208 protein-coding genes, 3 tRNA genes and 2 pseudogenes (2 of these 213 only partly in view) are annotated in these 230,686 nt (G+C 43.9%); 117 read left to right on the top strand and 96 right to left on the bottom strand.

What is annotated here, in order from left to right:
* The 6 genes from glgB to QGN29_RS04660 form a co-directional block, all read right to left on the bottom strand.
* Positions 1–2,165: the 5' portion of a 1,4-alpha-glucan branching protein GlgB gene (glgB, locus tag QGN29_RS04635; protein ID WP_310799513.1), read on the bottom strand. 49 nt of this gene lie to the left of the window's left edge; 2,165 of the gene's 2,214 nt are visible here — the first part of the coding sequence; it begins with the start codon at positions 2,163–2,165; its stop codon lies off the left edge, out of view.
* A gap of 148 nt (positions 2,166–2,313) precedes the next feature.
* Positions 2,314–2,988 (bottom strand): DNA polymerase III subunit epsilon, encoded by a 675-nt coding sequence (gene dnaQ, locus QGN29_RS04640; protein ID WP_510805598.1) that lies wholly within the window; start codon positions 2,986–2,988, stop codon positions 2,314–2,316.
* Position 2,989: 1 nt separating this feature from the next.
* Positions 2,990–3,619 carry a dephospho-CoA kinase gene (coaE, locus tag QGN29_RS04645; protein WP_310799515.1) on the bottom strand — a complete coding sequence of 210 codons (630 nt, stop codon included), beginning with the start codon at positions 3,617–3,619 and terminating at the stop codon, positions 2,990–2,992.
* Positions 3,620–3,627: 8 nt separating this feature from the next.
* Positions 3,628–4,482 (bottom strand): shikimate dehydrogenase, encoded by an 855-nt coding sequence (locus QGN29_RS04650; RefSeq protein ID WP_310799516.1) that lies wholly within the window; start codon positions 4,480–4,482, stop codon positions 3,628–3,630.
* Positions 4,483–4,489: 7 nt separating this feature from the next.
* Positions 4,490–5,077, bottom strand: a complete 588-nt coding sequence (locus QGN29_RS04655; RefSeq protein ID WP_310799517.1) for a Maf family protein — start codon at positions 5,075–5,077, stop codon at positions 4,490–4,492.
* A 3-nt stretch (positions 5,078–5,080) separates the two neighbouring features.
* Positions 5,081–5,908 (bottom strand): pyruvate, water dikinase regulatory protein, encoded by an 828-nt coding sequence (locus QGN29_RS04660; protein WP_310799518.1) that lies wholly within the window; start codon positions 5,906–5,908, stop codon positions 5,081–5,083.
* A gap of 453 nt (positions 5,909–6,361) precedes the next feature.
* Between QGN29_RS04660 and hemE the strand changes: the two genes are divergently transcribed.
* The 5 genes from hemE (at position 6,362) to QGN29_RS04685 (ending at position 11,468) form a co-directional block, all read left to right on the top strand.
* Entirely contained in the window at positions 6,362–7,396 is a 1,035-nt protein-coding gene (hemE, locus tag QGN29_RS04665) for a uroporphyrinogen decarboxylase (RefSeq protein ID WP_310799519.1), read from the top strand.
* 6 nt (positions 7,397–7,402) lie between these two features.
* The gene (locus QGN29_RS04670) at positions 7,403–7,843 is read left to right on the top strand and encodes a CopD family protein (protein ID WP_310799520.1); all 441 of its coding nucleotides are present in this window, start codon (positions 7,403–7,405) and stop codon (positions 7,841–7,843) included.
* A gap of 111 nt (positions 7,844–7,954) precedes the next feature.
* On the top strand, positions 7,955–9,211 hold the full coding sequence (rho, locus tag QGN29_RS04675; RefSeq protein ID WP_310799521.1) for a transcription termination factor Rho: 1,257 nt from the start codon (positions 7,955–7,957) through the stop codon (positions 9,209–9,211).
* 173 nt (positions 9,212–9,384) lie between these two features.
* Positions 9,385–10,044: an HAD family hydrolase gene (locus tag QGN29_RS04680; protein WP_310799522.1), complete on the top strand. Its 660-nt coding sequence runs from the start codon at positions 9,385–9,387 to the stop codon at positions 10,042–10,044.
* 80 nt (positions 10,045–10,124) lie between these two features.
* On the top strand, positions 10,125–11,468 hold the full coding sequence (locus QGN29_RS04685; protein WP_310799523.1) for an amidohydrolase: 1,344 nt from the start codon (positions 10,125–10,127) through the stop codon (positions 11,466–11,468).
* Positions 11,469–11,715: 247 nt separating this feature from the next.
* Here QGN29_RS04685 and QGN29_RS04690 read toward each other — a convergent pair whose 3' ends face one another.
* Positions 11,716–12,192, bottom strand: a complete 477-nt coding sequence (locus QGN29_RS04690) for a methylated-DNA--[protein]-cysteine S-methyltransferase (RefSeq protein ID WP_310799524.1) — start codon at positions 12,190–12,192, stop codon at positions 11,716–11,718.
* A gap of 75 nt (positions 12,193–12,267) precedes the next feature.
* Between QGN29_RS04690 and QGN29_RS04695 the strand changes: the two genes are divergently transcribed.
* The 6 genes from QGN29_RS04695 to QGN29_RS04720 all read left to right on the top strand — a co-directional run bounded on the left by QGN29_RS04695 (position 12,268) and on the right by QGN29_RS04720 (position 18,310).
* Positions 12,268–12,513: a DUF6489 family protein gene (locus tag QGN29_RS04695; RefSeq protein ID WP_310799525.1), complete on the top strand. Its 246-nt coding sequence runs from the start codon at positions 12,268–12,270 to the stop codon at positions 12,511–12,513.
* A complete protein-coding gene (gene mnmE, locus QGN29_RS04700) occupies positions 12,514–13,875 on the top strand; it encodes a tRNA uridine-5-carboxymethylaminomethyl(34) synthesis GTPase MnmE (protein ID WP_310799526.1) in 1,362 nt (453 codons plus the stop codon).
* 110 nt (positions 13,876–13,985) lie between these two features.
* The gene (mnmG, locus tag QGN29_RS04705; RefSeq protein ID WP_310799527.1) at positions 13,986–15,872 is read left to right on the top strand and encodes a tRNA uridine-5-carboxymethylaminomethyl(34) synthesis enzyme MnmG; all 1,887 of its coding nucleotides are present in this window, start codon (positions 13,986–13,988) and stop codon (positions 15,870–15,872) included.
* Between the two features lie 10 nt (positions 15,873–15,882).
* Positions 15,883–16,500, top strand: coding sequence for a 16S rRNA (guanine(527)-N(7))-methyltransferase RsmG (gene rsmG / locus QGN29_RS04710; protein WP_310799528.1), 618 nt, complete (start codon positions 15,883–15,885; stop codon positions 16,498–16,500).
* Between the two features lie 53 nt (positions 16,501–16,553).
* Positions 16,554–17,345, top strand: a complete 792-nt coding sequence (locus QGN29_RS04715) for a ParA family protein (RefSeq protein ID WP_310799529.1) — start codon at positions 16,554–16,556, stop codon at positions 17,343–17,345.
* Between the two features lie 47 nt (positions 17,346–17,392).
* Entirely contained in the window at positions 17,393–18,310 is a 918-nt protein-coding gene (locus QGN29_RS04720) for a ParB/RepB/Spo0J family partition protein (RefSeq protein WP_310799530.1), read from the top strand.
* 78 nt (positions 18,311–18,388) lie between these two features.
* Here QGN29_RS04720 and QGN29_RS04725 read toward each other — a convergent pair whose 3' ends face one another.
* From QGN29_RS04725 to QGN29_RS04740, 4 genes are all read right to left on the bottom strand, one after another.
* On the bottom strand, positions 18,389–18,895 hold the full coding sequence (locus QGN29_RS04725) for a CarD family transcriptional regulator (protein ID WP_375164678.1): 507 nt from the start codon (positions 18,893–18,895) through the stop codon (positions 18,389–18,391).
* Positions 18,896–19,265: 370 nt separating this feature from the next.
* Entirely contained in the window at positions 19,266–19,601 is a 336-nt protein-coding gene (gene fdxA / locus QGN29_RS04730) for a ferredoxin FdxA (RefSeq protein WP_310799532.1), read from the bottom strand.
* Between the two features lie 152 nt (positions 19,602–19,753).
* The gene (locus tag QGN29_RS04735; protein WP_310799533.1) at positions 19,754–20,146 is read right to left on the bottom strand and encodes an Hsp15 family ribosome-associated heat shock protein; all 393 of its coding nucleotides are present in this window, start codon (positions 20,144–20,146) and stop codon (positions 19,754–19,756) included.
* 20 nt (positions 20,147–20,166) lie between these two features.
* Positions 20,167–23,046 carry a helicase-related protein gene (locus tag QGN29_RS04740; RefSeq protein WP_310799534.1) on the bottom strand — a complete coding sequence of 960 codons (2,880 nt, stop codon included), beginning with the start codon at positions 23,044–23,046 and terminating at the stop codon, positions 20,167–20,169.
* Between the two features lie 275 nt (positions 23,047–23,321).
* Here QGN29_RS04740 and rpmB point away from each other — a divergent pair, with 275 nt between their 5' ends.
* Positions 23,322–23,615, top strand: coding sequence for a 50S ribosomal protein L28 (gene rpmB, locus QGN29_RS04745; RefSeq protein ID WP_310799535.1), 294 nt, complete (start codon positions 23,322–23,324; stop codon positions 23,613–23,615).
* A gap of 67 nt (positions 23,616–23,682) precedes the next feature.
* Here the strand turns inward: rpmB and QGN29_RS04750 are convergent, their stop codons facing one another.
* Positions 23,683–25,089 (bottom strand): MATE family efflux transporter, encoded by a 1,407-nt coding sequence (locus QGN29_RS04750; protein ID WP_310799536.1) that lies wholly within the window; start codon positions 25,087–25,089, stop codon positions 23,683–23,685.
* A gap of 129 nt (positions 25,090–25,218) precedes the next feature.
* On the opposite strand from QGN29_RS04750, the gene QGN29_RS04755 reads away from it, so the two are divergent.
* From QGN29_RS04755 to QGN29_RS04765, 3 genes are read left to right on the top strand one after another with little or no spacing between them, the layout of a single operon-like run.
* Positions 25,219–25,791 (top strand): sigma-70 family RNA polymerase sigma factor, encoded by a 573-nt coding sequence (locus QGN29_RS04755; RefSeq protein WP_310799537.1) that lies wholly within the window; start codon positions 25,219–25,221, stop codon positions 25,789–25,791.
* 3 nt (positions 25,792–25,794) lie between these two features.
* Positions 25,795–26,292, top strand: coding sequence for a hypothetical protein (locus tag QGN29_RS04760; protein ID WP_310799538.1), 498 nt, complete (start codon positions 25,795–25,797; stop codon positions 26,290–26,292).
* Positions 26,292–26,837 carry a periplasmic heavy metal sensor gene (locus QGN29_RS04765; RefSeq protein WP_310799539.1) on the top strand — a complete coding sequence of 182 codons (546 nt, stop codon included), beginning with the start codon at positions 26,292–26,294 and terminating at the stop codon, positions 26,835–26,837. Before QGN29_RS04760 ends, QGN29_RS04765 begins: the two co-directional genes overlap by 1 nt.
* A 66-nt stretch (positions 26,838–26,903) precedes the next feature.
* Here QGN29_RS04765 and QGN29_RS04770 read toward each other — a convergent pair whose 3' ends face one another.
* Both QGN29_RS04770 and QGN29_RS04775 read right to left on the bottom strand, forming a co-directional pair.
* Entirely contained in the window at positions 26,904–27,578 is a 675-nt protein-coding gene (locus tag QGN29_RS04770; RefSeq protein WP_310799540.1) for a ChrR family anti-sigma-E factor, read from the bottom strand.
* A 14-nt stretch (positions 27,579–27,592) separates the two neighbouring features.
* Positions 27,593–28,306 carry a sigma-70 family RNA polymerase sigma factor gene (locus QGN29_RS04775; protein ID WP_310799541.1) on the bottom strand — a complete coding sequence of 238 codons (714 nt, stop codon included), beginning with the start codon at positions 28,304–28,306 and terminating at the stop codon, positions 27,593–27,595.
* A 138-nt stretch (positions 28,307–28,444) separates the two neighbouring features.
* Here QGN29_RS04775 and QGN29_RS04780 point away from each other — a divergent pair, with 138 nt between their 5' ends.
* Positions 28,445–29,308: a putative metalloprotease CJM1_0395 family protein gene (locus QGN29_RS04780; RefSeq protein WP_310799542.1), complete on the top strand. Its 864-nt coding sequence runs from the start codon at positions 28,445–28,447 to the stop codon at positions 29,306–29,308.
* A gap of 4 nt (positions 29,309–29,312) precedes the next feature.
* Here QGN29_RS04780 and QGN29_RS04785 read toward each other — a convergent pair whose 3' ends face one another.
* From QGN29_RS04785 to QGN29_RS04795, 3 genes are read right to left on the bottom strand one after another with little or no spacing between them, the layout of a single operon-like run.
* Entirely contained in the window at positions 29,313–30,389 is a 1,077-nt protein-coding gene (locus tag QGN29_RS04785; RefSeq protein ID WP_310799543.1) for a quinone-dependent dihydroorotate dehydrogenase, read from the bottom strand.
* Positions 30,382–30,762: a DUF952 domain-containing protein gene (locus QGN29_RS04790; RefSeq protein ID WP_310799544.1), complete on the bottom strand. Its 381-nt coding sequence runs from the start codon at positions 30,760–30,762 to the stop codon at positions 30,382–30,384. Before QGN29_RS04790 ends, QGN29_RS04785 begins: the two co-directional genes overlap by 8 nt.
* Positions 30,763–30,809: 47 nt before the next feature.
* Positions 30,810–31,163 (bottom strand): DUF6491 family protein, encoded by a 354-nt coding sequence (locus QGN29_RS04795; RefSeq protein ID WP_310799545.1) that lies wholly within the window; start codon positions 31,161–31,163, stop codon positions 30,810–30,812.
* A 149-nt stretch (positions 31,164–31,312) separates the two neighbouring features.
* On the opposite strand from QGN29_RS04795, the gene QGN29_RS04800 reads away from it, so the two are divergent.
* Positions 31,313–32,332, top strand: coding sequence for a DUF2333 family protein (locus QGN29_RS04800; protein ID WP_310799546.1), 1,020 nt, complete (start codon positions 31,313–31,315; stop codon positions 32,330–32,332).
* Between the two features lie 102 nt (positions 32,333–32,434).
* Positions 32,435–32,953: a universal stress protein gene (locus tag QGN29_RS04805; RefSeq protein ID WP_310799547.1), complete on the top strand. Its 519-nt coding sequence runs from the start codon at positions 32,435–32,437 to the stop codon at positions 32,951–32,953.
* A gap of 40 nt (positions 32,954–32,993) precedes the next feature.
* Here the strand turns inward: QGN29_RS04805 and QGN29_RS04810 are convergent, their stop codons facing one another.
* On the bottom strand, positions 32,994–33,920 hold the full coding sequence (locus tag QGN29_RS04810; protein WP_310799548.1) for a type IX secretion system membrane protein PorP/SprF: 927 nt from the start codon (positions 33,918–33,920) through the stop codon (positions 32,994–32,996).
* Between the two features lie 387 nt (positions 33,921–34,307).
* On the opposite strand from QGN29_RS04810, the gene QGN29_RS04815 reads away from it, so the two are divergent.
* From QGN29_RS04815 to holA, 4 genes are all read left to right on the top strand, one after another.
* Positions 34,308–34,739 carry a DUF3576 domain-containing protein gene (locus tag QGN29_RS04815; RefSeq protein WP_310799549.1) on the top strand — a complete coding sequence of 144 codons (432 nt, stop codon included), beginning with the start codon at positions 34,308–34,310 and terminating at the stop codon, positions 34,737–34,739.
* 93 nt (positions 34,740–34,832) lie between these two features.
* Positions 34,833–37,391 (top strand): leucine--tRNA ligase, encoded by a 2,559-nt coding sequence (gene leuS / locus QGN29_RS04820; RefSeq protein ID WP_310799550.1) that lies wholly within the window; start codon positions 34,833–34,835, stop codon positions 37,389–37,391.
* Between the two features lie 23 nt (positions 37,392–37,414).
* Positions 37,415–37,918 (top strand): LPS assembly lipoprotein LptE, encoded by a 504-nt coding sequence (gene lptE, locus QGN29_RS04825; RefSeq protein ID WP_310799551.1) that lies wholly within the window; start codon positions 37,415–37,417, stop codon positions 37,916–37,918.
* 3 nt (positions 37,919–37,921) lie between these two features.
* The gene (holA, locus tag QGN29_RS04830) at positions 37,922–38,941 is read left to right on the top strand and encodes a DNA polymerase III subunit delta (protein ID WP_310799552.1); all 1,020 of its coding nucleotides are present in this window, start codon (positions 37,922–37,924) and stop codon (positions 38,939–38,941) included.
* Positions 38,942–39,005: 64 nt separating this feature from the next.
* Here the strand turns inward: holA and secB are convergent, their stop codons facing one another.
* Both secB and QGN29_RS04840 read right to left on the bottom strand, forming a co-directional pair.
* Entirely contained in the window at positions 39,006–39,545 is a 540-nt protein-coding gene (gene secB, locus QGN29_RS04835; protein WP_310799553.1) for a protein-export chaperone SecB, read from the bottom strand.
* Between the two features lie 238 nt (positions 39,546–39,783).
* Positions 39,784–40,299: an FxsA family protein gene (locus tag QGN29_RS04840; RefSeq protein ID WP_310799554.1), complete on the bottom strand. Its 516-nt coding sequence runs from the start codon at positions 40,297–40,299 to the stop codon at positions 39,784–39,786.
* Between the two features lie 208 nt (positions 40,300–40,507).
* Between QGN29_RS04840 and QGN29_RS04845 the strand changes: the two genes are divergently transcribed.
* From QGN29_RS04845 to QGN29_RS04865, 5 genes are all read left to right on the top strand, one after another.
* Positions 40,508–41,236 carry a Tim44/TimA family putative adaptor protein gene (locus QGN29_RS04845; protein ID WP_310799555.1) on the top strand — a complete coding sequence of 243 codons (729 nt, stop codon included), beginning with the start codon at positions 40,508–40,510 and terminating at the stop codon, positions 41,234–41,236.
* A 14-nt stretch (positions 41,237–41,250) separates the two neighbouring features.
* Positions 41,251–42,462 carry a murein transglycosylase A gene (gene mltA / locus QGN29_RS04850; protein WP_310799556.1) on the top strand — a complete coding sequence of 404 codons (1,212 nt, stop codon included), beginning with the start codon at positions 41,251–41,253 and terminating at the stop codon, positions 42,460–42,462.
* Positions 42,459–43,046: a Smr/MutS family protein gene (locus QGN29_RS04855; RefSeq protein WP_310799557.1), complete on the top strand. Its 588-nt coding sequence runs from the start codon at positions 42,459–42,461 to the stop codon at positions 43,044–43,046. The genes mltA and QGN29_RS04855 overlap by 4 nt, the downstream gene beginning before the upstream one ends.
* Complete coding sequence (locus QGN29_RS04860) at positions 43,043–43,396, top strand: helix-turn-helix domain-containing protein (RefSeq protein WP_310799558.1); 354 nt, start codon at positions 43,043–43,045, stop codon at positions 43,394–43,396. Before QGN29_RS04855 ends, QGN29_RS04860 begins: the two co-directional genes overlap by 4 nt.
* 72 nt (positions 43,397–43,468) lie before the next feature.
* Positions 43,469–44,980 carry a YifB family Mg chelatase-like AAA ATPase gene (locus QGN29_RS04865; protein WP_310799559.1) on the top strand — a complete coding sequence of 504 codons (1,512 nt, stop codon included), beginning with the start codon at positions 43,469–43,471 and terminating at the stop codon, positions 44,978–44,980.
* 22 nt (positions 44,981–45,002) lie between these two features.
* On the opposite strand, the gene QGN29_RS04870 is transcribed toward QGN29_RS04865, so the two are convergent.
* From QGN29_RS04870 to hisB, 6 genes are all read right to left on the bottom strand, one after another.
* Positions 45,003–45,659, bottom strand: a complete 657-nt coding sequence (locus tag QGN29_RS04870; RefSeq protein WP_310799560.1) for a TetR/AcrR family transcriptional regulator — start codon at positions 45,657–45,659, stop codon at positions 45,003–45,005.
* 287 nt (positions 45,660–45,946) lie between these two features.
* The gene (locus QGN29_RS04875; RefSeq protein ID WP_310799561.1) at positions 45,947–46,285 is read right to left on the bottom strand and encodes a phosphoribosyl-ATP diphosphatase; all 339 of its coding nucleotides are present in this window, start codon (positions 46,283–46,285) and stop codon (positions 45,947–45,949) included.
* A 3-nt stretch (positions 46,286–46,288) separates the two neighbouring features.
* Positions 46,289–47,050 (bottom strand): imidazole glycerol phosphate synthase subunit HisF, encoded by a 762-nt coding sequence (gene hisF, locus QGN29_RS04880; RefSeq protein WP_310799562.1) that lies wholly within the window; start codon positions 47,048–47,050, stop codon positions 46,289–46,291.
* The gene (hisA, locus tag QGN29_RS04885) at positions 47,044–47,775 is read right to left on the bottom strand and encodes a 1-(5-phosphoribosyl)-5-[(5-phosphoribosylamino)methylideneamino]imidazole-4-carboxamide isomerase (RefSeq protein ID WP_375164679.1); all 732 of its coding nucleotides are present in this window, start codon (positions 47,773–47,775) and stop codon (positions 47,044–47,046) included. Before hisA ends, hisF begins: the two co-directional genes overlap by 7 nt.
* Before the next feature lie 11 nt (positions 47,776–47,786).
* On the bottom strand, positions 47,787–48,440 hold the full coding sequence (hisH, locus tag QGN29_RS04890; RefSeq protein ID WP_310799564.1) for an imidazole glycerol phosphate synthase subunit HisH: 654 nt from the start codon (positions 48,438–48,440) through the stop codon (positions 47,787–47,789).
* Positions 48,441–48,450: 10 nt separating this feature from the next.
* Positions 48,451–49,050, bottom strand: coding sequence for an imidazoleglycerol-phosphate dehydratase HisB (gene hisB, locus QGN29_RS04895; RefSeq protein ID WP_310799565.1), 600 nt, complete (start codon positions 49,048–49,050; stop codon positions 48,451–48,453).
* A gap of 184 nt (positions 49,051–49,234) precedes the next feature.
* Here hisB and hslV point away from each other — a divergent pair, with 184 nt between their 5' ends.
* Positions 49,235–49,804 (top strand): ATP-dependent protease subunit HslV, encoded by a 570-nt coding sequence (gene hslV / locus QGN29_RS04900; protein ID WP_310799566.1) that lies wholly within the window; start codon positions 49,235–49,237, stop codon positions 49,802–49,804.
* A 19-nt stretch (positions 49,805–49,823) separates the two neighbouring features.
* Entirely contained in the window at positions 49,824–51,134 is a 1,311-nt protein-coding gene (hslU, locus tag QGN29_RS04905) for an ATP-dependent protease ATPase subunit HslU (RefSeq protein ID WP_310799567.1), read from the top strand.
* Between the two features lie 10 nt (positions 51,135–51,144).
* On the opposite strand, the gene soxR is transcribed toward hslU, so the two are convergent.
* The gene (gene soxR, locus QGN29_RS04910) at positions 51,145–51,606 is read right to left on the bottom strand and encodes a redox-sensitive transcriptional activator SoxR (protein ID WP_310799568.1); all 462 of its coding nucleotides are present in this window, start codon (positions 51,604–51,606) and stop codon (positions 51,145–51,147) included.
* 324 nt (positions 51,607–51,930) lie between these two features.
* On the opposite strand from soxR, the gene QGN29_RS04915 reads away from it, so the two are divergent.
* Positions 51,931–52,347, top strand: coding sequence for a VOC family protein (locus QGN29_RS04915; RefSeq protein ID WP_310799569.1), 417 nt, complete (start codon positions 51,931–51,933; stop codon positions 52,345–52,347).
* Positions 52,348–52,367: 20 nt separating this feature from the next.
* Here the strand turns inward: QGN29_RS04915 and QGN29_RS04920 are convergent, their stop codons facing one another.
* Positions 52,368–52,751, bottom strand: coding sequence for a DUF3224 domain-containing protein (locus tag QGN29_RS04920; RefSeq protein ID WP_310799570.1), 384 nt, complete (start codon positions 52,749–52,751; stop codon positions 52,368–52,370).
* Between the two features lie 21 nt (positions 52,752–52,772).
* Positions 52,773–53,666, bottom strand: coding sequence for a TraB/GumN family protein (locus QGN29_RS04925; RefSeq protein WP_310799571.1), 894 nt, complete (start codon positions 53,664–53,666; stop codon positions 52,773–52,775).
* Positions 53,667–53,899: 233 nt separating this feature from the next.
* Here QGN29_RS04925 and rpmI point away from each other — a divergent pair, with 233 nt between their 5' ends.
* The 5 genes from rpmI (at position 53,900) to QGN29_RS04950 (ending at position 59,346) form a co-directional block, all read left to right on the top strand.
* A complete protein-coding gene (gene rpmI, locus QGN29_RS04930) occupies positions 53,900–54,097 on the top strand; it encodes a 50S ribosomal protein L35 (protein WP_310799572.1) in 198 nt (65 codons plus the stop codon).
* 44 nt (positions 54,098–54,141) lie between these two features.
* Entirely contained in the window at positions 54,142–54,504 is a 363-nt protein-coding gene (gene rplT, locus QGN29_RS04935) for a 50S ribosomal protein L20 (protein ID WP_310799574.1), read from the top strand.
* A gap of 150 nt (positions 54,505–54,654) precedes the next feature.
* Positions 54,655–55,743 carry a phenylalanine--tRNA ligase subunit alpha gene (pheS, locus tag QGN29_RS04940; RefSeq protein WP_310799575.1) on the top strand — a complete coding sequence of 363 codons (1,089 nt, stop codon included), beginning with the start codon at positions 54,655–54,657 and terminating at the stop codon, positions 55,741–55,743.
* Positions 55,743–58,127 (top strand): phenylalanine--tRNA ligase subunit beta, encoded by a 2,385-nt coding sequence (gene pheT / locus QGN29_RS04945; RefSeq protein ID WP_310799576.1) that lies wholly within the window; start codon positions 55,743–55,745, stop codon positions 58,125–58,127. Before pheS ends, pheT begins: the two co-directional genes overlap by 1 nt.
* Positions 58,128–58,344: 217 nt before the next feature.
* Positions 58,345–59,346 carry a methyltransferase domain-containing protein gene (locus QGN29_RS04950; protein ID WP_310799577.1) on the top strand — a complete coding sequence of 334 codons (1,002 nt, stop codon included), beginning with the start codon at positions 58,345–58,347 and terminating at the stop codon, positions 59,344–59,346.
* Between the two features lie 2 nt (positions 59,347–59,348).
* Here QGN29_RS04950 and QGN29_RS04955 read toward each other — a convergent pair whose 3' ends face one another.
* On the bottom strand, positions 59,349–60,233 hold the full coding sequence (locus tag QGN29_RS04955) for a DMT family transporter (RefSeq protein ID WP_310799578.1): 885 nt from the start codon (positions 60,231–60,233) through the stop codon (positions 59,349–59,351).
* A gap of 247 nt (positions 60,234–60,480) precedes the next feature.
* Here QGN29_RS04955 and QGN29_RS04960 point away from each other — a divergent pair, with 247 nt between their 5' ends.
* From QGN29_RS04960 to QGN29_RS05000, 9 genes are all read left to right on the top strand, one after another.
* Positions 60,481–61,302, top strand: coding sequence for a class I SAM-dependent methyltransferase (locus QGN29_RS04960; RefSeq protein ID WP_310799579.1), 822 nt, complete (start codon positions 60,481–60,483; stop codon positions 61,300–61,302).
* A gap of 178 nt (positions 61,303–61,480) precedes the next feature.
* Complete coding sequence (locus tag QGN29_RS04965; protein WP_310799580.1) at positions 61,481–62,140, top strand: hypothetical protein; 660 nt, start codon at positions 61,481–61,483, stop codon at positions 62,138–62,140.
* A gap of 104 nt (positions 62,141–62,244) precedes the next feature.
* Positions 62,245–62,859 carry a ribonuclease D gene (locus tag QGN29_RS04970; RefSeq protein ID WP_310799581.1) on the top strand — a complete coding sequence of 205 codons (615 nt, stop codon included), beginning with the start codon at positions 62,245–62,247 and terminating at the stop codon, positions 62,857–62,859.
* 55 nt (positions 62,860–62,914) lie between these two features.
* Positions 62,915–63,598, top strand: a complete 684-nt coding sequence (locus tag QGN29_RS04975; protein WP_310799582.1) for an LPS export ABC transporter periplasmic protein LptC — start codon at positions 62,915–62,917, stop codon at positions 63,596–63,598.
* An 11-nt stretch (positions 63,599–63,609) separates the two neighbouring features.
* A complete protein-coding gene (locus QGN29_RS04980; RefSeq protein WP_310799583.1) occupies positions 63,610–64,143 on the top strand; it encodes an LptA/OstA family protein in 534 nt (177 codons plus the stop codon).
* A 230-nt stretch (positions 64,144–64,373) separates the two neighbouring features.
* Entirely contained in the window at positions 64,374–65,171 is a 798-nt protein-coding gene (gene lptB / locus QGN29_RS04985) for an LPS export ABC transporter ATP-binding protein (protein WP_310799584.1), read from the top strand.
* A gap of 58 nt (positions 65,172–65,229) precedes the next feature.
* Positions 65,230–66,816, top strand: coding sequence for an RNA polymerase factor sigma-54 (gene rpoN, locus QGN29_RS04990; protein ID WP_310799585.1), 1,587 nt, complete (start codon positions 65,230–65,232; stop codon positions 66,814–66,816).
* Between the two features lie 326 nt (positions 66,817–67,142).
* The gene (gene hpf, locus QGN29_RS04995; RefSeq protein WP_310799586.1) at positions 67,143–67,721 is read left to right on the top strand and encodes a ribosome hibernation-promoting factor, HPF/YfiA family; all 579 of its coding nucleotides are present in this window, start codon (positions 67,143–67,145) and stop codon (positions 67,719–67,721) included.
* A 110-nt stretch (positions 67,722–67,831) separates the two neighbouring features.
* Positions 67,832–68,311 carry a PTS sugar transporter subunit IIA gene (locus QGN29_RS05000; protein ID WP_310799587.1) on the top strand — a complete coding sequence of 160 codons (480 nt, stop codon included), beginning with the start codon at positions 67,832–67,834 and terminating at the stop codon, positions 68,309–68,311.
* Here the strand turns inward: QGN29_RS05000 and truA are convergent.
* The 5 genes from truA to QGN29_RS05025 form a co-directional block, all read right to left on the bottom strand.
* A complete protein-coding gene (gene truA, locus QGN29_RS05005; RefSeq protein WP_310799588.1) occupies positions 68,308–69,051 on the bottom strand; it encodes a tRNA pseudouridine(38-40) synthase TruA in 744 nt (247 codons plus the stop codon). The genes QGN29_RS05000 and truA overlap by 4 nt on opposite strands.
* 5 nt (positions 69,052–69,056) lie before the next feature.
* Positions 69,057–69,986, bottom strand: a complete 930-nt coding sequence (fmt, locus tag QGN29_RS05010; protein ID WP_310799589.1) for a methionyl-tRNA formyltransferase — start codon at positions 69,984–69,986, stop codon at positions 69,057–69,059.
* Positions 69,987–69,995: 9 nt separating this feature from the next.
* Positions 69,996–70,514, bottom strand: coding sequence for a peptide deformylase (gene def, locus QGN29_RS05015; RefSeq protein ID WP_310799590.1), 519 nt, complete (start codon positions 70,512–70,514; stop codon positions 69,996–69,998).
* A 98-nt stretch (positions 70,515–70,612) separates the two neighbouring features.
* Entirely contained in the window at positions 70,613–70,996 is a 384-nt protein-coding gene (locus QGN29_RS05020) for a DUF1491 family protein (protein WP_310799591.1), read from the bottom strand.
* Between the two features lie 4 nt (positions 70,997–71,000).
* Positions 71,001–71,342 (bottom strand): PilZ domain-containing protein, encoded by a 342-nt coding sequence (locus QGN29_RS05025; protein ID WP_310799592.1) that lies wholly within the window; start codon positions 71,340–71,342, stop codon positions 71,001–71,003.
* 254 nt (positions 71,343–71,596) lie between these two features.
* On the opposite strand from QGN29_RS05025, the gene QGN29_RS05030 reads away from it, so the two are divergent.
* Both QGN29_RS05030 and cysK read left to right on the top strand, forming a co-directional pair.
* Positions 71,597–73,009, top strand: coding sequence for a sigma-54-dependent transcriptional regulator (locus QGN29_RS05030; protein ID WP_310799593.1), 1,413 nt, complete (start codon positions 71,597–71,599; stop codon positions 73,007–73,009).
* 69 nt (positions 73,010–73,078) lie between these two features.
* A complete protein-coding gene (gene cysK, locus QGN29_RS05035; protein WP_310799594.1) occupies positions 73,079–73,999 on the top strand; it encodes a cysteine synthase A in 921 nt (306 codons plus the stop codon).
* 93 nt (positions 74,000–74,092) lie between these two features.
* On the opposite strand, the gene QGN29_RS05040 is transcribed toward cysK, so the two are convergent.
* The gene (locus QGN29_RS05040; RefSeq protein WP_310799595.1) at positions 74,093–76,387 is read right to left on the bottom strand and encodes an NADP-dependent malic enzyme; all 2,295 of its coding nucleotides are present in this window, start codon (positions 76,385–76,387) and stop codon (positions 74,093–74,095) included.
* 157 nt (positions 76,388–76,544) lie between these two features.
* Here QGN29_RS05040 and mutS point away from each other — a divergent pair, with 157 nt between their 5' ends.
* The 4 genes from mutS (at position 76,545) to trpS (ending at position 84,688) form a co-directional block, all read left to right on the top strand.
* Positions 76,545–79,280, top strand: coding sequence for a DNA mismatch repair protein MutS (mutS, locus tag QGN29_RS05045; RefSeq protein ID WP_310799596.1), 2,736 nt, complete (start codon positions 76,545–76,547; stop codon positions 79,278–79,280).
* On the top strand, positions 79,270–82,035 hold the full coding sequence (locus QGN29_RS05050) for a [protein-PII] uridylyltransferase (protein WP_310799597.1): 2,766 nt from the start codon (positions 79,270–79,272) through the stop codon (positions 82,033–82,035). Before mutS ends, QGN29_RS05050 begins: the two co-directional genes overlap by 11 nt.
* A gap of 14 nt (positions 82,036–82,049) precedes the next feature.
* Entirely contained in the window at positions 82,050–83,612 is a 1,563-nt protein-coding gene (gene murJ / locus QGN29_RS05055; RefSeq protein WP_310799598.1) for a murein biosynthesis integral membrane protein MurJ, read from the top strand.
* Positions 83,613–83,731: 119 nt separating this feature from the next.
* Positions 83,732–84,688, top strand: coding sequence for a tryptophan--tRNA ligase (trpS, locus tag QGN29_RS05060; RefSeq protein WP_375164680.1), 957 nt, complete (start codon positions 83,732–83,734; stop codon positions 84,686–84,688).
* Positions 84,689–84,747: 59 nt separating this feature from the next.
* Here the strand turns inward: trpS and QGN29_RS05065 are convergent, their stop codons facing one another.
* The 5 genes from QGN29_RS05065 to tsaD form a co-directional block, all read right to left on the bottom strand.
* Positions 84,748–85,146, bottom strand: coding sequence for a Rieske (2Fe-2S) protein (locus QGN29_RS05065; protein ID WP_310799600.1), 399 nt, complete (start codon positions 85,144–85,146; stop codon positions 84,748–84,750).
* Positions 85,146–85,553, bottom strand: a complete 408-nt coding sequence (locus tag QGN29_RS05070) for an EVE domain-containing protein (RefSeq protein WP_310799601.1) — start codon at positions 85,551–85,553, stop codon at positions 85,146–85,148. Before QGN29_RS05070 ends, QGN29_RS05065 begins: the two co-directional genes overlap by 1 nt.
* A gap of 2 nt (positions 85,554–85,555) precedes the next feature.
* The gene (locus QGN29_RS05075) at positions 85,556–85,855 is read right to left on the bottom strand and encodes a YciI family protein (RefSeq protein ID WP_310799602.1); all 300 of its coding nucleotides are present in this window, start codon (positions 85,853–85,855) and stop codon (positions 85,556–85,558) included.
* A gap of 20 nt (positions 85,856–85,875) precedes the next feature.
* Complete coding sequence (locus QGN29_RS05080) at positions 85,876–86,811, bottom strand: NAD(P)H-dependent glycerol-3-phosphate dehydrogenase (protein ID WP_375164681.1); 936 nt, start codon at positions 86,809–86,811, stop codon at positions 85,876–85,878.
* Between the two features lie 138 nt (positions 86,812–86,949).
* Positions 86,950–88,068 (bottom strand): tRNA (adenosine(37)-N6)-threonylcarbamoyltransferase complex transferase subunit TsaD, encoded by a 1,119-nt coding sequence (gene tsaD / locus QGN29_RS05085; RefSeq protein WP_310799604.1) that lies wholly within the window; start codon positions 88,066–88,068, stop codon positions 86,950–86,952.
* Between the two features lie 47 nt (positions 88,069–88,115).
* Here tsaD and hemC point away from each other — a divergent pair, with 47 nt between their 5' ends.
* From hemC to QGN29_RS05105, 4 genes are read left to right on the top strand one after another with little or no spacing between them, the layout of a single operon-like run.
* Complete coding sequence (hemC, locus tag QGN29_RS05090) at positions 88,116–89,069, top strand: hydroxymethylbilane synthase (RefSeq protein WP_310799605.1); 954 nt, start codon at positions 88,116–88,118, stop codon at positions 89,067–89,069.
* 25 nt (positions 89,070–89,094) lie between these two features.
* Positions 89,095–89,829, top strand: coding sequence for a uroporphyrinogen-III synthase (locus QGN29_RS05095; RefSeq protein WP_310799606.1), 735 nt, complete (start codon positions 89,095–89,097; stop codon positions 89,827–89,829).
* 16 nt (positions 89,830–89,845) lie between these two features.
* Positions 89,846–91,174 carry a COG4223 family protein gene (locus QGN29_RS05100; RefSeq protein WP_310799607.1) on the top strand — a complete coding sequence of 443 codons (1,329 nt, stop codon included), beginning with the start codon at positions 89,846–89,848 and terminating at the stop codon, positions 91,172–91,174.
* A gap of 4 nt (positions 91,175–91,178) precedes the next feature.
* Positions 91,179–92,462 (top strand): heme biosynthesis HemY N-terminal domain-containing protein, encoded by a 1,284-nt coding sequence (locus tag QGN29_RS05105; protein WP_310799608.1) that lies wholly within the window; start codon positions 91,179–91,181, stop codon positions 92,460–92,462.
* 13 nt (positions 92,463–92,475) lie between these two features.
* On the opposite strand, the gene QGN29_RS05110 is transcribed toward QGN29_RS05105, so the two are convergent.
* Genes QGN29_RS05110 through QGN29_RS05120 form a run of 3 tightly spaced genes read right to left on the bottom strand, consistent with a single transcriptional unit; the run spans position 92,476 to position 94,128 of the window.
* Positions 92,476–93,060, bottom strand: coding sequence for a demethoxyubiquinone hydroxylase family protein (locus tag QGN29_RS05110; RefSeq protein WP_310799609.1), 585 nt, complete (start codon positions 93,058–93,060; stop codon positions 92,476–92,478).
* On the bottom strand, positions 93,053–93,538 hold the full coding sequence (locus QGN29_RS05115) for a disulfide bond formation protein B (protein WP_310799610.1): 486 nt from the start codon (positions 93,536–93,538) through the stop codon (positions 93,053–93,055). The genes QGN29_RS05110 and QGN29_RS05115 overlap by 8 nt, the downstream gene beginning before the upstream one ends.
* A gap of 11 nt (positions 93,539–93,549) precedes the next feature.
* Positions 93,550–94,128, bottom strand: a complete 579-nt coding sequence (locus QGN29_RS05120) for a YqaA family protein (RefSeq protein WP_310799611.1) — start codon at positions 94,126–94,128, stop codon at positions 93,550–93,552.
* A gap of 174 nt (positions 94,129–94,302) precedes the next feature.
* Between QGN29_RS05120 and QGN29_RS05125 the strand changes: the two genes are divergently transcribed.
* Both QGN29_RS05125 and QGN29_RS05130 read left to right on the top strand, forming a co-directional pair.
* A tRNA-Leu gene (locus QGN29_RS05125) sits at positions 94,303–94,387 on the top strand.
* A 121-nt stretch (positions 94,388–94,508) separates the two neighbouring features.
* Complete coding sequence (locus QGN29_RS05130; protein WP_310799612.1) at positions 94,509–94,865, top strand: nuclear transport factor 2 family protein; 357 nt, start codon at positions 94,509–94,511, stop codon at positions 94,863–94,865.
* A gap of 58 nt (positions 94,866–94,923) precedes the next feature.
* On the opposite strand, the gene QGN29_RS05135 is transcribed toward QGN29_RS05130, so the two are convergent.
* From QGN29_RS05135 to QGN29_RS05145, 3 genes are all read right to left on the bottom strand, one after another.
* Positions 94,924–97,695 carry a hybrid sensor histidine kinase/response regulator gene (locus tag QGN29_RS05135; protein WP_310799613.1) on the bottom strand — a complete coding sequence of 924 codons (2,772 nt, stop codon included), beginning with the start codon at positions 97,693–97,695 and terminating at the stop codon, positions 94,924–94,926.
* Positions 97,696–97,731: 36 nt separating this feature from the next.
* Positions 97,732–99,246 carry a bifunctional metallophosphatase/5'-nucleotidase gene (locus tag QGN29_RS05140; RefSeq protein WP_310799614.1) on the bottom strand — a complete coding sequence of 505 codons (1,515 nt, stop codon included), beginning with the start codon at positions 99,244–99,246 and terminating at the stop codon, positions 97,732–97,734.
* A gap of 137 nt (positions 99,247–99,383) precedes the next feature.
* Positions 99,384–99,947, bottom strand: a complete 564-nt coding sequence (locus QGN29_RS05145; protein WP_310799615.1) for a PAS domain-containing protein — start codon at positions 99,945–99,947, stop codon at positions 99,384–99,386.
* Positions 99,948–100,237: 290 nt separating this feature from the next.
* On the opposite strand from QGN29_RS05145, the gene QGN29_RS05150 reads away from it, so the two are divergent.
* Genes QGN29_RS05150 through QGN29_RS05160 form a run of 3 tightly spaced genes read left to right on the top strand, consistent with a single transcriptional unit; the run spans position 100,238 to position 105,116 of the window.
* Positions 100,238–100,777, top strand: a complete 540-nt coding sequence (locus tag QGN29_RS05150) for a TetR/AcrR family transcriptional regulator (protein WP_310799616.1) — start codon at positions 100,238–100,240, stop codon at positions 100,775–100,777.
* A gap of 4 nt (positions 100,778–100,781) precedes the next feature.
* Positions 100,782–101,954 (top strand): efflux RND transporter periplasmic adaptor subunit, encoded by a 1,173-nt coding sequence (locus QGN29_RS05155; protein WP_310799617.1) that lies wholly within the window; start codon positions 100,782–100,784, stop codon positions 101,952–101,954.
* A gap of 12 nt (positions 101,955–101,966) precedes the next feature.
* Positions 101,967–105,116, top strand: a complete 3,150-nt coding sequence (locus QGN29_RS05160; RefSeq protein WP_310799618.1) for an efflux RND transporter permease subunit — start codon at positions 101,967–101,969, stop codon at positions 105,114–105,116.
* Positions 105,117–105,150: 34 nt separating this feature from the next.
* On the opposite strand, the gene QGN29_RS05165 is transcribed toward QGN29_RS05160, so the two are convergent.
* Entirely contained in the window at positions 105,151–105,756 is a 606-nt protein-coding gene (locus QGN29_RS05165) for a YkgJ family cysteine cluster protein (RefSeq protein WP_310799619.1), read from the bottom strand.
* 104 nt (positions 105,757–105,860) lie between these two features.
* On the opposite strand from QGN29_RS05165, the gene QGN29_RS05170 reads away from it, so the two are divergent.
* Both QGN29_RS05170 and QGN29_RS05175 read left to right on the top strand, forming a co-directional pair.
* Positions 105,861–105,936, top strand: a tRNA-Thr gene (locus tag QGN29_RS05170).
* Positions 105,937–106,073: 137 nt separating this feature from the next.
* The gene (locus QGN29_RS05175; protein ID WP_310799620.1) at positions 106,074–106,580 is read left to right on the top strand and encodes a PAS domain-containing protein; all 507 of its coding nucleotides are present in this window, start codon (positions 106,074–106,076) and stop codon (positions 106,578–106,580) included.
* Positions 106,581–106,597: 17 nt separating this feature from the next.
* Here QGN29_RS05175 and QGN29_RS05180 read toward each other — a convergent pair whose 3' ends face one another.
* Complete coding sequence (locus tag QGN29_RS05180; protein ID WP_310799621.1) at positions 106,598–106,828, bottom strand: hypothetical protein; 231 nt, start codon at positions 106,826–106,828, stop codon at positions 106,598–106,600.
* A 292-nt stretch (positions 106,829–107,120) separates the two neighbouring features.
* On the opposite strand from QGN29_RS05180, the gene QGN29_RS05185 reads away from it, so the two are divergent.
* Both QGN29_RS05185 and QGN29_RS05190 read left to right on the top strand, forming a co-directional pair.
* Positions 107,121–109,268 (top strand): nitrate- and nitrite sensing domain-containing protein, encoded by a 2,148-nt coding sequence (locus tag QGN29_RS05185; RefSeq protein ID WP_310799622.1) that lies wholly within the window; start codon positions 107,121–107,123, stop codon positions 109,266–109,268.
* A 3-nt stretch (positions 109,269–109,271) separates the two neighbouring features.
* Entirely contained in the window at positions 109,272–110,516 is a 1,245-nt protein-coding gene (locus QGN29_RS05190) for an alginate export family protein (RefSeq protein WP_310799623.1), read from the top strand.
* Here QGN29_RS05190 and QGN29_RS05195 read toward each other — a convergent pair.
* Together QGN29_RS05195 and QGN29_RS05200 are read right to left on the bottom strand one after the other, a co-directional pair.
* Positions 110,504–110,944 carry a hypothetical protein gene (locus tag QGN29_RS05195; protein WP_310799624.1) on the bottom strand — a complete coding sequence of 147 codons (441 nt, stop codon included), beginning with the start codon at positions 110,942–110,944 and terminating at the stop codon, positions 110,504–110,506. The two genes, QGN29_RS05190 and QGN29_RS05195, sit on opposite strands and share 13 nt — an antisense overlap.
* Positions 110,945–110,966: 22 nt before the next feature.
* The gene (locus QGN29_RS05200) at positions 110,967–111,413 is read right to left on the bottom strand and encodes a hypothetical protein (protein WP_310799625.1); all 447 of its coding nucleotides are present in this window, start codon (positions 111,411–111,413) and stop codon (positions 110,967–110,969) included.
* Between the two features lie 277 nt (positions 111,414–111,690).
* Here QGN29_RS05200 and QGN29_RS05205 point away from each other — a divergent pair, with 277 nt between their 5' ends.
* Positions 111,691–112,263, top strand: coding sequence for a PAS domain-containing protein (locus QGN29_RS05205; RefSeq protein ID WP_310799626.1), 573 nt, complete (start codon positions 111,691–111,693; stop codon positions 112,261–112,263).
* 59 nt (positions 112,264–112,322) lie between these two features.
* Here QGN29_RS05205 and QGN29_RS05210 read toward each other — a convergent pair whose 3' ends face one another.
* Genes QGN29_RS05210 through QGN29_RS05240 form a run of 7 tightly spaced genes read right to left on the bottom strand, consistent with a single transcriptional unit; the run spans position 112,323 to position 118,497 of the window.
* On the bottom strand, positions 112,323–112,652 hold the full coding sequence (locus QGN29_RS05210) for a HesB/IscA family protein (RefSeq protein ID WP_310799627.1): 330 nt from the start codon (positions 112,650–112,652) through the stop codon (positions 112,323–112,325).
* A gap of 17 nt (positions 112,653–112,669) precedes the next feature.
* The gene (locus QGN29_RS05215) at positions 112,670–113,212 is read right to left on the bottom strand and encodes an SUF system Fe-S cluster assembly protein (RefSeq protein WP_310799628.1); all 543 of its coding nucleotides are present in this window, start codon (positions 113,210–113,212) and stop codon (positions 112,670–112,672) included.
* Positions 113,212–114,456 (bottom strand): aminotransferase class V-fold PLP-dependent enzyme, encoded by a 1,245-nt coding sequence (locus tag QGN29_RS05220; RefSeq protein ID WP_310799629.1) that lies wholly within the window; start codon positions 114,454–114,456, stop codon positions 113,212–113,214. The genes QGN29_RS05215 and QGN29_RS05220 overlap by 1 nt, the downstream gene beginning before the upstream one ends.
* Position 114,457: 1 nt before the next feature.
* Positions 114,458–115,732: a Fe-S cluster assembly protein SufD gene (gene sufD / locus QGN29_RS05225; RefSeq protein WP_310799630.1), complete on the bottom strand. Its 1,275-nt coding sequence runs from the start codon at positions 115,730–115,732 to the stop codon at positions 114,458–114,460.
* 18 nt (positions 115,733–115,750) lie between these two features.
* A complete protein-coding gene (sufC, locus tag QGN29_RS05230) occupies positions 115,751–116,494 on the bottom strand; it encodes a Fe-S cluster assembly ATPase SufC (RefSeq protein WP_310799631.1) in 744 nt (247 codons plus the stop codon).
* Between the two features lie 8 nt (positions 116,495–116,502).
* Positions 116,503–117,972 (bottom strand): Fe-S cluster assembly protein SufB, encoded by a 1,470-nt coding sequence (gene sufB, locus QGN29_RS05235; protein ID WP_310799632.1) that lies wholly within the window; start codon positions 117,970–117,972, stop codon positions 116,503–116,505.
* 57 nt (positions 117,973–118,029) lie between these two features.
* Entirely contained in the window at positions 118,030–118,497 is a 468-nt protein-coding gene (locus QGN29_RS05240) for an SUF system Fe-S cluster assembly regulator (RefSeq protein WP_310799633.1), read from the bottom strand.
* A gap of 265 nt (positions 118,498–118,762) precedes the next feature.
* Here QGN29_RS05240 and QGN29_RS05245 point away from each other — a divergent pair, with 265 nt between their 5' ends.
* From QGN29_RS05245 to QGN29_RS05255, 3 genes are read left to right on the top strand one after another with little or no spacing between them, the layout of a single operon-like run.
* Positions 118,763–119,665, top strand: a complete 903-nt coding sequence (locus QGN29_RS05245) for a thiamine pyrophosphate-dependent dehydrogenase E1 component subunit alpha (RefSeq protein WP_310800021.1) — start codon at positions 118,763–118,765, stop codon at positions 119,663–119,665.
* Positions 119,662–120,636 carry an alpha-ketoacid dehydrogenase subunit beta gene (locus QGN29_RS05250; RefSeq protein WP_310799634.1) on the top strand — a complete coding sequence of 325 codons (975 nt, stop codon included), beginning with the start codon at positions 119,662–119,664 and terminating at the stop codon, positions 120,634–120,636. Before QGN29_RS05245 ends, QGN29_RS05250 begins: the two co-directional genes overlap by 4 nt.
* The gene (locus QGN29_RS05255) at positions 120,626–121,279 is read left to right on the top strand and encodes a cytochrome b/b6 domain-containing protein (protein WP_310799635.1); all 654 of its coding nucleotides are present in this window, start codon (positions 120,626–120,628) and stop codon (positions 121,277–121,279) included. The genes QGN29_RS05250 and QGN29_RS05255 overlap by 11 nt, the downstream gene beginning before the upstream one ends.
* A gap of 75 nt (positions 121,280–121,354) precedes the next feature.
* Here QGN29_RS05255 and QGN29_RS05260 read toward each other — a convergent pair whose 3' ends face one another.
* The gene (locus QGN29_RS05260; RefSeq protein WP_310799637.1) at positions 121,355–121,981 is read right to left on the bottom strand and encodes a CoA transferase subunit B; all 627 of its coding nucleotides are present in this window, start codon (positions 121,979–121,981) and stop codon (positions 121,355–121,357) included.
* A 1-nt stretch (position 121,982) separates the two neighbouring features.
* Positions 121,983–122,687, bottom strand: coding sequence for a CoA transferase subunit A (locus tag QGN29_RS05265; protein WP_310799638.1), 705 nt, complete (start codon positions 122,685–122,687; stop codon positions 121,983–121,985).
* Positions 122,688–122,895: 208 nt separating this feature from the next.
* On the opposite strand from QGN29_RS05265, the gene QGN29_RS05270 reads away from it, so the two are divergent.
* Together QGN29_RS05270 and QGN29_RS05275 are read left to right on the top strand one after the other, a co-directional pair.
* A complete protein-coding gene (locus QGN29_RS05270; RefSeq protein WP_310799639.1) occupies positions 122,896–123,444 on the top strand; it encodes a PH domain-containing protein in 549 nt (182 codons plus the stop codon).
* A gap of 1 nt (position 123,445) precedes the next feature.
* Positions 123,446–125,011: a PH domain-containing protein gene (locus tag QGN29_RS05275; protein WP_310799640.1), complete on the top strand. Its 1,566-nt coding sequence runs from the start codon at positions 123,446–123,448 to the stop codon at positions 125,009–125,011.
* Positions 125,012–125,047: 36 nt separating this feature from the next.
* Here QGN29_RS05275 and QGN29_RS05280 read toward each other — a convergent pair whose 3' ends face one another.
* Positions 125,048–126,595, bottom strand: coding sequence for a SulP family inorganic anion transporter (locus QGN29_RS05280; RefSeq protein WP_310799641.1), 1,548 nt, complete (start codon positions 126,593–126,595; stop codon positions 125,048–125,050).
* A 190-nt stretch (positions 126,596–126,785) separates the two neighbouring features.
* Between QGN29_RS05280 and QGN29_RS05285 the strand changes: the two genes are divergently transcribed.
* A complete protein-coding gene (locus tag QGN29_RS05285) occupies positions 126,786–127,160 on the top strand; it encodes a hypothetical protein (RefSeq protein WP_310799643.1) in 375 nt (124 codons plus the stop codon).
* Between the two features lie 4 nt (positions 127,161–127,164).
* On the opposite strand, the gene QGN29_RS05290 is transcribed toward QGN29_RS05285, so the two are convergent.
* The 3 genes from QGN29_RS05290 to QGN29_RS05300 form a co-directional block, all read right to left on the bottom strand.
* On the bottom strand, positions 127,165–127,911 hold the full coding sequence (locus tag QGN29_RS05290) for a Crp/Fnr family transcriptional regulator (protein ID WP_310799645.1): 747 nt from the start codon (positions 127,909–127,911) through the stop codon (positions 127,165–127,167).
* Between the two features lie 149 nt (positions 127,912–128,060).
* The gene (locus QGN29_RS05295) at positions 128,061–130,241 is read right to left on the bottom strand and encodes a TonB-dependent hemoglobin/transferrin/lactoferrin family receptor (protein ID WP_310799646.1); all 2,181 of its coding nucleotides are present in this window, start codon (positions 130,239–130,241) and stop codon (positions 128,061–128,063) included.
* A gap of 166 nt (positions 130,242–130,407) precedes the next feature.
* The gene (locus tag QGN29_RS05300; protein WP_310800022.1) at positions 130,408–130,938 is read right to left on the bottom strand and encodes a cytochrome b; all 531 of its coding nucleotides are present in this window, start codon (positions 130,936–130,938) and stop codon (positions 130,408–130,410) included.
* Positions 130,939–131,061: 123 nt separating this feature from the next.
* On the opposite strand from QGN29_RS05300, the gene QGN29_RS05305 reads away from it, so the two are divergent.
* The 5 genes from QGN29_RS05305 (at position 131,062) to QGN29_RS05325 (ending at position 138,688) form a co-directional block, all read left to right on the top strand.
* Positions 131,062–132,108 (top strand): DUF6607 family protein, encoded by a 1,047-nt coding sequence (locus tag QGN29_RS05305; protein WP_310799647.1) that lies wholly within the window; start codon positions 131,062–131,064, stop codon positions 132,106–132,108.
* 86 nt (positions 132,109–132,194) lie between these two features.
* Complete coding sequence (locus QGN29_RS05310) at positions 132,195–133,508, top strand: APC family permease (RefSeq protein WP_310799648.1); 1,314 nt, start codon at positions 132,195–132,197, stop codon at positions 133,506–133,508.
* Complete coding sequence (locus QGN29_RS05315) at positions 133,501–134,373, top strand: dimethylarginine dimethylaminohydrolase family protein (protein WP_310799650.1); 873 nt, start codon at positions 133,501–133,503, stop codon at positions 134,371–134,373. Before QGN29_RS05310 ends, QGN29_RS05315 begins: the two co-directional genes overlap by 8 nt.
* 4 nt (positions 134,374–134,377) lie before the next feature.
* Complete coding sequence (locus QGN29_RS05320; RefSeq protein ID WP_310799651.1) at positions 134,378–136,864, top strand: zinc-dependent metalloprotease; 2,487 nt, start codon at positions 134,378–134,380, stop codon at positions 136,862–136,864.
* A 165-nt stretch (positions 136,865–137,029) separates the two neighbouring features.
* The gene (locus QGN29_RS05325; protein ID WP_310799652.1) at positions 137,030–138,688 is read left to right on the top strand and encodes a M20/M25/M40 family metallo-hydrolase; all 1,659 of its coding nucleotides are present in this window, start codon (positions 137,030–137,032) and stop codon (positions 138,686–138,688) included.
* Between the two features lie 52 nt (positions 138,689–138,740).
* Here the strand turns inward: QGN29_RS05325 and QGN29_RS05330 are convergent, their stop codons facing one another.
* From QGN29_RS05330 to ubiE, 4 genes are read right to left on the bottom strand one after another with little or no spacing between them, the layout of a single operon-like run.
* On the bottom strand, positions 138,741–139,631 hold the full coding sequence (locus QGN29_RS05330; protein WP_310799653.1) for a hypothetical protein: 891 nt from the start codon (positions 139,629–139,631) through the stop codon (positions 138,741–138,743).
* Complete coding sequence (coaBC, locus tag QGN29_RS05335) at positions 139,624–141,099, bottom strand: bifunctional phosphopantothenoylcysteine decarboxylase/phosphopantothenate--cysteine ligase CoaBC (RefSeq protein ID WP_310799654.1); 1,476 nt, start codon at positions 141,097–141,099, stop codon at positions 139,624–139,626. The genes QGN29_RS05330 and coaBC overlap by 8 nt, the downstream gene beginning before the upstream one ends.
* 30 nt (positions 141,100–141,129) lie before the next feature.
* The gene (ubiB, locus tag QGN29_RS05340) at positions 141,130–142,671 is read right to left on the bottom strand and encodes a 2-polyprenylphenol 6-hydroxylase (protein WP_310799655.1); all 1,542 of its coding nucleotides are present in this window, start codon (positions 142,669–142,671) and stop codon (positions 141,130–141,132) included.
* 8 nt (positions 142,672–142,679) lie between these two features.
* A complete protein-coding gene (gene ubiE, locus QGN29_RS05345) occupies positions 142,680–143,432 on the bottom strand; it encodes a bifunctional demethylmenaquinone methyltransferase/2-methoxy-6-polyprenyl-1,4-benzoquinol methylase UbiE (RefSeq protein ID WP_310799656.1) in 753 nt (250 codons plus the stop codon).
* A gap of 71 nt (positions 143,433–143,503) precedes the next feature.
* Between ubiE and mutM the strand changes: the two genes are divergently transcribed.
* From mutM to QGN29_RS05400, 11 genes are all read left to right on the top strand, one after another.
* Positions 143,504–144,343, top strand: coding sequence for a bifunctional DNA-formamidopyrimidine glycosylase/DNA-(apurinic or apyrimidinic site) lyase (gene mutM, locus QGN29_RS05350; RefSeq protein ID WP_310799657.1), 840 nt, complete (start codon positions 143,504–143,506; stop codon positions 144,341–144,343).
* Between the two features lie 42 nt (positions 144,344–144,385).
* A complete protein-coding gene (locus QGN29_RS05355; protein WP_310799658.1) occupies positions 144,386–144,793 on the top strand; it encodes a hypothetical protein in 408 nt (135 codons plus the stop codon).
* 99 nt (positions 144,794–144,892) lie between these two features.
* Entirely contained in the window at positions 144,893–145,672 is a 780-nt protein-coding gene (locus QGN29_RS05360) for an enoyl-CoA hydratase-related protein (protein ID WP_310799659.1), read from the top strand.
* A gap of 295 nt (positions 145,673–145,967) precedes the next feature.
* On the top strand, positions 145,968–146,231 hold the full coding sequence (rpsT, locus tag QGN29_RS05365) for a 30S ribosomal protein S20 (protein ID WP_310799660.1): 264 nt from the start codon (positions 145,968–145,970) through the stop codon (positions 146,229–146,231).
* 630 nt (positions 146,232–146,861) lie between these two features.
* Complete coding sequence (gene dnaA / locus QGN29_RS05370) at positions 146,862–148,283, top strand: chromosomal replication initiator protein DnaA (RefSeq protein ID WP_310799661.1); 1,422 nt, start codon at positions 146,862–146,864, stop codon at positions 148,281–148,283.
* 136 nt (positions 148,284–148,419) lie between these two features.
* Complete coding sequence (locus QGN29_RS05375) at positions 148,420–148,554, top strand: hypothetical protein (protein ID WP_310799662.1); 135 nt, start codon at positions 148,420–148,422, stop codon at positions 148,552–148,554.
* A 763-nt stretch (positions 148,555–149,317) separates the two neighbouring features.
* Positions 149,318–150,433: a DNA polymerase III subunit beta gene (gene dnaN, locus QGN29_RS05380; protein WP_310799664.1), complete on the top strand. Its 1,116-nt coding sequence runs from the start codon at positions 149,318–149,320 to the stop codon at positions 150,431–150,433.
* Between the two features lie 135 nt (positions 150,434–150,568).
* Positions 150,569–151,783: a DNA replication/repair protein RecF gene (gene recF, locus QGN29_RS05385; RefSeq protein ID WP_375164683.1), complete on the top strand. Its 1,215-nt coding sequence runs from the start codon at positions 150,569–150,571 to the stop codon at positions 151,781–151,783.
* On the top strand, positions 151,780–154,212 hold the full coding sequence (gene gyrB / locus QGN29_RS05390; RefSeq protein WP_310799666.1) for a DNA topoisomerase (ATP-hydrolyzing) subunit B: 2,433 nt from the start codon (positions 151,780–151,782) through the stop codon (positions 154,210–154,212). The genes recF and gyrB overlap by 4 nt, the downstream gene beginning before the upstream one ends.
* Positions 154,213–154,435: 223 nt before the next feature.
* Complete coding sequence (locus QGN29_RS05395; protein WP_310799668.1) at positions 154,436–156,304, top strand: glycoside hydrolase family 13 protein; 1,869 nt, start codon at positions 154,436–154,438, stop codon at positions 156,302–156,304.
* A 143-nt stretch (positions 156,305–156,447) separates the two neighbouring features.
* Positions 156,448–157,128, top strand: coding sequence for an outer membrane beta-barrel protein (locus QGN29_RS05400; RefSeq protein ID WP_310799669.1), 681 nt, complete (start codon positions 156,448–156,450; stop codon positions 157,126–157,128).
* A gap of 103 nt (positions 157,129–157,231) precedes the next feature.
* On the opposite strand, the gene QGN29_RS05405 is transcribed toward QGN29_RS05400, so the two are convergent.
* Entirely contained in the window at positions 157,232–157,624 is a 393-nt protein-coding gene (locus tag QGN29_RS05405) for an MAPEG family protein (protein ID WP_310799670.1), read from the bottom strand.
* A gap of 133 nt (positions 157,625–157,757) precedes the next feature.
* Here QGN29_RS05405 and QGN29_RS05410 point away from each other — a divergent pair, with 133 nt between their 5' ends.
* Positions 157,758–158,633, top strand: a complete 876-nt coding sequence (locus QGN29_RS05410) for a LysR family transcriptional regulator (protein WP_310799671.1) — start codon at positions 157,758–157,760, stop codon at positions 158,631–158,633.
* Here the strand turns inward: QGN29_RS05410 and polA are convergent.
* Both polA and QGN29_RS05420 read right to left on the bottom strand, forming a co-directional pair.
* The gene (polA, locus tag QGN29_RS05415) at positions 158,630–161,410 is read right to left on the bottom strand and encodes a DNA polymerase I (protein WP_310799673.1); all 2,781 of its coding nucleotides are present in this window, start codon (positions 161,408–161,410) and stop codon (positions 158,630–158,632) included. The genes QGN29_RS05410 and polA overlap by 4 nt on opposite strands.
* A 91-nt stretch (positions 161,411–161,501) precedes the next feature.
* Entirely contained in the window at positions 161,502–161,678 is a 177-nt protein-coding gene (locus QGN29_RS05420; protein ID WP_310799674.1) for a zinc-finger domain-containing protein, read from the bottom strand.
* 108 nt (positions 161,679–161,786) lie between these two features.
* On the opposite strand from QGN29_RS05420, the gene QGN29_RS05425 reads away from it, so the two are divergent.
* Together QGN29_RS05425 and nadB are read left to right on the top strand one after the other, a co-directional pair.
* Positions 161,787–162,743, top strand: a complete 957-nt coding sequence (locus QGN29_RS05425; RefSeq protein WP_310799675.1) for an ABC transporter ATP-binding protein — start codon at positions 161,787–161,789, stop codon at positions 162,741–162,743.
* Positions 162,733–164,358 (top strand): L-aspartate oxidase, encoded by a 1,626-nt coding sequence (gene nadB / locus QGN29_RS05430; RefSeq protein WP_310799676.1) that lies wholly within the window; start codon positions 162,733–162,735, stop codon positions 164,356–164,358. The genes QGN29_RS05425 and nadB overlap by 11 nt, the downstream gene beginning before the upstream one ends.
* 57 nt (positions 164,359–164,415) lie before the next feature.
* Here nadB and QGN29_RS05435 read toward each other — a convergent pair whose 3' ends face one another.
* The 6 genes from QGN29_RS05435 to QGN29_RS05460 form a co-directional block, all read right to left on the bottom strand.
* A complete protein-coding gene (locus tag QGN29_RS05435) occupies positions 164,416–164,763 on the bottom strand; it encodes an energy transducer TonB (RefSeq protein WP_310799678.1) in 348 nt (115 codons plus the stop codon).
* A gap of 280 nt (positions 164,764–165,043) precedes the next feature.
* Complete coding sequence (locus QGN29_RS05440; RefSeq protein WP_310799680.1) at positions 165,044–165,391, bottom strand: energy transducer TonB; 348 nt, start codon at positions 165,389–165,391, stop codon at positions 165,044–165,046.
* Between the two features lie 274 nt (positions 165,392–165,665).
* Complete coding sequence (locus tag QGN29_RS05445) at positions 165,666–166,952, bottom strand: HlyC/CorC family transporter (RefSeq protein WP_310799681.1); 1,287 nt, start codon at positions 166,950–166,952, stop codon at positions 165,666–165,668.
* A gap of 219 nt (positions 166,953–167,171) precedes the next feature.
* Positions 167,172–167,399, bottom strand: a complete 228-nt coding sequence (locus tag QGN29_RS05450) for a hypothetical protein (protein ID WP_310799682.1) — start codon at positions 167,397–167,399, stop codon at positions 167,172–167,174.
* A 172-nt stretch (positions 167,400–167,571) separates the two neighbouring features.
* Positions 167,572–168,219 carry a dethiobiotin synthase gene (gene bioD, locus QGN29_RS05455; protein ID WP_310799683.1) on the bottom strand — a complete coding sequence of 216 codons (648 nt, stop codon included), beginning with the start codon at positions 168,217–168,219 and terminating at the stop codon, positions 167,572–167,574.
* Entirely contained in the window at positions 168,216–169,373 is a 1,158-nt protein-coding gene (locus tag QGN29_RS05460; protein ID WP_310799684.1) for an aminotransferase class I/II-fold pyridoxal phosphate-dependent enzyme, read from the bottom strand. The genes bioD and QGN29_RS05460 overlap by 4 nt, the downstream gene beginning before the upstream one ends.
* Positions 169,374–169,491: 118 nt before the next feature.
* Here QGN29_RS05460 and bioB point away from each other — a divergent pair, with 118 nt between their 5' ends.
* Together bioB and QGN29_RS05470 are read left to right on the top strand one after the other, a co-directional pair.
* Positions 169,492–170,520, top strand: a complete 1,029-nt coding sequence (bioB, locus tag QGN29_RS05465) for a biotin synthase BioB (RefSeq protein WP_310799685.1) — start codon at positions 169,492–169,494, stop codon at positions 170,518–170,520.
* A complete protein-coding gene (locus tag QGN29_RS05470) occupies positions 170,520–171,758 on the top strand; it encodes an adenosylmethionine--8-amino-7-oxononanoate transaminase (RefSeq protein WP_310799686.1) in 1,239 nt (412 codons plus the stop codon). The genes bioB and QGN29_RS05470 overlap by 1 nt, the downstream gene beginning before the upstream one ends.
* 29 nt (positions 171,759–171,787) lie before the next feature.
* Here the strand turns inward: QGN29_RS05470 and QGN29_RS05475 are convergent, their stop codons facing one another.
* Positions 171,788–176,626, bottom strand: coding sequence for an NAD-glutamate dehydrogenase (locus QGN29_RS05475; protein ID WP_310799687.1), 4,839 nt, complete (start codon positions 176,624–176,626; stop codon positions 171,788–171,790).
* A gap of 29 nt (positions 176,627–176,655) precedes the next feature.
* Complete coding sequence (locus QGN29_RS05480; protein WP_310799688.1) at positions 176,656–177,915, bottom strand: hypothetical protein; 1,260 nt, start codon at positions 177,913–177,915, stop codon at positions 176,656–176,658.
* A 251-nt stretch (positions 177,916–178,166) separates the two neighbouring features.
* On the opposite strand from QGN29_RS05480, the gene QGN29_RS05485 reads away from it, so the two are divergent.
* On the top strand, positions 178,167–179,963 hold the full coding sequence (locus QGN29_RS05485; RefSeq protein ID WP_310799689.1) for an AMP-dependent synthetase/ligase: 1,797 nt from the start codon (positions 178,167–178,169) through the stop codon (positions 179,961–179,963).
* Between the two features lie 9 nt (positions 179,964–179,972).
* Here the strand turns inward: QGN29_RS05485 and QGN29_RS05490 are convergent, their stop codons facing one another.
* The 8 genes from QGN29_RS05490 to QGN29_RS05525 form a co-directional block, all read right to left on the bottom strand.
* Complete coding sequence (locus tag QGN29_RS05490) at positions 179,973–180,668, bottom strand: transporter substrate-binding domain-containing protein (protein ID WP_310799690.1); 696 nt, start codon at positions 180,666–180,668, stop codon at positions 179,973–179,975.
* Between the two features lie 122 nt (positions 180,669–180,790).
* The gene (locus QGN29_RS05495; protein WP_310799692.1) at positions 180,791–181,567 is read right to left on the bottom strand and encodes a transporter substrate-binding domain-containing protein; all 777 of its coding nucleotides are present in this window, start codon (positions 181,565–181,567) and stop codon (positions 180,791–180,793) included.
* 112 nt (positions 181,568–181,679) lie between these two features.
* Positions 181,680–182,465: a substrate-binding periplasmic protein gene (locus QGN29_RS05500; RefSeq protein ID WP_310799693.1), complete on the bottom strand. Its 786-nt coding sequence runs from the start codon at positions 182,463–182,465 to the stop codon at positions 181,680–181,682.
* Between the two features lie 8 nt (positions 182,466–182,473).
* Positions 182,474–182,977: a DUF6702 family protein gene (locus tag QGN29_RS05505; RefSeq protein ID WP_310799694.1), complete on the bottom strand. Its 504-nt coding sequence runs from the start codon at positions 182,975–182,977 to the stop codon at positions 182,474–182,476.
* Positions 182,977–185,484: a M1 family metallopeptidase gene (locus tag QGN29_RS05510; protein WP_310799695.1), complete on the bottom strand. Its 2,508-nt coding sequence runs from the start codon at positions 185,482–185,484 to the stop codon at positions 182,977–182,979. Before QGN29_RS05510 ends, QGN29_RS05505 begins: the two co-directional genes overlap by 1 nt.
* A 142-nt stretch (positions 185,485–185,626) precedes the next feature.
* Positions 185,627–187,240: a M56 family metallopeptidase gene (locus QGN29_RS05515; RefSeq protein WP_310799696.1), complete on the bottom strand. Its 1,614-nt coding sequence runs from the start codon at positions 187,238–187,240 to the stop codon at positions 185,627–185,629.
* Positions 187,241–187,248: 8 nt separating this feature from the next.
* Positions 187,249–187,629 (bottom strand): BlaI/MecI/CopY family transcriptional regulator, encoded by a 381-nt coding sequence (locus tag QGN29_RS05520; RefSeq protein WP_310799697.1) that lies wholly within the window; start codon positions 187,627–187,629, stop codon positions 187,249–187,251.
* Positions 187,630–187,785: 156 nt separating this feature from the next.
* Complete coding sequence (locus QGN29_RS05525; protein WP_310799698.1) at positions 187,786–189,204, bottom strand: M28 family peptidase; 1,419 nt, start codon at positions 189,202–189,204, stop codon at positions 187,786–187,788.
* Positions 189,205–189,346: 142 nt separating this feature from the next.
* Between QGN29_RS05525 and QGN29_RS05530 the strand changes: the two genes are divergently transcribed.
* From QGN29_RS05530 to QGN29_RS05540, 3 genes are read left to right on the top strand one after another with little or no spacing between them, the layout of a single operon-like run.
* Complete coding sequence (locus QGN29_RS05530; RefSeq protein WP_310799699.1) at positions 189,347–189,763, top strand: VOC family protein; 417 nt, start codon at positions 189,347–189,349, stop codon at positions 189,761–189,763.
* 57 nt (positions 189,764–189,820) lie between these two features.
* Positions 189,821–190,183 carry a hypothetical protein gene (locus QGN29_RS05535; protein ID WP_310799700.1) on the top strand — a complete coding sequence of 121 codons (363 nt, stop codon included), beginning with the start codon at positions 189,821–189,823 and terminating at the stop codon, positions 190,181–190,183.
* A gap of 41 nt (positions 190,184–190,224) precedes the next feature.
* Positions 190,225–192,339 carry a multicopper oxidase domain-containing protein gene (locus QGN29_RS05540; protein ID WP_310799701.1) on the top strand — a complete coding sequence of 705 codons (2,115 nt, stop codon included), beginning with the start codon at positions 190,225–190,227 and terminating at the stop codon, positions 192,337–192,339.
* Between the two features lie 46 nt (positions 192,340–192,385).
* Here QGN29_RS05540 and aroA read toward each other — a convergent pair whose 3' ends face one another.
* A complete protein-coding gene (gene aroA / locus QGN29_RS05545; protein WP_310799702.1) occupies positions 192,386–193,735 on the bottom strand; it encodes a 3-phosphoshikimate 1-carboxyvinyltransferase in 1,350 nt (449 codons plus the stop codon).
* 132 nt (positions 193,736–193,867) lie between these two features.
* Here aroA and QGN29_RS05550 point away from each other — a divergent pair, with 132 nt between their 5' ends.
* Positions 193,868–194,203: a TIGR02300 family protein gene (locus QGN29_RS05550; RefSeq protein ID WP_310799703.1), complete on the top strand. Its 336-nt coding sequence runs from the start codon at positions 193,868–193,870 to the stop codon at positions 194,201–194,203.
* Between the two features lie 31 nt (positions 194,204–194,234).
* Positions 194,235–194,310: transfer RNA gene (locus tag QGN29_RS05555), tRNA-Ala, on the top strand.
* A gap of 128 nt (positions 194,311–194,438) precedes the next feature.
* Here the strand turns inward: QGN29_RS05555 and QGN29_RS05560 are convergent.
* Together QGN29_RS05560 and QGN29_RS05565 are read right to left on the bottom strand one after the other, a co-directional pair.
* A pseudogene (locus QGN29_RS05560) lies at positions 194,439–195,139 on the bottom strand (integrase core domain-containing protein).
* A gap of 62 nt (positions 195,140–195,201) precedes the next feature.
* The gene (locus QGN29_RS05565) at positions 195,202–197,364 is read right to left on the bottom strand and encodes a cytochrome c3 family protein (RefSeq protein ID WP_310799704.1); all 2,163 of its coding nucleotides are present in this window, start codon (positions 197,362–197,364) and stop codon (positions 195,202–195,204) included.
* A gap of 420 nt (positions 197,365–197,784) precedes the next feature.
* Between QGN29_RS05565 and QGN29_RS05570 the strand changes: the two are divergent.
* A pseudogene (locus tag QGN29_RS05570) lies at positions 197,785–197,946 on the top strand (IS3 family transposase); the annotation flags it as partial.
* Between the two features lie 22 nt (positions 197,947–197,968).
* On the opposite strand, the gene QGN29_RS05575 reads toward QGN29_RS05570, so the two are convergent.
* Positions 197,969–200,254 (bottom strand): winged helix-turn-helix domain-containing protein, encoded by a 2,286-nt coding sequence (locus tag QGN29_RS05575; protein ID WP_310799705.1) that lies wholly within the window; start codon positions 200,252–200,254, stop codon positions 197,969–197,971.
* Between the two features lie 356 nt (positions 200,255–200,610).
* On the opposite strand from QGN29_RS05575, the gene QGN29_RS05580 reads away from it, so the two are divergent.
* Positions 200,611–201,795 carry a serine hydrolase domain-containing protein gene (locus QGN29_RS05580; RefSeq protein WP_310799706.1) on the top strand — a complete coding sequence of 395 codons (1,185 nt, stop codon included), beginning with the start codon at positions 200,611–200,613 and terminating at the stop codon, positions 201,793–201,795.
* Positions 201,796–201,937: 142 nt separating this feature from the next.
* On the opposite strand, the gene QGN29_RS05585 is transcribed toward QGN29_RS05580, so the two are convergent.
* Positions 201,938–202,780 carry a helix-turn-helix domain-containing protein gene (locus QGN29_RS05585; protein WP_310799707.1) on the bottom strand — a complete coding sequence of 281 codons (843 nt, stop codon included), beginning with the start codon at positions 202,778–202,780 and terminating at the stop codon, positions 201,938–201,940.
* 140 nt (positions 202,781–202,920) lie between these two features.
* Between QGN29_RS05585 and QGN29_RS05590 the strand changes: the two genes are divergently transcribed.
* The 3 genes from QGN29_RS05590 (at position 202,921) to QGN29_RS05600 (ending at position 205,279) form a co-directional block, all read left to right on the top strand.
* Positions 202,921–203,847, top strand: a complete 927-nt coding sequence (locus QGN29_RS05590; protein WP_310799708.1) for a CPBP family intramembrane glutamic endopeptidase — start codon at positions 202,921–202,923, stop codon at positions 203,845–203,847.
* Positions 203,848–203,861: 14 nt separating this feature from the next.
* Positions 203,862–204,704, top strand: coding sequence for a CPBP family intramembrane glutamic endopeptidase (locus tag QGN29_RS05595; RefSeq protein WP_310799709.1), 843 nt, complete (start codon positions 203,862–203,864; stop codon positions 204,702–204,704).
* A gap of 125 nt (positions 204,705–204,829) precedes the next feature.
* Positions 204,830–205,279 (top strand): nuclear transport factor 2 family protein, encoded by a 450-nt coding sequence (locus QGN29_RS05600; protein ID WP_310799710.1) that lies wholly within the window; start codon positions 204,830–204,832, stop codon positions 205,277–205,279.
* A gap of 69 nt (positions 205,280–205,348) precedes the next feature.
* Here QGN29_RS05600 and QGN29_RS05605 read toward each other — a convergent pair whose 3' ends face one another.
* Together QGN29_RS05605 and QGN29_RS05610 are read right to left on the bottom strand one after the other, a co-directional pair.
* A complete protein-coding gene (locus QGN29_RS05605) occupies positions 205,349–205,984 on the bottom strand; it encodes a hypothetical protein (RefSeq protein ID WP_310799711.1) in 636 nt (211 codons plus the stop codon).
* A gap of 47 nt (positions 205,985–206,031) precedes the next feature.
* Complete coding sequence (locus QGN29_RS05610) at positions 206,032–207,078, bottom strand: strictosidine synthase family protein (RefSeq protein WP_310799712.1); 1,047 nt, start codon at positions 207,076–207,078, stop codon at positions 206,032–206,034.
* Between the two features lie 347 nt (positions 207,079–207,425).
* Here QGN29_RS05610 and QGN29_RS05615 point away from each other — a divergent pair, with 347 nt between their 5' ends.
* The 4 genes from QGN29_RS05615 to QGN29_RS05630 all read left to right on the top strand — a co-directional run bounded on the left by QGN29_RS05615 (position 207,426) and on the right by QGN29_RS05630 (position 210,700).
* Complete coding sequence (locus tag QGN29_RS05615) at positions 207,426–208,037, top strand: hypothetical protein (RefSeq protein WP_310799713.1); 612 nt, start codon at positions 207,426–207,428, stop codon at positions 208,035–208,037.
* Positions 208,038–208,127: 90 nt separating this feature from the next.
* Positions 208,128–209,270 carry a helix-turn-helix domain-containing protein gene (locus tag QGN29_RS05620; RefSeq protein ID WP_310799714.1) on the top strand — a complete coding sequence of 381 codons (1,143 nt, stop codon included), beginning with the start codon at positions 208,128–208,130 and terminating at the stop codon, positions 209,268–209,270.
* Between the two features lie 177 nt (positions 209,271–209,447).
* On the top strand, positions 209,448–210,218 hold the full coding sequence (locus QGN29_RS05625) for a substrate-binding periplasmic protein (RefSeq protein WP_310799715.1): 771 nt from the start codon (positions 209,448–209,450) through the stop codon (positions 210,216–210,218).
* A 41-nt stretch (positions 210,219–210,259) separates the two neighbouring features.
* Positions 210,260–210,700 (top strand): GNAT family N-acetyltransferase, encoded by a 441-nt coding sequence (locus QGN29_RS05630; protein ID WP_310799716.1) that lies wholly within the window; start codon positions 210,260–210,262, stop codon positions 210,698–210,700.
* 9 nt (positions 210,701–210,709) lie between these two features.
* Here QGN29_RS05630 and QGN29_RS05635 read toward each other — a convergent pair whose 3' ends face one another.
* Positions 210,710–211,441 carry an AraC family transcriptional regulator gene (locus tag QGN29_RS05635; RefSeq protein WP_310799717.1) on the bottom strand — a complete coding sequence of 244 codons (732 nt, stop codon included), beginning with the start codon at positions 211,439–211,441 and terminating at the stop codon, positions 210,710–210,712.
* Between the two features lie 128 nt (positions 211,442–211,569).
* Here QGN29_RS05635 and QGN29_RS05640 point away from each other — a divergent pair, with 128 nt between their 5' ends.
* The 6 genes from QGN29_RS05640 (at position 211,570) to QGN29_RS05665 (ending at position 219,565) form a co-directional block, all read left to right on the top strand.
* Positions 211,570–212,517, top strand: coding sequence for a dihydrodipicolinate synthase family protein (locus QGN29_RS05640; protein WP_310799718.1), 948 nt, complete (start codon positions 211,570–211,572; stop codon positions 212,515–212,517).
* A gap of 9 nt (positions 212,518–212,526) precedes the next feature.
* On the top strand, positions 212,527–213,471 hold the full coding sequence (locus QGN29_RS05645; RefSeq protein WP_310799719.1) for a proline racemase family protein: 945 nt from the start codon (positions 212,527–212,529) through the stop codon (positions 213,469–213,471).
* Entirely contained in the window at positions 213,471–214,724 is a 1,254-nt protein-coding gene (locus tag QGN29_RS05650; protein WP_310799720.1) for an NAD(P)/FAD-dependent oxidoreductase, read from the top strand. The genes QGN29_RS05645 and QGN29_RS05650 overlap by 1 nt, the downstream gene beginning before the upstream one ends.
* A gap of 32 nt (positions 214,725–214,756) precedes the next feature.
* Positions 214,757–216,193: an aldehyde dehydrogenase family protein gene (locus QGN29_RS05655; RefSeq protein WP_310799721.1), complete on the top strand. Its 1,437-nt coding sequence runs from the start codon at positions 214,757–214,759 to the stop codon at positions 216,191–216,193.
* A gap of 233 nt (positions 216,194–216,426) precedes the next feature.
* On the top strand, positions 216,427–218,049 hold the full coding sequence (locus QGN29_RS05660; protein ID WP_310799722.1) for an N-acyl-D-amino-acid deacylase family protein: 1,623 nt from the start codon (positions 216,427–216,429) through the stop codon (positions 218,047–218,049).
* Between the two features lie 787 nt (positions 218,050–218,836).
* A complete protein-coding gene (locus QGN29_RS05665; RefSeq protein WP_310799723.1) occupies positions 218,837–219,565 on the top strand; it encodes a hypothetical protein in 729 nt (242 codons plus the stop codon).
* A gap of 22 nt (positions 219,566–219,587) precedes the next feature.
* Here the strand turns inward: QGN29_RS05665 and QGN29_RS05670 are convergent, their stop codons facing one another.
* Positions 219,588–221,012: an alpha/beta hydrolase family protein gene (locus QGN29_RS05670; protein ID WP_310799724.1), complete on the bottom strand. Its 1,425-nt coding sequence runs from the start codon at positions 221,010–221,012 to the stop codon at positions 219,588–219,590.
* Positions 221,013–221,436: 424 nt separating this feature from the next.
* On the opposite strand from QGN29_RS05670, the gene QGN29_RS05675 reads away from it, so the two are divergent.
* The 5 genes from QGN29_RS05675 to QGN29_RS05695 all read left to right on the top strand — a co-directional run.
* Positions 221,437–223,218 (top strand): SLC13 family permease, encoded by a 1,782-nt coding sequence (locus QGN29_RS05675; protein WP_310799725.1) that lies wholly within the window; start codon positions 221,437–221,439, stop codon positions 223,216–223,218.
* Positions 223,219–223,307: 89 nt separating this feature from the next.
* A complete protein-coding gene (locus QGN29_RS05680; RefSeq protein ID WP_310799726.1) occupies positions 223,308–224,060 on the top strand; it encodes a FadR/GntR family transcriptional regulator in 753 nt (250 codons plus the stop codon).
* 258 nt (positions 224,061–224,318) lie between these two features.
* On the top strand, positions 224,319–227,381 hold the full coding sequence (locus QGN29_RS05685) for a TonB-dependent receptor (protein WP_310799727.1): 3,063 nt from the start codon (positions 224,319–224,321) through the stop codon (positions 227,379–227,381).
* A 104-nt stretch (positions 227,382–227,485) separates the two neighbouring features.
* A complete protein-coding gene (locus QGN29_RS05690; protein ID WP_375164684.1) occupies positions 227,486–229,747 on the top strand; it encodes a polysaccharide lyase 6 family protein in 2,262 nt (753 codons plus the stop codon).
* A 1-nt stretch (position 229,748) separates the two neighbouring features.
* Positions 229,749–230,686: the beginning of an alginate lyase family protein gene (locus QGN29_RS05695; protein ID WP_310799728.1), read on the top strand. 1,246 nt of this gene lie beyond the right edge of the window; only the first 938 of its 2,184 coding nucleotides appear in the window; it begins with the start codon at positions 229,749–229,751; its stop codon lies off the right edge, out of view.

Here is a 230,686-nt window from a genome sequence, read left to right on the forward strand (position 1 = left end):
AGGCTTTCGCTTTCGCCGTCCCATGCCACAGTCTCTGACATCACGTGGTCTTTTGCTTCAATGGCAGACCCTCCATACTGAACAGCATCTGTATTCAGCAGGAGACTCCACTGGCCTGCTTTTGGGACACCAATACGGTAATCTGTGCGCTCGAGAGGTGTGAAGTTACATATAACCAGCACTGGGCTGTGAAAGCTTTTATCAAATCTAACAAAAGCAATAATAGAGTCCTCTGGTCTTTCCCATTGTAGCCACCGGAACCCTTCTTCTGCACAATCTAACTCGTGGAGAGCGGGAGAAGATTTATAAACCTTATTTAATGCCGAAATTAGGGATTTTGTTTGTTGATGAGGTGCGTGATCAAGAAGCCACCACTCTAATTCCTTATCATGATTCCATTCGCTGCTTTGACCAAATTCACACCCCATAAAGAGCAACTTCTTACCTGGATGGGCCCACATAAAAGCATAATAAGCGCGCAGGTTAGCAAATTTTTGCCAGTCATCCCCAGGCATTCTATCCAGGATGGATCCTTTTCCATGAACAACTTCATCGTGTGACAGGGGAAGAATAAAATTTTCCGTAAAAGCATAATTAAGACTAAATGTTATTTTTTCATGATGATGCTGGCGATGAAGGGGGTCTTCTTTCATATAGGTAAGGCTATCGTTCATCCAGCCCATATTCCATTTATACCCGAAGCCCACTCCCCCTAAATCCACTGGCGTTGTTAATCCAGGCCATGCTGTACTTTCTTCAGCAATTGTAATGACCCCATCGAAATTGCCATAGGCATGTATATTCATTTTTTGCAAAAGACTGATGGCTTCTAAATTTTCATGACCGCCGTTTATGTTCGGGATCCACTCACCTTCTTCACGGCTGTAATTCAAATAAAGCATTGAAGAAACCGCATCCACACGTAGGCCGTCTATATGGAACTCATCAAGCCAAAATAATGCACTTGAGATCAGATAATTCACCACTTCATTTCGGCATAAATTAAAAATTCCCGTATTCCAGTCTGGATGATATCCTTGACGGGGGTCCTCATGTTCATAAAGACATGTGCCATCAAACTTAGCCAGACCATGTGCATCAAGAGGAAAGTGAGCCGGCACCCAGTCAAAAAGAACCCCAATCCCTGCTTTATGACAAGCATTTACAAAATATTTGAAATCTTCAGGAGTTCCAAACCTTGCTGTTGGTGCAAAAAGTCCTACAGGTTGATACCCCCAAGAACCATCAAAAGGGTATTCACTAATGGGCATGGTTTGAATATGTGTGAAGCCCATTTCCTTCACATAGGGAATAAGACGATCAGCAAGAGAACGATAATTTAGAAACTCTTCTCCATCACGGTTCCAAGATCCCATTTGTATTTCATAGATGGACATGGCTGCATCTAAATTTTGAAGGGCACCGCGCTTCTTAATCCAAGCCGTGTCTTCCCATGTAAATTCTTCAGCAACATAGGTGATACTTGCGTTAGAAGGGCGCAATTCTCCCCGGCGCCCATAAGGATCAGCCTTTAGGGGTAAAAGGCCTCCATCTGCCGCTTGAATTTCATACTTATATATCTCTCCCGAGGACATCCCTGGAATGAAAGCTTCAAAAACACCCGCTTCATGGCGTTTCCTCATAAGATGTTTACGTCCATCCCAAAGATTAAACTCTCCTACGATTGCAACACGCTTGGCGCTGGGGGCCCATAATGAAAACCGCATGCCAGATATGCCGTTTATGGTCTCTTGGTGACATCCGAAATACCGATAGGCATCAATTAAATCACCCTGCGTAAATTGGGTAAGTATTTCAGAGTTTAACAAGAGAGGAACACTATAGATATCTTCAACAAAATATGCCTTTTTATTCCCTTTGTACCAAACTTTATACAAAAATGAGGGTTGTCTTTTTCTATAGCTTAAATCTGCAAGAAAAAACCCATCTTCATGAATGCACTGCATTTCAACGATGCGTCTTTTACTGCCGCGCTGAACCAACTCGACTTTCTCTGCCGCAGGAATAAAAGCACGCACAATAAACCCACCCCCCGAAAGAGAGTGAATCCCCATAAATCCATAGGGGTTTTCGTGGTGTCCTTTTACGATTGCATCAACTTGTAAAGAATCTGCTGCGCAGTCTAACGCTAGGGATAGGGTCATTTAAGTGGCCTCGCCTCATGTTTTAATAAACAATCTTTGAGGCGAACTATAGGTCTTGAAAAGAAGATAATGCAAGAAATATTTATTTTTGCATAAATTTACATAGTTTTTGCACAAACAATGGTGCTTTTTGTCAATCGATGTAAATTTATCGACCCCACAGAGGGTCTTTAAGGGCCATAATATAATCCTTATGGGCTTCCAATTCTGCGTCGGTTAAAGGAAAACTGCGCGGTTCTCTTTTCTTTTTTTCTGTTTGAACAAAAGCTTTTTTCTTCTCCACCGTTAATTCTAGGCCTGTTTGCCGCCCCCCTTCAAGCTCAACATAAACATCCGCTAAGATTTCACTATCAAGAAGTGCGCCGTGCAGCGTTCTGTGTCCATTTTCAATCCCAAATCGCCGACATAGAGCATCGAGAGAGTTTTGCGCCCCAGGATATTTACCGCGAGCAATCGCAAGCGTATCTTTAAATTGAGCAGCCGGGATAGGCTTGCGACCCGCATTTTCTAATTCCCAATTGATGAATTTCTTATCGAATTCAGCATTATGAGCCACCAGAATGTCGTCTCCAACAAAATCTAAAAATTCATCCATAACGTCTTCAAAATAAGGCTTGTCTGCCAGCATTTCCGCTGTCAGTCCGTGCACCTTTACGGCGCTTTCGGGGACGTCACGACGGGGATTACAATATCTATGAAATTGATTTTCCTCCCCAGTTTGGACAATTTTATTTATTAACACAACACATCCAATTTCAATGACTCGGTCTCCTGAAAATGGATCAAAGCCGGTTGTCTCTGTATCAAAAACAATTTCTCTGATGCTATTCATTCTTTAATCCTTGTCTAATGGTCGCTAAAATATGTTCAACTTGTTGCTGAGCGGCCTCTTTTCCGTGACTGGTATCTATCACAAAATCTGCTCGGTGCACTTTTTCTTGGTTTGGTAATTGTTTGGATAGTATGTTTTGAAATTTTTCTTCTGTCATGCCTATGCGGGAGAGCACTCTTTCGCGCTGAACATCTAGAGGTGCATCCACAACAATGACGAGATCAACAGCCTGATCACCCCCTGTTTCAAAAAGTAAGGGGACATCAACTAAAACAATATCTTTTCCCTTGCGAAGCGCATGAGCAAAAAAATTTCTACGCCGCTCGTGCAAAAGAGGGTAAATAATATTTTGTAGACGCTCTAACTTCTTCTGCTCTTTAAATACTAATTCCCCTAAGGCCAATCGGTCAAGAACACCTTTCTGAACAACACCGTGAAATTCTGCTTCAATGTGGGGTAAGGCCTCCCCCCCGGGAGCTTGCATACGGTGCACCATTGCATCACTATCAAAGACAGGGACACCGGCGGACTGAAACATGTTTGCCGTTGTGGTTTTTCCCATGCCAATAGAGCCCGTTAAGCCAATAATTGTCAGCTCTTTTGTAAAATCAGTGCGTTGCATAAATCCCTCTATAATGCTGCAAGCAGTTTTTCTTTTAACTGACTGTCATAGTCAGGGTCAACGCCGAACCAAATCTTAAAAGCCCCCGCCGCTTGATAAACAAGCATACCGAGGCCGTCTACGGTACGCAGCCCTCGGTCTTTTGCGCTTTTCAACAAGGGCGTTTCTAAAGGTTTATAAACAATGTCGTAAACCACAGTCTCGGGATCTGCATGGGAGAGATCTAATTCAAGAGGGGGTTGCCCAACCATGCCGAGCGAACTGGTGTTGACAACAACACCTGCGCCAGTGACAGCATCATGACGGTCATCCCAATCAACAACCGTAACGCGCCCTTGCCCCAGCTCATTAGCCAAAACTTCCGCTTTAGCCTTTGTTCGGTTTGAAAGCATAATAAACGGCACTTCTGTACTTAAAAATGCTGAAATTGTTGCTCTAGCTGCCCCGCCTGCTCCCAAAATTAGAACAGGCCGCTCTTTTGGCCAATCTGGTACTGTTACGTCCAATTGTTTTTTCAAGCCTGTAATATCTGTGTTAAATCCTGTCGTCACACCGTCTTTGATCATCACTGTATTCACCGCCCCTAACCTTTTCGCCATCGGGGCTACTTTATCGAGGAAAGGAATAACCTTTTCTTTATGAGGAACGGTAATATTAAAACCATCCAAGCCATCAGGAATGAATTCATTTCCTCTAATAAATCCTTGAAGGGCCGTTTCTAAATGGTCTGGCTCCACTGCAATTTTCCTGTATTCACCAGCAATTTCATAGCGTTCAAACCAATGCTTATGGATCAAAGGAGAAAGGCTTTGGCCAATAGGCCAGCCGATAACTGCAGCTCTTTTTATGGATGAATATGTCATAAATACCTCATTTTAAGAGTGTGCCCCTGTCTTGAAGAAACTTTAGAAGAGGCAAAAGCGGCAGCCCTAAAATTGTAAAATAGTCTCCTGTCACCTTATGAAAGAGTTGTGCTCCTAATCCTTCAAGATGATAACAGCCAACGGAAGTATAAAGCCTGTCACCAAGTGTGTCGCAGTATGTATTGATAAAGTCTTTGCTTAAGCGGCGAACCTCTAGCTGTGCCTTGTCATAGCCCCGCCAAATCACACGCCCTCCTTCGGCAACAACGGCCCCAGAAATCAATTGATGCTTCTGACCTGATAGTTTTGACAGAGTTTTTTCAGCCTCAGCGCGGGTTGTGGCTTTTGATATATAATCCCCTTTAAGGTCTAAAAGTTGATCTGCACCGATGACTAATGCGTCTGGCATTATTCTAGAAATAGAGAGTGCCTTGACCTCAGCAAGCGCAATCGCAAGATCAAGAGCTGTCACCCCTTCCTCAATCAACGCTTGTTTAATCCCGTCTTCGTCAGCAAGGGGGTGTTTTGCTGTGATATCAAGACCAGCATTCTTCAAAAGCATAAGTCGTGTTTCACTGCCAGAGGCTAAAATCATGCCTTATCCTTTATTTTCTTCATTCCAGAGGTGGAATTTATTAATAATCGCAGCAGCTGTTTCCTCAACAGAGCGCCGTGTGACATCTAGCACCTGCCAATTTCTCTCTCTACAATATTTGCGGCATTCTTTCACTTCATCTTGAATGCTGTCTATTGCAGCATAATCTGTAACCCCTTTTTCATTCAAGCTGTTGAGGCGGTTGGTTCTTATCTGACTGAGGCGGTCCGGACTTGTGGTCAATCCCATGACAAAAGTATTATGCAAATGATCTAAATCTTCTGGCATCGGACAGCCTGGAACAAAAGGAACATTTGCCGTTTTAAACCCCTTGTTCGCAAGATATATACTTGTCGGGGTTTTGCTTGTTCTCGATACTCCCACAAGAATAATATCCGCCATATGTAAATCTTCTGTCAACTGTCCATCATCATGAGCCATCGTATAATCTAATGCTTCGATGCGAGAGAAGTAATTTTCATCCATAGCATGTTGGCGGCCTGCAAGACCCGTCGGCTTCACCCCGAAATAGGATCCCAAAAGATTAATGAGAGGGTCCATGATAGCAAGGACTGGAAAGCCAAGATCGCGACAGCCATCTTCTAGTGTTCTACGAATATCTTCATTTACAATTGTATAGAGAACAAGCCCTCGATTTTCTGATATATCTTGGATAATTCTTTCCATTTGTTTTGGGGACCGCATCAAAGGCCAGTTATGTTTGACCACGTCAACACCATCAAATTGCACAAGAGCTGCTTGCAACAGTCCATCAAGGGTTTCTCCTGTAGAGTCTGATACTAAATGCAAGTGAAGTTGTTGTGTTTCCATAATAATTTTTCTTTCATTCCTCTTTTAGGTCTACCCCTCTTGATAACCCTGTGGATAACTTACTTATAGGTCTGTGGTCTACTTTCTTATTCCTTTTTATCCCCACACTCCAACTTTTTTCATCAGAGTTATACTTTTTATCCCTTGATAAAGATAATGGGGATAGTTTTTTCAAGGAACCACGAGATATACCCATTTTGGGCTTACTTTATACAAAGTATAGATCTATCAATCTATCCTTTCTTGAGAGTCGCATCTTTAGATGACCTCCTAAGAAAATATGTAAAGTATATTTTTAAACAAAAGTTTAGCTGTGCAAAACCATGTGGATAACTTTTTATCCCCATGATTCACAGGGTACAAATACAACTACTATTTCTCTATAAATATATATATTTATTTGTTAGTAAGAAGCTCGTGTATAAAATTGAGTTCAAATAATAGGCAAAGAAGATGACAAAAAGACTTTTAAACGTTCTTCAAGGAAAGAAAGAAGATCAAATCCCTTTTTGGTTTATGCGTCAAGCTGGGCGTTATTTACCAGAATATAGAGAAGTAAGAGCCACCTGTCCTTCTTTTATGGAATTTTGTTATACCCCTGCTAAGGCTGCGGAAGTGACCCTGCAACCTATCCGGCGTTATGGTATGGACGGGGCTATTCTCTTTGCCGATATTCTTGTCGTACCGGATGGACTTGGACAGAAAGTTTGGTTCGAAACAGGAAAAGGGCCTCAATTAGAGCCTGTGCATGATGCTCAAACATTAGCAGCCTTATCACTTGATGGCTTTCACCAAAGAGTGGGTAATGTTTATGAAACTTTAGCACGTTTGAAGCAAGATCTTCCCAAAGAGACCACATTAATTGGTTTTGCTGGTGCGCCTTGGACTGTTGCAACTTATATGCTTGAGGGGGCGGGCAGTAAAGATCATGCAACTGCAAAGAAATTTGGTTATATGAACCCTGATCTTATGACAGGGTTACTTGACCTTCTCGTAGAAAGTACGGCTGAATATTTGATTAAGCAAATTGATGCCGGTGCAGATGCAGTGCAAATCTTTGATAGTTGGGCAGGATCTCTGTCTGAAGTAACATTTCGCGATTGGGTGATTGCACCCACAGTTAAAATAATTGAAAAAGTCAGAGCCGCTCATCCTGAAACCCCTATTATTGGATTTCCTCGTCTTGCAGGGCCTATGAGTCAGGACTATTTGTCTGCAACGAAAGTGGATTGTATTGGTCTAGATACAAGTATGTCTCTTCAGTGGGCTAAGGATAACTTACAATCCAGCGGTGTCTGCGTTCAGGGTAACCTAGATCCTCAACTTGTTGTTGCTGGGGGGGCAAGGATGCTCGAAGAGGCAGAGCGGGTCCTAGAGAGCTTTAAATACGGTCGTCACATCTTTAATCTTGGTCATGGGTTTACACCAGATTGTCCTCCTGAGCATGTGGCTGCTCTTTCAGAATTTATTCAAAATTACAGAAGGTAACACCAGATGGATCTGCTGACAGATTATTACAGCGTTATAAAAGCGCTTCATATTATCTTTGTAATCTATTGGATGGCAGGATTGCTAATGATACCACGGTTTTACGTTTATCATCACCAATCTGCGCTAAATAGTGATGAAGATGCTCTGTGGATGGATAGAGAAAGCAGATTGTTTAAAATCATACTTAATCCAGCAATGATTATTAGTTTGGTCTTTGGATTGCTTTTGGTTGGGATCACGCATGTGGAGGGGCAGGGTTGGTTTCAACTTAAATTTTTATTGGTCATAGGATTGATGATTTTCCATATGATGATGGCAGCTCAACGGAAAAAATTTGCAGCTCAAAACCGACCAAGATCTGAAAAATATTTCCGGATGATGAATGAAGTACCATCGATTTTAATTTTGGGAATAGTTCTTTTAGCCGTTGTAAAACCCTTTTAAAAAAGGGCGTTCGAAAAAGCTTTGCATTTAGAATTTCTATGATAGAATAGGGGTCTATTCACCCTTATGTCGTTCGACATGTTTTTCACAAGAAAATAAATGGAACTCTCCATGCATCTTAAAGATTTAAAAGAAAAGTCACCAGCAGACCTATTAGCCCTGGCTGAAGAAGTCGGCGTTGAAAATGCCTCTACTATGCGCAAACAGGATATGATGTTTGCCATCCTTAAACAAATGGCTGATGATGATAAAGAAATCAGCGGCGGTGGGGTGATTGAAACGCTCTCTGACGGGTTTGGTTTCTTACGCTCTCCGGAGGCGAATTACTTGCCAGGTCCTGATGATATTTACGTATCTCCCTCGCAAATTAGACGCTTTGGTTTAAGGACAGGAGATACGGTTGAAGGTCAAATTAGAGCGCCCAAGGATGGAGAACGATATTTTGCCCTTCTAAAGGTTAGTAAAATTAACTTTGAAGAGCCTGAAAAATCGCGTCATAAAATTAATTTTGATAATTTAACTCCGCTTTATCCTGATCAGCGATTTAAGTTGGATCCAGATGATCCAACAGTGAAAGATAAATCTCCGCGCGTGATTGACCTTGTCGCACCGATTGGTAAAGGACAGCGAGCACTGATTGTTGCGCCTCCGCGGACAGGGAAAACAGTATTACTGCAGAATATAGCGCAAAATATTACTCGGAATCACCCAGAATGTTACCTTATCGTCTTGTTGATTGATGAAAGACCAGAAGAAGTGACAGATATGCAGCGTAGTGTGAATGGTGAGGTGGTTTCTTCAACTTTTGATGAGCCAGCAAGCCGTCACGTTCAAGTTTCTGAAATGGTCATTGAAAAAGCGAAACGTCTTGTTGAACACGGCAAGGATGTGGTTATTCTTCTCGATAGTATCACACGTTTAGCACGGGCCTATAATACTTGTGTGCCTTCTTCAGGTAAGGTCTTAACAGGCGGTGTAGATGCCAATGCTCTTCAACGTCCGAAGCGATTCTTCGGTGCGGCACGAAATATTGAAGATGGCGGATCTCTTTCTATTATTGCGACGGCGCTAATTGAAACCGGTTCTCGTATGGATGAAGTGATTTTTGAAGAATTTAAAGGCACAGGCAACAGTGAAGTTGTTCTTGACCGTAAAGTTGCGGATAAACGGGTCTTTCCTGCGATTGATATTCTTAAGTCCGGAACTCGAAAAGAAGAATTGCTTGTGGATCAAGCGACGCTTGCAAAAATGTGGGTGCTTCGCCGTATTCTGACACCGATGGGTACTGTGGATGCCATGGAATTCTTGCTTGGTAAATTGAAGGATACCCAGAATAACGAAGAGTTTTTCAATCAAATGAACAATTAAGAAAACCCGTGTTTCTTTTTTGTAGAAAAGGTCTGATCTAGTCAGGCCTTTTTTTGTTAAGTCTCAGTATCCCACCGTGCCCCTAAGAGGGTAGGGAGATGTGATTAAAAGTAAAACTATCTTTTTCTACTAGATCTAGCTAAAAGAGCAGAAAAATTAGACAAGGAACTGACATGCATTTGATCCTCTTTGATGTTGATGGTACTCTCGTAAATTCACAGTCTTTTAGTGATACTTTATTCAAACGTGCTATCGAAGAATGTCTAGAGATAGACAGTCCTGATGATTGGGAGGGTATCTCTCATTTGACGGGAACAGGCATTTTGGCTGAAGTTTATATGAAAGCTAAAGAAGAAGCATTGTCTGAGAAGAAACACGATTTAGTAAGAGATCATTATTTAGATTTAGTGATGGAAAAACTAATGGATGAGCCAACACTTTGTCCTGCAATTTCTGGAGGACCAGACCTTGTTAATCGCTGTCTTTCAAATGAAAATTACGTTGTCGCTTTTACGTCTGGAGATTGGGGTCCAAGTGCTTGCTTCAAATTATCATCTGCAGGATATGATATTTCTAAAGCCGTGATCGCCAGTAGCGATGATCATTATGATCGCATGGAAATTTTGCTTTTGGCTCGGGAGAGAGCCGAAGAAATGTTTGAGGATGGGGAAGGTTTTGAAACCATCACTTATGTGGGGGATAGCAAATGGGATATGCTGGCAGCTGAGGGGCTTGGATGGCGTTTTATAGGTCTTGGTGATTTGGTTTCAGATGCAGAGATGCATGTGACATCTTTTGAACAATCACAGGCTTTGGTCATGGGCTTGAATTAGGGGAACGCTGTTTGAAAATTTGACAACGAAAGTTTATCTGCTAACTTCTCACTATAGTAGAATTTTTATAGGAGAGTAGTATGAGGAATTTGTTGTTGTCTACTGTAGTAACTGCGGGCTTACTTTTAAACCCCGTTCAGGCTGCAGACAGTGTTAAAGATGCTGTATCAAAAGATTATAATGAGTATTTGAAAGAACTTTTTGTTCATTTTCATAAAAACCCAGAATTATCTCTCATAGAAAATAAGACGGCAGCCCGCATGGCCAAAGAGCTTGGGGCTGCTGGCTTTGAAGTTCATGAATCTGTCGGTGTTCCTGTTGATGGCTTTAAGCCTACTGGAATCGTTGCTATTATGAAAAATGGCGATGGGCCACTTGTGATGATGCGGGCCGATATGGACGGCTTACCTGTCCAAGAAAAAAGCGGCCTTGATTACGCATCTAAGGCGACACAGAACTCGCCTATAACGGGTAAAGAGGTGCCTGTAATGCATGCATGTGGACACGATGTTCATATAACCAGCATGGTGGGCACAGCGCGGCATATGGCTGCGAATAAAGACAAATGGTCTGGAACATTAATGTTGATCGTTCAACCTGCTGAAGAGCGTGTGTTGGGTGCTAAGGCTATGATGGATGCCAATATTTGGAGTCGTTTTGGTCAGCCTGATTATGGCCTTGCCTTTCATGTTACCTCTACAGGTGAGCTTGGTAAAGTGAATGTATTAGCAGGCGCTCCTTATGCTGGTGTTGATTCTGTAGATATTATTATCCACGGGGTCGGCGCTCATGGTGCCAGTCCGCATAGTGGAAAGGATCCGATTGTTCTTGGATCGCAAATTGTTTTGGGCCTTCAAACATTAGTATCGCGTGAATTAAGTCCGCGCCAGCCTGGTGTCGTGACAGTAGGATCCTTTCATTCTGGTTTGAAGCATAATATTATTTCTGATCGTGCAGTGCTTCAATTGACTGTGCGTAATACCAATGAAGAGACACGGAAACTTCTTCTCGCTGGCATTAAACGGATCGCTGAAAATATGGGCCGTGTTGCAGGATTGCCTGAAGATAAACTTCCAGAAGTGAAAGTATCTAAAGAGTGGTCGCCACCAATGGTGAACGATGACGATCTTGCTAACCACTTGAAGGCGCTTTGGCAAGATAAGATGGGTGAAGAGCGTGTTGTCTCAATTCCGCCTACAGGGATGGGTGCGGAAGATTTTCCTTTCTTTGTTATTCAACCAAAACTCAAATCTGTTTATTGGGCTGTTGGCGGGACACCGAAGTCTGAAATGGATGCCGCTGCAAATGGTGGTGATCCTATTCCCTCGCACCATAGTCCGATCTTCAAAGTTCATCCTGATAGTGTGAAGGTTGGCGTTGAATCGACCGTACATGCCCTTATGGACCTAATGTCGAAAAAATAGATTATTTATACTAAAAAAAATCGACCCTCTCTATTATTTTAGAGAGGGTATTTTTTTGCCTTTAAAATCAATAGGTTATAAGTTAAATCTATGACTTAAAATAAAGACCAAGAAGACTCGAACTCCCTACATCCCTGTATGATTACCTTCAAAAGGGCAGTTAGACTCTCTAAGGGCTTTAAAATGCGAAATTGAAGACTTTTAGTTTTTCCTCAATTTTGGAAGAGCTTTCTTTATGGATTTCCTTTTAGAAGAGTTCAGGTTCTAAAATTTCTTCTAAAATGAGTAGGGCTTTCTTAGTCCAAATGCCTCCATCGCCAGAATATCCACCGAGCCATTTTTCGCTGCCTTTCTCACCTGTCGCCACAACACGATGGCAGGGTAGAATGATGGGGATTGGATTTCTGCCACAGGCAGTTCCTACAGCCTGAGCGCTGGAAGAAAGGTTTTTTGCTAATGCGCCATAACTCATAGTTTCCCCATACTGAATAGATGCCATACGAGTCCAAACACGTTTTTGATGATCTGTTCCATAAGGATCCAGAGGTAAGTCAAACGATGTTAACTGGCCATCAAAATAGGCATCTAATTGGTTTTTTGCTTCTAGTAAAAGAGGACTCTTTTCTTGATCCTCAACCCAACCCCAATCAAGAGCCACTATTTTCTCTTGATGTTCATAGAGTGTGATATCAGCTATAGGTGTATGAAGAGAGAGTTGCGGCACAGTGAGACTTTCAGAATTATCTAGACCTAAAAATTTAATCCGTTATAGCAAAGATATAAGTCAGGAGACAGGATAATGGAAATTAAAATTACTATAGACTGCACCCCAGAAGAAGCGCGACGCATGATGGGTCTCCCGGATGTAACCCCTCTTAATGAGGCGCTTATTGATAAAATGAAAGAGCGCATGGAAGACGGGTTTGATGTATCAAATTTAGATTCTTTAATGAAATCATGGACGGAGGGAGCAACCGGAGCTAGCCAAAACATGGCCGACTTTCAGAAAATGTTTCTTGGCATGCTGGGAGGTCAAAAAGACTAAATGACGGCTCAAAAAACCATTTATGCTTTGTCGTCTGGGGCAGGGACCGCAGGCGTTGCTGTTATTCGCCTCAGCGGTCCAGATAGTTTTGAAGCCCTAACAACGTTGACTGGACGACATGATTTTGAACCAAGGGTTGCAACATTATGTAAGTTGAAAGACCCGGACGATAGGTCTCATCTTGATCACGCTCTCGCATTACCTTTCAAGGAGCCGTATAGCTTTACAGGGGAAGATGTTGTCGAGCTTCATATTCATGGCGGCAGGGCAGTGACGGAAGGGGTGCTCTCAACCCTTCATAAAAACAAATCTTTGCGCATGGCAGAGCCCGGGGAATTTACAAGACGGGCCTTTGAAAACGGGAAAATGGACCTGACGGAAGCAGAAGGGTTGAACGATTTAATTCATGCTCAAACGGCAGCTCAAAGACAGTTGGCGCTGCGGCAAATGGACGGAGCTCTTCGTCATTTATATGAAGGTTGGCGCCGTGACTTAGTTTCTCTTCTTGCACATTTAGAAGCCGACATTGATTTTCCAGATGAAGACCTTCCGGAGGGTGTTGCCGAGGCAGCCCGCCCGAAAATAAGGACTCTCTGCTCAGACCTTAAGGGCCATTTGGATGATAATAACAAAGGACAAGCTCTTAGAAATGGATTTACCATTGTTATTTTAGGAGCCCCAAACGCAGGCAAGTCATCTCTTATGAATGCGTTGGCTCAATCAGATGTTGCTATTGTTTCAGATGAAGCGGGCACAACAAGAGATGCAATAGAGGTCAACTTAGATCTTGGGGGGTATCCCGTACGATTCATTGATACAGCAGGGATTAGAGAGAATGCAGGAAAAGTTGAGAGTGAAGGCATTAAAAGAGCTCTTAACAAAGCAGAACAAGCCCACTTGAAGCTGATTACAATTAGAGCAGATGAATGGCCAGATGTTTCACGTGAAACACTGGAGCTTATTGACGACCGAAGCTTCGTTGTTTTTTCTCAGAGCGATAAAGCTGATTTGGATCCGGCGATGTTTCACGTGAAACATCCATCCTTGAGACCTGTTGAAGTGACAACAACCTCTAGTGTGACACAGCAAGGAATTTCAGACCTACTGGAGAAGGTGGAGCGCTATTCTGTAGCGCAAATGGAGATTAATGAAGCGCCTATATTAACCAGAATGCGCCACCGAACTGCTTTAGAAGAATGTATAAGCCACTTAGAGCGATTTGATCAATCAGCCACCTTAGACGCTGTTCTTGCAGCTGAAGACGTGCGCATGGCAGCGCGCTGTCTTGGATCCATCACAGGTTTAATTGATGTTGAAGAATTGCTTGATGTAATTTTTTCAGACTTTTGTATTGGAAAATAATCTAGTGACCCAGGATGGGACGCTGCTTCCAAGCCTGTTATTATTGACTTTTGGCGTCCTCGTCTATATCAGATCACACAGATGAAATGATCTTACCTCAAGGACATGTGATGGCTCCTATTGACTATGATGTTATTGTGATCGGCGGCGGTCATGCAGGATGTGATGCAGCTGCAGCTTCTGCACGGGCTGGAGCGTCAACACTCCTTCTCACCCATAAACTCGAAACAGTAGGGGAAATGTCTTGTAATCCGGCGATTGGTGGTTTGGGCAAGGGACATCTTGTGCGTGAAATTGACGCTCTTGATGGCTTGATGGGTCGGGTAGCAGATCTATCTGGTATACAATTTCGCCTACTTAATCGGCGTAAAGGCCCTGCAGTACAAGGGCCGAGATGTCAAAGCGATCGCAAACTATATAAAGAAGCCATGCAAAAGATTTTGTTTTCCTATCCAAACCTAAAGGTGGAAGCTGCAAGTGTGGAAGATTTGCTGATTGACAAAAAGGAAGACCGGTATTCGGTTCAGGGCGTTGTTCTGGGAGACGGGCAGAAGATCTCTTCAAAAGCTGTAATTTTAACAACAGGAACCTTTTTGAGGGGAATGATCCATTTGGGAGAGAAGAAAATTCCAGCGGGGCGGGCAGGAGAAGATCCTGCGCTGGGACTCTCGGCCACTTTAGAGAAAATTGGGTTTAGTTTAGGGCGTCTTAAAACAGGTACACCAGCCCGTCTTGATGGGCGCACCATTGACTGGGACCAGTGTATTCCTCAGCCAAGTGATGAAGAACCTTATGCTTTTTCTTTTCTGACCGATGAAATTCAAGTACCCCAAATCCCTTGCTATATTACAAGAACCACCAAGGAAACCCATGAAATTATTCAAGAGAATATTCATAGGTCCCCCATGTATAGTGGTCAAATTGAAAGTTCTGGACCGAGGTATTGTCCATCCATAGAGGATAAGATTGTTCGCTTTAGTGACAAGGATAGTCATCAGATATTCCTTGAACCAGAAGGGCTTGACGACCATACAGTCTATCCGAATGGAATTTCAACAAGCTTGCCCGAGGATGTTCAAGATAAATTGATAGCATCAATCCCAGGACTTGAGACTACCAAGATTATTCAGTATGGCTATGCTATTGAATATGATTTCGTCGACCCGCGCGAATTAAAACCAACACTTGAAACCCATAAAGCCCAAGGCTTATATCTAGCAGGCCAAATTAATGGAACCACCGGCTATGAAGAGGCTGCAGCCCAAGGCTTGATGGCAGGGGTAAATGCTGCACACACCTCTCAGGATAAAGAGCCATTCTTGTTAGATCGAGCAGACGCTTATATTGGGGTGATGATTGACGACTTAGTCACTCAAGGCACGAAAGAGCCTTATAGAATGTTTACCAGTCGAGCTGAATATAGACTTCACTTGAGAGCGGATAATGCAGACCAAAGACTAACAGAGAAGGGTGTTAGGGCAGGCTTGATCAGCCCGGTCCGGCACAAAACTTACCGCCTGAAGAAGCAAGCGATTGACGACGCAAGCGCTATTCTTAAGTCTTTAACCCTAACACCGAACGAGGCAGAAACTTTTGGTATTCGGTTAAACAAGGACGGAGTAAGACGCAGCGGAGAAACTTTACTGGGTTTCAATAGTGTTTCTTTTGATGATTTGCTGCGCGTATGGCCAAAAGAACTCACAGATATTAAGCCCGCCGTTCGAAAACAGCTTGAAATAGACGCACTCTACGCAGGGTATTTAGAACGTCAAAAAGCGGATATTGATAACTTTAGAAAAGATGAAGCTCTCGTAATTCCTGACGATCTTGACTATAGCATTGTGGCGGGGCTTTCAAATGAAATGAAAGAAAAGCTATCACAAAGTCGTCCAGCTACTTTAGGCGCTGCAGCCCGTGTTGCCGGTGTGACGCCAGCGGCCTTAACAATTTTACTAACACACATACGTCGGCCTAAATCTGCAAGCTCTGCGGCATAAGCGAGGTTCTATGTCTATAGATATCATAAAAGCACATTTAGATGTTTCACGTGAAACATGTGACAGTCTTGAGAAATATGCAGCGTTACTTCAAAAGTGGCAGCCAGCAAAAAACCTCATTGCAAACTCAACGCTACCAGACCTTTGGGAAAGGCACTTTTTAGACAGTGCACAACTCTACCCTCTTATTCGAAAAATACATGGAGAGAGAGAACTTACCTACCTAGATATTGGATCCGGCGCGGGGTTTCCTGGACTGGTCCTTTCTGCAATGGGGTTGGGGCAAGCCCACATGGTCGAATCGAATCATAAAAAGGCAATTTTTATGGGCCAAGTTGCCAGATCTAACAAATTACAGGCGAAAGTTCACAATGAAAGAATAGAAGATCTCGATGTTTTTCCTGTTGACCTCATAACAAGCAGGGCTTGTGCAACTATAGAGAAACTCTTAGATTGGACGAGGCCGTTCATAGGAGAGGCTACTGAGATGTGGCTTTTAAAGGGCGCAATCGCAGATGATGAATTGACCTTAGCAAAAAAGTCATGGACTATGGAAATTGAAAGATTTGAAAGCCTAACAGATTCAAGTGGGGTGATCTTAAGGTTATACAATATTAAAAACATCTAAGTTGTTGATATTAAAAGAAAATATTTTAAAAAACACTTAGGGATCGGGTTAGAATGTCTACAAATCATATAATTGCTGTTGCTAATCAAAAAGGCGGGGTGGGTAAAACCACCACTGCGATAAACCTTGCTACAGCGATGGCAGCTGTTGGTAAATCTGTGCTTGTGATAGATCTAGATCCTCAAGGAAATGCCAGCACAGGGTTTGGAATTGACCGGGCTAGCCGAGAAATAACATCCTATGACGTTGTTTTGGGTGTCGCAGCTATGGCTGATGCCATCGTAGAAACATCAGTTAAAGGGCTATTCCTTGTGCCCTCAACAGTTGATTTGTCAGCAGCAGACCTCGAATTGGCTGAAATGCCGCAGCGGAACTATAGACTAAAACAGGCTATTGAAAAAGTTGTCTCAGAGCAACATTTTGATTTTATCTTCATAGACTGTCCGCCGTCTTTGTCCCTGCTCACACTGAATGCTCTTGTTGCGGCATCAGGGGTGCTTGTTCCTTTACAAACTGAATTTTTTGCACTTGAGGGTCTAAGTCTTTTATTGAATACAATTCAGCAAGTTCAGGGCGCACTAAATCCAGATCTCGAGATCAATGGTGTTGTCTTAACAATGTATGATAGACGGAGCAACTTATCCGCTCAAGTAGAGGAAGATGTAAGAGATTACCTTGGTGATAGAGTTTATACGACGGTTATTCCAAGAAATATTCGGGTAACAGAGGCACCCAGCCACGGTGTGCCGGTTCTCATGTATGATCATAGCTGCCCAGGAAGCCGCGCCTATATTCAATTGGCAACAGAAATGTTAAAACGAACAGGCACTTCTATTGCCGCATAGGTGAAACCAATCTTGTAAAAAAGAAACCATAAGAAAAAGAGAGATTTATGGCAGGTATCAAGAAAAAAGGATTAGGAAAAGGTCTGTCCGCATTGATCGGTGATGCAGCGCCTGTTGTTCAAACAGCGTCTGATGCGGTTCCCGCTACAGAACTTGCAGCAGGAGAAAAGGCAGAGGGTAGACGGCGTCTTCCTATAGAATATCTTGTCCGCAATCAAAAACAACCACGCTTAATGTTTGATGAAGCAGCCATTGAAGAATTATCCGCTTCAATCAAAACCAAAGGCCTCTTGCAACCTATTTTAGTGAGGGAGTTGGCTAAGGATAAATTTGAGATCGTTGCCGGGGAGCGCCGATGGCGTGCCGCTCAAAAGGCAGGTGTCTATGAAGTTCCTGTTGTTATTCGAGACTTGGATGATGGGGAAGTTCTTGAAATCGGGTTGATTGAAAATATTCAGCGTCGTGATTTAACACCAGTAGAAGAAGCAATTGGCTACCGCCGTCTGATGAATGAATTTGGCCATACACAAGAAGTCGTTTCAAAGCTTGTCTCTAAAAGCCGTTCTCATGTGGCAAACCTTCTTCGTTTATTAACATTACCGGATAGCGTTCAAGAGATGGTTAATGAAGGTCAACTTTCTATGGGTCATGCACGCGCTCTTATCGGAGCAGCTGATCCGGCTGTTCTTGCGCGCCGTGTTTTGGCCGAAGGGCTTTCCGTTAGACAGACAGAAGAACTTGCGAAAGAAGTTAAAGGCAAAGGCAAACGGGAACCTCGGCCTGGCGGCACGTCTGGAAAGTCAAAAGACGCTGACACCTTAGCTCTTGAAAAAGATTTATCAGAGACTGTTGGAATGAAAGTTACGATTGATCATAAAGGCGAAGCGGGCAAACTTTCTATCGACTACTTAACCTTAGAGCAGTTAGATGATATTTGTGCGCGCTTAGGCGTTAGTTTGATGTAAGGGATGTGCCTGAGACTTAGAAAGTAAAAAGCCCTGCAACAACAGGGCTTTTTTTAATTTAAAAGGCGAGGCATATTACTATGCAGCGCTGAGTTCTTGCTCAAGCTTTGAAATAGCCGCTTCTTCATCGATATCTTCTACTGCAGCTAATTCCCGCGCCAAACGACCAAGAGCACTTTCATAAATTTGACGCTCAGAATATGATTGCTCTGGCTGATCTTCTTTACGATGGAGATCTCTGACAACTTCAGCAATTGAAATAAGGTCACCACTATTGATTTTGGCTTCATATTCTTGAGCACGGCGTGACCACATTGTCCGCTTAATCCGTGCGCGGCCTTTAAGTGTTGTGAAAGCTTCTTGAAGTTTACTCTCGTTAGAAAGGCGACGCATGCCACTTGAGCGAACTTTATTCATTGGAACCCTTAGGGTCATGCGTTCTTTTTCAAAACGGATAACATAAAGCTCTAATGAAATGCCGGCAATTTCTTCTTTTTCAATATCGATAATATGTCCTACCCCATGCTTAGGGTACACAACATAATCGCCAACATTATATGAATTTTTTTCAGACTTAGACGCCATGGTCATTCTAATCCTTTACATTGATGTATCTATTTGGTCTTTCTTATGGTCTGCTGAGCATCAGCACCAAGAGGCAGAAAGTCTATAGACACTAAAAAAAGCCCTATCGCTAAGTATGTGTTAGCGAGATAAGTTCAGGCTTATACATTATAACTCAATCACTCTCTTCAGGGGTGAATGCCGCTGACCGTGATTGGAGCCAAAAAAAACAGCGGAAGGCCTCTTTCAGGCTGGTTTCTGCTGTAACAAGGAACATTGTAACATAAATGTCACCTTTTTAACAGGCCCATATTGAAATAAAATTACTCAACAAAAAAAGCCAGGGAAACCCTGACTTTTTGTATATTTTTCAATTATTTAGAAGTGAGACTTAATCACCATCCCCAGGGTTTTCGCTCAACAGCTCTTTTTTATCATCTTTTCCATCCCAGTCCTCGGCATCTGGCATTGGATCCTTTTGAACTGTGATATTTGGCCATGATTCGGAGAATTTTGTATTGATTTCTAGCCATTCATCAAGGCCATCCTCTGTATCTGGCAGAATAGCTTCGGCGGGACACTCTGGTTCACAGACACCACAATCAATACATTCATTGGGGTTAATGACCAGCATGTTTTCGCCTTCATAAAAACAATCAACAGGGCAAACTTCTACGCAATCTGTATATTTACAGTTAATGCAGGCTTCTGTAACCACATAGGTCATGGAACATCTCCGATTTTTATAATCCTGACTCACCCTATAGGCTGGTGAGCCGTCGATATTTTATATGCACAAAAATTTAAAACATCACAACAGAAATATGCGCAAACCGTTGAATTTCCTGTTTTTTGAGAATGGTTATCATTAATAAGAACTTATTCTTGGCTCTCTGTCAGTTTCTCATAAGCCCGACGGTCTTTTTTCGTGGGCCGGCCCATTCCTTGTTCGCGTGCAGGGTTATATCGTCTATCTTTATTGGCGTGTTTAGGAACGGGGTCTGGAGATAGGTCTTCATAAAGTTCTTTTGCTTCGCTGTAGGGACCTCGGTGTGTCGAGAGAGCTTTGATTTCTATAATTCGAACATCCCCCTCCTTAACGAAGGTTAAGACATCACCCACACTGATAGAGCTGCTTGGTTTGCTAATCACAGTACCGTTCACGCGGACTTTTTTAGCTTTAACAAGTTTGGTCGCTATGGACCGAGTTTTAAAAAAACGGGCATGCCAAAGCCAGATATCCACTCGCTCTTTCATGCCCGCTTCTGTCACTTTCTGTCTCCCTAGGAGGGTTATTTCTTCAAGGCATCTTTCAGGCTGGCTAGGGCAGCAAAAGGGCTATCAGGATCAGCAACTTTTTCCTTCTTTTTAGGATGAGAAGGTCGAGACTGTTGTTTTCCGCCTTTTTGTCCGGGCTTTTTGCCTTTGAATGGCTTTTTACCTGTTGGCTTACCACCACGCGGTTTCGCAGAGAAACGTTTTGGCGCCCACTTAAAGAAGAAGCGCTCTACTTTTTCTTCTTCTGTCGCTTCATTCTGTTCAGAGTTTGTTTCAGCTGGGGTCGGGTCTGGCTCAATTGTATCAGAAGCCGCGACATCAACAGGCTTTTCAGCTTCTTCAGTAGGGGTGTTTACAATCGCTGTTTCGTCAGAAACTTCGGTCGGTGTTGCTTCAGCATTGGTTTCTGTAGCGTCGCCTTCTTTTTCGATTTTTACTGGGTCAAGTTGTCTCACTTCATGGCTGTAGCCAATGGCAGTCATGACTTCAGCAAAGTCACTTCCGGAAAGACCAACGAGTCCCATAATTTCTGGAGATACTTCAAAGAAACCATCAAAGTCAGCAGCATCAATATCTTCCGGCTTCATTCCTAGAGGGCGAACGGCATCCGCAAGACGCTCAAACATATCCATACGAATGGCTTTTGTGCCAGTCACGATAAACCCAGCAAGTTCGTAAAAGGCACGAGGAGCTGATTTTTCAACATCTACCCAGACCATACCAGGAGTTGGGAGCGTCGGAAGACTGTCATGACCATTCTTTTGTGCCCACATCATCAACCGCATTTCTGTGGCATGGGGCTTAAGAATTAAAGGAATGTAAAGACTGTTTGTTCCGATCCGAATACCAAACCGTCGTAAGCCTTTACGAGCTTCTTGATCCAGTTGACGCAGTTCTGCACCAACGGCAGACCTTGGGAGGACACCAAAGTTTTCAAAGACTTGGTAGGCTATACCACGTGTTATGCCTGAGAGAGGTTCTGTCCCTTCTGGGGCTTCAATCTCGCCGTTTAGCTCTTGGCCAAGTTTAACAAGATTTTCCATTTTCTCAGCAATGCGCTCATCAAGCCATTTTTGAATCAACTCTTGAACAGTGGTGCTATTTTCCCCTTCTAAAAGGGTGCCTTCAAGCATTTTTACGCGGGGCGCAAACATCGCACTGGAATCTGTTACTGTGGCAAGGGGCGAGCCTTCCCATACAAGCCGGGGGGCATGCAAACCATTGTCAAAATTAAATTCAAGGGTTTTGACCCCAACATTACCAAAGAGTTTAACACGACGGGTCATTTCTGAAGCGAGAGCTTTCTTTGCTTCTTCCATGAGTTTAGCATGGTCATCGCGAGCAGGGCCGCCTTCTGTAACAAAGGTAAATCCCTTAAGTTCGCCAATTTCAAGGCCGTCAACACTCACCTTGTTTGTTTCGTTATTGATATCCACTTTTAATATGCCTTTTTGACGCAGCGACTTTAACAGTACCGCTGTTCGTCGGTCTACAAACCGCTGCGTTAATCTTTCATGCAATGCGTCAGATAGTGAATCTTCAACACTGCGGGTTACATGGGCCCAATGCTCAGCATCTTTAAGCCAGTTTTTTCTATGCGATATATAAGTCCATACACGGATAGACGCCAATCGCTGGGCCAAGGTATCTATATCCCCGCCCTTATTGTCAAGTCGCTTTACACTTCTTGCCATAAAGTCTTCATCAATTACGCCTTTTGTGCCCATAAGGTCACAGTATATGCGGGATAGAAGGCTGTAATGGTCTGCATCAGAGATTTTTCTAAAGTCAGGAATTTGACAAACAGACCAGAGAGTTTGAACGGCCCCACTATGAGACGCTTTTTTTGCGATATCGTCATTTTGAGAAAGGGCCTTAAGGGCCTTCACATCAACACTATCACGAGTTAGATAAAGACCCTCTGTCATAGGTTTTTGCTCAAGAGATTTTATTAGCCGAAGAGGGGATGCAAAATCTAATTTGCTGGACCGCCATTGAAGTGCTTTCACAGGATCAAACTTATGGTCTTCAATTTTACTGACAATATCCAAATCCAATTGATTACCATCGCCTTGGCCAGCAAGTGTCGTGAATTTCCCATTTGTTCGATAGCGGCCAGCACGGCCTGCAATTTGACCCAGTTCAGCAGGGCGGAGTTGTCTAACGCGTTCGCCGTCAAATTTTGTGAGGCCAGAAAAAACAATAGTATCAATTTCCATGTTTAGCCCCATGCCAATAGCATCGGTTGCCACTAAATAATCAACTTCACCATTTTGGTAAAGCTCAACCTGAGCATTGCGGGTTCTAGGGCTAAGGGCACCCATGACAATGGCAGCCCCTCCTTTTTGGCGACGTAAAATTTCGGCGAAAGCATATACATCATCCGAGGAGAAACCAACAAGAGCGGTCCGTCTCGGTAGTTTTGAAACCTTCAAAGGTTTGCAATATGAAAGAATAGAAAAACGATCGCGGCGCAGAATTTCAATAGTAGGAACCAATCGACGGATCATCCGCTCCATGGTATCTGATCCTAGAAAGAGAGTTTCTTGTGATCCTCTAGAATGAAGAAGGTGTTCCGTAAAAACATGTCCGCGCTGTTTGTCCTCACACATTTGAATTTCATCGATTGCTACAAAATGAGCCCCTGAATGACGCGGCATCGCTTCTACAGTCGCTAAAGTATAGCGCGCGCCGTCCGGTATGATACGCTCTTCCCCGGTGATAAGGGCGACTTGGTTTTTGCCTTTGGCGGCAACAACACGGTCGTAGACTTCCCTGGCAAGGAGACGGAGAGGAAAACCCATAACTCCAGATTGGTGTGCGAGCATGCGCTCGATAGCATAATGGGTTTTGCCAGTATTTGTTGGGCCAAGAACGGCCTTAATCGCAGACATGATTGTGCTCATTAAATTATAGTCCTAGAAAAGCACATAGCAGGCTAGAGACAAGGATAAAATTAAAAAATCATATAGGGTTAAAGAAATAAATCATGAAGGCGCAGGGTTCTGCGCTTTTTCCAAAGATTTTCTTGACCCAAGGCCACGACTCGCGTATACGCGGCGGGTTCTTGAATAATTCAAGATCGTAAATTGAAACATAGATCAAAAGATTCCAAGCTTTTCCACTATTTATAGAGTGGATCGTTTGTAGAAATAAAAGGATAAAGATCATGGCTCGCGTATGTGAACTAACCGGCAAAGCCGTAATGACAGGTAACAACGTTTCTCACGCTCATAATAAGACACGTCGTCGTTTCCTACCAAACCTAAAAAAAGCTACCTTGATGTCAGAAGTACTCGGTCGCTCATTCTCTTTCAGACTGTCAACTCACGCTCTTCGTTCTGTTGAGCATAATGACGGCCTTGATAACTTCCTTTTGAAGCAGCGCAATGAAAACCTTTCTGCTGCAGCTCTTAAAGTGAAGAAACAAGTTAAGAAAGCAAAAGACGCAGCTGCTGAATAGAGGCTCGTTTTTACAGAAATTATAATCACTGAAATTTTACCTCTGGGTTTCCGAACCCAGGGGTTTTTTATTGAGAGGCCCTTTTTGTTGGTTCCTTTTCCATGCGGCGCAGGATAAAGGGATACCAAACAAGCTGAGCCCCACCTCTCAGACCCATAAAGAGCGTTAACGCCCACCAAATACCAGCAATGCCATACATCTCTGCTAGATAGGAGAGGCTAAAGATATAAGGGATAAAAGCTATAAGCATAGTTCCCATCATTGCCTTGCTGGCTGTAGCGCCGATAAAGACACCATCAAATTGATAGCAAGAAAAGGCAATCATAGGTAAAAAGGTTAGGGGCAGATAAGCCTTACTCACTTCAAGCCTTACATTAGGAATGTCTGTTAACAGTGCAGTAATGATGGGTGAAAAGGTGCCAAACAAAACCGTATAAAGTACCGAAGCCCCTGCTGACCAGATAAAACCCTTTATGACGAAAGCTTTAAATTGTCTTTTATCTTTCGCGCCGTAAGCAGCCCCTGCAAGCGCTTCTGCGGCATAGGCGAATCCATCAAGGCCCAGGGAAATTAAGAGCATATAGACCATCAATACTTGGGCAGCAGCCATGGTTTCAGCACCATAGACTGCGGCTTCGCGGGTTACCATCGCAAGAGCCGTTATCAAGAGTAGGGTTCGAATAAAAAGAGCGCTATTGATGTTAATAAAACGAAGAAGTTTGTCTCTGTGCCAAGTTAATTTGTTTGTAACAGCAAAGAGCAGGGTTCTACTTCCCAGTTGCTTTACTAGGATAACCAATCCGAGAAGGACAACAATCCACTCCGCAATAAGGGTGCCTAGAGCGACACCTGCCACACCGAGGTTTAACCCAACAACAAAGAGAAAATTAAGAGCGCCGTTAAGTATGTTTAGGCTCAATGTAAGGCCTAAACTCATCTTCGCTTGAGCCGTGCCAATGAGATAACCATTTATTCCATAAATGGACAAAGTTGCAATAGAAGACCATATTCGAATATCATAATATGGCTTTGATGCATCAATTACAGGGGTTGGTGGGCTTAAAAGAGATGCGGCTGTCTGAAAAAAGATAGCTTGAAAAATCAATAAGATGCCGCCAATAAAAAAAGCAAAGAAAAGGGCTCGTATCATGACTCGCGCTAAAGCCGCTTTCTGATTTTCCGGGTTTCTATATTTTCCTATACTTTGAGCAATCAAGCCTGTTGTACCCATACGAAGAAAACCAAAAGCCCAAAATATATAAGTAAAAATTGTTGAAGCAAAGGCAATGGCTGCGAGATGTTTTGCCTCCGGAAGGTGGCCTATCGCCCATGTATCAACTAGACCAACAAGGGGTGCACTAGATCCTGCAATAATCGACGGCCAAGCAATGGACCATATTTTCTTGTGGTCACTGTCCTGTCTTTTGTCTGCCGCCCTTAACGGTGTCTCGGTCGTTTTTTTTGATGTCCCCATTCTTCAGCCTTCCTAGTAGCTTGGAAGGCAGCATAGTAAGAAATTTCTTTCCACCCAATCATTTTCTTTTTAAAATCATGCAGGGATTCGACCAAATCAATCGTAAAGGGAGTGACGAGGACGTCATAAGTGAAAGGTTTAATAATGTCAGCGGACCAGTTGATCATATCGGTTCAGAATGGATGTGAGTCTGCCTTTCGCATGCTGGTGGATCAGTATGGTCAAAAAGCAGTGGCGATTGCCTTAAGAATGACAGGCAATAGAGCGCTAGCAGACGATATTGCTCAACAGGTCTTTATGAAGATCTGGCAATATCCTGATCGCTATGATCCTGAGAAGGCCAAATTTTCAACATGGTTTTACAGAGTGGTTACAAACCAGACATTAGACGAGATAAAGAAGAAGAAACCTCTACAATTGCCAGATGATTTTGATCAAATTGAACAAAAGCCTTCTGCTGAAGAGGGTCTTATGACCAAAGATCAGCAGGTCTTGATTAAGCAGACCCTAGAAAGTATGCCGGATCGACAAAAAACTGTCATGACCTTAACTTATTTTGAGGACCTTTCGAATGCTGAAGTGGCTCAGGTGATGGAAATTAGTGTGAAGGCTGTTGAATCGTTATTGGTGAGGTCCCGGAAATTATTAAGAGAGAAGCTAAGCTCTCGTATGGAGCAACGTCCCGTGAAAGAAAGGGCTTAGAGGATGACAAAGGAAACAGAATTTACGCAAAAATTAGATTTGCTAGGCTCTAATTTGGTCCTTTGGCCAGAAGAAGATCAACAAAGGTTTATCTTGTTTGCGCAAACAAAAGAGGGCCAAGCCCTTATAGAAGAGGTGCGCTCTTTAGAGACTGTCTTGAGTGAGTTAAAGCTAGAGATCAACACGGTCGACATAGACGATACTCAAAGAGCAGCTCTTTACTCATTGAGTGAGTCACCTCAACAGACTTTTCCGAAGAGTAAGGGGACAGTGTTTAGAAAACTGTCTAGTCTATTTGAAGACGCAGCGGCATCCTTGACGAATAAAGCAATATGGACACAGGTGGGGTCGATGTCTGCAGCGCTTGTTATTGGACTGTATTTAGGTATACAGCCTTTAACAGATGTGTCGGTGGAAATGGATGAGAGCTATGACTTATCATCAGATCTTTTTTCCGATTCCTATTTAACAGAACTCATTGATGAAGGCGGGGAAGACTAATGAAAAAATCAGCCACTTGGATCCTTGTGCTACTGGGTCTCTCTCTCTCAATTAATTTATTCATGGCAGGCCTTTTCGTCGGAGAATCTTTAACAGAGCCAAAGAGGGAAGGGCAGTTTAAGTCTAAGAAGAAGAACCTTCATAAAGTAGACTTTTCTATGCGTCGCCTCGCGAGTTTTCTTCCTGCTGAGAAAAGAAAAGTATTCAGACCTTTTTTAAAAGAAAATAAAAAAAGTATCAATGCGCTCATTCAAGGGCATATTCGGTCCCGCCATGAGGTTTTAAATCTAATTGAAGCAGAAATATTAGATGTTAATGCATTGAAAATAGCTTTTGAAAAAGAAAGAGCAATGAAAGTTGAGATAGATATTCTTTCTCATCAAGGGTTTTTATATTTGCTTGAGAATTTGTCTTGGGATGAACGACAAGCCCTGGCAAGCGCTATTACAGAAGCGCGAATAAATGAGTTCAGGGGGAAACGAGGCTATTTCCGGCCTAAAAGAGGCAAAGAAGGACGAGAGCATCAACCAAAAGAAAAACCATAGGGTCGTCTCACTCTTTTGATGGGATTTGTGAAAGAAAAACCCACCTTAAGAGACGGGTTTGAGAATTTACATTTTTAGAAAGGGGTTTATAAGAAACCCAAGCAAGCCTTTAAATTTAAGGGGGGCGTCTTGCACCACAAAGCAGATGCAACCATTGTCAGGGCAGGCTTCAGGGCTGTGGGTATCATTTTGATCGTTACAGACAAATTCTCCGCGCTCATAATGGTGAGTCCCATCAATGAAAACACCATCTAAAATAAGAGTATATTCATGACCTTCATGAGTATGATCGGGAATTTTACTGCCAGGTTCTACTTTCAAGAGCGAAGCTTTCAATCCTTTTTCAGAAATAGGTAAAGTAAATTCTTTAACGCCAGCACCTCTCGCTTTCCAAGAGATTTCTTCCATATCTAATTGAATGTGATTTTGAAGAGGAGCGGGTAGGATTGGCTCACTGGCAAGCGAAGGAGCTGCAGTAATGGTGTTCTTCACAGACTTAGGCGCGTCTTGCGGAATAGAATCCAACGTGTCTAAAAAGTCGCCTAGGGAAGAATTCATACTTACACCGTCCGTATCTTCAAGTAGATTTCCACCCACCTCGGATAGAATTTGATAGCTCTTTTTTGCGTCGTTATTCAAGGAAACGTGGCTTGCCACGAGCAGGGCTAAAGGTTGGGGCAAGCTGCCGCTTACATAATCTACCATTAGTCCATGTTGAATATCATGATCTGCCATTGTCATACCTATACTCTATTTTACTCATCTAATTGTCCTCGTAATTTTTTGAGGGCAATTCTAATTCTTGATTTTACTGTTCCAAGCGGCAAGCCCATTTCTTCGGCCACCACTGAATGAGACTTTTCTTCCATAAACGCTTTAATAATCACCGCTTTTTGATCATCGGGTAGCTTTTCCATTTGGCTTCTAACACTTTTTGTGTCCTGTCCAATTTCATATTCATCTCCTTGATCTTTCATCTCATTCTCAAGGTGAATAAAATCAAATTCGCTCAAACTTGGTTTGTTTGTGCGGCGTTGATGGTCAATGCGTTTATTTCTAGCAATCGTAAATATCCATGTCGAAGCTGCGGCTTTAGATCCATCGAATAAAGCTGCTTTTCTCCAGACCATAACCATGGTCTCCTGAGCAACTTCTTCGGCAACATCTTCACCCACACCTCCTTTGATCGCGAATGATTTCACTCTTGGAGCAAAATGCTCGTAAAGCTCAGCAAAAGCTACTTTACAGTGCTTTCGAGCAACATTCTCAATCAAAAGATTAAAGCGATTACTGCTTTTTCTTCGTCTTGCTTCATCCACAGCAGGGGTGCCTTTCGGCTTTTTATGCGATGCTATTAAATGCATCTTACGCGTTTTGTGATCTTCTTTTGACGAATTAAAGTGTAATTCGGTGAGATCCTCTCTCTCCAAAGTGCCATTCTTTTCAGCCAAAGTCACGCCAGAAAACATCATAAATCCTGATATTAAAATAAAGCTTGATAGTTTCTATACGGAAAGGGTGTCTGCATGGATCAGAAATAATTACTTATTTCAACTTATGAAAACCCTTATTTTGGTCTCTACGTATAACTATGCTACAGTGTGAGGATGACAACTCTTGCAAGCATATTACCCACGTCAGCCAGTCCTGATCCAAAATTGACACGCCCAATTGTGCCAGCGGCACTTACAAATAAACCCGTTGAACAAAAAAAGTCGCCTCAGGTAGATGCTCAAAACCAAGAAAAGTCACGAGAACAATCCCCCCCCATCCGTGAAAAGGGCTATTTGGCAGAGGAAAATTCAACCTCAAAGACCTCTTCGTCAAATGGTCCTCTAGGGGCAAATTTGGGCGGTGCGAGTGCCGTGGTTTTACAAGTTTCAGAGGCTCGTACATCTTCTTCATCGTCGGACCTTTCTTTTAAAGCAACAGAACCAACCTCTTCGGAAAAGTCTTCTTTGACGAATGAGTTAACAGATGAGGAAAAACAAATTGTTGCGGATTTAAAAGCGAGAGATGCTGAAGTGAGGCGCCATGAACAGGCGCATGCGGCAAGTGGCGGTGGCTATACAGGCGCGATCGAATATGAATATACGCGGGGTCCAGATGATCAACGCTATGCCATTTCAGGAAAAGTAAGCATCGATACAAGCTCAGTTCCAGATAATCCAGAAGCCACCATTGAAAAAATGCGTATCATTCAATCTGCGGCCCTAGCTCCAGCAAGTCCTTCTGGAGCAGATCGTGCCGTGGCGGCCGAGGCTGCAGCTAAATTGAGGCAGGCTGAGGCCGCCCTTAAAGAGAAGCGATCTGAAGAGAAGGTAGAAAAAGAAGAAGCTTTGGAGCAAAGACCTTCTCAATTAGAAAGATTACAGTCTACCCAAGAAAGCGAATCTCAGGCGTTCACAAACAACCTTGGATCAGAAGCTGAAACCGTGCCGTTCCAGCAAGGAATAGATCTCATAGCCTAATCTTTTATCGATGAGCGGCGCCAACAGCTTCACTCACAGCAGTATAGCCATCCTTTTTAAGTAGCTTTGTCAAATCACGTTTAATCTGAGTTACAAGGCCAGGGCCTTTATAAACAAGCATGCTGTAAAGTTGAACTAAAGAAGCTCCGGCTTTGATTTTTTCATAAGCATCTGCGCCGCTGGATATCCCACCAACACCAATCAAAGGGACTTTTCCTTCTGTAAGTTTATAAAGATCATAAAGGGCTTGGGTTGATTTTTCAAAAACAGGTTTGCCTGAGAGACCACCAATCTCCTCTTTGTCCTGTGATCTTAGTGTCTCAAAACGTTCAATTGTTGTGTTTGAGATAATAAGGCCATCAATATCAGAGTTGAGAGCAATGTCAGCAATATCTTCTTTATCTTGTTGCAAAAGATCCGGCGCAATTTTAACTAAAATAGGAATGTATCCCTTCTTGCCAGACATGGCCTGTTTTCTTGCGATGATGAGACGATTCACCAAATCTTCTAAGGCTTCTTTAGATTGCAGGGCGCGCAGGCCTGGGGTATTTGGGCTGGAAATATTCACTGTGAAATAATCGGAAAGGCCGTATAGTCTTTCTAAACAAGTAACATAGTCAGCGGTGCGATCTTCTGCCTCTTTATTTGCTCCAATATTCGCCCCAACTATCCCCCCTCTTTTTTTCTTATTAAAGGCTTCAAATTGATCAATATAGTAGCTTAGTCCTTCATTATTAAAGCCGAATCTATTAATCACAGCCTCATCTTTTTTTAGACGAAATAGTCGCGGTAGAGGGTTGCCTTCTTGAGGAAAGGGCGTCACAGTTCCAGCTTCCGTAAATCCAAAACCAGCGTTCAGGATGGGCTGCATGACTTCGGCGTTTTTATCAAAACCAGCGGCGAGACCTACTGGGTTTTCAAAAGACAGACCAAACACAGTTGTTTTTAAAATAGGGTCATCAGATCCTTTGAAAAAGACAGGGCTTAGGCCTGCCTTTAATAACCTAATAGTCATCATATGTGCGGCTTCGGCATCCCGCATAAAAATCAAGGGTTTTAGGAGGGGGAAAAGATCAATCATCCTCTGGTCCTTTTTTAGTAAACTCATCAATGTTATCAATGTGATGTGAGCCATCCGCCTGCATAGGTACACTCCAAGTGGAGACGACAGCATCCATTGCCATTATGGTATAATAATGTGGAAATAATGCATCATTTCTAGATTTTTCAAACCGCAAAAACTCATCCTTTAAGGCAGATACAGAAACTTTAAGGATGACCACATCTCCCCTTGATTTAAAGTGTTTTTGAAGAGTTTCTTGAGTTTGCTCGTGAGTGGAGAAGTGAATATATCCATCCTCAATATCAATGGGAGCCCCGATGAGCCTCCCGTGGTGTAAGGCTTCTTCATATTCAGGGATGAGCAATATTTTATAAATAAAGGCTGAATTCATGCCCTTCCTTTAAAGAATACAAACGCGCACTGCAAGTAAAGAACCGCTTACGGCGTGTCTTTTTTAATTTCAAACGATTTGACTGTACAGCTATGCCCGCTTCGAGTTCGGATCTCACTTTTGTCTCTGCACAAATGACCATTGATCGGTGTATAGCTCATATAGCTATAATAAGAGAGGTTAAAACAACTAGAAGAGAGAGTCATCAGATAGACCTCTTTTGCAGTTGTGAGACGAACAATCTTGTCAGACAGTGGTGTATATGACTTTAATTGACGGACATCGACGCACTCAATATCACTGATGAGTAGGTTAGATTGTCCCAGCCCTGAAGTCTGGGAACTAGGGACAAAAGAGAGGCCTAAAAGAGCAAAAAAGGGGACTGCGGTGGTACTATTCATTGAAAAAACTCCCTCTTGCCATCTTACCTTATGTTACATGAACCTTCAATGACTGAGGGTGCCCTTACTATAGCCCTCTTGAATTTTCAGAATGAATGACGATATTAGCTAATATATAAGAATAAAAATAATCTCGACAGGAGGACGTTATGGCTGGTGAAATCTGGCTGTTCATTAAAGAAAAATTGAGAGCAATGATGCGATGGATTGGATCATTGTTTGTAAAGTTATGGCTTTATATCAAGGGGCTAGTATCCAGTACTACAGGAGATACATGGCGTAAAATCTTGGTAGGCCTTCCCTTAGTATTTGTAGTTTATATCCTTTTGGGCATGCCTATTGCTAATCGGATAGATGATGATTTAAGTCCTGTCATTGAAAAAACGGCAGGCGGTTCCTTTGCTGTAGACACCATAATTCATCTGGTTGATCGAGAAGTTGAAAAAAACAACTGGACTGCCAATGATCCATTTTTCTTCCCCGCTTTTTATTTAGACAATACACCTAATTATCAGCGCGGTATGATTGCCGCAATTTCGCGCTTTTCTTTCGAACTACGGGATCAAATTGGGCGAGTTAGAAGTTCTAGTGCCGCTGATAAAGATTTGGACTTAGCGGCAGGAAATTTATCAAAAGATCCCAACGAGTGGGTTCTTGGAGGGGGGAAGTTTTTACCGCGAACCGCTTCCGATAGTTTCTACAAAGAAGGTTTAAGGCAATTGCAATCCTATAATGCTCGGGTAGCAAATGGCGATGCTGTTTTTGAACGCCGTAGTGATAATTTATTGGCAACATTAGAACGAATTGCCAGTGACCTAGGGGCGTCTTCAGCGGCTCAAGATCAATATATTGAAGAAAATGCGGGTGGTTTTTTACCTGACTTTGGTGTTGATAATGAATTTTATCAAATCAAAGGGCAAGTGTATGCCTATGCAATGATTTTAACAGCCCTTCAAGACGACTTTAGTAAAGTTTTGAAGGATCGAGAATTGGAAAGTCTTTATCGTCAACTGTTGATCTCTATGCGCAATGCCGCAAATTTAGACCCTCTTGTTGTAACAAACGGTAGTCCTTCCGGTATCGTTCAAAATCACCTTTCAATTCAGGGGTTTTATCTTTTGAGAGCGAGAACGCAATTGAAAGAAATCACTAATGTATTACTAAAGTAACAAGGAAGAAGCACATTTTCTTGGAAAGTGACAATCACCTAGCAATGGCAAGCGGGAAATTTCCTGCTTGTCAAATAGCTTTCCCCGTGTCAGGCTATTCCAATGGTAGAAATGAAATTAAAAGATCAATCAGATAAGAGTGTCCGGCCTATATCGGCTCGGTCAAGAACCTTTATTGTTGTCGTGGATGGCTCTGACGAGTCTAGAGCCGCTCTTCGCTTTGCTGCTGCTCGGGCTGTTCATGTTGAAGGGGGACGATTAACATTATTTCATGCCATCCAACCAGGAGAATTTCAACATTGGGTCGCTGTTGCAGACCGCATGCGGGAAGAAGCCTATGAAGAAGCTGTTGAGATGATGAATGATGTTGCGGATCGGGTTGAAGATTACTGCGGTGCGCATCCTGAATATGTCATTGTTGAAGGAGATCCTAAGGAGGCTCTTAGGACATTCATTGAGAAAACCGAAGATTTGTTTGGCTTGGTTCTCGCCTCTAATCCTGATGGCAACCCAGGCCCGTTGGTTGATTACTTCTCAGGCCCCTTAGTCGCTGACCTTAAGTGCCCTTTGATTATTATTCCTGGGAATTTAACAGATGACGAAATTGATAGCCTTGCTTAGGCGCAGTCTTCTATAAATCAAAAAACCGTTTCAACCTTCTTTAGAAAGACCAGCGGGTTCCGATGAAGAAAGATTGAGATGCTTCTAGCGGTTGAGCGCTGAGATTATAGAGAGGTTGTCCATAAATTGAATATCTGACCCCTCCAGTAAGACGCCAGTTTGATTTTAGTCGGTATGCCGCTTGCAATTCTAGTGAATTTTTATCAGCTACCTGAGTATTGACAGCATCATAGATGTAAGAAGGAACTGTATAGCCGTCGGCTTTCATGTCTTTATAGCCAAGCCGTGCCCAGAGTTTACTTCCGCTATAAGACACACCTACGCCAAAGCCTGTATAGGCCTGTTCTATCTCGCTTGTTTGCTCAAGAACAGAAGCATCAACATTAAAACCGCTGTAGCCCAAGCTTAATCCTAAAGAATATTCTCTATCTTTATAAAGATCAGAAAGGCCGAGCGTATTATTCACAGTTAAATGCATACTTCCCTGCAAAGCGACTTCAAAGCCAGTGCCAAACGGCTTTTCTTTATCTTTAGGAGAAAAAATAAGACCCAGTCGACTGCTGTTAAACCCTAATGAGTTGCCATAAGAGAAAAGACCATTATCGGTTTCTGAATGATCTTTCAGATATACGAAGTTTTTCCCAACTTTTTGACCTTTAACCCGTAAACTTAAACCAGGTTCGCCATAGGCAGCTTTTTCATCAGGGGATGGTAGTGCATAGCCTTTTGAGGGCAAAACTTTATCACGAACAATAATAAGATTTAGTCGGTTTAAAAGATCCTTTGCAGAATCTTGAGAAGTTTCTGCATTGTCAGATTTTTCATCTACCTTTTTAATAGCGGGCTTTTTATCGTCAGTGTCAGCAAAAGTCGGGGTTGTGAAGGCAAGAGCCGCAAAAACAGCAAAACCGACAGGTTTGAGTAAACCGCCGTCTTTTCTGTTTTGTGTTTGCTTTTCTGTTCCCATTTGTCCCTGCTGTTGGTTTTGCCATTAAATTGTATACGACGTTACCTTCTACGATCATGCGGCTAAGTTAGACTTTTTTATGTCTATAGTGCCTTCCTAGTATAATAGTATTACAAAATCCCTAACAGCAAGAGATAGACTCAAATTTTAATCAGATGTGACCATAATGACACGAATATATTAGGAAGAATTACGACTAAAGTGTTAATTGAAGGGGAAAGAATAGAAAATTGTCTCTTTTAAGCCATGTTTGATCATTATTTCCTATAGTCAGATGCTAAAGAGGGCGTTATAACAATTTCAGAAAAAGACTCGAGTCTCTCGTAAAGGGCTTGGTGAGTTTGTGTTTTTATGTGAATGGCTCTATGGAGCCTGTAGGGGTTTGGGATGAAAAATCTGATCAAAACAGCAATGATCGTCGCTGTCGGCTTAACATTGGGTGCGTGTAGTATTTTTGGTGGCGATAAAGGCGGCAAAAATATTGAACCAAAAACAACGGCGCTGGGTGTAAATGGTTATTTATGGCAAGCGACTCTTGATACATTAGACTTTATGTCTGTAAGCAGTAGTGATCCTAGCGCGGGTTTTATTGTGACAGAATGGCATACAGACCCTAACTCGAAAGATGAGCGTATCAAGGTGACAGTACGCTTCCTGACAGAGCAATTGCGGTCTGATGGGTTGAAAGTTATTGTCGTCCGTCAGAAGAATATGGATGGCTCTTGGGTTAATCAGGATGTAGCGGCTGGCACTGAGTTAAGAATTCAAGATGCTATTCTCCTCGCTGCACGTAATCTCAAGCAAGGGATTAATAACTAAAGCCCATCTCATGAATTGAGAGAGAGAACGGGGCGGTTTTTCGCTCCGTTTCGCATTTAAGAGTATAGAATTAATAAAGTTCGGACCAATATTATGTCTCGCTATAACGCAAAAAAAACTGAATCAAAATGGCAAAAAATCTGGGAGAAAAACCAGTGCTTTAAAACAGACACTTCGTCTGAAAAGCCAAAATATTATGTCCTAGAAATGTTTCCTTACCCTAGTGGTCGTATTCATATGGGACATGTCAGGAATTATACACTCGGCGATGTAGTGGCCCGCTATAGAAAAGCCCAAGGGTTTGAAGTTTTGCATCCAATGGGATGGGATGCTTTTGGCATGCCTGCAGAGAATGCTGCAATGGAACATGGGGGACATCCGGCAGATTGGACATATGATAATATTGATAATATGAGGGCTCAGTTGAAGCAGGTTGGTCTTTCAATCGATTGGGACCGTGAATTTGCCACATGCGACGCAGACTATTATGGTAAAGAGCAAGAATTATTTATTAAATTTTATGAAGCGGGTCTTTTGTACAGAAAAGAAAGCTGGGTAAACTGGGATCCTGTTGATCATACGGTCCTTGCGAATGAGCAGGTCATTGACGGATGTGGTTGGCGATCAGGCGCCCCTGTTGAGCGACGCAAGTTATCCCAGTGGTTTTTCAAAATTACAGATTTTGCCGATGAATTGCTTGAGGCGCTCCAAACACTTGATCGTTGGCCAGAAAAAGTACGATTGATGCAAGAGAATTGGATCGGTCGCTCTGAGGGGTTAGAATTTACGTTTGAAGTTGTCGGCCGGGATGAAGGGATTACAGTGTATACCACGCGTCCTGACACTATATTTGGGGCCAGCTTCTGTGCTATTTCAGCAGACCATCCCATTGCCAATGAGCTGGCAGAAAAGAATGAGAACTTGAAGGCTTTTTGTGAAGAGTGTCGCCAATTGGGCACTACTGAAGAAGCTATAGAGAAAGCTGAGAAAAAAGGTTTTGATACAGGCTTAAAGGTTCGACATCCTTTCACAGGAAAAGAGATGCCTGTATACGTGGCAAATTTCGTCTTGATGGATTACGGGACAGGCGCTGTCTTTGCGTGTCCAGCACATGATCAACGTGACCTTGATTTTGCCCTTAAATATAACCTCCCTGTCTTACCTGTGGTCTTGCCTCAAGGTGAGGAAGGTGAAGGGTTTTCAGTCGAAACTGAAGCCTACACGGGGCCTGGAAAGTTAGCGAATTCTGATTTTCTTGATGGATTAACCATCGAAGAAGGTAAAAAGGCTGTAATTGACCGCGCTGAAGAAGCAGGGTGGGGGCAAAGAAATATCAATTTTCGTCTAAGAGATTGGGGGCTTTCCCGTCAGAGATATTGGGGAACGCCTATCCCGATGGTTCATTGTGATGACTGTGGTGTTGTGCCTGTAAAAATATCTGAATTGCCTGTTAAATTACCAGCGGATGTGTCTTTTGATAAGCCGGGCAATCCTTTGGATCACCATCCCAACTGGAAAGATACGGCGTGCCCCTCGTGCGGCAAGCCGGCGCGCCGCGAAACAGATACGATGGATACCTTTGTGGATAGTTCCTGGTATTTCTTGAGATTTTGCTCTCCGCATGCTGCGGAGCCTTTTGAAAAAGAAGCATCAAATGATTGGTTGCCAGTTAACCAGTATATCGGCGGGATTGAGCACGCTATTTTGCATCTTTTATACGCACGATTTTTCACGCGTGCTCTAAATCATATTGGATTAACCGATGTGAAGGAACCTTTTGAAGGGCTCTTTACGCAAGGGATGGTCAATCATATGACCTATAAAGACAGTAATGATAAATGGGTCTTTCCTGAATCTGTAAGAACCCGCGAGGATGGTAGCCTTTTTGCCTCAGATACTGGACTTGATGTCGCGGAAGGACGCATCGAGAAAATGTCTAAATCTAAGAAAAATGTTGTCGATCCCGATGATATTATCGAACAATACGGCGCGGATACTGCCCGTTGGTTTATGCTTTCTGACAGCCCTCCGGAACGTGACCTTCTTTGGTCAGAGTCTGGAATTGAAGGGGCTTGGCGTTTTAGTCAGCGGGTTAATCGCTTAATCACCTCCACTGAAGGGTTGTGTGCCGTGACGAGCGTTATGCCTGAAGGTCTTTCTGAAAGCGCTTTAGAGTTAAGAAAAAACACCCATAAAGCCATTAAAGATGTGACATATAGTGTTGAAAACCTTCACTTTAATAAGGCTGTTGCCCGTCTCTATGATTTTGTTAATCAGTTGGGCGGAAAAGTTACGGGAACGGGCGCTGAAGAAGCTAAGCGAGAGAGCTTAGAAACACTTGTTTTATTGCTGGGCCCAATGATGCCGCATTTAGCAGAAGAAATGTGGGCATTTCTTGGTCATACGACCTTGGTAGCAGAAACCCCATGGCCGCAAGCCATTGAAGCACTTACGGTGGATAGTTCTGTCAAGCAAGCCGTTCAGGTGAATGGAAAAGTAAGAGATGTTATTGATGTCCCCAAAGACGCTGGTAAGGATGAAGTTGAAGCTCTTGCTATGGCCTCAGTGAAGGTACAGAAATTTATTGAGGATAAAACAATTCGCAAAGTCATTGTTGTTCCTGGAAAAATTGTTAATATTGTAGCGAATTAAAAATACCAGTAAGGGAGTGTGTCTTGAAGATCGGTCGATTGCTTATTGCTTGTGCCTTTATGGGCTCTCTTTCAGCCTGTGGGTTTGCGCCGTTGTATAAAGAAACAGCACAGTCTCAGCGAGCTCATCAGTCTTTAGCATCAATTGAAATTATGCCAAAGAAAGATCGAACTCATCAATTGATGCGGAATAAACTTCTTTACTTAATGGGTGAGAATAGGGCGCCTCTCTATCAATTAAACATCAGTCCTGTCGTCGAAAAGCTAGGGTTTGGTATTCGACAAGACGCCTCAGCCTCTCAGGAACGGTTGACATTAACTGTCGACTACTCGCTTGTTGATCTCTCCAGTTTGGAAAAAAAAGTAAAAATTCTTTCCGGACAACTTTCAAGGTCAACAAGTTATCAATTGGTTCAAAGTGATTATGCCACACTGGTGCGTCGGGAAGACAGTATTGAACGACTGGCAGAGAAAATCGCTGAAGACTTGCATCTTAAATTACTCCTTCATTTCAAGCAAGGTGAGTGATTTATGGTCAAAGCCTCCCCCCGTGACATTGCTGGATATGTGAATAAATTACCATCGCAGTTTAGAGTTGTCCTGATTTTTGGTCGAGATGAAGGCTTGGCCCGGGAATATGCAGAGAAAATAGGTAAACAGATAGTTGAAGATCTATCTGACCCTTTTTCGGTGGCACGTCCCACAATGGCACAAGTGAAAGAAAACCCTTCTCTTCTGCTGGATGAAGTTGCTGCAATCTCAATGATGGGCGGACGTAGATTAATTCGGTTTGAAGGTGTTGGGAACGACGCAAAGGCAGCTGTAAATCTTGTTCTTGAGAGTGAGCAAGGGGATGGGTTGCTTGTGATTACTGCGGGGGATCTCAAACCCACATCTGCATTAAGAAAGGCCGTAGAGGCCAGTAAAATTGGTCTCTCAATTGCTTGTTATGAAGACAGTGCTCAAGATGTTGCAGGTCTTGTTCATGAAGTATTGGTTTCAGCTGGATTACGGGCAAATCAAGATGCGATGGCATATCTGATAGACAATCTTGGAAGCGATCGAATGATCTCTCGATCAGAGCTTCAAAAGCTTATTCTTTATAAAGGTCAGGATAAGTCGGAAGTCAGCCTTGAAGAAGCAGAAGCTTGTGTTGGAGATACTGCAGCCCTTGGTCTCAATCAGATTGCGGAAGCAGTGACAGCGGGGGACTTGAAGAATTTGGAAAAATATATACAGCGAGCTTGGATTGCAGGAGAAAGTCCTATAGCCATCCTTCGTGTTGTACAAAGTCGTCTGGGGCGACTTCATCTAGCACGAGGCCATATGGACCAGGGCATGGGTGCTGGTGACGCTGTAAGCAAACTGAGGCCTCCTGTGTTTTTCAAGGAAAAGCCGGCCTTTACTTCTCAGTTGACTCGGTGGTCTTTGCCAAAATTGAATCGCGCTCTAGAGCTTGTTATGCAAGCTGAATTAGACTGTAAGACAACAGGTAATCCTGCAGAAACTTTATGCGCACGCCTTTTGTTATCTCTTGCAAAAGCCGCTTAAAGACAAACAAAAGACCAGACCCCTAGAGATCTAGTCTTTCTCAAAAACTGAATGTATCCGTTGATTAGTTCACAGTTACGTCCGCATCGCCAGCTGGTGCTGAAGCATTTGCATCAGCGGCCTGTGCTTCGGCTTGGGCTTGTTGCTGACGGAAAAGAGCTTCAAAATTAATTGGGTCAAGCATTAGAGGCGGATAACCACCATCTTGAGTTGCTGTTGCAATGATTTGACGCGCAAATGGGAACATCATTGTCGGTGCTTGGATAAGCAAGAAGGCTTTTGTTGCATCTTCTGGAATGCCGCGAAGACCGAAAAGGCCACCATAAGCAAGCTCAACAACGAATGCGACTGTGTCATTCTCAACTTTTGATGAAGCAGATATTTTTAATTCTACTTCATACACTTCGTCATTAATTTGTGTAACACCAACATTTACGTTCACATCAATTGCTGGGTTTTGACCAGAATTATTCTGTAAACTTTGCGGTGCATTTGGGTTTTCAAAAGACAAGTCTTTAATGTATTGTGTGATCATACCTGCAGTTGGGCCTGTATTTTCTTCGCCACCAACTGGTGCATTTCCTTGGTTATTTTCTTCAGCCATTTTAAGTCACTCTCTAAAATTACGTCACCTGATCAAATACTGATCAGAAATATCTTTGAGCCCAACCTTATAAACCCGTGTTACAAGATTGGATAAATTTGGGTCCCTCTCGAAAGCAGTCCCCTGCCAGAGTGGATAAATTCAATCCCTATGGCTCTAGCTCAGTCGGCAGACTGGCTAGCATGCTTTAGCCCTTGGTGCAACCCTAAAAAGCGCTGATTTCCAAGGGTTACCCCCTTTACGGGATATCTGTGTTATTCTTGCCATCCTTGCTTGAAATGACTTGATAGTCGGGTGTCGCTTCTTTGACCTCTTCCCCTTCTATATCAATGACGGTCGTCTCCTCGTTATTATATCTATATGTGTGAGACCCTTCATTTTTGAATGTACCTCTTTTGCCAATAATTACTTGGGCAATTCCGAATTTCCCAATGGCGGACCGTACGAAAGGGATTAGTAATAGTCCCCCAAGAGAATCTGTAATAAACCCCGGAAACATTAGTAGCAAGCCTGCAAAAAGAAGAAAAAAGCCATGAATTAACTCGTGTCCAAATGGCTCACCTGCGGCCATAGCGTCTTGCATGCGTTTCATAACGCCCATCCCTTGTGCACGCACAAGAGAGAGGCCAACAAAGGCTGTCATGATACAGAGAGCCACTGTATTAAACCCTCCAAGTTGACCTCCTACATCAATCAAAAGTGACAGTTCCAACAATGGTGTCCCAATTAAAATGATTAAGATTATCCAGCCCATAACGCTTTTCCTCTATGACAAAAGACTAAAGATCATTCATTAGTCTTGTCCTTTATATCAAAAACTCTTATCTATAAGGGGATAATTGAGCGCATTTTCAACAGGGCGATGAAAAAAAAGCCTGAATCTCAGCAGAGAGCCTGAAATTCAGTGGAAAAAGAGCCGTGTATTTAGAATGAAAAACGCAGATTTTGTGAGGAATGATCTTATGGGTATCGATATTTTAATTTTGGCTTTGATTGCCGCCTTTATTTTACTGAGATTGCGGAGCGAACTTGGACGTGAAGATGAGATGGATGATGACCCTAGCCAGCACAATACTGGTTTTAAAAGTCGGTTTGACCCCTCTCGATCGAAAGGCGCTCAAGACAATCGTCCTCAAAAATTAGTGGATCAACGCCAGGCTCCCGTCGGAGATCAGGATCATATTCTTCATGATGTGAACCAAAATATGTCAAAGCAGACATCCCCACAAGACTATAGCGGTGCCATTCTGCAAGGGTTAAAAGCTATTGCCGCGAAGGACAGGAATTTCAACCCTGATCAGTTCACAGCAGGGGCGCGAAGTGCTTACCCTATGATTTTAGAAGCTTTCTGGAAGGGCGATAAGGAAACTTTAGAGACGTTTCTTTCTCCAGAAGTTTATTCTCAATTCGCGGGCGCTGTCGATGCCAGAGAAGCAAGCAATTTAACCATTGGGAATCAATTTATTGATATTGATTCAGCGGTGATTATTGAGGCTGTATTGCAGAACAAGCAGGCTGAAATTACATTAAAATTCAAGGCTGAAATCATCGCAGTGACTAAAGATAGCGAAGGTCGCATTGTTGAGGGTGATCCATCTGATGAGATTGAAGTCAATGACATTTGGACTTTCTCTAGAGATGTGAAGAGCAAGGACCCTAATTGGCAGCTGGTAGCGACACGGACTGAATAAAAGGCGGCCTTAAGGTGGGACAGAAAATTCACAATAATTCAGTTGTTTGGCTTAGTTTCGTCTTGGTGCTTATGGCGGCAGCCCTTTCTATTTTTCTCCTTAAAAAAGAAAGTAAAGGACTTAATTTCCATCCCGTAGCCTTCACTCAACTACAGGGATGGCAGGGCGATAAGCTAACCCCTGCCTTAAAGGCATTCCAAACCAGCTGTAAAAAATTAATACTCAGACCTGCCAAACGGTCAATGGGGGCTGGCATCGGCGGCACCGTAGGGGATTGGCACCCAGCCTGTAAAGAAGCGCTTATACTGAACAGCAGTTCGTCGGAAGAGGCGCGGTCTTTCTTTGAGAAGAATTTTCAACCCTTTTCTGTTGCGTATGATGACCGGACAGAAGGTGTTTTTACAGGGTATTATGAACCCCTTCTTCAAGGCAGTTATAAACAGAGTAAACGCTATTCAACCCCTTTGCTTGCCCGCCCTCAAGAACTTGTCATGGTAGATCTAGGGACGTTTAGACACGACCTTAAAGGGCGTCGAATTGCGGGCCGAGTTGAAAAAGGGAGGTTGGTGCCTTATCCCGATAGAAAAGCCATAGATGCAGGAGCTTTGAACAACAAAACAGAAGCACTGCTTTGGGTAGATGATCCTGTTATGGCTTTTTCTCTCCATATTCAAGGGTCTGGACGAGTTCAAATGGAAGATGGGTCAATTGTTCGTATTGGTTATGCAGCTCAGAACGGTCATCCATATCGTGCGATTGGCCGTGTCATGGTTCAACAAGGCCTGCTCGAGCGATCCCAGGTTTCCATGCCGGCTATACAAAACTGGTTAAGAGAGAATCCGGCGCGTGCTAATGAGATTATGCATACAAACCCATCCTATGTCTTTCTTCGTCTCATAGGGGGAGACGGCCCTTATGGTTCCGCAGGTGTCGTATTAACCCCGCGACGATCTCTTGCTGTGGACCGTAAACATTTGCCGTTAAATGTGCCTATGTATCTTGATGCTTCTCATCCAGATCCAACTGATCGCAATGCCCCAAGCCTGCCCTTTCAGCGCTTGATGATAACTCAAGACACAGGCGGGGCCATTCGCGGCGGTATTCGCGGTGATGTCTTTTGGGGTTTTGGCGGGGATGCGGAGGAAATCGCAGGCCGGATGGCGAACAAAGGGCGCTATTATATTTTGTTACCGAAAGCTTTGGCACAACAGGTTAATACTCCATGAGCAGGAAAAAGCTTTCTCCTGAAGATGATAGACTATGGCAGGCTGTGACCAATACAGTGACACCGCTTGAGGATAGGCCTGAGGGGGCTGATCTTCCAAAGCGGCGGTTCTTTGAAAAATCATTAGATACCACGGCGCTTCCTTCAGAGTGGTATGAGGGGATGGCCCATCCTCCAAAACCAATGTTGGATAAACATATTAAACGTCAGATTAAACGTAAAAAGCGAACCATAGACCGGACCCTTGATTTGCATGGCATGAATCAAGATCAAGCCTATACGGCCTTGAAAGCGGCTGTAGAAAATGCCGTAAAGTCAGAGATTCGCACGCTAATTGTCGTAACCGGCAAAGGCGGGAGGCGCTGGACTCAAAGCGAATCTGCATCTTTATGGTCCCGAAAGCGCGAAGAATTTGATCAGTTTGGTGGTGTGTTGAAGCGAATGGTTCCTCTATGGTTAGCCAGTCAAGACCTGGCACCCTTTGTTCACAGTTATAGTGAAGCCAGTAAAGATCACGGCGGTGCTGGAGCACTCTATGTTGTCTTACGCTCTAAACCTTCTGGAAAAAGGGGAGGAGACCGATGACACCTTTTGGTGAAAAGATGCGCGAATTAAGGGCCCATAAAAATGTCAGTCAAGCGATTATGGCGCGTGCCCTAGACGTGAGTCCGGCCTATGTTTCTGCGCTGGAACATGGAAAACGTGGGAAGCCAAGTTTTTCTTTCATTCAAAAAGTCATTCAATATTTTGACCTCATCTGGGATGACGCAGAGGAAATCTGGGACCTGGCTCAAATTTCTTCTCCGCGCGTGACGATTGATACTGCAGGACTGAGCGAACAAGCTACCCGTGTCAGCAATCGTTTAGCACAGAAAATATCCTATCTTTCTTCTGAAGAATTAGAAGTAATTCTCTCGGTTCTTGAGAATGAATAAGCCCCTAGACGGCCGCTATAATTATCTATAGTATTATTATACACTTTAAAGTGTATAGTTTTGAGGTCGTCCATGGTATCCATAATTAAAACAGTTGCGTTTCAGGGCATCGACGCTTTGCCAGTAGACGTGCAAGTTCAACTCTCTAGCGGTCTTCCTGCTTTTACAATCGTGGGCTTGCCTGATAAGGCAGTCAGTGAGGCCAGAGAAAGAGTACGGGCTGCGCTTACAGCCCTTGGTCTTTCGCTTCCTGTACAGCGAATAACAATCAATTTATCTCCAGCAGACTTACCAAAGGAGGGCAGCCATTATGATTTGCCCATAGCGCTGGGTTTGTTAGTGGCGATGGACATTCTCCCTGGCGAAGAATTGGAGCAAACCATCGTGATGGGGGAGTTAGGCCTAGACGGCTCAATTCGCCGGGTGAGCGGTGTTCTTCCTGCTGCTGTAACAGCACTGACACTGAAGGCGAGTATCGTTTGTCCTGCCGACTGTGGGCCAGAAGCTGCATGGGCTGGCGAAGAGCTGCCTATTCTTGCGCCAGATAGTTTAATTGCTTTATTGAATCATTTTAGAGGACACTTCAGTCTTAACCGACCAGAACCGATCGCAATGCAGCCAAAAGAGGTTTTACATGATTTTAAAGATGTGAAAGGCCAGGAGACTGCAAAACGTGTCCTAGAATTGGCCGCGGCAGGTGGACATACAGTTTTAATGACAGGCCCCCCAGGCTCGGGAAAATCTATGTTGGCGTCTAGATTGCCTTCAATTCTCCCTTCCTTGCGGGCACCTGAAATTTTGGAAGTCAGTATGATTGCTTCAATTGCTGGTGAGCTTGGGGAAGAGGGAATAACCAATCGCAGGCCTTATCGAGACCCGCATCACAGTGCCAGCATGCCTGCCTTAATTGGCGGAGGCCAAAGGGCGCAACCGGGGGAGATCTCACTTTCTCATTGCGGTATATTATTCTTAGACGAGTTACCAGAATTTAACCGTGTTGCTTTGGAAGGGTTAAGGCAACCCTTAGAAACAGGGCAGGTGATGATTGCACGCGCGCAGGCCCGGGTCACATATCCTGCACAGTTTCAATTAATTGCGGCGATGAATCCCTGTCGCTGCGGATATTTAGATGATCCAAGTCGGGCATGTAGCAGAGCTCCTAAATGTGCCTTGGACTATCAAAAAAAAATCTCGGGTCCTTTATTGGACCGAATTGATCTCTATATTGATGTCTCAGAATTATCAGCACAAGAATTGCTTAATCCAGGGGAGGCAGAGAGATCGTCCACAATAGCAAAACGAGTGGCAATTTGCCGAGACCGACAAAGAGAGCGGTTTAAGCGGTTAAACGCCCCACATAGGATGAACGCGGAAGCCAATGGAGAAATATTGGAATTGATTGCGCCCCTAGATGCTGCATGTCACTCTTTGTTGAAAACGGCAATACAGGATTTTAAATTTTCAGCGCGGGCCTATCATAGGGTCTTGAAAGTTGCGAGAACTATTGCTGATTTAGCTTTTTCAGAAGCGATTAAAGAGCACCATATCGCAGAAGCGCTCAGCTATAGAAAATTAACGTATTAAGAGGTAGTTTAGGAACAAGATGTTAGCGTAAACGGCCTATATAAATTTCGCTAATCAGGTCAGAGACAGCCATTTTTACGTCTATTGTTTCCGCATCATCTCTGCCCATGAGAGAGGCAATCATTTGATTAGATCGAGTGTCTTTTAAAGACTGGCACAATCCACTAAAAGCACACCATGTTGCAAAAGAAAGGCTTTCGGCGGAGACTTTAAAATCCCATTTGCTCACACGTGCTTGGTTTATGCCAAGGAGGATGGCATATTGTGATTTAATGATATTCATATAGTCTTGATAAGGAAAAAACTCTTCGACTTCTTCATTGTCTAACATCAAGCTATATAAATGCGCATGATCGAGAGAAAATCGAACTAAGGCCATGCCATACTGTTTAATTTTTTCATCTGGATCTTCAATGTCTTGAATGGCCTTTAGGATGGTCTCTTCTAGTTGTGTAAAGCCTTTCTTGGCAATATTTACAAGGAGGTCAGATCGATTTTTAAAATGATGGTAAACAGCAGCAGGCGTAACTCCTACATCTTTAGCTAAGCCTCGAATTGACAGTGCGGAAGCCCCTTCTTTTTCTAGAAGGGAAGCTGCCTTATCAAGAAGACTCTGAGATAAGTTTCCATGATGATAGGACTTCTTGTTTTGGTTTGTATCCTTTTGCATCACATTCATTGAAAAATTCCTAAAAGATTTCGCTTTTCATAGAGAGAATGATGGACAATAATTATTGACAATGGCCGCTAACATTCTATCTTAACAGTGTTAAATTCTAGGCCCACCCCATAGCCTGCGGATTTAACGAATTGAGTGTACATTTATGTACATGAGATTTGCCCCAGCTAATCTTTGCCCCCATGAAGGTTAGTTGGGGTTATTCTCTTAAGGGGTCTCTGTCTCTTTTACTTTAGATATCAGGTATTTATTAACGAAATATCTACAAGATGATATTTGGTTAATTTTTACTCAGCTTTGCGGCTGTTTTTTTCATCCAGCCCCGAGATTCCCATGCGCTGACTTAAGATGGTTGTGACAGCTCTCAGAGAACTGTCTTTGCTTGCCAAAAGAAGCTGCAGGTGGAAAAGAAGGTCTGCCGCTTCATTTTCGAGGTCTTCTTTGGTTTCAGCTACGGCAGCAATTGCAACTTCAGTCGCTTCTTCACCCACCTTTTGAGCAATCTTTTTTGGACCCTTGTTAAGCATTTTTGCCACATAGCTAGTGTCAGGGTCGTTCGCATGGCGTCGTTCTTGGATGAGCGACTCTAAGATCTCTAATTGTTCAAGGATGGTCTTCTCTGTCATGGTTTACTCAATTCTTACGGCAAGTCCGGCTGCATTCATATAGGCTTTGGCTTCTTGGATAGTATAGGTGCCAAAATGGAAAATACTAGCGGCAAGTACAGCACTGGCATGGCCCTCCTTCACGCCCTCAACCAGATGATCAAGTGAACCAACTCCCCCAGAAGCAATAACAGGAACTGATACTCTATCAGAAACAGCTCTTGTCAGCTCAACATTAAACCCTGATTTTGTGCCGTCTCTATCCATACTTGTGAGTAGAATTTCACCAGCCCCTAGGGTTGCCACTTGAGCTGCATAATCGACGGCATTTAAGCCCGTAGGGTTTCTACCTCCGTGGGTAAAGACTTCAAAAACACCTGGGGATGTTTCCTTTGCATCAATGGCGACAACGATGCACTGAGCCCCAAATTTTTCTGCTAACTCTTTGACAAGCTCTGGACGATTGACAGCGGATGTCATGAGGGAGACTTTATCAGCGCCCGCCAACAGAAGTTTTCGAACATCTTCTTCTGTTCGGACGCCGCCGCCCACGGTTAACGGCATAAAACATTCTTCTGCGGTACGCTTTACAACGTCATAGAGAATGCCTCTATCCTCACTGCTTGCAGTAATGTCTAGAAAGGTGAGTTCATCAGCACCCGCTTGATCATATATTTTTGCTTGGGCAACAGGATCACCAGCATCTATTAAATCAACAAAATTGACCCCTTTAACAACACGCCCATCTTTTACATCTAGACAGGGTATGATCCGTGTTTTTAGCATGAGAGGCTTCCTTTGGCTGTCTTAATCGCATCTCCAAGGTTTAGGCTGCCATCATAGAGTGCACGGCCAGTAATCACCCCGTCTAAGTTTCCTGCCCTAACAACACCGTGTATATCACTAATATCTTTAACGCCGCCACTTGCGATGACGGGAATGGAGACAGCTGACGCTAAGGTACTGCTGGCTTCAGCATTCACACCTGCTAATGTCCCATCACGGTCGATATCTGTATGAATGAGTGCGGCAACGCCAACATCTTCGAATTTTTTTGCCAGTTCGACGACTTGTAATTCACTAGCCTCTGCCCATCCTTCAACCGCAACAAAGCCCTTTAAGGCATCAATGCCGACAGCAATCTTTCCGGGAAAGGTTTTACAAGCCTCAATGACCAATTTTGGATTTTTTACAGCTAAAGTGCCCAAAATTAAACGAGAAATGCCTTGATCAATCCAATATTCCATGGTTTCTAGCGTTCTTATCCCTCCCCCTAATTGGACAGGCACATCGCATGTTTTAATAATCTCTCTCACAGGAAAGGCATTCACAGGCTCCCCTGCAAAGGCTCCATTTAAATCAACAAGATGAAGCCATTCACAGCCGGCTTTGACAAATTCTTGAGCTTGAGCTGCTGGACTATCGTTAAAGACAGTCGCTTGATCCATATCACCTTTATAAAGGCGGACACATTGACCATCTTTTAGATCGATCGCAGGATAGATGGTGATTGATTGACTCATTACACACTCCATTTCAGGAAAGCTGCGAGGAATTTTAACCCTGCAGTTTGACTTTTTTCAGGATGAAACTGGGAGCCGATTACATTGTCGCGGCCAACGACTGCTGTAATAGGCTGACCATAATCAACAGTCGCCAAAGGCGTTTCACCCGCGTCCATTTCCATATGATAACTGTGAACAAAATAGACATGATCGCCAGAGTTGAGGGCACCAACAACGGGATGTTCATGTCCTGCAGTTGAAAGCTGGAGATTATTCCAGCCCATGTGGGGGACTTTAAACTGAGGGGGTAAGGCTAAGGGCTTCACTGTGCTATTCACCCAGTGCATTCCTTTATGGACGCCAAATTCATGGCCTTCCGCAGCCATTAATTGCATCCCGACGCATATCCCTAAAAACGGGCGTCCCTGCACTCTAACAACTTCATCGAGAGCGTCTTTCATGCCATCGATTGAGAGAAGCCCTTTTCGGCAATCAGCAAAAGCACCAACACCAGGTAAGATAACACGATCTGCCTTACAGACTCTTTCTGGATCATTTGTTACAACAATATCTCGCTGAAGGCCCGCGTCAGAGGCTGCCCGTATGAGAGCTTTTTCAGCAGAGCGTAAGTTGCCCGAGCCATAATCAATTAGAACACATTTCTCTGCCATGTGGGGCCTCTTATAAGGATCCGCCCAAAGTGCCTTTAGTGCTTGGAACACTATCTGCTTTTCTTGGATCTATCTCAATGGATGCACGGAGTGCACGGGCTAGGGCTTTGAAGCTGCTCTCAATAATATGATGATTATTTTTGCCGTATAAATTTTCCATATGTAGAGTCGCACCCGCTGCAAAGGCAAACCCACGGAACCATTCTTCAAACAATTCTGTGTCCATGTCACCGATCTTGTCCCGGTCAAAGGAAATATTGAATATAAGGAAAGGACGCCCTGAAATATCAAGAGCAGCGCGTGTTAATGTTTCATCCATTGGGATGTAAGCATGAGCATACCGAGTGATCCCTTTAAGGTCGCCAAGCGCTTCTTTGACAGCAGTTCCAAGAGCAATGCCAACATCTTCTGTGGTGTGATGACCGTCAATGTGAAGATCTCCATCGCAGCGCACTGTGAGATCGATAAGAGAGTGACGCGAGAGTTGCTCAAGCATATGATCAAGGAAACCAATGCCTGTTTTCACGTCATAAATTCCTGATCCATCTAAATTCAGATCAACTTGAATATTTGTCTCATTCGTTTTCCGATTGATAGAGGCTTTCCGCATCTTGTCATCCATTTCTCTCAAATTAAGGCATCACTTGACTTTGGGTACGTTTATAAGGGCAAAGCTGGATCATACAATAGTTACTTTTGAGACTAATTTATTCTTTCTAAACCCTTGTATCAGGCTAAGCTTCTATCTATATGCTGACTTATGCAAACAAAAAAGCAGGAATGTGAGAATAAGTATGGCCCATGATGATCGGACCTTGAACGGTGAAAACTGGCGTGGAACTACAATCTGCGCAGTCAGGAAAAATGGCAAAATTGTTGTGGCGGGCGATGGCCAAGTTTCGGTTGGTGATACAGTGATGAAAGCGAATGCTAGAAAGGTTCGCAAGCTTTCTGGCGGAAAAGTCGTGGCTGGCTTTGCAGGCGCCACTGCAGATGCCTTCACCTTGTTCGAGCGTTTAGAAGCAAAGCTTGAGCGCCATCCTGGTCAATTGACGCGTGCCTGCGTTGAGCTGGCAAAAGATTGGCGAACAGATAAATACCTTAGACAATTACAAGCCATGCTGATCGTTGCAGACAAAGCAGTTACATTGGTGGTGACAGGCAACGGTGACGTTCTAGAGCCCGAGCATGACATTGTCGCCATAGGTTCTGGGGGAAATTATGCTCTGGCCGCAGGTCTAGCCTTGCAAGATCAAGAAATGGCTGCAGAAGACATGGCGCGCCGGTCTTTAAAGATTGCCTCAGACATTTGTGTTTATACTAACAATAATTTGACTGTCGAGACTTTGGACTCAGAAGAATAAGTTAAGAAAGAATATTCCCATGGTAAGTTTTTCTCCTAGAGAGATCGTTTCAGAACTCGATCGTTATATTATCGGCCAATCTGACGCTAAGCGTGCGGTTGCTGTTGCTTTAAGAAATAGGTGGCGCCGTCAACAATTAGATGGACAAATGCGGGATGAGGTGCTCCCGAAAAACATCCTAATGATTGGACCGACAGGCGTTGGTAAAACTGAAATCTCCCGTCGCCTTGCTAAACTCGCGAATGCCCCCTTTATTAAAGTGGAGGCAACGAAATTTACAGAAGTAGGCTATGTAGGCCGTGATGTAGAAAGCATCATTCGTGATATGGTGGAAAATGCTATTCTCATGACAAAAGAAAAAGGCAGAAAAGACGTTGCTGCCCGCGCTGAGTTAGATGCTGAAAATCGTGTCCTCTCTGCTCTTGTTGGGGAGAACGCCTCTGACGCCACGCAGGATAAGTTCCGTAAAATGCTTAGAAGCGGAGAGTTGGCTGATAAGGAAATTGAACTTGAAGTGAATGACACCAGCAGTCCATTCCCGCAAATGGATATTCCAGGGATGCCTGGAGCGTCTATGGGCATGATTAATTTAAATGATATGCTGGGTGGAGCGCTGGGTGATCGCAAAGTCAAAAAGAAACTCAAAGTAAAAGATGCCTATGAGATTTTAATGGGGGAAGAAGCAGATAAGCTGATCGATGATGAATCAGCAACACGGGATGCTCTTCAGCTCGTTGAAAATAGCGGCATTGTCTTTTTGGATGAGGTAGATAAAATTTGCACACGTGAAGATGCCCGAGGCGGGGATGTGAGTAGAGAAGGTGTTCAGCGAGATCTGTTGCCACTGATTGAAGGAACCACCGTATCGACAAAATATGGCCCTGTAAAAACAGATCATATTCTTTTTATTGCTTCAGGGGCTTTTCACTTGGCCAAACCAGCTGATTTGTTGCCAGAACTGCAAGGAAGATTGCCCATTCGAGTAGAATTAAGGGATCTTACGGAGGCTGATTTCAAACGGATTCTGACAGAACCAGATTATAGTCTCCTCAAACAATATACAGCCCTCATGGGGACGGAAGAGGTTTCGTTAACCTTCACAGAGGACGGTATTGATGAAATCGCCAGAGTATCGGCATATTTTAATGAAACAGTCGAAAATATTGGCGCTCGGCGCTTACATACGGTTCTAGAAAAAGTGCTTGAAGATATTAGCTTTGATGCATCAGACAAGTCTGGTCTAGAGCTGAGTATTGACGGTGCCTATGTCAAGAAAGCAATGGGCGATTTGGAAGCTGTTGACGCAGACCTGAGTAAATTTATTTTATAGTTTACTGGCATTAAGTGCTTTTTGAGGGCCTGTCCAAAAGGATGGGCCCTTTTGCGTTGTTTCCTAAAATGTCATCGGGGTTATAGATGGGGCATTTTTCCATAGAAAGACAGCCGCACCCTATACAGCCGGTTATGGTGTTTCTAAGGCGCGAGAGGGCCTCAATTCGCTCATCTAGCATAGAATGCCACTGAGTAGACATTTTTTCCCAATCGCCTTTGGTTGGGGTGCGTTTATTTGGTAGAAGATCCAGCGATTCTTTAATTTTTTCTAAGCTAACCCCCATTTTTTGAGCGGCTTTAATAATTGAAACGCGTCGGATAGTGTCCGGATAATATCGTCGCTGATTGCCTGCATTTCTTAGGCTGTAGATGAGGGCCTTATCTTCATAAAAATGCAGCGTAGAGACTTTCACACCGCAGCGCGCCGCAATCTGGCCGACGGTCCATTTAGGGAAAGTTTGAGCCGACATGATTTTTTCCTTTACCTCAAGTTAACTTGAGGTTTTAGAGTAGGGCGACTCGACACCAATAACAAGGAAAAAATGATGCTACATATTCAGAAAACACCGGCCCCAGCACGACACCTTGGCCAACAAAGGAGAGGCGCAAGTTATGTGTCCTTCTATGAAACTAATCAGATGATTGATAGGGCCTCGGTGACACAGACGGCCTTTTGGCAGAGATTATTAGGCCTGCTGAGAGACACATTAAGTAAAAAATAGAGACCCTGAAAAGGGATAATAAAAATTTTACCGAACGATCGGTAGAAAAATATTACTATAGGAGATTAAGAAATGGTTCGTTTAGAGCATGTAAATTTTGTCGTAAAAAATATGGAGAAAACACTCGATTTTTATCAAGCGGCTTTTCCCCACTGGCAGGTGAGAACAACGGGAGAAGCTGAATGGTATGGAGTTCCTCGTACATGGCTTCACTTTGGTGATGATGTCACTTACTTAGCTTTTAATAGTCCGGGTAAGGGAGTGCCCAGAGATTTGAAAACATTGTCAGTGGGCTTAATGCATATCGCGTTTGAAGTCACAGGCCTTCACTCTTTAATCCAACGTCTCATCGATGCAGGATATCCTGTTGACAGTGATGGAAGTCACACAGAGTACCGTCGGAATGTCTATTTCATAGATCCGGACGGGGTTGAAGTAGAATTTGTAGAATATCTTACAGATGACCCGCGCCTGAGAAATGGAGAGTAAGCCAAGACAAAAGAGGGTGATTAAGGCATAAACTCATAAGAAAGGGTGTAATGATGCACCCCTTCTTTTATATCTATTTCAAGGGTTCCTGTGATGCCCGTAAGGTCGTCGGTGCCTGAATTAGGGACGATAGAAACAGAGAGTTGTTGGTCGCCTGCCTGCATTGTACCTAGGTGCATGAGATGAAAACCCCCTCGCTTCCCATCAAGAGAGCCCTCAAGTCTTTCTAGGGCCACATATCCCGCGGAACCCTCTACACTGCTGCGATGACTAAGCATCTGGCCGACACTTATGCCGGTAAAATCCCCGGAAAATATTTTATCAAATGTTAAACGTCCCATAGAGTGAGTTTCATCATCTTGAGGGGTCATGCTGATGGTAAAAGTACCGCAAGATCGTATCATTTGTGAGCTCCAAATGTGTAATTATTGTACTTGTTCAACTGGGATACCAGCCTTTTTGAGAAGATCAATCACACTTTTCTCTCCGGCGAGGTGACCCGCGCCCACAGCAATAAAGACTGTCCCTGGCTTGGCCATCATTTGATCAATTTGACCTATCCAGTTGGCATTGCGGGTATAAAGCATGGTTTCCATGGCTGCGGGAAACTCAGCCATTTCTTCATTCATAATGACAGCAAGTTTGTCCATATCGCCTTGCATCCATGCGTCTTTCATTTGATTGATTTGAGTTGTTATGGCGGGTAAGTCTTCAAGCATTTCCTTTAGCATGCCGCTTTTAATTATGTTGCCCATTGAGGCGAGGGCCTTCATTTGATACTCAGCGGTTTCCAGCGATATCACATTTTTACCGGCCGTAATGGCTAGTCCCTCTAACACTTTGTCAACGCCAGAATTGGGGTCAAAACCGCTCTGTACCATTTGACCAGCAGAGATAGTGACGCCCAATAACCAAGGCTGCATTCTGTTTACCTGTGCCCATGCCTGAGCATTGGATCCATAAAGGTTTTTGATCATAGCATAGACATCGGCATCCAAGACGGACTCTAATGTTGCACCATTCGGAAGAAGGCCGTATTTCATAATGAGAGGCTGCATGTCTGCGGGAGTCATGGTGGATTGACTCACTTCTACAACGAGCGAATCTGAAGCGTCAAATGCCTCTTGAATGGCGTTTGTTTGCCAATTTGTCCCTTTTGGAAGGATGTGTATGGTTCCCATCAAGTAGATGGTTGTGTCACTATCTTTTATTTTATAGAGAGCAACATCGGCAGTGGCAGACAAGCTTAAGCCACAAGACGCTAAAAGAAATAAATATATAAAAGTTATTTTTTTCAATGGGTTAGTTAATTTAGACATGTCTTTACCTTTTGTCTATCGTGAGGAGGAAAATTATTATTGCTCTTGTAAAAAACTTTCCTTTAAAAAAGCAGTCAGGTCAAGGTGAAAAAGGCTTGCAAACTCAGATGCCAAGCGTTATAAGCCCGACTTCCATCGGGTGTACCGGCCAGTAAGGGCTGCCGTGTGTACTCAAAAGCAGACGATGTATCTCGGTGAAAACTGAGACTCAGGTAAATTGTAAAGGACTGCAAATGCCCAAAATGAAGACGAAGTCCAGCGTGAAGAAACGCTTTAAACTTACCGCTTCCGGTAAGGTGCGTTCAGCTCAGGCTGGTAAGCAGCACGGTATGATCAAACGTACCAATAAGCAAATCCGTAACCAGCGTGGTACTACAATCCTTAAAGATTGTGATGCCAACATCGTGAAAAAGTTCATGCCCTACGGCTAGGCCGGGCTTGAATACGATTTCTTTGAAGATTAGGAGATAAGAAAATGGCTCGCGTAAAACGTGGTGTTACTTCACATGCTAAACATAAAAAGGTAATTTCGGAAGCTAAGGGCTACCGTGGTCGCCGTAAAAATACAATTAAAGTTGCTCGTCAAGCTGTAGAAAAAGCTGGCCAGTACGCATACCGCGATCGTAAAGCGAAGAAGCGTACATTCCGTGCTTTGTGGATTCAGCGTATCAATGCTGGTTCACGCGCTCTAGGCTTGAACTATGGTAACTTCATGCACGGCCTCTCTTTGGCTGGAATTGAAGTTGACCGTAAAGTGCTTTCTGACCTTGCTATCAACGAACCTCAAGCTTTTGAGGCATTGGTTGAACAAGCCAAGGCTGCACTTGCTGCAAAATAATTACTGATTACATGATCAGTTATTGATTTTAGGGGAGTTCCGCCTTGCGCGTGGCTCCCCTTTTATTTATACGAATTTGATGTAAAGAATTTGTTGGTTTTCCGAATAGCCTACGGGAAGAGGGAGGCCATTTTAACACAGGAAGTTAAAATGCAGGATCAAATTACGGCTCTTGAAGCTGAAATTACAGAAGCCATCGAGGCCGCCTCTGACCTGAACACTCTTGAAGAAGTGCGTGTCTCAGCTCTTGGTAAAAAAGGCCGTGTCTCTGGTCTAATGAAGGGGCTCGGTAAAATGGACCCTGAAGAACGTAAAGTGATGGGTCCAGCGCTCAATGGATTGAAAAATGCCATTGCAGCTAAGCTTGATGGTGCAAAAGGGGTCTTAGAATCGGCTGCGCTTGAAGCACGCCTTGCTACAGAGACATTAGATGTGTCCTTGCCCAGCAAGCCAGATACGTTAGGGTCCATTCACCCGATCAGTCAAGTGATGGACGAGATTGCTGAAATCTTTGCAACCATGGGCTTCGATGTTGCAGAAGGTCCTGATCTTGAAGATGACTTCCACAATTTTACAGCCCTCAATATTCCTGAGCATCATCCAGCTCGTCAGATGCACGATACATTTTATCTAAAGCCAGATGATCAGGGAGAGCGAAAAGTTCTTCGTACCCATACAAGCCCTGTTCAAATCAGAACCATGGAAAATAAAAAACCTCCGATCCGCATTATTGCGCCAGGGCGTACCTATCGGAGCGATAGTGATGCAACACATACCCCCATGTTCCATCAAGTTGAAGGCTTGGTGATCGACAAGGATACGCACCTCGGGCATCTCAAGGGAACATTGGAAGCCTTTTTGAAAGCCTTCTTTGAGGTTGATGCGGTGACGCTGCGCCTCAGACCTTCATATTTCCCTTTCACAGAGCCAAGTATGGAAGTTGATGTTCAGTGTGAATTTAAAGATGGTTCTGTGAAAATTGGTGATGGCAATGATTGGCTAGAAATTTTAGGGTCAGGCATGGTGAATCCTCGTGTTCTCGAGGCCTGTGATCTGGACCCGACCCTCTATCAAGGGTTTGCTTTTGGGTGCGGCATCGACCGGTTGGCGATGTTGAAATACGGCATGAACGATTTGCGTGCTTTCTTTGATGCAGACTTAAGATGGCTCAAGCATTATGGCTTTAGAGCATTGGGTCTCCCGTCTCTTGCAAGCGGTATTAATGGAGGGCTCAGCTAATGAAATTCACTCTCTCATGGCTTAAAGACCACCTGGAAACAGAGGCTAGCCTTACAGAAATCCTTGATATACTGAATGCCATCGGGCTTGAAGTTGAAGAGGTTGTAGATCCTTCTGAGACATTAGGCGCCTTTAAGATTGGTTATGTAAAAGCAGCCGAAAAACATCCGGATGCTGATAAACTTCAAGTCTGTATTGTTGATACTGGATCTGAAGAAATTACGGTTGTTTGCGGGGCACCAAATGCTCGGGCTGATATGAAAGTTGTGCTTGGACGACCTGGCGACTATGTCCCGGGCCTTGATGTAACTTTGGCACTGCGTCCTGTGCGCGGTGTTGAGAGTAATGGCATGATGTGCTCAAGCGCTGAATTAAACCTTGGTGAAGACAGTGACGGCATTATGGATTTGCCTGCTGATGCACCTGTGGGTGAAAGTTACATAGATTACGCAGGCCTTAATGACCCAGTTATTGAAATCGCCATCACCCCTAACAGACAAGATTGCTTGGGGGTTTACGGTATCGCGCGCGACCTTGCTGCGGCCGGTCTTGGACGGTTAAAGCCTTACCAAATACCTGAAATTAAAGGATCTTTTGAAAGCCCTGTTTCTGTTTCAGTTCAAGGTGAGGGGTGCCCAGCCTATATTGGCTATTCCTTTAGAGGGGTCAAAAACGATCAGAGCCCACTTTGGCTTCAGAACAGGTTGACATCTGTTGGGGTTAAAGTGATCAGCAAGCTTGTGGACGTCACCAATTATATTTCATATGAATTTGGACGCCCTTTGCATGTTTATGATGCAGCAAAAGTGACTGGCAATATTGTCACGCGTGTGGCAACAGAAGGTGAAAGTTTCACAGCCCTTGATGATAATGAATATACTTGTATTGGGGGCGAGAGTGTGATTGCAGATGAGGCTGGTATATTAGGATTTGCCGGTATTATCGGGGGCAGTGCAAGTGGCGTTTCTGAAGAGACGACAGATGTTATTTTAGAGATTGGATATTTTGACCCAATCCGCGCAGCAACCACAGGTCGCCATCATGGTATTTTAACCGATGCACGCTATCGCAGTGAGCGGGGGCTAGATGCTGGCTTTATGGAGGCGGGCGCTAAAATTGCTGTGCAAATGATCTTAGATTTATGCGGTGGGGACGTCTCACAGCCATTCAGCGATGGCACAGCCCCAATTCTTGATAAGACGGTGAGCTTTAGAAGTGACCGTGTGATGACCCTTGGCGGCGTAGACCTTCCTGCAGAAAAGAGTATTGAAATTCTTTCAAGTCTTGGCTTTACAGTGCAAGAAAGTAATCCATATATGGTTACAATACCCTCTTGGCGTACAGATGTGGACGGAGAGGCGGATCTGGTCGAGGAAGTTCTGCGTATATATGGGTATGATAATATTCCGTCTGTGCAGCTTGATGTAACAAACCATAAAGCCGGCACAACCTTGTCTGATAATCAAAAGCGGGCCCGAGCTACAAAACGGGGTCTAGCCAGCTCTGGTATGCATGAAGCGGTCACTTGGTCCTTCATGTCCCAGGCTGATGCTGTCGCTTTTGGTGGTGGAGATTCGAAGCTCACAGTAGATAATCCAATCTCTAGTGATTTGGATCAGATGCGTCCGTCGATTTTACCAAACTTGTTGAAGGCGGCGCAAAGAAACAAAGACCGCGGTAACGGCAACATGGCCCTCTTTGAAGTTGGGCCTGTTTATCTAGATGATACAAACAAGGGTCAACTGCTTGTCGCAAGCGGTATACGAACGGGTCAAACCAATGAGCGTCACTGGGCGGTTGCGTCTGATGATGTCAGTGTTTTTGAGGCAAAAGCAGATGCATTGAGAGCCTTGGAAGCGGCTGGGGCACCTGTACAAAATTTACAGGTCTTTACAGAGGCCCCTGAGTATTATCATCCAGGTCGTAAAGGAACACTGCGGTTGGGACCAAAGAATATTCTTGCAAGCTTTGGTGAATTGCACCCCTCTGCTCTGAAGGCATTGGATGTTGACGGGCCTGCAGTTGGATTTGAAGTTTATTTAGACCGCATTCCGGCTGCGCGCAACAAAACAGCGAATAAGGGCGCATTGGATGTATCAAACCTTCAGAGCGTTGAGCGAGATTTTGCTTTCCTTGTCGATCAAAATAAAGCAGCAGGAGATTTATTACGCGCTGTGAAAGGGGCAGATAAGAAATATATTTCTTCGGTCTCACTCTTTGATGTTTATGAAGGAAAGGGTGTACCAGAAGGCCAAAAGTCTTTGGCTCTCTGTGTTACTCTGACACCGGATACAACAACCTTTGCTGATTCTGATATTGAACAGATTTCTGCTAAGATCATACAGGCGGCACATAAGTCTGTGGGTGCAGAGCTACGCGGATAACGGGTCTTTCTGCCTCAGTCCCACAAAGTTAAAGGGTTTAAGCCAAAAAAAATGGACAATTATTAGAGATTGTCCATTTTCTATTTGGCAAATGAGAAAAACTTTGTTTACAAATATTAGGTCGGCGGCGACCAACGGGCCCGCTGATTTTTTTGACCGGTAATCTGGGGAGGTTATCGTCAAAGTGTAACGTTAGAGTAAACCAGAAAGTTGGTGCATGGCCGGGAAAAAGGGAAATAAGAAATTACCATTAACACTGCGATTAAAATCATGGTGGGAAGGGTATGATTCTGAAGAAGTTGAAAAGCGCTATGTTGAAGCGTTGCCTGAAGAGGTGCCTGAAACCGCTCCAGAGCCAGAAGAAGATAAAAATAAACCGAAAGAAACTCAATCTGGCCTTGCGGTAGATCCTTGGGATGAAAAATCAATTGATATCGCTCAATATATCTGGGGCGAGGGCTATTGTGGTCCAGGTGGCCCAGAATATATTGTGAGTTTGTCTAAGCTTCTTGCCTTGTCGCCTGAAATGTCGATGATTCAATTGGGTGCAGATATCGGCGGTCCCGCTCGGACGCTGTGTGACCGATTTGGAGTATGGATCACTGGCTATGAACGCGATGAAAATCTAGTTAATGCTGGTAATGAGCTTTCAAAAATGCAAGGCCTGGGTAAAAAAGCTGAACTTGAATATTATGAACCTGAGAGTGAAGAGTTTAAAGGGTTTGATAGAAAATTTGACCGAGCTATGGCAAAAGAAGCTCTTTGCTTTCTTCAAAATAAAGAAGAAGTCATTCATGCTGTGTCTGAAAAGTTGAAGCCTGGTGGGCTTTTCTTAATTACAGATTATGTGCTTGGCCATGATGCGGCGACGGCTAAAGATAATTATAAAAATTGGAAGGTTGGAGAACGGGATAATCCTTATCCAGTCATGGCAGAGGACCTTACGGAACTCTTAAAGAAAGCCAATTTGCAGGTCAGGGTTTCTGAAGATATTTCTATTCAGTATGTTGAGATGATTAATCAGGCTTGGCGGGGAGCTGATAAAATTGCTACTCAACTTGCTCAACAAGAAGACGGTGCGCAGATGATCCAAATTTTGATGCGTGAAGCAGAATATTGGACGAGACGCAAAAAATTACTCGAGCATGGAGACTTGAAGTTATGGCGGATTGTTGCGAACCAAAAATCTGGTGGCCCGTCAATGATGTCTGATTGGTAAAGTCACCCTTTTTTACAGATATAAATACCTGTTAAGATCATCACTCCCCCAGTGAGGTGATAGATCACAAGCTGCTCGTCGAAAATTAGTGCCGCAAGAAGGGTAGCGATGACAGGCTGTATCAGGAGGCTGACAGATCCTAGAGTCGCAGAAATGTGGGCAAGACCATACATTATCATGCTTTGACCTAACAAATGGGATACCCAAGACAGCGACAAGAGTGGCCACCAATTCAACAGGACTTCTGGTGTGAAAGCTTTATCTTCTAACAGGCCTACAGGAAAAAGTAACAGCGCTGTAAAAACCCCGCTATAAAACATGAGATCTAGTGTAGACCAGCGTTTACGTGCCTTGTTTGTGGCAATGATATAACTTGCATAACAAAGCGCTGTGAGGATACCCAAGATATCACCCTTGAAATTCTCTGGACTGGCCTCAAGACTATGTCCCATTAGTGTTATTGCACCAATAATCGCTAAGACAAGGCCGCCGATGAAGGTCCGGCTAAACCTTTCTTTAAAAAAGAAATAGCCAATAATGGCTGTAAAAGAAGAGGCCAAGTTAGCGAGCAACGTTGCATTCGCTACCGTTGTATATGCAATCGACCAATGCCAAAAAGCGAGATCCCCAGCGAAGAAAAGGCCGATCAGAAAGAAATCTTTATTTAGAAAATTTTTAGGCCGCGCAAAGGTTAATGATTTTTTTTGCCACACCATCAATAGAAAAAGTATAGGCAAAGCAAGGCTAACACGCCAAAAGGCAGCTGCACTTGGGCTGACATCAGATATATTGAGTGAAAAGCGCATAAATATGGGAGAAAAGGCAATAAGAAGGCCGCCAATAATCATGGCGAAGAATGCTGTTGCTTTTAGATTGGTATCAATCATAGTCCCTCTCTTGATAGTAAAAATAAGCCTTATCACTCCATCCTGCTTTGGGCAAGGGAGTGTCTATATCTCATGACCAAACCTAAAATACTGGGAATGCGGTTCTATCTACGAGGAGTAAGAGCAGCGAGAGCGATTTCATCAGGTTGAAGCTAAGAGTATGAAAGTATAAATAGACTAGACTTTCCATTCAAATGTCATATATGGATGATAGCAGAATTAAAAAGCAATGTTATGGGAGAGAAGAATGAAGAATTTTAAGAAATATACAGCGACGTTACTTGTAGGGTTAACTCTGGGCTTGCCATCGGTATCAGCTGGCGACTCAGTAAAAATGGCTGTAGAGAAAAATGGTCACAGAGTAGAGGGTCAATCAGCGCGTGATAGTCAGCGCCATCCAGAGCAAGTTCTAAAGTTTTTCGGGATCGATGAGAAATCGACTGTGATTGAAGTGAACCCAGGTGGCATGTGGTACAGCCGAATTCTTGGACCCCTTCTTAAGCAGGAAGGGCTTTACATTGGATTAGAGCATCATCCAGCATCCTATTCAGCCTATGCACGGTATATGTCAAACCTCAAAAAATATCGCTCCAAAATGAAAGACATGAACGATGTGTTTGGAGATAAGGCGATTGCAGGACATCTTTTCCAACTGGATAGCCCTGTAAAACCGGGTTCTGTTGATACAGCAATGGTCGTGCGGGCAATGCATAATTGGGAGCGCAGGAACTTTATGGCCGCTGGACTGAATGAACTGCACGGATTTTTGAAAGAGGGCGGTACTCTGGGTGTGGTTCAACACCGGGAGCCAGAATCAAGTGCTGCAGAGACAAAAGACAGTGTACAACGCGGGCGCTGGAAACAGTCAGAATTGATCAAAGTAATTGAAGCTCATGGCTTTAAGTTGGTGGAAGCAAGTGAAATAAATGCGAACCCTAAAGACAAAGAGGCTGTGTCAGTATGGACATTACCTCCTCGCCTAGCCGGTGACGAAGAAGGTAAGGCTGCAAGAAAAGCAATTGGTGAAAGCGATCGCATGACCCTTAAGTTTGTCAAAGTAGCGAAATAACGAAAAGTTATTTCTTTTAAAAGAACCTTATTAAGGAAGCCTCGTGGGCTTCCTTTTTTTGATTTCTAAAAATATGCACCAAAGTTTAGTAGCTATTCCTTGATCTTATCTTGAATGGGGTTAAAACAGATAGATGAAAGTAATGTTTTTGTGATTCTAATTGTTGGGGTTGTGTTTTGTGAGGTCAATACTGACACTCTTTATGGCTGTGGCCTTTCTTTTGCTCTCAGGATGTTCTGAACCCAAGAACACTGACGCTATTCACTTGCCTACTGTCGGAACACGCGCCATCATAAAACAATATAGCTATGAAATTATAGCTGAAGTCACTAACGTTCAGGACAATCTCGTCAAACTTGATTATTTTTGGCATGGTGAAAAAGCCTATAGTCAAAAATTTTATAAAGGATTGCTCCCTGTTTGGTCTGAAGAAGACGGCAACATAAAAGAATTAGACTTCCAAGAATCTAAAGTCGATGAGATTTTCCCGCTTGTTACTGGGAATGAGGTAAGTTTCACAGCAACAATGACGCGTCTTGATGACGGGTTAAGTCAAAATATCAGCGTCACTCTTTCTGTACTGAAAGAAACCGTAATGACCATCACAGGTGAAGATCATAAAGTCTTTATGATTGATATCGCCCGGATTGGCGAGAATGACTACTCCAGCTATGAAACCATCTATTATGCGCCAGACAGTGGGATGATTTTAAAAGCCGTGAAGCGAGAACGTAACAGTCAGACATTTTGGCGAATACTTAAGCTTGAAAAACCTGAAAATGATGATCGCAGTACGATCAGAAAAAGACAACGTCGTTCAGGAACAATTGCGATCTAACGCGGTACGAATTGAAGGTACGGCCATAATTCTCTTTTCACGCAGGCAAAGACGATTATAATGGCGTCTAATTTTGTCATTCCAAATGAACAGGGAAACCATCTATGACCATACACTTCCACGAGGGGGATTTACCAGAAGGCTTGGATTTCGGCTCAAGCGTTGCTGTTGATAGCGAAACCATGGGATTAAACCCTCATCGGGACCGTCTTTGTGTTGTTCAACTTTCCAGCGGGGATGGGCATGCTCATTTGGTGCGGTTTAAAAAAGGTGCATATGAGGCCCCGCGTCTCAGTGCTTTAATGGCAGACACCTCGGTTGAGAAAATTTTTCATTTTGCCCGATTTGATGTGGCAATCATTGAAAAATATTTGGGGGTGACTTGTGAACCCGTTTTTTGCACTAAGATCGCTTCAAAACTTGTAAGGACATATACAGACCGTCATGGTTTACGGGATCTTTGTTTGGAATTAATAGGGGTAAATCTCGATAAGCAGCAACAATCTAGTGATTGGGGGGCTGATGTGATCTCAGAGCCACAAAAGGCCTATGCAGCAAGCGATGTACTCTATCTCCATAAATTGCGGGATCAATTGATCATGATGCTAGAGCGGGAAGGGCGCATGGCTTTTGCACAGGATGCTTTCGCTTTTTTACCAACACGGGCGCGTCTCGATTTAGCAGGCTATGAACCTATGGATATTTTTGCTCATAAATAAGCCATAGTTCTCTTGTAGGAATGAACGCTTAGAGTATGTTTAGAAAGCCGATAATATGGTAGATCACCCAGATCATAACGAGGCTCCCCTCCGGGAAAAAGAGGTTGCAAGAGCAGCGCTCTTACCTATTTCCAGAGGGTCTGTCGTTTCGAATTGGGATAAATTTGTTTACCTTATGCGACGATTCTTACCTGTTTCAGCATTTATCGCTGCTCTCGTCACCATCGGATGGCCGCTCTTGAATGAAAATGAAGTAAGTTTTACCCTTTCGACGGATGATGTTTTGCGCGGTGATGATACTGTTCACATGAAGTCTCTACGATATCGAGGAACGGATGCAATCGATCGCTTGTTTACTATTACAGCGGGTAGTGGACTGCAAAAAGATCCAAACGCACCGACAGTAAGATTGACAGATATTATGGCAAGCATACAACTCAAGGAAGCTGGACTTGCTTTGGTGACTGCAAGAACAGGCGTTTATCATAGACCGGATGCAATTCTTCAACTTGCCGGCGGAGTTAATCTGGAAACTGGTAATGGCTATTCCCTAGAAGTTGCGGGGGCGGAAATCAGATTAAAAGAGCGTTTAACCCTTGGCCAAGGAACGGTTAAAGGTGCGACTCCCCTTGGCACCTTAAGCGCAGATCGTTTCAAGGTGGATGTCGACCAGTCAGCGGCTGTCTTTGAGGGACGTGTTAGTCTTAAAATAATTCCAAAAAAATCTTCTAATCAGTAGAAAGAATAGAGATGAAATATATTACAGCAGCCATCGCTTTATTATTGTCCATAGGATTGATGAGTGGTCCTTCCTCGGTCACTGCGCAATCTTCTTTGAAGGGGCATGATACAGAGCAACCTTTTGATGTGACAGCTGATACGCTTGAAGTCCGTCAAAAGGAAGGGTGGGCTTTATTTAAGGGCTTGGTTCAAGTGACACAAGGCGGGTTGCTGATGAAAGCTGATGAAATTCGCGTTTTTTACGATAAAGAATCGCTTGAAGATAATCCTGAAATCAATCGCTTGGATGCGAAAGGCCGTATTCAGTTCACGAGTGCTTCAGAAAGCATTGCTGCTGAACGCGCTATATACGACGTAGAGAAAAGACTGGTCACCATGCTTGGGAATATTGTCATCAAGAGGGGTGAAAGCGTGCTCCAAGGAAGCCGACTGGAGCTTGACCTTGTCTCTGGCTTGACCAAATTAGATGGTCAAGCTAACGATCAAAAAGGGCGTGTTAAAGGAACATTTAAGCTACCTGAATCTGATCAGAAACAGAAATGACCCTAATCAAAGAAAAAGAGGCGCTTTCAGCCTCTTTTGGTCCTTAAATCATATTTTTAGCAAAATTCACTGGAACAGTATGAGAAATCATGATTGTATACTGTTCTGTATGCATAATTTACGCCAGATTGTATTAGAATTGTTGATACAGGGTGTTACAGCTTGGAAGTCTGGGAATATCAAGACGAATGACTGCGTGAGATGGCTGCATAGAGTTGAGAGGAAAAACGATGATGGATTTAGAATCCATGCCGCAACAATCAATTGAAGAAGAAGGATCGACTTTGACTGCGCCGCCTCTTGAGAAAGGCGCGCTTAAAGCAGAAGGAATCGGTAAATCTTATAGCGGCCGTCAGATTTTACGAGATATCTCTATTACGGTGAACCGCGGTGAAGTGGTCGGACTGCTTGGTCCTAATGGGGCGGGTAAAACAACCTGTTTTTATACATTAACAGGCTTGGTTGAACCTGATCATGGATCCATTCAACTGAACGAAGATGATATTACGCATCTCCCCATGTATCGCCGTGCCCAAATGGGCATTGGATATCTTCCTCAGGAGACATCCATTTTCAGAGGCATGACAGTCAGTGAAAATATTAACGCAGTTTTAGAAGTAGTAGAAAGCAATAAAAAAATCCGCCAGGCAATGCTCGAAGAATTATTAGAAGAGTTTTCGATCACGCATCTGCGCGATACTCAAGCCCTTGCTTTATCAGGAGGAGAGCGTCGTCGCTGTGAGATTGCGAGAGCGTTGGCGGCACGACCGGCCTTTGTTCTTTTAGATGAACCCTTTGCGGGCATTGATCCCATTGCAATTGCGGATATCCGAGATTTAACTGCACATCTCAAAGACAGAGGGATTGGTGTGTTGATCACCGACCATAATGTGCGAGAAACACTCGACATTATTGACCGTGCCTATATCATTTATGATGGCCATGTTCTCTTTGAAGGAAATAGTGATCAAGTTCTTGAAAGCCCTGACGTCAGACGGGTTTATTTAGGGGATGATTTCACACTGTAATCAATCATTTATGTTTTGAGCATCCATCAGAGGTCTGATGAAGTAAAGTGAGGGGTTTATGGCATTAACGCCGAGATTAGATTTAAAACAATCACAACAGCTTGTGATGACGCCGCAATTGCAGCAGGCGATCAAGCTGTTACAATTGTCTAATCTTGAACTGGCAGACTTTGTTGCCGCTGAAGTGGAACGGAATCCCATGCTTGAAGTGGGGGACCCAAATGACTTTTCTGCAGGGGAAGTAGACCGTCCACAAGATAGCGGGACAGCTGAATTACTGACAGAGGGTGGCTCGGATGGCGGCGATGGCAGTGATGGTTTAATCGCAGCGGATAATGCTCTGAATGGGGCTGTCGATACGATGAGCAGCGCTGAAGGCGCGCTTGATGCTAATATGTCGCTGAATATTTATAACAATGATTCTGTATCGGATCGCGTTGAAAAGACAGATACGGCCGGTGAAATCGGTGCGTCGGGGTCTCTTAGCTATGACGGAGGCGGTGCAGTACAAACCAGCGGTGGCTATTCGGGCGAAAATAACTTCGAAGCAATGTTGGCAGACGGTGAGAATCTTCACGATTCTCTAACCAGCCAAATGATGGTGACCTTGAAAGACCCCATTGATCGATTGATAGCTACCCATTTGATCGACCTTGTGGATGAGTCTGGCTATATCAATGGTGAACTTGCTGATGAAGTGGCCGAGCGCCTCGGTGCCGCTTCAGAAGATATTGATCGCATCCTTGAAGGCCTGCAGACACTTGAACCTGCTGGTGTATGTGCCCGAAATTTGGAAGAATGTTTGGCCATTCAATTAAAGGACTTGGATCGATATGACCCCGCCATGCAGGCTTTGGTAGAAAACCTTCCTCTTCTTGCGCGACGAGAAATGACAAAATTGAAAAAGCTCTGCGGCGTTGGCCAGGATGATTTGACGGATATGATTCGTGAAATCAGACAATTGAATCCAAAGCCTGGGTTAGCATTTGGCGGAGAAAGTGTGCAACCTGTTGTCCCGGACATTTTTGTCTTTAAAAATAAAGCGGGCCTTTGGTCTGTTGAATTAAATACAGACACTCTGCCAAAAGTATTGGTGAATAACAGTTATGTTTCTGAACTGAGTGAAACAGCTACAGGGAAAGAGGCCAAAGCATTTATATCTGATTGTGTTTCTGGAGCCAATTGGTTGGTAAAAGCATTGGATCAAAGAGCTCGGACGATTTTGAAAGTTGCATCAGCCTTGATTAAACATCAGGAGAGTTTTTTCCAGCACGGCATTCGATTTCTTAAACCTTTAACATTGAAGGATATTGCTGAAGAAATCGACATGCATGAAAGTACAGTCTCTCGCGTGACCAATAATAAATTTATGTCTTGCCCAAGAGGAATGTTTGAACTGAAATATTTTTTCACGTCATCAATTGCTGCTGGAGATGGCGGGGATGCTCATTCATCCGAGTCGGTAAAATTCCGCATTAAAGAATTAATTGATGCAGAGGATCCGAAGAAAATTTTATCTGATGATAAATTGGTCGATATTCTTAAAAAAGAAGGCATTGATATCGCAAGGCGCACGGTAGCAAAATATCGAGAGGCGCTTAAAATTCCTTCCTCAGTTCAACGACGTCGACAAAAAAATATTTAACCCCAGTACCTTACAACATTTGCGATTTGTGCTCATAAAGAGGGCCAGTTCGCTGGGTTTTTATGTCTGTGTTAATATTGTCGCAAAATATTCATATATTGCAACGAATACCAGCCTCTTGAAATATAAGTTTAAAATAACTACATGACAGGTAAGATAAATATGCTAATATTTTCTTGTAGCGCTTCTCGCTATTTCTTAAAGGGGTGAAAGGAGAGTTCACATAGTCCACAACGCATCCCCCGTATGCATAACCCTTATGGTTAATTTTGTATCAATGGCAGTCTCAATCTGTACTGCCCTATTTGTAGAGGGAAAAAATAATTATGGAAATTCGTGTATCTGGAAAAAATATGAACGTTGGTGAAGCTTTTTCAATTCACATCCAGGAACGACTCAATACAATAGCAGACAAATATTTCTCTCGATCGATTGACGCACATACCAATGTCAGTAAAGAAGGTCACCTATATAGGATAGACGTCTCGATGCACGCTAATCAGGGCATCAATCTTCAAAGTCGAGGGGAAGGTAGTGAACCCTACGGTGCCTTTGAAGTTGCCGCTGAAAAAGTTGAAAAACAGCTTCGGCGTTATAAGAGGCGCCTGAAAAATCATCATCATAACGGCCCTAGTGAAGCAGAGATAGAGCGTATGGCTTATACCGTACTGGCTCCTGAGCCTGAGGCTGAGGATGAGGGGGTAAATGAAGAAGGTAGAGACGATCAGCCAATCATTATTGCCGAAACTCATAAAGAGGTTCCAACAGTGGTTGTAGGCGATGCGGTGATGCTGATGGATCTGGCGGATACCAATGCTTTCTTGTTTAGAAATTCAAAAACGAAGACCCTTGAGGTGGTATATAAACGGCCTGATGGTAATATAGGGTGGATTTCTACAGATTAACCGTGTATGTAGCAGCCGACGCAGCGTTTTGCTGCAGCGCAAAAAATCAGAAAAGGCCCTTTAAGCGGGCCTTTTTATATGGTTTGAATAGAAAGTAATCGGTATTAGTCATGTCTGTCTTATCCCTCTTTACAGAAGAGACGATCTTTAATCCTTTAAAGGTGCGCAGTAAAAAACAATTGCTCGTAAAATTATCTGATTTAGCTGCCGTGAAAACAGGTCTCAAGAGTAGCGATATTTTTCAAGCCTTGATTGATCGAGAAAAATTAGGCTCTACAGCTCTAGGACATGGTGTGGCAATACCTCATCTTAGCGTCAAGGACTGTCCGAGTGTTTCTGTCTTTTTAGCCATCTTGGACAAGCCAATATCTTTTGATGCAATCGATGGTCAACCTATAGATGTTGTGGTTTTTTTGCTCGCACCTGAAGATAAAAACGGCCTGCATCTCAGAACGATGTCTAAGATATCGCGGTTGCTGCGCGATGAGGATTTTTGTTTACGCTTAAGGGGTGCTGGGGATCCAGCTGCAACTTTAGCCGTCTTATTTGATCGTGAAGAACAAAACAAATCTTTCAAACTGAGAGCTTAATAATCTACTTTTCTAAAGTAGAGCCCGTCCGGCGGTGCATTCAGGCCAAGTCTCGATCGATCACAAGCTTGCAAAGCTATTTTTACATCTTCGGGCGCCCATTGTCCGTGTCCGACCATAGATAATGTCCCTGTGATGGATCTGATTTGATGATGCAGAAAGGAGCGAGCCCCGGCATGAATATGTATTTCATCACTGCCGTTAAGACGTTCTACTTTTAAATAATCAAGAGTTTTTACAGGGCTATCTGATTGACAGTGCACATGTCTGAAAGTTGTGAAATCGTGCATTCCAATCAAATGATTTGCCCCTGCTTGCATGGCGTCCACATCAAGCCGTTTTGGCACGTGCCAAACCAGCCCCTTTTGAAAGGTCAGTCTTGGTCTTCGGTTGAGAATTTTATAGGTATAATGACGTTGGACAGCATCAAAGCGAGCATGGAAATCATCCTGGACCTTTTCGGCCATTAAAATGGCCACAGGATATGGTTTGAGGTGGAAATTCAAGGCCCCAACGACACCGTCAGTCTCTATATCTTTTTCTATAGAGAAATGAGCCACCTGTCCTAACCCATGAACACCAGCATCTGTACGGCCTGAACCATAGAGCGTGGTTTTGACACCGGTGAACTTTTCTATTGCTTCTTCAATCACTTGTTGAACAGACAAATGTTCTTTCTGTCTTTGCCATCCAACAAAGGGTCTGCCGTCATATTCAATAATGATCTTAAATCGTTGCATACTTATTAACAATCCACTTGGGATCCCATTTCTATTGGAAACCCTCTCAAGAATTCTTCTCGATGCATTGGCCCTTTGCCTGCACGTTGAATCTTTTGGATCTGATAAGCCCCGTCCCCACAGGCAATTGTTAAGGCATTATCGAGGAATGTCCCTGCCGGTTTCTGTTTATTATTCCTATGAGGCATAACAGTGCCTGACAAAACTTTAAAACGATGGCCCTCAACTTCAAACCAAGCGCCTGGAAAGGGAAAGAGGCCTCTGACCAGTTGATCTACCTGTTGAGCAGACTGATTCCAACGTATTTTAGCCTCGGATTTTTCAATTTTCCGCGCATAGGTTATCCCGTCTTCCGCTTGGGCTTGGGGTGTTATATTTCCTTCTGCAAAGGCGGTAATTGTTTCATGAATAAGGTCAGCCCCCATTTGAGCGAGACGATCATGCATATCAGCCGTGGTTTCTGTTTCTCCGATTGTCGTTTTCGCTTCTGCAAGAATAGGGCCTGTGTCTAAGCCTGCTTCCATAACCATAATATCGACACCAGTTTCTGAATCTCCTGCCATAATAGCCCGATGTATAGGTGCTGCGCCGCGCCATCGGGGCAGTAGGCTGGCATGGACATTCACACAGCCATATTGTGGGGCGTCTAGTACAGGAACTGGCAAAATCTGGCCAAAAGCGACAACGACGGCCATTTCGAGATTGAGATCTTTAAATTCTTGTATTGCGGCTTCAGTTTTCATGGATTGCGGTGTCAAAACAGGCAGTGCGTGCAGATCAGCCAATTGATGAACAGCACTTTTACGCAGTTGTTTACCGCGTCCTGCGCGTGCAGGGGGTTGCGTATAAACGGCTGCAATCTCGTGCCCTTCTTCAATAAGGGCTTTTAGTGTATAGGTCGCGAAGTCAGGTGTGCCCATAAATGCGAGACGCATAGCAATATCCTAGAGTACTGTTGTTGACTTTGTGGCTTTTGCAACTTTCTTGATAATCATATTGCGCTTTAAGCGCGAAAGATAGTCAATGAAGACGACGCCGTTAAGGTGATCAATCTCATGTTGGACACATGTGGCGGCTAGACCGTCAAACATGGTTTCTTGTTGCTTACCATCATAATCGAGATAACGGACTTTGACGGAGTCTGGTCTTTCTACTTCCGCATAATGTTCAGGGACTGACAAACACCCTTCGTTATATATATTAAACTCAGGGCTTTCCCAAATAACCTCTGGATTAACAAGAAATAGGGGTTTCTTTTCTTCTTCAGTCCCCTCTGTATCCATTACAAGCAAACGCTTTGGCACCCCAACTTGAATTGCGGCAAGGCCAATCCCCGGCGCATCATACATTGTTTCAAGCATGTCATCCATAAGTCGACGGAGGTCATTGTCTACCTGCCCGAGCTCTGTTGAGTTGGTTTTTAATAAAGGATCAGGAACTGATATAATATCAAGCTTTGCCATTTCTACTCTCATTCATCGTCATATTCTGTGAGCACTCTTAGGACTAAGGAGGCCTTGCGTCAAGGAAATGGCGCACTTTTCCAATAGTGAAAGTGATTCTAAAGGTCTTTGTCGATTTTTTCTGAATGATGATAAAGGTTTTTAGGATCTTCAATTTCTACCACCCATACATCAGGATCGTAACGTCTTTCTTTTGAAATTTTTTCGTCGATTTCTTTTTCTGAAAGATTTTGATCAGAGGGGGGATTATCCTGCATATGAGAAGGTGTTCGTCGCCAAACGCGGTTGCCCTCAAAATCGGTAGCTTGTTGTAAGAGATAAGCAGTTCCATCCATCAAACAGACTTTTATGAGGATTGTGCCGCGCTCCCGATCGCCGCGTATCACTTGAAATGCCATAAGTCCTGCGACTTGGCACTGTCTGATGAGGGCTTGTACCCATAATTCTGAGTTGAGGCGGCTACGCCCTTCGGAGGAAAACATATATTTATTCACTTAAGCCCAAGGTTTGCAAACTGTCTTTGAATATTCGCTTAATTTCCGAATCTGGGACCATGAAGAGCAGTCCGCACGATTCTTCGTCCTGCCAAGCGATGCGTGCCTTAACACTGCTGTTGTTTTTCTTAGGGAGAGATAGCGTGACGTCGGTTCCTTCTTTAAAGGGGAGATCCACTCGGATGCGCGCCCCGCCAAGGGATAGATTCCATATTTGACAAGGAAATTCATGGCCGTTTACTGTTAAGAGGGCAGGCCAAAGGACTGAGCGTCGATTGTGCTGACGCTGACTTTGAGACTGAGAGTCGTTCTTTTGTTTAGAAAGATTCGGCATAGGTTTCAAATTATCCGTTAAATAAGCACACAGAGTATGCCTTTTAATCTATTCAATGTCATTATTTCCCTAAAAAATAGCTAAAATTTAAGGGAACTTGCAACATGCATTGTCGTACAGCTGAATCTGTTGCATCTTGCAACAGTTCTGGTACTTTAAACTAATTCTGCGTTTAAGAGGTCTTGACTAAGTCATATAGAGGGAGTCGGCGAAGCGTAAGAGTGAGAGGGAAGACGTTAGTGACAGGGGGGGATGTGACAAAACCTGCATCAATATTGATCGTCGAAGACAGTCGTTCTTTGGCGCTGACCTATGTGGTTTATCTTCAGGATCAGTCCTTTTCGGTTTCAACCGTCGAAACGGGGCAGGAGGCGAAGAAAGCAATTTTAAAAAATCGTCCAAAAATAATATTACTAGATTTAAAACTTCCAGATATGGATGGTTTAGATATTTTGAAATGGATGAATTCTAATAAAATTACGGCTCAAGTGATCGTTATTACAGCCCATGGTTCAGTCTCTATTGCTGTGGATGCTATGCAGGCTGGGGCTTTTGATTTCTTGTTGAAACCTTTTTCCAAGGAACGCCTTGTTACCACAGTACGCAATGCTTCTAAACTTATTGAATTAGAAACAATTGTTGAACATTACAGAGACAATTCCAATAGTAAAGCAGTGGGGGATTTTATAGGAGAAAGTGCCCCTATGAAGGCTGTCTATCGCATGATAAGTGATGCGGCTCCTTCTCGCGCCAGCACCTTTATCATGGGAGAATCTGGGACTGGGAAAGAATTATGTGCGGAAGCTATTCATCTTCATAGCCCAAGAAAAGAAAAACCTTTCGTCGCATTAAACTGTGCTGCCATTCCTGCGAATCTGATCGAAAGTGAAATTTTTGGTCATAAGAAAGGGGCGTTCACCGGAGCCTCAGAGGATCGAGACGGGGCGGCGGTAAAGGCGGATGGAGGCACGCTTTTTCTTGATGAGATTTGTGAAATGCCGATGGATTTACAGGCGAAGCTTCTTAGATTTGTCCAAAATGGGACCGTCATGCCCTTGGGCAGTACAGACGAGGTTAAAGTGAATGTGCGCTTTGTCTGTGCCACCAATAGAACGCCGTGGGAGGAAGTGGAAAGAGGAACTTTTAGAGAAGACCTCTATTATCGGTTGCATGTAATCCCCATTCATTTACCGCCGCTTAGAGATCGGGGAAATGATATCATTCGAATTGCTGAATATTTACTCCATCGCTATGCAAAGGAGGAAGGAAAAGACTTTGAGAAGATTGGTCCTTCTGCAATTTCTGCCTTAATGGCGCATGATTGGCCTGGAAATGTGCGAGAGTTGTCCAATGTTATTCAGTCTGCTGTTGTGTTGAATGAGGGGCCAGATCTTAAAGGAACAATGATTGCTGATTTAGTGGGCCGGGGTCGCCGTCGGCGAGACCAGTTAAGTCACGCTCAGACAGAGTCCAAACAAAGAATGACTGTTCATCAAGATGATCAAGAGGTTGAAAGTATAAGGCCCCTTGATCAAGTTGAAAGGGAGGCCATAGAGCATGCTATTGCCTTGATGGATGGGAAAGTTCGGAAGGCAGCAAAAGCATTGAATGTGAATGCTTCAACGCTATATAGGAAAATGAAATCATGGGGTGTCGATCCGGTTTGATGTCATAAGCTATGACCAGCCAACTCCCCATAACTAACTATTAAAGAAATATAACAGCAGGAGATCAAAATGCGTGCACAGTCTATTCTAGATTTAATTGGCAACACGGCGCATGTGAGAGTGTCAAATTTATTTCCAGATCATGAGGTTTGGATCAAGCAAGAGCGTTCTAACCCTGGGGGCTCAATCAAAGACAGAATTGCTCTGGCTATGATTACAGCCGCTGAAGAAAAGGGCGATTTGAAACCGGGGGGTACAATCATCGAGCCGACTAGTGGGAATACTGGGATCGGTCTTGCCATGGTTGCAGCCGTGCGCGGGTATCGGATCATTCTCGTGATGCCTGAAAGTATGTCCATTGAACGACGTCGTTTGATGCTGGCTTATGGAGCAGAATTTGACCTCACGCCTAAAGAGCTTGGCATGAAGGGGGCTATTGCACGCGCTGAGGCACTTGTAGCGGAGAATGAAGGGGCCTGGATGCCGGCTCAATTTGAAAATCCTGCTAATATTGCTATTCATGAAGCAACAACCGCTCAGGAGATTGCAGCAGATTTTCCTGAGGGATTGGACTATATGGTTACGGGCGTTGGCACTGGCGGGCATTTTTCAGGTGTGTCAAAAGTGTTGAAAGAAAAGTGGCCTGCAATGAAAGCATTTGCTGTTGAGCCAGACTTATCGCCAGTTCTGTCGGGTGGTGATCCCAGTCCACATCCGATTCAAGGTATCGGTGCAGGCTTTGTCCCCAAAAATATGAATTTAAACATTGCAGATCAAATTGTGACAGTGGCCGCAGAAGATGCCAAGGAATGGGCCCGTCGAGCCGCGTCAAAAGAAGCGATGTTGGTTGGAATTTCTTCTGGTGCAACGCTTGCAGCCATTCACAAAATATTACCAGACCTTCCAAAAGGTAGTCGGATATTAGGGTTTAATTACGATACTGGGGAGCGCTATTTGTCTATTCCTGATTTTTTACCAACACCGGAATAGAACAATCAACCAACAACTAAAAAAGGCCAGCTTCCCGCTGGCCTTCCTTTCAATAGAGTAAAAGGTTCCTGTTACTAGGGACAGGAACCCACCTTATTCAGAATTGTCATCTTTCAGTTTTTCCAGAACGATTGAGGTGTGACAGGCTAGTCCTGCCATTGTGACAAGATCCGTCGCCGTAGAGGTCATCCGTGCAATCTGAACAGACTCACTCATGCCAAGCAGCATGGGTCCAATAATACGTCCCCCTCCCAGCTCTGCTAGAAGTTTATAACTGATATTGGCAGAGAAAAGGCCTGGCATGATTAAGACATTGGCAGGGCCTGAAAGATTCATGAATGGATACTCTTTCATCAAATCTGGGTTCAGGGCCACATCAGCTTGCATTTCGCCATCAAATTCAAAATTTACATTGCGGTCTTGTAGGATACGCACGGCTTGCTGCATCGCTTCTGTCTTACTTGATGGCGGGTTTCCAAAATTCGAGAAAGAAAGGAAAGCCACGCGAGGTTCGTGCCCCATACGGCGTACAAAATGGGCAGCATTAATTGCAATATCAGCCATTTCTTCAGCATTTGGTCTTTTGTTAACCGTAGTATCTGCCATAAAGACAGTTCTATTTTTGGTAACAATCACTGACATCCCAAAAGGTTTTATGCCAGGCAATGGATCAATCACTTTCTTGATGTTTTTCATGGCCCGCCAATATTGTCGAGTTACCCCTGTAATAACAGCATCCGCATGGCCCTGTGCAACCATAAGACTGGAGAAGACGTTTCGATCACGTTTCACTAACCGCTTCACATCACGGAGAAGGTATCCGCGGCGATTGAGACGCTCGTAGAGATATTCTGTATATTCAGCTGTGTGTGGGCTGTTGCCTGCGTTAACAATTTCAAATTGTGTGTCATCCACACCCATTTCTTTGAGCTTTTCGCGAATAGGCGCCTCATATCCTACCAGTATAGGAATGCCGTAGCCACTTGATTTAAAGCCAACGGCTGCTCTTAGAACCTTGTCTTCTTCAGCTTCAGCAAAGACGACTTTGCGCGGCTTGCGGCGTTTTAATTCTTCGAACATTGTTGAGAGAGTATCAACGGTTGGATCTAGTCTCGCAGCGAGCGCTTCTTCGTAAGCCTCCATGTCATCAATGGCAAGACGTGCCACGCCTGTTTCCATTGCAGCTTGGGCAACTTTAGGAGGAATATATTTAATGAGTCGCGGATCAAAAGGGGCTGGTATGATATAGTCTGGTCCATAATGAGGTTGTTCGCCGCCGTATGCTGCTGCTACTTCGTCGGGGACATCTTCACGAGCCAATTCAGCCAGAGCCATCGCACAGGCAATTTTCATCTCATCATTGATTGTACGAGCCCGCACATCGAGAGCCCCTCGAAAAATATAAGGGAATCCAAGGACATTATTCACCTGGTTAGGGTAGTCACTGCGGCCTGTGGCCATAATCGCATCGGGGCGTACTGCTTTCACGTCCTCAGGTGTAATTTCAGGATCAGGGTTTGCCATAGCAAAAACGATCGGCTTTTCAGCCATAGATTTCACCATATCCTGACTGATGGCGCCTGCTGCCGCTAGACCGAGCACCACATCGGCCCCTACCATGGCCTCTGAAAGTGTGCGATGCTCCGTATCAATTGCGTGAGCAGATTTCCATTGATTCATACCTTCAGTTCGGCCTGAATAAATGACACCATCACGGTCAACCATTGTCACATTTTCATGGGGCATGCCCATCGCCTTGATGAGTTCAATACATGCGATACAGGCAGCACCAGCACCCACGGCGACCAATTTTGTATTTTTGATATCTCTGTTGGTGAGATCAAGTGCGTTAATCAAACCAGCTGCTGCGATAATCGCTGTGCCATGCTGGTCATCATGGAAGACAGGGATATCCATTAATTCTCTGAGGCGTTGCTCAATAATAAAACAAGCGGGCGAACCGATGTCTTCAAGATTAATGCCTCCAAATGAAGGGCCAAGCAATTTTACACAGTTTACGAATTCGTCGATGTCTTCACTATCAACTTCTAGATCGATGCTATCAACATCAGCAAATCTTTTGAAAAGAACAGACTTTCCTTCCATGACAGGTTTACTGGCTGCAGCCCCCAAATTCCCCAGACCGAGGATCGCAGTTCCGTTCGAAATGACAGCCACTAAATTGCCTTTAGTGGTATAGTCATACGCTGTGTCAGGGTTCTTTGCTATTTCGAGCACAGGAACCGCTACACCTGGACTATAAGCGAGAGAGAGATCGCGCTGAGTAGCCATAGGTTTTGTTGGTGTAATTTCTAATTTGCCTGGACGACCGTGTGAGTGAAAACGCAACGCCTCGTCATCTGTAAACTTACTGTTTTTGATTGGCATGAAAGGAGCCTCTTTTTTTGTTCTTTCAGTTGATCTATTGATCAGCTCTTTTATAGTGGGACCATGTAAGGGATTTAAACCTAATGCTCTGTAAGGGGCCTATATTACTGCAGTCATAAAAATAATAAAGACTTAATCGATATAAAAGGACCTTGGGGTGCTGGATAAAGTAAATAAAAATAATAAGATAGACATTTCTCCCCGTCAAAAGTGGCTAGATGCTGCGGCTCAGCCGGACGTCACACCCATGATGAAACAATTTCTCGAGATAAAAGCAGACCATAGCGAGAGTCTACTCTTTTATCGGATGGGTGATTTTTATGAACTGTTTTTTGATGACGCCGTTCAGGCTTCAGAGGCGTTAGATATTACGTTAACAAAGCGAGGGAAGCATTCTGGGGACGATATCCCCATGTGCGGGGTTCCTTATCATGCCTCTGAAATGTATTTAGCGCGCCTCATAAAAAAAGGGTTTAAAGTTGCTGTTTGTGAACAAACTGAATCCCCGGAAGAAGCAAAAAAAAGAGGCTATAAAGCTGTTGTTCGGCGGGAAGTCGTTCGTCTTGTAACACCAGGAACTCTCACTGAAGATAATTTATTAGAGGCTCGGGCTCATAATTATCTTGTCGCCCTTGGTCAGGCTAAAAGCGGTCTTTCTTTAGCAGTCTGCGATATTTCAACAGGTGAGTTCACCGTCATCCCAACGGCAATAAACCGTCTCGATGCTGACCTCGCCAGAATCCAGCCAGGCGAATTATTAATCACTGATAAGCTTCATGAGGATGATGGCATCGCGCCTGCCCTATTCGATTGGCGTCATATTTTGTCCAAGGTTGATAAAGCTTTTTTTGATAGCGTCCGGGCTGAATCTCGTTTGATGGGTCTTTTTGATGTAGCCACTCTGGATGGATTTGGTGATTTATCCCGCTCTGATTTGGCAGCGAGTGGGGCTTTGGTCGCATATCTTGAAGAAACGCAGAAGGGCCAAATGCCGCTCTTGAAACCGCTGCGGCGACAGCGCAGTGATGCCACGATGATGATTGATGCCGCTACTCGAAAGTCTCTTGAACTTGCTCATACGCAAACGGGTCAATTTCAAGGGTCTCTTCTATCTGTCGTTGATAAGACTGTAACAGGGGCAGGGGCAAGATTGCTAGCAAAGCGGCTGTCTTCTCCTTTACTGGACCCTGTTGCGGTTAATGCGCGTCTAGATAGCGTTCAGTTTTTTCTAGAACGCTCGGCTATCCGCACAGATGTGAGGGCTGCCCTGAAGGAAGCGCCAGATATGGAGCGTGCAATTTCCCGCATCGCCATGAATCGTGCCGGTCCGAGAGACTTGGCGGCCATTCGATCAGGACTGCTCGCGGCGCGTGATATTCGAAGCTTGTTGATGGGGGCATTAGATGCCTTTGGTGATATTCCGGATCTCATTAAAGAGGGAGCGGCGCTGCTTGAGGGGCACCATGCTGTCATCGAAGAATTATCAAATGCGCTCATCGATGAACCGCCTCTTATTATTCGTGATGGGGGTTTTATCAGGCCTAAATATAATGCTGCGCTTGATGAATTTCGCATGCTGAAAGATGAAAGTCGTCGTTTAATTGCGGGCCTCGAACTTGAGTATAGAACCCTGACAGAGATAAACAGCTTGAAGATTAAGCACAATAATGTACTTGGATATCATATTGATGTCTCTGCAAAAAATGCTGATATATTGATGCAAGCACCGCTTAATGAAACATTTATCCACCGTCAAACATTGGCGAATAATGTTCGATTTTCTACCAGCGACCTTTCTAAACTTGCAGGGAAAATCTCTGAGGCAGGCGATCGATCTCTTGCACTAGAGCATGAAATTTTTGACGCTTTATCCCATCAAATTATGCGGCAAGCTGATACCATCGGTCTCGCAGCTGCCTCTCTTGCAGGATTGGATTTTTTATCTGCCCTGTCGGAACTGGCCAGTCTCTCAAATTTATCACGCCCAATTGTAGATGATAGTTTAGATTTTGTCATTACCGGTGGTCGTCATATGGTTGTTGAAAAAGCCATAAAAGAACAATCTGATGCACAGTTTGTCGCCAATGATTGTAACTTGTGTGAAGAGCAGCGTTTATGGCTTATCACAGGGCCTAATATGGCTGGTAAATCGACCTTCCTCCGTCAGAATGCCCTCATTGCTATTCTGGCACAGATAGGCTCTTATGTGCCTGCGAAGTCAGCGACAATCGGTGTGGTTGATCGTCTCTTTAGTCGGGTAGGGGCAAGTGATGATTTGGCCCATGGGCGGTCTACTTTTATGGTAGAAATGGTTGAAACTGCTGCCATTTTAAATCAAGCAGGACCAAAATCATTGGTTATTTTGGATGAAATTGGTCGTGGGACAGCGACCTATGATGGATTATCTATCGCATGGGCAGCTGTGGAAAATTTACATAATATCAATCAGTCGCGTGCTTTATTCGCAACGCATTACCACGAGCTTACTGTCTTAAAAGAAAGTTTAGAGCTCATGTCGTTGCGGTCCATGAAAGTGCGAGAATGGAAAGGCGATGTCATTTTTCTTCACGAAGTCGGAGAAGGGGCAGCTGATCGGTCTTATGGTATTCAAGTGGCGAAACTGGCAGGTTTGCCAGGGCGAGTCATTAACCGTGCACGTCAAGTTTTAGATCATCTTGAGAATGCAGATAAGGGAGATAAAATAACAGGGCTAATTGATGACTTACCCCTGTTCCAATCTCTTCCAGAGACAGCCCCCCCTTCGGGCGCTGGGCGTGAAGAAGCCAGTCCTATGGATCTTTATTTATCAGATATAATCGCGGATGATTTAACGCCAAGAGATGCATTAGAAGTGGTTTATAAACTTAAGGAATTGGCCCGCGATGCTGAGTAATGATCAACGAAAAATTCCTCAAAAGAAAGCGATCTTTAATCGTCGCGATATCACGGAAAAACTTGAAAGTATTGCTGAAAATACGCCTCTAGATCATAGGCGCTCAAAACTTTTCACCCTTTTAAATGAGGCCTATAAAGCAGGATGGTTAGAAGTGAAGCGCCGCCACCGTGCCTGTCGATCAATCTCTGAAGCTGCGCTCACTCCGGTTGCCAATTGCTATTTGATGGATATGATTCTTAAGACATTGTTGGATTTTACAGCAACTCACATCTACCCTAACCCTAACCCAACAGAGTCAGAGCATATAACTTTGATTGCCACAGGGGGATATGGGCGCGGTGAAATGGCGCCTTATTCTGATGTGGATCTTACATTCTTGATCCCCTATAAAGTCACGCCTTGGGTAGAAAATGTCGTAGAATTCATCCTTTACTTTTTGTGGGATATGGGACTGAAAGTTGGTCATGCGACCCGGAACCCGGATGAAATCGTGCGGATGGCAAAAGAAGACCTAACAATCTGCACATCTTTACTTGAATCTCGGATGATTTGGGGAAGTGCAACCGCTTTTAAACAAGCTCGGAAACTTTTTGTCTCAAAAGTTATTAAAGGCAATGAATCATGGTTTATCAATGGTAAACTTGAAGAACGGGACAGCCGCCACAAAAAACTGGGCGACTCGCGCTATGTGGTTGAACCAAACTTGAAAGAGGGCAAGGGGGGGCTTAGAGACTTACAAACAACATGGTGGATTGCCCGCTTTACATATATCGCTAAATCAGCGGAAGAATTGATGGAAGAAGGTGTTTTTAGTCGCCATGAACTTCAGCAATTTAAACGAGTAGAGCAGTTTTTATGGAGCGTGAGGTGCAGTTTGCATTATATGACAGATCGCGCTGAAGAACGCCTAAGTTTCGACATGCAGCGCCAATTATCGCAATTCATGAAATATCAAGATAAAGCAGGAAGCCTAGCGGTTGAGCGCTTCATGAAGCATTATTTCTTGATCGCCAAAACAGTGGGTGATCTTACGCGTATTCTTTGTGCAGCTCTCGAGCAGGGCAATCAAAAGAAGAGTCTATTAGACAGGATTAGACCAGCGCGAAAAGTGGGAGGGTTTAAGTCTGAACAGGGACGCTTGAAACTCATGGATAAAGATGATTTTAAGACGAATCCTATATTTATGCTTAAGATTTTTCATATCGCAGACAAACATAATTATGATATCCATCCCGAGACGTTACGTCAGCTTAGCAAAGATTTAGCGCTTATAGATGACACTCTCAGAGAAGATTCTGAAGCAAACAAATTATTCCTCGATATTTTAACATCTAAAAATAACAATGAATTGGCGCTCAAGCGATTGAATGAAGCAGGGGTCTTTGGAAAATTTATCCCTGATTTTGGTCGCGTCGTGGCTCAGATGCAATATGATATGTATCATCACTATACAGTGGATGAGCATACGATCCGAGCGCTAGGACTATTAAGCAAAGTTGAAAAAGGCGACTTGGATCAGGAGCACCCAGTTAGTTCTAAAGTGGTGCATCACATCTCAAGTCGAAAAGTACTTTACACGGCTGTTTTGCTTCATGATGTGGCAAAAGGGCGTAAGGGTGATCACAGTATTTTGGGCGCAGAGGTCGCAGAAGAATTATGTCCCAAGATGGGTTTCACCCCGGGAGAGACAAAAACCATATCCTGGTTGGTGCGCCAGCATTTGTTAATGAGTGAGACTGCGTTTAAGCGAGATTTGTCAGATCCAAAAACCATTCAAGATTTTTGTGATGAAGTGAAGAGTATGGAGCGCCTAAGGCTGCTTATGCTATTAACTGTGGTAGATATAAAAGCTGTTGGTCCCGGTGTTTGGAATGGCTGGAAAGGTCAACTACTCAGGAATTTATATTTCTCATCAGAAGAAAAATTATTGGCGGGACATGTAAGATTTGGTCGGGCTGAGCGGGTTCAGGAAAGGCAGACTGAACTGAAAGAGAAACTTTCCTTAAAAAAGACACCCGCATCAAAACTATTTGGCCGTTTATATGATAGTTATTGGCTAGCTGAAGAACTTGAAATTCAAGCCATGAATATGGAGCTTATTCAAACAACCGATAAATTGGGTGAAATTTTAGGTGTTGCAGCACGTGTAGACGAGTTTCAGGCCATGACCCACGTGACCGTTTATGCTCAAGATCACCCAGGTTTATTTGCACGCATTGTTGGGGCTTTAGGTGTTGCCGGAGCGACCATTGCTGGGGCAAAAATTCATACAACGCGTGACGGCATGGCCCTTGATAATTTTTTAATACAAGACGCAGACCGCCAAGCATATAATGATCCAATAAAATTGGAAAAATTAGAGCGCACGATTCACGAAACACTTCTTGGAAAAGTGAAAATTACAGAGCGTTTGAAAAAACGTAAGATTATTGGCGATAAATCAGCACATTTTCATATTAACCCCGTTGTCTCTATTGACAATAATGCATCTAGCAAAAGCACAGTCATTGAAGTGAGTGCTAAAGATCGCCAAGGTCTTCTTCATGATTTATCTTTTGTGTTATATCGATTAAAACTGTCGCTTATTTCTGCACATGTGGCAACATGGGGCGAGCATGCTGTTGATACCTTCTATGTCTCTGACCTGACTGGGGGTAAAATTACAAATAAGGTGCGGCTCAGAAATATTGAACAAAAACTATTGCTAGCCTCTGAGGGGAAGTCTCCCTGGGGAGAGGCGTTGGATAAGTAGGACAATCGAGAGACATGACGTTAGGAAAGGGCATATCATTGGTTGGAGGGCTAACGTTGGTTAGTCGCCTCTTTGGGTTTGTTCGAGATTTGTTAATGGCTCGCTATTTAGGGGCAGGCATGGCAGCGGATGCATTTTTCATTGCCTTCAAGTTACCTAACTTCTTCCGCCGGCTTTTTGCAGAAGGCGCTTTCTCAGTTGCTTTTATTCCTATGTTCTCGAGAATTTTAGGGAAGGATATCACTGAAGAGTCTCAGGCAAATGCCCGAGTTTTTGCTGAGAAGGTCTTGGCTGTTTTCTTGCCTATTCTCTTGCTGCTTTTACTGATTATGGAACTGGCTATGGTGCCTGTGATGTTTGGGCTAACGGGTGGCTTTGAAGGAAATCAGGAAAAGTTTAACTTAGCAGTAGAGTTGGGTCGCTATACTTTCCCCTATTTGGTGCTTGTGTCTCTGGTTACTTTGTGGGCCGGGATGTTAAATGCGTTCGGTCGATTTGCCGCTGCTGCCTTTGCGCCAGTTTTGCTAAATATTTCTATGATAGCTGCGATGCTTATGGCTCCTGAGACAGATGTTATTGTTGCGCGATATTTGGCAGTTGGTATTTCTGTCGCCGGAGTTTTGCAATTGGTGCTGCTCATGTATGCAGCAAAAAAAAATAACCTGTCCCTCAGATTACGGCTCCCAAGGCTTTCACCAGACGTGAAGCAACTGCTTATATTAATTGGCCCCGCAGCGGTGGGCGCCGGCGCCATGCAATTGAACTTACTCATTGATGTTTTTCTGGCTGCGCGCTACTTGCCGGAAGGGTCTGTCAGTTGGCTCTTCTATGCTGATCGTCTTAACCAATTGCCCATTGGGGTTATTGGTGTTGCTGTAGGGACGGTTCTTTTGCCTGACATTGCTCGCAGACTAGGCAGTGGTGATGAGACAGGGGCCTTGCACCAGCAGAATCAAGCGCTGGTTTTTTCCATGATGCTCACAATCCCTGCTGCCCTGGCTTTAGCAACGATTGCGCAGCCTCTAATAGCCAGCCTTTTTGAGCGAGAAGCCTTTAGTAGTGCAGATAGTTTTCAGACGTCAGCAGCGCTTGTTGCCTATGCGCTTGGCCTACCGGCATATGTATTAACCAAAGTTCTTGCGCCCGGATTCTATGCGCGCGGTGATACGAAGACACCGGTTAAATTTGGGATTATTACACTTGTGGTTAATACGTCGGCTAATCTGTTGCTTATTGGCCCTTTTGGTCATGTAGGGCTTGCCTTAGGTACAGCAATTGCAGCCTGGGTTAATGTTCTTTTACTCTATGGTAGCCTTCATCTCAGAGGACATTTCTCATTGATTAAGGGGGTGCGTTTAAAGTTGGTGAAATTCTTACTCTCGGCTGTTGTCATGGCCTATGGGTTGATGGTAGCGAGTGCTTACTTGAGGCCATTTTTTGCTGAGGACACGCTGGGCCGCGTTGGCGCGCTAGCAGCCTTGATCGTTGGCGGCGGTCTTCTCTATTTTATAGTTCTCCTTTTGATACGGGGCATAGGCCTTTCAGAATTTCGCGCTATTTTCTCTCGAAAAGCTTGACCCTTTCGTGCTTGCTTGTCATAAGCGTTGCCGTGGGTTAGCCCTGACAATGGAGAATTAAGGTGACAAACACTCAAGTAAAAAATCGCGTCTTTTCCGGCGCACAGCCTTCGGGGAAAATGACTCTAGGTAATTATCTTGGAGCTTTTAAAAACTGGGTTGCTTTGCAGCAGGATTATGAGTGTTTATATTGTGTCGTAGATATGCATGCCATTACGGTTTGGCAGGACCCGGCTGATCTGGCTGCTCAAACCCGTGAAGCTGCCGCTGCATATCTTGCTTGCGGCGTTAATCCAAAAGAATCGATCTTATTTAATCAGTCACAAGTGTCTGGACATGCTGAGCTGAGCTGGATTTTTAACTGTATTGCACGGTTGGGATGGCTAAACCGTATGACACAGTTTAAGGATAAAGCTGGGAAAAATAGCCAAAATGCTTCTACAGGTCTCTATGTATATCCAAACCTTATGGCAGCGGATATTTTACTTTATCAAGCTACCCATGTGCCTGTTGGAGATGATCAAAAGCAACACCTAGAATTGACCCGTGACATTGCTGCTAAATTTAATCATGATTATAACACAGAAATTTTCCCTGAAGTTCATCCGATCATCATGGGAGAGGGCGCTCGTATCATGAGTTTGCGCGATGGCTCCAAGAAAATGTCCAAATCTGACCCTTCAGAGGCATCACGTATAAATTTGAACGATACATCAGATATATTGGCGAAAAAAATTCGTAAAGCAAAGACTGACCCTGAATTGATTCCAGCCAAAGCAGAGCTGCTTGAGGGCCGACCAGAAGCACAAAATCTTATTGGCATTATGGCTGCACTTGCAGAGCGATCACGGGATGATATTTGCGCAGAATACGAAGGCAAAGGCTTTGGTGACTTTAAAAAGGGCCTCACTGAGGTGGTGATTGATAAATTAGCGCCCATCACGGAAGAAATGGCCAGATTGCAAAATGAACCTGCTTACATAGATCAAGTATTAAGAGATGGTAGTGAACGAGCGTCCGCTCTCTCGGAGCCTATCCTAAAAGAAGTTAAGAAAATTGTGGGCTTTATTCAGTAAGGTTTAAAATCATTGGAATAGACAAAAAAGGCAGCTTCGGATTTCTCTAAGCTGTCTTTTTATGCCGAATAAATAGCTTTCTCAGTGACTTTGATTGCCACAGATCTTAGATATTCCCCTTTGCAGGGGCCAGCGATGCAATAGCCTGTCTCTGGCTCAAATCGTGCGCCATGAGTTTGGCATAAAAGATAGCGATCTGTTATATCCATAAAGCGATCTCCAAATAAATTGAGAGGAACACGGGCATGGGGACAACTGTTAATATAGGCTTTTATACCTTTGACTGTGCAGTGTAACAAGACTTGCAGTTGCTTATCTTCTTTCTTGAAGATGACATTTTTACTGCCAGTTTTTTGAAGATCACTGAGGGTAGCCATCAGCGTACCAACTGCAGGCCCCGCGGGATAATCAGCAAGATATGCTGGGCTGGGAGCTTGTGAGACGGCCCCGCTCTTCATCAAAGCCCGCCCATAGCTATGATTTTTGAATAGGCTTTCTCGGTAATTGGCATCACCGAAAGACGGGGTTGACGCACAAGGGCCAGATCCGCAAAGTTTGAATCTGCTTTGATGGCCGTTAGCGTAACGGGCTCGCGAAGGGCCTGTTTGGCTTTCAAGTCGACAAGGCACCAGCGCCCGGTTTCATCGCTCGGGTCAGGGTATTCAGCGCGTGAGACAGTGCATATACCAACGATTTCGCGAGTTTTTCCAGAATGGTAAAAAAGAACGTTATCGCCTTTAGCCATGGACCGCATATGATTTTGGGCCTGGTAATTGCGGACCCCTGTCCAAGGCTCTGATTCTACAGAATTTTGATCGGACCAAGACCAGTCATGGGGTTCAGATTTCACGAGCCAGTAGCGCATGGTCAGTCTTGAGGAACCCAAGCACCGAGTGCTGCGGCGTAAGGTTCTATGGTAACTTGTTCAAATAAGCCCGCTTGATTATAGGGATCATGTTCTGCAAAAAGTTTTGCAGCCGCTTCACTATCTGCATCAATAATGATGACACTGCCAATAGGCTTTGGGTCTTCGCCAGGGGTCAGCTTAGGTCCAGCGAGCTTTAGTCGGTCTCCTGCGTCCTTAAGATATTGAATATGGTTGGGGCGCGTCGCCATTCTGAGATCAACGCTATTCGGATTGTCTGTACAAGTGATTATAAAAAGCATGCGCTCATCCTTTCAGGAGTTTATTCATCTTCGCGGGTGAAGGGTCTGTTCACAAGTTCATCAAAAACGTCTGATACAGGCTCTCCGTCGACTATTATTCGGTAAACAGCCTCAGTTATTGGCATACTGATTTTACGGTCTACAGCAATTTTATGGAGGATTTTTACAGTGTGGGCGCCTTCGGCGACTGAAAGCTTGTCAGCCATATAATCAGAAAATGTCTGGCCTTCCCCTAGGGCTTTCCCAAGCGACATGTTGCGGGACTGGGTACTGGAACAGGTCAGCAGCAAATCCCCCAAGCCTGATAAGCCCATAAGGGTGTCATTTTCTGCCCCGTAACTGGCGGCGAAACGGACCATCTCGGCTAAGCCACGGGTGATGACAGCAGCGCGGGTATTCTCACCCATATCCAAGCCTGCGGCGATCCCTGTGGCGATTGCAAGAACATTTTTAACTGCACCGCCTATTTGAGAGCCAATGACATCCGTTGATAAATAGGGTCTGAAGTTAACAGTCCCTATGGCATCCATTAGGTCATTACCAAGTTTTTCATCTTCACAGGCCAGGGTTATTGCGGAAAATTGTCCGCGCACAACTTCGGCGGCAAATGTAGGGCCAGACAGGATTGCAAAGGGCTGTTTCGGAGCAACTTCGGCCATGACATCACTCATAAGCTTTCCTGTGGTTACTTCGATCCCTTTACTACAAATGATAAGCGGGCAGTCGGTTTTGAGATAGGGTTTTAAGGAGATAACACTTGAACGTAAGTGCTGTGCTGGGGACACCATTAAAATTGCATCGCATTCACTTAGGTCTTCAAGAAGGCCTGTGGCTTTTAACTTAGGATCTAAGGCAACCCCTTTTAGAAAAAGTGTATTCTCATGATGTGTGTTGATCGTTTCGACAACCTCTTCTTCACGCGCCCAAAGAAGGGTTTCTCTGTTAGCGCGAACCATTGCAGCAGCCAGGGCCGTACCCCATGCTCCTGCACCGAGGACACCTACTTTTTCATAAGTTACTGATGACACAACTCTTCTCCTCCACTCAAGTCACTCATCAGGCATACAATTTTGCAGGCTGGAGTGCAACTGTTGTTAGGCCTTTGCACCCTTTTTACCGCGGCCAACACGCGGTTCAGCTTTTTGATCAAGAGGCCATCGAGGGCGCGCAGGTTGATTGATCTCATTGATCTCAGGTGTCTTTAAAAAGCGTTCCATCCCTGCCCAGGCAATCATAGCACCATTGTCTGTACAAAGAGCCAAAGGCGGTGCTGATAGAGTGAAATTATGCTCACAGGCAAGGGATTCAAGGGCATTGCGCAAATAGGTATTCGCAGCAACGCCGCCGGCAATAATTAAACGCCGACCCCCTTTAGAGTGGCGAGATGTATAGTCTTTCATAGCTCGACCGAGGCGATCCATAAGACATTTTGCCATAGTATCTTGGAAGCAAGCACATAAATCATTAATCTCAATTTCTCGGAGGTAGCCATGTTCAGCGACACATTTTTCGGCTTCTCGACGAACAGCTGTTTTCAGTCCAGAAAAGGAAAAATCAAAACCAGCCTTACCTTTCATTGGTTGAGGTAGTGGAAAGCGGGTTTTATCCCCTTTGAGTGCAGCTTGTTCTACCTGAGGCCCCCCGGGATACCCGAGACCTAAAAGCTTTGCTGTCTTATCGAAAGCTTCGCCAGTGGCATCATCCAAAGTGGTGCCTAAGCGCTTAAAGTCATCTACATCTAACACTTCCAAAATTTGGCAGTGTCCGCCTGACATCAATAGCATTAAATAGGGAAAGGCTGTTTTTGACCCGTCAGGATCAGTCAAGCGTGGTGTGAGTGCGTGAGCAGCAAGATGGTTAACTGCAATGAAAGGCAGGCCGCTTGACTGGGCCATTGCCTTAGCAGTCATCATGCCAACCATAAGCCCTCCAATGAGCCCTGGACCTGTTGTTGCCGCTATAGCATTCATGTCTTGAAGGGCTAAGTCCGCCGAAGAAAGACAGTTTTCAACGAGGCTATCTAAATGAGTGATATGGCTGCGTGCAGCAATTTCTGGCACGACACCGCCATAGACCGCGTGTTCTTCAATTTGTGATAGAATTTTATGTGCAATTATCTCTTTATCGCTACTTACAATAGCAACAGCAGTTTCATCGCAACTGGTTTCTATGCCTAGAACATATTTAGGTGTTATTTTGTCTTTCGCATTCATAAAGACCATTCTATAAAGGCCTTAGCTTAAAAATAAAAGGAATAGCTGTGAGTATCCGGATAAAAATTGGCACCAGAGGCAGTCCTCTTGCTCTCGCACAAGCAAAAGATGTGAAACAACGGTTGATCAATACCCATGACGAATTGACATCAGAGGGGGTTGAAATTGTGGTCATCAAGACCACAGGGGATCGTATCCTTGACCGTCACTTGATGTCTGCGGGAGGCAAAGGCCTTTTTACCAAAGAAATTGAAGAGGCGCTTTTGTCAGGGGACATCGACTGTGCCGTGCACAGTTGTAAAGATATGCCTACACAGCTCCCTGATGGATTGACTCTTTCTACGTTTCTTCCGCGAGAGGATAATCGTGATGTGTTTATTTCTCCAGTCGCCAAGAGCCTAAACGATTTGCCTGAAGGGTCTCTTCTAGGGACAGCTTCCTTAAGAAGACGAGCGTTGGCATTAAGACAACGCCCAGACTTAAAAGTTGTTACATTCAGAGGGAATGTTCAATCACGGCTTAGAAAGTTAGAAGCTGGCGAAGCTGCGGCTACTTTCTTGGCTCTTGCAGGATTAAATCGAATGGAGATGGCAGATGTTGCTACAGAAAGGCTAGATCTTGAACGATTTCCACCGGCACCTGCCCAGGGAGCTGTCACTATAGAGATTCGAGACGATGATCAAAAAATGCACAGTTTTCTAGCCCCATTGCACTGTTCTATCACAACGGAACAAGTGACTGCTGAACGCTCTTTTCTAGCAGCATTAGATGGATCATGTCGTACGCCGATAGCAGCATATGCTATCCAAGAGGGCGCAGATCTCGTGCTGCGCGGCATGTTATTATCCTTAGATGGACAAACTGTTTTTGAGCGGAGTATGAGACGTCCAAGGGAGCAGGCAGAAGAGTTGGGCACTGCCGTTGGCGAAGCCATCAAAGAGGATGCAGGCGCTGCATTTTTTGACCAATTAAAACAGGATATTGAGGCAGCAATCGAATAATGCGAAAGAGAGTTGGAATCCTCAAATGACAGGCAAAACTGGAAAAAATTCTATTATTGTCACGCGGCCTGAAACCACAGCAAGGTCAATGATAGACAGACTGAAATGCAAGAAGCTTGACGTTATCCATGTGCCACTTCACCATAATATTCCCGTCGATTTTACAGTAAAATCTAACCCTTTTGGCATAATTTTTACCTCTGTCAACGGTGTGTTGTACGGCTCTCAAGCCGTTGTCGATAAAAATAGGGTACAAGTTTTTGCTGTTGGGGCTGTGACAGCACAAGCAGCCAGAGAGGCTGGTTTTTCTTCCATCATAACAGGAGAAGGAACAGCAACAAGTTTGTTGTCAAAAATAAAGAATGAAGCTCGCATTTCAACACAAGAAGCTCTTGTGCACTTAGGAGGGAAGCATCTCTCAGTTGATCTTGCTCAGGCGCTTAACGATGAAGGCTTTGATGCAGAGCATGTGGTCTGCTATGAGGCAAAGAAGGTTGAAAGTGCATCTGATTTTTTAAGAGAACAAATTGCACTAAAAGGTCGCTATGTCTTGTTTTTTTCTAAACGAGCTGCCGAAAGTTTTGAAAAACTTTACATGGATGACCATATGAAAGACTATACTCACCAGATGGTTGCTGTATGTTTGTCAGAACGTATTGCAGAAGGGTTGACAGCCAAGTGGCAATCCGTCGAGATTGCAGCGGAGAAGTCTGAGGATTCACTATTAAAAACACTAGAGCATCTGATCACACGATCATGATCACTTAGGGGGAGCTATGAGCAAGGATAAAAAACAGGGGTCGCATGAGAAGAAACCCATCATTCTTGAAGCTGAAGTCGTTGAAGAAGAGAGGGAGGCTTCATCTGAAACTACAGAAAACCGTTCCCATACTGCTTATGGAGGCGATCAGGGAACCCGAGCTGACGGCGAAGTGAAATCTATGAAAAGTAAAAAGTCGTTCGGCACAATAAAAGTGAGTTTTCCTTGGATGATTGTCGTGATACTGACAGCATTTATAGGGGGGCTGTATTTCTTCCCAAAGTTTGAAAAAAGTCTTATTTCTCTTGGTGTTATGGAAAGCCCTGGGCAGCAAAAAATCCTAGTTCCCGTTGATAAAGGGTATGATATCCCCTTGATCTCTCAACAAGATATCGATGCGATTAAGGCTGATTTACAGAGGATAGACGCCCATGTTCAGGGAATGAATGAGCAGTCAAATCAGACTGCCCCAGACCTGGTGAAGTATAATGAAAGACTTATGGGCTTAGAAAGATCGATCAAGCAAATTGTGGCTGATCTCTCCATTCTAGCGCAAAAAAATGAATCAGTCGGTCAAACGCTCCCTTCTGCTTCAGAAGATATTCCGGCTCTGAAGCAACAAGTTACTCAGCTCATGAATGATTATAGTCGTTTGGCACAACTTATTGATCAAGGTGAGATGTCTTCCTCTTCGTCAAACCAAACAGTGACAGAATTACAAGGTTCTCTTGCCTTAGCCCGTGCTGAAAATCAACAAATACGCTCTGCATTGGAAGTGATGCAACAACAAATGAATACCCTTCAGTATTCTTCTGTTCAATCCAATCCTAGAGGGCGGTTGATATTGATGGTGTCGACCCTTCGGAGACAGATTTTAAGAGGGGATGATTATAGCCTCACTCTGAAAGCTTTGCGCCCAGATATTCAGACTTTGCAGACCGTAGATCAAGTGGCAGCTCTACAAGTCATCACTGCCATTGAGCAGAATGAAATGAAAGTCAAAACTGTGGCTGATTTGAAAGAAAGCTTTCTCGGCATGGCAGTAGCTATAAAGAAACGCCAAGCTGACACAGAAGGCAGTTTCTTCGGGGATTTGTTGACCATTAGAAAGACAGGCAGCTCGGCCGAGGGTGTTGATAAAATTCTCAATCGAGCCGAGCTTGCTCTCTATGGCGGTGACTTAGACTCTGCCATGAAGATTCTTAACGAGGATATGCCGGCTGATATTCTAGGTGCAGCAGCTCCATGGTTGGCCGAGGCAGAGGCACATCATAGAATTAACAAGCAGGTTAATGCGTTAGTGACTATTATTGCAGGCCGTGTTTCTACTGCCATAGAGGAATGAATGAATGATTAGAGTTCTGCTATATATTGCTGGTATTCTTATCCTAGCTTACGGGGCTTCGTGGATGGCGGATCATCCTGGTGCTGTGACGATAACTTTTGTCGAGTGGCAAGTTACGACGACTTTTGCTTTTCTTGGCCTTCTTGTGGCTTTACTCATGGCATTCGCTGCTTTTCTTATATGGATGGTCGGATATTTGGCGCGTGAATTGCCCCTTGTTGGAAGCAACAGGGTGATTAAAAGACAGAGCCGCGGACTTGTTTTACTTAACCGGTCTTTAATTGCCCTATCCACAGGAGAACCTGCCTTGGCCAGACGATTGGTAGAGGAAGCAGAGATTTTACTCCCGCCGCAGCCCATGGTTTTGATGATTGCTGCTGAAGCAGCGACACGTTTGGGGGATAAACGTGAAGCGGCTAAAAGATTTGAAGCACTTAGATCGTCTGAGGATGGCAAAGTTTTAGGGCTAAGGGGCTTAGTACAGCAGGCTGAAAAAGCGGGTCATTCCAAAGAGGCCTTGCTGCTTGCACGAGAAGCTTTAGCAGAAAGCTCATCTAACCCATGGGCTTTGAAGGCCATCTTTAGCTTAGAAGTGAAAGCGGCGGAGTGGGATAACGCCCTTAAGACGCTGAAAACTCTTGAGATGAAAAAATTGTCTGAGACTGATGAGGTTCTTCATCATCGGTCTGCACTCTATTATGCTCGGGCTGTTGAACAGAAAGTCGAAGGGCAAAATGAGAAAGCGCGGAAAGATTTTCAGGAAGCTTTAAAAACCCGGCCTAGTTTCACAGAAGCACATGTTGCCAGCGCTCGCCTGGATTTTGAAGCTGGCAAATCGGCTGTGGCTCTAAAACAATTGAAAGCTGCCTGGACGGTGCGTCCCCATAAAGCTTTGAGAGATCAACTTCTTGCATTTAATCCAACTGCGACAACGGCCGCTTCTCTTGTTTCTGTGCGTGATTTAACCGTAGGAAACCCCCAACACCTCTTATCCCAACTTGTGATATCTGAGGCCCTAGACAGAGATGGGCAAGGGGAGGCTGCAGAAGACATGCTCGGTCGTGTAAAGGAAAAAATGGGGTTGAAGCCTTATGAAGTTGTGCCGGACGATAGTTCCTTCCAATGCCTGAATTGTGGGCACCGACAAGAACATTGGTCGCTATCATGTGAAAGCTGTGCAGATTTTAACAGTCTTCGATGGTTTGATGCTTTTGATGCTGACTTAACGACGCTAAAAACAGTGCGTCAAGAAAGAGAAGAGCATTCAGTATTATTGATGAGCGAGTAAGAAAAACGAGGGACTAGATTTTTTTTGCTGTCCAAATGGCCAATTTGCACCCCGCTTTAATGACACCCGAAAGAAGGCCGTAGCCTGGTGTATCTTCTGCGCCATGCTCGAGAGCGATTTCTCGGTGCTCAATTTCCTCTGCTTGAAATTGTTTGATTGTCTTTTCAAAAGCCGGTTCACTGCCCTCTAATTTTTGTAGCTGTTCTTCGTAATGTTCGTCGATAACTTCTTCCACTGCGGCCGTGCAAGCCATGGCTGCTTTCTCGCCCATTAGCGCTGTCCCAGCCCCTAAAGCAAATCCAGCGGCATGCCAAAAAGGGCTAAGAAGTGTCGGACGGACGCCTTCCTCGCTTAAAAGTTTATTGAAGGTAGCTAGGTGGACTTTTTCTTGCTCTTGCATATGGCGGATCATAGCTGATTTCGGGTGCTTATCGCCGAGCACAGCCAATTGCCCTTCATAAATTCTTACTGCGCCAAATTCCCCTGCGTGATCAACGCGCATCATACGGTGAAAATCGTCCTTTGTAGCACGATTCCCTGGTAAAGGGTTCGAGGGTTGCTGTTTTTCTGAAACAGGGGGATGAGTTTTTTCAGTCATGCCGGTGTCTCCTAAGAAAAGAGTGGCCACAAAAGACAGTGAGAGATAAAGCAATCAAGAAATTATAGCCTGCCATTGAGATTCCTAAAAGAGAAAATTGAATCTCATCGCACCGAATAAGGGGTGCATTTTGGATGGATTCTAGGGTTATTTGCCCAGCAGATCCAGCACAGGTCGTGATGCCTTCCCACCACTTTTCTTCAACACCTACATGAAAAAATGCAAGGCTAGTGTTGACCATAAAGATCAGCATTAAGAGAAGGAGGAGGCTCTTATGCTGTGTTTTACCTGTACTTGCAAAAGCAAGGAATAGGCTCCCTGCAACCATATAGGGATAGCGTTGCCACCAGCACATTTCACAGGGGTGATATCCAAAGCCATATTCGCTGATGAAAGCGGCAAGTAACGTCAGCAGGCCCGCTCCTGTCGCCGCGAGGGCAGGCTGATCTGTTAGGAATGTTACTAGTGTCTTTTTCATAATCATTATCTCTAGATATATTTAATACCTATAATACCGCCCACAAGAACAACGACAAATAGGGTGAACATTAACACAAGTCTTTTTTCTACAAATTCTCTAATAGGCTCTCCGAAATACCATAGGAGGATGGCTTCAATATAAAATCGGGGGAGCCGTGCAGGAATAAGGCTGAGCAGGAAAATCAAGGGATTCATCCCAATGACACCACAAGAGATGGCGACAACTTTAAAAGGAATGGGTGTTAACCCGCCGGCAAGAACGATCAATATGCCATATTCTTCAAACAAAGTTGAAAACCGTTTAAATTCTTCTTCATAGTGATAGGCTTCAATCAGCGGCTGAGCAACAGCTTCATAAAAATACGCCCCTAGGATATAGCCAATGATAGCGCCAATTATACTTGTGATGGTAACGATAGCTGCTAGACGCCATGTTTTGCTGCGATCCGCAATAATCATGGGCATGAGCATGATGTCAGGCGGGATAGGGAGGAAAATACTATCAGCAAATGACACAGCAGCTAACCAGCGCTCGGCATATTTGCTGGCTGCTTTTTCTAGAAAAAAGTCATAGAGTTTTCTGATCATCACAAGAGCCCTTTTTTATTCTTCTAGGATGTGGCTGCTCCGTTGGCAAGTGGAAAGCCAACTGTTGTGCGAGAAACCCTCAGGAGACATAAGATATTCTCTTGACGCGGCAAACTTTCTGGCTATAGTGCGCTCACCAATTCGCACGGAAGACCTTTTCTGTGATTCATGTGTGCCGCTGTGGCGGAATTGGTAGACGCGTCGGATTCAAAATCCGATGTCTTCGGACGTGCCGGTTCGATTCCGGCCAGCGGTACCATTAAAAAGCCCCCTGTTATTTCAGGCGGGCTTTTTTATTTGCTGCCACAATGACTCTGTTATGAGCATGAGAAGTGGTCTATAGTGATCTTAGTGTAGAATTATAACTGGGCGATTTAGTCATGGAACCGAAAGAAGTCCTGTGCCTCTGGGTTGAGGCTTTCAACGAAGGCGATGTTGATAAATTAGCGGCACTTTATGCGAAAGATGCAATAAACCATCAAGTCGCGCAGGAACCGATAACGGGAAAACATGCGATAAGAGATGCTTTTACTGCAGAGTTTGAAAATGCAGAGATGGTTTGCATTGTTGAGAATATTTTTCAGGAAGGCGAATGGGCGATTATGGAATGGAAAGATCCTAAAGGATTCAGAGGCTGTGGGTTTTTTCATATTGTAAAGGGGCTAATTGTTTTTCAGCGAGGTTACTGGGACAAATTAAGCTTCCTCAAAGCCAATAATTTACCAATCCCCCAATGAGGAACAAATCCCCAAATGGTTTAGATATTTTTCAGAGAGTGAATAGAACCACGGTGACTTAAGAAAAAGGTTCGTCTTTTTCGCTTTTTAATAATGGTTTTGCTTCGGGCATATATTTTCTAAGTTCTGCCACCAGATCTTCATAGATAATAGGTTTGGTTAAAAATCCATCAACGCCGGCCTCCCGACACATCTCTTCAGAATCCACTTGAGCATCCGCAGTGAGCATCACGATTGGCAATGAATTAACCTCGGGTTCTTCTCGTGCTTTTAAGGACTTGGTTAACATGAGTCCATCCATCTTAGGCATATGAAAATCAGTGAGAAGGATGCTGTAATAGGTGTTATGAAGCTGGGCTATGGCTTCCTCACCGTTATCGACCATGTCGAAATGTAGCCCAATATTTTCAAAGATTTTTGCGATAATTTTCTGGTTCATCACATTGTCTTCAGCAATCAATACAATTTCACCGCGTTCTTCTGCAGCGTCTCTTGTATAGATGTCTGATTCTTGGTGATCTGCTTTTTCTTTATCTTTGACGGGATCAAAATTGTCCAAGATTGTATCGTGCAGTTCTTTGATATTAAGGGGCTTTGCGATAGCCCCATGCAGCCACTGGCCTTCAGCTTGGTCAAGATACTCAAAGTGCGCGCGCGGGCACAAGACCATAGATATACAAGCGTTAGCATCACTGAATTCTTTGAGATTTGCCTGACGATCATCATCCAGACAAGGTTTGTCAATCAGCAGATGGACGGTGTCTGACCGTATTTTCTTTATTGAACAATCCCATTCCGCAGGCTTCCTAGGATCCAAGATCACGATATCCTCTGCAAATGGCATCAACTCTTTAGAGAGAAGGTCCGTTGTGCGAGAATTATAGGACACAAGAATAAAATCGCCGAGTTTAGCTATCGTCTCTGGAATGGGGTCAGCTTTCTGTGTCGGGCCGTCAACAGGCAACGTAAAGAAGAATTGAGAGCCAGTGCCAAGAGTACTGTTGTGGGTGATTGTTCCGTCCATCATTTCTGCAAGGCGTTTGCTAATACTCAGGCCTAGACCTGACCCGCCAAATTTTCTCACGGTCGAACTGTCTGCCTGTTCAAAGGCCTGAAAGAGGCGATTGGATGCTTCTTGGCTGATGCCAATCCCCGTATCGGTGACTGTAAAAAGTAATGTTGGATTTTGAGCCTCTTTCGCCCAAGTAACAGTAATGTCTACCTGTCCCTGCTCTGTGAATTTTACAGCATTAGAGGTCAAATTCAAAAGCACCTGTCTAATGCGTGTGGAATCGCCAATAAGCGTATCAGGAATAGATTCATCAAGTTTATAATATAGCTCTAAATTCTTTGCATAGGCATCGGCACCGCAGAGAGCAGCGACACCTGAGACAAGATCATTCAGGTTATAGTCTGCTTTTTCTATTTCTAATTTACCCGCTTCAATACGTGAGAAATCAAGGACATCGTTAATGATCGTTAAGAGAGAGTTTGCCGATTGATGGACGATGGTTGCCAGTTCACGTTGCTTTGAATTTAAGGGTGTTTTTTTCAACATTTCAGTCATGGTTATCACCCCATTCATGGGGGTGCGGATTTCATGACTCATTGTTGCTAAGAATTCTGATTTACTTTGTGCCGCACTTTCCGCACGGACTTTGGCTCTGATGAGGGCCTCTTGTTGTGTTTCAATTTCTTCAATAAAATTATGAATAGAGTGGGAAATATCGGAAATTTCATCAATTCCGGATACAGTAATTTTTTGGTCGTCGCCTTGGCTATAAGATTTGACTTCATCATTCAGTCGATTCAATCTTAAAACAACGGTTTTATGCAGGTAAATGCCCAGTAAAATGGTTGTGATGAGCAATCCAAGACCAGCAAGCAGTGTGTAATTGATCTGATAGAGAACCCCTTCTTTAACTGCAAGCGCATCAGTGATGACTTGTTCTGTCGCGCGCTCAAATATTTCTGCAGAGAGTTTGGTAATTTCTTCATTTAAGGTGAGGACTTGATTTTCTACCCCGCGCACCCGAACTGTTATTCTTAGGCCTTTTATGAGAGTGTCGACATAGCCGTCTTTTTGAAAGAATAGGCTTTTTATCTTTTCTTCTTCGAGGGCTAAGGCTTCACTTATTTGTTGATCAAGAGGGCCTCGAAGGATTTTAGCTCTTCTAAACTCTGCCTTTAATTGACGCTCAAGTAAGCGGGCTTCTCTTAATTTTGTGAGTGACTTATTCTCAATCGCCATTGTAATGATCGCCGATAGTTGGCCGCGCCATTTGAGAACGCTGAGATCCTCTGCCATGGTGATATCGATCATTTCTACAAAGTCTGAGTTATTAAATGCGATAAGCTGACTAGTAATATCTGTCGTTCTGTTGGTTAACCGTATGCGTTCCATTATATGGGAATCTAGTCGTGAAACTGATTGGTTAATGGTGGCGAGTACATTGGTAAAAGTCTCAAAATCAGGTGTGTTTCTTAAGTCGGGGTGTAGGGCTTCAATTCGGTCTAATTCAGTTTGAATTTCTTTCATGATGAGACGCCTTTTCACCTGTGTGTCCACCTGTGAAAATTGTCGCACTTTTCCCGCTAGAGCAGTGGTTTCCACTGCAAGTTTTGCACTATTTTCTGCAGTGGGTAGGGTTGTTCTCGTGAGGGTTTCTATAGAGTTTTGAAAGGATGATAGATAGACTAACCCAAAAATATTAATAATCACGGCTGCGGCAAACCATGTCATTAAACCAAGGGTGAATTTCCCCGCAACACTGGTAAAAATGCGCGCAGACCCCCATGATTTACTGTCAATTTTGCCTCTCTTACTCAATCTATTGTCTCCAGCCTATCCCCATTGCTTACCCGTTTATTCATCAACATAAATTAGTCTACCCTCAACTTTAGGTGCGATTGTTTGACGTAGGGAAATATATTTTGAAAAAATTTCCCGTGTTAATTGACCTGATCCTGGACTTTTTAAGCGCGAGCCGGATTTAAACATTGAATAGCCGTCTCCGCCCTTCGCAAGAAACTCTGTGGTCGCCAAACTATAGGATGCTGAAAGATCCACAGCCTGTCCCTTAATTTTTAAGGATATAATTTTTTTTGTTTCAAGGGAATATTCGATATTCATATTGGAGATTTGTGGGAAACAACCATCATAATCAAACCGGCACGCAATACCAAATTCCAGAGCATCCCATAGCTGTTGTCCAGTAACAGATAGTTTAGCGATTGAATTTCTGAAGGGCAGTTCTTCCTGCAGATCATTTCGTGTTAGAAAACTGTTGGCGGTATATATTTTATTGCCTCTAATGCTGCCGCCATTAATTAAAGCGACATCTGCATCCACAGCATCTCTCATGCTGTCAGCGAGAATATTTGAGAAAGAATTTTCTTGGCTGCGTACAAGATTTCTAAGAGTAGACAGCCTTACAGAAGTTTGACCGAGTTGGACTTCTAAAAGATTTTTAAGCGGTGCGACATGTTCTTCAATAAGCGAGACAATAGAAGCCTGAGGTGTGTAGTCGAATAAATTTGGATTTGAGACGCTTAAATTAGTTATTTTATATGTGGCGGCTTCCTTTTTTAAAGTGATTTTAATATCGCTCAGGTTGGAATCCGATCCCCATTCTTTTAGATAATAAAGGGTCCCTTTTTTTGTGACATCCCCCGTTTTTCTACTGGATTGTAGAATAACGTTAAAGACAGTAGGATCAAGCAACTCAGGGCTTGAGGATAAGTCATAATCGGCAACGAGAATAATAATATCTGCTCCCTGACTTTTAAGGACTTCTGCCTGATTTTTTGCGGCGCTAAGGGCAGGCAACACTCCCGTTCTCTCTGTTGCATATTCTGAGACAAGTTGCGGAGAAGTAAGGACTACGATGCCAATTTGAACATTGGCCACATCAAATAGCTCTGATGGGGAGATGGTCTCAAAAGCTTGATCAGTTCTTAAGTCAAAAGTATTTGATGAGACGAAAGGGAAAAGCGCTTCCCCAGCTCGGGCAATCAAAACATCTTCTCCGTAAGCAAATTCTCTTTTTGCAATAGATAAGGCATCTGGCTCTATGGAATTTAAAATATCGATCATATGAGCTCCGCGGTCCAAGGAAGATAGAACTGCAGGGGAAAGAGAATCGCCTCCATGGATGACCAGATGGTTGTCCGTTTGTTCGCGTACCGTATTAATATAGGCCGCAACCCTGGCTAGCCCCGGTCTCTCTTTGCTCGCCTCAACTTCAGGCATATTGGAAAAGAAGATTATCCTTATTTCTGCAGTGGTGTCTTGCAAGGATACGGCCCTCGAAGAAAGCAGGAGGGCTGCAAAAAGAGAAAGCACCATGAATACAAAGGATTTTTGCTTTAGAATCGCCATAACAAAATACACTTTTAAAATAGAAGGAACGCGAAGAGAAGACTATCTTATTTTGAAGGTAAATTACTATAGCAAAAAGAAGGAACAAAGACCTGAGTGTGGAAAACACCCGAAAACATTGCAAAAAGGGGACAAAATTATAGGGGTTTAGGTGCGCCAAAACCGACATCAAAATACTGATAGTCCAGTAATTCAATGTCCCCCACATAGGTCTCTGTATCAGTTAAGGCTGTTGTGAAGTCCTTGGATTCTACCACAATAAGCGCAGCATTAAGCTGAAGTGATGTGTCCCTTTTTGATTGAAGAGGAAAGGCTAAGGATTTCATACTGAGTTTGATTTTATCTTTTTGAATAAGATTATACTGTGCAAAACCACCACATTTTTGAGTGATGACCGTTTTATGAAAAAGCTTTACGCCAGTATACGAATTACTGTTTAAGATATCAAGATGCGGGGTCTGTGTGATGTCTTTATTCATGGCTTCATCGATCGAAGCCCCACTCAAACGAATAGTCAGGCTGTCCTTAGGGTCTAACTCTAAAATCAGAATATTGTGTACCAAGGCGCGCAGGCTTCTTGGGCTAAGTTGGTGCTTGTAAGGGATGTCGCCTTCATTTTCTTCCTTCAAGGATAACCATGTCTGTGCATACTCTTCTAGAAGAGGGTTGTTTAAGTTTGGCAATAAACGCGATAGTGACATTTTGTTTCTACTTTTATGAATATTCAGGCGGGTGCCTGAGCGCAGCCTTCTTGACGTATTTTTAATGAAAAAGCAATTCTTTAGCGCCTCACACGATTGAAGCATGTTTATTTTCCCTAGGTAATAAGAAAGAGGATAATACAAAGTTGACATTTTATGCACTTAATGTAAATTCCGTCAAACGAATCGATCTATGAGTAGGATGAGGCTATTTTCTGCTTTTTGGATCTAAATTTCCTGCTCCCTTTAATCTGATTTGAAGGGCGAGTTAAGATTGAGAGTGTATCCCAATGAATGATAAGAGAATGGAAGCAGCCCTTGATGTGTTTCTACAATATGGATTCAAGAAGACATCCATGGAAGATATAGCCCGAGGCATGGGAATATCTCGACAGGCCGTCTATAAAAATTATAAATCGAAGCAGGATGTTCTTATCAATGTGATCATTTATTTTTCAGAGAAATCCATCGCAGAAAGTTTCGCCATTCTTCAACAACAAGAAGAATGCCTCTATGAGCGTCTCTTGAAAATGTATTGGCTAGTGGGTGGGCAATTTATTGAGCGCTTACGAAGCAGCCCTCACAGCCATGAAGTGATGTTCCAGGTGGAAGAAAACCACGATAAAGTAAATTATCATGATCATTTTGAAAATATGCTGAAAACGGTGCTAACCGCCAGCAACTTTAAGCCTGTGCGAGGCGCCCTTGATGATGTTGTGGCGACGATCCGTATTACAATGGACGGCTTGATTCACGGGGCAAAAAACGAAGAAGAATTTATGGAAGGTGCAAAACATATCCTGAATGCACTCATTCCAAGTGAAAGGTAATGTTATGCACTTAAAAACAAAAATTGAGGCGTTGAAGGTCCCCCTAATCAGTGCTGGAATAATGCTGGGAGGGTTCTTATATTTTTCCAGCCAATCCGAGACAGTAGAAGCAACGGGAGAATCGACAAATGTTGTTCAAAAAGGAGAGTTGGTTGCTGCTTATAGGCCGACACATCCTCTTCATGAATATCGCATCCGTGCAACCGGTCGTTTACAGGCCCAGAACACGCTTTCCGTTGTTGGCGAAGTCACAGGGAAAGTCACTTATGTCAGCCCGGAACTAAGAGCGGGAAAACGATTTAAAGAAGGGGACCTCCTTTTTACAATCAATGACGCTATTTATAAAAGCGACTTGCTTCAGGCTGAAGCAGCTCTCGCCTCAGCACATGTGCAATTGAAACAAGCGGCAGCCGATTTTAATCGTGCAAAAGAGTTGAGGACTCGCGGGAATACCTCGGCCTCCTTTTATGATACAGCTGAAACTCAATGGCTTGTTGCTCAAGCATCCGTTAAGCAAGCAGAAGCTCAGAAGACCAGGGCGAAGGAACTTCTAAGCCGTACGCGTATTTCCGCACCGTTTGAAGCAATCGTGGTTAACGAAAGCTTATCACTTGGCAGCTATGTAACACCTGGTCAACAACTGGCAGAGTTAATGGATGCAAGCCAAGCGGAAATTTCCATCAGTCTTCAAAAGAAACAAATGGCTCAAGTTGCTGCCACATATGAACATGGCGGTGAGCAACCATTGAAAGTGACAGCTTTTCCCAGCGATGGATCAGTGGGTAGTAAATCCATTGATGGTGTTATAAATCGGATTGAATCCAGAGTTGATCCCCTGTCTCGGACAGCCACAATCATCGCAGAATTTAAAGAGGTATTCAGTGAGCAGAACACGGGTCTTCTCTTTGCAGATGATTTTATGGCAATCGCCATCAATATTTATAGCGAGCAGCCTGTTTGGAAAGTGCCAGCCGGTGTGGTTCGAGATAATGGCTATGTTTGGATCATAGATGAGGGGCTAAAGATGAGAAAACTGTCTGTTGAGGTAGTGAGCGTAGAGAAGGGTCAGGCACTGATCAAAGCCCCTCGTTTGTTAACTGGTGTTAAAGTGATGAAAACGATGTTGCCCAATGAGATTGAAGGCAAACGTGTCCGTCTCTATGAAGATAGGTCTTAGGAAGGACTTCCCATGAAAAGCATGATTGAGTTTTTCCTCAGAAATCGAGTGGCGGCTAATTTGTTGGCCTTTATGATTTTGATTACAGGGTTTATGTCTATTCAGGTTTTAGACGTGCGTTTATTCCCGCCTATCAATTTGAACATGATTTCAATCACAGTGCCTTACCCCGGTGCAACACCTCAGGAGGTGGAAACGTCTATTGTAAAGCCCATTGAAGAGCAGATTGACGGATTAGAGGGTGTTGACAAAGTGACGTCACTGGCGGCTGCAGGGGTTGCTAATATTCTTGTGAAGCTTGAAGATAATGTATCTTTATCAAAGTTAAAGGATGACATTCAATCCCAAGTTGACACCATAACTGTCTTTCCGCGCCGATCAGAACGACCCGTTATTAAAATTATGGAGCAAGAAGAGCTTGTGTCACGGATTATTCTATACGGTCAGGCGGATGCCAAAACACTGAAGAAAACAGCGGATCGAATTAGAAGCGATTTGACAGATTTGCCAAATGTTTCCCGGGCCAACATCCGGGGAGTGGCAGCCTATCTTGTTGATGTCACAGTGCCATTAGAAACATTGCAAGCTATGGGCATGTCGCTGGAAGATATAGCTGAGGCCATAACAAAGCAAAGTATGGATTTGTCAGGCGGTCTCATCGAAGGCGCTGAGCAAAAATTGTTAATCCGAGCGACAGGTGAACGCCGTACAGAAGAAGGTTTTCGAGATATTGTTGTCGGAACATCGGTGAACGGTGCTCCTGTATACTTGAAGGATATTGCTACCATCAAAGACACCATCACAGAAGATCCGGTGATCGCAAGTTTTAAAAACCAACCGGCTTCATTTGTCACAGTATTCCGAGTGGGGGATGAGCAAGTTCTAGATTTAGCTGAAGACGTCCGTGGCTATTTTAACGGGGACCTGCAAGATCGCTTACCAGAAGGAATTCAAGCAGAATTATGGCGAGACGAGTCGACCATGCTTGAAAACCGTCTTTCACTTTTGAGTGAAAACGCCTTGATCGGCCTTTTCCTGGTGGGTATATTATTGATGGCCTTTTTGGATATTCGCATCGCCCTTTGGGTCGCTTTTGGTGTGGCTGTTTCTTTCATCGGTAGCTTTGTATTAATGGCTGTCACAGACGTATCCATTGATCAGATGTCGGCCTTTGCATTTATCTTGGCAATTGGAATCGTTGTTGATGATGCCATTGTTGTGGGTGAAAATATTCATACTCAAAGAAAGCATTCGACTCTGAGTGGCCTTGAAGCGGCACGCGTAGGAGTGACCTCTATATCAACGCCGGTTATTTTTTCTGTCATAACAACCATTGTCGCTTTTGTCCCCTTGATGAATTTACCGGGAACCATGGGTGACTTTCTAGGGCCTTTAGCGGCAGTTGTCATCAGCGTCTTAATCTTTTCCCTCGTTGAAAGTCTTTTGATGCTGCCACGGCACCTCTCGCATTTGCAAGAAGAGAGAAAAACCAAGTTTCAGTTGAAAGTGGCAGACCCTTTCCGAGATTATTTTGCTTTTCATCTTAACCGCTTTATTCATGGGCCACTCAAGCGAGTCCTGACCTTTGTAATTGGACATCCTGGGTCAGTTTTGATGACTTCTTTTGGCTTTTTTATGTTGAGTTTATCCCTTATTTCTAGTGGGACGGTGAAATCTGTCTTCTTTCCTCAAGTGGAAGGGGATTATATTAATGCCCAGGTGGAATTTTCTGAGGCGACTTCACAACAACAAACTGTCTATTATACGAAAAAAATTGCTGAAGCGGCAGAAGCCACGGCCCGCGAATTTGAAAAGCGGGAGGCAGGTCCTCTCGAAGGGATTTTTTGGATTTTGGGCAGCTCGCCCGCAGCTGATATGTCAATGCCAACAACGCAAGGAGGGGCCGCGTCTAACAAAGCCTTTCTTGTGGCCCGGTTGAAAGGAGCCTCTGCGCGGAATTTTACAGCCGATGAATTTGGTAAAGAATGGGAAAAAAGAGTTGGTGAAATTCCTGGGGCTCAGAAATTACGGTTTAGTGCTGATTTGATCACTCAAGCGGATCCTGTCTATTTCGAAGTGAGCACGCAATATGCCGTGGATAGTCATAAAGCCGTCGCCGCAATCCGTGCGGCAATGGAGCGCATGCCAGGTGTGATTAACATTAAAGACGATCGTTTTAATGTGACATCAGAGGTGCAGATTTCATTAAAACCGCTTGCCCGTGATTACGGGCTAACACAAGAAGGATTAGCTAATCAAATCCGGGCGTCTTTCTTTGGGGCAGAAGCAACACGTATTCAGCGTGACCGCGAAGAAATTCAAGTCAGAGTGCGATTGCCGAAAGAGGAGCGTCTTTCAGTGGAGGCTCTTAAGACTTTACGACTTAAAGTCGGAGAGGGTTTCATTCCACTTGAGAATTTGGCTAATGTTTCTATTGTTCCTGCCGCAGCAAATATCAACCGTATTGATGGACGGCGCATTAATGTGATTTCTTCAGAGATTGACCGGCAATTAACCACAGCAGGTCAAGTGACAAATTATGTGATCAATAGCCTTCAAACTGATTTGGCAGCTGACTTCCAAGGGCTGAAAATCACCCTTTCTGGTGAACAAGAAGAGCAGGCGCAAACGGCGCCGGTCATTGGAATGAACTATTTGATTGCTTTGATGGTCATTTATACAATTTTAGCACTTGGATTTAAATCTTACACTCAGCCCCTTATTGTCATGGTGGCCATACCTTTTGGTTTTATGGGGGCGCTGGTTGGTCATGGGATGATGGGGTTAGAGATGACTTTGTTGAGTATTTTTGGGATCATCGGACTTTCTGGAGTGATTGTGAATAATTCTCTGATGGTGATCTCTGTAACCAACGAGAAATTGGATGCTGGCATGGCTTATCAGCAAGCCATATTAGAGGGCGCAATGCAGCGGTTTCGACCAATATTATTGACAACGCTAACCACTTTCTTGGGGGTAACGCCGATTATTCTTGAAACCAGTATTCAAGCACAATTTCTTGTTCCAACAGCCGTATCGCTTGGTTTTGGGATTGTAATTGGAACCAGTTTTCTTGTTTTTGTCACACCGGCAATGACGGTTATTCATTATAGAATGTTCGGCCGTGAACCAGATCCGGAAGCGACGGCCTCGGCAACATAATTTCTAGAAAGGGAGCCTCACTGTAGGCTCTCTTTTATAAAAAAGGTTTTAAATCATCCATTAGGTCATGAGGATGAATATCTTCAGAAATCAGGGTGAGGATACTCTTTGCCTTTTCAAGAAAGCTCTTTTCTGCCGCTGTGAAAGCACGGACCTTATGGACTTTTTTGAGTGTGTAGAGGCGGTCATAAATGAGGTCACGCGCTGTTTCCGGTCGTTCACCTTCCTTGATCCAATTATAGTGCAATTCATCGGGGCTAGCCTCTTCTGGCTGTTCTTCGAAAATATCTTCTAGGGTTTCAAAAAACCAGGCGGCCTCTTCTTTCACTTTAAAGACGGTCTGCAGGGCGTCTTCTGGGGAAATCTCCCCTTCTTTTATGCCGTTGATGAGATAACAATTATACACTTTACAGCCCTGAGGTCGATCTTGGTATATGGTGCAACATCCTTCTTTCAGCTTAGGGCAGGGTTGCTCAAATTGTCGCTCCCCTTCTTGGTTGATTTCCGTTTTGAACCCAAGAGATTGAAGGGTGTTTTCTTCTTTCTCAGTGATTTCAACATAGCTAAACAAAGATCCATTACAGCAAAGGCTGCAACTGGTGCAGACATCGCTAATTGTGAGGGGAGCTGGCTGGGTCATGGCATTTTCATCTTATTGTGCTTTTTCACATGCAGATGCATACGATAATTTATCCCTTGATCAAAGAAAAATTGCAGCTTACAAAAGTCTAACGCTTTAAAAGCGCCGCTGTAGCTCAGTTGGTAGAGCACGTCATTCGTAATGATGGGGTCGCAGGTTCAAGTCCTGTCAGCGGCACCAGTCTTTGAAGATTTATTAGTTTTATTGCAGAAAGCTCACCCCAAATCCAAAATACTCTATTTTGGTTTTCTTTTGCCTTTGCCTCAGTTTATATTAGATAGAACCATAAGAAGGCAGAGACAATCGTGGGGCGTGATGTGGTAAAAGACTCCAAAAAGTATAAAGCTCTTATCGGGCGGCTTGAAACTTGTTTTGGAGCGCCAAAAGTGCTGGCTGTAGAGACAGCAGATTCTGCCATCCAAAAGCTTTATGCTTACTACACCACTCTTAAAGAAAGAGGGGTAAATCCTCAGCGTTCTGATTTCTCTTTGCTCAAATTAAAAGCAGCTTCGGCAAATTTTTTTGTTTTAGACGTTATTTCTGACCTGCCAGAATTTAAGGTGGCTTATATGGGGTCCACACTCGACGATATGTATGGCTATTTGACCAATCAATCCTATAAAGATGTGGTGCCAGAAGAAATTTATGAACGGACAACAGTTTTCTTTGAAATTATTGCTTTTACAGAGGAACCTCTCATCATTGCAACGAACAATCTTTCTGAAAGGAAAGAGTATATTTCTAGCCAAACTCTTATCATTCCTTTGTTTGACGAGGCAGGCCAGCTTACGAAAGCCATTGGTTTGGTTGTGCGTCATGGGTAAAGAAGTTTTTCATTCTCTTATTTATGACGATAAGTGGCGCCGGCGTTTTTTTTCCCGCAGGCCTTGCACCGAAAGCGTGTAGCAATCTCACTGACACGGTCGTATTTGCTGATTTTTGGATGGGCTTTTATATCGGAGGGCGTGAATCTGAGGGCCCGGCCACAGGTATAGCATTTGACGTCGATCCAGAAGGACCAGTCATCCATATCCAAAAGTTGTATTTCTTTTTGTTCATTGTTTTGCGACATGATCCTTTCATAGCTGATTCTCAAAAAGAACAAAAGTAGAACATTTGTATATTTAGAAAACCCATCAAATAGGCAATCTTCAATTAAAATTATCGATTAATTAAGTTACCTATATAAAACAGGGGGTTATGTAAAATATGTTACATAGCCTGATCTAATCAAGCCTGTGGAGACTATAATAAATAGGGGGATTATCGTTTTAGAAATATATTCTAAAACGAAGTACAATTTATTTTGATCGTGTATCAATTTAAACTAAAGTTTTATTGGGTCGTGATAAGGGAAGATGTTTATGGAAAAGATGCTAAATCACCTAAGTTTAAGACAGCGCATGGTCCTGCTTATTCTTATACCACTTTTGTTGCTTTTCTATTTCATGGCTGTAGAAGCTCGATTGGCTCTTGAAAAATCAGAGTCTTCACAAACGATTGTGAATTTAACAGATTTTGCCCCGGCAATTTCCGGCTTGGTCCATGAATTACAAAAAGAACGTGGTCGATCCGCCGGGTTTATTGCGTCAAAAGGGAGTATAAATCTGAAGAATATCTTAGATGGCCAGCGTCGTGAAACAGATAAAGCCTATAAGAAATTTTTCGAGGAGAAGGATGTTTTCACCTCTGTTATTTTTGATGAAGGGCTTGTAGGGGCTTTAAATAAAGCCGTCACAGATGTCCGTCAGCTGCAGTCTAAACGGCGCAATGTGGATGATTTAAGTTACTCTGTCCCTCAAATGGCCGGCTATTATACGCCAGCAATCCGGAAGCTTCTGCTGATTATTGAAGACATGGCGATTTTTAGCCAAGATAACAATATCACGAAAAAAATCATTGGTTATTCAGGACTTTTGCAAGCAAAAGAGCGTATGGGTGTTGAACGTGCTATGGGTAATGCTGGTTTTGCGACAGGGAAATTCCCCCCTAATGTCTATAATAATTTTGTTGGATTGATCGGACAGCAAGCGGCTTTCTTAGATATTTTTGAGCTTTATTCTGATCAAACCTTAGTATCGAATTACAGAAATACGGTGAAAGGTGCCTCTGTCGATAATGTAGAGGAAATGCGTCAGCACGTCCGGGAAACACTAGGTTCTGTTGAAGAAGGCCGCTATTCAAGCACTTTCTGGTTTGCTCAGATCACTGATAAGATCAATTTGGTAAAGCGGGTTGAAGACCGCGTCAACAATGCCATTCTTAATTTAGCGCATGAAAGCTATGAAGAGGCAAATAGAAGCTTAACAGTCTTAACAACCTCTCTTGTGCTTTTGGCAATTGTGCTGTCAGTTCTTTTGTATGTTGTCTTCAACAGCTTCTACAAACCATTGATGAGTTTGCTGGATACGATGGGTCATCTCACCAAAGGCGATATTAGCCTTAAAGTCCCTTATACAGACTATGGGACTGAACTTGGTCTTGTTGCGACTTCATTGGATGCGTTTAAGCGCTCGAATGAAGAGCGCTTGCTCTTAGAAGAAAAAGCAAGAGACGCTCAGGAAAAGGCTCTGGTAGAAGAGCAAGAACGAGAGCGTGTAAAATTAGAACTGGCGAAACAACGTGAAGAAGAAAAGCGTGACTTAGAGCTGAAAGCGACTGAGTCTCAGATAAGGGCACGTCGTAAAGTGGCAGATAGTTTTGAATCGGCGGTTATGTCTATTATTACTGATTTAACGTTGAAAGCAGATCTGCTCAAGCAATCAGCCTTATTAGTGAAGACATCTGCAGATGATACAGCTAACCAGTCAGAGCAATGTACACAAAGTTCGCAAGAAGCCGGGCAAAGTGTTCAGACAGTTGCCGCTGCTACGGAAGAATTAAGTGCGTCAATCCATAGCATTACAGGCCGTATCAATGAAGCGTCCGGCATGAGTGCCACTGCGAATGAAGAGGCGGCTCATGTTGTTGCAAAAGTCAATGAACTGGGTATTGTCGCGGATAAAGTGGGTGATGTTGTGCAATTGATTAATGATATTGCTGAGCAGACTAATCTTTTGGCACTGAATGCGACCATTGAGGCGGCAAGGGCTGGGGAAGCAGGAAAAGGCTTTGCCGTTGTGGCGAGTGAGGTTAAGAACCTTGCGGCTCAGACGGCTAATGCGACCAGTGAAATTGAAACGCAAATGCAGCAAATTCAAAGTATGACGAAAGAGTCGATTGGTGCAGTACAGAGCGTGACAGAACGGATAAGCGAAATTAATAATGTTTCTGTAGAAATTGAGCATGCTATTAACGAGCAGTCGGATGCAACCACAGAGATTGGACATGCGACTGCCGTCGCGGCGCAAATGACAGAACAAACATCAGATAGTATTGATGCTGTTGGTTTGGCAGCGAAGTCAAACGCCTTAACCATGCATTCCGTGGAAGATGCGGCCAATGAAGTCTTACAATTGACTGTTATTCTCGAAGATCAAACGAAAAATGCAGTGAGTGAAATGAGGGCTTAACTAATGGCAATTTTGATGAAAAAGAGTGTTGGAATTGTTGGTGTGCTTTTGGTGCTGATTATGGCGCGCCCTAGTGCAGCTAGCGAGGTTCTCGAAGAGGTATTTGTTAAAGGAACACCTGTTGTTAACATTCGCTACCGTATGGAATCGGTTGATCAAGAAGGCATAGACAGAAATGCTCTTGCATCAACACTGCGAACGAAGCTTGGCTATAAAACCGGTGCCTATAAAGGGTTTAGCGGCTATATCGAACTTGAAAATAGTTTCGTTATTGGTGCAGAGAAGTATAATGATACTCTGAATGGGAAAAGCCAATATCCAGTCGTCGCGGATCCTGCTTCAACAGAAATGAATCAGATTTATCTACAGTATAAAGGGGCCCAAGGACTTTGGGCGAGAGTTGGGCGTCAAGGGATCAATATAGGAACTCAGAGGTATGTCGGGACTGTTGGTTGGCGCCAGAATGATCAAACTTTTGATGCCGTTGGATTTGGTTATAAAAAAGCTAAGGTATCCGCCAGTTATTATTATGTTTGGAATGTGAACCGTATTTTTTCTAGTGATAGCCCTGTCGGTGATTTTAAGACAAAAACCCAAATTGCCAATGCTTCTTATAGCTTTTCTCCGCTCGTAAAAGCAGAGGTGAATGCCTTATTCATTGATTTAGATACAGATATTGCAAATGTGAACAGAGGATTATCTTCTAAAACTTATACAGTAGGTCTCTCAGGGGCTGGAGATTTCTCAAGCTCAGTGAAAGCTGGCTATGTCATTGAAGTTGGATCACAGTCTGACTATGCAACATCCCAATTTGAGTATAAAGCCAGCTATTCAAACATAGAATTTTTTGCAAAGTCCAACGGGGTGACTGTCAAAATTGGCCAAGAGGTTCTGGGCAGCGATAACGGGAAATCTTTTGCGACACCGCTCGCAACGCTGCATAAATTTAATGGCTTTTCAGATAAATTTCTCAGCACCCCAGCATCAGGTTTGAAGGATCGATATGTCAAGATTGATTATATATTGTCGGCAAATTCAGGATGGTTAAAAGGGACCAAACTGATTGCGACCTATCATGATTTTAAATCAGATGTAAATGAGATCGATTACGGCAGTGAGTGGAATTTTGTGGCGAATAAAAAGCTCTCTACTTCGTTTGGATTGAATCTCAAAGCAGCCTTTTATAATTCAAAGGGACACGCGACCGATACTACGAAACTTTGGGCGACGCTTTCTTATTCATTGTGATCTGAAAATAGTGTCTGTGGTCCTTCGCCGCCATAAAAAGTAGCGAACAAATCAACGGCGAGTCCCATGCCAGCGCCGACAATCAGGATCCATGCAGTGTCTATCGTTGAGGCCCATTCTGAGCTCTGTGTCATGAGGGTTAGTTCATCTTCGATAAAGACATAGAAAGTAAGCATGAGACTGAATCCCATGAAAGGGCCTCGCACATACCATTGTAGAGGTTTTTTCAGGGAGGGAATCCAAACCATCACGCCCATCAACGCAACACAAGCACTTAAAGTATGAATAAGCAAGGCCGTCTTAAGCAGAAGGCCGTTTGAAAAGGGCTGAAAGAAATTTGGGAATAAGATCAGGCATAAGCCCGTGACACCCATACTATAAAGAAGGGCAATTATCTGTCGAGTGCGCATTGAAGGATAGTGAAGCATAATTTACTCTTAACAGCTTAGGTTAAATCGCATCGCCTTTTTGATCGGCGAGGGCACAGGCAGCGCCTTCACCAGCATAGCGTGTGGCAAGATAGTCTATGAGGAGTCCAAAGACAGCGCCTTCAAGGAGAAGCCAATAGGGGGAGGTTAGACCAATATCCATTGTCGTAAAAATTCGGGTGACCACATCTGGAGCAAAAAGGACAAGGAGGAAATTCATCCAAACACCCATAAGTGTGCCCCTAAACCACCATGGTAGTGAAAGTTTGAGCAAAGGATGATAGGTATAAACGCCCATCATAGCGACAATCGCTCCTAGAGTTGTATACCAGAGGACAAACCCCACTTGAAAACGCATCGCGATCGTTGGGTCTAGCATCAGATAAGCAAGTGTGCCAATCAATCCAAAGAGAAACCCTAAAGATTTGCCGATAATGATTCGTTTCATTAAAGATGAGGTTTTTGTCATCTGTCCCTCCACAAGCATGATGATGGGGTGGAGTGTAGCCGAAAAGTAGAGAAGAGACAATTTTTCATCGAATGAGGTTAAAAAAACAGTATACCCGATTTTATTAATTAAAATTTTATACTTTTGGTGAATTTTAAGGGCATTGATTGTATAAGATTCATCAAAATAATCCCCTTGCTGTGTTTTAAGAGTGGTTGAGGGATTGTGTGAAAGTAAAGAGTAATAAGATCGGCTTGTCCAAAGTTTCGGCAAGGTGTTCATGTGTTTGGAGTATACTATGGGTGATGTGGCAACAATTGTCCGATCATGGCATGATAAAATCAACGAGAAAGATTTACCATGTCGATCAACATTTAGTCCTATGAAAATGGGACGTTTTCTTGGATATACATATATCCTTGAGCAAAATGACGAAGGAATTTTCTTTCGTCTGGCAGGGTCTGATCTAGAGACAATCTGGGGACAGAGTCTTGCTAGCGAAAATATAACAGCTCTTCTGTCCAGTATTGAAAGCTATAATATATATCATGGGCTGATCAAATATGCTTTCGATCAAAAGATTGGATTGATTTTCACTGGGTTGTTGAAAGACAAGCATTCAAATTTTAGATCTATTGAAGAAGTTGTGCTTCCTTATGATAAAAAGGGCAGGACTGAGATGATTGGCGTTCAATTTGTGGGAAATGGGAAGTCCGGCCTGACATCCTTTTCAGAGAATGCTTATATTATTACAAATATAAAAATGATCGTTCCGTCAGGCATGCAAGAAACGCGGGCGCTTCCCTTAGAATTAGAAGATTTGATTAAGTCGCGAAGCATTCCCATTGAGATTGCTGAGAAAGAAATGTGACCATAAAAAAGGCCTGACAGTAAGTTCAGGCCTTTTTAGATTTTATTGGGATTTATCAGTTAAACCATAAAGCTTTCACCGCATCCACATCTGCCTTTTTCGTTAGGGTTTGTAAAGGTAAAGCCTGTAGAGAACATGCTGTCTTCCCAACCAATTTCGGTGCCAAATAAATGCAGCAGTGCTGTGCGGGGAACAAACAGGCTAAACCCTGCGTCGGTTTCTATAACCTCGTCTGTAGGATCCGCTTTTGTGACATAATCAATATCATAGCCTAGACCAGAGCAGCCTTTAACGGCTGTACCAAGGCGAATGCCAATCGCGTCTGGTTGTTTTGCCATAAGAGCACGCATATGATCAATTGCTTCAGGTTTTACAGTGATAACAGACATTCTACTTCTCCGAATCTTTATAAGAGACCTAATTCTAGGCGCGCTTCGTCACTCATTAAGGACATATCCCAGGCCGGTTCCCAGACAAGTTGGACACCACAGTCTTTAACGCCTTTGACAGATTTTACCTTCATTTCCACTTCGCCAGGCATGGTTTCGGCTACGGGGCAATGGGGTGTGGTGAGTGTCATAACGATATCGACGGAGAAATCACCGGCTACATTCACTTCGTAAATGAGACCCATTTCGTATATATTCACTGGAATTTCAGGGTCGTAAATTTCACGCAGAGCTTCAACGATTGTGCGCTTCAATGCGTCAGCATTTTCTGGCATCGGACGATCGTCAACAAGAGGCGCAGTGTCTGCCTCGTCATCTGATCCCGTGTCTGCCGCTTCTTCTTCCGTATTCTTTTCCATAAACCGGTTCAGAAAATAACTATCTCTGGTCTGGTCATAGGCATCAGGATCCACAACAGGACGCTCACTGGTTTCAGCTGTCTGATTGTCGGTTTCTGCAGGACGACTTAAGTCCAATATATCTCTTTCGCGATTTGTCATTAGCCAAATAAATCCATTACTTTTTGTAGGCCCGCTATGAAGCGATCTACATCTTCTTTTGTATTATATATACCAAAACTTGCTCTGACAGTGCCAGGAATTTCAAAAAAATCCATAGCGGGCTGTGCACAGTGATGTCCCGCGCGAACCGCAACTCCTTGGCGATCTAAAATTGTGCCAATATCATGGGGATGTGCAGTTTCCATGACAAAACTTATCAGAGCAGTTTTGTGAGCGCTTGTTCCAATGAAACGCACGCTATTCAGGCCAGCCATTTTCTCCATAGCATAGTCTCGTAACATGTCTTCATGAGCTTGAATGGCTTCATACCCAATATCCAACAGGTAATCAATGGCAGCGCCCATTGCAATACCCCCTGCAATATTGGGCGTGCCAGCTTCAAACTTGTAGGGCAAATCATTCCATGTACTGCCTTCAAATGAAACCGTGGAAATCATATCGCCGCCGCCGTGCCACGGGGGCATCGCATCCAGCAATGCTTCTTTGCCGTAAAGAATGCCAACGCCCGTTGGGCCATACATTTTATGGGCTGAAAAAACATAGAAATCTGCATCAAGCGCTTGTACATCAATTTGCATATGGGGCGCTGCTTGGCACCCATCAATGAGGGTTAGAGCGCCGTGTGCGTGGGCAAGGTCAATGATCTCTTTCACTGGGTTAATTGTCCCCACGCTATTTGAGATATGGCCTACAGCAACCATTTTTGTCTTATCTGAGAGCAGGCGACGATAAGCATCCATATCAAGTGTCGCTGTTTCGTCCACAGGAATGACTTTAATGACAGCCCCTTTTTCAGCTGCCAAAATCTGCCATGGAACAATATTAGAATGATGTTCTATGGTAGTAAGAATAATCTCGTCCCCAGCTTGAAGGGTAGACCTACCCCAGGCCTGAGAGACCAAATTTATACCTTCTGTCGCACCACGTACAAAAATACACTCCTTATGACTAGACGCATTAATAAATTTCTGTACTTTAAGGCGTGTTTCCTCATAGGCTTCCGTAGCATCTTGAGAGAATTTATACACCCCCCGGTGGATATTTGCATAGGTGGTTTCATAGACAGCTTTTTCTGCTTCTATAACCACAGATGGTTTTTGCGCGCTTGCTGCACTGTCCAAGAAAGTCAATGGTTTGCCATAAACAGTTTGCTCAAAAATAGGGAAATCTTTCCGAATTTTTTCTGCATCAAGACGAGGGGCTGATTCTTCAGTAACTGTCATGTTATGCCTCGCGTCTTGCTGACATCCAGTTGAGGATGCGGTCGTTAATCATGTCGCGCATCTCAGCATCTTCTACAAACTCTAAAGCGTCTGCGGCAAAGGCCTCGACCAATATCTGACGGGCACTGGCTGGATCAATACCGCGAGAAACAAGATAGAAATAGGCCTTTTCGTCGAGCTCTCCGACCGTTGCTCCGTGTGAGCATTTTACGTCATCGGCATAAATCTCAAGCTCAGGTTTGGCATTGGCCTCGGCTGTTCTATCTAAAAGAAGAGCACGACAGCTCTGATCGGCCAATGTTTTTTGGGCGTCTACTGCGACGGTTACTTTACCCTGAAAGGCTGATTTTCCCTTTTTATCAAGAACAGCTCTAAAAATTTGATCACTCACAGCGTTGGGTACTGTGTGATCAACATGGGTGCGAATGTCCAATGTTTGACCGGCAGCTGCGAGATTGGCGCCGTCTATGCGAACATCTGCTTCTTCGCTTAATACTCGAACATGATGTTCCATGCGGCCATAAAGAGCGCCTGTTTGAAGGTTAAAGCCTTGATAGCGTGCTTCCGCGCCGCAGTCTACATAGACACTGCTGGTGTGGGTCGCATTTGGCCCCTCTTCTTGCAATTTATAATGTGTTAATTTTGTGCCTTCACTCAGCCGTGATTGCATAACAGTATTTGTCCAATAATCAGCATCATCCCCAATGAAGCGCTCAATGATCGTTGCTTCAGCATGCTCACCCATTTGCACAAGAAGGCGGGTTTGAAGGCTTTGCTCAGAGGCTGCAGAAGCCACATGAAGAATTTCGATGGGTGCTTCCAGTTTTGTTCCAGCCTTTACGGTCAGAACATAACCAGCATTCATCAGAGCAGCATTCAAATGGACAAGCGCGCCATCGCCCATCTCAAGAGATACTGTGCGATCTTCCTCATTGGCCGCGAAGTGGTTGTTCAGATGGGTCATCGTTAAACCTGTCTGAGAGTCGGGCATTTTGCTATGGTCTTCGCTCAGGGATCCGTTCACAAAGACAAGCGTCGCACTTGCTTCGTTTATAAGCAAGTCCGGTTGATCAATGGTAACAGCCATGGGAAGGCCATATGCCTTTTCCCGTATTGCTTTTAAGTTACTATAACGCCAGTCTTCATGGCGATGCGTGGGAATGCCATACTTTTTAGCTTGATGAAAGACTTCTCGCTTGAGCGTGTCCACAACTTCACTGGCCCCTTCGCGGGCTTTGAGTTGTTCTTCGTAAATATCAAAAATTGCGTTTGTCATATGTGTTATCCACCGGCTTTATGCAACGTCTGCATAGCCCTTCTCTTCCAATTCCAAAGCGAGTTCTGGTCCACCGGATTTTACAATCCGACCACCAGCAAGTACATGAATAACGTCAGGCTTTACGTAATCAAGAAGACGTTGATAATGGGTGATCAACAGAATAGATGTGTCACTGCGGCGTTGACGGTTAATGCCTTCAGAGACAATTCTTAGGGCGTCAATATCAAGGCCAGAGTCTGTTTCATCAAGAACGGCAAGTTTTGGATCAAGGATAGACATTTGAAGCATTTCATTACGCTTCTTCTCTCCGCCTGAGAATCCGACATTCACAAAGCGCTTGAGCATTTCCATATCCATTTGAAGTTCGTTCGCTTTCGCTCGGACAAGTTTCATGAATTCTGCTGCAGACATATCTTCTTTACCCTGATAGCCGCGGATACTGTTCAAGGCAGTGCGCATGAAATTGAGGTTCGAAACGCCTGGAATTTCCACAGGATATTGAAAGCCAAGAAAAATGCCTTCTCCGACACGCTCGTGGGGCTCAAGATCCAGCAGGTCTTTTCCATTGAATGTAATCGATCCAGATGTCACTTCATAATCATCGCGCCCAGCGATGGTAGAGGATAGGGTTGATTTTCCTGCCCCATTTGGGCCCATGATGGCATGCACTTCACCGGCTTTAATTTCTAGGTTCAAGCCTTTGATAATTTCAGTCCCGTTTTCTTCAACGGCAACATGGAGATTTTCAATTTTAATCATAATAAGTCCTATCCAACACTGCCTTCTAGGCTAATGCCCAGCAGCTTTTGTGCTTCAACTGCGAATTCCATCGGCAGATGTTGCATTACTTCTTTACAAAATCCATTCACGATCATCGCGACCGCTTCTTCTTCATCCAAACCCCGTGATCGGCAATAGAACATTTGATCTTCAGAGATCTTAGAGGTGGTTGCCTCATGCTCGATTTGTGCTGTCGGGTTTTTCACTTCAATATAAGGGACTGTGTGAGCCCCTGATGTTGAAGAGACAAGCAAACTATCACATTGGGTATAATTTCTAACATTGTCAGCACCCGCCATAACTTTCACCAATCCGCGGTAGGTGTTTTGGCTTTTCCCGGCAGATATTCCCTTGGAGATAATAGTGGATCGACTGCCTTTGCCTTGGTGTATCATTTTTGTTCCTGTGTCAGCCTGTTGATAGTTATTGGTCACAGCCACAGAATAAAATTCACCGACACTATTTTCTCCAGCTAGGATACAGCTTGGGTATTTCCATGTGACCGCAGATCCTGTTTCAACTTGCGTCCAACTGATCTTACTATTCTTGCCTTTACAGATGCCGCGCTTGGTTACAAAATTATAAATACCACCCTTCCCGTCTTTATCACCGGGATACCAGTTTTGAACTGTCGAATATTTAATTTCAGCATCACCTAAGGCGACAAGTTCTACCACTGCGGCATGAAGTTGATTTTCATCGCGCTGAGGAGCAGTACAGCCCTCAAGGTATGAAACGTATGAGCCTTCGTCAGCAATAATTAACGTACGCTCAAATTGGCCTGTATTTTCAGCATTAATTCTGAAATAGGTGGACAGCTCCATGGGACAACGCACCCCCTTTGGAATATAGACAAAAGTCCCGTCTGTGAAGACAGCGCAGTTTAAAGCAGCAAAGTAGTTATCTCGGACAGGCACAACAGTTGCGAGATATTTTTTGATCATATCAGGATATTCTTTGATGGCTTCAGAGATAGACATAAAGATGACCCCGGCTTTTGTAAGCTCTTCTCTGAAGGTTGTCGCAACAGAAACACTATCAAAGACCGCATCGACAGCTACTTTCCGAGCGCCTTCCACTCCAGCGAGGACTTTTTGTTCCTCTAGGGGAATGCCAAGCTTGGCATATGTCTCTAACAAATAGGGATCTACCTCATCCAGAGATTTAGGCTTATCCGCTGTTTTCGGCGCCGCAAAATAGTAGGCATCCTGATAGTCAATTGGCGGATAATTCAGCTTTGCCCAATCAGGATCTTCCATCTTGAGCCATTTTTGATAGGCATCCAGGCGCCATTCAAGCATCCACTCTGGCTCATCTTTTTTTGCAGAAATAAATCGAATGATATCTTCATTCAGCCCTTTTGGGGCGAACTCTTGTTCGATATCTGTCACAAAGCCATGCTTATATTCGCCTGTGACTTCTTCGACCTGCTTGCGGGCTTCAGCGGTGCCTGCCATATTCTGTACTCCTTACCTGAGAACGCCTCTACGGCGAGTTCGCTCTGCTTTCCGAGATTACTCTGCGGCGGTTTCCATGGTTTCATCCAGTAGCGCGTTTAAAGCGAGACCAGCTTTTGGGGTTTCGATTGATGCGAGAGAGATTTTATCAAGACCTTCTCTAATCGTTTGATTAATCATAACCCAGTGAGGGCGCATGCCGCACATCTCTTCATAGCTGCAATCATGCTTTGTCGTACTGACACAGTGAGTTAGAGAGATTGGACCATCAATAGCTTCAATAATATCGGTCATTGAAATTTCGTCTTTCGAGCGCGCCAGTGTAAATCCACCTTTTAACCCACGGGTAGAGATTAACAGATCAGCTTTGCCTAAAAGATTCAAAATCTTTGAAACAGTTGTGGCAGGAATTTTTGTGACATTACTCAATCCTTGCGCACTATAGAGATTTTTTTCTTCAAAGCCTTTAGCGATTTCGGCCATCAATAAGACAGCATAATCCGCTAAATTGGTTAACCTGATCATCTTTAACTCCTGCACACCTAAAATAGTAAGTCTGGATTCATGGGCCATTATTTACTTTAGGCATTAGCTTTTCTATAGTCGACCTACTCATCCAGCGATGCGGAAGGGTAGTTTATTATATATGACTATTTTGGTAAAGTTTAACTAGTGTGGCTTAACCGACTTGTCAACCATTCAAAGTAGATATCTGAAGATTGAGGGCGATTCTGTCGCTTAGATAGACTAAACTGCAGGCGGACTCAATAAAAAGGACAAAAAAGTGTCGATGATTGAAGACTATCAAAAGATGCTGACCATTAGACTCATAGAGCAAAAGCTTACAGAGTTATATGATGCAGGTCGCGTGCCTGGCTTGATCCATCCTGCTCTAGGCGGCGAGGCGCTTGCTGTGGGTGTTGCTCATCTGTTGACACCAGGAATAGATATGATCTTTTCTTCTCACCGATGTCATGGGCATGCCTTGGCTGGAGGCATAGATATCAAAGGAATGATCCGTGAGATTTTAGGGCGATCTGATGGCATTAATAAAGGCCGTGCTGGCACCCAGCATCTGAATGATCCTAGGGCACCTGAAAACGGTTCTTTATTTGTCTCGGGCAATGGCATTGTCGGCGGGCAGGTGCCGCTAGCGCTTGGCGCAGCACTCAGTGCTAAGCGAAGGCAGACAGGTGGTATGGCAGTGGTGTTTTTTGGAGACGGCGCAGTGAATCAAGGCGGTGTGCTAGAGAGTCTGAATTTAGCAATGATGCAAAAGCTGCCAGTGCTCTTTATCTGTGAAAATAATGGCGTTGCCCTCAGCACAGCATCGTCGCATGCAGCCGCAGAACAAGATTTTTCTGCTCGAGCTCAGGCCGTTGGGATGCAAAGTTTGAAAATTAATGGTCGGGATCTAGGGGCAGTCAAGTCTGGACTTGCTGATCGACTGTCTTTCATTAGAGGTGGCGCGCCCCTTTTCCTTGAAGCATCCGTTGATCGCCTTTGTGGTCATTTTCATCAAGATGAGGAACGCTATAGACAGACTAAGCCAATGATTAATAGCCCTGATGACCCTTTGGTGATCATGAAGGATTATCTCATGTCAGAGGGCTTGGATGAGGATGAAATATATCACATAACCGACTCGCAGACGGCCCTGATTTCTACTCTTTTGAAGGAGGCTGTTCAATGACGACTGTAAGATCTGCCCTCAATGATACATTAAGAGATTTAATGCGCAATGACGCCTTGGTTATCCTACTTGGAGAAGACATTGCTGGCGGCCAAGACCCAGCTGGAGACGGAGCTCTGGGAGGTTGTTTCGGTGTGACAGCAGGCTTATATCGTGAATTTGGCTCAAGCCGCGTCATGGATATGCCCATTTCAGAGACAGCCTTTGTTGGGATGGCTGTCGGGGCGGCCATGACTGGGTTGAAGCCGATTGTGGAAATTATGTTCTGTGATTTTATGGGTGTCTGCTTCGATCAAATTATCAATCAAGCAGCGAAAAAGCATTATCTTTCAGGAGGTCAGCGCGACCTTCCCTTAGTCATAAGAACGACTTATGGAGCGGGGGAGAGTAGCGCAGCGATGCATAGTCAAAGCTTATATGGGTTATTGATGCAAATCGCAGGGCTTTCCGTGGCTGTGCCTTCAACCCCAATAGAGGCAGAAATGGTGTTACGACAGGCGGTTGATCACACGGAACCAACAGTGATATTTGAACATAAAAACCTTTATGATCAAGGGGATATTGATTGGACCCCCAAAAAAGAACAGAAGCCAGACTATACGGTCGTTGCTCTGGGTGCGATGGCGCATAAGGTCAAGGCTGTTCAGGAGAAATTGGCTGAAGAAGGGATGAGAATTGACTTGATTAAACCTGTGTGGATCTCTCCTTTAGATTGTGCGCCCATTCTTGAAAGCCTTGGTCAGACAGGACGCTTATTTGTTGTAGATGAAGGTACCCATCAAGCTGGTTTTGCAGACGCTGTGATCGCTGAAGTGTCAAGGCGCGGCTTTGATTTATTGACTGAAGCACCAATTTCAATCACACCGCCAGCTTATCCGATCCCATATGCAAGTGATCAGGAAGCAGACTGGCTGCCCTCAGAAGAGGATATTTTCAGTGCGATAAAAGAGGAGTTAAAGCATGCAGGGTAAAGTTTGGGATCTGGCAACACGCTTATTTCACTGGCTATTGGTCATTGCTTTTGCTGTGGCTTGTTACAGTGGTTTTCAAGATAAAATAGTTGGGAATTACGGTGATATACATCGTCGGGCAGGGATTTTTATTCTGATTCTCGTTCTCTTTCGCTTTATCTGGGGAGTCGTAGGTAGTGATACCAGTCGATTCTCTAGATTCGTAAAAGGTCCAAGATCGATTCTTCACTATGTTCGCGGCGAGTCTCAAGACTCGGGCGACTCAATCGGGCATAGTCCCCTTGGTGCTCTGAGCGTTATGGCGATGTTAGTGTTACTTTTGACACAGGCAACATTAGGATTATTTGGCACGGATGGTATTCTCTTTGAAGGGCCTTTGGCACATCTTGTAGACAATAGTGAGCGCATAACTCTCATTCATCGCTGGATCGGTTATAGTTTGATGGGATTGGTTGGGCTCCATCTGGCGGCTATCTTATTTTATAAACTGGTTAAGAAAAAAGCATTGGTTTGGCCAATGATTTCAGGCAATGCTGAGGTTCAAGGGACACCGCCTATAATGCGATCCCAGTGGCGAGCTATAACGGTGTTTTTTGTAAGCGGTGGTCTTGTCTGTAGCGTGATTTTTATATGGCTTCAGTAGACTGAGAAAACTGTCTCGAGAGGGATAAATAAAGACCAACTCAGGCTGGTCTTTATTCTTTTTTCAGGATTGGTATTAAGCCACTAAAGTCGCTTCTGTAGCACTTTCAATATCGCTTAAAGTAACACCGTCAGCCATTTCAACCACTTTAATTCCGCCGTCAACGATATCGAAAACACCGAGATTCGTTACAATGCGATCTACACATTTTTGGCCCGTAAGGGGCAGGGTACAGGCCTTAAGCAATTTACTCTCGCCCTTTTTGTTGGTGTGATCCATAATGACAACCACGCGTTGGACACCAGCAACAAGGTCCATAGCGCCGCCCATACCTTTCACCATTTTGCCTGGAATCATCCAATTGGCAATATCACCGTTTTCAGCGATTTCCATGGCACCTAGAATAGACAAATTGATGTGACCCCCTCGGATCATGCCGAAGCTGTCTGCACTCGAAAAATAACTTGTGGTATCGAGTTCAGTAATAGTTTGCTTTCCCGCATTGATGAGATCTGAGTCAACCTCATCATCATACGGAAAAGGGCCCATGCCCAGCATACCGTTTTCACTTTGCAAGGTGACATTGATGCCGTCAGGAATATGGTTTGCAACAAGCGTTGGAATGCCAATGCCTAAATTACAGTAAAAACCGTCCTTGAGTTCTAGAGCAGCTCTGGCTGCCATTTGATTACGATCCCACATATCAGTTCTCCTCACGCGCTCTAACGGTGCGCTGTTCAATGCGCTTTTCATGATTGCCTTGAATTATCCGCTGAACGAAAATCCCTGGGGTGTGAATGTGATCAGGGTCGAGACTACCCGCAGGAACAATTTCTTCCACCTCAGCAACAGTGACTTTGCCTGCTGTCGCCATCATTGGATTAAAGTTGCGTGCCGTTTTTCTATAGATCAAATTGCCTTCTGTGTCGGCCTTCCATGCTTTTACGATAGAGAGGTCTGCAGTCAAGCCGGTTTCCATGATATAAGTTTCGCCTTGAAATTCTTTATGTTCTTTTCCGTCTGCGACAACAGTTCCAACTCCGGTCTTTGTGAAGAAGCCAGGAATGCCTGCCCCTCCTGCACGAATGCGTTCTGCGAGAGTTCCTTGCGGATTAAACTCTAATTCAAGTTCGCCCTCAAGATATTGGCGCTCGAATTCTTTGTTTTCCCCTACATAAGAGCTGTACATTTTTTTAATTTGTTTCGCATCTAGAAGAATACCAAGGCCGAATCCATCAACACCGCAATTATTAGAGACAATTGAAATGTCTTTCGTCCCAGCAGTGTGAATGGCTTGAATTAAATTTTCAGGAATGCCGCAGAGACCAAAACCCCCTGCCATCATTTCCATGCCGTCGAACAACAAACCGTCAAGGGCATGCTCGGCATTTTTATAGACTTTTGTCATGGAACCAATTTCCTCCTCAGAATTATACTCCTATTTAGGTACAGGATGATCTTTTGAAATTCAATATTTTATTGCAGCGCACAATAATAAAGAGTATTTTCCAAGTTCCTTCTCAACAGGTTTCCTGCGAACAGGAATCGATAGGCTTCTTGTAATTTCCTTTTCATTGCTTATGTTTAATAAAAATAGATAAACCTAGGGAAACGCCATGACAGATTTTGTAAACGATCCTGTAGAGACGGATTTTTTGCCGAAAGCGGATGCTTTGATTTTTTCGACACTTAGTCCAAAATATACAAAAAGTGCTCGGATATTAATGTTTTTATGGCTTGCCCTGCCTTTCATTCCCACAATCATTATTATGCTGATTTCCAACAGTGATAAATGGCTGATCACTCAGTGGTGGTCGCCGTTCATGTATTTATTACCTGTTCTTGTGATGCAGCTTCTTCTCGGTCCGATTATGCGAGCAAAAGGCTATGCTATTCGGGATCATGACATTCATTATCAGTCTGGGTTAATTTGGCGCAAAGTTGTGACCCTGCCGTTTAATCGAATTCAACATGTGGAAATTGAAAGTGGCCCTGTGGATCGTCTTTTTAAATTATCAGAAGTGAAGATTTTTACGGCAGGCGGGGGGAAAACCGACATGGCCATCCCTGGCCTTGAATTTGCTAAGGCGACTGAATTAAGAGATTACATCGTCCATAAAGCCAGCGAGGCCCGGAACCTACCAGCAGATGATCAGGAGGTCTAAGATGTCTGACTCTGAGCTCAGCATAGAATCCTCTCCAGAGCAGGAAGGCTATGAACTTCAAAATTGGCAGAAAGTATCTCCGCTCTCAATTTTGCATTTCACCATTGGCCAAATTTTTAAATTTTTCACGCAGGGTATCCAAGGCCTTTTGCCGCTGTTGGCTGTTGGGGTTGGGGCAGGTGAGAAGCGCTGGCTTGTTTTAGGAATTATCGCCCTCGTAGGTGGGGCCGTCTTAATCATTGGTGCGATCCTAACATATATGAAATTTCGCTATCGCTTACATGCGGATCAAGTACACATTCAGAAGGGTGTATTGACAAGAAAACGGCTACATCTGGATTATGATCGCATTCAAAATGTCGCGCTAGAAGAGCCCCTTTATTTCCGACCTTTCAACATGGTTGTTGTAAAAATTGAAAGTGCTGGCTCTAGCGGGGAAGAAGTTGCCTTGGCGGGAATTCCTCGAGAGAAGGCCGCTGAAATTCGTTCAACCGTGATGAATTATAAACCTCAGAACTCTCTCAAAAAAGAAGCAGTTACACAAGAGAGTGCGCCCATAGATCTGCCTGCAGAAACAGAGTTGCTCCGCCTGTCTATTGATGAATTGATCCGTTATGGACTGTCTAACAATAATGTCTGGATCATGATGGGCTTTTTTGGGGGTATCATGCCCCAGATTGATGACATGCTCTCATCTTATATAAAACCAATGTTCGAGGCTGGACAAGAAGCAGTGAACGGCATTGAATACGGAGTTGCTATTCTGTTAGTGTTTTTCTTGCTGACAGTTTTTATTGTGATGATGCTTTTTTCAATCTTAGGCGCCATTATCACACAGTATAACTTTCGGTTAAGTCGAGGAACTGATGGACGATTTCATCGCAGCAAAGGATTGTTTGAGCGGCAAGAAACGAGCCTAAAGGAAAGTAAAATCCAAGCAGTGGTTTTTAAGCAGGGTTGGGTCGCAAAACTCCTTAATCGATGGCATATTTACCTGAAGCAAGTCAGCTTCAAAGGCCAACAGCATCAGCCGGGTCAAAAGGGGGATGTCAATTTACTAATCCCGAGCAGTACCGATGCATTTATGGACCGTATGATGGGGATTACCTTCCCTACTTATAAACCTCAAGAAGCATTTAGCCCAATTAACAAGCGATTCATCTATAAGACTGTTGGTTTATACGTATTGCCGATCGCAACTCTGGTGGCGGCACTCAATTGGTTTATTCATGGTAAATTGATCGCCTTGGTGCCTTTTCTTGCACCGGTCATAGCCCTGCCTCTTCTTTACTTAGTCTGGTATCGCTATGGCTACCAAAGAGATGATACGCATGGGTATATCCGGTCCGGCTTCATAGGGCAGAAACGCACGCTTTTTGCCTTTTATAAAGTGCAAACAGTTGAGGTCACTCAGTCTTATGGTCAAAGAAAAACAGGGCATGCTGAGCTAAAGATTAAATTAGCAGGTACCTCTTTGACAATTCCTTATATGCCGATCGAGGACGCCTATGAATGGCGAGATAGGATATTATATGAAGTTGAGACAACAGAGAAAAGCTTCATGTAAGAAAAAGCCCCACATTTAGCGGGGCTTCCTTATCTTTTATTTATTCAGATCGTAATCTGCGGCAACACCATAGTTAGGATCTTCTATGGTTGAGACCTCAACCATATTCTTTGCACGTGTCAAAAGGCGTACACAGTCTGGGCTAAGATGACAGAGGTGTAATTCTTTGCCAGCTTTTCTATATTTGTCAGCCAGCTTATCAATAGCCTCAATGGCGCTACTATCCCAAACTCGACTATGCATGAAATCTATTACGACGTCGTCCGTATCATTTTCTGGATCAAAAATTTCCATGAAGCTTTCTGTAGAACCAAAGAAAAGAGGGCCGTAAAGCGTGTAAATCTTATTTCCCTCTCCTGTTTTAGACGTGCGAATGTCTAAGTGAGTTGAGCTGTTCCAACTGTAAACAAGCGCACTGACGATGACACCAACGATAACAGCGATGGCCAAATCTTGCCAAACCGTTACGGCGGTAACGAGAATGACCACAAAAGCATCTGATTTGCGCATTTTTCGCAGAGCTGCAATTGACTGCCAGGCAAAAGTTCCTATCACGACCATGAACATTACACCGACGAGAGCGGCGAGCGGAATCATCTCAATAAGGCTTGACCCAAAAAGAATAAAGGCCAGCAAAAAGAGGGCAGCTGAAATACCAGAAAGACGATTAAGGCCGCCGGATTTAACATTGATCATACTTTGACCAATCATTGCACATCCCCCCATGCCACCGAAGAAACCTGTTATAAGGTTAGATGCGCCCTGGGCGACACATTCTCGGCTCGCACCGCCTTTTTCATTTTTGATTTCTGATACCAGATTCAAGGTGAGCAAAGACTCGATTAAGCCAATGGCAGCGAGAATGACGGCGTAGGGTAAGATGATTTTCAAGGTTTCTCCAGTTAAGGGAACCATTGGAATGTGGAAATCAGGTAACCCGCCTGCGATGGACGCCAGATCGCCAACTGTTGAGACTTCAAGGCCGAGTCCAATTGCAAGTGCAGTGGTGATGAGAATTCCAGCCAAAGGGGCAGGGATTGCTTTGGTCATTTTTGGAAAGAAATGAATGACTGCCATTGTTAAAGCCGTTAAGCCAAGCATGAGCATCAAACCATTCCCCATAAGCCACGTGCCCTCTGGCGTTTTAAACTGAGTTAATTGTGCCATCCCAATAACGATTGCAAGGCCGTTCACGAAACCAAGCATAACAGGATAGGGGATCATGCGGATAAACTTACCCCAACGCATAATGCCTGCAATAATTTGAATAATTCCCATCAGAACCACTGTTGCAAAAAGATATTCAACACCGTGTTGGGCCACAAGGGAGACCATAACAACAGCGAGAGCGCCTGTTGCCCCTGAGATCATGCCAGGACGGCCGCCAAAGACCGCTGTGATCAGGCCCACAAGAAAGGCTGCATACAACCCAACCAATGGATTGACTTGCGCCACAAAGGCAAAGGCCACAGCTTCAGGCACAAGGGCCAGAGCAACTGTTAAGCCAGATAATAACTCATTTTTAGCAGTAGTCGGAGACTGGACACCCAGCTCTGTATACCAATTTTTCAAGGCTGCAATCATGGGGATGATCCTTATTCATCAAGGGATATACTCAAAAATATTGCACTGCAATAGCATCTTGAGTGCTGTTTGACCATGTTTTATTTGCCCAAAGAGTCGGGACCTTGACGATTGTCAAGTTTTTGATCTGGCCATGAGCTTATAACCATTGTTCAAGGGGCAAGAGACAGGTCTAATCAAAGGGTCACCTATGACTGAAGAAATGATCAATGACGAAATTAGGTATCTCGAAGACTATTTACTTCTTTGTAATCAAGTCCTGAGGCAGAATGGGGATCGTTTTCCTTATAAGGAGATCTGGCGCGCATGTGCCTGTGAAATGCAGGACCAGGAATTGGTCCTTGGACTTAGGGAAGGTGCACGGAATAGGGTGATGAGTGTTTGCTTTCATTTGGATCAATTTCATTGGACACCCTTGCACCTTAAATTAACTACAAAGACACCCTTCTATCTTTCAAAAAAAGATATTGAACTCTTGCTAGAGTCGCCAGAAAAATTCTGTAAGAAACCATTTTTAATGAATTGGGAGTGGCTGCAAGTCAAATCAAATACCCTTAAAGCATAAGGGATTATGTCATTAAGTCATTGCAGGGATACTCATTAGAACAGGCGCTGCATGAAAAAACGGATAGGCTCTCAATTGTTGGGACTTTGACAATGTCACCTTCAATATGAATATCTGTTTGCTGTTTTAATTTTTTAAGGGCTCGTGAAAAGGTTTCAGGTCGCATCCCGAGACGCGCAGCGATCATCGATTTATCATAGGGCAGTTGCAAGACAACGGGCTCGAGAACATCAATGCGACACAGTCGAAGCAAATAGCATCCAATCCGCTGTGATGCATTTTGAAGAGTTAAACTTTCAATCTCACGTGTCTGTTGTTTTCTATATCTCGAGATGGTTTTGAGCATGGCATAAGCCATTTTGCTGTCGTCTTTAATGGCTGTGTTAAGAATAGATGCAGGAATTTTCAAGCAGACAATATCTTCAACTACTGTTGCGCTAAAGCTATAGTCATCCCCGTCTAAAATGGCTGTTTCGCCGCAGAGTTGACTGACTGTGAGCATATCAAAAACACTATCATTGCCATCTTGTGTTGTTCTATATAATTTGACCCAACCAGAGAGAATGACATAAAAACTTTCAATAGGATCATCTTGGAAAAACAAACTTTCGCCAGTCTCATATTTTTTTGAAATGGCTTGATCGGCAAAGCTCATAATGAGGCTTTTCTCTATTCCTGAAAATAGCGGTAAACTCTGGAGATATGATGATATCTCGCCTTTATCCTGAGGTGCAGGTGTAAGGTCGACCATGATTGTTTCTTTCCCTTTTTAGTAAGATAGAAATTAAAGCAAAAAGGTTAATAAATCTAGAAAGAAAAATGAACGGCCTGTATATTTTTAGGCAGGCCCCTCTGCCATAGCGCTTGAGTGCTGAGAGAGAGGGGCAAAAATAGTTTTGATTAGAAGGTGAAACGAAGGTTAAGTTTCATTCTCCGTCCTGGTTCGGCGAAATAGGCTAAATCATCGCTCGATGCATGACCTGCAACATTACTAAAGTGGATATACTCCTTGTTGAAGAGATTTTGCACGGTTCCTGTGAGAGCAAGCGCTTCTGCTAATTGATAGGTAGCTGCTAGATCAAGAACGGCATAGCCGTCTGTTCTTGTGGCGCCTTCATTGACTTTTTTCATATCATCTGCCCAGCGGAGAGTGAGGGCGCCCGAGAAATCTTCAGTATCGTATGAGAGACCAATCGTGCCAGAAAGGGGTGTGATTGACGTAATATAGTCACCTGTTGTGTCATCTCGTCCTGTTTGCCAAGCTGCGTTTGCAAAGAGAGAAACACCGGATTCTGAGCGCCAATTTAACCCTGCCTCTGCGCCTTTAATAGTCACGCTATCAATATTTTCATAGCGATAAAATTCATGCAGGCTTGCAAAGGTACCAGTGGAATCAAAGTTCATCACACTGTCCACAAGTGTGGTGGTTAAGAAATTATCATAGCTATTATAATAGTAGGCCGCTGAATAACTGAGTCCTTCTGCAGATCCTCTTAAACCAATTTCAAATGTATTACTCGTTTCAGGGTCTAGATTATCACTGGGAATGATCTGATAGATATAGGTGGATGAAGGTTGATTATAATGTTCAGCATACGCTAGATCATATGAAGGAGCTTTAAATCCTTGTCCAAGCTGAGCAAAGACTGAAAGGGTCTCGCTGACATGGTACAAGGCGCCTACATTTAAAGAGAGGTTTTCTTCAGAAATGACAGAAAAAGGTTGGCCGTCAGTCTTTAAGGCTCCGCTAGGGTCCATCTTATAATGGTCAAAGCGTACACCAGGCGTAATGAGTAATTTCTCGTCTAGGAAGCTGATCTCATCATTCATAAAAAGGCCGACTCGGAAAACATCATTTTCAGGGAATTTTTGTGTAGAGTCATCACGCGTAACGGCCCCGTCCCCTTCCCGGTATTCATGCACAGACCTTAAACTTTTTGTGGATTCTATGTCGATGCCATATCCGAGGGTTTGCCGATCTGATATTTTCTTTACGGCACTTGATAAAAGTCCATAAGTTTCTTGATCATAAAGAGAAGTCTTCCACATTTCGCGGTAGGTTTCAGATGTGAAGAAACTGTTTATCTCAAGTTCGCCGTATTCTTCATCGCTTTGCTGTGTACTATTTCGGTAAAGAGCTACATTGAGCGAGTCGTATAGGGCTGTTTCATTAGTGCTCTCGTATGTAAATTTGAAAGAGTTGGTTTTTTTGTCGGAGGTTGATTGTTCGTCTGTAATAGCATAGCCGTATGCGGCAAGACCTCTAAAGTAGTAAAGAAGCCCATCAGCACGGTCTCCCTTTTGATCTTGCCGCCACAGATCAATCGTTAAGCTCAAGCTTTCAGTCTCATTCCAGCGATAGCGCCCTTTATAGAGAAAGCTCTGTGAGTCAATAGAAAAGGGGCTGCGACTTTTCTCGTAATTCTGCTGTTCTTGCCCTTCTCTAAAAGTCAAAGATAAGAGGTTTTCAACATTCCCTCTGACATGGGCAAGTGTTGCACCACCAGTCCACTGATTAGAATAATCAGAATACCCACCGCGAAATTGACCACCAAATCCTTGACCATTGACATAGTCTGAGGCGTCCTTTGTTGTGAAGACGACAACGCCCCCTAGTGCGTCAGATCCATAAAGAGAAGATCCAGCACCTTTAGCCACTTCAACTTGTTTGAGTGTGTCTGTTTCTATGAATCCGCGCCCAACAATATCGTTGGCCCCATCTGCCCCATACCCTTCATTCATCCGCATGCCATCTTTAATCATTAGAATGCGATCACTGCCCATGCCCCGAACTATAATATTCTGAGCTCCCCCTACAGATCCTGTTATTTGCACAGAAGGATCATATTTAAAGAGTTCATTGAGATCTGTTGCCCCTTCTTTTTCAATATCCTGAGCCGTCATGACAGAGAGACTACCCGCAACATCCTTTAGTTTTTTTGGACGTCGTGTGGCTGTAACGATGATGGTTTCAAGTTCTTTGACAGTAGGCTCATCCTTTGTTTCTAAGGCAGTTGATGGAGATGAAAGAGCCGCAACTAAGGCTAAAGACGAAACGGTCTTTACGTGGTGGTTATACATTTTATTCCCTTTTCTCAAGTATAGTAGGAGGCTAAATTATTAATAATGCGAATCATTATCATTTTATAGGAAGTGTATTTTTTTATTGCAACTAATAATTATTATTAATGAGAAATAACGCCCACCCCCCTTCTTGACAAAGTGAGTAGCGAAGAAGCGGCTATGATTAGGTCATACGCCTTAAGATAGGCACGCCATTTTTGTGATGGATAAGAACAGCGAGTATGTGCAAAGCAATAAGGGCTACCAGAGTATACCACCCAATTGAATGAAGTGTTTCCATCGTATGATGGAGAGGGATATCACGGGCAAGAGGAGAGGGGATTTCAAAAAGACCAAAGAAATAGAGAGCCCTTCCAACGGTGTAGATACTGAGCATCCCCAAGATGACTTGAGCACCCATCAAGCCATAAAATGTAAAATGGACAAGTTTCGAAAGGGTAATTGTTTGCGATGAGAGGCCCGCAGATGGAAGAGGCTGAGGAGATGAAAGGCGCCACAATACGCGACAAATTGTAATGAAGAGTAATAGAAACCCTAGCGCCCCATGCAAATCAATGAGGTCTAATTTTTCTGGCCCTCGCGGCATATCCGCCATCGCTAAGCCAGTAACACTTAAGACAATAATCAAGATGAAGGTCACCCAGTGAAAGGTTTTGCTGAGGAGGTTATACTGGTTGTCTAGGCTTGGTTTCATCGTCACGAGTATCCTTTTGATAATAATTCTTAATTTCATTATTGACTTTTATAGAAGGAGCAACATAATGCAAGTTAATAATAATTATTAATATCATAATCTATTTTTCTATAGGAGACTATCGTGACCCTTTCCCCTCTTAAGACCATTGGCGTGGCTCTTACACTTGCCTTAGGATTAACAGCCTGTGAGTCGGCTTCTTCTTCATCTCTTTTTACATCCACAGAACGCTCTGTCCCTTCGGCCGCTGATAAAACAGCGATATTGGCCATGGCGGGGGATTATCGCGTGACTTTTGATTTTACTGAAAAAGTCGCTTTTAAAGACGGTTATACGCTGAAGCCTCAAAAGCTTTCCTATGCGAGAGAAGTTGTGCGCGTAATTGATGAGAGACCAGGCTTTGTCAGTTTACAGCATATCCTGGTGGCAAGTGCTGGACCCAACAGTAAAGTTTTCTTCCCTATTAAACATTGGCGCCAAGACTGGCAGTGGCAGCCAAATGCGTATCTTGAGTTCAAAGGGGGTAATGCTTGGCAAATGACAGATATATCTGAGGAGGAGCGCAAAGGCGCATGGTCTCAAACAGTGTATCAAGTGGACGATGCACCACGGTATAGTGGGTACGGCAAGTGGAAACATACCAATGGAATAAGCGTCTGGGAAGCAGCGCCATCTTGGCGACCCTTGCCACGTCGCGATGCTACCAAACGGGATGACTATGATGTTATTGAAGCCGTTAACCGCCATGCGATTACGCCCAACGGCTGGGTTCATGAGCAAGATAATGCTAAACTCATTTTGCGCGGAGAGACTCCTCAGGTCCTCGCGGTAGAAGTGGGGGTGAATACCTATGTCAAAGCGCGCGATTATCCCGTAGAAGTTGCCGAAGATTATTGGTTAAAAACAGAGGCTTTTTGGGCGGGCATTCGCACGAAATGGACAGCTTTGGAACAGGGTGATACAGGCTTTTTTGCTCTGACAATTCAAGGCGAACCCGAAGAACTTTATATGCAAGTCTTAGGGATTGCTTCTGCTGTGGCAGACGGTGAGCTGACTGCGGATCAAGCAATCCAAGATGCAGTGAAAGTGATTGATGACTATACAATGACAGAGCCCTCATCGCTGAGAGCGCGACTTACTCCGACAACAGACGTAAAAAAATCCCGCTAAACTAGCAGTGAAAATAGAACTTTCCCCTTTCCAAAGGATTTCTGGACTGATACGCTTCAGCCTGATCCTTGGGGAGGGGTATTTTTTTGTCTGATCAATCACAGGATAATCAAGCTAAAGCCATAGGCTTCTGGAGAGGTTGGGGCATTGCTGTCGGCTGTTCAATCGGTTCTGGAATATTCATGATGCCAACTTTACTGGCCCCTTACGGCCAGCTTGGGCTACTAAGTTGGGCCGTCGCCGGTATTGGGTCGCTCTTCATCATTCTTTCGCTTTCTCGCATGGCTAAACGGGTTCCAAAAATCGGCGGTCCTTATGCTTATGCCTATGCGGGACTTGGTAAATTTGCTGCTTTTATGATTGCGTGGACTTATTGGATTGCCTGCGTCAGTGCGATAGCGGCAATCTCTGTCGCTTTTACGGGTTATTTAGGCGTGTTTGTTCCTGGACTTGCTGAGTCAACACTAGGGCAGTTGTTTGTCTCGCTTGCTCTCGTTTGGCTTTTAACGCTGATTAATTTGCGAAGTGTTGCAGAAAGTAATGGTCTGACACTGCTGACAACCTTTATAAAAATTATTCCGCTTGTCTTGATGATTGGGATGGGATTTGCCTTTATGGATAGGTCAGTCTTTCCTCAATGGAATCCAACAGAGATGAATGACTTTCAAGTGATTGCTCTGGCTACTACTGTTGTGATGTGGTCCTTCCTTGGATTAGAAACTGCGACGATCCCTGCTGACAATATGGAAAACCCCAGTAAAACCATTCCCCGCGTTTTAATTTCGTCGGTTGTGACGATTCTCTTTCTGTATATGGCAGTTAGCTATGCCATTGCATATATTGTACCTGCAGAAGAGCTGACTGCATCGCAAGCACCGTTTGCCCTTGCCGCTTCTAAATTGATGGGGCCAGTAGGGGCTGCGATTGTAACATTTGGAGCCTTGGTGGCGACATTCAGTGCGTCTAACGGCAATCTATTTGTAACTCCTCACACGCTTGTCGCAGCTGCTAAAGATAAAGTGATGCCCGGAATTTTTGGCTCGCTCAATTCGGCAGGTATTCCAAAATTTGCCCTGCTATTTTCATCTAGCGCAATCAGTATCTTATTGGTCCTGAACTATACAAAAGGCTTGGTAGGGGCCTTTACTTTCATGGTTCTGATTTCTACGCTTGCAACGTTAATGGCTTATGCTTTTACGGCCATTTCTGAATTTCATTTCTTTAAAAAAGAACATCATTCTCCGCTACGTACGCGGGAAATGATCATGTCAGGATTGGCGCTTGCCTATAGTTTATTTGTCATTTGGGGTGCCGGCGCAGAAGCTGTGATGTATGGGTTTTTACTCATATTGGTAGGCGCGCCGCTTTTTGCTTTTATTCGGGAGGATACAGATGCCTAAAGGGAAATTTGATGAGGTGAGCCCGATCAAGTTAGTGGGCGTCAGGGACAGTCTTGCTGCTTTTAAAGATGAAGAACGCTTAGACCGAGAATGGCAACCGTTAAGATTTCATAAGCGTCCATCCCTAGCAGAAGCGATTGTTGAACATCAGACTTTTACTGATCTAATAAAAGAGACGGGGGCTCAGTTGGTGCAACTGCCTGCGGACGATTCGTTGACGTTAGATAGTATTTACACGCGAGATAATATCCTTGTTAGCCCTAAGGGCTTGATTTTATGCACCATGGGTCGCAGTAGTCGTACACCTGAAGCAGCGGTTAATTTGGCGGCCTATAAAACTCATGGGTTCGAAGTCGCTGGGCAAATAACAGCGCCAGGCACCCTTGAGGGCGGAGATTTTATTTGGATTAACGAGACAGCGGCAGCAGTTGGCCTTGGTCCACGGACCAATGAAGAGGGAATTCGCCAATTAAAGGTACTTCTTGGCGATGAGGTGGATTTACATGTTGTCCCTCTTCCTGAGCCTGATCATCCGGATGATGTCCTGCATTTGATGTCAATTATCTCGCCGCTCGATCATGATTTAGCGCTGGTCTATCAGCCTTTCTTGTCAGATGATTTTGCAGCGTGGTTAGGCCGCTATGGCCTTGAGCTTCTGCCCTTGCCAGTGGATGAGTATATTCCCATGGGCTGTAATGTTTTAGCCACTGCTCCGCGGCAAGTTATCATGCTAGATAAATTACCTAAAACCAAGAACCTGTTAGAAAAAGCAGGGTGCCGTGTTTCGCTTTATAGAGGCGATGAAATCAGCAGAAAAGGGGAAGGCGGCCCCACTTGTTTAACAAGACCACTTATAAGGGACTAATAGGATGAAAGTCAGAAATTTTCTTGTATTTCTTTGTATGGGACTCACAAGCCTATCTTTACAAGCCAACGATTTTATCACAACGATTCAAGGCCTTGAGAAGAAAACAGGCTTAGCAGATGTCTATGTGGATCATGCGAAAGGCAAAGTCTATCTCGCCCTTGATAAAGCCAATGATAAAGGTGTTTCTGCTCGGTACATCTATGCAGGCTATATGGCAGCAGGTTTGGGTTCTAATCCAGTTGGACTTGATCGAAGTGCTCCCACAAAGAGTATGATAATTCGGTTTGAGAGGATCGCTGATAAAATAGTCGTTTTTGTTGAGAATATGGACTTCAGAGCATCAAGTCCGTCTCATACGGAAAAAGAGGCCGTTGAAAACAGCTTTGCTACAAGTATTATTTGGAGTGGAAAAGTCATTGCTGAGGACCCTGAAACTGGTAAGCAGCTTATAGATTTCAGTTCCTTCTTGATGAGAGATGCTGTGGGTGTCACCGCTCGGCTTGCCAGCCGCAGGCAAGGCAATTTCAGGCAAGACATGAAGCGCTCTTTTGTCATGACAAAAGAAGCGCATGCCTTCCCCATTAATCTAGAATTCGACTCATGGGTCACCTTTACAAGCGCTAAACCAGGTCCAGAAGTGCGCGCGACGACGCCGGTACCGTCTGTGGTCACTTTAAAAGCCCACACCACCCTTATGAAATTACCAGAAGAAGGGTATAAAAAGCGCATTGCCGATCACAGAGCGCCCCTGATTACTGTCAATTATACGGATATGTCCGCCTCACTTTCTGAGGATACTGTTGTCCGTATGGCACGCCGGTTTAGACTAGAGAAGGATGCTGCAGGTAAAGTGGTAAAACCAATTGTTTTCTACGTGGATAACGGCGCCCCAGAACCCATTAGATCTGCTCTTGTTGAAGGAGCCAACTGGTGGGCAAAGTCTTTTGAAAAGGCCGGCTACCCTGGAGGTTTTAGAGCAGAAGTTCTTCCGGAAGGGGTGCATCCCATGGATGCCAGATATAACGTGATCAATTGGGTACACCGCGCAACGCGTGGCTGGTCATATGGAGCAGCTGTCTATGATCCCAGAACGGGAGAAACATTACGCGGCGTGGTGCTTCTCGGTTCCTTGCGAGTGCGTCAAGACATCAAGATTTTTGAAGCACTAGCAGGTGCAGGGAAAACAGGGACGGGGGACGCTGAGGATCCTGTTGAAATGGCCTTAATGCGTATAAGACAATTATCGGCCCATGAGGTAGGGCATCCGCTTGGTTTCGCACATAATATGGCAGCGAGCAGTTACGGCGATAGAGAAAGTGTGATGGATTATCCTGCGCCTTATGTGGTTTTAGACAAAGAAGGTCATTTAGACTTTTCAAAGGTTTATGGTGTTGGGACCGGCAAATGGGATGATTGGTCTGTTAAATTTTTATATGGAGACTATCCAAAAGATAAGAGCCAAAAGGAAGCGCAGGCTTCCTTGATAAAAGAGGCTGACCTTGGGGGTCTTCTTTATGTACAAGACGGGGATAGCCGATCGATTGCCAGTGCCCATCCCCGTGGAGCCGTTTGGGATAACGGTCAAAATGCCATTGATCATTTAAATGAAGTGATGGCAGTAAGGGCTAAGGCAATCTCAACTTTTGGTGAGGCCAATCTTCGCAAAGGGGAAAGGGCATCTGCACTTCAAACAAAATTTGTACCCCTTTATCTCTATCATCGATATCAGATGGCCGCAGCTGCGAAATCTTTGGGGGGTATTCACTTTGTTTATCGGTCTGAAGGGGATGGCCGCAAACAGCCTGTTGATGTAAAATGGCAGGAGCAAAAACGAGCTCTGATAGCTTTGTTAAATACTATGAAACCTGAGGTATTGGATCTTGATGATTCTACTCTAATGGCCTTGTCCCCTACAGGTATTGATTGGGCGGATCCTCAGTTTAATCGTGAAAAATTTAGTGGCAAGACACATGCACTCTTTGATCATCTTCAAGCGGCTACAGTCGCAGCAGATATGACTCTTGCTGCTCTTCTTCAGCCAGCACGACTAAATCGTATTCACCAGCAGTCTACACGGTTAATGGGGCACCCAGGCATCTTCGCTGTCCTACAAGACGTGAATAATTCTGTTTTCAAAATCATGAGGCGTCAAGAAAAGCGTAAAATTCAAATTCAATTGGCTGTAGCTGATCGGTTTATTAATCGATTAGCAGATTTGGTTTATAATGATGCAGTTCATCAACCAATCAGAGCAGCCGCCCGTCTTGTTTTGGTGAATATCCAGATGCGGTTGACCAACATCAACACGATCGAATCAAAATATATGAATACTCAGATCAGTGATTTACTCTCACGGGCACGGACGCCCGCTGTTTCGATGCCGTCAGCGCCGTCAGTACCACCAGGGAGTCCTATCGGTATGGACGGCATGTTTGATATAGGGGTGCATCAAGCATGCGAGTATCAAAGGGACAATGTTTTGAACTAAAGTTTATAAATTTATAGAAAAACCCTGAATTTTGCAGTTTTTGGGCTATTGGGAATTGTAATTCCCTCATACACATAGTATGCGAAAAGCGACTATTGAGCCTGTGGGGGATAACAGGTTCGTCAGACAATCGAGATTGTCTCAATTCAACGAAGGAAGAAATAGATGAAAAGAAAATTAATTTTGGCAGTAATGGCTCCTTTTGCCTTGGCAGCTTGCATGGATGCATCAGCGCCGAAGAAGATGACAGAGTCAGATCTGCCCGACATAAGTGCTGACCGTATTAGAGCTCACTTAGAATTTTTAGCAGATGACGTCATGCAGGGCAGAAATACAGGCTCTGATGAATACATGATTGCTGCAAATTATGTTGCAACTCATTATAAAATGATGGGACTAAAACCCGGCGGTGAGAATGGCAGCTATATGCAGCATGTTGCATTTTCAAGTTTTCAGCCTTCATCTAAAGAGTCTTCTCTTGTGATGTCTGCTGGCGGTAAAGATATGGACTTGGCTCACGGCAAAGATTTTGCTTTCATCCCTTCAATTGTCAAGCCTGTGAAAGCAGTTTCAGCGACAAAAGTCACCTTTGTTGGTTATGGTACAACAAAAGAAGTTGAAGGCCTTGATCTCACGGATAAGGTTGTCGTTTACTTGTCTGGTAAGCGCTCTGATATAAAAGGGGCCTCTGCAAAGATTATGCTGAAAACAGCAGCCCATGAGAAGAGATCAGCCTATGCAGGATATGCTGGATATTATGGTCGAAAAAGTTTGAGTATGCTGAAGCCAGATGGCTCACCTTTTGGAGGGGATGATGGAAGTTTATCAACTGTATTCCTAAGCCTTGATGCAACAAATAAACTTTTGGCTGCAGCCGGTCAAAAAATGGAAGATCTAGAAAAAGCAGCCAAGGCTGATGTTTTCAAAGCTTCCACCTTTGACGTGAATATTGACTTGAAAACAAAAGTAGATGTTGCCGAGACAGTTAAGAGTCCGAATGTTGTAGGAATTCTTGAGGGCAGTGATCCTGTTTTAAAAGACGAATATGTGGTGATCACAGCGCACCTTGACCACGTTGGTGAAGGCAAAGGTAACTGTGCAAAGCGCGCTCAAGATACATCCAAAGAAGGCGATATGATCTGTAATGGTGCGATGGATAATGCGTCAGGCATATCTACAATGCTTGAAGCAGCCCGTGCTTTTTCAAATGATGAGAAAGCCCCAAAACGATCTGTAATGTTCATTGCCTTAACAGCGGAAGAAAAAGGTCTTCTTGGTGCACAATATTATGTGAATTATCCAACAGTCCCTCTAAAATCTCTTGTTGCGAATGTGAATTTGGATATGCCAATTCTTCTGTATGATTTTGCAGATGTTGTGGCTTTCGGCGGCGAGCATTCTACAATGGGTGAAATCGCAAGTAAGGCACTGAGTAAACTGGGTGTGACTTTGGCTGAAGATCCTATGCCTGAAGAGCGTCTTTTCACACGCTCTGATCATTATCGTTTTGTTCAGAAGGGCATTCCTTCTGTTTTCTTAATGTCTGGCCCTAATGAAGTTGGTAAGCCTGAAGGCGAAGGTCTTAAGACGTTCCGCAAATTCTTAGCGACAAACTATCACAGCCCTGCGGATGATTTATTTCAGCCAATCAGATGGGATGTGGCTGCAAAATTCTCGATGGCAAAATATTTAATTATTAAAGCTGTCGCTAATGCAGACCAAAAGCCACTTTGGTATAAGGACAGTGAATTTGGGACACGCTTTGCTCCTGATGCAGAGAAAGCTGAGAACCCTGCGAAAGTAGAAAAAGCAGAAAAAGAATAAGTCACTTAAAAATTCAAGTGATTGCCCGCCTAGGTTCGCCTTGGCGGGTTTTTTATGAAAGGCCTAAATCGTTGAGGTCTTGATGATATAGGCTGTGCAATTTTTCTTTGCTCTTTGGATCTAACTGAGCCTTTGAACCGGGATAAAGGCGTTCAATCACGGGGAATTGTTTTTCTCTAAGATGACGTTGGATTTTGTGCCTTGTCTCTTGAGAGCGGGAAAAAAGAAAATCCATGACCTTATTGTAATGACGCATAACAGTTAAGGCTAAATGAGAAGGACTGCTGTTTGCATGACGTTTTTCGTTTTTTAGATGAAAGTTAGAGAGCTCAGGATAGAGTATTTTAATAGTCGTTTCTGGATTCTGGACATAGTCTTGAAAAGTATTGATACGGATGTTTTCTGCTCCAAAAAAGGCCATAAGGCTGTTCAGGAACGGAGCCCATCGTATCTTGTCCAAGTCAAATTGACCACAATAGTCAGAGAGGGAGAGAGAGAGACCTTGGCGCACACGCTGAGTATAATAGGACGGAAGATGATCAGCTTGATTTCGAATGACAAAACAAATAATCAACTCATATCCCTCAAACATTTCTTTCAAAATAGGGAAAAGCCCTTCCGCCTTAGGATAAAGCTGGGAGACTCCTTCGATTAAAGGGTCATGCAATAGAGACTCGTTTGAAATGATTATAGTGTGGGCGCCTGTTCTTTTAAATTCTTCTTTCACACAGTCTTGAGCTTTACGGACAGCAGCAGCGACTTTGCCATTTTTTGCATGGACAAAGGCTTCATGCACAGCATATTTTTCCCCTTTAAAGGGATAGCGTTGTAGATAATGGATGCCTGACTTTCGAAAGTCATCTTCCATAGAGTTGAAGATGGATTGCAGACTGGTGGTTGCTGTTTTTGGAGCGCCGCAGTGGAGGATGATTTTCTTACGCATAATGACGAATTATCTCATGAACAATCATTTGGGCTGTCTCCTTTTTTGTCGCTTCGGGCAGAGAGATTACATCCTTATCTGATATAATGTGCACTTGATTCTGGTTTCCTCCCATAACGCCTTTATCCATAACGTCTTTATCAACGACACCCTTTTGGATCTGGTCAGTGTGCGAGACATTATTCGCAATGATCCATTCACAGCCTTTGCGTAGACGCTTTTTCTTCCCGTGTTCAATTACATTTTCAGTTTCAGCGGCAAAGCCGATGACAACCTCAGGTCGGTTCTCTTTGAGATGTGCGACTGAGGCCAGAATGTCAGGGTTTTCAGCCATCTTTAATGTGGGTATGCCGCCTTTTTCTTTCTTCATTTTCTGCGTTGACGACTCTTCTGTGCGCCAATCAGCAACGGCAGCGACAAATATTGCAAAATCAGCAGGAAGTTGTGCGTGAACGGCCTCATGCATGTCTCTGGCAGATTCTACATTAATTCGGTGCACGCCCATTGGAGTCTCTAAAGAAACTGGACCAGTTATCAAGGTGACGGCAGCACCAGCTTCGGTTAGAGCGGATGCTAGGGCAAAGCCTTGTTTCCCTGAAGAGCGGTTGGCAATGTAGCGAACAGGATCGATGATTTCGTGGGTTGGACCTGCTGTAAGGATGATTGTTTTTCCTGTTAGAGGCTGTGCCTTAGGGTGAAAGAAAGCGCCGACAGCCCTCACAATATCCATCACGTCAGCGAGTTTTCCGGGGCCTGTTTCACCGCATGCTAGAAGACCATTCGCAGGGTCTATAATATGCAAGCCGTCTTCTTTTAATCGTCTTAGGTTGCGTTGAGTGGCAGGGTGTGCCCACATCTGGCTATTCATAGCAGGTGCTAGCATGACAGGTTTATCCGTTGCCAGCAGGAGAGTACTCGCCAAATCATTGGCAAGCCCAGCAACCATTTTTGCCATCATATCGGCTGTTGCCGGCGCAATGAGAATGAGATCGTTATCACGGGAGAGTTTAATATGACCCATTTCGCTTTCTTCTTTTAAGTCGAAAAGGTCTATATAACATTGATTACCAGTCAAGCTTGCGACAGAGAGCGGCGTGATAAATTCAGAAGCCCCTGCTGTCATCACACCTGTCACATCCGCCCCACAATCTTGTAAGCGTCTAATGAGATCTAAAGATTTATAGGCCGCGATTCCGCCTGTGATGATCAAAAGAATACGTTTTCCGGTTAAAGACGGAAAAGTAAAAGAAGAAGGCGTGCCGTGGGGGTAACTGTGATCGTTGCGACCACTAAAAAGGGCAGCCTCTAGCTTTTGCAAGGTCTCTAAGGAGGGATTCCAATCGTCTTCCCAAAATTTCTTTAAGGTGTTTGGGGCAAGTCCAGCTTTGCACGCAAGTGCGTTTTTGCTAAGCGATGTTGCGTTTACATGCGCATGTATTTGCGAAATAATGTCTGATATACGGGTCATAGTGGCAATATAGTGCAAAAATTAAGAAAATTAAAGAAAGAATATCTTTAAGAGTGCAGCTCCGGCAATTAACCCTAAGGTGAAGGAGACCCAAGCGGTGATTGGATTTCCTTTCTGAGGCATGTCAGTGTTAGGCGCCTGTGTTTGATCCATCGTCTCTAACAGATCAAGAAGACGTTCCAGTGAAGCGGGCAATTTTCGTATGAGCTTAGGTAAGGCTGTAATAAAGTCTGCCAAAATGATTTCTGGCGACAGATTGTCCCGCATCCATGCTTCAAGAATCGGGCGCGATATCTCCCACATATTTGCCTCAGGATTAAGATGAAGGGCCATACCTTCTGCCATGACCATGGTGCGCTGTAAGAGAATAAGTTGGGGCTGAGTTTGCATCGAGAAGCGCTCTGTTGTGGCAAAAAGTTGGGCAAGCAATTTGCCAGCCGAAATTTCCGATACTGGTAAATCCATGATTGGATCTGCAATAGCTTTTAAGGCTTGGGCAAATTCATGGACATTTTCAGAACGGGGCACATAACCTGCTTCAAAATGAACTTCAGCGACGCGTTCATAATCTCTAAGAATGAAGCCATATAAAATTTCGGCAAGGAATTGTTGCTCCTTTTTGGTGATATGCCCCATGATGCCAAAATCTATGGCAGCGATGGTGCCATCGGCTTCAACAATTAAATTACCTTGATGCAAGTCAGCATGAAAATATCCATCCCGCATCGCTTGCTTTAAAAATATTTGAACAATACGTTGGGATAGCTCGTTTAAATCATGGCCTGCCTCAACCAACTGATCGCGGTCTATGAGACGAATGCCATCTACCCATTCAATGGTCATCATTTTCTCGAAGGTGAGGTCAAAATCAATGGACGGAATTCTGTAGCCATGTTCCCCTTCCATATTGGCCGCAAGTTCGGCACAAGAAGCCGCTTCTTTTCTAAAGTCCATCTCATTGAGGGTTGTGTCTTCAACTGTTTTGACAACATCAGTGAGCCTTAGCCTTCTCGCTTTTGCAGAATGATTTTCCGCTAAAGCGGCAATCCACGAGAAGAGTGATAAATCCTTCTGAAATCGACGAATAATATCGGGTCTTCGGATCTTAACGGCGACAGACTGCCCATCTAGGGTTGTCGCTTTATGGACTTGGGCGATTGAAGCCGCCGCAATTGGTGTTTCATCGAAAGCACTGAAATGATCTGTATAAACCGTCCCTAATTCGCTTTCCATAATGCTTTTTGCTGCTTTCCATTCAAAGGCTGGGAGGCGATCTTGGAGGGTTAAAAGGCCCTCTGCTAAGGGACGTCCTATCACATCTGGTCGAGTTGCGAGCGTTTGGCCAAGTTTAATATAAGCTGGCCCCATTTTTGAGAGCGCTAATGCAAGGCGTGCACCAGAGTTTTCTGGTAAACGGCGTTTCCTAGGGATGAAAAAGGTGGTCGCTCTTAGCAATGAAGGCAGTAGGGCAGGCATGACTGGCATGGCGTTCAGCGTCTCTATAGCATGATGGCGCCGTAAGTTGAGCGCTAACCGATATAATCCCCCAATATGCCAAATGGTTTTAAACATAGACGTCTTTATATCTTATATCCTGAATGGAGAGCAACCACACCGGCACTCATGGTTCGATATTCAACTTTTTCGAAGCCCTCTGCGGCGATCATATCAGCAAATTTTTCTTTTGTAGGAAAGCGGCGAATTGATTCAGCTAAATATTGATAACTTTCTTTGTCCCCAGCGACCAGCGACCCCATTTGGGGAATGAATTTGAAGCTGTACTTGTCATAAGCTTGTTGGAGAAGCGGTACAATTTGCGGACTAAATTCTAGCACTAAAAATCTTCCACCCCGTTTGAGGACTCTATAGGCTTCTCTTATAGCTTGATCAATATGCGTGACATTGCGAATGCCGAATGAAATAGTATACGCGTCCACGCTCTTGTCCTCGACAGGTAAGTTCATTGCATCACCGCATATGAAATCACTGCGGTCTTTGTAGCCTTTTTTTTCAGCTCTATCTTTGCCAACTCGTAGCATTTCAGCATTAATATCTGCGACAGTTACTGTGCTTTTTGGGCTGGCATCAAGAAAACGGAAAGCAATATCGCCCGTTCCGCCAGCCACATCAAGAAGGTGCATAGACGGCCGAGGATTAAGGGAGTTGATCAGGGAATCTTTCCACAGACGATGGACACCAGCGCTCATGACATCATTCATAACGTCATACTGATCGGCAACACTATTAAAGACTTTCCTGACTTGATATGTTTTTTCTTCTACAGGAACTTCTTTGTAACCAAAATGTGTTGTTTCTTGACTCTCTTCGTTCATTCTTTATCTCTCATAGCTGATAGAGCGGATATAGCTTACTGAAACCCTTTTGACCATAGGAAACTCGATAAATGCCTGAACTTCCAGAAGTAGAAACAGTAATGCGAGGAATTGATCCAGTCCTGACTGGGAAACGACTTGTCATGGCTCAAAAGCGGCGCCCCACTTTACGGTTCCCTATTCCTGAGGATTTTGAAGCTGCTCTTACAGGGAAAAGAGTCATTGGTATGAGACGGCGTTCTAAATATATTCTTATGGAGATGGAAGGCGATCTGACCGTCTTAATTCATCTAGGAATGAGTGGGCGCATACGACTCTTTAAAGGACAAGATAGTGAAACTTATGAAGCAGAAAAACATGATCATATTCTCTTAAAAACCGAGGAGGGTACGTTACTTGCCTATAATGATCCGCGTCGTTTTGGTATGTGGCTCTTTATTGATAGCAACTCAGTCGATGAGCATGATTTGATCAAAAATATAGGGCCTGAGCCGCTTGGTAATCACTTTAATGCAGATTATCTGTCCTCAAGGTTTGAAGGAAAAAAGACACCAATTAAATCAGCCCTTTTGGATCAGCGTTTGATTGCAGGCTTAGGAAATATCTATGTCTGTGAAGCCTTGTGGCGCACAGGCATTCATCCAAAAAGGCAGGCAGGAAAAATTGCAGAAAAACGATTGTCGAAACTTGTGCCCGCCATTCGAGATATCTTGCAAGATGCTATTATATCTGGCGGATCTACATTGAAAGATCATGCGCAGGTCGACGGTGAGTTGGGATATTTTCAACATAAATTTAATGCCTATGGCCGAGAGAATGCGCCTTGCTTGAGAGATAGCTGCTCTGGTACGATTAAACGAATTATACAGAGCGGCCGTTCAACTTTTTACTGTGATTCGTGTCAAAAATAAGTAACATTGTCTCGTGTAGGGAAGGAAGAAGAGGGCATATTGATGATCTATCCAGTTAAATTATCTCATACGAGAAAAATAATCCTGTCTCTAGCTCTATTCACTTATTTTATTAGTCTGACCTCTGTCACAGCAGATGAAGAGACGCCCTTCATTGATGGATTTAGTGACGTTCCTTTATTGCCAGGTTTTTCTTTAGTTGCGGATCGAACGATGATTTATGATGCGCCCTCTGGAACCATAGCGATCGCAGCCATAGCAAGCGATCTAACCCCTTTTGAGGGATTTAAACGTTACCGCCAAAGTCTGCTTTCTCTTGGGTGGGAATGTCGCCAAGAGAAGAATAAAATGCGCTGTAAAAATGCCTCATCAATTCTTGAAATCACAGCAGAAAAAAACAAGAAGTTGCAGCAGTATTTTTCTTTAAAATCAGTCCCTCTGAAAGAGTAAGTTTCATGGTTCTCTCAGAAAGGTCAGAAAAAATGTTTTGCAATCATGGCTGAATTTATGACAAATAGCCTCAGTTGAAATATAGAACAGGGTCCCTTCATGAGTTACAATACAATTCTTTTGGATAAGCATGACAATGTAGCAGTGATCACATTGAACAGACCAGAAGCTCTGAATGCATTGAATGCAGAACTTCTAGGAGAGGTGGTTTCGGCGCTAAAAGAAATGGAAGCTGACAGTGAAATCGGCTGTATGATCATTACGGGTAGTGATAAAGCTTTTGCTGCAGGCGCTGACATTAAAGAAATGGCCGAACAGTCTATGACAGATATGATGGCTGCTGATGTTTTCGGTCACACCCAAAAAGCTTTCATGCATGATATTAAAAAGCCTGTCATCGCAGCCGTCAATGGCTATGCTCTTGGTGGGGGCTGTGAACTGGCGATGCTCTGCGATTTTATCCTAGCAGGTGAGACAGCGAAATTTGGTCAGCCTGAAATAAATTTAGGTGTTATACCAGGGATTGGTGGTTCTCAAAGATTAACCAAGCTTATTGGTAAATCAAAAGCGATGGACATGATGCTAACGGGTCGGATGATGGACGCCAATGAAGCGGAACGGGCCGGCTTAGCATCGCGAATTTTCCCAACGGATGATTTAGTCGATGAAGCCATTAAAGTTGCTGGCGTCATTGCTGGAAAATCTTTGCCAAGTGTTGTTATGGCAAAGGAAACTGTTATTAAGGCTGTTGACATTCCAACACAAGACGGTGTGGATTTTGAAAAACGGTGTTTCTATAGTCTGTTTTCTACAGAAGATCAGAAAGAGGGCATGGCTGCTTTCGTCGAAAAGCGCCAACCAAATTTCAAAAACAAATAGTCAGAAGCCGCAGTAATTTTTTGAAAAGAGTGTCCTAGAGCACTCTTTTTTCATATTTATGTCAAAAAGTTGGGTGGTTTCACTCAATTGATGCTTTTCTATATTGACCTACAAGGCGGGGAGCGCTATAGACGCCCCGAAATGAACAGAAAGCTGATTCTCGAAAGAGCAGCAAAATCTGTAAGAAATTTAACAGTGGCAGCATCCTTCATTATAATGAAGTTAGCGCCAACAGGCAGCTTCCCCTTGATCGAAAAATCAAGTCAGCGCCAATTGAAAATAGGTTTGATATAACATGGCAAATACACCACAAGCTAAAAAGCGTGTTCGTCGCAATGAGCGTCGTGCAGAAATCAACAAAGCCCGCGTAAGCCGTATGCGTACATTCATTCGTAAGGTTGAAGAAGCAATCGAAGGCGGCGACAAAGCAGTTGCAGCGGATGCTCTTAAAGCAGCACAGCCAGAAATCATGCGCGGTGCAACCAAAGGCGTTCTTCACAAGAAAACAGCGTCACGCAAAGTGTCTCGCTTGTCTGCTCGTGTGAAGGCAATGGCATAAGCCTCTCAGTTTTTCTAAGACTGATTCGCTTAATTGCGACATATAATTTCAAAAAGCTGTACAGATTCTGTGCAGCTTTTTTTTATTCTTGGTCTGGAATGCGAACAAAGAAAGTACAGGAGAGGGACGGTAAAAGTCGTCTACACTATATCTTGTGTCTGGAAATCTGATGCATACTAGGAGGGCAAAAAAATGGACAAAATTGACTCTTTTTATTGTCCCCGCTGCTGAGCAGGTGTAGTTTTGAGTCTCGCACTTCAAGGCATTGTTTGAGGGTGATTGTTACAACTTTCGTAACATCAATTGAAAACAGGCAATCGAATCTCGTGGACTGGCTTTTTATGGTCACCACCCACGCTTTCGAGTCACATATTTCGATATTTTTATTTAAATTATCGGTCAGTGTAATGCCAAAGCTGTAGAAAACGCAGTTGAAAGATAGGCCTCTTATATTCATTGTTGGTTCATGGATAAGGGTGGAGATAGTTTGACACTGTGAAGAGACAGTCTTTTGATTTGAAGCGATGTCTGGGATTGTGCGCGGGGTTGATACCAGATGGCAGAGTGTAAAGTACTGTATGTAGTTGTGAGCTGGAAAACTTAATGAATAACGAGAGGGAAAAAGTGGGAATGTCATTATCAGCAGGGAATGCACAACAGACTTCATCTCAAGATTTGAGTGGTAAAGACCAAGAAGTCCATATGGCTATTTGGGGGTCTGTGTGTGATAAATTCTGTCGAGAATTTGGCCAAAACGCTTATGATACATGGGTTTCTCATTTGATCTTTTCCTCATTCGAAGGGGGCGTTGTTTCTCTTGCAGCGCCGACCCGCTTTGTGCGCGATTATATTCAGTCTCATTATGCCACACGGTTGAATGATTTTTTTAAAGCTGACCTTGTCGGTATGCATGAGCTCGTCATTCGCTTAGATTCCAGTTTACAAAGCAAGCATCGTGAAGAGCAGGCAGAAAGTAAAGCGGACGCTCAGTCAGGTGATTCTGCTGTTGTGACGTCTGCAAACTTTGAAGGGTCTGCGCTGGATCAACGGTATACTTTTGATAGCTTTGTAGTCGGAAAGTCTAATGAACTTGCTTATGCGGCCGCAAAGAGAATTGCCGAAAGTGATGAAATCGCCTTTAACCCTCTCTTCATTCATGGAGGGGTGGGTCTTGGTAAAACACATTTAATGCATGCGATTGCTCACGAGATAAGACGGAAGGCGCCACAAAAGAAGGTCGTATATGTGTCGGCTGAAAAATTTATGCTGGAATTCATCGCTGCCCTTCGTTTTAAAGATACCCACGCATTCAAGCAGAAATTTAGAAATGTTGATATTCTGATGGTTGATGATGTGCAGTTCATTGCGAACAAGGACAGCACCCAAGAAGAATTCTTTCATACCTTCAACGCATTGGTGGATAATCGGTGTCAGTTGATTATTACAGCAGATCGTTCGCCTACAGAATTAGAGGGCATTGAAGAGCGTATTGTCTCTCGTCTTGGGTGGGGTCTTGTAGCAGACATCCATCCCACAGATTACGAATTGAGACTGGGTATCTTACAGTCCAAGGCAGAAGCGAATGATAAAGTGATTGTGCCTCAAGATGTGTTGGAATTTTTAGCCAAGAGGATTACCTCTAATGTGCGCCACTTAGAGGGTGCTCTGACGCGGGTCATGGCTTTTGCTGAGCTTGTTGGTCGTCCAATTACAATGGAAATGACACGGAATGTGCTTCAGGATCTCATACGTGCAAATGACCGTAAAGTAACGATTGATGAAATCCAGCGTACTGTAGCGGATTATTTCTCTATTCGATTGTCAGAGCTTTTATCTGATCGACGTGCTCGGAATATTGCACGGCCTCGTCAATTTGCTATGTATCTTTGTAAGCAATTGACTAATAGAAGCTTACCTGAAATTGGCCGTAAGTTCGGCGGTCGTGATCATACCACTGTCATGCACGCCGTGAGAAAAGTTGAAGAATTGAAAGAGCAAGATAGCCAGATCGAAGATGATATAGGGCGCTTGATGCGTCAGCTTGAAGGCTAGACTGACTGCGCTCATTGATGGTTGTAGGGGCTTGGCTTGATTGCGTTCTATGTCTTTACAGTCCCTGACTCTCTAAATTTACAATAAATAATAGATTGGATATGATCCCCCTCTTGCTCTTGGGAAGGTCCTTTTTATGTTACTTCGCACATTTACACATCATTTTAGGGAGCAAAATTGGTTTGCCGTGGGATTAGATGTCCTTGTAGCGGTCATTGGTATCTTTTTGGGGTTGCAGGTCACAGATTGGAACCAGACGCGTCAGCAGTAAGATATGGAAGAAGTTTACCTAACTTTGCTGTATGAAGATTTTTCAGAGAATGTCAAAGAAGCAAATAAACGCTCCGAGACTCATCAGGACGTTTAAATTGGATAAGGGATCAAGCGCTTCGACAGGCCTTGCAAGAATTTGCGGCACGGAAAAAGCGCATTGACGATCAACTTGAGTATTTCAGGTAGCTTCGTTTGGTTTCTGAACCAATTTTTGCATAGATCCAGAATAATATCCTGAAAGAAGACGGGAAAATCATAAAATAAAGAAATTTCAATCAGGCGTTCGGCAACTCTGACTTTCTTAATGCTCTGATGGAAACGTCCCAGTCACACACTCTCCTTGCCATATACCGCAAAGGCGAAATGGAGAATGCTGAGCGGGTCTCGTACATGATAGCCTGTCGATTATAAAAGCCCGCCTGTTAGGCTGTAGAAAGCCCTCATGATAGGCAAAAATAGTCTCTGTAGTAGGTCGGTGAATCGATGGATTTTTCTGTGAAAAATTGCCACAGAATCAATTAGAATCGAATCGTGGGGCGACTCGCCACTTAATTCAGTAAAAAAATAGGGAATTCATACTCTTTTTTGTTGGAATTGGCTAGAAAATCGCTATTGTTAAGAATGAGTTTGGATCAAAAAAAATGGGTGTGATTTTTATCGGCTCAGCCTTGAGTAAAACAGCGGGAATGCTGGCTCATTTTGAGAATTTCAAGGGTTTTTTTGGTCCGTGGGAGAACCTTTCAATAAAGAAGATATAATCCATGAAAGTTACCATAGAACGCAATACTCTTTTAAAAACGTTGGGTCATGTTCAAAGCGTCGTTGAGCGCCGCAATACAATTCCAATTCTTTCCAATGTGATGCTTGAAGCTGACGGCAGTAATCTAGCGATGACTGCCACAGACTTGGATATTGCAATTGTTGAAAATGTAGGGGTAATGGTTGAGGTTGCGGGCTCTACCACAGTGCCGGCGCATATGCTTTTTGACATTGTTCGGAAGTTGCCAGATGGTTCTGAAGTTCAGCTTACTCTTGAAGAGGGAGAGCGCTTGATTGTTCAAAGTGGACGTTCTCGCTTTACACTGGCGTGTCTGCCTAAAGAAGATTTTCCCGTGATGAGTGAAGGCGATTTGCCCCATCGTTTTGAAATCGCTGCAGAAGAGTTGAAGCGACTTGTTGATAAAGCCCGTTTCGCGATCTCTACAGAAGAGACGCGTTATTACCTGAATGGCATTTACCTTCATGTGGCCGACGCTGAAGAAGGGCCGCGCTTGCGGGCGGTCGCTACGGATGGTCACCGCCTCGCCCAGGTTGAGCAAGATTTGCCAGAAGGGGCTATGGGGATGCCAGGTATTATTGTGCCTCGTAAAACTGTTGCTGAAATTCGCAAGCTCATCGATGAATGTGAGACGGCTATCCATGTGGCTTTGTCTGATACAAAAATTAGATTCAGCTACGGGGGCACGACGGTTACCTCAAAATTAATCGACGGCACATTCCCTGATTATACACGGGTTATTCCTGAGGGGAATGATAAGATATTGGAAATTGACGCCAAGACTTTCGCAGAAGCTGTGGACCGTGTATCGACAATTTCTAGTGATAAGACCCGTAGCGTGAAAATGTCGTTAGGCGTTGATATGCTGACGTTGACAGTTAATAGTCCAGATAGTGGTACGGCCACTGAAGAGTTGGCGGCAAGTTATCAGGCAGATAGTTTTGATGTTGGTTTTAACAGTCGATATCTCTTGGATATTTTGCAGCAAATCGAGTCAGATACGGCGCAGGTATATTTAGCTGATCCTGCTGCACCGACAGTCTTGCGCGATATCCTTGATGAAGGTGCTCTTTACGTATTGATGCCAATGCGTGTTTAAGATGAATTGGGTTCTGGTAAAAAGGTATCTTTTGCCAGAATTCATTATTTGGGGCCTTGCGTGTTTGACGGAATGACAAAAAACTCAAAAGTTAAAAGAGCTATTCTCTCGTCGAGCGATGTGGAGGAAGGGGTGTTGCCGTCCAAAGTTACCCGATTGGTTCTTTCAAACTATCGATCTTATGCGCAGGCTGAAATGGTTGTGCAAGACGAATGGTTGATGGTTGTCTTGACGGGCGAAAACGGCGCTGGCAAAACGAATATTTTAGAGGCGGTGAGTTATTTTTCGCCTGGTCGCGGAATGCGTCATGCTGCACTGGGCGATGTTTGCCGGGTAAACAGTGGTCTGCCGTGGGCGGTATCTGCAGATTTCCTTCTGGGAACTGAAAAAGAGCAGATTGGCACAGGTCTAGATCCCGAAGCTTTTCGTAGCGAAGGGATGGCGCATAAGAGAGTTGTTCGAATAGAGGGTGAGAGCGAAAGTACGACAGCCCTAGCTGGACGGTTTGCTGTCAGTTGGCTCACACCCCAAATGGACCGTCTTTTTGCAGAGGCGCCGAGCAGTCGGCGTTCTTTCTTGGATCGTATGGTTTTGGGGTTATATCCTGATCATGGTCGTCAGGTGAGCGCCTATGAACGCCTTATGCGAGAGAGAAATAAAATTCTGCAGGATCACGGTGTGCACGCAGACCACTCGTGGGTGTCAGTCATAGAGCGACAGATGGCAGAGCATGCCACAGTGATTGCCGTGGCGCGCTTGGATTTTACGGGTCAGCTTGCTGGGTTAATTGAGGCAACCTCAACGCAAGATAGCGCTTTTCCTAAAGCGCTCTTAGCATTGGACGGCGACCTTGAAGGTCTATTGAATGAAGGTATTACGGCGACAGATGTGGAAGAGACCTATCGTTGTAAACTGGAGGCGTCCAGAGGCGTTGATGCTGGAAAAGGACGCACCAGTTTCGGTCCACACAAGACGGATTTGATAGTGACGCACGCACCGAAATCAATGCCGGCTACTCTCTGTTCAACAGGTGAACAGAAGGCGTTATTGATAAATTTAATATTGGCCAATGCTCGATTAACTAAAGCTCTGACAGGCAAGGCTCCGATTCTTTTATTAGATGAGGTTGCGGCGCATCTTGACGAATATAGGCGTGCATCTCTTTTTGACGCGCTTGTGGAATTGAATGGTCAATGTTGGCTTACAGGAACTGACGCTAGTATGTTTGAGGCCCTTAAAGGGCGCGCAGCATTTTTCACTGTAACGCCGGGCAAGATTAGAGCAGTTGCAGAGGCTGATAAAGAAAATAATAAGAACGATACAGAAAAGAAAGGATCCGCAGGATCATGAGTGAAGATATGCAAAACCTAGAAAATGGTGCAGAAGAGTACGGCGCAGATAGCATTAAAGTCTTGAAGGGCTTAGACGCTGTCCGTAAGCGTCCCGGTATGTATATTGGGGATACTGAGGATGGTTCAGGTTTGCATCATATGGTCTTTGAGGTGTCTGATAATGCCATTGATGAAGCGCTAGCAGGGCACTGTGATATTGTGACCATGTCTCTCAATTCTGATGGGTCTTGCTCAATCCTTGATAATGGACGCGGTATCCCTACAGATATTCACGAAGAAGAAGGTGTTTCGGCTGCTCAGGTGATTATGACTCAGCTGCATGCTGGTGGTAAATTTGATAACAATAGTTATAAAGTTTCAGGCGGCTTGCATGGGGTTGGTGTATCGGTGGTTAATGCTCTTTCTGATTGGCTTGAGTTGAGAATTTGGCGCGACGGTAAAGAGCATCATATGCGCTTTGAACACGGCGAGCCAATTGATGATTTAGCTGTGGTCGGGGATGCCAAGCCAGGTCAAAAAGGTACAGAAGTTACCTTTATGCCTGCGATTGAAACTTTTAAAAACATTACATTCAGCTTTGATAAGCTTGTCCATCGTTTCCGTGAGTTAGCCTTTTTGAACTCAGGGGTGCGTATTCTACTGAAAGATAAGCGTCACGCAGATGTTGAGGATGTTGAGCTCTTTTATGAGGGCGGCATTACGGCTTTTGTTAACTATCTAGATCGAAGTAAAGATTCCATTATCGGCGAGCCGGTAACAGTTGCTGGTGAAAAAGATGGAATCGTTACAGAAGTTTCCATGCAGTGGAATGACAGCTACCATGAGAATGTTCTTTGTTTTACGAATAATATTCCCCAGCGCGATGGCGGCACGCATTTGGCAGCATTTCGAGCAGCGTTGACACGCACCATTAACAGCTATCTGAATGATAGTGGGATAGCAAAAAAAGCCAAAGTGTCTGTTTCCGGGGATGATGCCCGTGAAGGCTTAACGGCAGTTGTGTCTGTAAAAGTCCCTGATCCGAAATTCTCTTCTCAGACTAAAGACAAACTGGTTTCTTCCGAGGTGCGCCCTGCTGTTGAAGGCATGATGAATGAAAAATTGGCAGAATGGTTTGCGGAACATCCCAATGAAGCTCGTATTGTGGTGCAGAAAATTATTGATGCAGCCACAGCCCGTGAAGCAGCGCGCAAAGCACGCGAATTAACCCGAAGAAAGGGTGTTCTTGATGTGGCCTCGCTGCCAGGCAAATTAGCAGACTGTCAAGAAAAGGACGCATCCCTCTCTGAACTCTTTATCGTGGAGGGTGATTCTGCTGGTGGTTCTGCAAAGCAGGGTCGAAATCGCAAAAACCAAGCCATTTTACCGCTCAAAGGAAAGATTTTGAATGTAGAGCGAGCCCGCTTTGATCGGATGCTTGGATCGCAAGAAATTGGGACGCTGATCACTGCTCTTGGTACAGGGATTGGTCGAGAAGACTTTAATCTTGAGAAATTACGCTATCATAAAATTGTCATCATGACTGATGCGGATGTGGATGGAGCACACATTCGAACCTTGCTGCTGACTTTCTTCTATCGCCAGATGCCAGAAATTGTTGAGAACGGTTACCTTTATATTGCGCAGCCGCCTCTCTATAAAGTCGGTCGAGGCAAGTCCGAGGTCTATTTGAAGGATGAAGCGGCGATGGATGACTATCTTCTAAATAATGGGGTTCAAGATGTTGTGATTACTGATGCAACAGGGGCTCAACATGCGGGTGAAGAAATTCGCCATCTAGCGAGTGAAGCTCAAACCATAAATTCATATTTACGCGCTTTCCCACAAGGTACCAACCTTGAATTGGCAGAGTTAATCGGCCTGCTCGGTGGATTTAATACTGACCTTCAGGGTAAGTTGGAAGACCGATCAAAAGTGGCTCAAGAAGTTTGTGCTCGTTTGAACAATTTAGATGATGTTGGTAAATGGGAAGGACAAGGCGCTGACAGTGGCGGCTATAAATTTACCTATCATATTCGAGGGATTTCAGACAGTTATACCTTTAATGCAGATTTCTGTGACAGTCAGGAAGCTAGGGGTTTGGATCATCATATGAAAACGGTTAGAGAACTGTTTGCTGAACCTGTTACGATGGAGCGAAAAGAAGTTGAAGTTATTGTCTCTCGACCGACTGAACTTCTTGCTGCTCTTTTAGCTCAAGGGAAAAAGGGTCTCTCAATGCAACGCTATAAAGGATTGGGCGAAATGAATCCGGACCAATTATGGGAGACAACATTAGATCCTGAAGCTAGAACATTGTTGCAGGTAAAGGTTGACCATGTGGATACTGCTGACGAAATCTTCACAAAATTGATGGGAGATATTGTTGAAGACCGTCGGGCTTTCATTCAAGACAATGCGCTCTCGGTGACAAATTTGGATGCTTAGAAGAGGATAGGATTACTATAATTTTAAGCGACTACTAGGATAGCCTCTGACGAAAGTCAGGGGCTTTTTTTTCTAATAAAACTATAGTGTGACATTTTATTGCATAATAAAAATGGCAGTTTTATTGATGTTGTTATAATATACAAAATATATTTGCCTTGATTTGTATAGTTATTTCACGCATAGTCATGCCTGTGTTCTGGCGATTCTAGGGAGAAGAATTGTGATTAAAAAAATCGCGCTATTCGTACTATCAGTCTTTATTGTTGTATCCTCTGCACAGGCTCAAAGCTCTTTGAAAAGAGTAGAGCCCTTAAATTGGTGGGTAGGGATGAAACATCAGGACCTTCAACTTCTTATTTATGGGGAGAAGATTGGTCACTTGTATCCTACGTTTTCATACGAAGGGGTTTCTCTTACTAAAGTCGTTAGGACAGAAAATCCCAATTATATTTTCGCCTATCTTTCAATCGGCTCTCAAGCGAAAGCGGGCACAATGAAAGTTGATCTTCTTGATGAAAAAGGCGTGGCACAGCATTCTTTTGCATATGAATTGAAGGAGCGCGATGCGGGTTCTGCTGACCGTGAAGGGTTTAATACCTCAGATGTAATGTATTTGGTGACTCCGGACCGTTTTGTGAATGGGGACCCGACAAATGATCAGATTGAGGGCATGCGAGAACAAAGCTTAGATCGAACAGCGGGCTATAAACGTCACGGCGGTGATATTCAGGGCCTAGAGGATAGCTTAGACTATATTAAAGACATGGGCTTTACTGCAATCTGGCTAAACCCGGTGCTTGAAAACGATCAACCAGATGCTTCTTATCATGGGTATGCGGCGACTGATTTTTATAAAGTTGATCGACGGTTTGGCACCAATGAGCACTATCGTCGATTCGTGAAGAAGGCTAAGAAGCAGGGCATTAAGACCATCATGGATATGATTTTAAATCATAGTGGGCATAAGCATTGGTTTGTTGAAGATAAGCCAACAAAAGACTGGGTAAATTTTGGAGGGTCTTATGTGAATACGTCCCATCGGAGACAAGCAAATATTGATGCCTATGCTTCGGACTATGATCGAAAAATGTTCACAGATGGCTGGTTTGTGGCTTCCATGCCTGATTTGAATCAGCGGAACGAATTAATGAGTGATTATCTTATTCAAAACACCATCTGGTGGGTTGAGTATGCTGACTTGTCAGGCATTCGTATGGATACCTATCCATATCCGGATAAACATTTCATGACAGAGTGGACGTGCCGACTGGCCGAGGAATATCCATCTTTTAATGTGGTTGGGGAAGAATGGTTTAATGACCCTGCTATTGTAAGTTATTGGCAGCGGGGTAAGAAGAATCACGATGGTTATACAAGCTGCTTAAGGTCTTTAATGGACTTTCCAATTCAAGAAGCTTTCCGAGACGCCCTTAAAACCGATGATAAACATTGGGGTCAGGGTTTGATGAAATTATATGATAAATTGGTTCTAGATTTCCAATATCCAGAACCAGAAGAATTGGTTGTTTTTCCAGACAATCACGACATGGATCGCATTCATACTCAAATGGGGGAGGATGCTGACTTTACCCGCATGTCGCTGGCCTATTTTGCAACCATGCGCGGTGTGCCGCAATTTTATTACGGTACTGAAATATTAATGGAAAACAGTGCTAAACCGGGAGATCACGGTTTGATTCGCACAGATTTCCCTGGCGGATGGGCCGGTGATGCTGTGAATGCTTTTACAGGTAAGGGCTTGACAGCTGAGCAGAAAAAAACTCAGGTTTATTTGAAAAAGCTATTGCAGTGGCGGAAAAATGCGAAAGTGATTCATACTGGTGATTTGATGCATTTTGTGCCCGAAAACGGTGTCTATGTTTTCTTCAGATATATGAAATCTGGTGAAAAAGTCATGGTGGTTCTCAATAAAAATGATGCTGAAACAAGATTACCTCTTGCGCGCTATGCAGAGATGTTGTCCGGCCGCATAGGTGTTGTAGATGTAATCTCTCAGGAGAAGCAGGACTTAAGTCAGGGTGTTTTGCTCTTGGATGCAAAAACAACTCATATTTTTGAGGTACAGTAGAGCGTTGGCTCACACTGTTTTTGGTTGAATCGGGAAAGGCTCTTGCACTGAATGCAAAAGGCCTTTTCTATATATAAAAGCTTTCTTTTGGTCGGTTATGGTTGTATAATTCTCTTTATCCTAAATTAGTTTGGAGTAAAAGGATGAATTATTTAACTGTATTTGTGAGCAGTCTGCTCATTTTAGTCGTATCTTCAATGGCATCTGCACAGTCAATGGATTTTTTTGATAGAACTGTCGAAAAGAAATTCGATGGTATCGCAGCGGGCTTAGATTTTGGCTATACTCATTACAAGACTGAAAATGCCCAGTCTACAGCCCTTATAGGCCGTAGTAATAATGAGACATTTAATTGGGGGTTTCATGGAAAATGGCGATTTCAGCATGACATTGGATTGATGCTAGGCTTTACCTTAAATCATATGTATCTGGGTGATAAATCAGGTGCAGAATCGCGGACTAAATATACTGAAGAGGATGTGACATATTATACAACACAGAATGTTCACTCAAAAACAGATTTGTCTGTATCGGTTGGGTATACATTAGGTGCGGAGTATGAATGGCTTTTATATTCAGAAATTGGATTGGCCTCAGCGCGTCTAAAGATGCGTGATTTTTCTAGAGATGTGGGAGAGCGTGCATTGAATACTGATGTGAGGTCCTCATTTAGTAAAAGTGGTTTGTTATTAGGCCTTGGTGTGGAATATGCCTTTTCAGAGCGGATCCTGTTTCATACAAAACTTAATCGAACAAAATTATACCAAAAAACAGGCGTTAATGAAATCAATATGGTTTCGACAGGCTTTAGTTATCGATTCTAAAGGTGCAAATAGAAGTCTTAGGGCAAGCCCCTGAGTAAGCTCAGTGTAAGTCCCAGGCATGATGTCTGGGACTTATTGTTTTCAAGACTTGTCCAAGCATCAGTTATAGGGATTGTAAGTGCCAAACTAATGATATTGATAGGACTAAAAAACTTATAATAGTCGAAAGCATTCCAAAAATTCTTGGCTTAAGTGACCCATTTTCCGCCATGCCTAGAGCGTGCGATATGCGGGCTAGAGGAAAGAGAAGTGCGAAAAAAGTCACGACTAAAGTGGGGCCTCCCGTCCCTTCCAGTAATCCAAGAAGGATCAGGAAAATTGGGGTCGTCTCGATAAAATTTCCATGCCGTCTTATCTTATAAAGTAATTCTTGATTACCACCGTCGCCGATAGAAATGCTTGCTTTGCGACGTGCAATGCCTGTTGTTACAGTTAAGATGATTTGGATGAGTCCCAGTGCAGCAGCTGCATAGGCTGTCATTATTGGTAAAGTCATTTGCTAAGCCTTTCTTATTCTTGAACCTCCCTGTCCTTAAACTAGTTATATGGTGCAATAAATAGGCATTAATGATATAGTCTGGTGCATAAATGAACCATACAAGCGTTATGAAATATCTTAGGTTACGGATATGAATTGGAATGATTTAAAAATATTTTTGGCGGTCTCTGATGCGTCCTCTATTCGTGAGGCTGCAAAGAAGCTAAAAGTGAGCCACAGTAAAGTATCGCGTCATATAGATGCTCTAGAGGCAGCCAGTGGGGTGAAGCTTTTTGATCGATTATCAATTGGGTATCGTCTTACAGCCGCCGGTGAAGAATTAATCCCTATAGCACGGGATATGGAAACCCGTGTGCATAGCTATTGTCGTATGGTTGCGGGTCGGGATGATATCTTATCTGGCGTTGTGACAGTGACATGTCCTGAAGTGTTGGTGACTCCCTTACTGTTGGACTACTTTTTGGCCTTCATGAGAGAATATCCCGCGATTCAGGTAAAAATTAGCACGTCTTATGAATTATTTGATCTATCCAAGCGGGAAGCTGATGTTGCCTTTCGCATTACGCACTCTCCGCCAGAGCATTTAATTGGCCGAAAAATAGGCGATTTTAATGAAGCGGTCTATGCTATGGAAAGCTATATGATGAGCCATAGGCCTACGAGCAAAGAGTCATCCGCACGGTGGATTGGATGGGGAGAACCTGAAGAGCATCCATCATGGATCGCTTCGTCCCCTTTCCCCCATTTGCCTATCATGGGACATTTTAATAATCCAAGCATTCAATGCGAAATTGCTGAGAGAGGAGAAGGCTTAGGGTTTTTCCCCTGCTGCTTTGTGAAGCCTGATTCCCGTTTGAAAAAACTTTCAACGCCTAAAAATATTTCTGAATTGTGGATGCTGTCCCATAAGGACTTGCGGTCTAGCAAGCGTCTTCGAGCCTTTAAAGATTTTATGACCCGCCATATTCCCGAAATTAAATCTAAATTAGAAGGGCACTCCCTTTAATGTGCCTCTTCCCAGTCATCGCCGACCCCTACATCAACAACTAGAGGAACGGCCATTTCTAAAATCGGTTCACATGCAGCTTCCATTGTAGATTTAATTACTGCAGAGGCTTCCGTGACCCGGGCTTCAGGAATTTCAAAGACCAGTTCATCATGTACTTGCAGTAGCATTTTTACATCGGGGAGGAGGCCTGCTCTCTCAAGGGCAGGAGGCATTTGAATCATTGCCCGCCGGATCACATCAGCGGCAGTCCCTTGGATAGGGGCATTAATCGCTGCGCGCTCACCAAATTGACGCCGCATAGGATTCTTTTCTTGGATAGCGCCGATGTGGACTTTCCGTCCAAATAGGGTTTCAACGTGCCCTTTCTCTTTTGCGAATTCTATGGTTTCATCCATATAGGCCCGAATGCCGGGGAAGCGTGCAAAATAAGCGTCAATAAAACCTTGAGCTTCTTTACGACTGATCCCTAATTGACGGGCAAGTCCAAAGGCCGAAATGCCGTAAATAATACCAAAGTTAATTGCTTTGGCATTCCGCCGCACCATAGGGTCCATGCCCTCTACAGGGACGCCGAACACTTGTGAGGCGGTCATGGCATGAATATCAATTCCTTCATGAAAGGCGTCTTTAAGAGCTTGAATATCCGCCATATGGGCCAAGATGCGTAGCTCGATTTGGCTGTAATCTGCGGCGACGAGCTTATGGCCTTCTTCGGGGATAAAAGCTCTTCGAATTTTGCGGCCTTCACTGGTTCTGATTGGAATATTCTGTAAGTTTGGATCATTACTGGATAGGCGGCCTGTGGTGGTGCTGGCCAGTGAATAACTTGTGTGAACACGACCTGTTGCAGGATTTATTTGTCCCACCAGCGCGTCAGTATAGGTGCTTTTCAGTTTTGCAAATTGACGGTATTCGATAACCTTTTGTGCAATATCTACGCCTTCACCAGCAAGTTTTTCTAAAACATCAACATTGGTAGAGAAGGCCCCTGTCTTAGATTTCTTACCCCCTTTTAAGCCCATATCCTCAAATAGGATTTCGCCAAGTTGTTTGGGAGAGGCAATATTAAAGGGGCGCCCTGCCAGATCATGAATATCAATTTCTAAGCGCTGTATACCCTCAGCAAATTCATTACTGAGGCGTCTTAGTTCCGCGCCGTCTACCTTTATTCCAGCCTGTTCCATATCCGAGAGGACTTTCACAAGTGGGCGCTCAAGCGTTTCATAAACGGTTCTGACCTTTTCAGCAGCAAGTCGAGGCTTCAGAATGCGAGCAAGACGTCCTGTTAGATCTGCATCTTCAGCAGCATAATGGGTGGCTTCTTTCAGTGGGATAAGGTCGAATGTTTTTTGATTTTTACCTGTGCCCGCTATCTCTTTAAAGGCAACGGGAGTTATGTCTAAATTTATGCCTGATAGTTCATCCATCCCGTGACCATGACGACCGGCATCGAGGGCGTAAGACATAAGCATCGTATCATCGATCGGAGAGACAGCGATACCTTCTCGGGCGAGAATCGTCATATCGTATTTCATGTTTTGGCCAATTTTTAAAACGCTCTCATCTTCAAAGAGAGGTTTCAAGGCCGCGAGGGCTTTGGCTTTATCAATTTGTGTTGGAGGCACTGCAAACATATCATCACTATCCCCCTTATGGGCAAGAGGAATATAGCAAGCCTTGCCTGCGTCTATGGATAGACTAATCCCAACTAAATCGACCGCAGTAGCATCTAAGCCTGTAGTCTCTGTATCAACAGCTATAACGCCCGCTGAATAAGCAGCTTCAATCCACAACGAGAGGTCATCAAGAGTGGTGATGCAGCTATAGTCAGTCTCGATTTTTTCAATTTCATTGTCTGCGGCTTGATGTGCCGTGTCTTCAAGATCAGCGCCGTAATGATTAATCACTTTTGTGCGTAAACTTCTAAAAGATTGGGTGTCAATGAATGAGAGCAGGTCTTCGGCCACTGGGTTTTTTACAGCCATTGTTTCGAGATCATCAGTGATCGGGCAATCGACCTTTAAAGTCACAAGATCGCGGCTGATGCGCGCTTGGTCAGCAAATTCTAGAAGGTTCTCTCTGCGCTTATTCTGTTTAATTTCTGCAGCACGATCTAGAAGTGTATCTAAATCCCCATAGTCATTGATAAGTTGGGCTGCTGTTTTGACGCCGATACCAGGTACGCCAGGCACATTATCAGCACTGTCACCGGCAAGCGCCTGAACATCAATCACTTTTTCCGGGCCTACACCAAATTTTTCATGAACTCCATCAATCCCGATCCGTTTGTTCTTCATGCTGTCAAACATGGTCGTCCCCTGATCAACAAGCTGCATCAAATCTTTGTCACTTGAAACGATTGTCACATCCCAGCCTTTTTTGCGGGCTTGCACAGCATAAGTTGCAATCAGATCATCAGCTTCGTAGCCTGGCATTTCTAAAGATTTAACCCCAAAGGCTTCAACGGCTTCACGAATGATAGAAAACTGTGGCACTAAATCTTCGGGTGCAGGTGGGCGGTGGGCTTTATATTCTGGATAGATATCATTTCTAAAAGTTTTTTTTGCCGCATCAAAGATCACGGCTAAGTGAGAGGGACGCTCTCCATCTCTTAAATCTTGTAGCAGTTTAAACAGCATGCTTGAAAAGCCATATACAGCATTCACAGGAGTTCCGTCCGGTCTGTTCATACTGCCCGGTCTTATGGCGTGATAGGCTCGGAAGATAAATCCAGATCCATCTACAAGATAGAGATGCGGTGTCGCGTCTGTCATGAAAATTCTCCCGTCATGCGTTGAGAGCTATATAAGGAAGGCTTGGCGGTAAGGGCCAAGCCTGATGGATCAGAGGGAAGAGTAAACCGCGTTAGGTATCCGCAGGGCCACCTTCTAAAATATATTGTCGATCACAATAAGGACAGTCAATTTTTCCATCTTTATCTAAGGTAAGATAGACACGTGGATGACCCAGTGCGCCTTCGCCACCATCACATGCAACACGATGTTCTTTAGTCTTCACCACTTCAGGAGCTTCAATAGTCATTGATTAATCCCTTTCTTTTCTTATGTAGGGTATGTATTTCTTTAAATTCTTTATACAAAAGGCTACTGTACGTGGCAAGCCAAAGACTAATATAAAAGTGGATTACTTATGACCCAAAATGCAATCGAGATTAAAGGCCTAGATAAAGTTTATAAAGGCAGCAAAAATGCCCCAGATAAGCATGCGCTCAAGTCGATCGATTTGAATATTAAACGTGGCTCAATGTTTGGCCTCCTGGGGCCCAATGGGGCCGGTAAATCCACAACCATTAATATCCTAGCAGGGTTGGTTAATAAAACGGGGGGTAGCGCGTCCATTTGGGGCTTTGATATTGCTGAAAATCCGCGCAATGCCAAAGCATCAATCGGAATTGTTCCCCAAGAGCTTGTCTTTGATGCCTTTTTCACCCCAAGAGAAATGCTGGAGGTTCAAGCGGGTATGTATGGGGTGGCACCTGAAGATCGTATTACCGATGAGTTGCTAAGAGCAGTGCGCCTTGAAGACAAAGCAAATGCCTATAGTCGGACCTTATCAGGTGGGATGAAACGCAGGTTGTTGATCGCGAAAGCCATGGTGCATCAACCGCCGATTCTTGTACTTGATGAGCCAACTGCTGGTGTGGATATTGAACTTCGACAACAGCTCTGGGAATATGTGCGTGAATTGCATGCAAAAGGCACAACCATTGTTCTGACCACGCATTATCTTGAAGAAGCAGAAGAATTATGTGATGAAATTGCCATCATCAACCACGGAGAGGTTGTGGCTTGTGAGCCAACACCTCAGTTGCTCTCGCGCATTGAAGAAAAAGAAATATTAATAACTGTCTCTGAAAGCCTGACAGAAATGCCAAAGGCGCTGCAAGACTTCCATAGTGAAATAAAAAGCGATCACCTCTTGGCCGTTAAAATCAGCAAAGAGAAATATACAGTCGGTGAAGTATTAAATGCATGTAGTGATGCAAAACTAACCATTACAGACATTTCTACAGCTGAATCCGATCTAGAGGATATTTTCTTGCAACTGACATCCAGCACCGCTGGGAGTAAGAGTGATGCGGCGTAATTACGATGTTCTTATCATTGGTTCAGGCGCTGCGGGCTTAACCTTAGCGCTTCAACTTCCTGATTCATTCCGAGTTGCTGTTCTTTCAAAGGCAAAGATTGGCGCTGGCTCTACTAAATGGGCACAGGGCGGTATAGCGGCGGTTCTCGAATCGACAGACAGTCTCGAGTCGCATGTTGATGACACACTTGTGGCGGGAGCAGGGCTTTGCAATGAATCAGCTGTCAGATATGTTGTGGAACGGGGTCCTGAGGCCATTGAAAATCTCATTTCACTCGGAGTAGATTTTGACCGTGCTGATAAACAGGCTGAGGATGGTTATGGCTATCATCTAACCCGTGAGGGAGGGCATAGTCACCGCCGAATTATTCATGCTGCAGATGCAACAGGTCGGGCCGTACAACATACACTGAACGACCAAGTCAGGGCGGCAAAGAATATTGATGTTTTTACAGATTATATGGCAATTGATCTTATTATAAACCGTCATTTGAAAGAAGCAAAGCCCGACCAGGATCAAGTTCACGGTGCTTATGTTTTTAATAGGAAACTAGATCGAGTAGAAACGCTTCATGCTAAAGCAACAGTTCTTGCAACGGGCGGGGCAAGTCGCGTTTATCAATATTCATCCAATCCTGATGCCGCGACCGGTGATGGAATAGCGATGGCATGGCGGGCAGGATGCCGTATTTCGAATATGGAATTTAATCAGTTCCATCCGACATGTTTGTATAATCCCCAAGCAAAAACCTATTTGATCACTGAAGCTATGCGCGGCGAGGGGGCAATTCTTAGATTGCCGGATGGTGATGCTTTTATGGAGCGTTATGATAGTCGCGCTGAATTGGCTCCTAGAGATATTGTTGCACGGGCAATTGATGCTGAAATGAAGCGCTTAGGCGCCCCGCATCTCTTTTTAGACATAACGCACAGAGACCCTGATTTTGTCATTTCTCATTTTCCAAATATCTACAGACATTGTCTTGAGCTAGGCATTGATATTACAAAAGACCCAATTCCCGTAGTCCCTGCAGCCCATTACACATGCGGCGGAATTCTTGTGGATACAGTTGGGCGGACAGATATGAGCAGACTTTATGCGATCGGGGAATGTTCGAGTACTGGCCTGCACGGTGCAAATAGAATGGCGTCAAACAGCCTTTTAGAATGTTTAGTCTATGGTCAAAGTGCCGCGCGGCATATCGTGGACTTGTTAAAAGACATACCTCAGCAATCTCTTGCCAGAGATTGGGATGAGAGCCAGGTTACAAATTCTGATGAAGAGGTCGTGGTGACTCATAATTGGCATGAGGTTAGGCGTTTTATGTGGGATTATGTTGGAATCGTGCGAACAAATAAACGATTGGCTCGGGCAAAAAATAGAGTAGATCTGCTTTCCAAAGAAATTGCAGAATATTATGGGAATTTCCGCGTCACGGCAGACTTGCTTGAGTTGCGTAATATTGTCACTGTTGCGGATTTAATTATTCGTTCTGCTCAAGCCCGAAAAGAATCACGAGGTCTTCATTATACTTCTGACTATCCAGGACTGGCACAGGAAGCCACCAATACAATTTTAACGCCTTTTAGGCAGGATGTACTTGATCGACTTTAAAGAAAAAAGCCCAGCAAAATCGCAGGGCTTTTGATCGATAATGTTGATAGGCTTGACTTAGCCAAGGAGCCAAGTGAAAGGCACTTTTAGAGAATAAGTTTCTTTACCGTCTGGAAGTTGCGGCATCTTCAGTTTATTGACAACTTTAGGAATTTCCCGGTCTAAAACTTTTGCGCCAGTCGATTCTAGAACTTCATGGCTTGCAACAGATCCATCAGCATTAAAGACGATGCGAACGATTGCGCGTCCTTCAATTTCACGGTTCATTGCTGACCGTGGATATTTTTGATATTTGGATATTTGTTTCACGAGTTTTGTCTGCCACTGTTTTACTTCAGAAGCTTGAACATCGACCGTGGTCATTAGAAATAGGGCTAATAGTGCGATGATACTGTTTTTAATCATTGTTACCTCTTTACAAAATTAAATCACCATTACTCAAGTGATACCGCAGGATAGCGAAAGTCTATCTTTAGTGCGCAGGAAAATACCTTACAAACGTTAATAGAGTGTTAGCATGTACAAGAATATTTTCCGCACTGCAACATTTGTTTAAACTGTTTAACAATTCAAATAAAATTATTATCTTTCAGTAGTTTATGGAGGAAATTTTAAAATTCTACTAACAATAAAAAAAAGCGCTTCAAGAGAAACGCTTTTTAAAATATCTTTAAGTCAACTAAACTTAACCAAGGGCCCAAGTGAAAGGAATTTTAATTGCGAGTTCTTTCCCTGTTGGTAAGGCCGGCATTTTAAGCTTGCCGATAACTTTTGGGATTTCCCGGTCCAGCACTTTCGCGCCTGTTGATTGAAGGACTTCGTGGCTGGCAACTGAGCCATCAGGATTAAAGATAACTCTAACCACAGCCCGTCCTTCGATTTCACGGTTCATTGCTGACCGTGGATATTTTTTATACTTAGAAATTTGCTTAACAAGCGATCTTTTCCATTTATTCATGTCAGCAGCGTCAACACTTGTAGAAAGTGGCATCATCAAAAAGGCTGCAGCAAATAATATTTTCAAAGCTTTCATCATTTTTCCCGTTTACCTAGTCTATCATATAGTAAGGTATATACCCGTTTTTAGTGTTCGAAGTTATGCTTGCCATAAGAAATAGCATGAAAATCTTAACGACAGGTTTACATAAACTCCCATTCCCCGTAAAAATCATAGCGATAAAAGTGAACTGCATTCAAGCTACAATTTTCAAAAATTTTACAATCTGGTATAAACCATTGTTATATATGTAATATTTTTGTAATTTAAGAATATACTTGCCATAAAAAAAGTCCAACCGAAGATAATATTAATGAATTTTTTTCATTTTGATTTGTGTGATTTGGTTGCGACGACGGCCAGTGACTTCAAATGTGAATCCGTGAAAGGTAAATTTTTGACCCACAATCGGAATGGATTCGGCCTCATAAATAACAAGCCCTGCAATTGAAGTTGCTTCTGTATCAGGCAGCGTCCAATCTTTCAGGCGATTCAAATCACGGATAGGAACATTTCCTTCTGTTAAGAGCCAGCCTTCTTCAATCTCTTGTACTCCTGAGACAACGAAATCATGTTCGTCAGCAATATCTCCGACAATTTCCTCCAAGATATCCTCAAGAGTGATAAGGCCTTGAAGGTCGCCGTATTCATCAACCACAAGGGCAAAGTGAGACTTCTTTTCAAGGAAAGCATTTAATTGTTCACGAAGTGTTGTCGTCTCTGGAACAAACCAGGGCTTTGTCATAATTCGTTCCACATTAAAGCGATGCATTTGTGTGCCGGCACGCCTGAGTGCTCTGAGAACATCCTTAGCATGAAGAATACCCACAATATTATCTGGACTGCCACGATAGAGAGGTAATCTTGTATAGGTGCTCAACACAATTTTTTTGATGAGATCATCAAGTGGGGCATCAATGTCAAGAATTTGCATTAGCCGGCGGTGAATCATAACGTCTTCGACACTGATTTCATCAAAGTCCAAAATTGAGCCGAGCATATGGCGATCAGACTTTTGCAGATCTCCTTCTTCACTGTGAAGGTCAATCGCCCCCCTTAATTCTTCCTGTGAAGACAGGGTGACATTCACATCATTTACGCCAAATATTTTTAACGTAAGGCGCACAATCATCTGAATTAATTTAATCAGGGGTGAGAAAATTACCACCATGGCTCGGATCAGGCCAGAGACTCTCAGCGCCATAGGCTCGGCATTTGAGATGGCATAACTTTTTGGTAAGACTTCTGCAAAAATCAATACCAAAATCGTCATGACGATGGTTGCGATGGCAACGCCATTCACGCCAAATAGATTCAGAAAGAGACTCGTGGTCAACGATGTTGCTAAGATATTGACCAGATTGTTCCCTAGCAGAATAGCGCCAATGAACCCTTCTCGGTCATTCAGTAAATTTTTGACTCGAGTGGCTCTTTGCTCCCCGTCCTTTTCCATCTGCCGAATGCGGGCCTTACTTGTAGCCGTCAGAGCTGTTTCTGAACCAGAGAATAATCCAGATAGAAGAAGAAGAAGAAAAATAGAGCCAATGATAATCCAGACTTCTGTCTCTAAGCTTTCTAAAAGAGGCGCGCTTTCCATAAGGGTCCTATAAAATTATTGAGTGTTCTTTTCTAAATACGTGGTCAGTTCATGAACTACAAGGACAAATGTGTTGAGGGATCGAAATGCTAAAGCCCGCTTTCTGGGTAGGAAAGCGGGCTATGGGTTCCAGGGCGGGTATCCCTGGAAGCCGGCAGGAGCATTGGGTGCCGGGTGCTGAAAAGCTCCTATCCGGCTAACTGGTTGATCAGCCTGCGATTAATGCAGAGTGATCTGATCTTCCAGATCTTCTAATTCGGCCTTCATCGTCAGATGACGCTGGACACCGAGCCACATGTCAAAGCCCTCATTATCACCAAGGAGGCGCATTTTTTTGAGAGCATCTTCGGCCATACCAATTGCTTTATTGCCAAAATTTTTGAGCAAATTATCTGCCACATGACCAAAATAGATATTGGGATCAAAAGGTAGAGACTCTAATTGCATGGCGTACTCCTATAGGTATGGTTGCGGTTCACTCTCTAAAAAGCAAAGCGCGTGCCAATTTGTAAAAGCCTTGAAGGATGCCGGTTTTGCAGGGAAGACCAGATGACCATATTGCAGATTTCGCTGATTTAGTTCGCTCCAGTTGGATGAGGTGTTAATTCTTGCCCAGAGTTTATTGCAGGGGGGGCAATTCTTTCCATGGATTGTTAGAGCGAATTCTTGGAATGACGGTTACAGAACAGTTGGTAAGTTTTTCAATTTCTAAAGCTGTACGCTGAAGATCGGGCTGACGATCGCCTGCAGATTCCGACATAAAGATTTTTTCTGTCTTTATGCCGCGACTGATTTGAGCTTCTATAGTTGCAAGTGTGTGTGAGATCGTCCCAAGATAACTGCCCACCACCAGATAGCATGATAGGTTTAGATCTTTTATCCAGTCGGCAACCAGTTTATCACCAACCAAGGGGACAAAGGAACCGCCGACACCCTCTATTAAACAAGAAGAGTGTTCATTCAGCCAGTGTTGGCAAAGATCAAGAAGTTTCTCATAGCATAGGGGCTTGTGCTCAAGCTCAGCTGCCATACTGGGCGCAAGTGGCGCTTTATATCGAAGAGGGGACAGGGTGTTCCAAGTTTCCAAAGTTAAGGGCAGGCCCTGAGCTTCAGCAAGAATATGAGTGTCTGAGCCTTCCATGGTGCTCGCGGTCACACCGCTGATGATTGGCTTAAAGGCCTTATAGCCATATTGATGGGCTAGGCCAGCAGTTACAAGGGTTTTCCCTATTTCCGTACCTGTAGATGTGATGAAATAGTGACTCATGCCAATAATCCTATGGATAAACAAGCTTGAATGAGACCATCAACTTGGGCGTCCGAGTGTGTCGCAGAGAAGCAAAACCTTAATCGACTTGTGCCTGGTGCAACGGTGGGTGGTCGAAAAGCCCAAGCTAGATAACCTTGATCAGCAAGAGATTTAGAAGCTGCAAGAGTGTCTTCTTCAGACCCCATAATCAGCGGAACAATTGGTGTCGTAGGATTTGGCAGATTAAGGGCATCAGCGAATCGCTGGGCTAGAATCACAGGGCGCTGTATGCGCTCCTTGTCGGTTTCTATAATCTCAAGAGAACGAATACTCGCAGCAATGACAGCTGGTGGAAGAGCTGTTGTATAGATTAAACTTCTGCTACGAGATCGTAATAATTCGCACACAGCGTGACTGGCCGCGAGATAGCCTCCATAGCTTCCAATTGCTTTTGAGAGTGTCCCCATCTGAAATGGAATCAGTCCTTCGGCCTCTTGAGCCACAGTTGACCCTTTACCCCCGCCAACAACGCCAAATCCATGGGCATCATCACTGTATAGCCAGCAATCAAAAACCTTGGCAATTTGGCCTTGTTTTTTAAGCGGTGCCATATCACCGTCCATAGAATAGACACCGTCTACCACGATCATCGCATGGGGATATTGATGTCGATATTGTCTTAACAATTCTTTCAGATGGTCACAGTCGTTATGATTGAAAAAATAAACAGTAGCGCCTGATAATTTGATACCTGCATGTAGAGATGTATGGATTAATTCATCTGCAAATATAACATCTTGTTTCCCTAAGAATGTCGGAATAACACCTGTGTTCGCCATATATCCAGACCCGAAAACCACCGCATCTTCGGTGCCTTTCATCTGTGCAATTTTCTTTTCCAAATCCCGGTGTAGAGGATGATTTCCTGTGACAAGGCGCGAGGCACCTGCACCTGCGCCGTACTGAGCCATAGCTTTCTGAGCGGCGTCTATTACTGCAGGATCGGTCGATAATCCAAGATAATCATTATCTGTAAAACTAACGATCTGACCCCAGCTCTCTCTCGTCGCAGACATATCAGCACTTCGCGAATGGTCGAATAGAAACCGTCTCTGGGCTTTAGCGTCAATCGCATCTAGTTTTGCTTTGGTATATGTCTCTAGGCTTTTCATGTTGCTTTGGTAGGCGCTTTCCTCAGAAGCGTCAAGGTTCGATTTTTGCTTGACTTTATTAGGGTGAAGGCCCACTTATCGCAAAATATGCTGTGGTCCCATCCGATGGAGTATAACAATGAATGCACTGACAAATCCCTCTTCAGACAATGCCTTAGACACACGCCATGACTGGAAAGTTCAAGAGATTGAAGCTCTTTTTGAAAAACCATTCATGGAGCTTGTATTTGAAGCAGCACATACTCATCGTCTCTATCATGACCCAAACGAAGTACAGTTATCTCAGTTAATCTCGATTAAAACAGGCGGGTGTGCTGAAGATTGTGGCTATTGTTCTCAGTCCTCAAAACATGCGAAAACGACTGGCTTAAAAGCTGAAAAATTGATGGAAGTCGAACGGGTTCTTGATGCAGCAAAGAAAGCAAAAGAAGGTGGTGCGACGCGCTATTGTATGGGCGCTGCGTGGACCAGTCCAAAGGATAGAGACATGGACTCGCTTTTGGCTATGGTAAAAGGCGTGAAAGATCTTGGACTCGAAAGCTGCATGACCCTTGGCATGCTCAATCAGGCACAAACAGCGCAACTAGCTGACGCTGGTCTTGATTATTACAATCACAATGTTGATACCAGTGAAGAATTTTATGGCGAAATTATTACTACTCGAAGCTACCAAGAACGTTTAGACACCCTTGAATTGGTTCGTGAGAATGGCATTAATGTCTGTTCTGGGGGAATTGTCGGAATGGGTGAGAAACGCCGGGATCGTGCGGGCATGCTGAAGACATTGGCAAATTTGCCGGTGCACCCTGATAGTGTGCCAATCAACATGCTTGTGGCTGTACCTGGCACCCCTCTGGAACATGTCAAAAAGATGGATCCATTTGAATTTGTTCGCACCATTGCTGTTGCACGTCTCTTAATGCCAAAGGCTGAAGTCAGGCTATCAGCAGGGCGTCAAGAGATGTCAGAAGAATGTCAGGCTCTTTGCTTTATGGCGGGAGCAAGCTCTATCTTTTATGGCGATCAATTGCTGACGACTCCCAATCCAGAAAATAATAAAGACCTTGCCTTGATGCAAAAACTTGGCATGCATGCGCAAGCGCCAAAAGAGGCTCAGGGGTGTAAGCGCCAAACGGCAGCAGAATAATGACGGACACATCTTCGATCTGGTTGCCTTACACACAAATGAAGACAGCCCCTGAGCCCATTGAGGTTGTATCAACTCTTGATACACGCATCGAGCTTAAAGATGGCCGAACTCTTATTGATGGCATTGCAAGTTGGTGGACAGCTGCGCACGGGTATAATCACCCTTACATTGTGGAAAAAGTGCAAGAACAGCTGGAACAAATGCCTCATGTGATGCTTGGGGGTTTAGTTCATAATCCAATTAAAAAGCTCACAAGTCGAATCGCTGCCATGTTGCCTGGAAGCCTAAATAAATGCTTTGTAGCAGAAAGCGGTTCTGTTTCTGTTGAAGTCGGCATGAAGATGTGCTTGCAGTATTATCTCAACAGAGGTGTCAAAGGCCGCAGCAAATTTGTACATTTCCGTGATGGATATCATGGTGATACGCTTGGCACGATGGGGATATGCGACCCTGATGAAGGTATGCATAGTCTCTTTGGAGATGCGTTGGTCGATAATTATTTACAAGAGCTGCCTCGCACAGCGGAAGAGGCCAATCAGTTCGCTGAATGGTTGCTTAAAAACAGCAATCAAATTGCGGGTGTAATCACTGAGCCTTTGGTGCAGGGAGCAGGGGGCATGGTCTTCCATGAGCCTGAAACCTTGCAATGGATACGCAAAGCTTGTGATCAGGCTGGTGTCTTGATGATTGTGGATGAAATTTTCACAGGTTTTGGGCGCACAGGCACAATGTTTGCCATTGATCAAGCAGGGATTATCCCTGATGTCGTTACGCTATCTAAAGCGCTGACAGGGGGATTTGTGCCGCTTTCAATCGCTGTTGCCCGAGAGGAGATTTTTGAGAGTTTTTATAGTGATGATCCGATGAAAGCTTTGATGCATGGTCCTACCTATATGGGGCATGCGTTAGGCTGTGCAGCTGCCAATGCTTCTCTAGATTTATTTCAAGAAAATGATTGCCTGTCAGCTGTTGCACAAATCAATATGCAGCTTGGTTATGAACTTGAAAAATGCCGCGAGGTTGCGTGCGTGAAAGATGTGCGAACACTTGGGGCTATTGGGGTCGTGCAGACGCATGAAGGCTTTGATGTTCAGGAATTAAAGCCGAAATTTATAGATGCTGGGGTTTGGGTTAGGCCGTTCAGGGATATTGTTTACCTCACCCCAGCCTATACGATTACGCCGGATGATTTAACCCAACTAACAGAGAGTATATATTCTGTTTTAAGCACATAAAAAAAGCCCGCTGTTAAGCGGGCTTTTTTCTATTTTAGAATGGAACGTAAGTGCCTCACAGCAAAACTCAATTTTGAGAGTCCCATTGCTCCAGAGGCTTTCAAATCCGCAACCAGTCGTTCTGTTCGAATGATCTTAGTCTTCTGAGCGTCTAGCCATGCTGAGAGCGCTTCTTCAGGTTTATTCTGACCTGAACTTTCCAAGACCTTGCGCGTTAATTCCCGTTGCTGATCAGCCAGATCCTCTCGAACTGAGCGGAGGGAAAGGACGTCCCAACGATCTTCAGTCTGTACAGCATAAGAGGCATTTCTTAGCCAGTTAAAGCCAGCAGCCTCGCCGAGAGAGAAGTAGAGAACAGCCACTTCCTTTACGTCGCGACGTGTTGCTTCAGCCACAGCATTGATATCGGGCACTTGACGGAAGCTATCCATGCCTGCCATCACACGAGCTAATTCGTCGGTAACACCTTGTTTCTTGAAGTGTGATATTTTCTCAGCGGCCAGTTTTTTAGATTCTGGTGTGAGTAGATTATCAGCTTCAGAAAAGAGGTTATGCACAGGAGTTGCAAAGCGGCGAATAAGATCCTGAATGTCAAATGGCTGTGCAAGATTTCTCAAGAGCCATAGGACTTGATGGCGAATAAACAATGAAACTTCATTGTGCATTTCATATTGCAGACCTGAGTCGATTTTATAGTCCAGATCATTAATTTGTTGCCAATTTGTCTTGAGTTCATATATTTCACGGACAATAACAAAGGCAGCGACGATATCTTCTACAGCCAGACCTGTTTCTTCTTTAATATCATAGACAAAAGTTAGGCCTGCCCAGTTTACAACTTCGTTACAAAGAACCGTCGCAACCAATTCACGCTTTAGTCTGTGACGGCTGATTTCGTCTGGGAATTTTTCCCTTAATACTTTCGGGAAGGACCATTCCAACTCATCTCTAAGGACAGCTCCATCAACAATTGTTCCTTCTAAAAGTACATCATAGAGAGACATTTTTGCATAAGACATCAGTGTGGAAATCTCAGGACGGGTTAAGCCTTTATCCTGAGCTTCCATTTCCGCAAGCTTGTCATCACTCGGTAAATTTTCAATCTCACGATTTAAGAGGCCTTCGCGTTCCAACATGCGCATTAAGCCTGCATGACTGTCCCGCTGTTCAGTCGCATAGGCTTCTGTGACCGAAATGGCCTGCGTTTGTAGATAGTTATCTGTGAGAACAATATCAGAGACTTCGTCAGTCATTTCAACAAGAAGCGTGTCTCTCTCATCCCGATTCATTTTTCCATTCTCTAGAACATCGGCCAGAAGAATTTTAATATTCACTTCTTTATCGGAACAATCCACTCCAGCAGAGTTATCAATAAAGTCTGCATTTAGTCGTCCGCCCAGCTTAGACAATTCGATACGAGCCTTGTGGGTCATCCCTAGATTACCACCTTCGCCAATTACTTTAATCTTCAACTGATCAGGAACAATCCGAATAGCATTATTAGCACGATCACCGACTTCAGCATCTGTTTCATCACTGGCACGGATGTAAGTTCCAATCCCACCAAACCAGAGTAGATCTGCTTCGGCTTTGAGGATGGTGTGGATTAATTGATTGGGTGCCATCGTATCGTCTTTGACACCGAGCCATTCTTTCATCTCTGCAGAAAGTGGAATTGACTTTTCCGAGCGAGAGAAAATTCCTCCCCCCTTAGAAATGAGCTTTTTGTTGTAATCTTCCCAACTTGAACGAGGCATTTCAAAGAGACGTTTTCTTTCATCCCACGTTTTTTCGAGGTTTTTAGGGTTAGGATCTACAAAAATATGAAGATGGTTGAAGGCAGCTTTGAGTGCGATTGTTTTGGAAAGAAGCATGCCATTTCCAAAGACGTCCCCCGCCATATCGCCAACACCAATGGTGGCAATAGGATCGGTTTGTGTGTTCACTCCCAACTCTCTGAAGTGGCGTTGCACACTAATCCAGGCCCCTTTGGCTGTGATCCCCATCCCTTTATGGTCATAGCCATTAGATCCGCCTGAAGCAAAGGCGTCCCCTAGCCAGAAATTGTGAGCTTCGCTAATCCCATTGGCAATATCAGAAAAAGTAGCTGTGCCCTTATCCGCAGCCACAACCAAGTATGGGTCATCACTGTCACGGCGCCACGTATTTGACGGTGGGACGAGATCCCCTTTAATCAGATTATCGGTCAGGGAAATCAAGCTGGTTATAAACATACGATATGCTGCAACCCCCTCGTTCATAAAGGCTTCCCTGTCCGAGGGTGCAGGAAGTTGCTTGGCAAAAAATCCGCCTTTAGCACCTTGAGGCACAATCACCGTATTTTTCACTTGCTGGGCCTTTACCAGTCCAAGAATTTCAGTTCTGAAGTCTTCTCGGCGATCAGACCATCTGAGGCCGCCACGAGCAACAGGACCACCGCGCAAATGAACCCCTTCAACACGCGGGCTATAAACCCATATCTCCGCATAAGGTCTCGGCAGAGGGGCTTCCTCAATCTCACGGGTTTTTAATTTGAATGCCAACGCCCTTTCGTCCACGCCTTCTAGAACACCAGGCTGGAAGAAGTTGGTTCGCTGGGTTGCGGACATCACAGAAAGATAGGCTCTCAAAATACGGTCTTGATCTAAACTGCTGACTTTTTCAAGTTCTGACATGAGGCCATTGGCAATGGTTTTTGCTTGTTTTTCACGATTGCCCTTCGTTTGTGGGTCGAACAGAGTCCGGAATAGAGAAACTAAAGTCGCTGAGAGTTTTGAGTGCTCAACCATACACTGTGAGATATATTCAGGTGTATATCCAAGACCTAATTGGCGAAGATATTTACCATAAGCCCGGAGAACAAGGATTTCAGACCATGTCATGCCAGAAGTCATGACAAGGGTGTTAAAGGCATCGTTTTCAGCACGCCCTTGCCATGTGTTTAGCAAAAGGTCTTCGATGATAGGCTTGGTGTCTTCGATAGCAATATCAATGCCACCAGGTTTATAAAGGGTGAAGTCATGAATGCATGCAGGGGAGCCGTCTTGCATTGTATAACTGTGTTCCCCAATGACATGGAAACCAAGATTTTCAAGGAGCGGAAGACAGTCGCTCAACGGCACCATGCGATTTTTATGATGAATTTTTAATCGGAAATGGTCATCGCCATCTGCGCGATGACGATAAAAATCAAAACGGATACGATCCTCATCTGTCAATTCATTGAGCTTCAACACATCGAAAGCAGCTTGGGCAGGATCGAAATTTTCGCGATATCCCATTGAAAAGCGATCTTTATATTCGCGGTATAGGATTGTTCCTAATTCTTCGCCTGCTTTTTCTACAAGGCTCAATTTCAGACGATCTTGCCAACCGCGTGCTGCATCACTGATGGCATCATCAATGGCTTTTTCATCTGGATTAAGAACTTCACCAGGTTTGGTTCTGATAATGAAGTGCCAGCGTGCCAGTGCAGCTGATGATAAATTAGCATAGTAAACTGAGACTTCCCCGTTGAAAGCTTCGCAGAGAATTTGAGCTATTTTTTCTCTGAGCCCTGAATGATAGTTATCACGAGGGACATAGACAATCGCAGAGACAAACCGTTCAAATTTATCGCGTCGAATAAAGGCCTGGGTCCGTGGACGTTCTGTTAACTGAAGAATGCCTAGGCAATTTTCATAGAGATGTTCATTGCTAATTTGGAAAAATTCATCCCGAGGATAGCTTTCCATAATATGAAGGAGCGCTTTACCTGCATGCGAACTTTTGTCAAAACGAGCTGTTTCTTGAATATGATCAACTTTTTGTCTTAAGATGGGAACATCTTTGACACTGCGGCCATAGGATAGGCTTGTAAAGAGGCCAATGAATCGATTTTCTCCAACAACATTCCCACTCTCGTCAAACAATTTTACACCGACATAGTCAAGGTGAGTGGGCCTATGAACGGTTGCCTTGACATTCGCCTTGGTAATGATCAATGGGTCTTTACTTGTGAAGAAGTGCCGAATTTCTGGTGACATGGCCGTGAGCCCATCTTGGCCGCGCAGAACATAGCGTGTTTCATCTCTTAGGATACCTAAGCCAGTTTTTTCAACGGCATTAAAATCAGCAGTGAGCGGATCCCCATCAAAACGATATTGTCTAAATCCGAGGAAGGTAAAGTGATCTGCGCCCAACCAGCGTAAGAACTCGATGGTTTCTTCCGCCGCATCCATATCCCCTCCAGGCGGATTGACAGTTAATGCCGCGACAGTTTCATCAATTTTGGCTGTCATTGGCCGCCAGTCTTTTACGGCTGAGCGAACATCTTTCAAAATAGACGCAACAAAAGCCTGAAGACTATCCAAGGAGGCTTTCCCTGAGAGCGCATCAATTTCAATATACATCACACTTTCACGGAGCGAGCCTTCTGACGGCCTTTTCCCGACGAGCGACGTACTAGAGTCCCCGATGACAGCCCCTTTATCACTGCGGGGAACATCCATAATCGGATGATGCATCATGTGCATGTGAGTGCGGTTTGTAACCGTAAGGCCTCCTGAAATGGAATCGACCAAGAAAGGCATATCGTCGTTGACGATGATTACAATAGAATGATTGTGACCGTGATTATTGTCTTTAGGAGGATTGTAGACTTTAACGATCGATTCTCCTTTGACCCTTTTCTGAGCCGCGTCAAAGCAGTCCTTGGCGATTGCATAAAGCTCGGTTGCTGACCGTCTCATGAGATCGTCAGGTGAGGTGGGCGGATAAAAAGCATCGATGAAGGGATGAATGGCTTCCGCTTCATTTTTCTTCAGATCTTTATTTGCCACGGTTTTGATGGACTTAATGATCGCGTTAAAATCTTTTTTGGTAATCACTGTTTTTCTCCCGCAGTTAGTTGATACTTTTATTCATCAACTTCTTGCGACTGTGCTGATATTTTATCAGGGTTTGGTTGGGACCTTGGTTTCAATGTCCCGTCTTTCATCAGACGGGCTGTTCTCTTTATTGCTGTTTCCAAAACTGTTTCAGTTGCTGCATAAGGTGCGATAATGCTTGAACTGCCATCTTGGTTCCTTCTTACAACTGCCAAGGAAAAGGCCTTGTCAGTGGGTAATTTGTCTAAGGGCATATCGGGAAGTTTGTGAAGTGCTTCATGGGCAGAGTCTAAACTGCTGGCATTAAAGGCGCCCCGTTGTTTTCGTCTTTCAAAGCGCTCTTTCTTCACACATCCTTTGATACCACCAGATTCTGATTTGATGAACTCGACAAAGCTATCTGCATGCTGTCCTTGCCGCCAGGCATAAGAAAGGGCTGCTGCATATTCAGTTAACCGGGTTTTATCGTACTGCTTGCCAAAAACCAATTTTAAAATTGGTGTAAAAGGGGCCCGTTCTTGGCTTTTTAACTCATGCTCGGCCAAAAGTACTGCGAGAGCATTTGGTGTATTCAAGCTCGTTTCATAAAAGCCAAGGGTCGTGGCTAAGGCTTGGTAGAGATGGTCATGAGCGTTGCCAGGGATCGCGGCAACTACTGCAGCATTATCTTGGCATGTGGCCAAAAGACCGCCTAATTCATTGATGACTTCAGTGGAAGGCACGGCCCCCTCATCTTGATCGAGTGTGACTTGGTCTAAAATGCAGAGGGCAAAATCAACCCTGTTCTCTGCCTTCGTCAATGGCATCACGAGGGCATGTATATTGATGTCACCAATCACTGTTTTTGCAGCATAGAGGGCAGGCTTATCTAACATCTCCGAGAGTGTACGATCGAGCATCTCAAGGGAATTATGATTGTCTAATTCTTTTATGTTAACCCCAGGATTAAATTGCCCACCAAGAGTACGGGATAAATTTTCGCCAACAAATCTTATAATCCAACCAGATTCAGTATTCATTAAGAGAATCGAATTGGCTTTGAAGGGACTGAGTGCTTCTGGTGTTAATTTCGAAAAAGCAGGAATGAAAGGTCCATGGCCTTCATCATCCTGGATGGTTGCCCAGAAATATGCTGCAGAAGAAAGGAGCGATTGACCTGCAGCATAATGTGTCAAATCTTGCGTGATTTCCGTGACAAAAAAGTTGTCTTTCCCGTCCGAAATCTCTTGCCAGAGGGGATCGATCTCAAAATCTTGAGACACGTTATTGCTTGTACTGTCTGTGGTCATTTACCGTAACCTATTGACAAAGCAGTCCCTATTTGACTGCATTTTAGATTCTGACACTTTATTCTTATCACTGCAAGTCTTTTCGACACGCAGCACGACTCCTTGCATCGGGGTCTTAATATTGGAAGAGTCTTGCGTCAATAGAGAATTAAATCTTATTGAAAATTGGTTTCGCTCTTGCCTTCTTGACCTGACTACCTAAATCAGAGACTATGGCGTGACGTAAAGATAGACAAAAAGTGGGAGGTCTTATGCCGATCAACAACTGGCCCAATCTAGTATCCATGTTTTTCGATCAAGTAGAAGCCAATGCTTTGAAACCAATGCTGCATGCAAAAAAAGACGGGGCTTGGGTGTCTCTCTCTTGGCAGGAAGTGGCTAAACAAGTTGCTCAATTAGCACAAGCATTGAAGCAAATGGGTATTGAAAAGGGAGATCGGGTTGTTCTGGTCTCGGAAAATAGGCCTGAATGGGCGATTGCTGACTTAGCCATAATGGCCGCAGGTGCGATTAGCGTTCCCACCTATACAACTTATACGCCTCGTGATTATTTACATATTCTAGAAAATAGCGGGGCTAAGGCCGCCATTGTTTCGACCAAAGCTTTGTCTATGACCTTTCTAAAGGCTGCGCATGAATCAGAGGATTTAATGCATACAATTTGTATGGAAGATCCTGATTTATCGCAACAACTTGATGTGACAGTCTATGACTGGACACAACAGCTTGCTGCTCAGGACGGAAATGTAGCAATGGTGAAAGCATGGTCAGACCCTGTGAAACGTGATGACATTGCTTGTTTGATTTATACATCTGGTACTGGGGGTGCTCCAAAAGGAGTTATGATCCATCATGGTGCTATCCTTCATAATTGTGAAGGGGCGGCTGAGGTTATTAAAGAACTGGGGTTAAAGAATAATTCTTTTTTATCTTTTTTACCTCTGTCTCATGCCTATGAACATTCTGCGGGCATGTATCTACCGCTCTCAATTGGGGCTGACATTTGGTACGCAGAAAGTTTAGATAAATTGGCGGCCAATATGGAAGAAGCAAGTCCGACGATCATGGTTGTTGTACCACGACTCTTTGAAATGCTGCGTCTTAGACTCATGCGTCAGATGCAAAAGAAAGGCGGGCTTTCTTCAAAGCTATTTGATCGAACCGTCGCGCTCGGCATGAAAAAGTCTATTGGAGAAGAGTCTCTCTCCTTCTTTGAAAAACTCCAAGACTCTCTTTTGGATATATTGGTTCGGAAAAAGGTACAGAAAAAATTTGGGGGACGGATCAAAGCACTTGTTTCCGGAGGGGCGCCTTTGTCCCCGGATGTTGGTTTTTTCTTTGCAGGCCTTGGTTTGCCGTTGTTGCAAGGGTATGGGCAGACAGAATCTGGCCCTGTGGTCTCTGTTAATCCACCTTCTGATCCCCGAATGAGTACGGTGGGTAAGATTATGAAAAATACAGAAGTTAAAATTGCTGCGGACGGCGAGATCCTTATCCGGGGTGAATTAGTTATGAAGGGCTATTGGGGCAATGACCTTGCTACAAAAGAAGCTCTTAAGGAGGGCTGGCTTCATACGGGGGATATTGGCATCTTAGATAATGAAGGATTTCTCTCCATCACTGATCGCAAGAAAGATATCCTGATCAATGATAAGGGCGATAACATCTCTCCTCAAAGAATAGAAGGATTAATTGCCTTAGAAAACGAAATCGCTCAAGCGATGGTTTACGGTGATCGTAAGCCTCATTTGGTCGGCTTGGTTGTGCCTGATCAGGAGTGGCTTGTGGAATGGGCAAAAGCAAATAAAAAAGAAAGCCGTAAATTGGCCGACCTTATGGATGATCCAGATCTTAAGAAGGCATTGGATGCTGCTGTCAGGCGAGTGAATGGACGCTTGTCAAACCTTGAGAAAATCCGGAAGATCATCATCGCCAAAGAAGCTTTTTCAATCGACAATGAACAAATGACACCAACTTTAAAAATTCGCAGGCATGTGATCTGTGACGCTTATCAAGAGCGTCTAGAAAGTCTATACGGGAAAAAGTAAGCGTTGGCCTTATGAGGTGAAGGGATAGATATCCTCAAAACCAAGCTTGATGAAGATAGGTTTGAGGGTTCCGTCCTGATGTTTTGCAAGCAGCCATTGGTCGAGCTTAAGTAGGATTGATTTTTTCTTCGTTGTCTTTTTCATGATTGGGAACAGTTCGAAGTTTTTAAGAATGGGAATGGTTCTTAGACCTTGTTCATTAAGCTGCTTATAACTCATGAGACTGAGTAACTCACTGTTTGACTCTATAAGGGCGTCCAGAGGCCTGTTCTTTAAAATTTTAAGCCCTTGAGGAAGATTGTCCAGTTCAAGGCTGCGTCCTGTAAAGCCAAAAATTTGATTGAGATCTTCTCCACGGTGCCAAGCCAAGTAACGATCGTTGGTGAGATCCTTAACGGACTGAATGTCACTTTCTTTTCTGACTATTGCAATAATATCAATCTTAGCGAAGGGTAACTTAGTTGCATCCCAAGGAAGGGTTGGATCTTTATGCTTATACATATAGACGTCAACACGGCCATCATCAAAGGCCTTTTCAAGGCGGCGAACAGGCATGACGACATAGTGACAAGTGTAATTGAATTCCTTGCAGAAACTCGTCATAAAGATTTTTGAAGCTTGGCGAGTCTTTGGGTTTAAACGATCAGAGGATCCGAAGACCAAGTCAGGGGAAATTTCTTCTGCAAGTGCTGAACATGAGACCATGATCAGTATCATAGAAAAAAATTTAAAGTGAGAGCGCATGCATGCCTATAGTTCTGAATTACTGCAATTTATATAATAGCTGAGTATAGGCCTCCCTCAAGGAAAATTCGCTGAAAGTAGTCCTATTTTATCCATTTTTGCCAATTTTTACCAAAGGGATAAACGTCTTGATATCCGATCTCTTCATATAATTTTTTCAAGAGGCCTTTAGCGTGTTGATCAAGATACCAGTCATTTAATTGTTGTAAGAAGAGGGTTTTGTCGTTGGTGGCTTTCATGACAGGAAATAAGGGAACATCCTCCAAAATTGGGATTGCGGAAAGGCCCTGCTCTCTCAATTTATCGTAACTCATTAGGGCAAAGAGCTCGCTATTCCAATCAAGAATAGCATCAATTGGCCTCGCTTTTAAAAGACGAAGACCTTGCTCCAGCGTGTCCAGTTCCACATGATTGCCTGAGAAGCCTATGGTGGATCCTAATCCATCTCCTCGGTGCCAAGCCAGAGTTAGACCCTTTCGTTTATGGTCAAATACTTTATCTGGATAATTTTCCGTGAGAACAATGGCGAGTAACGTTGTGGCAGCAAAGGGATGGTCGGTAATAAGTCTACCGGGACCTTGTACATGGTCTTGATACATGACGATGTCGATTTTGCCTTGTTCAAAGGCTCGCATCAGCCGTCGAGAAGGGATGGTTAGAAACTGACAAGAAAGCTTACTTTCTGTGCAAAAGCCTGTGATGAGTTTTTGTGTGATAGACAATGTTTTTTGGTTCAGTCGGTTTGGTGCTCCAAAGGTTAAATCATATGTTTTAAATTCTTTTGCATAAGAAATTGGTGTCACTCCTAATGTGAAAGTAACTAAGAGAATCGTATAAAAAATGTTCATTTTATTACTCATTTATAGCCCCATATCTGGCGGTATAATGAAACTATTTCACGTTTTTAACAATGTTTAGTTAAAATTTGATGAAAATAACCATAATCGCCAAAAGTGCACTGAGCGTTAGAAACTATTCTTCGGATTTCATCCATTTTTTCCAGTTTTTGCCATAAGGATAAACAAAGCTTAAACCATGTTTTTGGTATATATCGTAAAGAATCCCAGCGTGATGCTTGTTATCCATCCAGTCACTGAAAGCTTTGAGCAAATGTCCCTTGCTGTTGCCCTGATCCATAACTGCAAATAGAGGAAGGTCTTCTATGAGGGTCAGGATAGTGTACCCCTTCTGAGAAAGTTTTTCTATAGAAGTCTGCAGTTGAATTTCAGACCCATATTGAACAAATGCATCCATTCGTCCTCTCTCTAATTGGTTGAGAGCTTGATTTAAACTATCAGAGAATATTTTGTCCCCCTCAAAATTCAATATCTTCTCAAGGCCAAGTGATCTCATAAAGCCAAGTTTATGATCGAAGATGGTTGCCTCAGATTTGAGCGTAGGATGGTCTTTTGGGACAATAGCCCAAACATCGATTGTGACGATAGGATTGGCTGACCGGAAGTCCTTTTTATTCACGGTATGATCATAAAAAAGAACGATATCTGTACCGCGATTACGAAATGTTTTTAGGATTCGAGCCACTGACATTTCGCGGTCTTTACACTCTTGTTTTATGTCTGCACAAAATTGAGAAATAATATCACGAGCAAAGGATTTAGACTGAGCACTGCTCGCATAAGTTAGACCAAAGACCAGAGGATCCTCTGCTTTAGTGTTTGAACTGAAAGCTGAGATAAGCCCTATCGTACAGAGAAATAAGGAAGAGATGAATTTCAAAGCTTTTGCGCGAGTCAGCATGGGGTTCTTTAACTTAGATTTATAGATTGAACAGTCATATTACTTTTAAAAATTAAACTAGAGACAGCATTGTTGCTTTCAACATTGACTAAATTTTGCTGGTCTGCCCAGATATTCATCAAGATTTTATTTGTGATACTTGCAGTTTGAGTAAGAGGGGGGGAGGAAAATTCCTCGTAGACCCAAAAATAAGCCCCATCAATTTCATATCCAACAGATTTTATAGGGAGAGCTTTTCCGTTTATTTTAATCTGAAAATTCGCTCTCACATAGTCTGCAAAGATTTGCTGAGTTTTTTTTGAGGCGATAAGATCTGCCCGTGGCCCCTCAATGCGTCCAGCAGCATGTTCTGCATCGTGCACATAAAAGCGATGCATAATCTCATAGGCTTGAGAGCGCTCATTATACTTTATGACTGTGAGGCCTTCTTTTTGCTGATGAGCAGTGACAGGGAACCAGAGGAGTCCCCCCATCACAAGAATAATGCCGAGTTTTAAGAGAGCAGACTTCATTATTTTTCTGTCACTTTGTCGACTTTGTCACTCACTTTATCCGTTTTAGTTGGCGCTTTTTTTGCGTCATCCGCTTTCTTCTTTTCAGCATCAAGCCATTTTTTCATGCGGCTTGGTTTGTAGCCTTTGCCTTTGTAGATCTCAACCCGACTTGGTATGATCTGACGCGGATAATAGTTATTGTCCAAATCTGTATCCGATGTCTCCCAATCAGGGTCTAAAACCACCTGCTTAAGTTCTTTTCCTTTAGGAAAAACAAGAAGCTTGTGGACTTGGTCAGGAGTACGGCGCCAAATTTCCGCAGGGATGTAGTCTTTACTGCGGCTGCCATCTGTAAATTCAAGGCCAAGAATAACAGGCATAACAAGTCCGCCTTTATTATTTAACTCAAGAATATAATAGGATTTATTGTCCTTTATCGCGCGCTCAAAGACGGTGCGCTGCCAAGCGTAATCTTTATCCTTTTCAAGACCTTTTAGATATTTGCCCAGCGCTTTATGATCAGCTTCTAGAATGTCATTCACTTTAACTTCATCATAAAAATCACGAATATCTTCATTCTTTTCCATCCATGTTTTTTTACCGTCTTTGGCATTCTGTTTTAAAAAGATTGACTTGGTATGCTTTTCTAAACGCTCAGTCTCTTTGACCGGCTTCTCGACCAAGGGATTTTTGGTATCAACGCGCAGTTTATAGACAGCATCAAGCGAGATATCTACATGATCGGTTGTGTAAAACCATCCCCGCCAGAACCAGTCAAGATCTACGCCGGATGCTTCTTCCATTGTTCTAAAGAAGTCAGACGGCGTTGGACGTTTAAATTTCCAGCGGCGTGAATATTCTTTAAAAGCAAAATCAAACAGTTCTCTGCCTAAGATTGTCTCACGTAAGATATTGAGCGCAACAGCTGGTTTTGCATAGGCATTGGGTCCGGGACGCCACAAGCTATCAGCTTGGGTCATAATAGGGACTTGCTTGTCCGACTTCATATAAGCCACAATATCTTTTGGTTCAGCGCCCCAACTGACAGAGGTATCCCACTCACGGCCTGCCACCGCATCAAGGAAACTATTCAGGCCTTCATCCATCCATGTCCATTGGCGTTCATCGGAATTAACGATCATTGGAAAATAATTGTGGCCAACTTCGTGGATCACAACGCCAATAAGATATTTTTTCATACCTTCGCTATAGGTCCGTGTGCCGTCCTTATGCAGTTTGGTGCGAGGACCATTAAACGTGATCATCGGATATTCCATACCGCCAACAGGGCCGTTGACACTCTGAGAGGTAGGATAAGGATAATCAAAGGTGAAATGGCCGTAGACTTCCATGGTATGAATGATGGAGGCTGTCGAATATTTCTTCCAGAGATCGCCCCCTTCTTTTGGGTAGAAAGACATGGCCATCACTAATTCTTGGTCTGCACCATCTTGTTGATAGCCTTGAGCGTCCCACATGAATTTTCGAGAAGTAGCCCAGGCAAAATCGCGTACATTATCAGCATCAAACTTCCAGGTTTTTACTGCATCGGTTCCCGCCGCCTCATTCTCAAGAGCTTCTGCCGCGGTCACAATAAAATGTGGTTTGTCTGCTGTTTCAGCTTCTTTTAGGCGTTTCATCTGTTCTTTCGTTAGAACGTCTTTAGGGTTTTGCAGGGTACCTGTCGACGAAACAATATGATCCGCAGGGACAGTCATCTCTAACTCATAATCACCAAATTCAAGGGTGAATTCGCCGCGGCCTAAAAATTCTTTGTTGGTCCATGCTTCATAATCTGTATAGGCATGCAGTCTTGGGAACCACTGAGCGAAAAGGAAGATGTCATTGCCCCCTTCTCTCTTGTCATTTGGGAAGTGTTCGTAACCACCCCGTGCATATATGATGTTTTCATCAACAATATTAAAAGCAAATTCGACGTTGAATTTTACTTTTTTGCCAGGTTTGAGAGGGCTCTTGAGGTCTACTCTCAGATTTGTGCCCACAAGGGCAACATTGAGTGGGTTACCCTTAGCATCGGTTACATTCAAAACGTCATAGCCAAACCTGTTGTCATCCATATATTGCTGGCGTCTTATTTCTTCCATCGAGAGGCCGTGGGCCTTTGTACGATTACCAAGTTTGGTTCCTGGTCCGCGCCGACCAATTCCTGCAAAGGCTGTTGATTTTTCAGCCATGCTGTCTTTTTTGAATCGGTTTTGGTCAAGCTGCAGCCAAAGATAGCGCAGAGTATCTGGGGAATTATTGGTATAAGTTATTTCTTCTATGGCTTCTAAACGGCGTTTGTCTTCAAGAAGTGTCGCCTTGATTTTATAATCTACTTTTTGTTGCCAATATTTATGACCAGGCTCGCCGGCTGCATTTCTATAGACATTTGGGGTTGGCAAGATTTCATCAAGCTGTCGGAATTTATCTTTAAATGTGCCTTTTGTTTGTTCAACTTGTGCAAGGACACTGCTGTTTGCAAGGATGACTGCAATAAAAAGTGTGCTCAATAGTCTAATCATTTTAAACCCCAACCTAGATAAATATATTAAAGAGGGGGCACCATAACCAGTCCTTTTGGAGAATACAAGGTAGAGAGGGAATTCCCTCTCTACCACTATATTAACTGCAAAAAATCATCGAAGATTTCTCAAATGGGCAAGGTTATTTTTTTGCGCCACGGTTGGTTAAAAATCTTTTTATTTTCTTAGACTTAGCCATACTTAGGGGGCTGCGGTATTCTTTTTTACCGCGGTAATCATTGACTGTGACGCCAAAATTCACGTCTGCCCCTTTTTCCACAAGATATTTCACCATGTTGAAATTTCCATTCCATGAGGCCTGAATCAGAGGTGTTTCATCACTGGAAACAAACCCGTTCACATCTGCGCCTTCAGAGATAAGAAGCTTGGCGATTTCCATGTGATTATCGCGAGCAGCCATGATTAAAGGATTGCCGTCCCCTTGAGCGGACTGATTAACATTAGCACCAAGTGAGATTAAATGTTTCACCATATCAATATCACCCGTCTTAACCGCAATGATAAGGGCGGTGCCATCGCCTTGCAAAGGAGTGTTAATATTGAGTCCGCCTTGAATAAGCATGTCAATTTTTTTGTAATTGCGGTCTTTAATCAGTTCCATCAAATACTCGCCTTCTGCACGAGAAAGTTTAGAGTAGTGATTGGCTTCTTGTTCTAAGAGCGTTAAGTTTACATTAGGTGCGTAAGCATTCACCGATCCATAAGTCAGAGCGGAAAGGGTTACGCAAGTTAAAGCTGTCATGATAGCCCGAGGGGCTTTTATTGTTTTCATAGTGAGTACCTCGTTTATTCTGTAGTGAAGTTCTTTCTTTTTACTAAATAATCCCATTGCTAGGATATTTCTGCGTTCCCGCAGCATGAGATGGGCACAATCCACAAGGGACTGAGCATAAGATTTGCTGTTCGCAAGATGCTTCACAGCTCTCATATCGCACGCCAACTCTCGCGTGATATGAATTTGTTGATTGAGGATCCGCATAATAGGGCTCCACCAAAATAGAATGGCTAATGTTTCCTGACCCAAATTAACCCATAAGTCGCATCGGTCTATATGTGCTTGCTCGTGCAATAAAATGGATTGAAGTTGCTCTGGTTTAAGCTGATGCAAGAAATGATCAGGGAGTAAAATTGTGGGCGCCAATAAACCAACAGCCATCGGTGAATGGATGCTTGGGGCAGACATAAGAGGAGCCATATTGTCAGGCATGGTGCCGGAAGCAAGATCCAGGCTGCGTGCAGTTTGCACCGGGCTTGCTTGCCTGATCAGGTGTTGAGTTCTGAAAAAGGTCCTGAGGACAGAAAGAGTTCGCCAAAGAGTGCCCATGCCCCATATCCCAAGAAAGATAAGTAAAAGGGGCGTTAAAAATAATACTGTAAGGCCTGAAATTGTCCATTCTTTAGGCGGTTGAACGGCTGCTGAGGCTTGCTTGGGTGTTAAAGCGGCGTCTCTTGTGATCTCAGAGGTTCTCTCACTAGATTGATCCCTTAGAAGGGCCTTCATCTGTGAGGCTTCCCCTTGCTGACGCTTGATCTCTGCGGATAGAGCGGACTCGTTTATGAAGACAGAGAAAGGCAATAGAGTAGCTAAGAGAAAAGCTGTTACCCACACCCAACTCTTCAGTTCAGCGGTTACAGAGAAGAATCGAAAGAGAAGGGTCAGTCCTCCCAATAACAACAGCCCAATGGCCAGATGGTAGAGGATGAAGGTGGTCAGTATGGAAAGTTCAAATAACATGAGATCTCTTACTCGTCCGCTTGATCGATTTTCTTTTGCAAGGCTTCAATGTCCTTGATTTCCAGATCTGTTTCTTCCATGAGATGCTGAGCAAGGAGCTCAGGTGAGCTCCCAAAGAAGCGATGAAGCAAACTCGTGAAAGCACCGCGTTGGGCTTCTTTCTGAGTAATTTGTGCTGAGTATAGGAATGCTCGTCCTTCTTTGTGGTATGTAGCATAGCCTTTCTCTGCAAGAATTTTGCACATGGTTTGAACAGTTGTGTAAGCCACGTCCTTGTCCCGAGATAAAATCTCTGTAATTTCTTTCACAGAGCAATTTTCTCGTTGCCATAAGATTTGCATGATGGCTTGTTCGCCGTCAGTTAGGTGATCAGATTTTTTGCGGGCCATGGTATCCTCATTAAAACTAATTCTTTAGGATTTAATGATACTCATGCGAAAAACTCTGTCAACTAATTTATTAGTATTTAATGTAAGTCTATGTATTTAAAGAATATAAGACGAGAACAATTATCCCGTCTTATTGTGGTATATATGAAATGATCTCTACTGAGAGCTGTCTTTTTTGAGCGGCTTTTCAAAGGCACCCATCACATAAGGAAAAACCACAGGGCTCTCAGACCCATCCTTTGCAACACTGGCTACACCAAAGAAATAATTATCGATCACTATATTTTCTAAAGTAAAACTGCGCGTATCAGCTGGGACAAATCGACTGAAGCGCCACTGCGCATCTGTCGTGTATCGCCAGTAAATGCGGAAGCCTTTTAAATTATCCGCCTTAACGGATTCCAGTTGATCACTTCTGAGGGTCCACGAGAGAGTAGTCGAGGGTCGAACAGCGCCTTCCAACACAACATCCGCAGGAAAGGGTGGTGCTCCGGCCATTGACGCTAGAGTGACCACATTCAGACTGGTGAGCTTGGCAGCATACTCCCAGTCAACATACTCAACCGTATCTCCATAATGACGGCCATCTTCATTTCTTAGATCTTGGTGCTGACGGTCATAATGTTCATTGGTTTCCATGATTCTTACACCGGGTAGGCCCTCTGCGTTAAAGGGGCGGTGATGGCCGCCGCGACCAAAGCGATCCAAGCGATAAATCATCATGACATCTAGATTCGGTATATAGTCATCAGCGAGTCGGTCGACGAGTCGTGCGATGTTCCTTGAAGGACTATCGACCTCGCCGCCCAAAAACCGTCGGCTTCTGGCTTCTTGGCTCGTTTCCATGGCTCGGGTGCCTTCAGAAAAGACACGGGCTGTGGTGTTATTTTTTACACCGTTGATGCCTTCACTGTTGCCAATCATGTCATTATTAATAACTCCCATGAAGCGCCAGCCCTTTTCTTTGGCATGACGCGCGACGGACTTCCCACCAAACAAACCTTGTTCTTCTCCGCTAAGGCCAGCATAAACAATCGTTCCAGCAAAATCGTGATGACAGAGGACACGGGCAGCTTCCATGGTGCCAGCCATGCCTGAGGCATTATCGTTGGCGCCGGGACTGTCATCGGTTCCATTAAGCGCATCAGAGATCCGGCTATCAATATCCCCTGACATCATGACAACCCGCGATGGGTCAAGAGTTCCTTTTTGAACGGCGAGAACATTCACCACCTCAGTCGGTTCTGGAATACGGCCACGAGGATTCTTATCGAGGGGCGTGTGGAACACTTCAGAAACTGTATAGACTTCGAGCTTATTTTTGCACGTGGCATTCATGGCTTTAAATTCGGCTTCAATCCAACGCCGAGCAGCCCCAATTCCTCGGGTGTCAGAGTGCGTGTCCGATAGCGTATGGCGGGTGCCAAAGCCTGCTAATTTTCGAATATCAGCTTGGATACGATCTGCGGATACTTCTTTGACCATCTGATGGAAGCGCGTCACGTCTTCCGCACCGCTTGCACCACTTGGTGCGCTGAGTAGCGCGAGCGCTAAAAGTGATGATAAACCCTTCATTTCTCTCTCTCCTTATGACCCCAATTATTTGATGAACAAGGTAACATGATTTGCTTTCATGGCAAGGGCGATTGACTCTTACGCCGAATCAGATTATAAGAACATAACAAGAACAAAAAAAGAGTCACGGCAGGAGGGTAGAATGGATACCAAGACTTTAGTTACACAGATAAATGTTAATATTGCAGTGAAGGATATTGAACCTAGTTTAGCCTTCTGGCAGGCGGTAGGCTTTCAGATTACGGACAGTGTGCCCGTTGATGGACCAGAGGGGTCTGGCCCTTTAGGTTTTGCAATAATTTCTAATGGCCAACAACAATTTATGATGCAAACTGTTGAGAGTATCGAGGGGGATATGCAGTCTTTCAAAGGCAAAGATTTGCTTTCTAGTCCGGTCTTACTTTTCATTGTTGTCGCTAATATTGATGCCATAGATGAAGTTCTTCAAGATTTTGATCAGGCCTTCCCGCGCCGAGAGACCTTCTACGGCGCAACAGAAATTGGATATTATACGCCTGATGGAACTCAAGTTACTTTTGCTGAATTCAAAGAAGGTTAGTTTTGTTGACAGCCTTGTGAGTTGTTCCTCTTGATTGCTTATGCTAGAGAGGGGTTTATGAAATATATTCAGACATTCATAGGGACCGTCTTAATTTCCCTCTGCTTTATTCAAGCGGGGGGGAATAGTTTGGCCTCAGTGTCGTCCTTATTTCACCAGCCAGCTCTAGAACAGAGTTCAACAGACCATATGATTATCTCCGAGGGAGACTGTCATGAGGAGTCTGTGAAACAGGCTCGGATGTCTGATTGCGGTGATTGTCCTGCAGGATGTCCAATGATGCAATCCGTCTCTTTATGGGCGCCTAACGTTGTTATAATCTTTGGTAAAACCAACTCTGCGACAAAAGTTTTTGAGCCTAAAAGCCCTACGTCTCTTGCGCATCGCCCAAGTGCACCCCCACCAAAAATCCTTCTCTAATTCACTATTTCTACTGAATTAATGATTTTTAGGATTTTACGATGAAAACTATAGTTGGTGCTCTTATTAGCACTTTTATCTTCGCCTGTTCCCTTCAGGCGGATGAGAGAAAATACGAATTTGATATAGAGTATAAAACAGTCAATTTTACTGGTAACCCTGTGAAAGCGATGGCGATTGGGGGCTCTATTCCAGGTCCCCTGATAGAGGCGACAGTGGGGGATATACTGGAAGTGACCTTCCACAATAAGATGGATGTGATGTCAACAGTGCACTGGCACGGTATTCTTTTGCCGCCAGAGCAAGACGGTGTGGCGTATCTGAATACAAAACCCATTGCGGCAGGGCAAAGTTTTACCTTTCGGTTTGAGATTAAGCATTCAGGAACTTTTTGGTATCATAGCCATACCGGCCTGCAAGAGCAGCGGGGAATTTATGGCCCCATTCGCCTTTTGCCGAAAGAGAAAAAGGCACCAGTTCTGCAAGATAAAATGCTTGTTTGGTCTGATTGGACAGACGAAAAACCGATGGATGTTTTGCGTAATCTTAAGCGCGAAGGCCATTATTATGAAAACAAAAAGGGCAGTTCTCAAGATTGGCTAAAAGTCATTCAGAATGGACCGAAAGCCATCAAAAACCGACTTTATGCCAGCTGGACTCGCATGGGCCCTATGGATTTATCTGATGTTGGGTATGACGCCTACCTTGCTAATGGTGCGCTAGAGACTCAGTTGGCAGAGGCGAAGGCAGGTGAAACGGTACGTGTGCGTATGATTAATGCAGCGGCTAGTAGTTATTTCACTGTAGAATATGCAGGCGGCCCTATGACGATCGTTGCCATCGACGGTGTTGATGTCCAGCCCATAAAAGTGAAAAAGCTAAAGCATGCAATCGCGGAGACCTATGATGTAGAAGTAACAGTCCCAGCCACTGGAAATTTTGAATTGCGGGCAACGAATATTGATGGGACTGGTCAGACTTCTGCCTATATTGGTCACCCATCTGCTCCAAAGGTGAAGGCGCCAGATATCCCTAGGCCCAATCTATTTTTAATGGATCACCGTGAGCATATGAAGGGCAAGGAAACATCACCACAGCCCGAGGCCGAATCGAAGACAGAAGATGCCATGATGCCGATGACTTCTTGTTTACCGGAACATGCTGCCATGGGCCACTGTACTATGGTGCAGGCCGAAGGAGAGGTGATTGAACATCTTACTACGTATGCCCCTTTAAAGTCAGTGACACCAACAGAATTTGATACGGCTATGCCTGTAAGGAAAGTCCATTTAAAACTGACGGGGAATATGGAACGTTATATTTGGTCTTTTAATGGAAAAACACTATCAGAGGCGGATCGCATTCAAATTAAAAAGGGCGAACGGGTCCAGTTTATCTTTGAAAATACCACGATGATGAGCCATCCCTTGCACCTTCATGGCCATTTTTTCCGTGTGTTGAATGGTCAAGGAGCCTTTAGTCCTTTGAAGCATACAGTAGATTTAGTGAGCATGGGCACCATTACCATTGAATTTGAGGCTAATGAGGAACGGGACTGGATTTTTCACTGTCACAATCTTTACCATATGAAAACTGGTATGAGTCGCGTGATTTCTTACGCTGGTACCAGTCAGATTGACGATCAATTTGCGCGAAACCTTTCTATGGATGATCATTGGTTCAAATTTGCTGATCTCGCGGTGCTCAGTAACCAGCAGTTTGGTTCCTTGTGGATGGTGAACAATCGCAATCGAGTTTCTCTTGATTGGGAAGGTGACTATAAGGGCTCTGCTGAGATTACCCTGCAAGGGACGTATTTTATTGATAAATTTACCGAGCTCATGGCTGGCATAGAATTGGAACGACATAAAGAGCAAGGACACACGGTAGAAACAGAGACCATTGGTTTCATAGGCTTTTCGAAAATGTTACCCTTTATGCTTCAAAGTGAACTGCGTCTTGACACAAAAGGTGTCTTTAGGTTTGCAATAGGCAGTCACTTTAATATTACAGAGCGAGCAGCAGTCGATTGGCACTGGAATACAGATGAAGGTTTTGATGTGACGATTGATTATGAATTTAGTAAAAAATTATCACTCATTGCACGTCGGTCCCATGAATATGATTTTGGGGTGGGACTGAAATTTAAGTTTTAAGCTGAGCTTAGAAAAAGGAAAAGCGGCTCAAGGGCCGCTTTTACGTTTAGTCTAAAGAAGCTCCCAGTCCTTGCATAAGATTTTTAAACCCAGGAAAACTTGTATTGATTGGGCTTGCATCATCAATGGTGATTGCTTCTTGGGCCATTTGTCCCAGAATTGAAAAACTCATGGCTATGCGGTGATCCAAATGACTATCAATGTGACCACCGCCCTTGACTTTACCGTTGTTGCCGACAATTTCAATGCCGTCTTCTAGTTCAGTGAATGAGACACCACATGCTTTCAATCCTTGCGCCATAACAGCGATTCGGTCTGATTCCTTGACTCGTAATTCTTCGAGTCCAGTAAAGCGGGATGTCCCTGATGCGACTGAGGCTGCACAGAAGAGCACAGGAAATTCGTCAATCATGGTCGAAGGATGCACAGGTAAGTCAGTAACGCCTTTGAGCCGAGCTGCTTTCACTCTAATGTCCGCAACAGGTTCACCGCCAAGAATTTGCTCGTTTAGAAGGGTAATGTCAGCCCCCATATGCTTAAGGGCAAAGATAATGCCAGTTCTAAGGGGGTTCATACCTACATTCTTAAGTGTTACATCAGACTCTGGAATGATTGAGGCGGCCACTAAAAGAAAAGCGGCACTGGATATATCGCCAGGGACATCCAAATCAATGGGGGAGAGGGTAACGGGTCCAGTAATAGAGACCGTGCGGCTGCCGTCTTCGTGATCAGAGACCATAAGATCAGCGCCCATTGCTGATAACATACGCTCAGTATGATCACGAGTCGCAACCGATTCCTTGAGAGTCGTCACGCCCCGTGTGTTTAAACCTGCAAGCAAAACACAGCTTTTGACTTGCGCACTGGCCACAGGACTTTCATAAGATAAAGGCTGGGCAGTGCTGGTGCCTGTAACGGCAAGAGGCAGGCGCCCATCACGGCGGGTCATAAAGCGGGCCCCCATTTGTTCCATCGGCGTAATAACCCTTTTCATAGGGCGACCTCTTAAGCTTCCATCGCCGGTCATCGTGGCTGTTAACTCATGGCTGGACAGCAAGCCCAGGATCAAACGCGTGCTGGTCCCGCTGTTACCCATGTCAATAACATCTGCGGGTTCCTTGAGGCCCCCAACGCCGACGCCGTGGATCCGCCACTCGCCATTTTCAGATCGGTTAATGTCTGCGCCCATTTGTCGCATCGCCTCTGCAGTGGCTAAGACATCTTCGCCTTCTAAAAGCCCACGGACACGGCTCTCTCCTACGGCGAGGGAAGAAAGCATCAAACTCCGATGCGAAATGGATTTGTCACCGGGCACTTGAACAGTGCCTTTTAAAGAATCGCCTGCTGATGATTTCATAGAAGGGTCAATATTTTGGATTTTAGGCTCTTGCGTCATGGGAAATAGCACTTTAAAACAGATAAGTAATAATTTTAAGCTCAATTGTTGCTAATTTCTTTGACACAATAATCACTTTCTGGCAAGGGATGCGACAAAATAGTTTATGGTCGGCTTTCAAAGGAGAGAACCGTGGTAAAAGAAGAATGGGGTACAAAGCGTACGTGTCCAAAATGTGGTGAGCGTTTTTACGATCTCGGCAATGCAGACCCAGTAACATGTATTGAATGCGGTACAGAATGGGCTCCAGAGCCTATCTTGAAATCGAAGCAGCCAATCATTGCTGTAGAACAAGTCGAGAAAAAAGCGGAAAAAGAAGAGTCTGAAGATCTAGATCTCGAAGTCGATGTTGATATTGATGACAATGACGATCCAATCCTCGGCGATGTCTCTCTTGATGACGATGATGATGTTGAAGTAACTGGTATGGTTGATACAAGCCTTTCTTCAGACGGTGACGAAAGTTAATTCTTCTTTTTGTCAGTCATCCTAACGGTTAGGGGCCTTAGCTCAGCTGGGAGAGCGCTTCGCTGGCAGCGAAGAGGTCAGGAGTTCGATCCTCCTAGGCTCCACCAAATAAAACAAGGGGTTAGCGCATTTGCTAGCCCTTTTGTTTAGCGGTGACCAAAACGGTGACTATGATTAGCTTTGGGCATCCCATTGACCCGACCCCAGTAACGCAGCCACTTTTTATGTAACCATTTTAATGTGATTTTTGTAAAGGCTGATGGATGTGGAGCCCCGGAGGGGCGGAACAGCTATCAGCCGGTAAAATCGTCTTTGGTGCTGGTGGGCGATAGCCCAAACTGCTATGTGGCCTGACAGTGTTGTAATGCTGTCGCCACTGTTCAATGATAATCTTTGCTTCTTTTAATCCATAGAATATTTCTCCGTCCAATAGCTCATCTCTCAACTTCCCATTAAAGCTTTCATTGTAGCCATTTTCCCAAGGCGACCCTGGATCGATGTAAAGCGTTTTAACCCCAATTTGTTTCAGCCAATCCTTGATCCGTGGCCTGCGCCACTGTGTTGACCGCACCTGACCAATGGCCTTGCAAGCCCGACGCTGTGACACGTCAAGCTTGCGGACAATATGATCAACAAAAGTTCTACGACGAGAAGGCTCTACCAGTTTCCCTTGGCGGCCTCTTTGAGAATGGCGTTGTCTAGGGATAGATCAGCTACCAATCGCTTCAATTGTGCATTCTCTTTTTCCATATCCTTCAGGCGTTTAGCTTGCTCGACTTTCATGCCGCCGTATTCCTTACGTCATCGGTAGTAGGTCAACTTGCTGACGCCTAACTGGCGGACAGCGTCAGGGACAGAAAGCCCTTGACCTAATAAAATATCTGCTTCTCTTAACTTAGCAATTGCTTGCTCTGGTTTGTAACGTTTGCCTGACATCGTAATCTCCTTTTTGCTTGCCAGAATACTACCTAATACTGGCTGCATTTGAAGGGGCAAGGTCATAACTTAGATATCCTGGTTTCAATTTGCCTTTGATACACTGTATCACCACGCTCAGCAGCGAAAGAGCGGGCGAGCTGCAAGAGTACCGGATCAAAGCGATGGCGCCGCAGTGCTGCTTTGACACCACGATATGCCTTATCAGGTTGACCCATACTGTTCAACGCTACCAAATAAACATATACATATCGTGCATTATTTCTATCCGCTTTTGTAGCCCTTTCAAGCTGTATAAGAGCCTGAGCCCTATCCCCTGAACGAATTAACGCAAGACCATATGAATGCAATATTGCCCCATCAACATTCTTTACAGTTGAAGCTTTGGCAAGCATGCCTACTGCTTCATTTTCACGACCCGTTTGCCTAAGAAGTTCTGCAAGATTGACCAAAGCAGGCGCAAAAGACGGATCCTGCTTTAAGCTTTGGCGGTATTGACGCTCAGCCTCATCCATGTCACCGCGACGAACAGCATGTTGAGACAAATTCATACGCCCTTCACCGCGCCAACTACTTATCCGATCAGCCTGTAATAGCTCTGTAAACGCAGCTTTCGTCAAATCAGCGCTAGGGACTGAAAGCAAAGTGCGTGCTGCTTCCACACGAACAGCCTTAAATTCATCATCAAGCAGCGGACTGATAAGGGTATGCTGATTTTCTGGTGGCAACACTGCTAACGCGCGTATAGCGCCGATACGTAACAGTGCAGAAGGGTCATTCAGCTTGCCTATTGCAAGATTAATCAAATTCCTATCCGCAACGCGGGGGATCAGGCTTAGTGCCGTTGCGCGTGTAATAGCCGCAATGTTGTCGTCATTTATTAATGTGTGCAACTGACGGCGGGCAGAAGGATTACCGCGCCGGGCTTTATGAACTGTCACCGCATTCTTATTGCGATGCTTGCTACCTGGAAACCAGTGATTTAATTGCTTTGCAGCCCAGCTATTGGATTGATCTGTATGGCATGTTGTGCAGGCATTGGGGCTTCCTGTTTGGATACTGATATCAGGCCTTGGAATTTTAAAGCTGTGATCACGGCGCGGGTCAACCACCATGAAACTACGTTCTGGCATGTGACAGTTCACACACATGGCGCCTTTTGTGTTTGTTTTATGCTTGTGATGTTTAGGTGTATCAAACACAGGGGCGCTATGGCACTGGGTACACACTCCGTTCCCTTCTGCCTTTAATTTCAGGCTATGACTGTCATGGCAGTCAAAGCAGCTAACGCCTTTTTGATACATCTTGCTTTGTAGAAAGGATCCCCAGACATAGACTTCTTCCTTAATCTGACCATCCGCAAAATACAAAGGATCATCCAATAGTGTAGGTGAAAACTGATCCATAAATTTTTTAGAAGGGTCAATACCGTCCCTTAAAGGCGATCGCAGACTATGGCATGCGCTACATACTTCCATTTCAGGACGGCGGCGCTGCCCCTTACCAGACCAAGTGGCTGTATGCGCTCCTTCTTTCAAAGTAAACCCACCCATGTCATTTAGATAAGACATCAGGTCGTCTTTCCAGCCTGGTGGGTTTTTACCCATTGTGTTTTGCGCACTAGCATGCGCTGAAGCGTCCACATGACAAGAAGAACAGGATATATTCACCTTTGAAAAACTGGTCTTAAAGACATCCCGTTTTTCATTATAGTTACGTTTAAGCCCAGTTGAATGACAATCAGCGCACATACCGTTCCAATTCTGCAAGGGTTGTTGCCAATGCAAACGATCACCAGCGGGCAAATATTCATCAGGATATATATGGAACCAGCGCTGACCACCTTTTGATTCGTCACGGCTATCCCACGCAAAGGGCAATACCTGATATTTACCCTTATCTGTTTTTACCAGATATTGCTGTAAGGGCGTCACGCCAAATGTATAGGAAATAGAATAGGTAACGGCCTTACCATCCTTATCCTTAATAGCAACCTGAAAGCCATCCTCTGTTTTTAAAAAGATGGCTGTTTGACTATGATGATCAATGGTAACGCCGGAAAAATCACCAAGAACGCTTTCCTCAGTTGCGGTCGCCATCGCCTGCGCGTGATGGGAAATCTGCCAGCCCCCATATTGATCGATGTGGCAGGTACGGCAGGTGTCATCCGCCAATAAAGGTAAGGAAAACAACCCAATAATTATTGCTATCAATATTCTATGCATGCTCACCTTCAACCCAACTGGGGTCAACAAACATGAGAAACCCAGTTTTAAAACTCATATCTTGCGACATATAGAGCAGTATTCACCTTTAGTTGCAACTATCTTTGCTTTCAAAGAAAGTGATAGGTTTAAGAAATTCTAGCCAAAGATTTTTTGGGCAAAAAAATAAACCCTGTGATCGGCGACTTTACAGCACTAAGCACCGAGAATTTATACGAAAGCAGAGACTTGAAACCAGTCAATAATACCTATGACATATTGGCATCTATTCTACGTAATCACTTGGGTCTAAGTAAAAAAACTATAAGCAAACACATCTTTCTTGATCAGCAATTAAACTTTAAAAATATCTAAGTCCATCGAGATCTAGGTTAAACCATATTGCTATAGAGTGATGAGCTTCCACATGCTTAGGAATTGGCTGGCAGCGAAGTCTTCGATTATATAGAAATGTTCTATAATCCAAAAAGAAAGCACGGTAACAACGGATTGTTGTCACCAATCGATTTTGAACAACAAACTAAATTGGAACGACAAAGTGTCTATAAATCTAGGGGCATCTCAATCTTTAGAATCTATTAAGAGTGGTTTTCTAGACAGCCGGTTAATTTGACTGTGCCGTATCGCTTAAAGTATTTACAACCTTCTCTCGCAATTCATTCACACTCTTCTCGTGCTTCTGCAATAATGCTTTGAACTCAACGTCTTCCTGAAGAGGCTGTAAAAGGTGGTTGTTCTGCAGTGTCCACCATTCCTTATCGTAATAGGGTAGCCAGCCCATGTTTAAGGCGTTTTCTAGGTGTTGTATTGCTTTTTCTTTGTTATTTAACTGGGCATTAATTTCAGACAGAGTGAATTCAGCTTGAATTTTATCGAACACCTTACCCAGCTTTAGAAATGCTTGTATGCTATCAAGCAACAGGTTCGCGCTCTCAGTCTCCCCTAACTTGGATAAAGTAGCTGCGTATAATACGAAGGTTAAATAGTTGTCTGCTGTGATGGCATGTCGTGTTCGAGATGTATCGTGATGCCCTGTAGGGACCATTTGCAATATAGTCTCCTTGGCCTGTTTAAATTTTTCCGCACGAAATTGCGCAGTGGCTAGATTGAATAAAGCTCTCTGGTTATTCGGTCGATGTACGGCGATACGCTCTATAAGTGGCAGCAAATTTTGATCCTCGCCTTTTAGCCCCAAATTGATCAAATCCAAAGAATGTAAAAAGTGACCATGTTTTGCTTTCATTTTAGCAAGAATGCTTTCGGCAATGCTATTTGCGCCAATGCTGAGATAGGCCAAAACAACCTGTTCACAATATTCATCGCTAGAACAGTTTGTGAAAAGCTCTGCATTTGCTGCCTGCCATTCAACTATGGTGATAATTGACTTTTTATCATGCCTGAAAACATGCGTTGATTCAATTGCATGTGAGATGTGATCTGGTTCAAGAATGTAAGCGCGTTGATACATTCGTTGGGCTGCATCTTGTTGACCAATTGACTGAAGATATTTGCTGTACGACCGTTTAAGAGAGGCGGATAACGGGTTAAGCGCAATGGCCTGGCTCATGTGTTTGACGACTTGCGCCTGTTTGCCCATCAGCTTTAATAATGTGCTATACCAATTGTGGGTGGTGGCATTATCCTCAAGGGCAAGGGACTGTATAAATGCTTGTTCTGCTTGCTGTACCACTGTTGAATCCGCAGCAGTAAAGTGTCTTTCATAACTTGCCCTAAGGGTGAGAACCATTCCCTTTGCAGCCAGCGCCGCTGGAGCGTTGGGTTTTAATTCTAATGCTTTTTCTATGTGTGGCAGGGCATAGCTTACGGCTTTTTCCTCGCTCCAGTTGGAAAACCGATGCAAAGTAGCATAGGTAATGCCCAGACCAAGATGCGCTTCAGCATATTCCGGTTCTAACTCTAGCGATTGTTTGAAATATTTCACAGCCTTATTCAGTGATTTTGGATTTCTCTGCCGCCAGTGATATTGCCCCATCAAATACCATTCGTAAGCTTGTGCATTAACGGGCTTAGCATGCTGTCTTTTCTGATCTGAACCGGGTTGGATTATGTCTTGTACAGTGGCACTGATAGTGTCTTGAAGTTTAAAATAGTTGTCGGTTTCACCGTCAAAAATTCTTGACCAAAGTTGTTGACCGTCTTTTGTGCTGACTATTCTGACATTTATTCGAACCTGTTTCCCCATGGTTTGCACACTGCCATCCAGTAGAGTGTCAACCTGTAAGGCTTTACCAATATCTATTGCATTATATTTGCCGCGGTACGTAAAGGAAGAATACCTAGAGATCACTTTTAAGTGATTATTTTGCGACAGTTGATTGATAATAGCATCAGATAATCCATCGGTAAAATGCAGATTGTCTTGCGCTGAACTATGGTTCTTAAAGGGCAATACAGCGATGGAATGAATAGGTAGAGTTTCTGTGGCCGTTCCGTCATCAAAGTTAATAAAATAGACAGCCAGCGACGCTACTAGCACCAATAAGGATATGACGCTTATAGAGATACGAGAGAATTTTCTTGTTTTACTGCTAACCTGGGCTGAGGGTGCTACCGTTTTAACATCGGCTATTAAACTATACCCAACACCTGGTAGGGTTTTGATGAATGTTGGACTGCGTGCATTATCGCCCAAGGCTTTTCTGATTTTATTGATCGTGACAGACAATATGTCCTCAGCAACTAAGCTTCCTTTCCAGACATGGTCAAATATCTGGGCTTTCGTGACATTTTTTCCCGCATGCTGCATTAAAAACAGAAGCACTTGCATGCTTTTATTATCAAGAGAGCGTTTGTCGTCTTTATTGTTTAGGCTATTCGTCCTCGGACAAATTATCCATGACCCTAATTGGTATTGTTGGTTTTGTTTCAAGACGCACCCAAATGTAAAAATACAAGCTTATGAATAGTAATCGATTGTAGCTTGATGTACCAGAAACCTGATGATGTCAAAACATCTATGACTGGTAAACCTTAGTTTTCGCAGATGAAAACTGACATTTAAGAACATTTAAGAACATTTAAGTTGTTTCGAAAGGGCTGGCTTGTAGGTTTCCCGCAACCGTTACCACGGCTGGTGTGTAAGACTGCAAAGGACTAAGAATACAGAGGACTAAGTGACGTTGCTTTGTCCCTTTCATATACGCTTTGCTTGCAAATCAGCCAAATTTAATAAAGCAGCCAAGTTTAATAGAGCCGCTACGTTTAATAAAATCGATAGGGAATAAAATGATCTTTAATACGCTATTTAAAAGTATGTTTGCCGTTACATTATTAATGAATATTAATGCAGTCGCCATCGGGGATGACGGCCAAGCACACGAAGCCACCGCCGCAGATGCAAAAGTCCCATTCTGGGAACTTCCCCTTTTAGATAAAGCTTTCATTAATTCTGCGCCTAATGACAGAAAAGATGGTCTGCTTGTCGGTGAATTAGGTGTAGATGGTGGCAATAAAGATATGATTGTTAAGCTTGCGCAGGAGATGGCTGACAACAAGCACGGAGATTATGACAGTCTGCTTATCGCATATAAGGGCAAGTTTTTGTTCGAATCCTATTACAAGCGTGGCCGCATCAATCTGCCACACTTTCTCGCTTCTGGGACCAAAGGAAATACAGCCTTAGTCGTTGGCCGTGCTATTGAATTAGGGTATTTGACCCTAGACGACTTACACAAGCCTTTGGTTAGCTTTTTTAAAGGACTTGATGCTACAAAATTTGTGAAGGGTGTTGAAAAGATCACTCTTCATCAAGCAATGACAATGCGCTCGGGACTACGTTTCACTGATGAAGTGATGGAAAAATTTCGAACAAACAGTGATCAGTATAAAGGCTTAGCGCAGCTTCAGGCTTTTTTCGAACTCAGCGCCCCTGTTACGTCTGAAACGCAGGTCTACAACTACCGCGGCTATGATCCAATTATGGTCATGCATGTTTTAAATGCGGTGGTGCCAGGATCTGCCGAAGATTTTATCAAGACTGAGTTTTTCGGTAAATTGGGCATTTCTAATTACAGCTGGCGTACGGATGCGGCCGGGCAGCCATTAGGCGAGACAGGATTAAACATTATGTCTCGTGATTTGCTCAAACTGGGTGCATTGGTTATGAATGAAGGCCGCTTGAACGGTGAGCAATTCCTTCCAGCCGATTATTTGGCGAAAGCCACAAGTGCAATTACGCGGGTCACCGAAGACTGGCAACCTAAATCCTTCTTCTATGGATATCTATGGTATCAAACTAATTTGATTGTTGGCGATAAAAGCTATGATGCTAAAGTCTCTTGGGGGGGTGGAGGTAATCGAATAATTACCATAGCTGCCCTGGACTTGGTCGTTGTGATCACTGGTCATGACATGAAAGATACTATCATGACACAAGTCTCCAATACCATCTTGCCCGCCTTTATTAGATAGCAAGCATACCCGCTGATTGCAGCGAAGAGGTCAGGATTTCGATCCCTTAGAATTAACCAATATTATCAAGGATTTAGCTAGAAATAGCTAGGTCCTTTTTTCTTATACGGTATTCATATAGACATTTTTTGACATCAGGCACCTATAAGGAGCGATATACAGCAGGTGTAAAGCCAGTGATTTTTTTAAATTGAATGGACATATGGCTTTGCTGAGCAAAACCTGCAGCATAGCTAATATCTGATAAAGACCTTTCACTCTGCAAGAGGCTTTTAACTTTTTGAACACGCAGAGCAGTTATATAGCGTGAAGGGGTCATGCCAAAACTGAGCTTAAACATGCGTGCAAAATGAAAAGGACTAAGTCCTATTAGCGCAGCCAGCCATTCAATGGTAATTTTATGGTCCAATTGATCTTTTATCGCCGAATTCACCCTACGCATATGATAAAGAGATAATCCCCCCTTTACCTGTTTCAAAGACAAATCTTTGCTCGTGTAGTGCTGTAGTAAATGTACAATTATATTGTTTACAATCTCTTCACTCTCAACCGGATCAGTCCTTGTCGAGCGCACATATTTTTGGACCCAAGCCAATAAAATCGGATCTTCTTGATAAACCACGTCAAGCAGCTCAATAAAACGCACATCTTTTGAGAAAGTCATAGACGCCGCAGTTTTAAGTTGTTCGTCTGGGATGTATAAGTGCAGAAAATCAATCTCACTGTTAATGGCCCATTTGCTTTCAGACTGTTCTGGCATCAAACAAATTTTACCGGGGCCTCCGTAAAGCCCCTGTTTATCCTTGCGAAAACTAGTGGTGCCCCCTGAAAGATAAAGACTAAGGGTGTGATCTGACTGGCGACAATAGGTCACATCCGATTGATTGACATGCCACTGCACCATTTCAACGCCCTTTAAAAAAGGGTCTCTTTTAGAGGATTGTTCATGTGCAATTTTTGCAAAATGATTGAGGTGATCTGTCATGGCATTATAATCTTTTTTTTGTTTAAGCCCTGTCGTGGCTCATCATACCGTATACCGCAAGATTTTGATATATTTTTGTCGGCTCCAGGGTTTGAATAAAGCGCTTTTAATGAAAAAAAATAAGAAGGAAACTAAAAGTCATGACAGTTTTATCTCAAACACCTACTGTATTATTTGAAGGCTTCCCGCCGGCAAAGCGCCATAATAATCCATGGATTATGCTTTTATTGTTATTTGCTTTTTTCATTTTGGCGCAGATTATTACTATTGTCCCTTTGATTGAATCCGGCCTGATCGACGAGGATCACATCGAAGTACTGGAACAATATCCCAACATTCTCTATATGCTTTTTGCTACTTTTTTAACGACCTTTGTTCTCCTATGGCTGTGGGTCAGGTTTTATGAAGGCACAACATTAAAAAGTGTTGGGCTCACTTTGTCTGGGGACTCTTCTTATAAATACGGACGTGGCCTCCTCTATGGCCTGGGCATGTCCGGCACTGTTGTTCTATTAATTTATTTAACAGGGGGATTTGTCGTTGAGAAAATACCAACATTTACATCCGGCAATCTCATTGCCGTTCTTATTCTCCTCACAGCCTTTGCCGTTCAGTCTGGTGTAGAAGAAATAGTTTTCAGAGGCTGGATGCTCGGAAAAATAAGTGCGAAAAGGGGTATCGTCGCTGGCATAGCTTTTAATACACTTGGCTTCTTACTCTTGCACCTTTTGTCCTACGATTTTGCTAATAATTCCATATGGATGGCTATAGGCTTTTCCCTGATGTTGATATTGTTTTCAGTCTTTACGAGCCTCATCACCATAAGAGATAGATCTGTATGGGGTGCCTGTGCTTGGCACGCTGCTTGGAACTGGTTCTTCATTAATGGCTTTGGCGTTGCTACAACGGGAATTGATTTGGACACGCCCCCCCTCTTTGTGGACTTCGCCATCAATCCAAGTGCGCCACAATGGATTTCAGGGGGCCTGTCTGGGCCAGAAGGCAGTATCATGGCGCTGATCGTATTGTCACTGGCTTGTGTCGTCGCCCTCAGAAAAAAATCATAGTATAAGATGAAAAAATGACGCAAAAGCAAGATACAATAATCACAGTAAGCTTATTCATAGCTTTAACTGCTCTTTTTCATCTTATTGGCTTTTGGCTTATTTTCAGACTGGGCAAAGCAACTCCTTTAATGCTCTCGGTAGGTGTCGCGGCAATTGTCACAAGCCTACTAAGAAAACAATCTTTGAATACCTGGGGCTGGAGCTGGGGAAAATGGAAATATCAGTGGACGAGCTACCTTTTGCCATTCTTTATCATTGCAACAGCCTATGCTATCATTTGGATTACAGGTGTGGGGGGGGGTTATAATGAAACCTATATCGACCATACCCGCGAAGGCTATAATCTTGCAGAATGGAATGATGCGTCAATCATTGCATTCCATTTTCTAATAACTGCAACGATCACCTTTCTTTTAGCCCTTCCCTCTGTCCTTGGTGAAGAAATCGCATGGCGGGGCTTTCTAGTTACGGCCTTAATGAAATCGTTTTCCTTTAAGGCCACATCATTAATCAGCGGCTTTTTATGGTCTGTTTTTCATTGGCCGCTTATGTTCATGGGATTTTACGGCGTCTCTGGGACGCCTCTGCCCTTTCAAGTGGCCTGTTTTACAGTATATATCATGAGCGCATCTGTCATCATGACTTACTTAAGGGTGAAAACAGATAGCTTATGGACTGGTGTTATTTTTCATATGAGCGCAAATGTTTTCTTACAGAAATATTTCTCTACCCTTACACAAAATACTGAAACAACAAAGTGGTATGGAGATGAATTTGGTCTATTACCAGCGTCGCTCATGCTAATGGTAGCCATCTATTATTGGCTTAAAAGTAACAAAGAATTTAACGCGCACTAAGATAAAAACTAATTGTCTCAAAAACCCTAACTTTCGTTGTCATGGCCTATATTAGGTGGATCATCAGATTGAGTTCCCCTATCAAAGCGTATTCGTTTAACTGAACCAAGACAGAGGATTAAAGAATGAAACTCATTTTATTGTCTATTATCTCCCTGAATATTTTTGTTTCATCCGCAAGCTCTACTGAAGCGATAACAGGCAAAGAGTATCAAGCTGTAATTGAGACAGCTTATAATTATTTCAAGGGTGCGGCTAGGGGCGACCAGAAACTTCTATCTAAAGCTTTTGATCAAGATTTTGGCCACGTAAAAATGCTTGTTGTAGACAAAGAGACTGGGGAAGAAACCATAAGAACTGTGTCCCTAAAAGAGTTTTCTACTTATTTTAAAGGTACAGAAAAAAAGTGGGAGGCTAATATCCTGTCCGTTGATATCGTGGACAATAAGATGGCTATTGTGAAAATGGACTTTCATACACCGAGCACTCATTATGTCGATTATCTAGTTATGTATAAACGTCAAAATGCTTGGCGCATCATTACTAAAACTTTTACAGCAAAGGCTAAATCATAATAGAAAATTGGGGTATTTCGCGATTAAAATGTTCAGAAATACCCTCTGAATTATGAAGAGTGTGCTTTCCTACTGTCTTGGTTTTTCATTGATGTCCTTTAATTGAATCATTCTTTCACAGGCATCTTTAAATATTTTTCGCGGATAGACTACTTTATATAAATCACTCAATTTTGACATGGTATGGTTGAAGGCCAGTCTGTAATCGTAGACTTTAGAAAGAAAGCAATCATAAACTCTACTGTTATACTTATGTCCTGTTTCATGACTTTGAACTGGGTCATCAAAGAGAAGCGTTTCTAGACGTGCGATCGTCGGGTCTGACGGGTAAGGAGTGAGGACTTCCATATGTGTGGAAAGGCCATCTTTTTTTAAGAGGCCGACAAAATCGTTCTTTCCCTTAACTCTAGAGAGAAAAACAGGCCCTGTTCTTTCATAAACATCTTTTGCATCCTTTTCAGCATTTCTCCTATTCAAGGCCTTGAGTCTGCCCCTATATAATGGGTCAAATTTTTGACGCCATGCTTCGGCTTGCTGTCTAATATGTTTCTTTGATCCACTTAAAGAACGGTAGCCTTCCGTTAAGGGAGAGACGGGCACGACCGCTGCAAGGGATACAGCTGTAGCGACCCCACCCGCTGTTTGTTTTGGACTGCATCCATTCATAAACAGAGAGGCAATCACTAGAGAAAAAAATAATCGCATTTTGTAACCTTTTTATGTCTGAAGCGCCTTGTTTTGAAACGACAAAATTATTCCTCTGGAAGCAGAGGGCAGGATAAAATATGTGCCTCAAAAACAGCACCCAGATAGAGGCGCCCCTTGCTAGCGGTCGCAACAGATGAACCGCTCATTTCAGATCCGCTTGAATAAAGCCCCTCCGTTATAGTGTCTGATTTCAAGTTGATAAAACTTGCCATGGAAGGGGATAAATTTTTAGGATCTTTGGCATGGTTTAAAAAGGCTAGAGTATTGGGGTGTCCCGCAGTCCATAAGCGGCCGAAATCATCCCATTCTAAATTATCGGCTGCCATACGCATTGGCCATGTTTTACCTTCTTCAAAACCGTGTGTATCACTTTTGTGCCATGCTCTAATTTGGCGCTTTGATATTTCAGAGATATAAAGGGTTTGTGCATCTTCTGATGCTGTTATTCCATTGGCATAGGAGAGGCCGTTGATCACGACTTCTGAAGTGCCGCTTTGATAAAAGACAACGTTAGATACAGGGACAGCTAAAAAGTCTTCTACCATTCTCATTGCCCCAGTCCATCCATGATCATTCGTCACATAAAAGGTATCTTCTCCAACGGCCACTAGATCATTAGGAGAGTGAATAAGAGGGTCGGTGATCGTTTTGATATGATCGAGCATACCGTTGGTTTTGACAGTGAAGACTTCAATGGCATGGGTATGACGGGCGGGGTGAGAGACCACAAATAAGCGTCTATTGCCCTTTGGCCCTTTCCATAAGCTGAATCCATGGGGGCGAAATCCTCGGGGCGCATTCATAGAGATTTTCTTCAGTGTTGAAGGATCTCCTGCTGTAAACATGTAAATGCCGTTCTTTGATCTATCCCCATTCTTACGTCGGTTATCTGCAGAGACAAAAACTTGTCCTAATTCATGATCAATTGTGATGTCTTCAGTGCCAGGAGCGATCAGTATTGGCGTACACTGATCGGCTAGTTTTGGTTCATAGGACTGGGTCAATCCGGTACCGCTGCCAACCACATAGGCCAATCGAAGGATGATAAGCAGGCACAGAAATAGTCCTAGGCGAATGGAAAATTTAAGCATGATGATATCCTTTGAATTGCAGGCACTCTGCAGCAAGAAGCGCCCGATGAAACTCTCTCAGTCTTTTCAAATTATCCTTTGGATCATCTATCTTTTTTCGGAGCACGTCTACCCTCCATTTTGATTTCATCGCCCCTGGAGGCGTTGGGCGCTTGAACTGTGGCTTCTAGGGCTGCTTTTTTAACGCTAAATTCAATCAATTTAATCCTATAAAAGGTTCGAATAGGCCCAAATGGACGACAGTTGATCTAGATTAGGTCTATTGCTCTCAATAGAGAGACTCGTCAGGCGATTGTCTGTTATCTCTCATAATACATTTATAAAATCCCATTAGAAGGAGAATGATAATGGAAAAAATAGCGACAGCAATATCACACAGCAATCACTGGCAATCCCGCCTTTTCTTATCCGCAGGCAGTTTAATGGCCTTTAATACAGCGATGCTTTGGCTGCGGCATTTATCGGATTATAAGATCTCAATCATTTGGGCGGCGATCCCTGCTATCCTGGCTTTTTCTTGTGCTGTCTTTGGACTGTTTAAGCTCTACAACCAAGCGTCTCTTGGTGCCCCTTTTATAGCCAAAGTAGGCGCTGGTGCTGCTCTCCTTTCGTTGGGGTCTTTAGGGTGTGCGGCAGGATGGATCTTTTTTCTTTTTAGTTTTGGTCAGGGCATGCCTACTCCACCGCCCCAAGGATTTTTGCTGCTGATTGGCCTCTTTATGATAGCCATGGTGGTGGCGTTCTCTTGTATGGCCCTGTCATTTTTCTCACAAGAGGGTCAGAAAAAAATCGCTTGGCTTCTCTCTTTGCCTGTCGCCATGTGGCTTTTGATGATTGTTGTCAGTCTACAGCAAGGTATGGCAGTAGGATTGTCTCTGGACTTTTACACAAATGCAGTGATCGCTGCAGCCTTTATGGGGTTAGGGGCAAGTTTTAAATCCAGAGTTGTTCAAGGCTAAGAGGCGCTTAGCCTTCTTGGGCTTCTATGCTGATGCAGGTTGCTAACCCTGGCTATTAATACTATAAATATCTGATATTACACTTCGTTTATGTCTGGTAAAATAATGGTTAATCTCTTACCCACGATCCTTTATTCCTGCATGCTTGGGATGACATTTTTTGCACTCCTAGAAACCTTTAAGAGGCCAAGGAAAAGACAGTCCATTTTTCTTCTTGGCCTTTTCATACTCTTATTAATTCATATTGCGGGCGAACTTTTTATTTATTCAGGCGCTTATGTCTATGCTCCCTCTTTGGCGGGCATACAGCTGCCTCTTCGGGTTTTACTGGGACCGGCTTTTTACTTTTATGCTCATGCGACCATGTCACCGGATAAAGCCTTAGGCAAACATATTTGGATGGTTGCTCTATCGGGACCAGTTGTTGTACTGGTGGCCATGTTACCTTTTCTGTTGATGATGAGCCCCGAAGCAAAGTTGGCGCTTGCAAATCCGGCTACACGAGATCCAGACCTTTGGGGGATCGCAGTATTTACCTGTCTGTTCTCGACGGCTATTTTTATTGTGTTCACTTTTGCTTTCTTAGCAAAGACTCTTAAGCTTCATTCTACCCACCAGAAGCAATTGCTCGAACGTTATGCAGAGGTTGAACAGCGTTCAGTGGCATGGATTAGACCGGTCATCGCGATTTGGGGCGTGGCTTGGCTGCTTTATGCGACGGAGTTTTCACTAGGAGCAATAGGCTGGTATTGGGCTGGCTCTGGTATTGTTTTGCCTCTCTTAGAAACTATAGCTTTGGCCTTCTTTATCCAAAAATCTTTAAGTCAAAAAATCCTAAATGGTTCTGAAAAGGGCCTTCCCCTAAATCGCCCGGCCAGAACTGCCTTATTAAGTGCTGAGAAAATGGAGGGTATCGCTGCAAAATTACAGCAAGTGATGACAGAAGAGAAAGCCTATTTGCTTGAAAATTTGTCTTTAAATAAATTGTCTGCACTCACAAGAGTCTCTGAAAATCATATCTCGGAAACCCTGTCTCAATATTTGGGAACAAACTTTTTTCACTTTGTGAATGATTACAGAATTGAAGAGGCAAAAAAGGCGCTGCTCAATAAAGATAAGTTGGTAATTTCTATCGCTTACGAAGTGGGGTTCAACTCTAAATCTACTTTTAATACAGCTTTTAAAAAACGAGTTGGGCAAAACCCTGCTGCTTACAGGAGGTCGCATTTATAATCGCTCCAAGACCTGAGCTTTCACTGTCCTTGATTATAAGACCTGTCTATTGAGAGTCAGTCGTTCCTTGTTCAGGCTAGGGAAGGGCACTATCCTCCTCATAAGAGAGCATCAGGTTTTCCTTAGGCAGCCACATGTTTTCATTGCATCATACTAATTATCGCTTACAGTGAAGAAATGGTTAAAAGGTCGTATCCATTTTTACTGTTTAGCGTCTATGTCTTGTCCCTTTTCAGCGATCAAGATGCGCTAGCCTATGAGGATAAAGATGTCATTAAAGTTGGGATTACGGCCCAAGTGAAACCCTATGTTATTGATAATGACAAAGCTAAGGGACTAGATCTTGAGTTACTTAATGCCATTTTTAGTGAGATGGCTTATTCCACGCAGTACTATAGCATTCCTTACCGCCGACAAGCGACAGTAATGAACAATCGCAACATTGATGCTATAGCGGTTTGGCTCTTTGATGATTTAGACTGCTTTGTTTCTGAACCTTATAGAATGTGGTATAATATCTTAGTGAGCTTAGACCGTGGTCTGGAAACGGATGTCCAAAGTTTGTCAGACTTGAAAGAAGGGGATATCGCTGCTTTTTACAGAGCGAATGAGACAATATTAGGTTTTAAAGAGACTCCTTTAGCGAAATTCTCTTTATTAAAGTTCGCTCCGAATGCGAAACTAGCCCTACGCATGCTCAGAGCCAATAGAATGCGGGCTTATATTGGCGATATATACGGGATTAGCTATTATCAAAAAAACGATCAGGATTCCCAAAAATCAGTGAAGCTAAAAAACCTTTATCAGTTTAAGCCTAATCCACAATATCTATGTTTCAGAGATGAAAATTTAAGGGACCGCTTTAACCAAGTAACAAAAAAACTTAGAGCGACAAATATCTTAGAAGATATTGAAACAAAATATGGTAAAGATTTACTGCTACAGTAGACCTGTAAGTCTTCATGATGACATGGATTGAGGGAGAGTATATGAAGATAACTTATAGACCCTCAACAGATCTCCCTGCTGCCGCTGGCCTTACATTTAGTAATATGCGCGCCTATTACGAACATTATTCTGCGGGATGGGATGTGAATACTATAATCGAGCAGACAGCGGATCTAGAAAATGTTGACATTTTGGTTGACCAGAAAGTGGCGGGGCTCTTTCGCCTCCACTTTGACCGTGAGGGATGCAATCTAAGGGATCTTCAGATTGAGGCGTCTTATCAAAGTAGAGGGATTGGTCAGCACGCTTTGGATGAAATAAAACGTAGGGCAGAGCTCTCTCAATCGAACCAAATAAAGCTGCGTGTCTTTAAGATGAGTCCCGCTGTGCGACTTTATGAGCGAAACGGTTATCATGTCATTACAGAAGATGATAGATTTTACAATATGGCCTTATGTCTCTCTGGTGCACGTAAGACTTGAGGCATCAGTCTAGAGGCTAGACCGCCTAAACTTCAACGGTGTCATGCCTGTCGTTTTACGAAATTGTCGCGTGAAGGTACTTTGGTCTGAATAGCCTACTTGCATGGCAACATCGACAAGGGAATGAGCGCTATACATCAGCAGCTTTCGCGCCTCTTCAATTCTCTGCTTTAATATCCATTGTCCTGCAGTGAGGCCGAATATGCGTTGCATTCTTAGATCCAATTGAAAGCGCGATAAATTGGCTACTTTTGTTAAACTTTCCACAGTGGGAGGGAGGGATAGATTATCTTGAACAAATTCGATCACGCCAGTCAATTTCTTCATCTCTGAATGAGAGAGGTCTGGCTGTTTCAAGTCTTGTGAAATGCCGACAATGCCAATAACCTTGCCGTCTTTATCCAACAGTGGCTTCTTATTTGTAATACACCATCCCGCAGTTTGATTTGCGAATAAATGAAGCTCTAATTGATCAACCACAGCAACACCCTTTCTTAGAAGAGCATTATCCTGAGCTTCGTATCTTTTGCCAAAAGCTTTTCCCATCAGCTCAGAAGGAGTTTTGCCTATAAGAAGACTTTTATCATTCAGTCCACAGCGCAGCGCTAACGTATTGTTGGAAACAGCATATCGGCCCCGTCGATCTTTAATAAAGAAAACAGTATCACTCAAGCAATCGAAAATTTGCTCAATGGGATATGATTTGATTGCTTGGTCTAGCGCTATTTTCTCATCTGTCATCACGGAGTATTATTACATATTTTATGCAATATTTAAAGTTTTTAATATAATTCTCGCTGAGACGATGCCGGTACGATAGCTTATTGTAAAGATATTCGTGAGCATTTCTATACTAGAGGATTCGTTAAATGACATCGCAAAAAAATATCTTCTCTGGCTGTATGCCAGCCCTTATGACGCCTTGTAATTCAAAAGGTATACCCGATTTTAACGCATTGGTGAGTACGGGAAAATCCTTAATTCAGGAAGGCATGGATGCAGTAATTTATTGTGGCTCTATGGGGGATTGGCCTTTGTTGACGGACGAACAGCGTTGTAAAGGTGTTGAGAGTTTATGCCAAAATAATATTCCTACAATTGTAGGAACAGGAGCTCAAAATACGGAAAGAGCGGCGGCTATATCTGCACACGCAAGTGCGCAGGGTGCTACTGGGTTAATGGTTATTCCTCGTGTGATGTCGCGCGGTAGTTCATCACAGGCTCAATATTTCCACTTCAAAGAAATTCTGAGTGCAGCCCCAGATTTACCTGCCGTGATTTATAATAGCCCCTATTATGGATTTGAGACAAAAGCGGATTTGTTTTTTAAGCTCAGAGATGAGCATAGTAATCTTGTGGGCTTTAAAGAATTTGGAGGCAGTCATTCATTGAGCTATGCCGCCGAACATATCACAGGAACAGATGACGATTTATCCCTAATGATCGGTGTGGATACGCAAGTCTTTCATGGCTATGTAAATTGCGGTGCAAAGGGCGCTATTACAGGTGTTGGCAATGCGCTTCCTGTTCAAGTTCTTCGTCTCGTAGAGTTGTGTAAAAGAGCCGCACGGGGAGATGCTCAAGCGCGGGTTCTTGCCAAGCAATTGGACGATGCCCTTCATGTGTTGGCAACCTTTGATGAGGGGCCCGATCTGGTGCTCTACTATAAGCATCTAATGGTGCTCGAAGGCCATCAGGAATATACCCATCAGATCTATGCCCAAGATTATTTGTCTGCGTCTCAAAAAACATTCATTGAGCAGCAATGGTCTCTGTTTAAAGCTTGGTGGGCAAGCTGGCCTGGCGCTGTTGATTAAGAGGCTCTTATGCGCGTGATCGATTCTCATACTGGCGGGCAGCCAACACGGGTACTTATCGACGTGTCTCTCCCCTTAGGGTCAGGGTCTGTTGCAGAACAATTATCAGTGTTGAGGTCTCAACGAGATGACATCAGAAGAGAGACCGTTCTGGATCCGAAATGTTCTGATGCCATGGTCGGCGCTTTGGTTGTTCCCCCTCAGGATAGCCGGTGCTCGGCGGGTGTGATCTTCTTCAATTCAGCAGGCTATCTTGGTATGTGCGGGCATGGCCTTATTGGTTTAATGGTTACGCTGTATTATTTGGGCCGAATAGACCAAGGGGATCATTTCATTGAAACGCCTGTGGGTATTGTTAAGACAACACTCACAGGGCCAAACCAAGTCAGTTTTGTCAATGTGGAAAGTTTTTGTTTTCAAAAAGATGTACGTGTTACTGGCTCCTCACTAGCCTGTGAGGAAAAACCCATTGTCGGCGATGTCGCGTGGGGGGGGAACTGGTTTTTCTTGGTGGAAACGTCTCCCCTTAGTCTCTGTACTGCAAATATTTCTTCTTTAACGGACTATGGGTTTGCCATTCGTCGGGCTCTAAAAGAGTTAGGGATTACGGGACTACACGGAGAAGAAATTGATCATATTGAGTTCTTTGAAAAACCGGAAACTGGCCATGCCAATAGCAAAAATTTTGTTCTTTGCCCAGGCGGAGCTTATGACCGCTCTCCATGCGGGACGGGCACTAGTGCAAAACTTGCTTGTTTGGCAGAGCGGCATGCGCTTGCCCCGGGGGATGAGTGGGTGCAAGAAAGTATTGTAGGCAGTCAATTTAAAGCGACGTATGAGCCTGCACAGGCAAAGGGAATCATCCCTACCATTGCAGGAGAAGCTTATATATTTGCTGACGCAACGCTGATTCAGCAGAGCGGAGATCCGTTTCAAAAAGGGATCAAATGGTAATGTCTGACAGCAAAGGAAACATTCTGATTGTCGGCGCGGGCATTATTGGAATTGCTTGTGCCCATTACCTTCATGAAGACGGGTATCAGGTGACAGTTATCGACAAAGGTAGTGTCGCTGGGGCTTGTTCTCGGAGTAACTGTGGTCATATTCTACCCAGCCATATTCTGCCCCTAAACAACATTAGCGCCCTCAAAACTGCCTTTTTTTCTCTTTTCAAAAAAAAAGCAGCCTTTAAAATTACGCCTTCTATGGATACTCGTTTTCTGCGCTGGTTATGGCATTTTATACGCTGCTGTTTTGGTGGAAAACAATCTGCAACGCAGGGGCTCTATAATTTACTCTCCTCTTCATTTGATGAATATAAAGCCTTAATCTCCAGCATGATGATTAAGTGCGATTGGCAGCAAAACGGTTTGTTATATCTGTTTAAAAGCCCCTCGAAAATTTCAGAATTTCAATCCGTGAATGCTTGGTGCCGCGATCACTTCAATGTAGAAGCACAATTTTTGAAGGAAGATGAATTGTCGGCCTTTGATCCAGCCATTGCTGATGCCATGGCTGGCGGGTTTTTCTATGCAGAAGACGGACATTTGCGCCCTGACCTGTTGGCTCAAGAGTGGGCCGCAGCGCTTAAAAAACAGGGTGTAACATTTATTGAAGACTGTGAATTGTTGGGGCTTGAAACAGTTGGCAGGAGAGTCACGACGGCGCAGACATCTCAACAGGAATTTCATCCTGATCATCTTGTTCTTGCCACTGGGGCTTACAGTCAGAACCTAGAGCGGCATTTCAAAGCCAGCATCCCAATACAGCCAGGCAAAGGGTATTCACTGACCCTTAAAAAACCAAAGGTTAGTCCTAGGATTTCAATGGTTTTGCCTGAAGTTAATATTGCTATTACCCCTTTTAGCCATCAACTGCGGCTAGGGTCTATTATGGAATTTTCTGGATTTGATGACAGCATTCCAGAATTTAGAATGCAGCAATTGCAAGAAGATGTTCAGCCCTACTTGAAGAGCAATTTATCGGGTCCGGCCACTGAAAAATGGTGTGGATGGCGACCCATGACATGGGATAGCCTGCCAATGATTGGAAGAGCTCCCTTGATGGAAAATACATTCTTTGCAGTCGGTCATAATATGATTGGCTTGATGACAGCCCCTGCGACGGGGAAGCTGATTGCAGAAATGATATCTGGTACTTCAACGCATATTCCAGCAACACCATTTTCACCCAATAGATTTCAATGATAAAGTCATTATGAATAAGAGAAGGAAATCCTATGAAACAATATCATAATTATATCAATGGCGACTGGATAGAAGCTATTGATAGTCAAGCCAACATTAACCCCTCAGATTTAGGGGACACACTCGGTCACTATGCGAGAGCGGATCAAAAGCAGACGCAAGAGGCGATTGACTGTGCGCACCATGCCTTTCAGAGTTGGTCAATGTCATCTATTCAAACAAGGTTCAACTGTCTAGATATGATAGGATCCGAAATTCTTGCACGAAAGGAAGAGCTTGGCTCTCTTTTGGCGAGGGAAGAAGGAAAACCAATAGCTGAGGCGACGGGGGAGGTTATTCGGGCAGGGCAGATTTTTAAATTCTATGCCGGCGAAGCTTTGAGACTGCAGGGCGAGCATCTCCCTTCAGTTCGGCCGAATATCAGTGTAGAGGTCAATCGATCCCCTCTTGGTGTTGTGGGTATTATTACCCCTTGGAATTTCCCTATTGCTATTCCTGCTTGGAAGATTGCACCGGCTCTTGCTTATGGAAATACAGTTGTTTTTAAACCGGCAGAACTGACACCCGGTTCCGCTTGGGCTCTAGCAGAGATTATTTCTAGGTCCGGTTTACCAGAAGGGGTTTTCAACCTAGTAATGGGAGCCGGTACTACAGTGGGTCAAACTTTTATTAATTCCCCAAAAGTAGCTGGAATTACATTTACAGGGTCGCAGTCTACAGGGGGAAGAGTGGCACAGGCTTGTGTGTCTCGGGGCGCTAAGTTTCAATTGGAAATGGGGGGCAAGAACCCCTTAGTTGTTCTGAAGGACAGTAATTTAACCACAGCAGTAGAGTATGCGTTGAACGGCGCCTATTTTTCTACAGGGCAGCGCTGTACAGCATCGTCGCGCTTGATCATTGAGGATGCCATACATGATCAATTTGTTGATGCATTGACAGAAAAACTGACAGCCCTGAAAGTTGGGAATGCTCTTGATAAAACGACCCAATTAGGTCCCGTCGCAAGCCAAAGCCAGTTGGATCAAAATATGAAATATATTGCCATCGGCCAAGACGAAGGGGCTACTGAACATGTAAGGGGAGGCTGCTTAGATCTGGCCACTCCAGGGCATTATATGTCTCCCTCTTTGTTTATTGAAACGGATAATAAAGCGCGGATTAATCAAGAGGAAATTTTCGGTCCAATTGCAACAACTATTCGAGTGGCTGATTTAGAGGAAGCGATTGCGACCGCGAATGATACGCCTTTTGGTTTATCAGCTGGAATTTGTACAGCTTCTCTTTCATCCGCTACGAAATTTAAGACTGAGTGTGAAGCTGGGATGGTAATGATCAATTTACCCACAGCTGGGGTTGATTATCATGTTCCTTTTGGAGGGACAAAACAGTCAAGCTATGGGTCAAGAGAACAGGGGCGTTATGCAGCTGAATTTTATACCTCTGTGAAAACAGCCTATATCGGAACATAAGAATTTAGGAGAAGAGCTCGAAATTGTTCGACCTTTTAAGGTCAGACACTCTCCTGAATATCAAGGGCCAAGCACTCCTTCTGCTTGGTCCTTTTTTATTTGAACTGCCTTCGACGTCGACCTCTCGATACAGGAGTTCGCAAACAAGTGACTCCATGATATACTCTTTAGAATACTATGTTCTGCTCAATATTTTAAGACGATACTTAACGTGATATATGGAGGCCAAGCCTATGAATCTTCTCACTAAATTTTTTTCACTTTCATTGGGCGCTCTGTTAGCTTCTAACTTTTCACCTTCAGCCTTTGTAGCGCAGAAGAGCGAGGCCCCTGCTGTTCATCTCGATCAACTTTTTGTGGGAGGATTAGTGTATGATGGTAGTGGACAAGCACCCCGAAAAGCAGATGTAGGCCTTAAGGGGGATACAATTGTTTTTATCGGTCAGTCCCAAGAGCTCTCCTTTTCAGCAAAAAAAATCATTGATATTAGGGGGCAATGGATTGCCCCAGGTTTTATTGATATGCATAGCCATGCCAATTTAGAGACGGATTACGGCCATAAAGCACTGCCTTTTTTGTATCAAGGGATTACCACCACTGTTGTCGGTGTCGATGGCTTTGGCACTCATAAAATTTCAGAAAGAATGAAAAGTTGGGAGGACCGAGGTCTAGGGATCAATGCGCTGGCCTATGTGGGGCATGGCTCTATACGTCAAACTGTGATGGGAAAGGAAAATCGCAAGCCTAATCAGAAAGAGCTTGAGCAGATGATCACTCTGGTAAACGCCGGTATGGAAGAAGGAGCTTTCGGCCTTTCAACAGGGCTCTTTTATGTCCCTGGAACTTATGCCGGAACGCAGGAAGTGATTGCGCTGGCAAAAGCTGCTGCTGCTTTTGAAGGGGCTCTTTATGATACTCATGATCGAGATTTAGGTGCTGTCTATAAAGGTGTTGGTTACGATGCGTCTGTGAGAGAGGGTATAGAGATCATCGAATCTGCTGGCATACGGGGTATTTTTAGCCACTTTAACCTACAGGGCCTGCACAATTACGGCAGAGGGGATGTGGGGGCAGGGTATATTAATGAAGCCAGAAAACGTGGGGTTGATGTATGGGCTGCTCAACATCCTTATACAGCAACTCAAAGTCGCCTTAGTGCCTATACTATTCCAAGTTGGGCTGCAGCCGGTGGACAAGAGGCAATGAATGCTCGATTTGATAATGCAGGCCAGTCTGCGAGAATACTTTCAGTAACCAATGAGATGCTGCAAATTCGGGGGGGTGCAGAAAAAATCTTATTCACAGATCCGCGACCAAGTTTGAGTGGTAAAACCCTAGCCGCAGTCGCCGCTGACCTAGAAATCTCCCCAGCTTATGCTGCGCAACATATTTTGCGAAAAGGGGAAGCCTATGTGATGAATTTGGACCTCTACGATGCCAATAATACACAGCGCCTTGCTATGGAGCCGTGGATGATGACATGCACTGACGGCGCAACACCGCGGCCAGATCAAGAAAAAACACATCCAAGGGCTTATGGAGCGTTTCCTATGAAGTATCGTCTTTTCTTCAGAGAACAATCCTTACTGACACCAGAATTTTTAATTCGGAGCTTTTCAGGCTTGGCTGCGGATTTTTTAGGGTTGAAGGCAAGGGGGTATATCCGGGAGGGGTATAAGGCAGATCTTGTGATTTTTAATCCGGAACAATATCGAGACTTGGCAACCTATGAAAATCCCAAACTCTTCAGCCAAGGGATGCAGCATGTTTTAGTGAATGGCATTTATGCAATCTTTGAGGGACATATGACTGGCAATTTGGCAGGCCGCCCTTTAAGGCGTTCAGGGTCCAATTAAGGCGGTTCTGCCCCTTATGTCGGCGCGCCTTTGGCAAGGCTTTCTGATTAAAGGGTGCTCTTAGATTTTCGACTGTCCAGAGTTCTCCCAATATCTACTGCGAGAATAACCAGACCTGCTGGCCTGCTTATTAGAGTATGCTTTCATAATTGCCCCCATACGGGGCCCAACTTTTTTGAAAATGGTCCTATGGAAATTGTGTCACATTCTATTCATTTTAATTTTGAGTAGTAATCATTTGTATTCTAAATATATTTATGATAGATAGGCGTCAATGGCCCCAGACATCAGGGCTTTAGTGTAATTTAGTAAATTTTGATGTCAAAATTTAAAACGGTCTGCCAATTGAAAAGTGCGGCAGAAGACCAATGACCTTCTCAACAAAACTGAAATTTAAAGTCAGCCTTTGGCTGATTAAATTCTATGCCTGCCTATTAACTAAAGTCGCTTCTATCGAAGAAAAAACCAACCCCTGATGCCTGTAAGGACGGTCTGAAAGCTATGTATACTCTATAGATTAGGGCGGCTGTGTCATAAAGTGTCACCGTATAAGTATTGCTAAAATGATTTGTGCACTGTCTTAGGTCTAACCGTGCAGCATGACTGTTTTTGATCAGCCAAGAAGAACCAAAAAATCTATCGTATTCGAAACATCATGTTGAATAACTTGATTTTTACCGCGTACCTATAGTTTTGCCTTTTGCTTTTTGTGTCTTAAGGCTTTGTTATTGGAATAGGGTGATAGTCTGTGTACACTCTCTGTATCTTGAAGAAGGGGAGGGGTATCATGAGTGAATTAGATAGAAAATATTCTGAATTAGAAAGTTTTTCCTTAGCGTCCGAGTTAGCCAAAAGTTGCAGAGATCATGCGGGGCTCGCTATTATGATTTCCTATGCGTTGATCACTTTGACGGGACTACTTTACCTCCAAACTTTCTATAGTATTAAATTTGATATAGCAATCCTGGCCTTTGTAACCATTGAGGATGTTTTATTGGCTGGAGTTAGAGAACCTCTGATCGTCGGCGTCTTTTTTGCCGTTGTGGTATTTCAACTCATCTCAGATATGGCCATCAGATGGCAAGCAAAAACAATGAAGGGCATGTTGACTAAAGAGTCGGACACAATTGGGCAAAGAGTGATCAAAAGCCTTCTGTGGGTCCCTAAAAAAGGGATTTCGATTATTTTCGGCTATTTTGTTTTTCTCATTGTTTTCAATCTGCTGATTTATAAATTTGCGCTTCATAAGGCAGACGAAATCTTACGCGGTGAAAGCAGCAATGAAGTAGAGATCACACTCGATGGATCAGAAAAGCAGACATTTATTTTGCTAGGGGCTGTTAATCAATATGTTGCGGTTTATGATCAAGGCAGCAAAAAAGCTATCCTCTATAATCACGAGGCCATCATAGAAATACAAAATCGGGCTAAGTCAAGGGACATGCCGCTTGAAAAGATCCCTGAGACTGAGACCAAAGCGCCCAAAAAGCCAAAAAGAGAGGGTGAGAATGATTGACCTCTCTTTTTGATTATGGGGTCTAGGGAGTCTGGTTGATCCATTGTACAATCAGTTCTAGAACGCGCGGCGCCATCGTTTCTTTGATGGAGGCATATTCATTCATCAATCCAGTATCTGCCGTTTGAAACAGGTGATTAACACCTTCAATTTCTTTGATCACACTCATGCTATGAACGTTTTTTGACAGGGCGAGTTTGATCGCCTTTAAATTTTCACTTGATCGCATTTGTGTATCTTTAGAGCCGTGCAAAGCCAGAACTGGAATGGTTAATTTATTGAGGGTTTCCTGAGGATCATAACCAAGAAAATATTTTGTCCAAGGCAACATAAGTTGTTGCAGGCGTCCCGCAGAAAGGCTGCCGCCCCCTAGCCTCGTGAGGGTCTTTTGAGTGTCTGAATTAAAAGAAGCCCATGTTGATTGATAGCTCTTTTTGAGAGCGTCAGACAAGGTAGCACGGTCGTCATGGGTGAGTACTGTATGATTAAGCGCAGCAGTCATACGACTACCTTTGTCCGCAGACTTTTCAGAGACACCGCTATAGCGGAGGAAGCGTCTAACTTGTTCAACTGCAATTTCATCGCCCTTAAGTCCAGGGCCTGCAAGCATGACCACAAAGGATACATCCTCATTTGAATTAGCGACAAGGGGGGCAATTAAACCGCCTTCGCTGTGCCCTATTAAGCCAATAGACTGGATAGGTAAATCCGATTTTTCCTTTAAGAAAGCTACAGCCGCTGATGTATCAGAGGCGAAATCAAGACTCGTCGCTTTGTAGAATTCTCCTTCAGATTTCCCTACGCCTCTGTCGTCAACTCTGAGGACGATAATCCCATTTCTTGCAAGATGGTCTGCGAGAACTTTGAAGGTTTTATGGCCCATAAAAGATTGATCCCGGTCTTGAGGGCCAGAGCCTGTGATGAGGACCACTGCTTTTTTCAATGCCGATATCTTCGGGATTGAGAGAGTGCCAGCAAGGCGATTGGAGGTGGTTGTATTTTTAAAGAATACTTCTGTCTCATCATAGGGCAACGGCAAAGGACCTGCCTGAGGTGCGGGCGCCGGATCCTTAGTATATCTTTCGAGGATCAAGGGAAATTTTTGGCCAGCCTGCACCCAGTGACCAGAGAGCATTCCTTCGATTAAGTGCCCTTCAAAATAGGCGCTGGCCACTGTAATTGTCATTTTTAGTCTCGCACCTTGGATAGAAAGGTCAGATACGGGGAGGTCAGTTACACCTTGCCGAGGGCTATCCATTGTGGCTTTGAGTGTGTCGCCTGTACCGGGTGAGATATGAAAGAGAATAGGGATTTTTTGAGATCCAACCGTTAGCTCTCCTCTCCAATCGCCCGTAAAGTGAGGGGGCTTTTCTTGTGCGGCAGCTATAGGGGTTATGTGCATACCAATGAGGAAGGTCAGGAGTATTCTCTTCAAAGACCGTATCATGGGCACTTCCCTTTTACTTGAATATCGCTAATGTTTCTTTGGCAGGCCTTTTGGTGGGAGACATGGCTGAATGTCCATAAGCCTATTAGGGTTATAAAAAAGGCTTCTCTCATGTAGCTTTCTCGAAATAAGAAAGTCAGACCGAGGATCATGACGGCCCAAAGTATATTTTGTTTTACTGTCGCTTTATTAGGTTGCTTATCGTGCATTTCTTATCCTTTCGCATTATAGTTGGGTTAGTGGGAGGCATTTTAGATTTCTTACATATTTTTATTGTTGCAACGAAAGAAGCTGATCGACAGGGGTGGGTATAGGCCGCATAAGATTCTTGATAAAATCAAGGAAAAAGCTCAGAGCAGAATATCACTGCAGGATCGGTTAGATCTATGATATCGTTGACTATAACCAAGAGAAAGCTGGGCCAATGACAACCGACCAAATAATCTTTTTTCTAATATTAGGATGTGTATTTCTGTTATTTGTATGGGGGCGGTGGCGCTATGATTTTATTGCCTTCGGCGCTTTGCTAGCCTCGGTTTTTGCGGGATTAGTCTCATCAGAAATAGCCTTCAGTGGTTTCTCTCATCCTGCTGTGATTACAGTTGCGTCCGTGCTTATTATCAGTCGTGGAATTGCGGTTTCTGGGGCAATTGACCGCATTGCCCACATCGTAGTGCCCCCTGTAAAAAGTCTGGCGCTTCAAATTGGCTGTATGTCCGGGTTCGCGGCACTGTTATCTGCTATCATGAATAATGTAGCAGCCTTAGCCCTGCTGATGCCAGCCACAATCGAGAGTGCAAAAAACGCAAAGAGATCGCCAGCCCTTTTGCTCATGCCGCTTTCCTTTGGATCGATCCTTGGGGGATTGATTACTTTGATTGGCACGCCGCCTAACATTGTCATTGGAAGCTATCGTCAAGATGCCTTGGGTGAACCTTTTTCTATGTTTGACTTTGCCCCTGTAGGCGGGGTGATTGCCCTTGTTGGTGTGATATACCTAGCTCTTATTGGCTGGCGCCTTCTTCCAAAGGAAAGGCAGTCTAATGCAGTGACGGATGAACTTTTTGATATTGATAATTATACCAGTGAGGTTGTCGTCAAAGGAGACTCTGCAGTCATCGGGATGAAGCTTTCAGAGTTTTCAAGGTTGGCAAAAGAACAAGATGTCATTGTGGTAGACTTTGTGCGCAATCATCAACCTTTAGGTCTCAGAAAATCTGCCACTTTGATCAAGGAAAAAGATTGTTTGATCGTCGTGGCAACACCAAAGGATTTGGATGGGTTTACCAACAAAAATTCACTAGAATTGAAAGGTCAGGACGAAGAAGGAAAAGGCATATTTAGTGTGAGCGATGCCATGATGATGGAGGCAGTCATTTCATCAGATAGCCGTTTAATCGGACGTGAAAGCGGCGATATTCGCCTTAAATCACGCTATGGTCTCAATCTTCTCGGAGTCTCTCGACAAGGGAAAACCATCAGAAAACGCTTGCATAAAGTGATTTTCCAAGCGGGCGATATTTTGCTTTTGCAAGGAGATGACTGTATGCCCGATGCCCTGGCCAAGTTTAAGCTATTACCTTTGGAATCGCGTGATATTCAGATTGGTAAAAGAAGTCATGCTTGGCTTGCTATAGGTCTGTTGGCTTTTGCTTTGATACTAACAGCAACAGGAACTTTTGGCCTCACCATTTGTTTGGCCATTGCTGCCTTTGGTATGGTGGCGACATCCATTGTGCCTCTAAGGGATGTATACGATTCTATTGACTGGCCTGTCCTTGTGCTTGTGGGGGCGATGATTCCCATCGGAGGGGCCCTTGAAACAACCGGTTCTACAACATTGATTACAGACTTTATATTAAGCGTCTCTGAGGGGTATTCTCCCGTCATTGTTTTGCTGCTGCTCTTTATTATTACGATGACATTGTCTGATATTATGAATAATGTGGCGACAGCTGTGATGATGGCGCCCATCGGAGTCGCTTTAGCAACAGCACTGGATGTCAATCCTGATACTTTTCTGATGGCTGTAGCCGTTTCTTCATCCTGTGCATTCCTTACACCCATTGGGCATAAGAATAATGCCCTTGTCATGGGGCCTGGGGGGTATGAATTTGGAGATTACTGGCGCGTGGGCTTACCCTTAGAAGTCATTATAACCTGTGTGGCGATCCCCATGATTTTACTCGTTTGGCCACTCACATAGGAATATTGATCTCTGGAAAAATTCTTCTTGCGTGGTAAACCAATTTGGTATATCGCTTATTGAAGTGGTTTACCAATTGGGGAGTAAGTATGACAGAAAAACGATTATATCAAAAAATTGCTGATGCAATTTTGTCCTTGATTGAGGAGCGTAAATTAACGCCAGGTAGTCGCTTGCCAGGGGAGCGGGAACTTGCGGAGCAATTTGGGGTGAGTCGTGTGATCATTCGTGAAGCTGAGATTGCTCTCGAAACCAGAGGATATATTGAAGTCCGGACGGGATCAGGGGCCTATGTTATAGAGCAAAATGGCAAGGGACAGGCAGAATATTTACCAGAGGTCAGTCCCTTCGAGCTTACAGAAGCGCGAACTCTTTTTGAAGGAGAGGCTGCTGCACTGGCTGCTCCTATCATATCCGAAGAAGATCTTAATAAATTAGAGGCCTCTATCTTCGCAATGTCAGAGGAACAGCCACATAATGGACTATCAGGAGATGAGGCAGATCGTGAATTTCACATGACGATTGCACGTGCCTCTAAAAACCCAGCTGTGATTCATATGGTTGAATTACTGTGGAAGTTACGTGCCAAAGGGCGTGCAACTCAGTCTGTTTATAAACGGGTATGCGAGGAAGATACGGCTTACCGTGAATCAGAGCATGAACACATTCTTCAGGCTTTGAGAGAACGGGACCCGATGAAGGCTCGGGCGGCGATGCGCCAGCATTTTAATCGATTATTAGACGCCATGCTTGTTGCGACTGAGCAAGAGGCCGTTGAGAAAATTAAAGAGCAAGTGTCTGCCAGTAGAGAGCGCTTTACCATTGCCAGAAACCTTGGTTAAAGAGCTGAAAATCGGTAAAAAAATTGGCCAAACTGGAGAATATCTTCTGGTTTGGCCATTTTTTTTAAAAAACAAAAACACGTAAATAACTGTAATATATACACAATACCAAATTGGTATACCAATATAGCAAATAAAGTAAGTCATTGGTCAACATTATGGTTGACTATTATTGTTATATTGGTTAGTCCTGATAAGCCGAAATGATTAGGAGGGAAGTCCAATTCAAATTCGGTTAGGAACACAGGGAGGGAAGTTATGCTTTCTACAAAAAATAAGTTTGCGCATGGACAAGCTTTCAAGGGGAGATCCCTTAAAACAATTTTAATGGCTGGCGTTGCCATGCCGGTCCTATCACTTTCAGCTTTGGCTCAAGACGATGACAAAGAGCAAGTTGAAGAAATTGAAGTAACCGGTACACGGGCAACTATTCGCTCTTCTATTGATGTAAAAAGAAATTCAACATCAATCGTTGAAGCGCTCAGCTCTAAAGATATCGGTGATATTCCAGCCCTTTCAATTGGTGAAGCGCTTGAAACACTAACCAGTGCTGCTTCACACCGTGAGCAAGGCGGCGCAACAGAGATTTCTATTCGTGGTTTAGGGCCGTATCTTGGTTCAACCATAATTAATGGTCGTGAAGCGGCGAACGGTTCTGGTGACAGATCTGTTAACTTTAGCCAATTTCCATCTGAACTTTTCAGCAAGCTTGCCATCTACAAAAGTATGGAAGCGCGGTTGATTGAAGGCGGTGTTTCTGGCCAGATCCAATTGGATACTTTGAAGCCGCTTGAATACGGTAAGCGCCGTATACAGGCTGACTATAAGCTTAATTATAATCCAGATAATTTCAATATTGACGAAGACTTACGGTCACGTGATTTCGGTCATCGTTTGACTTTGAGTTATGTTGATCAGTTTGAATTAAACGGTTTGGGTGATGTTGGTATTTCACTTGGTTTCCAAAAAAATACAAGCACAAACCCAGAGCAAGAAGCACGAACATCTAGTGGTTTCCGCGATTGTCGTAATGTTGTTTCAGGGGATCCTGACAGTGATAATTTTGGTGTAGATAGCCTTGGTGATCGTGATCAGAATTGTGATTCAGGGGGCGGTGATCTTGTGCTTGAGGTTGATCCAGAAACAGGTGTGGCACCAGATGCAGGTACACCGTTTCTTTTCACATCTAGTCAGCGTCACTTCCGTCAAAACATCACTGACGATGATCGTAAATCTGTTTTTGCTGCCCTTCAGTGGCGACCAGATGATCGTTGGGATATCAATGTGGATTTCCAATATTCTGACCGTAATTTTTCAGAGCGTCGCCATGACCTCACTATTGATGGTAACTCTATCTTAAACGTTGGAGAGACAGGCGAGGTCGTTCCTCTAAATGTAACATCTCTTGGCGCGCCTATTGGATTTACAACATATGATGGAGCTGAAATTTCAGCACAGTATGCTGAGCGTTTGGAAGAATATATTGGGGGTGGCCTTAGTATTGCTTATCAAGTCAACGATCAGTTGAACGTATCTCTTGATTACTCTTATACAAAAACTGAGCGTCGTGAGAATATTATCCAAACTCGTCTGCGTTCAAATACAGATAGTGATACGGGTTCAGAAGATGTCTACACAGGTGTGATTGTTGAAAATGACGTGCACCGCTTCATCTTCCGTGACTTTGACGTGACAGACCCGAACAGCTTTATCGTTGGACCAAGAACACGGGAAGACCTTAATCAGTTCAGAAATAACAGCATTGAAGGTCTAAGAGCTGATTTTGAATATGAGCTTGGTGATACCTTCATTACAAGTGTCTATGGTGGTGTTCGTTTTTCTGAATTGAAATATGACGCGCTTCCACGTGTACGTCGTGAGACAGATGGCAATCCTCTTGCTGTAGGCGATAGCTATGCTGCGAGTGCTGCTTGTATTTATAATGGTTTCCCAGAATCAGGTTTCTTGTCTTCTGTGAGTGATGGCCCGATCATCACAAACGTTGATGCTGACGGTAATGAAATTGCAAGTGGCACAGGTAATGGCTATGTTGCATTTGATCCAATGTGTCTTGCAACAGCTATTCTTGGTCGTGATCCAAGTATTCCTGATGCCGATGATGTTTTCCTTGATCGTGATGTCATGGGAACAGGGAATAATCCTCTGCAAATTACAGACGTAGAAGAGAAATCTATGGCGGCTTATTTGCAGGCGAATTTCCAAACCAACTTTGGGGATATTCCTGCTCGCGGTAACTTTGGCGTGCGTGTCGTTCAGACTGAAGTGAACTCTTCTGGTTACCGTGGTTCTATCGTTCTTGATCGTGATGACGATAATATCATCACAGGTCTCGGCGTAGATAACAGTGCGCTAGTATCAATAACGGATACTCATAAATATACACGCTTCCTCCCAAGCGCAAATCTTGTTCTTGATTTGAGAGATGATGTATTGATGCGCTTTGGGGTCTTCCAAGCAATGTCACGTCCTGATCCTTCAGACCTTGGCGTTGGTCGTTCATTCAGCTCAAGCATTGATAACGACAATGGTTCAACAGAAGTTGCTGATGTTGTTGCTCAGGTTTCTGGTTATGGTAACCCGCAACTTGATCCTCTGATGTCTTTGAACTTTGATATTGCTCTTGAGTGGTACCCAAATGAGGATACGATCCTTGCTGGTGGTATTTATCACAAACGCTTCAATGGTGGGTTCAAAAATGTTGGTCAGTTAGAGACATTTAACATTGACGGCCAAGATCTAACGGCGATTGTAACAACGCAAGCTTTGGACGATGAGAAGAGTGAGATTACAGGGTTTGAAGTTACTGCAGCTCATAGTTTCAGTTACCTTCCAGGTGCTCTTTCAGGTCTGGGCGTTAAGCTAAGTTATAACTATGCAGACTCTAACTTTGAGTTTGAAGATGCGAACTTTGGTGCTGCTGATATTATCAGAAGCGACGGATCAGTCGTTCAGCGTGTTGGTATTACTGCTCCTGCAAATGTTCCTGGACTATCAAAGCATGTGTTTGCCGGCCAGCTTTATTACAATATCGGTGACTTTGATTTCCAAGCTGTTTATAAATATCGTAGTGAATATTTCCAGCAGTACATTAACACACCGGGTAATCTCCGTTACGTTGCGGGCACTGGTGTTGTCGAGGCGCGTGCTTCTTATAACATTAGAGACAATGTTAGATTGTCTGTTGAAGCAGTGAACCTCTTCGATAAGCCAAAGATTCAGTCGAACCCGATCCCAGAGAATTTCTCTGAGGTGAATGTTTACGGCCCTAGAATCTATGTTGGTCTTCGCGCCAAATTCTAAGAGATAGATCTAAGTATTGAGTAACACAAGATTGGGGCTGGTATGAAATCCGTGCCAGCCCATTTTCCTAGTCCACATTAGTAAGAGCAGGTATGATTTCGATGATGAACCTCCTAAAATATATATCCTTCATAATCGTGATGATCACTGTACTTTCGCCTTCGGCTTATTCGAAAGACTATTTAGTTACTTCGAAAAAAGAATATAATAAGGTGTCAAAATCCGTAAAAGCTGGGGATGTCATTCGTCTAAGAGATGGCATATGGAAAGATTTTGATATTCGCCTTGAGGCCAAGGGAACAAAAGATAAGCCAATTGTCCTCACCGCTGAAACAAAAGGGGGGGTCATTCTTGTTGGTCAAAGTTCCTTGCGCTTCGCTGGGGAATATCTTCACATTTCAGGCCTTGTCTTCAAAGATGGATATACACCACGCTCCTCTGTGATTGAGTATCGGATCAATAAAGATCGATTGGCAAATAATAGCCGCGTGAGCGAAGTAGTCATCGATTCTTATAATAACCCAGAACGTTATGAAACGGATTTTTGGGTGATGATGTATGGGAAAAATAATCGCTTTGACCATAATCATTTGATTGGAAAGCGTAATAAAGGGGTGACGATGGCAGTGCGTCTTAATAGTGCAGCAAGTCAAGAAAATCACCACCGTATTGATCATAATTATTTTGGGCCACGGCCAATCTTAGGCTCTAATGGCGGTGAAACACTGAGGATCGGGACCAGTCATTACTCTTTATCTAATTCCTTCACAGTTGTAGAGAATAACTATTTCGATCGTACAAACGGGGAGCTCGAGATTATCTCCGTAAAGGCTGGTAAGAATATCATCCGAAATAATACATTTTTTGAAGCCCGCGGCACATTAACATTGCGCCATGGCAATGGTAATCTTCTTGAGGGCAATATATTCCTTGGAAACGGTAAAGATCACACGGGCGGTCTTCGCGTTATTAATGCGGATCATATTGTGCGTAATAACTATATGGAGGGGCTTAAGGGCTATCGTTTTGGCGGGGCACTCGTCGTTATGAACGGTGTACCCAACTCACCGATCAATCGCTACCACCAAGTGAAAAATACCATTATTGAAAATAACACATTGGTGAATAGCGATCATATTCAGCTGGCAGCCGGCAGCGATAAAGAGCGTTCAGCGGTGCCTGTGGGGTCTAAGTTTCAAGACAATCTTATCTATAATGAAGATAAGCGGAATAGCTTTACGGTCTATGATGATATTTCGGGCATTGATTTTGAAAGTAATCTAATAAAAAAAGGGACGCCGAATGAAATTGGTGAAGGATTCAAGTCTGTCAACTTAACTTTAAAACGCGCCAGCAATGGGTTGCTCTATCCAAAAGAGACAAGCAAGGGTGTTTCGTCGTCCTTAAAAGTGACACATAAGGATGCTACAGGTGTTACATGGTATTCAAAGCCATCAGAAACATCGCCTTTTGATACAGGAAAAACCTACGACGTCCACCCAGGTGAAGACACCCTTTATGACGCTGTACAGAGTGCTAAAGCAGGGGATATTCTCTATCTGAATCCGGGTACTTATACGGCAACAAAGCTCATTGCTCTTTCTAAGCCGCTAACAATTCGTTCTAAAGTGCCTGTGGAAAATCCTGAAGAGTCAAAAGTTAAAATTTTGTTTGAACGCACAGCTCTATTTGAAATTGCAGATGGGGGTTCTCTTAAATTATATGGCCTCTTAATCTCTGGAGAGGATGCTCCTGACAGTGTCGGCAATGCTGTTATTCGGACGAGCAAATATTCCATGCTTCAAAATTATCATTTGATAATTAAAAACAGCCACTTCGTAAATCTCGACAAAAATAGATCTTTTGATCTTTTGAAAGTTGCGCCTGGTACAATGGCTGATCAAATATCTATAGAAAATACTTATGTGGATACGGTGTCAGGCACTATCCTAAAGTTAGATCAAGAACGAGATGATTACGGCCGTTATAACGCTGAATATGTAGACATTAGCGGCTCTCGTTTTACTAATATTCAGGGGCCACTCATCTCGTTTTATCGGGGTGGGACAGATGAAAGTACCTTTGGTCCTCATTTCTCACTCAGAACTTCCCTCCTGGGCAAGGTTGGTCGAGGCAAAAAGAATGGTCTTAATGCATCGATCTTCCTCCACGGTGTGCAAGTGTCGCGGATTGCAAATACTGTCTTCAAAGACAGTCAGGTCATCCGTGTCGAACACACCGTGGGAGAGCCCGTCACTCAGATTGTGGGCAACAAGTTTCAACGAACTTCTGGTCCTACGGTTTCAGAATTATACAGCCTAAAGAAAAACACAGCTGTGATAAAAGATAACGAGGAAAGTCAGTAAGATGAAGAGAGTTATAACGCCCATACTTTTCTTGATTTTTCTGGTTTCTTTTGGGGCAATTGGCAAAGATCATCCTTCCTTAATTCTGACTTCATCAGATGTGAAGTTGATGCAAGAGGGTTACGGAAAATCTCCTCTCTTTAGAACCAATGTTGACCGTGTTCAACGTGAGTTAGACGCTGAAATGCAGCGCCCTCTCGCAGTACCTGTGCCTAAGGATGCTGGTGGAGGATATACGCATGAGCAGCATAAGAAAAACGGCCGCCTGATTATGAATGCTGGCGTTCTTTATCAGGTGAGTGGAAAGCAAAAATATGCTGACTTTGCAGCCAACTTATTTTTAAAATATGCGGCGCTATATCCTTCTTTAGGTGAGCATCCTAAGAAGAAAAACCAAGCCCCAGGGCGTCTGTTTTGGCAGAGCTTGAATGAGAGTGTATGGCTTGTAATGGCAATCCAAGGGTATGATGCTATTTATAAAGCTCTTGACCATAGAACACGTCAAAATATCGAACTTAACGTCTTGCGTCCTATGGCAGACTTTCTCTCTGTTGGGCAACCAAAAACATTTGATAAAATCCATAACCATGGCACTTGGGCAGCAGCGGCCGTTGGAATGACCGGCTATGTTATTGGGGAAGATGACTATGTTGAAAAAGCGCTTCTGGGGTTGGATAAATCTGGAAAATCAGGGTTTTTGAAACAGCTTTCATTGTTGTTTTCGCCGGAAGGGTACTATGCTGAGGGGCCCTATTATCAGCGGTATGCCCTCATGCCCTTTGTCTTGTTTGCACAGGCAATTGAAACCAACCAACCTGAGCGTAAGATTTTTGAATATCGCAATTCAATCGTTATGAAAGCCATCTATACCACTGTTCAATTGAGCTATAATGATCTTTTCTTTCCAATTAATGATGCCATCAAAAGCAAAGGCCTTGA

Origin of the sequence: Temperatibacter marinus, assembly GCF_031598375.1 — a bacterium.
In the GTDB taxonomy this organism is placed as follows: domain Bacteria; phylum Pseudomonadota; class Alphaproteobacteria; order Sphingomonadales; family Kordiimonadaceae; genus Temperatibacter; species Temperatibacter marinus.

Bases quoted from the DNA above. Each gene is read 5' to 3' on its own strand.
- sufD (WP_310799630.1), bottom strand. From the start codon at position 115,732: ATGACAAACGCAATTTTTGATATTTACGAAGAACAACTCAAAGCCCGC.
- QGN29_RS04720 (WP_310799530.1), top strand. From the start codon at position 17,393: ATGGCAGGTATCAAGAAAAAAGGATTAGGAAAAGGTCTGTCCGCATTG.
- QGN29_RS05400 (WP_310799669.1), top strand. From the start codon at position 156,448: ATGAATTATTTAACTGTATTTGTGAGCAGTCTGCTCATTTTAGTCGTA.
- QGN29_RS05585 (WP_310799707.1), bottom strand. From the start codon at position 202,780: ATGACAGATCACCTCAATCATTTTGCAAAAATTGCACATGAACAATCC.
- QGN29_RS05375 (WP_310799662.1), top strand. From the start codon at position 148,420: ATGTTACTTCGCACATTTACACATCATTTTAGGGAGCAAAATTGGTTT.
- QGN29_RS05180 (WP_310799621.1), bottom strand. From the start codon at position 106,828: ATGTCGCAAAACAATGAACAAAAAGAAATACAACTTTTGGATATGGAT.
- QGN29_RS05165 (WP_310799619.1), bottom strand. From the start codon at position 105,756: ATGACCCAGCCAGCTCCCCTCACAATTAGCGATGTCTGCACCAGTTGC.
- hslV (WP_310799566.1), top strand. From the start codon at position 49,235: ATGGCCCATGATGATCGGACCTTGAACGGTGAAAACTGGCGTGGAACT.
- QGN29_RS05140 (WP_310799614.1), bottom strand. From the start codon at position 99,246: ATGGCGATTCTAAAGCAAAAATCCTTTGTATTCATGGTGCTTTCTCTT.
- QGN29_RS05295 (WP_310799646.1), bottom strand. From the start codon at position 130,241: ATGTATAACCACCACGTAAAGACCGTTTCGTCTTTAGCCTTAGTTGCG.
- gyrB (WP_310799666.1), top strand. From the start codon at position 151,780: ATGAGTGAAGATATGCAAAACCTAGAAAATGGTGCAGAAGAGTACGGC.
- aroA (WP_310799702.1), bottom strand. From the start codon at position 193,735: ATGACGCAAGAGCCTAAAATCCAAAATATTGACCCTTCTATGAAATCA.
- hemE (WP_310799519.1), top strand. From the start codon at position 6,362: ATGACAAAAAGACTTTTAAACGTTCTTCAAGGAAAGAAAGAAGATCAA.
- QGN29_RS04925 (WP_310799571.1), bottom strand. From the start codon at position 53,666: ATGTCTAAATTAACTAACCCATTGAAAAAAATAACTTTTATATATTTA.
- pheS (WP_310799575.1), top strand. From the start codon at position 54,655: ATGCAGGATCAAATTACGGCTCTTGAAGCTGAAATTACAGAAGCCATC.
- QGN29_RS05405 (WP_310799670.1), bottom strand. From the start codon at position 157,624: ATGACTTTACCAATAATGACAGCCTATGCAGCTGCTGCACTGGGACTC.
- QGN29_RS05685 (WP_310799727.1), top strand. From the start codon at position 224,319: ATGCTTTCTACAAAAAATAAGTTTGCGCATGGACAAGCTTTCAAGGGG.
- QGN29_RS04855 (WP_310799557.1), top strand. From the start codon at position 42,459: ATGAGCAGGAAAAAGCTTTCTCCTGAAGATGATAGACTATGGCAGGCT.
- QGN29_RS04715 (WP_310799529.1), top strand. From the start codon at position 16,554: ATGTCTACAAATCATATAATTGCTGTTGCTAATCAAAAAGGCGGGGTG.
- pheT (WP_310799576.1), top strand. From the start codon at position 55,743: ATGAAATTCACTCTCTCATGGCTTAAAGACCACCTGGAAACAGAGGCT.
- QGN29_RS05525 (WP_310799698.1), bottom strand. From the start codon at position 189,204: ATGAAGGGTTTATCATCACTTTTAGCGCTCGCGCTACTCAGCGCACCA.
- def (WP_310799590.1), bottom strand. From the start codon at position 70,514: ATGGCAAAGCTTGATATTATATCAGTTCCTGATCCTTTATTAAAAACC.
- QGN29_RS04955 (WP_310799578.1), bottom strand. From the start codon at position 60,233: ATGATTGATACCAATCTAAAAGCAACAGCATTCTTCGCCATGATTATT.
- QGN29_RS05490 (WP_310799690.1), bottom strand. From the start codon at position 180,668: ATGGTCTCATGTTCAGCACTTGCAGAAGAAATTTCCCCTGACTTGGTC.
- rsmG (WP_310799528.1), top strand. From the start codon at position 15,883: ATGTCTATAGATATCATAAAAGCACATTTAGATGTTTCACGTGAAACA.
- trpS (WP_375164680.1), top strand. From the start codon at position 83,732: ATGACTCTAGGTAATTATCTTGGAGCTTTTAAAAACTGGGTTGCTTTG.
- QGN29_RS04780 (WP_310799542.1), top strand. From the start codon at position 28,445: ATGACAACTCTTGCAAGCATATTACCCACGTCAGCCAGTCCTGATCCA.
- QGN29_RS05220 (WP_310799629.1), bottom strand. From the start codon at position 114,456: ATGACAGTTACTGAAGAATCAGCCCCTCGTCTTGATGCAGAAAAAATT.
- QGN29_RS05325 (WP_310799652.1), top strand. From the start codon at position 137,030: ATGAAAAGAAAATTAATTTTGGCAGTAATGGCTCCTTTTGCCTTGGCA.
- mnmE (WP_310799526.1), top strand. From the start codon at position 12,514: ATGACGGCTCAAAAAACCATTTATGCTTTGTCGTCTGGGGCAGGGACC.
- QGN29_RS05255 (WP_310799635.1), top strand. From the start codon at position 120,626: ATGCAGGGTAAAGTTTGGGATCTGGCAACACGCTTATTTCACTGGCTA.
- nadB (WP_310799676.1), top strand. From the start codon at position 162,733: ATGCGGCGTAATTACGATGTTCTTATCATTGGTTCAGGCGCTGCGGGC.
- QGN29_RS05450 (WP_310799682.1), bottom strand. From the start codon at position 167,399: ATGCAATTAGAGTCTCTACCTTTTGATCCCAATATCTATTTTGGTCAT.
- QGN29_RS05285 (WP_310799643.1), top strand. From the start codon at position 126,786: ATGACTGAAGAAATGATCAATGACGAAATTAGGTATCTCGAAGACTAT.
- QGN29_RS05240 (WP_310799633.1), bottom strand. From the start codon at position 118,497: ATGATCAGGTTAACCAATTTAGCGGATTATGCTGTCTTATTGATGGCC.
- QGN29_RS04655 (WP_310799517.1), bottom strand. From the start codon at position 5,077: ATGATTTTAGCCTCTGGCAGTGAAACACGACTTATGCTTTTGAAGAAT.
- QGN29_RS04875 (WP_310799561.1), bottom strand. From the start codon at position 46,285: ATGACAGAGAAGACCATCCTTGAACAATTAGAGATCTTAGAGTCGCTC.
- QGN29_RS04860 (WP_310799558.1), top strand. From the start codon at position 43,043: ATGACACCTTTTGGTGAAAAGATGCGCGAATTAAGGGCCCATAAAAAT.
- QGN29_RS04840 (WP_310799554.1), bottom strand. From the start codon at position 40,299: ATGGGCTGGATAATCTTAATCATTTTAATTGGGACACCATTGTTGGAA.
- QGN29_RS05160 (WP_310799618.1), top strand. From the start codon at position 101,967: ATGAAAAGCATGATTGAGTTTTTCCTCAGAAATCGAGTGGCGGCTAAT.
- coaE (WP_310799515.1), bottom strand. From the start codon at position 3,619: ATGCAACGCACTGATTTTACAAAAGAGCTGACAATTATTGGCTTAACG.
- QGN29_RS04670 (WP_310799520.1), top strand. From the start codon at position 7,403: ATGGATCTGCTGACAGATTATTACAGCGTTATAAAAGCGCTTCATATT.
- QGN29_RS05625 (WP_310799715.1), top strand. From the start codon at position 209,448: ATGGTTAAAAGGTCGTATCCATTTTTACTGTTTAGCGTCTATGTCTTG.
- QGN29_RS05445 (WP_310799681.1), bottom strand. From the start codon at position 166,952: ATGGAAAGCGCGCCTCTTTTAGAAAGCTTAGAGACAGAAGTCTGGATT.
- QGN29_RS04870 (WP_310799560.1), bottom strand. From the start codon at position 45,659: ATGAATGTGATGCAAAAGGATACAAACCAAAACAAGAAGTCCTATCAT.
- QGN29_RS05020 (WP_310799591.1), bottom strand. From the start codon at position 70,996: ATGTTTTCCTCCGAAGGGCGTAGCCGCCTCAACTCAGAATTATGGGTA.
- QGN29_RS05205 (WP_310799626.1), top strand. From the start codon at position 111,691: ATGGGTGATGTGGCAACAATTGTCCGATCATGGCATGATAAAATCAAC.
- QGN29_RS05195 (WP_310799624.1), bottom strand. From the start codon at position 110,944: ATGCTTCACTATCCTTCAATGCGCACTCGACAGATAATTGCCCTTCTT.
- QGN29_RS05605 (WP_310799711.1), bottom strand. From the start codon at position 205,984: ATGCGATTATTTTTTTCTCTAGTGATTGCCTCTCTGTTTATGAATGGA.
- QGN29_RS05120 (WP_310799611.1), bottom strand. From the start codon at position 94,128: ATGATCAGAAAACTCTATGACTTTTTTCTAGAAAAAGCAGCCAGCAAA.
- soxR (WP_310799568.1), bottom strand. From the start codon at position 51,606: ATGTCGGCTCAAACTTTCCCTAAATGGACCGTCGGCCAGATTGCGGCG.
- QGN29_RS05435 (WP_310799678.1), bottom strand. From the start codon at position 164,763: ATGATTAAAAACAGTATCATCGCACTATTAGCCCTATTTCTAATGACC.
- QGN29_RS05150 (WP_310799616.1), top strand. From the start codon at position 100,238: ATGAATGATAAGAGAATGGAAGCAGCCCTTGATGTGTTTCTACAATAT.
- QGN29_RS05470 (WP_310799686.1), top strand. From the start codon at position 170,520: ATGACGGACACATCTTCGATCTGGTTGCCTTACACACAAATGAAGACA.
- QGN29_RS05420 (WP_310799674.1), bottom strand. From the start codon at position 161,678: ATGACTATTGAAGCTCCTGAAGTGGTGAAGACTAAAGAACATCGTGTT.
- tsaD (WP_310799604.1), bottom strand. From the start codon at position 88,068: ATGAATGCGAAAGACAAAATAACACCTAAATATGTTCTAGGCATAGAA.
- QGN29_RS05275 (WP_310799640.1), top strand. From the start codon at position 123,446: ATGTCTGACTCTGAGCTCAGCATAGAATCCTCTCCAGAGCAGGAAGGC.
- dnaA (WP_310799661.1), top strand. From the start codon at position 146,862: ATGTCATTATCAGCAGGGAATGCACAACAGACTTCATCTCAAGATTTG.
- QGN29_RS05580 (WP_310799706.1), top strand. From the start codon at position 200,611: ATGATCTTTAATACGCTATTTAAAAGTATGTTTGCCGTTACATTATTA.
- QGN29_RS05615 (WP_310799713.1), top strand. From the start codon at position 207,426: ATGGAAAAAATAGCGACAGCAATATCACACAGCAATCACTGGCAATCC.
- rpmI (WP_310799572.1), top strand. From the start codon at position 53,900: ATGCCCAAAATGAAGACGAAGTCCAGCGTGAAGAAACGCTTTAAACTT.
- lptB (WP_310799584.1), top strand. From the start codon at position 64,374: ATGATGGATTTAGAATCCATGCCGCAACAATCAATTGAAGAAGAAGGA.
- QGN29_RS04695 (WP_310799525.1), top strand. From the start codon at position 12,268: ATGGAAATTAAAATTACTATAGACTGCACCCCAGAAGAAGCGCGACGC.
- QGN29_RS04810 (WP_310799548.1), bottom strand. From the start codon at position 33,920: ATGGGAACAGAAAAGCAAACACAAAACAGAAAAGACGGCGGTTTACTC.
- QGN29_RS05530 (WP_310799699.1), top strand. From the start codon at position 189,347: ATGGATACCAAGACTTTAGTTACACAGATAAATGTTAATATTGCAGTG.
- QGN29_RS05425 (WP_310799675.1), top strand. From the start codon at position 161,787: ATGACCCAAAATGCAATCGAGATTAAAGGCCTAGATAAAGTTTATAAA.
- QGN29_RS04960 (WP_310799579.1), top strand. From the start codon at position 60,481: ATGAAGAATTTTAAGAAATATACAGCGACGTTACTTGTAGGGTTAACT.
- QGN29_RS05065 (WP_310799600.1), bottom strand. From the start codon at position 85,146: ATGAAGAGCGGGGCCGTCTCACAAGCTCCCAGCCCAGCATATCTTGCT.
- QGN29_RS05650 (WP_310799720.1), top strand. From the start codon at position 213,471: ATGTCTGACAGCAAAGGAAACATTCTGATTGTCGGCGCGGGCATTATT.
- hisF (WP_310799562.1), bottom strand. From the start codon at position 47,050: ATGCTAAAAACACGGATCATACCCTGTCTAGATGTAAAAGATGGGCGT.
- QGN29_RS05670 (WP_310799724.1), bottom strand. From the start codon at position 221,012: ATGATACGGTCTTTGAAGAGAATACTCCTGACCTTCCTCATTGGTATG.
- QGN29_RS05660 (WP_310799722.1), top strand. From the start codon at position 216,427: ATGAATCTTCTCACTAAATTTTTTTCACTTTCATTGGGCGCTCTGTTA.
- QGN29_RS05590 (WP_310799708.1), top strand. From the start codon at position 202,921: ATGACAGTTTTATCTCAAACACCTACTGTATTATTTGAAGGCTTCCCG.
- QGN29_RS05600 (WP_310799710.1), top strand. From the start codon at position 204,830: ATGAAACTCATTTTATTGTCTATTATCTCCCTGAATATTTTTGTTTCA.
- QGN29_RS04975 (WP_310799582.1), top strand. From the start codon at position 62,915: ATGGTAGATCACCCAGATCATAACGAGGCTCCCCTCCGGGAAAAAGAG.
- coaBC (WP_310799654.1), bottom strand. From the start codon at position 141,099: ATGACCCGTATATCAGACATTATTTCGCAAATACATGCGCATGTAAAC.
- secB (WP_310799553.1), bottom strand. From the start codon at position 39,545: ATGGCTGAAGAAAATAACCAAGGAAATGCACCAGTTGGTGGCGAAGAA.
- QGN29_RS05620 (WP_310799714.1), top strand. From the start codon at position 208,128: ATGTCTGGTAAAATAATGGTTAATCTCTTACCCACGATCCTTTATTCC.
- QGN29_RS05315 (WP_310799650.1), top strand. From the start codon at position 133,501: ATGCCTAAAGGGAAATTTGATGAGGTGAGCCCGATCAAGTTAGTGGGC.
- QGN29_RS05190 (WP_310799623.1), top strand. From the start codon at position 109,272: ATGGCAATTTTGATGAAAAAGAGTGTTGGAATTGTTGGTGTGCTTTTG.
- QGN29_RS05185 (WP_310799622.1), top strand. From the start codon at position 107,121: ATGGAAAAGATGCTAAATCACCTAAGTTTAAGACAGCGCATGGTCCTG.
- ubiB (WP_310799655.1), bottom strand. From the start codon at position 142,671: ATGTTTAAAACCATTTGGCATATTGGGGGATTATATCGGTTAGCGCTC.
- QGN29_RS05675 (WP_310799725.1), top strand. From the start codon at position 221,437: ATGACAACCGACCAAATAATCTTTTTTCTAATATTAGGATGTGTATTT.
- QGN29_RS04775 (WP_310799541.1), bottom strand. From the start codon at position 28,306: ATGTTTTCTGGCGTGACTTTGGCTGAAAAGAATGGCACTTTGGAGAGA.
- QGN29_RS05535 (WP_310799700.1), top strand. From the start codon at position 189,821: ATGAAATATATTCAGACATTCATAGGGACCGTCTTAATTTCCCTCTGC.
- QGN29_RS04765 (WP_310799539.1), top strand. From the start codon at position 26,292: ATGAAAAAATCAGCCACTTGGATCCTTGTGCTACTGGGTCTCTCTCTC.
- QGN29_RS05515 (WP_310799696.1), bottom strand. From the start codon at position 187,240: ATGTTATTTGAACTTTCCATACTGACCACCTTCATCCTCTACCATCTG.
- QGN29_RS04785 (WP_310799543.1), bottom strand. From the start codon at position 30,389: ATGATTGATCTTTTCCCCCTCCTAAAACCCTTGATTTTTATGCGGGAT.
- QGN29_RS05360 (WP_310799659.1), top strand. From the start codon at position 144,893: ATGAGTTACAATACAATTCTTTTGGATAAGCATGACAATGTAGCAGTG.
- QGN29_RS05050 (WP_310799597.1), top strand. From the start codon at position 79,270: ATGCTGAGTAATGATCAACGAAAAATTCCTCAAAAGAAAGCGATCTTT.
- QGN29_RS05645 (WP_310799719.1), top strand. From the start codon at position 212,527: ATGCGCGTGATCGATTCTCATACTGGCGGGCAGCCAACACGGGTACTT.
- QGN29_RS05270 (WP_310799639.1), top strand. From the start codon at position 122,896: ATGACAGATTTTGTAAACGATCCTGTAGAGACGGATTTTTTGCCGAAA.
- QGN29_RS05000 (WP_310799587.1), top strand. From the start codon at position 67,832: ATGTCTGTCTTATCCCTCTTTACAGAAGAGACGATCTTTAATCCTTTA.
- QGN29_RS04805 (WP_310799547.1), top strand. From the start codon at position 32,435: ATGGTAGAAATGAAATTAAAAGATCAATCAGATAAGAGTGTCCGGCCT.
- QGN29_RS04750 (WP_310799536.1), bottom strand. From the start codon at position 25,089: ATGGGGACATCAAAAAAAACGACCGAGACACCGTTAAGGGCGGCAGAC.
- QGN29_RS04740 (WP_310799534.1), bottom strand. From the start codon at position 23,046: ATGTCTGCGATTAAGGCCGTTCTTGGCCCAACAAATACTGGCAAAACC.
- fmt (WP_310799589.1), bottom strand. From the start codon at position 69,986: ATGCGTCTCGCATTTATGGGCACACCTGACTTCGCGACCTATACACTA.
- QGN29_RS05290 (WP_310799645.1), bottom strand. From the start codon at position 127,911: ATGGTCGACCTTACACCTGCACCTCAGGATAAAGGCGAGATATCATCA.
- QGN29_RS05665 (WP_310799723.1), top strand. From the start codon at position 218,837: ATGAGTGAATTAGATAGAAAATATTCTGAATTAGAAAGTTTTTCCTTA.
- QGN29_RS04680 (WP_310799522.1), top strand. From the start codon at position 9,385: ATGCATTTGATCCTCTTTGATGTTGATGGTACTCTCGTAAATTCACAG.
- QGN29_RS05200 (WP_310799625.1), bottom strand. From the start codon at position 111,413: ATGACAAAAACCTCATCTTTAATGAAACGAATCATTATCGGCAAATCT.
- QGN29_RS05210 (WP_310799627.1), bottom strand. From the start codon at position 112,652: ATGTCTGTTATCACTGTAAAACCTGAAGCAATTGATCATATGCGTGCT.
- QGN29_RS04915 (WP_310799569.1), top strand. From the start codon at position 51,931: ATGGTTCGTTTAGAGCATGTAAATTTTGTCGTAAAAAATATGGAGAAA.
- QGN29_RS05635 (WP_310799717.1), bottom strand. From the start codon at position 211,441: ATGACAGATGAGAAAATAGCGCTAGACCAAGCAATCAAATCATATCCC.
- QGN29_RS04800 (WP_310799546.1), top strand. From the start codon at position 31,313: ATGGCTGGTGAAATCTGGCTGTTCATTAAAGAAAAATTGAGAGCAATG.
- holA (WP_310799552.1), top strand. From the start codon at position 37,922: ATGGTCAAAGCCTCCCCCCGTGACATTGCTGGATATGTGAATAAATTA.
- QGN29_RS05130 (WP_310799612.1), top strand. From the start codon at position 94,509: ATGGAACCGAAAGAAGTCCTGTGCCTCTGGGTTGAGGCTTTCAACGAA.
- QGN29_RS05595 (WP_310799709.1), top strand. From the start codon at position 203,862: ATGACGCAAAAGCAAGATACAATAATCACAGTAAGCTTATTCATAGCT.
- QGN29_RS05250 (WP_310799634.1), top strand. From the start codon at position 119,662: ATGACGACTGTAAGATCTGCCCTCAATGATACATTAAGAGATTTAATG.
- QGN29_RS04980 (WP_310799583.1), top strand. From the start codon at position 63,610: ATGAAATATATTACAGCAGCCATCGCTTTATTATTGTCCATAGGATTG.
- rho (WP_310799521.1), top strand. From the start codon at position 7,955: ATGCATCTTAAAGATTTAAAAGAAAAGTCACCAGCAGACCTATTAGCC.
- QGN29_RS05505 (WP_310799694.1), bottom strand. From the start codon at position 182,977: ATGAAGTCTGCTCTCTTAAAACTCGGCATTATTCTTGTGATGGGGGGA.
- QGN29_RS05410 (WP_310799671.1), top strand. From the start codon at position 157,758: ATGAATTGGAATGATTTAAAAATATTTTTGGCGGTCTCTGATGCGTCC.
- QGN29_RS05610 (WP_310799712.1), bottom strand. From the start codon at position 207,078: ATGCTTAAATTTTCCATTCGCCTAGGACTATTTCTGTGCCTGCTTATC.
- QGN29_RS05115 (WP_310799610.1), bottom strand. From the start codon at position 93,538: ATGAAAAAGACACTAGTAACATTCCTAACAGATCAGCCTGCCCTCGCG.
- QGN29_RS04815 (WP_310799549.1), top strand. From the start codon at position 34,308: ATGAAAAATCTGATCAAAACAGCAATGATCGTCGCTGTCGGCTTAACA.
- truA (WP_310799588.1), bottom strand. From the start codon at position 69,051: ATGCAACGATTTAAGATCATTATTGAATATGACGGCAGACCCTTTGTT.
- polA (WP_310799673.1), bottom strand. From the start codon at position 161,410: ATGACAGACGCGACACCGCATCTCTATCTTGTAGATGGATCTGGATTT.
- QGN29_RS04865 (WP_310799559.1), top strand. From the start codon at position 43,469: ATGGTATCCATAATTAAAACAGTTGCGTTTCAGGGCATCGACGCTTTG.
- QGN29_RS05540 (WP_310799701.1), top strand. From the start codon at position 190,225: ATGAAAACTATAGTTGGTGCTCTTATTAGCACTTTTATCTTCGCCTGT.
- QGN29_RS04790 (WP_310799544.1), bottom strand. From the start codon at position 30,762: ATGAATTCAGCCTTTATTTATAAAATATTGCTCATCCCTGAATATGAA.
- QGN29_RS05100 (WP_310799607.1), top strand. From the start codon at position 89,846: ATGAGCAAGGATAAAAAACAGGGGTCGCATGAGAAGAAACCCATCATT.
- QGN29_RS05565 (WP_310799704.1), bottom strand. From the start codon at position 197,364: ATGCATAGAATATTGATAGCAATAATTATTGGGTTGTTTTCCTTACCT.
- QGN29_RS05080 (WP_375164681.1), bottom strand. From the start codon at position 86,811: ATGGTTCGCGCTAACAGAGAAACCCTTCTTTGGGCGCGTGAAGAAGAG.
- QGN29_RS05510 (WP_310799695.1), bottom strand. From the start codon at position 185,484: ATGATTAGACTATTGAGCACACTTTTTATTGCAGTCATCCTTGCAAAC.
- hpf (WP_310799586.1), top strand. From the start codon at position 67,143: ATGGAAATTCGTGTATCTGGAAAAAATATGAACGTTGGTGAAGCTTTT.
- bioD (WP_310799683.1), bottom strand. From the start codon at position 168,219: ATGAGTCACTATTTCATCACATCTACAGGTACGGAAATAGGGAAAACC.
- QGN29_RS05260 (WP_310799637.1), bottom strand. From the start codon at position 121,981: ATGTGGGATCGTAATCAAATGGCAGCCAGAGCTGCTCTAGAACTCAAG.
- QGN29_RS04970 (WP_310799581.1), top strand. From the start codon at position 62,245: ATGACCATACACTTCCACGAGGGGGATTTACCAGAAGGCTTGGATTTC.
- QGN29_RS05070 (WP_310799601.1), bottom strand. From the start codon at position 85,553: ATGCGCTACTGGCTCGTGAAATCTGAACCCCATGACTGGTCTTGGTCC.
- QGN29_RS05105 (WP_310799608.1), top strand. From the start codon at position 91,179: ATGATTAGAGTTCTGCTATATATTGCTGGTATTCTTATCCTAGCTTAC.
- QGN29_RS05300 (WP_310800022.1), bottom strand. From the start codon at position 130,938: ATGAAACCAAGCCTAGACAACCAGTATAACCTCCTCAGCAAAACCTTT.
- QGN29_RS04795 (WP_310799545.1), bottom strand. From the start codon at position 31,163: ATGAATAGTACCACCGCAGTCCCCTTTTTTGCTCTTTTAGGCCTCTCT.
- hisH (WP_310799564.1), bottom strand. From the start codon at position 48,440: ATGGCAGAGAAATGTGTTCTAATTGATTATGGCTCGGGCAACTTACGC.
- QGN29_RS05110 (WP_310799609.1), bottom strand. From the start codon at position 93,060: ATGACTGAAAAAACTCATCCCCCTGTTTCAGAAAAACAGCAACCCTCG.
- QGN29_RS05215 (WP_310799628.1), bottom strand. From the start codon at position 113,212: ATGACAAATCGCGAAAGAGATATATTGGACTTAAGTCGTCCTGCAGAA.
- QGN29_RS04950 (WP_310799577.1), top strand. From the start codon at position 58,345: ATGGCCGGGAAAAAGGGAAATAAGAAATTACCATTAACACTGCGATTA.
- fdxA (WP_310799532.1), bottom strand. From the start codon at position 19,601: ATGACCTATGTGGTTACAGAAGCCTGCATTAACTGTAAATATACAGAT.
- rpsT (WP_310799660.1), top strand. From the start codon at position 145,968: ATGGCAAATACACCACAAGCTAAAAAGCGTGTTCGTCGCAATGAGCGT.
- QGN29_RS04920 (WP_310799570.1), bottom strand. From the start codon at position 52,751: ATGATACGATCTTGCGGTACTTTTACCATCAGCATGACCCCTCAAGAT.
- QGN29_RS05245 (WP_310800021.1), top strand. From the start codon at position 118,763: ATGATTGAAGACTATCAAAAGATGCTGACCATTAGACTCATAGAGCAA.
- QGN29_RS05495 (WP_310799692.1), bottom strand. From the start codon at position 181,567: ATGAGTAATAAAATGAACATTTTTTATACGATTCTCTTAGTTACTTTC.
- cysK (WP_310799594.1), top strand. From the start codon at position 73,079: ATGCGTGCACAGTCTATTCTAGATTTAATTGGCAACACGGCGCATGTG.
- QGN29_RS05440 (WP_310799680.1), bottom strand. From the start codon at position 165,391: ATGAAAGCTTTGAAAATATTATTTGCTGCAGCCTTTTTGATGATGCCA.
- QGN29_RS05040 (WP_310799595.1), bottom strand. From the start codon at position 76,387: ATGCCAATCAAAAACAGTAAGTTTACAGATGACGAGGCGTTGCGTTTT.
- QGN29_RS05485 (WP_310799689.1), top strand. From the start codon at position 178,167: ATGCCGATCAACAACTGGCCCAATCTAGTATCCATGTTTTTCGATCAA.
- QGN29_RS04845 (WP_310799555.1), top strand. From the start codon at position 40,508: ATGGGTATCGATATTTTAATTTTGGCTTTGATTGCCGCCTTTATTTTA.
- sufC (WP_310799631.1), bottom strand. From the start codon at position 116,494: ATGATTAAAATTGAAAATCTCCATGTTGCCGTTGAAGAAAACGGGACT.
- QGN29_RS05640 (WP_310799718.1), top strand. From the start codon at position 211,570: ATGACATCGCAAAAAAATATCTTCTCTGGCTGTATGCCAGCCCTTATG.
- mnmG (WP_310799527.1), top strand. From the start codon at position 13,986: ATGGCTCCTATTGACTATGATGTTATTGTGATCGGCGGCGGTCATGCA.
- QGN29_RS05655 (WP_310799721.1), top strand. From the start codon at position 214,757: ATGAAACAATATCATAATTATATCAATGGCGACTGGATAGAAGCTATT.
- QGN29_RS05155 (WP_310799617.1), top strand. From the start codon at position 100,782: ATGCACTTAAAAACAAAAATTGAGGCGTTGAAGGTCCCCCTAATCAGT.
- QGN29_RS04770 (WP_310799540.1), bottom strand. From the start codon at position 27,578: ATGACAATGGCAGATCATGATATTCAACATGGACTAATGGTAGATTAT.
- murJ (WP_310799598.1), top strand. From the start codon at position 82,050: ATGACGTTAGGAAAGGGCATATCATTGGTTGGAGGGCTAACGTTGGTT.
- QGN29_RS04650 (WP_310799516.1), bottom strand. From the start codon at position 4,482: ATGACATATTCATCCATAAAAAGAGCTGCAGTTATCGGCTGGCCTATT.
- rpoN (WP_310799585.1), top strand. From the start codon at position 65,230: ATGGCATTAACGCCGAGATTAGATTTAAAACAATCACAACAGCTTGTG.
- QGN29_RS04760 (WP_310799538.1), top strand. From the start codon at position 25,795: ATGACAAAGGAAACAGAATTTACGCAAAAATTAGATTTGCTAGGCTCT.
- QGN29_RS05680 (WP_310799726.1), top strand. From the start codon at position 223,308: ATGACAGAAAAACGATTATATCAAAAAATTGCTGATGCAATTTTGTCC.
- hslU (WP_310799567.1), top strand. From the start codon at position 49,824: ATGGTAAGTTTTTCTCCTAGAGAGATCGTTTCAGAACTCGATCGTTAT.
- QGN29_RS05460 (WP_310799684.1), bottom strand. From the start codon at position 169,373: ATGAAAAGCCTAGAGACATATACCAAAGCAAAACTAGATGCGATTGAC.
- QGN29_RS04725 (WP_375164678.1), bottom strand. From the start codon at position 18,895: ATGGCGTCTAAGTCTGAAAAAAATTCATATAATGTTGGCGATTATGTT.
- dnaN (WP_310799664.1), top strand. From the start codon at position 149,318: ATGAAAGTTACCATAGAACGCAATACTCTTTTAAAAACGTTGGGTCAT.
- QGN29_RS04660 (WP_310799518.1), bottom strand. From the start codon at position 5,908: ATGGAAACACAACAACTTCACTTGCATTTAGTATCAGACTCTACAGGA.
- QGN29_RS05630 (WP_310799716.1), top strand. From the start codon at position 210,260: ATGAAGATAACTTATAGACCCTCAACAGATCTCCCTGCTGCCGCTGGC.
- rpmB (WP_310799535.1), top strand. From the start codon at position 23,322: ATGGCTCGCGTATGTGAACTAACCGGCAAAGCCGTAATGACAGGTAAC.
- QGN29_RS05500 (WP_310799693.1), bottom strand. From the start codon at position 182,465: ATGCTGACTCGCGCAAAAGCTTTGAAATTCATCTCTTCCTTATTTCTC.
- leuS (WP_310799550.1), top strand. From the start codon at position 34,833: ATGTCTCGCTATAACGCAAAAAAAACTGAATCAAAATGGCAAAAAATC.
- QGN29_RS05025 (WP_310799592.1), bottom strand. From the start codon at position 71,342: ATGCCGAATCTTTCTAAACAAAAGAACGACTCTCAGTCTCAAAGTCAG.
- mutM (WP_310799657.1), top strand. From the start codon at position 143,504: ATGCCTGAACTTCCAGAAGTAGAAACAGTAATGCGAGGAATTGATCCA.
- sufB (WP_310799632.1), bottom strand. From the start codon at position 117,972: ATGGCAGGCACCGCTGAAGCCCGCAAGCAGGTCGAAGAAGTCACAGGC.
- hisB (WP_310799565.1), bottom strand. From the start codon at position 49,050: ATGCGGAAAGCCTCTATCAATCGGAAAACGAATGAGACAAATATTCAA.
- QGN29_RS05520 (WP_310799697.1), bottom strand. From the start codon at position 187,629: ATGGCCCGCAAAAAATCTGATCACCTAACTGACGGCGAACAAGCCATC.
- ubiE (WP_310799656.1), bottom strand. From the start codon at position 143,432: ATGAACGAAGAGAGTCAAGAAACAACACATTTTGGTTACAAAGAAGTT.
- QGN29_RS05480 (WP_310799688.1), bottom strand. From the start codon at position 177,915: ATGACCACAGACAGTACAAGCAATAACGTGTCTCAAGATTTTGAGATC.
- QGN29_RS05320 (WP_310799651.1), top strand. From the start codon at position 134,378: ATGAAAGTCAGAAATTTTCTTGTATTTCTTTGTATGGGACTCACAAGC.
- QGN29_RS05330 (WP_310799653.1), bottom strand. From the start codon at position 139,631: ATGCGTAAGAAAATCATCCTCCACTGCGGCGCTCCAAAAACAGCAACC.
- QGN29_RS05095 (WP_310799606.1), top strand. From the start codon at position 89,095: ATGACAGGCAAAACTGGAAAAAATTCTATTATTGTCACGCGGCCTGAA.
- rplT (WP_310799574.1), top strand. From the start codon at position 54,142: ATGGCTCGCGTAAAACGTGGTGTTACTTCACATGCTAAACATAAAAAG.
- QGN29_RS05145 (WP_310799615.1), bottom strand. From the start codon at position 99,947: ATGTCACTATCGCGTTTATTGCCAAACTTAAACAACCCTCTTCTAGAA.
- QGN29_RS04685 (WP_310799523.1), top strand. From the start codon at position 10,125: ATGAGGAATTTGTTGTTGTCTACTGTAGTAACTGCGGGCTTACTTTTA.
- QGN29_RS05690 (WP_375164684.1), top strand. From the start codon at position 227,486: ATGAACCTCCTAAAATATATATCCTTCATAATCGTGATGATCACTGTA.
- QGN29_RS05280 (WP_310799641.1), bottom strand. From the start codon at position 126,595: ATGATTGCAGCCTTGAAAAATTGGTATACAGAGCTGGGTGTCCAGTCT.
- QGN29_RS05355 (WP_310799658.1), top strand. From the start codon at position 144,386: ATGATCTATCCAGTTAAATTATCTCATACGAGAAAAATAATCCTGTCT.
- QGN29_RS05075 (WP_310799602.1), bottom strand. From the start codon at position 85,855: ATGCTTTTTATAATCACTTGTACAGACAATCCGAATAGCGTTGATCTC.
- QGN29_RS05265 (WP_310799638.1), bottom strand. From the start codon at position 122,687: ATGACAAAAGTCTATAAAAATGCCGAGCATGCCCTTGACGGTTTGTTG.
- bioB (WP_310799685.1), top strand. From the start codon at position 169,492: ATGAATGCACTGACAAATCCCTCTTCAGACAATGCCTTAGACACACGC.